This is a genomic window from Microcella sp. (genome assembly GCF_040286215.1).
In the GTDB taxonomy this organism is placed as follows: domain Bacteria; phylum Actinomycetota; class Actinomycetes; order Actinomycetales; family Microbacteriaceae; genus Microcella.
Genome location: NZ_JAVKCK010000017.1, coordinates 55,390 through 285,112 on the forward strand (window position 1 = coordinate 55,390; position 229,723 = coordinate 285,112).

Sequence of the window (229,723 nt, forward strand, 5' to 3'; positions counted from 1 at the left end):
TCTCGTGGACCGACCGAATCCCGTTCGACAAGGTGCTCGGCACCTACCGTCAAGGAGACTGACCATGCCCCGAATCGTCAAGAAGAAGCACCGCACTGGAGCGGCCGAGACCGTCAATCCCGATCACATCGGCTGGCATCGCGCGATCGTCGCGGGCGTCGTGCTCACGCTGCTCGCCGCGGTGGCGACCTCGTGGAACGGGCTCATCTACGTCGCCGAGCAGCAGCTCCTCCACGACGGTCTGCTCTGGCTGACGCCGGTCATGATCGACATTCCGCTGATCGTCCTGACGCTCGCGCGGGGCGCGCTCCGCAAGCGCGGCATCCGCGCCCGCCGCCTGCTCGTCGGCATCCTCGCCCTGACGATCTTCTCGTCGGCGGCGAACTTCCTGCACACGGTCGCCGAGAGCGGCTTCGACACGATCCCGGCCGCGCTCGGCGCGCTCACGAACGCGCTCGCCCCCTGGCTGATCCTGGCGATGACCGAGGTTCTGTGGCTGGTCGTGACGAAGCCGATCCGCCCGCCGCGCCCTCGAGCGAAGCAGCGCCGCGCGCCGCGCGCTCGGAAGCGCAAGCCGCGCCCCGAGCCCGGCCCGACCCTGTTCGACACCGAGCCCGAGGAGGAGCCCGACATGCTCGGCGCTCTCAGGGAGAACGCAGCGTGAGCCACCCAAAGCCGACCCGACCGCTGCGCCTCACTGGGCGCGCCCTCGAGGAGCGGAACGAGAAGATCGACCAGCGCGAGAGGCAGTGCTGCGCGTGCTGCGGCATCGCCATATCCGAGGGCGCGTCGCGCCACCATCGCAAGCTCAAGTCACGCCGCGGCGGCGACGAGGTATCGAACGGCCTGCTGCTCTGCGGCTCCGGCACGACCGGCTGTCACGGCTGGGCGCACGCCAAGCCCGCGGAGGCGCGCCAGCTCGGCTTCACGGTCTACTCGCACGAAGACCCGCGCCAGGTGCCCGTCGCACACGTGCTCTACGGGCTCGTGTACCTGGACGATGACGGGGGCGTGTCGAAGACGCCGCCGCCGACCGAGGTCGCAGCATGAGCGGCCCGCGGTTCCTCGACTTCTTCGCCGGATTCGGCGGCAGCTCGTCCGGCCTCGTGGAGGCGGGCTACGAGTTGGCGACGGCCTACAACCACTGGGACAAGGCGATCGCCGTCCACAGCGCCAACCACCGCACCGCCGACCACGTGCAGGGCGACCTCTCGGGCTACGACATGCGCCGCCTCCCGAGGAACGCCGACGTGCTCTGGGCCTCGCCCGAATGCACGTGGCACAGCCCCGCGGGCGGACGCAGGCGCGCTCGCGCAGCGGACCTCGACCTGTTCGAGGACTACGTGCCGACCGACGCAGGAGACCGCAGCAGGGCGACGATGTTCGACCCGATCCGAGCTACCGAGGCGCGCAGCTTCAAGGCCGTGATGATCGAGAACGTGCCCGAGGTCGCGGCCTGGCCGCTGTTCCCGGCGTGGCTCAAGATGTGGGAGGCGATGGGCTACACGTGGCAGATCGTCAACGTCTCCGCAGCTCACATCTACGGACCGGGCAACGCTCCGGCCGGCCAGTGGCGCGACCGCATCTACATCGTCTTCGCCGCACCGGGCGTCAAGATCGCCCGCATTGAGCCTCGCCCGCTGGCGTGGTGCTCACAGTGCGACGCGGTGGTCGAGTCTCGGCAGGACTGGAAGAAGTCGCTCCCGATCCAGGTCGGCAAGTACGGGCGGCAGTACGTCTACGTGTGCGCGGCGAACCAGCACGCGCGGCACGTGGTCGAGCCCTACGTCCTGCCCGCTGCCGCGGTGATCGACTGGAGCGACCTCGGAACGCGCATCGGCGACCGCGAGTCGCTCGGCATGCGGGCGCTCGCGGCAGCGACCATGCGTCGCGTCGAGGTCGGCGCTCGCATGTTCGCTCGCCCGGCCGTCGTGCAGCACCACGGCCAGACGTGGGATGCCGCGAACGCGGCGCACCCGCGCTACCTCGACCCGCGCGCCTACTACCGTGCGTTCGCGGCCGACGAGGGGCCGCTCATGACGCGGCAGGCGGGCGGCACCGGAGACGCGCTCAGCGTCCCGCCGTACCTCACGGCGATCAACCACGACCAGGACCACCGAGCGCAGATGCTCGAGAGCGGGCCGCTGCCGACGCGCTCGACCAAGATCGGCGACGGCCTCGCGTTCCCGCCGTTCCTCTCCCAGCAGTACGGAGAGCAGAAGGGCAGCGAGCGCCGCAGCACCGATCCGGGCATGACCTCGCTCGGGACCGTCGTCGCGGGCGGCGCGCACCACAACCTCGTGGTGCCGCCCTACGTCGCCGACATGCATGGCACCGGCACCGCGCGCTCGTCCGAAGAGGCTCTCGCGGCAGTCACCGCGGGCGGGAATCACCACGGGCTCGCTGTGCCGCCTGGAGCGTTCCTGTCGCGCCAGTACACGCAGAAGGGCGAGGCTCGACACCTGAACACGTCGGTGATGGAGCCGACGCACGCGATCACGGGAACGGGCGGGAATCACGCGCTCGTGATCCCGCAGCGCAAGCGCCCCACGGAGATGTACGAGGGCGAGCTGCCGTTCGAGCTCGAGGACGTGCGGTTCCGCATGCTCGGCCCGCGGGAGCATCTTCGCGCGCAGCGGTTCTGGGAGGAGTACGACACGTCGGCGGCGAACAAGTCCGAGACGACGAAGGGTGCGGGCAACGCCGTGCCGGTCAACACGTCTCACTGGATCGGCGAGCACGTCAAGGCGGCACTCGCATGAGCGAGCAGCGTTGGCACGCGACCGTCGCCGAGCACGTCACCGAGGCGGTGCTCGAGCTGCGCGACGACGAGGATTTCCGGTCAAGGCTCACGGCGAAGATCGACACGCGCAACGCGGGCGAGGACGACTGCGACATCTGGACCGGCGCGATGTCGTCGGAGGGGTACGGCGTGATCCGCCTCCCGCAGTCCCGCTCGCTCGTGGTCCGCGCGCACCGCGTCGTCTGGATGCTCCGCTTCGGAGCGGTCCCGCACGACCGGCCGTTCCTGGATCACGTCTACCCGGTGTGCCGCTACCGGTTCTGCGTGAACGAGTTCCACCTGGAGCCCGTGACGAACGCCGTCAACTCGGCACGACGCCGTGGCACGGGCCGCACCCCTCAGCGAGCGATGCGCACGCTCGCGCTGACGGCTCGCGAAGAGTGGGCCGCACAGGCGGTGGCCGCATGAGCGCGAGCGAGCCCCTGTTCGCGCTGCCGATCCAGGGCACAGAGACCGATGAGCGTTTCACCCCCCCCCTGGCTGTTCGAGGCGCTCGGCGAGACGTTCGACACGGACCCGGCGAGTCCGATCGGGCTGGACACGTTCGTACCTGCTCGGAACCGATTCACTCGGGAAGACGACGGTCTCTCGCAGCCGTGGGCAGGGTTCGTCTGGTGCAATCCTCCGTTCAGCAACGCGACGCCGTGGGCCGATCGGTTCATCGCGCACGGTTGCGGTCTGTGGCTCGGCCCTGTCGCGAACGCGGCGTGGTTCGACCGGATGCTGCGCGCGTCGACGGAGGTCTGGCTGATGCGTGACTTCGCGTTCGTTCATCCGACCCATGCGGGTAAGCGCAGCTCGATGCCGCTCGCGATGTTCGGGTTCGGCACTCGCGCCGCATCCGCTATCGATCGAGCCGCGAAGGCGCTTCCGACAGCGGGCGTCGTAGTAGTGCGGAAGGAGCCGTCATGAGCACTCTCGTGATCCCGGAGCGTGCGATCACGTACGCGGTCTGGTGGGAGGAGCTGGGCATCCTCAAGGTCGGCCGGGCGTGGAAGATGCACCGCCTCCGACACCTGACCGCCACGGGTGGTCGCATTCTGATTCTCTGGCGCGACACACCGGCCGGGTACGAGCGCTACGCCCTGCGCGAGCTGGCGAAGCACTTCCCGAAGGCCTTCGCCGACGCCGACGAGAGCGCCCACATACTCCCGAACGCTCGCGGCTGGACCGAGTGTTTCCGCGTCGCGGCCGACCTCGTTCGGCTCGCGCTCAAGACCATCTTCCGAGGGATCGCACGCCATGACCTTGACGAACAGACAACGCGCCGTGCCACCGAGCATGTTCGCGGACGAGACGCTGATGGAGCTGCCACCACCGGTCAGGCTGACCGGGATCGGCCTGCGGTTCTACGTGGACGACGAGGGGCGAGGGTCAGCGACCCCGGCGCTGATCCGCGGGCAGCTCTGGCCGCTCGACACGGCAGTGACCGACGCGACGATCCGGGAGCACCTGAGAGCGCTCGTGAAGGTCGGGTACATCGAGACGTACTCGATCAACGGAAGGAAGCTCCTCGCCCTGACCGACTGGCCGTCCGTCGACCGCGGCTCGAGGTCGAGACTCCCGGCACCACCGACCACCGAACCGCTCGCGAGGTCTTCGCGAGCCTCTCGCGAGACCTTCGCGGTAGAGGGGGGAGGGGAGGAGGGCCGGGAGGACGGTCGCGAGGAGGGGGCCGGGGAGGGGGGCCGGGGACCATCGCGAGACGCTCGCGACGAGACCGAACCGAGCCCGTTCTGCCGGAAGCACCAGCCGCACGGAACCGACTTCGCCTGTGGTGGCTGCGCCTCTGCACGCAAGCGGCACGACCAGTGGCTCCGCGCCGAAGCGGAGGCCGAAGCCGAGGGGCTGGCTGAGTGAGCACTCGAGCTGACCGGAATCGGCACACCGTGCTGGACCGTGTGCTCGCCGAGGTCGACGGAGCCGAGCGCCGAGCGCTCGCCGACCTTCGCTCGGCGGGCTTCCGGTTCCAGACCCTCGCAGCAGCACGTCGCCACCAGGCCACCGTGCGGGCCTTCCACCGATTCGACCGAGACCAAGACGCCGAGGCAGTCGCCGACGCGATGCACCCCAACAACCTGAGGAGGATCACCGGATGACCGGAGAAACCGTGCTGACGATCGTCGGCAACCTGACCGCCGATCCCGAGCTGCGGTACACGCAGAGCGGGCTCGGCGTCGCGAACTTCACCGTCGCGTCGACCCCGCGCGAGTTCGACCGAGAGTCGGGCCAGATGAAGGACGGCGAGCCGCTGTTCCTCCGGGGCAGTGTGTGGCGTGAGCACGCCGAGCACGTCGCATCGTCGCTGTCGAAGGGCACTCGCGTGATCGTGCAGGGTCGCCTCAAGCAGCGCCGCTACGAGACCGAGGGTGGCGACAAGCGGACGACGTTCGAGCTAGACGTGCTCGAGATTGGCCCGGCGCTCCGCTGGCAGACCGCACAGGTGACGCGGGCGACTGACCGCAGCTCGTCGCCGAGCGCGCAGCAGCCGGCCGCGGAGTCCTGGTCGACCGAGCAGACTGCGCCGTCCGAGCCGTGGTCCGACGACACGCCGTTCTGATGGTGAAGCGGACGAAGGAGGAGCGCCGCGTGCGCCGGTACATCTCGGCGTACTACTTCGGCTACTACTTCGCGGGGCCGACCCTCGGACTCGCGGCGCTGCTGGCGCTGGCCGCGGTGGTCATGTCGGTCGTCGTGATCGCGGGCGTGCTGTCTTGAGTGGCCGTCCCTGCGTTCGCGGATGCACTGTCGCGGGAGTCCACTATGCGACGTGCTCGGGCTTCGGATTGAACGATGGTGAGTGCCGCGGGTGCGCGCCGGTCGAGGCTCGAGACGGCGTGCTGATCTGCGACCGCTGCTACAACCGTCTGCGTCGTCGTATCGAGGCGGCACCCGAGCTGGTGGGCCTGCTGCGCAGCATCGCGGACCCGCTCAAGGCAACGGCCTACGATCGCACGACGGTCTCCGGGTCGACGCCGGAGGGCACGCCCGCACCCGTCGCGGCGGACCTGCTGGATGCGTCGGCGGACATCATGCACGTGATCGGCGGTGGGAAGCTCGAGCCGGGAGCGGCGAGCGACACTGCGTACTCGCAGGCACTCGAGGCGGTGCAGTTCGTGCTCAGCACATTCGACGCGCTCGCGAACGACGCTGACGCGGTGCTCGAGTGGTGGCGGCTGGTGATGTCGCACGAGCTGGAGGATCACCCGGAGTTCTGGACGATCACGCGGGCGCTCGCTCGGTGGCCGCTGGAGGATCGCGCCCGGTGGGCGAGTCAGCCGTGCCCGGAGTGCGGCACGCGGTCGGTGAAGGTCACGCCGCCTCGGCATCGGTTCGCGCGGTCGTGGTTCGCGTGCGCGTCGTGCGGGTGGAGGAAGACAGACAAGGACGATGACGGCCTGTGGGCGGCTGCGTTTGGTCAGCACGCTCGGGAGGGCCGCAGAGAGAGAGGCAGTGACATGGGAGAGCAGATCAAGCCGAAGGACATCGACCTCGGCGAGGCGATCAAGTCGGGCGTGCAGTACGTCCTCGACAATGCGGAGGGAGTGCAGCGTGCGGGCCGGTTCGGTGTGCCCGCGGCGGCGATCATCGGCGCGGTGCCCGCGATCGGTGAGCAGCTCGCGCTGATCGCCGAAGACCTCGGCCAGCACGTCCGGGCGAACTACGCGAACGGTGACCTCATCGCGGGCGGCGTGAAACTGGCCGTGACGGCGATCCGGGATGCCGTCGAGGGGCGCGACGGTGCGGCGGCACTCGCGGCGCTGGCGACCGAGCTGGCGGAGACTCCGGGCGAGACGGTGGTCGACGCTGAGACGGCGGAGTCGTCGTGACTCGGTTCCTGAGCATCGAGAAGGCCGCAGCGCGGGTAGAGCGGTCGGAGCGAACGATCAAGCGGTGGGGAGAATCGGGTCTGGCGATCACGGCGGGCATGGTGCGTGAGGATGCGCTGCTCGAGATGGACAAGCGGATGCGGGAGCGTCGCGGCCGGCCGAAGGGGGCGAAGGCCGCAGCCGCGCCGACAGCGACGATGTTCCGCGGCGAGCAGGAGGTCTCGGAGTACCTCGAGCTCGAGAGCTTGCCGTGGTGCGCGGTGTCGACGCCTAGCGAGGAGCCGATGCTGCTGGGCGTGACCGGTGACGGCGAGCTGTTCTACGTCGGCATTCCGACCGAGGGGGAAAGCGCGGGCGAGGTCGAGCAGAACAATGGGTGGCTCGCCGATCTGCCTGACGCGCGCTGGCCGCTCACGCTTCTGGTGCCCGGGTCGGGGGTGACCGACGATGGACGCTGAGCCGTGGATCGAACCGCAGCTCTGGAAGCGGGCAGTGAACATCGACATCGAGGGCGCGATCGACGGCCACCTGGAGGATGCCGAGCGGAGGTTCGACGCCGCGACGCGACGGCTCGGTCAGCAACCAGTGATGAGCCCGGCGCAGGCGGTGAGAGCGGCCCGCATGATCCAGGCCGCACGCGCGTTCATGATCGACGCCGTGGTGCTGCTGGCGCGCCAGATCGAGGAGACCGCTCGGGCGGTTGGCGAGACCTTCGCTCAATACCCGACTTTGCCTGTTTCCGAGGAGGCCGACCGTGCCTGACATCACTTTGATCTCGCTGGCGCACGCACGATGCTCCAAGTGCGGCTGGATGGGCGAGGGCTTCCTCACGGCCACGGAAGCGCGCGACGACGCCGAGTTTTGGCACGTCGACCGGTGCCCCGGCCCAGCGCAGGCGAACGCCGACCAGTACCCCACTTTGCCGGATTCCGAGGACGACTCGTGAGCCGCCGCGCGCGGATGGTGCGTCGGAACGTTCACGCAGGTCATCTTCGGCGGAAGGTCAGAAGCCTCCACGAGTGGGTTCATGGCGAGGCAGGGCGCGGCGATTTGAGGAGCGCGCTGCGCCGTGCCGAGCGAGAGGCCGACAGGCTGCGTCCGCGCAGGAGCGCTGTCCCGACTCCGCAGGATTCAGCGAAGCCCGAACACCGGTGCCTCGACCCTCGGGCGGGGACGCTCCGCCTCGAGGGCGGTCGGTGCTTCTGGTGCGGCGAGCAGGTCGACCCGCCCGCGCAGGGTTCAGGGGAGGGCGACCGATGAGCGCGTGCGGGGATGCCTACATGGGCGGCTTCTCAAACGTGTTCGACTGTGTGCGCGATGAGGGGCACGAAGGCTCTCACCGGAGCTTCGGCGGGTCGGAGTGGGACGAACCGACCCCTCACGATTCAGAGAACGCCGACGACCCGCTCGCGGGGAATCCATACGACCTCGACGCCGACGAGCTGGCTCCGAACGGTCGGCGCGACGAGACCCCGATCGACGCCGAAGAACCGATCGAAAGTGTGTTCCGAACATAGGTGTCAAAAGTGCCGATTCCTGTGTTAAGCTACGCATGCGCGTGGAGTGGTTCTCGATAGAGCCAGCTTCACAGAGAGCCCCTCGAGCACCCGCTCCTAGGGGCTCTCCTCATTTGAGCTTGCGGCCAGTGCCCGGTCGCAGCTTCGCCCCGCCGCCACCTGTCCTCACCAACCGCGCACACAAGCCTCCTCGCGAACCGGCCTTCCGGTCGACGTGAGTCGGAAGGCAATTGCGAACAACGGACGGTCGCTGGATGAGCGGGGCGCAGTCTTACCCGAGAAGGGAGCGTCGATGTCGATCGCAGATGACGTAGCAGCAGGCCCGCCCGCGGCCGAGCGCAGGCCCGGGAAGATCGCCGCGTGGATCGAGTCGCTCGCCGACAAGGACCGCGCCGCCGTTGACGCCCTGCTCGCGAATCAGGAGTGGCGGCACGTGGACGTGCGCGACCTTTTCGCCAAGCACGGCCTCGAGGCGTCGCCGCAGTCGATCGGCGAGTACCGAAAGGCGCGCTATGGGTATCGCTGAGGACGCCGCGCACGGCCCGGATCGGCCGGAGCGCGACGAGCCCCTCGGCAGGGTCGACCTCGGCCCGGACGGCGGCGAGTTCAGCGGCATCAGGACGAGCGAGCCGATCACCGACTGGACGCACGTCTTCAAGCGGTTCAACCTCGACCCCGCCGCGTTCGAAATCATTGGCGACACCGTGCGCAGCTCGACGTGGGAGCAGTCGAAGCGCCTCGAGTCCGGCGAGCGCGACATCGTGCAGCTCTACTCCTACCGTGCGCAATTCCGACGCCGCGCGACCTCGCTCGTCACCGAGGAGGACATCGAGGCGGCTCAGAAGCGCATCCGCACGTGGCGGCTCCCTCGGCGCATCCCCGGCACCGGTCTGGGCGCTCCGAGCGCCGCCGTGCTGAACCTCGCCGACATGCAGATCGGCAAGTCCGAGGGCGGCGGCATCGAGGCCACCGAGCAGCGCCTCTACGACGGGCTCGATAACTTCCAGTCGTGGCTGCGCCGTCAGCGCAAGGGCGGTCGGAACATCACCGAGCTGGTGCTCGTCAACAACGGCGACCCCGGCGAGGGCATCGCGGGCAACTACCCGTCGCAGACTCACACGGTCCAGGGCGGGTTGCGCAAGCAGATGAACCTCGTGCTCGACGTGTGGGAGGCGTACAGCCGCGAGCTGTTCCCGCAGTTCGAGGCGGGCCAGTTCGTCAGCGTCCTCTGCAACCACATGGAGTTCGGCCGTCAGGGTGGCGCGAAGCAATCGATCACGTCCGACTCGGACAACGGGTCAGCGTTCCTCGCCGAGACCCTGCGCCGCATCCTCTCGAGCCGGCCGGAGTTCGACGACATCCGCTGGACGATCCCGCACGACGAGATGAACGTCTTCACCGACATCGCGGGAGTGCTCGTCGGCTTCAACCACGGACACAAGATTCCGGGCGCTGACGCGACGGGCTTCGAGAAGTGGCTGAACGGTCAGGTCCGCGGCGACGAGCAGGCACACAGGGCGCGCGTGTGGATCACGGCGCATCGACACAACTACCAGTCCTTCGACCTCGGCAGCGCGACGGTGCATCAGTGCCCCTCGTGCGACGGCGGGTCGAAGTGGCTCCGGGACACGACGGGCAAGTTCGCCCGATCCGGCATCCTGGCGCTCCTGGTGGGAGAACACGAACCGATGGGATGGTCCGATGTCGCTTTCCTCTGACCCCGACGAGGGCCAGCATGCAGATACCGACCAGTACAGCGTCCCGGTCGATCCGATGGACGAGATGCAGTGCGAGGCCTGCCAGTAAGACCACCGAGCGTGCGCTCGGCAGCAACCGCGGACGCTGTGACAATGCGCGGCGCGTGACCCGGCGCGAGTGACGGGACGGCGGGGCCGGGGCTGCACAAGAGGTAGAGTCGACCGGCCCCGCCCACCAGCACGAGGGAGGGCCGCATGGCGCACGGCATCCCAGCAGATCATCACCCGCCCGACCTCGAGCCCATTCCGACCCTCGCCGAGCTCGCCCGCCGAGGGCTGGCCGAGATGGTCGGCAAGAGCGTCTTCCGGGCGACGCCCGAGGGCGAGGCGGTCCTGAGAGACACGATGCGTCGCAACGCCGACCGCGGTCGAGCATGGGACACCAGGCGGAAGGGGGCGACAGCATGACCCTCGATCGAGAGAACGCACGCGCGATCGCGCCGCGCACCGCAGCAGCACTCGCTATGGGCGTGACCCTGGCAGTGATGCCCGCAGCCTCGAGCGCGGCAGTGATGCCGACCGGTGAGGTACGCCCGCAGCACGGCCCGGTGGAGGTTCGCACACCACGCACCGCAACGCGAGTGACTCGGCGATGAGCACGCCCGACCTGTAGGCCATGCCGAACCGGCACAACGGCCCAGACCGTGAGCCGTCCGGCCGTGAGCGTCAGCGTCTCCTCGCGATTGTCTGCTACGCGGGGGCCACATGCTGGCTGTGTCGCGGAGAAAAAGGCCCCATCCTGTGGGGTCTCCGCAAAGCTCATCCGCTGGGGCCGTCGATGGACCACGTGATCCCCCGCTCACACGGCGGCTATTGGGAACTCGAGAACCTGCGCCCCGCCCACTACGGATGCAACAGCTCAAGAGGAAACCGCGAACCGCCACGCTACGCCCGGGTGCGGTCCCGCCACTGGTAGGGGCGCGCACACGCACCAGGCAGTGTGCAAGCAAGCCGCAATCGAACACGAACAATCGATCAAGCAAGAACGAACGACCTCGATCGAACGCACCTACGCACGGCACCCCCACACGGCCCTCCAGAGCACGCCGCGTTTTTTCCCAGACCGCTACGACGGACACCCCCGCGCCTTCCATTTTCCCTCTCCCCGAGATAGGACAAACGTTCGAATGGGTACGAATGGGGACAGGATCGCTGAGACCGGACGAACGGGGGCGGGCGTGAACACGGGGTCGCGGGTCGGTCTCGACCGCTGAGAGCGGCGTGTAGCGAGAGGCGGTGTCGAGGGTGGCGACGATCAACCACGGCACCGTTCGGGGCTACAAGTCAGGGTGTCGGTGCGACCTCTGCCGTCAGGCGAACACCGAAGCGAAGCGACGAGAGCGCGAGCGCAAGGACGAGCGAGAGGGCAAGCGGCCGGCTGCTCGGTCGACGCGGAAGCGCACCGTACCTACGGCCCCGAGCACGTCCCCACAGGAGACCGAGCACGGACCCATCGAGGCGGCATTCCGCGAGGCGTTCTCCGAGGAGACCGACTCGGCGCTGACCCGCGCTCGTCGCGAGGTCATCTTCGCCGCAGCGCGAGTGATGGACACCCCGAAGCACGCGCCGTACTTCAAGAGCGCTGCCGCGGTCGCGCGGGAGACGGTCGCGGACCTCCTCGAGGAGACGCCGCCGAAGGACGGTGAGGGCGATGAACTCCAGCGGATCATGGAAGCGGTCAGGGGCTCCGGCAGGCGCGGACCCGCTCGCGGACGCGCGCCCACGGTGGATGACGCCGAGGAACCCGGATAGGGAGACCATCGCGGACGGCGTGATCGCCGTCATGGGTGGTCTCGGCTGGTGCCCGATGCCGTGGCAGCGCGAGCTGCTCGAGGTCGCCTACGAGGTCGACGCATTCGGCCAGCTCTGGTATCGCGAGATTGTCGTCGTCATCATGCGGCAGTCGGGCAAGAGCACGCTCATCATCCCGGTCTCACTGCACCGGATGATCGCGTGGGAGGAGCGCCAGTTCGGGCTCTACATCGCGCAGACCCGCGACAAGGCCCGAGAGAAGCTGGTCGAGGAGCACTTCTACCACATCGACCGGTCGCCGTTCCGACGCCTCCTCGTGCCGAACCGCTCGGGGAAGATTCGCCCCGTGCTCGTGAACGGCAGCGAGCATCTCAAGTACGCGAACGGCTCGAAGTGGGCGATCGACGCGCCGACCGAGGAAGCCGGTCACGGCGGCACGCTCGGCCTCGCGGTCGGCGACGAGATATTCGCCCTGCCGGACAACCGGCTCGAGGCGGGCCTCATGCCGACTATGGCGACCGTCGATGACGCGATGACGTGGTGGATCAGCACGCCGGGCAAGTCGAAGCTCAAGAGCCCCTTCATGTGGCAGAAGGTCGAGAAGGGCCGCTCGCGCGTCGAGCTCGCTCGGCTCGATCCGACCGTGCTCGAGAAGTCTCGGTCGCTCTACGTCGAGTTCAGCATCCCGACTGACGCCGATATATACGACCCGCTCACGTGGTGGGACCACATGCCCGCGGTCGGCTACACGCAGACGCTCCAGACCATCCAGGGCTTCGCCGACTCGATGGACGAGCCGGAGTTCCGACGCGCGTTCGGGTGCCAGTGGGGCGACGAGCTCGGCGGCGACTGGAAGATTCCCAAGGAGAAGTGGGACGCCCGGATCGACACCGAGTCGCAGATCGGCGACACGCTCGTCTGGGTGCTCGACGTGACTCCCGACCGCGCGTGGGCGTCGATCAGCGCGGCATCGCTCCGCGAAGACGGCAAGGTTCACATCGAGGTCGTGGACGAGGGGCCGGGAACGGACTGGCTCATCGACGGCGACGACCGCGCATCGGACGACGAGCTGCGGCTCCACGGCATCGCCTATCTCCAGCGTGAGTACGGCGGGACGGTCTGGTACGACCACCTGACGGTCGGCTCGTTCGCGCCCGACCTCCGCGATGCGGGAGTCGAGGCGAACCCCATCGAGGCGCGCGACGTGATGGTCGCGGCCCCGATGCTCCTGGACTGGGTGCTCAATGACCGCGTGGTCCACCTGGGCCAGTCCGAGCTGTCCGACGCGCTCTCGTCGGCGGCGACCGCGACGTTCGGTGACGGGTGGCGGTGGGCGCGCGGTCGATCCATGCGTCCGATCACGGCGCTCGTGTCGGTGTCACTCGCTCTGCGGATGCTCGCGAAGACGCTGCCCGACCTCAACTACGACCCGCTCGCCGCTCTGCGCGAGGGAAGGGAGACGCCATGACGGACACCGCACGGCCTCGCCGGCCGAAGCTCTCGAAGGAAGGCGTCACGACCCTGCTCGATGTGTCGGGCGTAGTGCTCGTGTGCGGCGGCGTCGCGGCGATCTACTGGCCCGCAGCGCTGATCCTCGCCGGGCTCGCCGCCCTGGCCGCGAGCTGGAAGGCGAGCCGATGAGCCTGTTCTTCAAGCGCGACCTCGACTGGGACGACGTGTACGCAGGGTGGACGACGGGCAGCTCGTTCTCGAGCGCGCGCAACGTCAAGGCTCTGCGTCTCGTCGCCGTGTACGCGGCGGTCAGCCTGATCGCTGACCTGTTCTCGACGCTCCCGCAGTCTCGCTACCGCGAGGACGCTGGACGCCACACGAAGCTCCCGCTGCCTGAGTGGCTGGCGAAGCCGGACCCGCGGATCAGCTTGTTCTCGTGGCGGTATCAGTTCGTGACTTCTCTCAAGCTCCGTGGCAACGCCTACGGCCTCGTCATGGACGGCTCGGGCGGGAAGCCGGTCGGCGTGCGCTGGTTGCACCCCGACAGCGTGCGCGTAGACGAGCTGGACCCGACCGGCCCGCGCTACTACGTCGCGGGCCGCGCCGAGCCGCTGACGCTCTACTCGCAGGGTGGGCAGATCATCCACGTGCCCGAGTTCGTGCAGCCGGGCAGCGTGGTCGGCCTCTCGCCGATCGAGCAGTTCCGCAAGGTGTTCGAGACCGCCGAGTACGCCGTCGACTACGGCCACGACTGGTTCGAGACTTCGGCGATCCCGAAGGCGCTGCTCATGGCGAAGCGCTCGCTCAAGCCGGGGCAGGCGGCTGAGGCAAAGACGCTGTTCCGATCTGCGGTCGCTGACGGTGGTCCGGTCACGCTCGACATGGACTGGGACTACAAGCAGCTCACGATCGCGCCGAACGAGTCGCAGTTCCTCGAGACCATCAAGGCCTCCTCGACCCTCATCGCGAACATCTTCCGGGTGTCGCCCGAGGACATCGGCGGCGAGACGGGCAGCTCGAAGACGTACGGCAACCGGCAGGACGACTTCGAGCGGTTCAACGTCCGCACGATGCTGCCGACAGTCGTCCGCTACGAGCTGGCGATGAAGGCCCTGCTCCCCGAGCAGGAGTTCATCAAGGCGAATCTCGACGCGCTCGTGCGGCCGAACCTGCTCGAGCGGTCGCGTGCCAACACGGAGAACCTCAAGAACGGCACGCTCACGCTCGCCGAGGCTCGAGGCAACGAGGACCGCCCGATGCTCACGCCGGAAGAGGTCGAGTTCTGGCACGAGCACTACCTCACGACGAACAGCGTCTCCGAGTCGAACGCGACCTCACTCGCGCTCACCGTCAGTGAACAGGTCGCCGACCTGCTCGCAAAGAACTTCACGAAGGAGGAATGATGCCCGAGTACGAACGGCGCGCCATTGAGCGGCCGGTGCAGCTCCGAGCTGCTCCCGAGGGCTCATCCAGCCCCGGAATCCTGGACGGCTACGCGCTGACCTTCAACTCGCTCTCGCGCGACCTCGGCGGCTGGTTCGAGGTCATCGACCCCGCAGCGCCCGGCGAGGTCCGAGACGACGGGATGCTCGACCTTGAGCAGCACGTCCGCGTCATCTGCCGGACCAACCACGACAGCAACCTGCTGCTCGGCACGACAGACGCGGGCTCGCTCCGCCTGTACGTCGATGAGGTCGGCGTGCGCTACGAGGTCGACCTGCCGGACACGAGCTACGGGCGCGACGCCGCGGTGCTCGCCGATCGCGGCGACCTGCGGTTCAGCTCGTTCGCCTTCTGGGTGCTCCCGGACGGTGCCGACTGGGAGTACGACGCCGAGGACCGCCTCGTCCGCCGCGTGAAAGCGCTGCGGCTCGTGGACGTGGCCCCGGTGTCCGACCCCGCCTACTGGGGCTCCAGCGTGGGCCTCCGAGACTTCGACCTCGACGCGATCCGCAAGGAGCTGAGGTCGGAAACGCCCACCGAGCCGGAGGCCGCACCCGATGTGCGGGCAGCGGCCCTCGGCCGGGCACGCAGCATTCAAATCACGATCGAAGGGAGTCGCTAATGGCGATCATCATGGAGAACCTCAAGCGCCTGCTCGATGAGCGGGCCAACGCTTGGGAGACCGAGGGCAAGCCGCTGACGGACATCGCCAGCGAGCGCGCCTTCACGGCGGAGGAGCAGGAGAAGTTCGACCGCGCGAGCGAGGCGTTCGACGGCTACACGCAGCGCATCAAGGCGCTCGAGCTGACCGTCGAGCAGGAGCGTGCCGTGAAGGACTTCGGCGACATGCTCAAGAGCGACGAGCAGGTCCGCAAGGCGATGTTCTCGGAGCTGCGCTCGGTGCTGGTGCAGCGCGCGAGCGTCTCCGCGGACATGGAGTTCACGGGGCGCGACCTCAACGCCGCGCTGCGGAACCTGTCGGTCGGCACCGACTCCGCGGGCGGCAACACGGCCGCGCCGGACTTCCTCGCCGAGCTGATCCGCCCGCTGCGGAACTTCTCGTCCGTCCTCGGAGCCGGTGCGCGGATCATCACGACCGCGAACGGCAACGACCTCACGATGCCGTCGCTCGCCACGCCGGGCGCGGCAGCGGTCGCCACCGAGGGGAACACGATCGGCGGGACCGACGCGACCTTCGCCCAGAAGGTGCTCAAGGCCTACAAGTTCGGCCAGTACATGGGCATCAGCCGCGAGCTGATGGACGACTCCGCGATCGACATCGAGGCGCTGGTGATCGCGCTCATCGGTGAGAACATCGGCGCGCTGCTCGGCCAGAAGCTCGCGGTCGGCGCGGGCACCACGGAGACCGCAGGTCTGTTCACCGCGGCCACGGTCGGCAAGACCGGCGCGGTGGGCCAGTCGGGTGCGTTCACGTTCGATGACATCATCGACGTGGAGTACTCGATCCCCGCGCCCTACCGCGCAAACGCCTCGTGGCTGTTCGCGGACGGCGCGATCAAGAACGCGCGCAAGCTCAAGGACGGCAACGACCAGTACCTCTGGCAGCCGTCCACGCAGGCAGGTCAGCCCGACCGCCTGAACGGAAAGCCCCTGTTCTCGGACGCCTACGTGGCGGACCCCGCGAACGGTGCTCGCTCGTTCGGCTTCGGCGACGTGTCGCGCTACTGGGTGCGGTTCGTCAACTCGATGCGCATCGAGCGCAGCGAGCACGCGCTGTTCGGCTCGGATCAGGTCGCGTTCCGCGGCGTCCTCCGCGCTGACGGCATCCTGACCGACGCGAGCGCGTTCAAGGTGTTCGCGGGCGGAGCGGCGAGCTAGTGGCCCGCGGCGGCAAGTCGGCTTCGGCCGAGACGCCGCAGGCCTCCGCTGAGCCGGTGGTCGACGCTCCCAACCAGGAGCAGTCGGCCCCGGCCCAGCCGGAGCCTGCCACCGCCACCGCGGACGCCGCGGCGGCGAGCCCCGAGGAGGGAGCGGCCGACCAGTCGCCCCCCGACCCCGACGCGACACCCGAGCAGGCGGCACCGGCCCAGCCGGAGCCTGAGCGGGCGGAGCCCAAAGCCGAGTCGGTCTCTGCCGGCACGGTGACGGTCATCGTCGCCGAGGCGATCGGTGGCACGCGCGACGGCGAGCCCTGGCCCGCTGTCGGTCAGCCGATCACCCTGCCTGCTGCCGAGGCGGCGGGCTACCTCCAGTTCGGCTACGTCCGCGAGACGGAAGCCGAGTAGGTAACCGCGTGGAGCCCGAGCCCCGACCCGTTGGGCTCGGGCTCCACGCATGGCCGAGAGGAGCCAACCATGCCCGAACCGGTCATCGATCGGACGTGGCCGATCACGGTCGCGACGCTGCGGAAGGCGCTCGGCTACGGCACAGACCAAGGGGACGACGACGAGCTGGCGCTGTTCGCTCAGGCGGCATGCGAGCTGATCGACCTCCTGACGGGCCGCGCGAGCGACCCGACCCGGCACACAGTCACGGTGGGCGAGTCCACAGTGGTGCCGATCGTGTTCATCAACGCGGCGCGCGAGACGGCGAAGCTCTGGTGGCAGCAGTCGAAGAACGGCCCGCGAGGCGCAGTCTCCGATCCCGGCGCTCAGGTGCAGGGTCCGCCGATGGGCGCAGCTCTCCCGCGCAAGGTAGAGGGCTGGCTCGCTGACTACCCGCCGCCGCCTGGCTTCGGCCAGCCGATCACCGAGGCCGAGTAGTGGCTACCGGGATCAGCGAGATGACCGCGCAGTCGACCGCGCGAGCGGCGCTCGTCGCGGCTGCGAAGGTTGCGCTCGCGGGCGAGGAAGTGGATATCGGCAGCGGATTCCGCTGGCCGATCGCGAGCAACGACTGGGTGTACGCCACCGAGACCGACAGCGACATCGACCCGACGACCATCGGTCCGCGTCGCACGCTCACAGAGCGGATCACGCTCAGCCTCTCGATCGGCTCGTGGCGACCTGGAGGCGATCAAGAGGCAGAGAACGCCGCGCACGACCGCGCATTCGAGCTGCTCGGGAGCATCCAGAACCACGTTCGCAAGAACGACATCACGCTCGGCGGCACCGTCCTGTGGTGCCTGCCGGGCTCATCGACATCAGCAGGCGCGACCGCCGAGGGTGACTCCGGCGAGGGACGCCTGACCGAGATTGCCGCGACGTTCGTCTGCGAGCACCGGATCGCAACCGCTTAGGAAGGGGAACATCATGGCGCATTTCAGGAACGTCTCGCCGATCGGAGCGCTCGACATTCCGGCGCTCGGCCGCATCGTCAACCGCGGCGAGGTCTTCGAGGCCACCAAGGAGACCGAGGCGTACTTCGCGCAGCAGCCGGCCAACTTCGAGCGCGTCTCGAAGCCGAGAAACAGCAAGCCCGCCAAGCCGCAAGCACCCGTCGCGCCGTCCGGCGCAGGCGACACGACCGACACCCCCGAGGGTGACGAGCAGAAGGAGGAGAGCCGATGACGACAACGCAGCTCGACTACAGCGTCGGGATCGGCAAGGAGGAGACGTACGGCACGGCCGCGACGCCGACTCGCTTCTTCGAGTCCGAGGCCGAGATGAAGTACGACGTGCAGAAGTCTCAGTCGAAGATGTTCCGACCCGGCAAGCGCGTGAACCGTCTGAACCGGAACGTCCTCAGCAAGATCGAGGTCTCCGGCGATCAGACCATCGAGCCGTCCACCAAGGGGCTCGGCTTCCTGCTCGAGGCGGCGCTCGGCGTCGTCACGAACAACGTCATCGCCGACACGTCGCCCGAGGTCTACCAGCAGGTGCACACCCTCACGAAGGCCGACCACCTGGACAGCTACACGATCCAGGAGGTACTGCCGCTGCTCGGCGCTGGCGCAGGCCAGCCGCACACCTTCACCGGGTGCATGGCGAACTCGATCGACATCAGCGGCAAGACCGGCGACCCGCTCGAGCTCAAGGTCTCCTGGCTCGGCCGCGACATGGTGACCGACATCGCGGCGGCAGCGACGAGCTACCCCGCGGACGACGACCTGTTCACGTTCGTGCATGGCTCGATCGGCTACGACGGCACGCTCACCGCGCCGACGACGACCGCACTCGCCAGCCTCTCCGGCGATCCCGCGAGCAACATCTCGGACTTCTCGGTATCGATCGCGAACAACCTCGACACCGAGGGCTACAACGCGGGCGGAAGCGGCAAGCGCTCGCGCCCGAACGTGCTCGGGAAGGCCGGAGTCACAGGCAAGGTCACGGCCGAGTACACCGACAACGAACTGCGGGATGCGTACATCAACCAGACCCCGCTGCCGCTGGTGCTGACGTTCGAGCACGAGCGCGTGCTCTCCGCGGCACCGAGCGACACCGTGGCGGTGCTCCAGATCGTCATCCCCGCGATCCTGCTCAAGGGCGAAGTGCCCACGAGCAACGGCGGTTCGCCGATCACCCAGTCGATCGACTTCGAGGTCTTCGACAACGGCGCGGCGGCGGAGCCGATCTGGATCGTGTACCGGACGCTCGACACGACCCCGTAGCGATGCCAGGCGGAACGGTAGTGGCCGACCGGCAGCAGCTCACGAGGCTGCTCGGCCAGTTCCGCGATCTGCCGCCCAAGGTGCGGACCTCGACGCGGCGCGAGCTGCGCGCGGTCGGCGACGACGTGATCGGCGAGCAGCGGGCCATTCTCAGTGGCCCGCTGCCTGCCGGTGTCGAAGTCGCCGGTCAGTCTCGAGCGCTCGCCTACAACAAGAAGACCGGGCAGTTCTTCACGCGGAAGATCAACCTCTACGCCGAGCGCGACGTGCAGCGTCCCGGCCGCTCGACAGGCTTGCGCGAGCGCATTAAGGCCGGGCTCGTCACCCGAGTGGTGACTGGCAAGACTCGGCAGGGCATCGACATTCGCACGCAGAACCGCAAGGCACCCATGAGCACCGGGTGGAACGCGAAGCGGTTCCGGCATCCCGTGTTCGGGAACAAGGAGCGCTGGGTCTATCAGGCCGGGCAACCGTACTTCTTCAAGCCGGTCTTCAAGGGCCGTGCAGACATGATCCGCCGCGCCGCGGCGATCCTCAACGACGCAGTGGAAGGCAGGTAGAACATGGCGAAGATCACACTCGAGGACGGGCGGGTCATCCCCGCGGTCAAGCCGCATCTCGGAGACCAGCTCGACGTGGAACGCGCTCTCGGGCTCAAGCCGAAGGAGTTCCAGCAGGTACTCCAGACGAATGCCTTCTCCGCCGCGTTCATGCTCTACGCCTCGCTCAAGCGGGCCGGAGCGCCGATGACGGTCGAGGCGATCATGGAGATGGACCTCGAGAAGATCGGGAAGATGATCGAGCTCGAGCCGGGCGACAAGCCCGACGAGGACGAGCCCGAGAGCGAGGGTGAGCAGACCTCGGACCCTCAGTAGTCCAGAACCGGCGCAGCCGGAAGCGCGCGCCGAAGCCGGAGGGCTGGCCCGAGCGGGACCGTCTCAACGAGGACGAGCCGACGCTCGCCGAGCAGGTCGCCAAGCGCGCGCTGCTCATCTGCCGTCATGACTATTGGCCTTCGCTCACGCCCGACCGCATCTTGGAGCTGGACTACGACCTCTGGCCCGAGCTGGCAATCACCTGCGACGCGATCACCGAGTCGCGCCGCAAGCAGCGCGAGGAGAACGAGCGCGCGATCGCAGAGCGGTCGAGCCTGCTCAAGCGCTCACGCAACAAGAGGAGGTAGCTCATGGCCGGCAGCGTCAAAGACCTTCTCGTCAAGATTCTCGTTGACGACTCGGATATCGAGAAGTTCGAGCGAGCGGGCGACAAGGCGCTCACCTTCGGCAACCTGCTGGACAAGGCCGCACTGGTATCGGCAGCGGCTCTGGCCGGACTCGGCGCGGGCGCGCTGTACGCGGGCCAGAAGGCGTCCGAGGCCGAGCAGGCCGCGGGCGCGGTCGAGTCGGTGTTCGCGGACAAGGCCGCGAGCATCACGGCACTCGCTGAGGCGGCGTCGGATGCTGTGGGCCTGTCGCAGACGGACTACTCGAATCTGGCTTCGGTCCTCGGTGCGCAGCTCACGAACATGGGTGTCGCGAACGACGCGCTCGTGCCGCAGACCGAGACGCTCATCACGCTCGGTGCCGACATGGCGGCGACGTTCGGCGGGTCGACCTCGGACGCGGTGGCGGCGCTCTCGTCGCTGCTGCGTGGAGAGCGTGACCCGATCGAGCAGTACGGCGTGTCGATCAAGCAGGCCGACATCAACGCCAAGCTCGCCGCGATGGGCCTCACGGGGCTCGAGGGCGAGGCCGCGAAGGCTGCGGAGACGCAGGCGGTCCTCGCGCTGCTGACGGATCAGACCGCTTCGGCTCAGGGTCAGTTCGCTCGCGAGTCGGACTCGGCGGCTGGTGCGCAGCAGCGCGCGAATGCGGCGATGGAGAACGCATCGGCGGAGATTGGCACCGTCCTGCTGCCGATCATGGCGGAGGGCGCTACGGCGCTCCAGGGCTTTGCGGGCTGGGCGAAGGAGAACGCGGGCCTCGTGCAGGGGCTCGCGGCCGGAATCGGCATTCTCGCGGGCGGCGTGCTCGTCATCGCTGGTGCGATGAAGGTGTGGGCCGCGATCCAGGCGGTGCAGACCGCGATGCAGTGGGCGAACAACGCAGCGTGGCTCGCGTCGCCGGTCACGTGGATCATCCTCGCGATCATCGTCGGCATCGGCCTGCTCGTCGCTGCGGGCATCTGGCTCTACGAGAACTGGGACGAGGTAACCCAGTGGATCGGCGAGGCGTGGCAGAACGTATCCGACTGGTTTATGGCAGTCGGCGACGGCATCGCGACGTGGTGGAACGACCTCTGGGCAGGTATCGCCGGTTGGGTGGTCGACACCTTCGGGCCGATGATCCTCTGGGTGCGTGAGCGCTTCGAGCTGATGCAGCTCGGACTCAAGATCGTCGGCGACGGCATCGCGAAGTGGTGGCACGGCCTGTGGGCTGGGATCGGCGACTTCTTCTCGGGCATCTGGAACGGCCTCCAGGACATCGTGCGCGGTGCGTGGAACGGCATCGTCGGGTGGATCGAGGACGGCGTGAACAGCGCTATCCGCCTCATCAACGGCATCATTCGCGGCATCAACAACGTGGGCGGCGCGATCGGCATTCAGCTCAACCTGATTCCGAACGTCAGCATCCCGCGTCTCGCCACGGGTGGTATCACGATGGGGCCGCAGCTCGCGATGGTCGGCGACAACCCGGGCGGGCGCGAGGCGATCCTGCCTCTCGACAGCCCTGCCGCGCGAGACCTGCTCGGTGGCAACGACGGCCCGATGGACCTGTCCGACTCATCGATCGATCGGCTCGCGCGAGCGCTCGCGAGCATCATGCGGAACGAGTCGCGGAAGGGCGGTGAAGTGTGACCACCTATTCTGACCCGTACGCATCTAAGACCGCGTGGAGCCTCAAGCTCATCGTCACCGAGGGCACTCTCGACGCGGCGAACAACCGGTCGTACGTGTCCTGGTCCCTTCGGCTCTACCGTGGCGACGGTTCGACGCCGTGGAACAACGCGGGGACGCCGTTCTCCGTGTCGGGTCCGGGCGGAGTGTCGGGAACCTTCCCGGCTTACCGCTTCGGTTCGACTGGCTCGGGCACCAACTACTCGGGCATCCCGGTGGGTGGCTATGTCACCATCGCGTCGGGCGGCGACTGGGTAGATCACGAACCGGACGGTTCTGGCTCGGTCAACGTCTCGGCGTCGCACGCTGCGGCGGCAACGCTCGGCACCGCGGCGATCGGCACGAAGACCTTCGGTCTGTCGACGCTGACGCAGGTGCCGGGCGTGCCGGACTCCGTGGCTCTGGCGTACACGTCGGACACTCAGGTGAACCTGTCGTGGAACGACACGTCGGCATCGAACGGCCAGCCGACGACGAACCAGATTCAGACCTCCGTCAACGGTGGTGCGTTCGCGCAGGTCGCGTCCATCTCAGCGGCGGAGTCGCTCGTACTCTCGGCAGCGGCAAATCGCAAGATCGTGGCGCGGGTGCGCGCGACCAACAGCGAAGGGTCGTCATCGTACTCGGCATCCTCGAGTCCGGTCTACACGACGCCGGCCGCGCCGAGCGGAGTCACCGCGGCGAAGGATGCGAACCTCGACATCTCGGTCTCCTGGACTCCGCAAGTGGCGTTCACCGAGCACCAGCACATTGTCGAGCACGGCACCGTCACGGGCGGCGTGACCACGTGGGACGGGTCTCCGCTGGCGACTGTCTCGTCGGGGGTGACCTCGTACAAGCACGTCGACCCGGACCCGGCCGATGTGCATGTCTACCGCGTGCGGGCGAAGAATACCGACACCGCGGGGCGGCAGTCGGCGACGGTGCTGTCCAATCAGGTGCAGCTTCTCGCCGCACCGAACGCGCCGACGCTGCCCGACCTGCCGTCGCACGTCGACAAGGCCGAGGACTTCGACCTGCCGTGGACACACAACGCGGTCGACACCACGCCGCAGACGGCCTACGAGGTCGAGTACTCGACCAACGGCGGCAGCTCGTGGACCTCTACCGGGAAGGTTACGTCGACCACGCCAGAGCACACGTTCGCGGCGAGCAGCTACGCGGCGAACGTGGCCCTCACGGTGCGCGTGCGCACGTGGGGCGAAGCGACTACGGGCGGCTCGGACGGCACCGGGGCGTCGCCGTGGTCGAACCCCGACACGGTGACATTCAAGACGCGGCCGGTCGCGACGATCATCTCGCCGGAGCACTCCGGCGAGTACGTCCTCGCAGAGCTGACCGTGGAGCTGGAGTTCGAGCAGGCGGAGAGCGCGACGTTCGTCAGCGCGACGATCGAGGTCTACTCGGGTGCAACGCTGCTCGAGCAGCGCGAGTCGACCACGCTCGCGGCCACGGTCATGGATACCCGGGTGGAGAACGGCGAGACGTACTCGGTCAAGGTGACCGTGCTCGACTCGAACGGGCTCGTTTCGGATCAGGTGACGGCGACGTTCGATGTTGCCTACACCGCGCCGGTCGCCGCGTCGGTGACGATCGTGTACCTCCCGGATTCGGGAGTCGGTCAGATCAGCCTGACGATCCCCGCGCCGGGAGTCGGCGAGGTCGAGGCGGCTGCGGTCACCATCCGGCGCGCGATCGAGGGTGTGAGTGAGCTGGTGGTGGAGGCCTACCCGGCCTCGAGTCCGCTGACGATCCTCGACACCACGCCGACGATCTACGGGGAGAACGTCTACACGGTGACGACCATCTCCGCGGACGGTGCGACGACGGAGGTCGAGGAGACGCTGACGACGGCCGAGGAGGAGTGGGCCTTCATGTCGGCCGGTGCTGGTTTCGATCAGGTGATCCGGTTCGGCGGTGAGCTCAAGCCGCAGGCGAGCCCGACCGTGGACTCGCGACTCGTGAAGACCGCTGGGCGCAAGCGACCGATCGGTCTCTACGCGGAGAGCGGCGACCTCGTGGTCAGCGGCACGGGCGAACTGGTGACGGGTCTCGGCTCGAGCGCTGAGGAAGTCGAGGCGTTCCTGCTGATCCCTGGCAGGAAGTGCTATCGCGACCCGACTGGCCGACGCATGTTCGGGCGGATCACCGGCCAGGTGTCGCGCGACACGTACTGGCTCGGATCATTCACCTACACCGTGGCCGAAACGTCCTGACCGAGAGGGGGCACGATGTCGATCCCGCTGCCGTCCGGCATCGTGCCCGTCCGCTCACTCACGACCGATGAGGTTCTCTACGGGAACCGACTCACGTCATACCGGTGGGAAGTGCTCGAGCACTCCGCGGGCACCGACAGTCTCGTCGGCGAGCTCGACGGCGTGGTCGACGGGTCCGCATCCCTGAGCTGGGTCGTGAACTCGGCCGTCAAGGGCAGCGGTGGACTCAAGGTCACGGACACCGACGAGACGAAGCCGGGTCGTCTCTCGATCCGCGACGTGTCGCTCTCGAAGCTGCGGCTGCGTCCTGTGCGTGTGATCGAGGGTCTCGGCGTCGAGGAGCCTCTCGGCGTGTTCCTGGTGGGCTCGGCTCCCGAGGAGTGGTCGAGCACCGGCCGCAGTCTGAGCATCGACCTGCTGGACCGGGCGACGGTGCTCGAGCAGGACAAGCTCGCGGCGTCATACGCAGTCGGAACAGAGACCCCGATCCTCTCAGCGGTCAAAGACGTGATCGAGTCGGCGGGGGAGTCGATCAACATCGACGCCTCGGTGACGACCACCCTCGGCTCGCCGATGGTCTGGCCTGCCACGACTCCGAAGCTCCAGGTCGTGAACGACCTACTCGGCACGCTCAACTACAGCTCGCTCTGGGTCGACGGCCGCGGTCGCTTCCGGGCGACCCCGTACGTGCTGCCCGCGGATCGTTCGCTCCGCTACGAGCTGCTCAACGGCAAGGAGCGGAAGCTGGTCGACGGCGAGGACTCCATCTACGAGCCGGACTGGACTCGAGACCTCGACCTCTACAACGTGCCGAACCGCGTTGTCGCCGTGCAGGCTGCGACCGGTGAAGCTCCGGCACTGACGGGCACCTACTCGAACACCGACCCGGACTCGCCGTTCTCGTTCGCGGCCCGCGGGCGGTGGATCGTCAAGACCCTCGAGGGCGTGGAGACGCCCGAAGGCGACGATGCGAGCGTGGTCGCGTTCCTCGAGTCGAAGGCGCGCCAGTCGCTCGTCGCGTCGTCGGCGGTGCAGTCCACGGTGAAGGTCAAGCACCTACCTATCCCCATCCGCGTGTCGGACGCGATGCGGTTCGCGAACACGCCAGCCGGAATCGACGCGCGGCACACGGTCACATCGATTGAGCTCGAGGCGCATCCGCTGGGGCTCATGAAGACATCGCTCATGGAGGTGATCGACCTGTGAGCCAGACATCGGTGTGGGGCAAGATCACGAGCACGAGCCCGCTTCGCGTGCAGCTCGACGGCGACCCCGAAGCGCTGCCGATCACTCCTGTGTCGCTCATCGATCCGACGCTGCTCAACGTGGACGACATGGTGTTCTGCGAGCGCCCGGCGCGCAAGGTCTTCATCATCGGCCGCGCGCAGGGCGACGGCGGGGGCGGCTTCATCGGCGAGCATCGCGCGGGGGAGTGGGCGACCCCGCCACACCCGGCGTGGGTGCTCGCTGACGGCGCGGTGCTGAACATCGCCGACTACCCGAAGCTCGCCGCGCACTACGCGGCAACGTACGGCACGTCGAATCATCACGGGGGGAACGGTACGACGACGTTCGCGGTTCCTGATACTCGGGAGCGCACTTATGTGAACCAGGGCGGGTCTGACGTATTCGCCAATATCGGAGATGTCACGGGTGCAAAGTCGCACGACCATCCGCTCAGCGATGAGGGATATGCGAAGCTCGCCCGCTTCCCGTCAGACACGACGTGGATCGGTGTTAAGACGGTCTCGGGGGTGCCGACTTGGGGTAGCGCCAACTGGCGCACCAACGACACGCCGACCGTGGGCACGAGCACGACGTACAGCGAGGGAGTCGCGCTGGGAGGTAGCACCGATGCGGCATCTAACGTGCCCCCGAGCTTCGTGTGCCGGTATGTGATCCGCGCGGCCTAAGCGGCCCGGATGATGTAGCGCGCCACGAAGGACGGCTGCACGGTGGAGCCCTCGTCCGTCGCGCCAGCCAACTCGGCGGCCTGAGTGAGCGACTCGGTGAGACCTGTGCGCCCGCCCGCGACGCCAACGTTCGCAGTCCAGGAAGGGCTCGTGAGGTGGCGGATGCGAAGCCCGCTCGCGGCGAACGAGATGAGCGCCCGACCAGCGGCGCTGAGCGGATGCGTGTGGGTCTTCACGCCTGTGACTGCTCCGATAGTGGCGATTCTGAAAGGACTTCCCCATGCCCCCCACCAGTCCCATCGAGAAGTACGAGCAGACCATCGAGACGACCGTCGTCACGTACGAGGACACCACCTACACGGACGGCTCGTTCACCGGCTCTGTCGACTCCGGTCAGGTCACGATCACCGTGGCGAACATCGACGGCACGACCACGATCCGAGTCCCCACCGCCCACCTGGCCCGGGTGCGGGCGATGCTCGACCACATCGCAGAAGACCTACCCCCGATGCCCGAACCCGAACCGGAAGCCGACCCCGCATGAGCGTGTATACCTCAACAAAGTTGACGACCGACCACGGCTCACGCTTCCTCTCAAAGCCGACACGCATCGTCCTTCACCATGGCGCGTAGACGGTGAGTGGCGCGCTCCCGCGCCGACGCCCGAGCAGGTCGCGGCGCAGGCTGAGGTTGAGGCTCTAGCCGCCGAGCACGCCGCCGCACGCGCCGCACGCGCCGCAGGCATCGCGAAACTCGTCGCGCTCGGTCTGACCGAAGATGAGGCGCTGGCGATCGTCGGCGGGTAGACCCGCACCACGAGCAGGAGAAAGAGAGAGAGACTATGACACTACTTCGCCCCACACTCCAGGGTCGCAAGGGCTACAACCCGAACGGCTACGGCCCCGGCGTCAACGCGCCATTTGGTCGCTCGAAGATCTACTTCAATGGCACTCGCTACCACAACGGCCAGGACTACTTCTGGCTCGGCGCGGCGTCTGCCCAGCGCCTTGGTATTAGCACTGCCGCGTCGAAGAACGTCTACCCCGTCATGGACGGCAAGGTGTTCCCGATCAACAGCGCCTCCCTCGGCACTGGCGCGTGGCAGCAGATCGACTCCGAGCACCGCTTCTACTACTGGCACATGAGCAAGCGCATCTACGGTTCGGCTCGCAACATGCGCACGGTCGACCGCATTGGCATCATGGGCCGCACAGGGACGGCGGCAGGGAGTGGCGACCACGTTCACGTTGAAGTGCGTAAAGCGCCATACCGGGCCCAGGACCGCATCGACCCGGAGCCGTTCTTCAAGAAGCTGTCGGCCGCACAGAAGGCCCGCTACCGCAAGATCGGTACGTTCCTGAACACCCACGCGAAGAACCTCGGGCGCGTCGGGACGACGACGGCTAGCGACGGCATCCCGGGAGCGAACTACTGGTTCCTGGTGCAGGCCCTCGGCCGCGCGTGGAAGTTCTACAGCGGAACGGTGGACGGCAAGCCTGGCCCCCTGACATACGCCGCCGAGAAGCGCATCTGGGACAAGTACGTCAACAAGCCCGCACCAAAGCCGGAGCCGACCCCGGAGTCGGTCACGCCCGACCCTGCGAGCCCGCCCACGCCACCGGAGCCCGCCGAACCGGCAGGACCAGAGACCGAACCCGAGCCGGAGCAGCCGGCCGAAGAACAGGAGGCACCCGTGACCCCGACCCCTGACCCGGTGGACGACATCGTGTCGCAGCCGATCCCCGACGAGCCAGAGGGCGCGCCGGAACCGGACCCGCAACACGCGGCCCGACGCGAGGCGCTCGTACGTCGCATTTTCACCGCGATCGCTGACGTGATCCGCGGACGCCGCACGGTCGGCGAGCTGGCGATCGCCACGCTCCGCACGGTCGTGCCGTTCGTGTACTCGTGGGTGATTGTGTGGACGACCACGAACGTGAGCTGGCTCGACTGGCTCGCGTACGTGCCCGCCGACATCGCGCTCGAGGCCCAGTCGGCCGCGGTGATCGCCCTCGGCACGGGCATCTACGCGCTGCTGCGGAAGCTCGCTCAGCGCTGGCCCAACCTCGAGCGGTTCCTCGGTTCCTCGAAGACGCCGAGCTACAGCGCATAGTGGAAACGATCGTCGTCGCGACGCTCTCGGGCTTCGCGCTGGTGGTCGCCGCGCTCCTCACGTACCTCACGGCTCAGATGACCTCGCTGCGGAAGCGTCTCGACGCGACCGAGCGAGCGAATCACCTTCTGTGGGTGTACTGCCGGAAGCTCATGGACCACATCTACCGAGGGCTCCCACCGCCTCCACCGCCCGCTGATGACCTCGACCACCTGTTCGGACCCGAGGCCTGACAACACTGAACGACTGCGCCCCCGCACTCCAGCTCTCGAGCTGTGAGTGCGGGGGCGCTTTCGTCGTGCGCGCCGGAGGGCGCGACGTGTCGCGCGTGGCCGCGGGCGACGGGTCAGAGCTGGGCGAGCACCGCGTCGCGGAAGGCCTCGAACTCGGCGGTCTGCTTCTTGGTGAAGATCACGGCGTTCTCGTCGTTTGCCGCATCCTGGAGTCGGCCGACGCCGCCCGAGCTGCGGCCGACCTCACCGGAGACGCTCAGCGCGAGGAAGCCGTTCACGAGCATTGTCGCCGGCCGAATCTGCACGCCGCCGATCGAGCGCAGCGGGATGGTCTTCGCGCCCTTGTTCCCGATGCCCTTCCTGGTGATGGTCACGAGCTGGCCGTCGAAGCTCACTGTGCCGTTGACGCCCTTCGCGGTGGTGGTGTCGGTCATGGGTGCTTCCTCCTCGTGGTCGGCGCTCTACACGCTACCGGCAGTGCTACGCGGCGGCGAGAGCTGCGCGGCGCACGGCTTGGGACTCCACGCCCGTGTATATCTGCGTGGTCGCGACGCTCGCGTGCCCGAGCAACTCCTGGACCGCGCGAATGTCGCGCCCTCCGAGCTGGTAGGCGCGGGTCGCGAAGCGGTGGCGGAGCTGGTGCGCGGTCGCGCCGGGGAGCACCCGCGCGATGAGCTTGGAGACGTACTGCGCGGAGAGATGCCCGTCGATGAGGCCGGGGAACAGCCAGCCCGGACCGTCCGCGAAGGCGAGCAGGTCGCGCGCGAGGTCGTCGGGCAGCGGCACGTAGCGAATGCGGTCGCCTTTGCCGTGGACGACGAGGGACCAGCCCACGAGGTCGCGCACGAGGTCGTCAGTGTGGACGAGCGCTATCTCGCGGCACCGCAGACCGGCGTACGCGGCGAGCCGGACCATAAGGCGAGTCCGGGTGTCTGAGTCCGCGAGAGCGGCTTCCAGGGCTTCATCTTCGGCAGGGCGCGGGACGCCCGCGGCGACGCGCACACGCGGCAGCAGCTCCGCGGGGTTGCGGTCGGTGAGTGAGTGCAGCATGGCCCAGCGGTAGAACTCGCGCATCGTGGAGCGGAAAGTCTTCATCGTGGAGCCGGACCACTTGCGCCGGTCGATGTGGTCGTTCAGGTCGAGCGTTGTCACAGACCACGGGTCGGTCTGGCTGTCGGCCGCGAAGCGACGTAGGTGGTAGCTGCGGAGTGTGAGGGTTGGTCTCGGTGAGCCGCCGCGGTGGAGGTTCGCTAGGAAGCTTGCGATCGGCTGCGTCCAGGATGCGGGTGTCGATATCTGAGGCTTCATCCCCGACTCTGGCACTAGCCGAAGGTGCCTCACTGTCCCCACTTCGCGGGCCACTATGCAGGTTCGGACATGAGAACGCACTCGGGACAGGTGCCTTCCCACTTCTCGTGCGGCTCTGCCCCGAACGCTTCGAGCTCGGCGGGGTCCTCTGGGTTCCAGACGTCGGCGCAGTCGCCGCAGTGGTGGTCGCCCGCGTGTCCTGGTTCACGATCGCACCAGTGCTCGAAGGTCTCGCCAGGATAGAGCAGGTCGAGGCACTGCGCCTCCGACCTCGCGCTCACGAGGCGTTCCGCTGGGCGCGGGCTACGCTGAGCTGGGCGACAGGCGCGACCCATAATCCATCGGTCACGGGTTCAAGTCCCGTCCGCCCTACTGCGTCGACCTGCATCAGGAGGCCCCATGACCATTGCTCCCGTCGCCCCGCGCGCGGCCGACTCGCGCACCGCGGCCGTCGTCGTCACGATCCAGGCCCTCATCACGCTCGTCGTGCTGGGGCTCACCGAGGCCCGCAGGGATCTGCTCGTCGTCGTTGAGCCCCCTGTCCTGCTGGCGGAGGGGTCGGCTCCGCTCGTCGCCGGCGTGCTCCTCACGCCCGAAGCGGTGCGCGGCATGCTCGCGGTGCTGCTCGTCACCGCGGTGCTGCAGGCCTTCGTCGTCTATCGACGCGGGCGCGGCGAGGTCAGCGCGTCGACGGCGTCGACTCTGCACTGGATCGCCGTCTCCCAGTCTCTCGGCATCACCGTCGTCATCGTCGCGCTGCTCAACGGCGCCGCTGCGGCGAGCACGATCGTGCTCGCCTACGCTCTGGCAGCGGGAGGAGGACTCCTGGGCTGGCTGCAGGATCGCACGCCCCGCACGCCGGGGTCGCGGGCGCATCTGTGGCCTTTCGCCTTCCTCACGGTGCTCGTCATCGTGCCCTGGGGCGTCATCGCGCTCGTGCAGATCACCGGCCTCGTGCTGGGCGCTCCGACGAGCGGCGGCGTGCGCATCGCGACGCTTGTCGTGCTCGCGGCAACCGCCGCTTGGGCCGTGGCCGAGTGGGCGATCGCTCGTCCGGCGGGCGCGGCGCGCACAGCGGAGGGGGCCGCGCGACTGCGGGTACTCTCCTCCACGGCGCTCGCGAGCATCCCTTCGGGGTCGGTGCTGGTGCTCGCCCTTCTCGGGGGCTGAGCCCGCCCGCGCGTCGAGTGGCGCGCATCCCGTCGCTCGGAGAGGATGAGCAGATGGCTGACACTGCACCCGCCCCGACCGCACTCGAGCGCTACGCGACGTTTCGGGAGCGCCGGGCCCTCGCCGCCGTGCAGCCGCAGGGGCCGCTCGCGCTCGTCAACACCCAGTGGGTGGACGGCGAGCAGACGATCTGGGGCGTTCCCGGACGATGGGCCGCCGCACCGGAGGGCGGCCTGCTCCTGACGGCCGTGCCCGATGACGGCATCGTCGTCGACGGCGAACTCGTTGACGGCACCGTGCGGGTGCGCGGCAAAGACGACGCCGAGCCGAGCAGCATCGTGTTCGACGATCACACGACGGGGTTCGTCATCGCGGGCGAGGGCGGCACCTACGCCCTGCGCGTGTGGGATGCCCGCAGCGAGGCAATCGAGAACTTCGGAGGCATCGACGCCTTCGACTACGACCCGGAGTGGGTGCTGACGGGCACGTTCCGCGAGATCGAGGGGGGCACGACGGTCGGCTTCGAGCACCTCAAGGATGACGGCGCGACGCGCGAGCAGGTCGTGCCCGGCGAGATCAGCGTGACGCACGACGGCGTCGACTACGACATCGCCGCCTTCAAGGCGGGGCGCGCTCTGCAGCTCGTCTTCGCCGACGCCACCAACGGCGATTCCACCTACAGCGTCGGGCGCTTCCTCTTCCTCGCCCCGAACGCCGACGGCACGATCACGCTCGACTTCAACCTGGCGATCCTGCCGCCGTGCGCCTTCAGCTACAACTTCAACTGCCCCCTCCCGCCGAAGCAGAACCGCTTCCCCTTTGCCATCGAGGCAGGCGAGAAGAACGTGCTCGCGAAAGACGGCTCGCTCCTGCACTGACCCCCCGCGCGCGTCAACAACTCAGGACTATCCGAGTGCAGGTGGTCCGCGCGGCGCGGCACTCCGCGCGGTGCGCTGCGGCAGCGCGGAGATAGTCCTGAGTTGCTGACACAGCGCCGGGGCGGTCGCGTCGGTAGAGCACGGCAGACTGGGCGCATGCCGATCGTCGTCGAGCGCCGGGGCGCGCAGCTCGCGCTCGTCGATGTCGACGACTCGGGCGCCGCGCGCGGCGGCGGCACGATCACGCTCGTATCGTGGGCCGAGCTGCCTGCTCTCGTGGCCGAGCGCGAGACCGAGCATCCTCGCTGGGTGTGGACCGACACCGCGCAGTGGTACCCATCGCTGCTCGCCGCCGGTGTGCGCGTCGAGCGCTGCCACGATCTGCGGCTCGTCGATCGCCTGCTCGCCGGTATCGAGGGCCGCGCACCCCGCAGCGACTGGGGTGCGCCGACGGTCGGCCGTTCCGCCCGCGGCGACACCCTCTTCGATCTCGACACCGACGCCGTTCACGGCGCGAAGGGCGCCGACCGTGGTGCGGATGCTCCGCTCGCGCCGCCCGCCGCCACCGTGACCTACCGGGCTCAGCTGGCCGCGATCGCGGAGCACGCGACCGCCCGCGATCTCACCCTGCTCGCCGCCGCGGAGTCGGCTGGGGCCCTGGCCGCCGCCGAGATGACCCATGTGGGCCTGCCGTGGAGCGCGAGCGATCACGATGCTCTGCTGACCGCCGCGCTCGGACCGCGTCCTGCCGGTGGCCGGAGACCGCCCCGCCTCGATGAGCTCGCCGCGGAGGTGACCCAGCGCCTCGGGGTCGGCCCGTTCGCGATCGACTCGCCGGCGGAGCTGATGCGCGCCCTCCGCCGCGCGGGGCTCGAGGTGGCGACGACGCAGCAGCGTGAGCTGCTCGGGCTCCAGCACCCGGCGATCGCCCCCCTGCTGCAGTACAAGACCCTTGCGCGACTGTGGACCGCGAACGGCTGGGCCTGGCTGGACGAGTGGGTGCGCGACGGCCGCTTCCGCCCCGTCTTCCTGCCAGCGGGGGCGAGCAGCGGACGCTGGGCCTCCGACGGGGGTGGAGCGCTGCAGCTGCCGCGCCAGGTGCGCCCCGCCGTGCGAGCGGACGACGGGTGGACGCTCGTGGTCGCCGATGCGGCGCAGCTCGAGCCGCGCATCCTCGCCGCGCTTTCCGGAGACGAGGCCATGGCGCAGGCCGGTGCGGGGGTGGACCTGTACGCAGGAATGGTGGAGCGCGGCGTCGTCGACTCCCGCGAGCACGCGAAGATCGGGATGCTCGGCGCCATGTACGGCGGCACGACCGGTGAGAGCGCGCGGGTGCTGCCGCGTCTCGCCCGCTCGTTCCCTCGGGCGATCGCCTTCGTGGAGGCCGCGGCGCGGGCGGGCGCGCGGGGCGGGACGGTCACGACCCGACTCGGTCGCACCTCGCCGCCGCCGGGTGCCGAGTGGCTCGATCGTCAGTCGCTCGCGGCCGCTGAGGGCGCCTCAGCGTCGCTGCGCCGCGCGGGGCTCAGCGAGGCGCGGTCGTGGGGTCGCTTCACGCGCAATTTCGTCGTGCAGGGCACGGCGGCCGAGTGGGCGCTGGCGTGGCTCGCGGGCGTGCGACGCCAGCTGTGGGACGCGCAGGACGGACCCCTCGAGCGGCAGCCGCACCTGGTGTTCTTCTTGCACGACGAGCTGGTGGTGCATGCTCCGCAGGCTCGTGCGGGCGAGGTCGAGACGGCGCTGCGAGACGCGGCGGCTGAGGCGGGCCGCATCGTGTTTGGAGCGTCGCAGGTGACCTTCCCGGTCACGATCGCGACTGTTCACCGGTACAGCGACGCGAAGTAGCGCTCGACTCTGTCAGCGCGGCGGCTGAACGGCCTCGGCCGCGCGCCGTCCTCGACGGCGGCGATCCGTGCGCAGCGGCCACGGCTCGATGACGGGAAGCGAGTCGAGCCAGGCGAGCGCGGCGGAGCGCAGGAGACGTGCAGCGTGCTCGGCGGCCGCCTGCGCCTGCCCGCCGGTCGGATCGAGCGTTTCGCTCGAGGCGCCGGCGTACGGCTCCCATAGGCGGCGGTAGTGGGCGATGAGCGCGTCGTGGTGGCTGCCGGGGAGGGAGAGCGCCAGCAGTACGCGCTCGACCATGTCGTGCCAGTCGGGCGTGTCCGGCTCGGTGAGGTGCATACGCGCCTCGATGATGCCGGAGTCGGTGAGTTCGTACAGGGGCAGGTTGTCGTCCGTGATGCCGGCGGAGGCGATGAGGCCGTCCCGACGCAGCCGATCGAGTGTGGAATAGACCTGCCCGACGTTGAGCGGCGTGTCGCGACGGGTCCGCTCGACGACCTCGCCGTGCAGCTGGTAGCCGTAGGCGGGCCCGAGGGTGAGGACGGCGAGGAGGGAATGACGCAGCGTCATGGGTTCAGCCTAGGCGAGACGCTGGCCGCGCATCCGAAGAATGACACGCTTGTGATTTCTGGCGTGCTGGGTGGATAATGGGCGCTGACGGGCAACCGTTCCAACCGAATATGCTGCACGCTCGCTCCGAGCCAGGTCGATGGGGAAGTCGCACCTGAACGAAACGGAGTGAACTGTGGCTACTGCATCGGCTCGCGGAGTGCTGTTCGTGCACTCCGCTCCTCGCGCGCTCTGCCCGCACATCGAATGGGCCGCAGGTCGCGCCATCGACCGCGCCGTGAACTTCGACTGGATCGATCAGCCCGTCCTGCCCGGCGCTCAGCGCACCGAGTTCGTGTGGGAGGGCGAGGCCGGCAGCGGTGCCAGGATCGCGAGCGCGTTGCGCGGCTGGGAGCACCTGCGCTTCGAGGTGACCGAGGATGCCGCACTCGGCTCCGACGGAGGCCGCTGGATGCACACGCCCGACCTCGGCATCTTCTTCGCCCAGACGGACGCGGCGGGGAACACCGTGATTCCCGAGGACCGCGTGCGCTACGCGATGGAGGTCGCCGGCAGCAACGCCCTCGAGCTTCACCGCGAGCTACGGCTCGCCCTCGGGCAGGCATGGGACGACGAGCTTGAGCCGTTCCGCCACGCGGGGGACGAGGGCAGCCGCGTCGTGTGGCTGCGCCACCGCGCCGGCTGACCGGCGCACCGCGTCAGACGGAGCGGAACGCGACCACCGAGTTGTGGCCGCCGAAGCCGAACGAATTCGACAGGGCGAGCAGCGGCCCCTCGCCGAGAGCGCGCGGCGAGGTCACGACATCGAGCGGGATGCGCTCGTCCTGATTGTCGACGTTGATCGTGGGTGGAGCCGTGCGCTCATGCAGGGCGAGAATGGTGAAGACCGCCTCCAGAGCGCCCGTCCCACCCAGCAAGTGACCCGTGGAGGCCTTCGTCGCGGAGACCGGGATAGACCCGACGCGGTCGCCGAACACTCGCTCGAGCGCAGCGTACTCGGCGATGTCGCCCACGGGCGTGGAGGTGGCGTGCGCGTTGATGTGCGACACCTCGATCGGTGCGGCGCCGGCCTGCTCGAGCGCTGCGATGACGGCGCGGGCAGCGCCCGAGCCCTCGGGGTCGGGCGCGGTGATGTGGAACGAGTCCGACGTCACCGAGCCGCCGGCGAGCTCCGCGTAGATGCGCGCGCCGCGCGCGAGCGCGTGCTCCTTCGTCTCGAGGACGATCGCCGCGGCGCCCTCGCCGAGCACAAATCCGTCGCGATCGACGTCGTACGGCCGCGAGGCGGCGGCGGGATCGTCGTTGCGGCGGGAGAGCGCCTGCATGGCGCCGAAGGCCGCGATCGGCAGAGGGTGCACCACGGCCTCCGTGCCTCCGGCGACGACGATATCCGCGATGCCGAGCTGGAGATGCTCGTAGGCGTTCGCGATCGCCTCAGTGCCCGATGCGCAGGCGGAGACGACGGTGCGCGCACCGGCGCGCGCTCCGAGGCCCATGCTGATCGCGGCGGCCGCAGCGTTGGGCATGAGCATGGGGATCGTCATGGGCAGAACCCGTCGCGGGCCCTTCTCCTTGAGGACGTCCCAGGCGTCGAGGAGCGTCCAGAGCCCGCCGATGCCGGTCGCGTAGTCGACGAGGATGCGCTCGGGGTCGATGTCGGGCGTTCCCGCGTCCGCCCAGGCTTCGCGCGCGGCGATGAGCGCGAACTGGGCGGAGGGGTCGAGCCTCTTGATCTCCTGCCGCTCGAGCACCTCGTCGGGGCGCACAGCGGCTTCGGCGGCGAAGGTCACGGGCAGCTCGTGCTGAGCGACCCAGTCGTGCTTGAGCGTGCGCACGCCGGATTCGCCGCGCAACAGGGCGTCCCAGCTGTCGCGGGCGGTCCCGCCGAGCGGGGAGGTGGCACCGATTCCGGTGACGACGATGGTGGTCATAGCGTCAACTCTCTGCAGTTGGTACGGGCGTGCGCAACGATGCCGGGGTAGCGCCGAGGCGCTCGGGCCCCGGCATCGGCGCGCACTCGCGGGTCAGGTCAGCCCTGGGCGCCCACGATGTAGGTGACGGCGTCGCCGACGGTCTTGAGGTTCTTGACCTCTTCGTCGGGGATCTTGACGTCGAACTTCTCTTCCGCGTTCACGACGATCGTCATCATCGAGATTGAGTCGATGTCGAGGTCGTCGGTGAACGACTTGTCGAGAGCGACCGTGTCGGTCGAGATTCCGGTCTCGTCATTGATGAGCTCGGCGAGGCCGGCGAGAACTTCTTCGGTGGACAGTGCCATGGTGTTGTCTCCTATGGGGGTGTGTATGACCGCCTCCCATCCTAGGGCGGGCGGCGGTCCGGGTCGGGGGAGGCCGCGCGGGGCTAGGGCAAGCGCACCACTTGGGCTCCGAAGACGAGGCCGGCGCCGAAGCCGATCTGCAGGGCGAGGCCACCGCTGAGCTCCGGATGCTCGGAGAGCAGTCGATGCGTGGCGAGCGGTATCGACGCCGCCGAGGTGTTGCCGGTCGTGGCGATATCGCGGCCGACGATGACCTTGTCGGGCAGTGACAGCTGCTTCGCGAATTCATCGATGATGCGCATGTTGGCCTGGTGGGGGATGAAGGCGTCGAGATCGTCGGCGGTGACACCGGCAGCGTCGAGAGCCTGCCCGGCGACCTTCGCCATCTCCCACACCGCCCAGCGGAAGACGGTCTGGCCTTCCTGGCGCAGGGTCGGGTACTCGCCGTCGGGATCGTCGAAGGCCTCCTTGAGGGGCCGGTCCATGCCGACGGCGTCCCATTTCGAGCCGTCGGAGCCCCACACGGTGGCGCCGATGCCCGGTTCGTCCGCGGGCCCGACGATCGCGGCTCCCGCGCCGTCTCCGAGGAGGAACGAGATGGTGCGGTCGGTGGGCTTGGCGAAGTCGCTGAGCTTCTCGGCACCGACCACGAGCACGTAGCGGGCCGCACCGGCGCGGACGAGAGCATCCGCCTGGGCAATGCCGTAGGCGTAGCCGGCGCACGCGGCCGACACGTCGTAGGCAGGGGCGGGGGTCGCCCCGATGCGCTCGGTGAGCAACGCGGCGAGGGACGGGGTCTGCACGGTGTTGCTGATCGTGGAGACGATGACGGCGCCGATGTCGCTCGCCGCGATGCCAGCCTTCTCGATCGCCTCCCGCGAGGCGGCCTCGGCGAGGTCTACCGCCTGCACACTCGCGCTCGCGCGGGTGCGGGTGATGACGCCGGTGCGCTGCCGGATCCACTCGTCAGAGGACTCGATCGGCCCGACAATGTCGTCATTGGGCACGACGACATCCCCGCGCGCGGCACCGACGGAGTGGATGCGCGTGTACGGCACTCCCGTGGACTGGGTCAGGGTCGCGGGGCTCATGCGCTCTCCAGCATCTCGATGGCGGCGGGCAGGTCGTCGGGGGTCGTGAGGGCGACGCTCGGCACGCCGCGCAGGCCGCGCTTCGCCAGGCCCTTGAGGGCGCCGCCGGGCAGGAGCTCGATGATGCCGGTGACGCCATCGGCCGCCATCGACTCCATGCAGGAATCCCACCGGACAGGGGAGGAGATCTGGCCGATGAGCAGGTCGAGGAAGGCTGCGCCGGTCTCCACGACACTGCCGTCGCGGTTGGTGTAGAGGCGGACGCTCGGGTCTTGCACGGCGATGCCCTCGGCCGCCGAGCGCACGCGCTCGACGGCGTCGGCCATGTAGCTGGTGTGGAACGCGCCCGCGACTTGAAGGGGGATGACGCGCGTGCCGGGCACGGGGTCGGCGGCGAGTGCGTCGAGATTCGCGAGCTCTCCGGCGACGACGGTCTGCCCGCCGCCGTTCACATTGGCCGCTTCGAGACCGAGCTGGGTGATGCGCGCCGCCAGGGCGTCGGCGTCGCCGCCGATGACGGCGCTCATGCCCGTGGGCACGAGGGCGGCGGCATCGGCCATCGCGAGACCGCGCTCGCGCACGAGGCGCAGGGCGTCCTCCTCGGCGAGCACTCCGGTCAGGGCGGCGGCGGCGAACTCGCCCACGGAGTGCCCCGCGACGGCACCGACGCGGTCGTGCCGGCCGGTGAGCAGCGCAGAGGCGCTCAGCAGGCTCGCGGCAACGATGAGGGGTTGGGCGATCGCGGTGTCGCGGATGGTGTCCGCGTCGGACTCGGTGCCGTGCAGGGCGAGGTCGAGGCCTACGGCGGCGGAGAACCGCTCGAGGGTGGCTCGGTGCGCGGGGTCCTCGAGCCATGGTGCGAGAAACCCGGGGGACTGCGAGCCCTGGCCGGGGGCGACGACGACGATCATGAGTTCCATCCTCCCAAAAGGGGTAGCTATCGAGTGGTGGTGGAGGTCGTGAACAAAGCCGTCACGGTGTTGTCCAGTCTCTACAGTGTCACGACGAGCGGGTCGCCGCGAGTCAGCGCCGCGGGCCTCCCGGTTCCGCGATCGAGCCGACGATGAGCGCGCACTGCAAGATGAGAGCCTCGCGTGAGCCCGTCGCATCCCAGCCGATGACCTCGCTGATGCGCTTGAGGCGGTAGCGAACCGTATTCGGGTGGACGAACAGCTCGCGGGCCGTCGCCTCCAGGCTGCGGCCGTTGTCGAGATAGGCCCACAGCGTCGCGAGAAGCTCGACGTTGTGGTTCTTGAGCGGCGTGTAGATGCGGTCGATGAGGGTGCGGCGGGCGATCGGGTCGCCCGCGAGCGCGCGCTCGGGGAGGAGGTCGTCCGCATGAGTCGGTCGGGGTGCGTTGCGCCAGGACCGGGCGACCGCGAACCCGGCAAGTGCCGCCTTCGCGCTCTTGCCGGCCTCGACGACGTCGGGCACCTCCGGTCCGAGCACGAGGTGGCCCTCCCCGAAGCTGGGCTCGAGCGCCTCGGCGATCTGCGCGAACGTGTGCGTCGGCTCGACCTCGGCGCCGTCCTCCGAGCGCGGAGTGGCCCGTCCGATCACGATGACGAGCCGATTGCCCTGCACGCCGATGAGCACGTCGGCATCCACATGGCGTGCGACGCGACGCACCTGGTCGACGTCCACGATGCGCGGCGTGGTGCCCACGAGCACGCAGACCTCACCGTGGCCGTTCCACCCGAGCGCCGCGATGCGGCTGGGCAGCTCGTTGTCGTACTCGCCGCTGAGGATCGAGTCGACGACGAGAGCCTCGAGCCGGGCATCCCAGAGTCCCCGCGCCTCCGCCGCGCGCGCGTAGACGTCGGCAGCGGCAAACGCGATCTCCCGGCTGTACAGCAGGATGGCCTCGCGAACGCTCTCATCGCGGCCCTTGACGCGTTCTTCGACGACCTCGACGACGACGCGGATGAGCTGCAGGGTCTGCTGAAGGCTCACCGAGCGCAGCAGCTCGCGCGGCGCGGCGTCGAACACGTCGGCCGCGATCCACGCCTGCGAGCTCGGGTCGTCGTACCAGCTGATGAACGAGGTGATGCCCGCCTGCGCGACGAGCCCAACGGCGGAACGCCGGCTGGGCGGCATGGTTCCGTACCAGGGCAGAGTGTCATCGAGCTTCTTGAGCGTCTCCGACGCGAGGTCGCCCGAGATGTTGCGCAACCAGGTGAGCGTCTGAGCCTTCGTCATCGAGGCCACGTGCACCCCTTTCCTCGAGTACCGGGCGCGCGACGCGGCGCGCGGGCCCGTGCCGCCGCGTGCGTCAGGCGTCGCCGCCCGCCGCGCCCGTCGTACCGGCGGTGACATCGTGCAAGCGGTAGCGCTCAATCGCCTGACCCACGACCGCCGGGTCGACGACGCCGCGCCGCGCGAGCTGCTGCAGCGTGCGGACGACGATCGAGGGTCCGTCGATCGTGAAGAAGCGTCGGGCGGCAGGCCGGGTGTCGCTGAAGCCGAAGCCGTCGGCGCCAAGTGTCGCGAAATCGCCCGGCACGAACTGCCGAATCTGGTCGGGCACCGCGTGCATGAAGTCGCTCACTGCCACGACCGGTCCCTCGGCAGATTCCAGCTTCTGCGTCACGTAGGGCACCCGCGCCTTCTCGCCCGGCTGGAGGAAGTTGTGCTCCTCCGCCGCGAGGCCGTCACGGCGCAACTCTGTCCACGACGTCACGCTCCACACATCGGCGGAGACGTTCCAGTCGTCGGCGAGCAGCTGCTGGGCCTCGAGCGCCCACGGTACGGCGACACCCGAGGCCAGAAGCTGGGCCTTCGGGCCGATGTTCTCGGCGCGCCGGTACAGGTAGAGGCCGCGCAGGAGGCCGTCGACATCGAGGTTCTCCGGCTCGACGGGCTGCACCTGGGGCTCGTTGTACACGGTCAGGTAGTACATGACGTTGGGGTCGGGGTGCTCTCCGCCGTACATGCGCTCGAGGCCCGCCTTCACAATGTGCCCCAGCTCGAACCCGAAGGCGGGGTCGTAGGACACGACCGCCGGGTTCGTGCTCGCCAGCAGCGGCGAGTGGCCGTCGGCGTGCTGCAGGCCTTCACCCGTGAGGGTCGTCCGGCCCGCAGTGGCGCCGATGATGAAGCCGCGCGCCATCTGATCGCCAGCGGCCCAGAAGGCGTCGCCCGTGCGCTGGAAGCCGAACATCGAATAGAACACGTAGACCGGGATGAGCGGCTCGCCGTGGGTCGCGTAGCTCGTGCCCACCGCCGTGAACGCGGCTACCGAGCCCGCTTCATTGATGCCCGTGTGCAAGATCTGACCCTGCGGGCTCTCCTTGTAGGCGAGAAGCTGCTCGCGGTCGACGCTCGTGTAGTGCTGGCCTGCCGGGTTGTAGATCTTCGACGACGGAAAGTAGGCGTCCATGCCGAAGGTGCGCGCCTCATCCGGGATGATCGGCACGATGCGGTGGCCGAAGTCCTTCGACCGCAGCAGATCCTTGAGCAGGCGCGCGAACGCCATGGTCGTCGCGACCTCCTGCTTGCCCGAACCCTTCTTGACGACGTCGTAGGTCGACGCCTCGGGGAGGGTCACCTGGGTGTACTTCGTGCGGCGCTCCGGCACGAAGCCGCCCAGCTCACGCCGACGCTCGTGCAGGTACTGGATCGCCGGGTCGTCGTTACCGGGGTGATAGTAGGGAGGCTGGTACGGGTCCTTCTCGAGCTCCGCGTCGGTGATGGGAATGCGCATCTCGTCGCGGAACTGCTTGAGGTTGTCGAGGGTGAGCTTCTTCATCTGGTGCGTGGCGTTGCGGCCCTCGAAGCTCGGGCCCAGTCCGTAGCCCTTGACCGTCTTCGCGAGGATCACCGTCGGTTGACCGGTGTGCTCGCTCGCGGCCTTGAAGGCGGCGTAGACCTTGCGGTAGTCGTGGCCGCCGCGCTTGAGGTTCCAGATGTCGTCGTCACTCAGGTGCTCGACCATCGCGGCGGTGCGGGGGTCGCGACCGAAGAAGTGCTCGCGGATGAACGCGCCCGACTCGGCCTTGTACGTCTGGTAGTCGCCGTCCGGGGTGCGGTTCATGAGGTCGCGGAGCGCTCCCTCGTGGTCGTTCGCGAGCAGGGCATCCCACTCTCGACCCCAGATGACCTTGATGACGTTCCATCCAGCACCGCGGAAGAAGCTCTCGAGCTCCTGGATGATCTTGCCGTTGCCGCGCACCGGGCCGTCGAGACGCTGCAGGTTGCAGTTGATGACGAAGTTGAGGTTATCGAGGCCGTCGTTGGCCGCGAGCTGGAGGGCGCCGCGGCTCTCCACCTCGTCCATCTCCCCGTCACCCAGGAAGGCCCAGACCTGCGAGTCGTCCGCCTCGGCGATGCCGCGGTTCGTGACGTACTTGTTGAGCTGCGCCTGGTAGATGGCGTTGATGGGGCCGAGGCCCATCGAGACGGTCGGGAACTGCCAGAACGTCGGCATGAGGCGCGGGTGCGGGTAGCTCGACAGGCCGCCACTGTGGTGCGACTTCTCCTGGCGGAACCCGTCGAGCTGGTCCGTCGTGAGACGGCCCTCGAGGTAGGCGCGCGCGTACATGCCGGGCGAAGCGTGCCCCTGGTAGAAGATCTGGTCGCCGCCGGTGGGGTGCTCCGCTCCGCGGAAGAAGTGGTTGTGCCCGACCTCGTAGAGCGCCGCGCTCGAGGCGTAGGTCGAGATATGCCCGCCCACGGCGATGCTCGGCCGCTGCGCGCGGTGCACGGTGATCGCCGCGTTCCAGCGGATCCACGCGCGGTAGCGGCGCTCGAGCTCCTCGTCGCCCGGGAAGGCCGGCTCGTTCTCGGGAGCGATCGTGTTGAGGTAGTCCGTGGTCGGCACCATGGGCACGCCCAGGTGCAGCTCTTTGGAGCGCTTGAGGAGGCTGAGCATGATCTCTCGCCCCCGCTGTGGACCGCGAGCGTGAACGACCGCGTCGAGCGACTCATTCCATTCTGTGGTCTCCTCCGGATCGGAGTCTGCCTGTGTGACCGAGTACGGATCCTGGTCGTTGACCGTCACCCTTGACCTCATTCCTGGTGGTAGACGAGAGCGTGCCGCCGATCGTCACCACCGGGTTGCGGCGGGAGACCGTTTCGGGCGTGATCGAGTCTAGTCATGCCCACCTGCACCTCTCGTGACCGGTCGGCACGCGGCGCATTCCCTCCCGGAGCAGTAGCATTCTGGACGTCGGGCTCTTAGCTCAGTTGGTAGAGCGCCTCGTTTACACCGAGGATGTCGGCGGTTCGAGTCCGTCAGGGCCCACCACGAGGGGGTGGGGCGCGCGCAGAGCGATGAGCAGCGCATCCACACCCGCCGAGTCTGCGCAGCAGTGTCGGCGCGCTCGCCTAGCGTGGATGCGTGCCGGTGAGTGTCGAGCAGTGGTGGGCGCGCCGCCAGTGGGCGACCGGCCGTGACGTGCCGCATCCGATCGGGGAGTTCAGGGATGCCTGGGCCGTCTTCCCGAGGCTCGTCGAGCAGTTCCACCCCGACCGCAACCACGAGCTCGTGCTCAGTCAGATCCCGCCCGCGGCCGAGGTGTGGCTCGTCTGGGTGTGCGGCATCGGCCACGACTTCGTCGCGACCCCCGCCGAGCAGCGCGCCCGGCCGGCGCGCGGACGCTCTCGTCGGTCGTGGTGCCCCGTGTGCGCGACGCCCTCCGCGCTGCCGCCCGCCCCCCGGTGGCCGCGCGGCATACCGCGCCCCGCATCGCCCATCGCGAGTCCGGCCCCGTCGCCCTCCGACCCCCTCGACGTCGGAGTCGACAACTCAGGACGACGTCGCGGCGCCGCCAAGCCGCCGCAGCAGGGGCCCGTGTCGACCGCGGGATGGCGAGGCCCTGTGCATGTTCCCTGGCGACATCGTCCTGAGTTGTCGACGCCCGTGGCGGACGTGGCGCCGGGAGAGGCCTTCGTGAGCGCGGAGGCCTCGCGCGCAACGTCGGCAGCGCAGGAGCGGCTGCGCCTGCTCGTCGCCGAGCGGCTCGACGTCGACCTAAACTCCAACGCCGTGCGTGTGCGCACCCCGTTTTTCGGCCGGCGTGAAGTGTGGCCCGACATCGTGCTGCCCGAGCTCGCGATCGCGGTCGAGCTAGACACGGTGGGGCGCGCGGGGGACGAGCACGTGGGGCACCGCGAACGTGTCGACCTCCGCAAAGACAGCCTCCTCGCAGACGTGGGCTGGATCGTCATCCGGGTGCGGTGTCGTCCCTTGCGCCCCCTCGGCCCCCTCGATCTCATCGTGCCGGCAGTCTCGGCTCGCGCGGCGGACGACCTCGTCGACCGCATGGCCGAGGCTCGAGGGGAGCTGATCGTCGCGGCTTACCGGCGCGAGCGCTCGCGCAGGGCGCGCTCACGGTGAGTCGCTACCAGAACAGAGCCCAGAGCAGCGCGACGAAGACGAGCACGAAGACGGCCGGCCCGACGATGCGCACGATCTCGATACCGCGAGCGGTCGCGATGATCCGCTCAGCGATCGCCGAGCGGGCTTCCAGCGCTCGCAGCTCTGCCACGATCGCGCGGCCCTCGTTGGCCGCCGCGATCTGGGCCGCGGCCCCGAGCAGGCCGGAGGCGAGCAGGATTCCGGCCGCCGCGAGGCGCACGGGCAGGTCGGAGTCGGCGAGGCCCGCGGCGAGCATCCCGACCGTCGCCGTCAGCAGCAGCGTCGGGGCGATCTGCGAGATGATGATGTGCCACCGGGCGCTGGCCCAGTGCGTGAGGAGTTCGCTCTCGGTCATGGCCACACGATAGCCCGGCCCGCCGTGAGCCGGGTCGGGAGGGGCAGGCCGGTGGCGGCAGCGATCGGGGCGCTCGTGCTCGCCTCCGTGCTGTGGGGCACGACGGGCACCGCGGCGACGTTCCTGACGGGAGGCGTCAGCCCGCTGGCGATCGGCGCGACGACCATGGCGCTGGGCGGCACGCTGCTGTTCACGACGTCGTCGCGATCCTCCCTCGCCGTCGTGCGGGATCGTGCGATCCGCCGTTGGCTTCTCTTGGCCGCGCTCGGGATGGTCGTCTACCCTCTGACCTTCTACGCGGCGATGGATCTCGCGGGAGTCGCGATCGGCAATGTCGTGTCGCTGGGCTCCGGGCCGCTCTTCGCAGCCCTGCTGGAATGGCGCGTCGACCGCCACCGGCTGACGCTGCGCTGGATGCTCAGCACGGCCGTCGCGCTCGGCGGGGTCGCCCTGCTCGTGGGCGGGGGTCACGGCGCGGAATCCGTCGTCAACCCCGCCACGGTGCCGCTGGGCGTGGTGCTGGGCCTGGCGGCGGGCGCGGGATACGCGCTCTTCACCTACTCGGCCGGGGTCATCGTGCGCGCCGTGCACGGCGGCCGCGCCACCATGGGTGCGGTATTCGGTCTCGCCGCGATACCGCTCTCGGTCGTCATGCTCATCACAGCGGCTCCGTTGCTCGCCACCGTCGCCAACGCCGGCATCGCGGCCTACCTCGCCCTCGGCCCGATGTTCCTCGCCTACGTGCTCTTCGCCCGTAGCCTGCGCGCACTGCGCAGCTCGACGGTCACCGTCGTGACGCTGCTCGAGCCCTTCGTCGCGACCCTGCTCGCCGTCGCCGTCGTCGGTGAGCGTCTTGAGCCGGCGGGATGGGTCGGGCTCGCGCTCATCCTCCTCGGGGTAACTGTGCTCTCTACGGCTCGTCACCCACGGCAGATGGCCTGACCGCCCTATCATCGGGGCATGGTCGACGAGCAGCAGCCGCCCGAGGAAGACGACACGTTGAGGGAGCCACCCGGGCCGCGGCGCTCGACCTACACGCCCCCGCCCGCGGATGCTCAGCACGACGCGAGCGCGACAGATGATGATGCCCTTGCGGGAGCGCTCGCCCAAGAGTTCCGACGGTGGACGCCGCCGCCGCGGCGTGCCGAGAGCGAGCCGGAGAGGCCTGCAGAGCCTGCGGTGGCCGAACCCGGCGTGACGGAGTCCGCCGCGACCGCGCAGTCGGCTCCTCCTGCCGAGTCCGCTCCGCAGGCGGCCTCAGCATCGCCCGCCGGTTCCGCTGCGCCTCCATCCTCGTACCGCGCTTCGTCCGAGCCCGCGCCCGCAGCGCCGCCCGCGCCCGGGCCCTCGACATGGTGGTCCGCTGCGCCCCAGGCTCCGAGTGCGGATCAGCCGCGTGACGGCGCCGCGGCGACGGTGCCGCAGAGCGAGCCGAACTACTCGCCCTCGCGCGCCGTGCCGGCGGAGCCGCTGCCCCCCGCGGAGCGCGCGCCGAGCGGTACATCCCAGCCCCCCGTCGCACCGCAGCCTTTCCCGGTGGCGCAGTCCGCCTCGCCCGAGCCCGATGAGGTGCCGACTGCGGGCCGTCCCGACGAGGACGAGTCGCCGGGCATTCCGGCTCCGCCTCGCCGCGAATCCATGACGGACGAGCAGCTGCTGGCTGCGGCGAACCTCGATTCTCCCGATCACGACACGAGCGCACTGCTCGATCTGCTCGAGCAGCAGCTTCGGCTTCGCGAGGCCGAGGTTGAGCGCCTAGGGGAGTGGGAGCGCCAGGTGCGAGAGACGGCGGGCCCGGAGGCCGAGCCGCTCGTCGCCGAAGTGCGGGCGCAGTTCACTGGCTCGATACCCGTCGTCGGTGGGGCCGTCGCGCAGGGTGCACCGCGCAGCCCTCTGGCGGATCAGGCGCCCCCATCGGAGGAATCCGCGGCACCCGCGCCACCCTCGACCGCGCCCGCCGATCCTGTGCCCGCCGATCGTGGGCCCGCCGACCAGCCTGTGGCCGGTCCGGCGGCGGCCGACTCTGCTCCTCCGCAGAGCGGACCGGAGCTGGACCTCGCACTCGCCGACGCGCCTCCGCCCTTCGGCGCGACGGCGGCCGATGTGCCGCCTCCCTCCTCGGCACCCGCGGATCAGGACGCGCCTCCGCCCCTCGTCGAGCCCGAGCCAGTCGCCGCGCAGTCCGTCGACCCCGAAGCTCTCACCGGACCGACCAGTCTCGAAGCGATCTTCGGTGCCGCTGTGGCCGCCGAGGCCGCAGAGAATACCGGCGGCGATCCCGTGCAGGAGCGCGGGGGCACGCAGGAGCGGGTCGACAACCCGACCGGTCCTCTCGCCGACGAGGAGTCTGCTGCGGGCTCCGCGACGACCGAGCGGGATGCGCCAGAGGCCCTCGGTTTCGAGGATCTGCTGCGGGAGCCCGAGCCCGAGCCCGAGCTCGACACGGCCGAGAGCCTCCGCCTTACCGAGGCGGCGGCCGCCGGCGCCGCCGTTGCCGCGACGGCCTCGACGGTGCCTCCCGCAGAGGCGGCGCTGAGGTCCGACCTCGTCGAGCCGAGCGCGCCTCCTGCGGGTCGCGTCGAGCCGACGGGTCTTGAGCCGACTCCGGCCGAGCAGCGCGCCGGCGCCTCGGTGCGCCTGTTCTGGCTGTGGTTCGCCGTGAACGCCTCCGTCGTGAGCATCGGCCTCGGTGCGGTGGTGTTCTCGCTCGGGATGAGCTTGCGGCAGGCGATTCTCGCGACGCTCGTCGGCGTGGCCGTGTCATTCTTGCCGCTGGGGCTCGGCACGCTCGCGAGCAAGTGGAGCGGCCAGCCGACCGTGATCATCTCGCGGGCGACGTTCGGCACGGTGGGCAATGCCGTGCCCGCGGTCGTCGCCGTCGTGAGCCGTGCGCTCTGGGCTTCAGCTCTGCTCTGGATGCTCGCCGCGGGCGTCGCGGAGGTCTTGGTGGGCGGGCAGGTCGTGACGGCACTCGGCCGGCTCGAGCTCTCTCTCATCGCCGCGGGTGTGGGTCTGATCGCCGCGGCGCTCATCGCGGGGTTCGGCTTCGGCATGATCGCGGTGGTGAGTGCCGTGGTGAGCGTGCTTGCCGGCATCCTCGTCGTCGGCATCATCGTTCTCACGGTCGACTACGTCGACCTCGATCTGGCGCTCTCCGTCGCCGACGGCCCGTGGACGCTGCTGACCACAGGCGCGATCCTGGTGTTCAGTGTCGTCGGGCTCGCCTGGGCACACGGCAGTGGCGACGTCGCTCGCTATCAGGCGACGGGCACGAGCGGCGCAGCCGCAGTCCTGTGGGCCACGTTCGGGGCCACGATCCCGTCGTTCCTGCTCATCGGCTGGGGCGCCGTGCTCGCGGCATCGAATCCGTTCATCGCCGAGGGACTCGTGGCGAATCCTGTCGACTTGCTCTCGCGGCTGCTGCCGCTCTGGTACCCGATACCTCTCATCGCGGCGATCGCGCTGAGTCTCGTCTGCGCCGCTGCTCTCGCGCTGTACTCCGGGGGATTCGCGGTGCAGGCCTTGGGTGCCCGCATGCCTCGACCGCTGGCCGTGCTCGTTCTCGTGGTGGTCTCCGGGGCGCTACTGGCGGCGCTGCTGCTCGTCCTCACCGACCTGGACACCCTGTTCCGCGATGTGCTGACGACGCTCGCGGTGCCCATCGCGGCATGGGTGGGAATCTTCGGGGCGGAGATCATCCTGCGCGCAGCGACCCGATCCGGTCGCCTGCATGCTCCGTCGCTGCTGCGCGGGGGCGGCATCTACCCGGCGATTCGCTGGGTGAACTTCGTCATGCTCGTCGTCGCGACCGCAATCGGCTGGGGCTTCACGACTGCGGCGGTCGCGGGTCTGCAGTGGCAGGGCTACCTCTGGAGCCTCATCGAGCTACCGGTGGACGACGCGCTGCTCACCAGTGACGTGGGTGTGGCGCTCGCGCTGGGGCTTGGTCTGCTCACACCTCTCGTGGCCGGTGTGCCCGGTCTCCGTCGACTGCAGCGCGCGGAGCGCGCCGCATCTGGCACGACCCTGCCGACGACGAGCCCCGGCGTCGACTCCGTGCCGGGCGAGGCGAGCACCGGGACGATCTCGACCGTCGTCGCCGGCGCGGAGCGCACCCCGTGACAACGCTGCTCGACGTGCTCGACGTGATCGAGGGGCTCTGGCCCGCGCACGGCGCCGAGGAGTGGGACGCACCCGGGCTCCTGAGCGGTGACCCCGCTGCGGGCGTCTCGCGCATCCTGCTCGCCGTGGACGCCGTCGGAGTGACGGTGGACGAGGCCGTCGAGGGCGACCACGACCTCCTGCTCGTGCACCACCCTCTGCTCATGCGCGGCGTGACGACGGTCGCGGAGTCGACCGCGAAGGGCGCCATGCTCGCCCGGCTCATCCGGGCAGGATGCGCCCTCGTCGCCGCCCACACCAACGCCGACGTCGTCGCGACCGGCACGAGCGGCCGCATCGCCGCTCTCCTCGGGCTGAGCGAGGTCGAGGCCATCGCCGAGCGCCCGGACGGCACCGGGCTCGGCCGAACGGGTTCGCTGCCGGCGGCGACGACCCTCGGTGAACTCGCCCGCACTCTCGCGACGCTGCTGCCGGCGACGGCCGGGGGCGTGCGCGTCGGTGGCGACTACGACCGTCGCGTGGAGCGCGTGGCGCTGTGCGGGGGAGCGGGCGACTCTCTGCTCGCCGAGGACGCGGTGCGCGCGAGCGACGTGTACATCACCTCCGATCTGCGGCACCATCCCGCGAGCGAGGCGCTTGAGACGGCCAGGGTCGCCGGCGGGCCCGCGCTCATCGACGTGTCGCACTGGGCCAGCGAGTGGCTGTGGCTCGACACAGCCGCGGCAGAGCTGCGCGCGGCACTTCCGGGCGTCGACGTGGTCGTGAGCGAGCTGCGCACGGACCCGTGGGACTTCGTTGTGGTTCAGTAGTCACATGGCCCTCACCGCACCTCGCGAGACCCAGGCACTCTTGCTCGACTTGCAGGCTTTCGACACTCATCTGCAGCAGCTCGCGTATCGCGAGAAGACCCTCCCCGAGCGCGACACGCTGGAGGCCGTGACGGGTGAGGCGGAGGCGGTGCGCACGACGCTCGTCGATGCCCGCGGAGAGCTCGACGACTCGCGCACCGAACTGGGCCGAGTCGAGTCCGACGTCGATCTTGTCGAGAAGCGCATCGCGCGCGACACCGACCGCCTGCAGTCGAGCTCCTCGGTGAAGGACATCCAGGGGCTCGAGCACGAGGTCGCCTCGCTGCGCACCCGCCTGAGCGACCTGGAGGAGATCCAGCTCGCCGTCATGGAGCGGGTGGAGGTGCTCGAGCTCACGGTGCAGGCGGCCGAGGCTCAGCACCGCGACCACGCCGAGCGTCTCGCCGCGGCTCAGGCCCTCCATGATGCCGCGCTGTCTGCGCTCCACGCAGAGCGGGCCGAGGTGCTTTCGCAACGGGAGACGCTCTCGGCGAGCATCCCGGCGGATCTTCTCGCGCTGTACGAGAAGCAGCGCGAGCGCTACGGCGTGGGAGCCTCGCACCTGCGTGCTCGAGTCTCCAGTGCGAGCGGTGTCGAACTGACGGGCAGCGACCTGGAGGCCGTGCGGACGGCCGCGCCCGACGCCGTGCTGCTGTGCCCTGACTCGAACGCGATCCTCGTGCGCACGGGCGAATCGGGTCTCTGACGCGCACGATCGACCGAAGGGCCGTACCGAGGCTCAGCGCGGTAGCCTGTCTTACGCAAGTGGGCCGGCCAGACGGTCGCGTCGGAGGGATGCCCCGCAAGGGGAACGCCTCCGCCGAGGAACGTCCGGGCTCCGCAGAGCAGGGCGGTGGGTAACACCCACCCGCAGAGATGCGCGAGAACAGTGCAACAGAGAGCAGACCGCCTCCGGCCTCGGCCGGCGGTAAGGGTGAAACGGTGGTGTAAGAGACCACCAGGGGCCCGAGTGATCGGGCTCGCTGGGCAAACCTCGCCCGGAGCAAGGTCAGACAGACACCGATGACGCGGCTCGCCGAGGTGTCGGGTAGACCGCTGGAGGGCTGCGGCAACGTAGTCCTGAGAGAGATGGCCGTCGAAGGGAAGCGATTCCTGGAACAGAACCCGGCGTATCGGCCGACCCACTTGCCCCGCCTCGGCCGGGGTCAGACGATCGTCGTGCCGAGGAGCGCACCGATCGCGAAGGTCACGATCAACGCGATCGCGCCACCGACCACGACACGAACGGTGGGGCGCAGCCAGGCGCTGCCGCCGAGTCGCGCGCCGAGGGCTCCCGTGAGGGCGAGCGCGAGAAGCGTCGCCGCGAACGTGATCGGAATGCGCACGTCGATCGGCGGCACCGTGATCGCGAACATGGGCAGCACCGCGCCGAGCAGGAAGGCGAGGCCGGAAGCGCGCGCTGCCTGCCAGGGCTTGAGCACCTCGCGCTCGTCGATGTGCAGCTCTGCCTCCAGGTGCGCAGCGAGCGCGTCGTGCTCGGTCAGCTCCTCGGCCACGCGTTGCGAGGTCTCGTCGCTCAGGCCCTTGCCGCGGTAGATCGCGGCAAGCTCGGCGAGCTCGTCCTCGGGAGACTCAGTGAGCTCGCGCCGTTCTTTCGCGATGAGCGCGGTCTGGCTGTCGCGCGCGCTGGACACGGAGACGAACTCGCCGAGAGCCATCGAGATCGCACCGCCGACCACCGCTGCGATCCCCGCGGCCAGTACCGGGCCGGTCTCCGTCGTCGCACCGGCGACTCCGACGACGACGGCCGCCACGGAGACGATGCCGTCGTTGGCTCCCAGCACGCCAGCACGCAACCGATTGATGCGGTCGCTGTAGCCGTCCTGCTGGTGCGGCTCGTTCTCGTGCTGCGCTGGTGCGTCGGTGGTCATGACGTCAGTCAATCACGGTGGCCCTGCACACTCTCCATGCTCGCAGCGACATGTACAACACGCCCATAACGGCATGAAACCCCAAGGTTCGGCGCCTACGCTGGGGAACATCTACCGGGCAACTGCCCGTCCTCCTGCCGGCTGGGAAGTCGCGTTTCGACTCCGAAGGCCGTCATGTCCTCTACCTCGTCGTCCACACCCGGTGCTGTGCGCCGCACGACCGCTCGTGATCCGAACGCGGTGGGTCCCACCAGCACCTACAGCGGCCTCATGCGCACAGTACGCGACAGCGGTCTTCTGCGACGTCGCACCGGGTTCTACTATGCCGTCTTCGCCGGCCTCGCGCTCGCCCTCGGCGGTCTCGTCGCGGGCTTCGTACTGCTGGGTGACAGCTGGTACCAGTTGCTCATCGCCGCCGGCCTCGGCATCGTCCTCACCCAGATCGCGTTCGTGACCCACGAGGCGTCGCACCGTCAGATCTTCACGTCGGGGCTCGCCAACGACCGCCTCGGCCGCATCCTCGCGGCCGGCGTCGTGGGCATCAGCTACCACTGGTGGATGCACAAGCACTCTCGCCACCACGCGAAGCCCAACCAGAAGGGTCTCGACCCCGACATCGCGCCCGACACGATCACCTTCCTCCCCGAGGATGCCGCGAAGTCGACAGGGGCGATGGCGCTCATCACCCGCAAGCAGGGCTACCTGTTCTTCCCTCTGCTCACCCTCGAGGGCCTGAACCTCCATCTGCGGTCGATCATCACGCTCTTCGACCGAGGCCGGGTGGAGGGACGCTTCCTCGAGCTCGGGCTCATCGCCGCTCGGCTGAGCCTGTACGTCGCGGTGGTCTTCTGGGCGCTGCCCCTCGGCATGGCCTTCGCCTTCCTCGGCGTTCAGCTCGCCGTCTTCGGCGTGTACATGGGCGCCTCCTTCGCGCCCAACCACAAAGGCATGCCGATTCTGCCCGCGGATAGCGACCTCGACTTCCTCACTCGCCAGGTCGTGACCTCGCGCAATCTGCGCGGCGGATGGTGGTCGACGGCGATGTTCGGCGGTCTCAACTACCAGATCGAGCACCACCTTTTCCCCAACATGCCTCGCCCCGCACTGCGGCGTGCCGCCGAGATCGTGCGAGAGCACTCCCGCACACTCGGCATCCCCTACACCGAGACGGGCATCCTCGAGTCCTATCGCATCGTCATCCGGTACCTCAACGAGGTGGGCCTCGCGGCGCGCGACCCGTTCGACTGCCCGATGGTGAACCGCTTCCGCCGCGCGTGACCCGCACGGGCGCCCACGAGCGCGTGCTCGTCGGCTAGGCGTCGGCGGCCGCGAGTGCCGCCGCGCCGATGATGCCCGCGTTGTTGCGCAGCTCCGCCGGCACGATCGGGGCGCGCAGGTCGAGCAGGGGGAGAAACTCCTCATGGCTCTTCGAGATGCCCCCGCCGACGACGAAAAGGCTCGGCGAGAACAGGAACTCGACGTGGCTGTAGAAGCGCTGGAGTCGCTGCGCCCACTCCTCGAAGCTCAGCTCCTCGCGCTCGCGGGCGGAGTTCGCCGCGCGGCCCTCGGCGTCTTCCCCGTCGATCTCGAGGTGGCCGAGCTCGCTGTTCGGGATGAGCACGCCGCGGTGAAGGAGCGCGCTGCCGATCCCCGTGCCGAGAGTCGTCATGATCACGAGCCCGCGCACTTCGCGCGCGGCGCCGAACCGTGCCTCGGCGAAGCCGGCCGCATCCGCGTCGTTGACGAAGTGGATGTCACGGCCCAGCGCCTCGCCGAAGGCGGAGTCGGCATGGAGACCGATCCACGCGTCGCTCACATTGGCGGCCGACAGTGTGCGGCCCTCCAGCACGATGGCCGGAAAGCAGACCCCGAGCGGGACGGAGAGGCCTGCGTCGAGCTCGTCGTCGAGCTCCAGCACGATCTCGCGCACGGTCTCGATGATGCCGTCCGGCTCGCCGTCTTCCGGGGTCGAGCGCTTGACCCGCTCGCTTGCGAGCTCGCCGGAGTCGAGGTCGACGATCGCGCCCTTGATGCCGGTGCCGCCGATGTCGATGCCGATCGCGTGGCTCATGATGGGGTTCCTTCGCTCGGGGATGCGGGACTCACGGCAGTGTGAGGATCTCCGCGCCGCGCTCGGTGACGACGAGCGTGTGCTCGAACTGCGCCGTCAGCTGCTTGTCCTTCGTCGTGACCGTCCAGTCGTCGGGCCACAGATCCCACTCGATCGTGCCGAGCGTGAGCATGGGTTCGATCGTGAAGACCATGCCGGGCTCCATGACGGTCGAGTACTGCGGGGCGGCGTCGTAGTGCGGCACGATGAGGCCGCTGTGGAAGGAGCGGCCGACGCCGTGCCCGGTGAAGTCGCGCACGACGCCGTAGCCGAAGCGCTTCGCGTACGCCTCGATCGCGCGGCCGATGACGTTAATCTGGCGCCCGGGGGCGACCGCCTTGATGCCGCGCCGCAGAGCCTCCTCGGTGCGCTCGACGAGGAGCCGGGCATCCTCGCTCGCATCGCCGACCAGGAAGGAGCGGTTCAGGTCGCCGTGCACGCCGTCCTTGAACGCGGTGATGTCGATGTTGACCAGGTCGCCCTCGGCGATCTCGGTGTCGTCGGGGATGCCGTGGCAGATGACCTCGTTGAGGCTCGTGCAACAGGACTTCGGGTAGCCGCGGTAGCCGAGGGTGGAGGGGTACGCACCGTGGTCGACGACGTACTCGTGGGCGATGCGGTCGAGCTCGTCTGTCGTCACGCCGGGGGCGATCGCGGCCCCCGCCGCCTCGATCGCGCCGGCCGCGATGCGGCCCGCGGCGCGGATGCGCTCGATCGTCTCCGCGTCGTAGACGTCGCCGCCCTCGTGCGGGCTCGGCTCGGCTTTGCCCACGTACTCGGGGCGCGGGATGCTCGCGGGCACGCCGCGCTGCGCTGAGAGTCGCCCGGCGACGAGGTGACCGGAACTGTCGCGGGGCATAGGGTCGAGTCTACCGAGCGAGAGGAGTGCCCCATGGCACACGACGAGCAGCCGCAGTGGTGGTACAACCACAGGACAGGCGAGGTCGAGCAGGGCATGCAGTCGCTCGGCTCCGACCGCGACGGCCCCTACGTGACCGAGGCCGAGGCGCGCCGCGCCCCCGAGATCGCCGCCGAGCGCGCGCGTGCCTGGGCCGCTGAGGAGGCGGAGGAGCGCTAGTTGGCGCGCTCCTGTAGCGCCTGCTCAGCGGTGGCGTCGCTGTAGCTGTGCTCTTCGCCGGGGTAGGCGCCCGACTCGACGTCGGCCTTGTACGCGAGAGCGGCATCCGTGAGCACCTGCCGCAGGTTCGCATACTGCTTCACAAACTTCGGAATGCGGCCGCCGCCGAGCCCCGCCCAGTCGGTCCATACGACGAGCTGGCCGTCGCAGTGCGGGCCGCCGCCGACACTGATGGTCGGGATGCTCAGCTCGGCCGTCACGCGCTGCGCAGCCTCGGCGGGCACCATCTCGAGCACGACCGCGAAGGCGCCGGCCTCCTCGACCGCACGCGCGTCGGCGAGCAGCTGCTCGGCCGCCGCGCCGCGCCCCTGGATGACGTGGCCCCCGAGACCGTGCTCGCTCTGCGGGGTGAAGCCGATGTGCGCCATGACGGGTATGCCCGCCTCGACGATGCGGCGGATCTGCTCAGCAGACCGCACCCCGCCTTCGAGCTTCACGGCGTGCGCCCCCGTCTCCTTCATGAAGCGAAACGCGGTGTGCAGGGCCTCATCGGGGCCGGTCTCGTACGAGCCGAACGGCATATCCGCGACGACGAGCGCGCGCTTGACGCCGTGCACGACGCCGCGCGTGAGAGGGATGAGGTCATCGATTGTGACGGGCAGGGTCGTGTCGTAGCCGAGCACGGTGTTGCCCGCCGAGTCGCCGACGAGCAGGAAGTCGATTCCGGCCTCGTCGAAGATCTGCGCCGTGAGCACGTCGTACGACGTGAGGCCGGTGATCTTGATGCCCAGCTCTTTCGCGCGGGCGAAGTGGCGGGTGCGGACTCTCTTCGGTGATGCCTCAGCCATGCCGACAGCCTAGACCCGCCCTGCGAGGCAGCTACTCGGTCGGCCGGTACGTAATGGGCAGGCGGCGGTCGCGCCCGAACGCCATACCCGAGATCTTCGGCCCGATCGCGCCTTGGCGGCGCTTCCACTCGGCACGGTCGACGAGGCCCGTCACGAAGTCGACGGTCTCCCGGTCGAATCCGAGTGCGATGACGTCGTCGTGGCCGAGGGACTGCGTGACGTAGGCCTCGAGGATCGCATCGAGCACCTCGTAGGGCGGCAGGGTGTCCTGGTCGGTCTGGTCGGGGCGCAGCTCGGCGCTCGGCGGCTTGTCGATCGAGCCCTGCGGAATCGGGGGCGTCTCACCGCGCGCGGCGGCCAGATCGTTGCGCCACCGCGCGAGCTCCCACACGAGCAGCTTCGGTACGTCCTTGATGGGCGCGAACCCGCCGACCGAGTCGCCGTAGATCGTCGAGTACCCGACCGCGAGCTCGGTCTTGTTGCCGGTCGTGAGCACGAGGTGCCCGTGCATGTTGGAGAGCCCCATGAGGATGACGCCGCGGAGGCGCGCCTGCAGGTTCTCGGCAGCGACGCCGTCGAGCTTCAGCTGGGTCTCGACCGGCGTGACGAGGTCGGCGATGGGCTCGACCGAGTAGGGCAGGCCGAGCCGCTCGGCGAGGTCGCGGGCGTCGGAGCGGGAGTGGTCCGAGCTCCACTGCGACGGCATGGAGACGCCGTGCACGTTCTCGGCTCCGATGGCGTCCGCCGCGATCGCGGCGCACACGCTCGAGTCGATGCCGCCGGAGAGCCCGAGCACGACGCTGCGGAAGCCGTTCTTGCGCACGTAGTCGCGCGTGCCGGTGACGAGAGCGTCCCAGACCTGCTCGCGGGTGTCCGCGAGCTCGGCGATGTCGGCCTCGAGCGGCGGCTGGTCGGGGGTGTCTGCGGCGGCGAGCTCGACGCGCCGCACCGCGGGGGGAAGCTCCGTCTGGGCGGCCTCGGCCGCATCCACATCGACGACCAGCAGATGCTCGGCGAACTGCGGGGCGCGCGCGAGGATCCGGCCGCTGCCGTCCACCACGACGCTGTCCCCGTCGAAGACGAGGTCGTCCTGGCCGCCGACGATGTTCACGTACGCGACGACCGTGTCGGTCTCGGTCGCCCGCCGCGTCACGAGCGGCAACCTCACTTCGTCCTTGTCGCGCTCGAACGGGCTCGCGTTGAGAACGACGAGAACGCCGGCGTCGGCTTCGAGCACGCGACCGACCGGGCCGCCGTCGCGCCAGAGGTCCTCGCAAACGATGACCGCGACGTCGACGCCGCGAACCCGCACGACGAGCAGCTCGTCGCCGGGGATGAACACGCGGTACTCGTCGAACACGGAGTAGTTGGGCAGGTGGTGCTTCGCGTACCGGGCGAGCACGGCGCCGCCCTGCAGCACACTCGCGCAGTTCTGCGCGATCGCGGTCGGCGCGTTGGAGGTGCCGAGCAGGCGTGGAGCGAAGGGACCGGCGGGGTGGCCGACGACGACGGCGAGATGCCCCAGGCCCTCCTCCTGCAGGCGCGCGGCGAGAGCGGGAACGGCCCGGCTGGCGGCAGCCAGGAAGGAGGGTCGCGAGGCGAGGTCTTCGATGGGGTAGCCGGTGAGCGCCATCTCGCCGGTCACGAGGATGTCCGCACCCTGTCGCGCGGCCGCTCGCGCGGCCTCCACGATCTGCTCGCTGTTGCCGAGAAGGTCCCCGACGACGGGGTTCGACTGGGCCAGGGCCAAGCGGAGTCGGGGCATACCCAGTAGCCTAATGGCGGGCCGGAACGGTCTTTCTGAGCGTCACGAGAGGGCAGTATGGACAAGCAGCGCGACTTCGTTCTTCGCACGATCGAGGAGCGCGGCGTCAAGTTCGTGAGGCTCTGGTTCACCGATGTCGTGGGTGCTCTCAAGAGCGTCGCGATCGCTCCCGCCGAGGTCGAAGGCGCCTTCGCGGAGGGGCTCGGCATCGACGGATCGTCCATCGAGGGCTTCACACGCGCCTTCGAGGCCGACGTGCTCGCGCACCCCGACCCGACGACGTTCCAGATCCTTCCCTGGCGCGGCGAGGTCGACCCGACGGCGCGCATGTTCTGCGACATCACGACTCCCGACGGTCAGCCGGCGGCCGCGGACCCGCGCAACGTGCTCAAGCGCACCCTCGCGAAGGCCGCCGACCGCGGCTTCACGTTCTACACGCATCCCGAGATCGAGTTCTACCTGCTCCAGAGCGCCACCTACGGGCCCGAGGGCCCCCAGCCGGTCGATCAGGCGGGCTACTTCGACAACGTTCCTGGCGGCTCCGCGCACGACTTCCGCCGCAGCGCTGTGCGCATGCTGGAAGAGCTCGGCATCTCGGTCGAGTTCAGCCACCACGAGGCGGGGCCGGGGCAGAACGAGATCGATCTGCGCTACGCCGACGCCCTGACGACGGCCGACAACATCATGACGTTCCGCACCGTCGTCAAGGAGGTCGCGATCGAGCAGGGCGTGTACGCCACGTTCATGCCCAAGCCCCTTGCGAATCAGCCCGGCTCGGGCATGCACACCCACATGTCGCTCTTCGAGGGCGACACGAACGCGTTCTTCGATGCCTCGGGGGAGTACCAGCTCTCCAAGATCGGTCGGCAGTTCGTCGCGGGCATCCTGCATCACGCGCCGGAGATCACGGCCGTGACCAACCAGTACGTCAACTCCTACAAGCGCATCTGGGGCGGCGACGAGGCACCGAGCTACGTGACCTGGGGGCACAACAACCGCTCGGCGCTCATGCGCGTTCCGCTGTACAAGCCCGGCAAGGGGCAGAGCGCGCGCGTCGAGTACCGCGGCGTCGACTCCGCGGCGAACCCGTACCTCGCCTACTCGCTGCTGCTGGCTGCTGGCCTCAAGGGCATCGAGGAGGGCTACGAGCTCCCTGCCGAGGCGGAGGACACCGTGTGGGAGCTGAGCGAGTCGGAGCGTCGTGCGCTCGGCTACAAGGCTCTGCCGTCGAGCCTCGATCGGGCGCTCGGGCTCATGGAGGAGAGCGAGCTCGTGGCGGAGACGCTCGGCGAGCAGGTCTTCAACTACGTGCTGCTGAACAAGCGTCGCGAGTGGCGCGACTACCGCTTGCAGGTGACGCCCTACGAGCTCGAGAGCAACCTGCCGATTCTGTGACCCTGGGCAGCTGACGGCATGACGCGACCGCAGTCCACTCTCACCGAGCTCGCCCGGGTCGGCTTCACCGACCTGGGCGAGGTGCGCACCCTCTTGGAGACCCTCGGCATCGCCACCGAGGATGCCGGGGTGTTCGGGCTCGCCGCCGACCCGGATCGAGCGCTGCGGGCCCTCGTGCGGCTGCAGGAGCAGCATCCGCACGACGTCGCCGAGCTCGCCTCGCACCCTGCCTGGAGCGCGCGCGCGGTGCGCGTCGTCGGGGCAAGCGAGGGTTTCGCCGGCTTTCTGCGTCGGCATCCTGAGCAGCTCGCCGTTCTGCGTGAGCCGCCTCCCGGTCCGCTCGGATCCGATGCCTACCGCGCCGACCTCATCGCCGCGGTGGAGGCCACCGACGACATCGAGCAGGGCCGCGTCGCCCTCCGGGTGGCCTACCGGCGTCATCTCATGCTGCTCGCCGCGTGGGATCTGGAGCAGGACGACCCGCTGCAGGTCCAGCCCCTCGTCTCTGCGGGACTCGCCGATCTCGCGGGTGCGGCACTGGACGCCGCGCTCGTGCTCGCGCGACGCGCCTCCACCTTCCCCGCGGACGACGTTGCCGCGACGAGGCTCGCGATCATCGGCATGGGCAAGGCGGGGGCACGCGAGCTCAACTACATCAGCGACGTCGACGTCATCTACGTAGCCGAGGCGGCTGAGGGCGTGGAGACGCCGCGGGCCGTGGAGATCGCCACGAGGCTCGCCGCCGAGACGGCGCGGGGCATTCAGGACCCGGCGCTCGAGCCCCCGCTGTGGGAAGTCGACGCGAATCTGCGGCCCGAGGGCAAGGACGGCGCGCTCGTCCGCACACTCGAGTCGCACCGTGCGTACTACGAGCGGTGGGCGAAGAGCTGGGAGTTCCAGGCGTTGCTCAAGTCTCGCCCGCTCGCGGGCGACAGCGAGCTCGGGCAGCGCTACTGCGACACGGTCCACCCGATGGTCTGGACGATCTCGCAGCGGGACGGCTTCGTGGAGTCGGTGCAGAGAATGCGCGAGCGTGTGACAGAGCACATCCCCGATGACGAGCTGGATGTGCAGCTCAAGCTCGGCCCAGGAGGCCTGCGCGACATCGAGTTCACCATCCAGCTGCTGCAGCTCGTGCACGGGCTGCACGACGATCGCGTACGCCAGCCCGACACGCTGGGAGCTCTCGCCGCCCTCGCCGAGCACGGCTACATCGGACGGGTCGAGGCCGCTGAGTTCTCGACCGACTACCGCACTCTGCGGGTCATGGAGCATCGGGTGCAGCTCGACCAGCTGCGCCGTACGCACCTCATGCCGCGCGAGGAGAACCGACTGCGTGTGGTGGCTCGGGCCTCGGGTCTCGCCACCTCAGCGGACGAGATCGTGGCGCTGTGGCATAGCACGCGATCGGCGGTGCGCTCGCTGCACGAGAAGCTCTTCTACCGGCCGCTGCTGACCGCGGTCGCATCCCTGCCCGAAGGCGGCCTGGCGCTCACGAGCGATCAGGCCGAGGCGCGGCTGGCGGCGATCGGCTTCACCGACCCGGCAGGCGCGCTGCGGCACATCGCGGCGCTCACGAGCGGGGTGTCGCGCCGCGCCGCGATCCAGCGCACGCTTCTGCCGGTCATCCTGCAGTGGCTCGCCGATGGCGCCGACCCCGACTACGGCCTCCTCGCCTTCCGCAAGCTCAGTGAGGCTTTGGGTGAGTCGTACTGGTTCTTGCGCATGCTGCGAGACTCGAGCGGCGCGGCCGAGCGACTGACCAAGGTGCTGGCAGCGTCTCGATACGTCGGGGGGCTCTTCGAGCGCATCCCCGAGGGTGCGGCCTGGCTGGAAAACGATGACGAGCTGCGTCCGCGATCGCTGGATGCCCTGCTCGAGGAGACGTACGCGACGGTCGCCCGGCACGAGGGCGACGATGACGCGGCGGCGAAGGCGTTGCGCACGGCTCGTCAGCGGGAGATTCTTCGTCTGGCGCTCTCCGGCATCCTCGACGTGTCGACGATCCAGGAAGTCGGACGCGGCCTGACCGCGGTCACCACCGCGCTGCTGACCGGCGTGCTGTCGCTCGTGCATCCCGACGACGACGGCATCGAGTTCGCCATCATCGGGATGGGACGCTATGGCGGGGGCGAGCTCGGGTTCGGCAGCGACACCGACGTCCTCTACGTCTACCGCGACTCGGGCGCGGGCGATCGCGCGCAGCCGATCGCGGAGCGCATCGTGCGCGAGCTGGGGCGTCTGACGGAGGATCTGCGTCTCCCGCTGGACCTCGATGCCGACCTGCGCCCCGAGGGCAAGAACGGTCCGATCGTTCGCTCGCTCGAGGCCTATCGCGCGTACTACGCCCGGTGGTCGCTCACGTGGGAGGCGCAGGCGCTCCTGCGGGCCCATGCCGTGGCCGGCGACGAGGCGCTCGGTCAGGATTTCCTCGCCCTCGCAGACACGGTGCGCTACCCGGCGGCGCTCCCCATCGCCGATGCGCGCGAGGTCCGGCGCATCAAGGCGCGCGTCGAGTCGGAGCGACTGCCGCAGGCGGCTGATCCGGCACGTCATGTCAAGCTTGGCCGCGGCTCGCTGAGCGACGTGGAGTGGTTCGTGCAGCTGCTGCAGCTGCAGCACGCCGCGGCGCGCCCCGGCCTCAAGACCACCTCGACGCTCGAGGCGCTCGAGGCGGTCGTTGCCGAGGGCCTGGTGACGGAGGGCGACGCGGCGCGGCTGCGCGAGGCGTGGATCATCGCGTCGCGCGTGCGCTCCGCACTCACGCTGTGGCTCAACAAGACCGTCGACGTGCTCCCTGACGAACGCCTCCAGCTCGAGGGGGTGGCACGCCTGATGGGGTATCCGCCCGGATGCGCGTCGCGGCTCGAGGAGGACTACCTGCGCACGACTCGCCTCGCCCGCCAGGTGTTCGAGCGCGGCTTCTACGATGCGTAGCGACCCTTGACGCCGGCGGTTGCGCTGGGGTGCGGACCCATGCTCGAGACCGGGTAAACGCCGCGAGGGCCCCGCTCCGTGACGGAACGAGACCCTCGCAGTGCTGTGGCGCCGACTACACGCTGAAGTACATCTCGTACTCGAACGGGTGCGGGCGCTGCGCGAACGGGAGAAGCTCCTTCTCACGCTTGTACTCGATCCATGCCTCGATGACGTCCTTGGTGAAGACGCCGCCGGCGAGCAGGAACTCGTGGTCGGCCTCGAGGGCGTCGAGCGCGGCATCCAGCGAGGCGGGGGCCTGCGGAATGCTCTTCGCCTCCTCGGGCGGCAGCTCGTAGAGGTCCTTGTCGACGGGCTCGTGCGGCTCGATCTTGTTGATGATGCCGTCCAGGCCTGCCATCATTTGCGCGGCGAACGCGAGGTACGGGTTGCCCGAGGCGTCCGGCGCGCGGAACTCGATGCGCTTCGCCTTCGGGTTGGTGCCCGTGATGGGGATGCGGATGGCGGCGGAGCGGTTGCCGGCCGAGTAGACGAGGTTCACAGGAGCCTCGAATCCCGGGATCAAACGGTGGTAGGAGTTCACCGTCGGGTTGGTGAAGGCCATGACCGACTTGGCGTGCTTGAGCAGGCCGCCGATGTACCAGCGAGCGACGTCGCTGAGCCCGCCGTAGCCGGCCTCGTCGTAGAAGAGCGGCTCGCTGCCGTTCCACAGTGACTGGTGCGTGTGCATGCCCGAACCGTTGTCGCCCATGAGGGGCTTCGGCATGAAGGTCGCGACCTTGCCCCACTCGAGTGCCGTGTTCTTGACGATGTACTTGAACTTCAGGATGTCGTCGGCGGCGGAGACCATCGTGTCGAACTTGTAGTTGATCTCACCCTGACCGGCGGTGCCGACCTCGTGGTGGCTGCGCTCGACGTCGAGACCGACCTCGATGAGCTTCATCACGATGTCGTCGCGCAGGTCGGCGAACTGGTCGACCGGGGTCACGGGGAAGTAGCCGCCCTTGTAGGGAGTCTTGTTGGCGAGGTTTCCGCCCTCCTCCGTGCGGCCGGTATTCCACGCGGCCTCTCCGGAGTCGACCTCGTAGTACGACTTGTTCTGCTTCACCTCGTACTTGACGTCGTCGAAGATGTAGAACTCGGCCTCGGGGGCGAAGAAGGCCGTGTCGGCGATGCCGGTCGAGGCGAGGTACTTCTCGGCCTTCTTGGCCACCTGGCGCGGGTCGCGGCCGTAGATCTCGCCCGTACGCGGGTTGTAGATGTCGAAGATCATGATGAGCGTGCGCTCGGTGCGGAACGGGTCCACGTAGCAGGTCGACACGTCGGGGATGAGCTGCAGGTCGCTCTCGTGGATCGACTGGAATCCTCGGATGGACGAGCCGTCGAAGAGCTGGCCGACGGTGAAGAAGTCCTCGTCGACCGTCGCGGCGGGGATGTTGAAGTGCTGCTGGACACCGGGGAGGTCGGTGAATCGGATGTCGAGGAACTTGACGTCCGTGTCCTTGATGAACTTCAGCACCTCGGAAGAATCACTGAACATGTGACTGATCTCCTGAGCTTTGGTACGGGAAAGGGGCGCGATCGCGCCGTGAATCCAACCTAGGGCTCGGGGGTTTCCCTGCAGTGTCCCTGATGTTTCGGGGATGTTACGCCGAACCCGGTTCACCCGGCGACGAGCGATCCGCCCGGATGCTCAGCCCACTGCTTGCGCGAACGCTCCCGTGGTCTCGGCGAGCGCCCGCATTGACTCCGGAATGGGCCTGCCCTTCGCGACCATCGACTGCGCCCAGAGGCGGCCGGCGCGGTAGCTCGAGCGCACGAGCGGCCCCGCCAGGACTCCGAGGAAGCCGATCTCCTCCGCCTCGTTCTTGATCTCGACGAACTCCTCGGGCTTCACCCACCGGTCGATCGGATGGTGGCGTGCGGTCGGGCGCAGGTATTGGGTGATGGTGATGATGTCGGTGCCCGCAGCGTGCAGGTCGCGCAGGGCCTGCGACACTTCCTGTCTCGTCTCCCCCATGCCGAGGATCAGGTTCGACTTCGTGATGAGGCCGTAGTCGCGCGCCTGCGTGATGACGTCGAGCGACCGCTCGTAGCGGAAGGCCGGTCGAATGCGCTTGAAGATGCGCGGCACGGTCTCGACGTTGTGCGCGAAGACCTCGGGTCGCGAGTCGAACACGACCCGCAGAAGCTCGGGGTTTCCGCTGAAGTCGGTCGCGAGCAGCTCAACTCCCGTGCCAGGGTTCAGCTCGTGGATCTTCCGCACCGTCTCGGCGTGCAGCCAGGCTCCCTCGTCCGCCAGGTCGTCGCGCGCTACGCCGGTCACGGTGGCATAGCGAAGGTTCATCTCCACGACGGACTCGGCAACGCGGCGAGGCTCGTCGGTGTCGTAGTCGGCGGGCTTGCCGGTGTCGATCTGGCAGAAGTCGCAGCGGCGCGTGCACTGGCTGCCGCCGATGAGGAATGTGGCCTCGCGGTCCTCCCAGCACTCGTAGATGTTGGGGCAGCCGGCCTCCTGGCACACGGTGTGCAGCTGCTTCTCACCCACGAGTGCGCGCAGGGCGCTGAACTCGGGGCCCATCTTCGCGGTGGTCTTGATCCACTCGGGCTTCTTCTCGATCGGTGTTGCGGCGTTGCGCACCTCGAGCCTCAGCATCTTGCGACCCTCAGTGGGGGCGTGGGGCAGGGCAGTCATGCGGGAACCTCCTCGGTTCGGCCCACCGCGTCGAGCACGAGTGGGCGGAAGTGCTGCTGGATGATCGGGACAACATCGCGGGGCGTCACGGTGCGCCCGAGCTCGTGGGAGACGCTCGTCACGCCGGCGTCATCCAGCCCGCACGCGATGATGCGGCGGTAGGGCTCGAACGAGTTGGAGCAGTTGAGCGCGAAGCCGTGCGACGTCACGCCCTGGGCCACGCGAATGCCGATGGCCGCGATCTTGTCGCTGCCGCGCATCCAGACCCCGCTGCGGCCGGGCACCCGATCGGCACCCACGATGCCGAGATCACCGAGCACCGCGATGAGCATCTCCTCGAGCCGTCGCACGTACGAGACGACGTCGATCGGCTCCCGCAAGCGCACGATCGGGTATCCGACGAGCTGCCCGGGGCCGTGCCAGGTGATCTTGCCCCCGCGATCGACATCGATCACCGGAGTGCCGTCGGTGGGCCTCTCGTGGGGCTCGGTGCGCTTGCCGGCCGTGTAGACGCTCTCGTGCTCGAGCAGCATGACGCTGTCCGGCGCCCGGCCCTCGACGACGGCGGTGTGCAAAGCACGCTGCTGCTCAAGACCCGACAGATACGGCACGGAGTTGGCGCTTAGCCCCGTGACGACATAGTCGATCACGTGCCCAGTGTACGCGCCCTGCTTCGAGACCCCTGCGAGCGCCCTCGCAGGCGAGCGCTCCTAGACTGCTGACGTGACTCCTGACAGCGAGCTTCCCGACTGGCCGGGCCAGCGGCTGGGTCTGCCCGAGAGCGGTCCGCGCTCCGTCGCCCGCATCGGTCGGCGTCTCGGGGGCATCGCGATCGACTGGGGCATCGCGGTGCTCATCTCGGTCGCCTTCTTCGACTACGACCCCCTGGCCACCCTCGCGGTCTTCGTGGGTATGCAGATCCTGTTCACGGTCATGGTTAACGCGAGCGTGGGCCACCTTCTGCTCGGGATGCGCGTCGTTCCCATGGCGGGAGGACTCCTCGGCGTGTGGCGGCCGATCGTACGCGCCGCCCTCATCGCGCTCGTGCTTCCCGCGGTCTTCTGGAACGTCGACCAGCGCGGCCTGCACGATCGGGCCGCCGGCACGATCCTCCTGCGTCGCTGAACCCGCTCCCGGTCGGGCTCCCGCGGCCGTCGACTACCGCGGCTGGCGCGGCGCGCGCACCTTGGTCGGGTCGATCCCCTTCGGGATGGGCAGGCTTGACGACTTGCTGAGCGAGCTCAGGCGGTTGTTGACGGCGAGAACCTCGGCCTTCGTGAGGGTTTTCTTGTGCCCGTTGAGCGTCTTCGCGAGTCGCTCCAGCTTGGTCGACTCGGCATCGGGCCCGACGTGGACGAAGTGCACGGGCACGTTGGGAACGATGCGGTTGACGTTGCGGCGCTCGTCCTCGAGCATCCGCCGGGTGCGGGATTGCGGGCCTTCGCCGATGAGCACGACGCCCGGCTTGCCCACCGCGCGGTAGACAGCGTCCTGCGTGCGGGGGGAGACGGTCACGGGCATCTCGCTGGCCTGCCACGCGCGGCGCAGAGACGACTTCAGCACAGCTCCCACCGCGCCCGGTTGACCCTCGATCTGCCGATACGCCACTCGCTCGGCACGACGCCCGAGCACGATGAGGAAGACGAGAAGACCGCCCATGAGTCCGGCGACCACGTAGAGGATGATGCCGATGACGTTGTCACCGGAGAGCACGATGGCGAGCACGATGCCCGCGGCGATGGGCAAGACGAAGCCGGCGAGCATGAGCCAGAGCGATGCGGGGTCCATGCGGCGCGTCATCTGGAAGACCTGCCACATCTGCTTCATGCGGCCGGGCTCTTTGGGGGGAGTCGAGGAGGAAGTGCGTGCCATGGTCTCTAGGATAGGCCCCCGCGGGAGGGTTCCCACCGGTCGCTCCTCCTGATCGACATGAGGCTGGTCCGGCTCCCCATGTGTCATCGCCGGCGATGGCGCGGCGCGCGGATGCTCGACAGTGGGTCTCATGGTTCCGAGCGCATCCGCGACGCAGGTGGCGGGTTACCCGATCGTCCGACTGCTCGTCCGAGGCCCCCGCGCCACTCTCCTCCTGGCCCAGCACGATGGTGAGCCTCGAGTGTTGCGCGTCGCCTCGGAGAGTCTCGACACCACCGAGATCGATCGTGAAGTCGAGGCGCGTGCTCGAGCACCGCGTGATCACGCGGCGACGTTGCTGGACCTCGGGACGAGCGATGCCGGCGCGCCCGTTATCGTGCTCGAGTACCTCAGCGGCCCGCGACTCGACGAGTTCCTCAACGACCGACGAGCCGAGCTCTCCGCGGGCGAGGCGGTGACGCTCATCGTGCCCATCCTCGAGACGGTTGCCGCGGCGCACGACCGCGGCCTGACCTTCGGAGGTGTCTCGACGGAGGGAATCCGGCTGCGTGCCGATGGGTCACCCGTGATCACGCGCTTCGGCTCAGCACGGGCAGGCGCTGTCGTGCCCACTCATCTCCGGGGTCGCGATGCGCAGTACCGACTCGATCATGACAGTGCTCTGGCCCTCGCGACCATCATCGCCCGACACGTCACGCCTCCTGGTGGCGAGGAACTCGCGAACGTGATCGACCATGGTCGCTCGACCGGCGCCGAGCTCGCCACCATTGTGGGCGCCGTGTTCGATTGCGCCGAGCCTGCTCCGGTGCGCAACCCTCCTCGCCCCGCGCTGACGACGGGCGGCGGCGCCATCCAGTCCGTCCCCCGCGACCGCGGGCGGCCGGGCTGGGGGCCGCCCCACGCGCGTTCTCCCGCTTCGGTGTCGGCAGAAGCATCAGACGGGCGGCAGCCCCCTGGGGTGGGCCGTCTGGCGCCACTGCTGCGCCGTGTCGCCCTTCCGGAGTCGTTGGTGGAGTCGACGATGCGGCTCGAGGAGCGACTCGTGATGCTGCAGGCAGCGACGCGGGAGCGCCGTGAGCTCCGCGTGAGGCCCCGCACCATCGCTGTCGGTGCCGCTGGTGTGGCGTCCGTGGTGCTCGCCCTGCTCCTGCTCGGTGCGGGGGACGCGCCCGACGGCGCGGGTAGAGCGCCTGGGGGCGCGGGAGTGGACGACCGGCCGGGTTCGTCGGCTGCGCTCGGCGAGGAGAGCGCCGTTCCGCTCGTGCCACTGTCGCACTCTCGAGATCCTCTCGATGAGTCGGCGCTGCTCACCCGCCGTCCGGATCCTGAGCAGTGGGTCGAGGTTGCGGGCGCCCTGGTGGTGCGCTGGCTCGAGTGCCGCGCGCGACCGGCAGCGCCGTGTGAGCGCGAGTCGACGCAGGAGGGGTCGTCCGCCGAGGCGGCTCTGCGCGTTCCGAGTGACGAAACCGCGCGCGTGCTGCGAGCGTGGAGGGACGGCCCGCGCGATCTGGTGGTCGTCGAGCGGATGGGCGCTGCGGTTTTCGTCGACCTCGTGGGGCCGGAGACGACGGTGGCCTCGCTCCTGCTGATGTGGAGCGAGGCCACCGGCTGGCGTCTTCGCGACGTGCTCGTCGAGCCTCGGGGCTAGATGCCGAGGTCGCCGTGGAAGTCGGCTTCCTCGAGGCGCTCCTTGATGGCGGTCAGGAACCGCGCAGCGTCGGCGCCGTCGATGATGCGGTGATCGTAGGAGAGCGCAAGGTAGACAGTCGAGCGCACCGCGATCACGTCGGAGCCGTCCACGGTCATGACCACCGGCTTCTTGGTGACGACGCCCGTGCCGAGGATGGCCACCTGCGGCAGGAACACGACGGGGGTGTCGAAGAGCGCGCCGCGGGAACCGGTATTCGTGAGCGTGAAGGTGCCGCCCGCGAGCTCGTCGGGCTTGAGCTTGTTGTCGCGCGTGCGCTCGGCGAGATCAGCGATCTCGCGGGCGAGATCGGCAATCGAGAGGTCGCCCGCGTTGCGGATGACCGGCGTGAGGAGCCCGCGCTCGGTGTCGACCGCGATGGAGAGGTTCTCCGACTCGGGGTAGACGATCGTGTCGTCCTCGACCGTCGCATTGATGATCGGGAAGGCCTGGAGAGCCTCGGTCGTGGCCTTCGCGAAGAACGGCAGGAAGCTGAGCTTCAGGCCCGTCGACGTGAGGAAGGTGTCTTTCACGGCCGTGCGCAGTGCCGCGACCTTCGTGACATCGACCTCGACAACGGTGGTGAGCTGAGCCGTCGACTGCATCGAGACGACGGCGCGCTCGGCGATCACCTTGCGCAGACGCGACATGGATGCGCTTGTGCCGCGCAGCGGCGAGACCTCGAGGGGTGCTCGCGCCGGGGCGCTCGCGGGAACGGCTCCGCCACTCTCGGCGGCATCGAGCACATCCTGCTTGCGAATGCGGCCACCGACACCGGTGCCGGTCACGCTGGAAAGATCGACACCGCGCTCCTGGGCCAGCTTGCGCACGAGGGGCGTGATGTAGCCGGCAGCGCTGGAGTCCGGAGCGCTCGCCGATGCCGAGGCGGAAGCGGATGCGCTGGACGCCGCTGTTGCGGAGGCCGCTGGTGCGCTCGGCTCCGTGGGTGCGGACGGCTCCGCGGGTGCACTGGGCTCCGCCGTCGCGCTGGGAGCAGCCGGCGCAGACGGTTCGGCCGGCGCGGATGGCTCGGCGGCAGCAGACGGTTCGGCGGGTGCGCTGGACTGTGCGGGGGCACTGGGCTCCGCGGGCGCGCTGGGCTCGGCAGGTGCGCTGGGCTCGGCGGGTGCGCTGGGCTCGGCGGGCGCTGAGGCCGCGGCAGCCGATGCCGCAGGCGCGGACTCGGCGGGCGCTGACTCGGCAGGCGCGGACTCCGCGGGAGCGGAGCCGCCGCCCTCGCCGTCCCCGATGCGCACGAGAGCGGTGCCGACCTCGACGGTCTCGTCCTCAGCGACGAGGATCTCCTCGATCACACCGGCGATGGGGGAGGGGATCTCGGTGTCGACCTTGTCGGTCGACACCTCGAGTAGCGGCTCGTCCACCTCGACGCGGTCTCCCACGTTCTTCAACCATCGGGTGACCGTGCCCTCGGTGACGCTCTCGCCGAGCGCCGGGAGGTTGACGGATTCGCTCATCAGTAGTTGCTCCTTCGAAGCCTTGAGTGTCTCTAGCCTAGCGATCGGTCGGCGTTCAGGCGCTGTGCAGCGGCTTGCCCGCCAGGGCGAGGAACGCCTCGCCGAGCGCCTCGTTCTGGGTGGGGTGCGCGTGCAGCAGGGGAGCGATGTCTTCCGGGTACGCATCCCAGTTGACGATGAGCTGCGCTTCACCGATCTGCTCGCCCACCCTCGCGCCGATCATGTGCACGCCGACAACGGGACCGTCCTTGACGCGGATCACCTTGATGATGCCGGAGGTCTCGAGAATGTGGCTCTTGCCGTTCCCGGCCAGGTTGTAGTCGTAGCTGGCGATCGCATCAGCCCCGTGGATCTCCTTCGCCTTGGCCTCCGTGAGTCCGATGGAGGCGACCTCGGGCTCGCTGTAGGTGACCTTGGGAACGTTGATGTCGTCGATCACGACCGGCCCCAGACCGGCGAGCTCCTCAGCCACGAAGATGCCGTGCTGGAAGCCGCGGTGCGCGAGCTGCAGCCCCGGGACGATGTCGCCGACGGCGTACAGGCCCGGGATGCTCGTCTCCAGCCGCTCGTTGGTGACCACGAAGCCGCGATCCATCTCCACGCCCACCTCTTCGAAGCCGAGTCCCGCCGTCGCAGGGCCCCGCCCGACCGCGACGAGGAGGATGTCGGCCTCGATCGTCGTGCCGTCGTCGAGCGTGACGACGACGCCGTCGTCGCTCTGCGTCACGCCCTGGAATCGCTTGCCGAGCGTGAACTCGATGCCGCGCTTGCGGTAGGCGCGCTCGAAGAGCTTGGAGATCGCCTCATCCTCCATCGGCACGAGGTGCGGCAGCGCCTCGATGATGTGCACGTCGGAGCCGAAGGAGCGCCAGACGCTCGAGAACTCGACGCCGATCACACCTCCACCGAGGACGGCCACTTTCTTCGGCACGTGATCGAGCTGGAGGGCCTGCTCGGAGGTGATGACGCGCCCACCGATCTCCAGGCCGGGGAGGGTGCGAGAGTACGAGCCCGTGGCGAGCACGACATTCTTGCCGGTGATCGTGTCGTCGCCGACCTGCACCGTGGTGGGCGAGGTCAGCCGACCTTCTCCCTCGATGGTCGTGATACCGCGCGCCTTGATGAGCCCCTGCAGGCCCTTGTGCTTGCTCGACACGATCGACTCGCGGTATTTCGTCACACCGGGGATGTCGATGCCCTCGAGGGTCGCGGTCACACCGAACTGTGCGGAGTCGCGGGCGGCGTCGGCGATCTCGGCTGCGTGCAGCAGCGCCTTCGTGGGGATGCAGCCGACGTGCAGGCACGTGCCGCCCACTTTGCTCTTCTCGATGAGGCCAACGCTCATGCCGAGCTGGCTGGCGCGCAGAGCGGCAGCGTATCCGCCGCTTCCGGCTCCGAGGACGACAAGGTCAAAATTCTGGTCCGACACCGGCAGGTACTCCCTCAATGATCAGGATTCTCGTGCGGAGGCCGACGAAGAGTGTCGAGCGCCGGCCCGGGGCAGCGGGCACGTGCGACGCACCCGGGTGTCGAGCCTACTACTTGGCGGCGTAGGACTCTGCGAGGGCGATGAGCAGGCGCACGGTCACTCCCGACGGGCCTTTCGGCGTGAACCCGTACGCTCCTGATCCGTTGTTGGCGGCACCTGCGATATCGAGGTGCGCCCACGGGATGCTCGGCGCTTCATCGTCGTCGCTGGCCCGGCCGACGAACTCGCGCAGGAACACTCCCGCCAGGAGCATGCCAGCGGCCGTGCTTCCCGGCTTCGCGTTGGCGATGTCGGCGACCTCGGTCGCCAGGAGCGCGCGCAGCTCCGCGGGGAGCGGCATCGGCCACACCAGCTCGCCCGTGGAGGTTGCGGCGCTGCGCACGCGCTCGACGAGCGCGTCGTCTCCCATGACGGCCGAGTAGCGCTCGCCGAGCGCGACGCGCGCAGCGCCGGTGAGGGTCGCAACGTCGATGATGGCGTCGGGGTGCTCCTCGCTCGCGCGCACGATGCCGTCGGCGAGCACGAGACGACCCTCGGCGTCGGTGTTGAGAACCTCGACGGTCCTGCCGCCGCGGATGGTGAGCACGTCGTTCGGTCGGATCGCCGTCGAGGAGGGGAGGTTCTCGGCCAGGCACAGCCAGGCGGTCATGCGCAACGGCAGGTCCAGTCGCGCAACGGCGATGATCGTGGCGAGCACGGTCGCCGCCCCCGTCATGTCGTACTTCATGCCCACCATGGAGGCAGCCGGCTTGAGGGAGAGCCCGCCCGAGTCGAAGGTGATGCCTTTGCCGACGAGGGCGAGGTGCGGGGCATCCTCCTCGGCGCGGTAGCGCACCGCGAGGAGCCTCGGGGGCCGAGACGAGCCCTGTCCAACACCGAGAATGCCGCCGTAGCCGCCCTCGCGCAGCTCATCGACCCCCCACTCCTCGAGCTCGAGGTCGAGCTCGGCGGTGAGCTCGCGGGCACGCTCCACGAAGCTCGCCGGGTAGAGCGTGTTCGGCGGTTCGTTGACAAGATCGCGCACGATGGTCACGGCCTGGGAGGTGATGGCGGCGCGCTCGGCCGCCTCGTGCGCACCGGGCACGCGCGTGGCGATCGTGACCTCGGCCACGGCGGAGGCAGCACCGGGCGCGGACCGGGGGACGTATTTGTATCCGCCGAGAGCGGCTCCCTCCAGGACTGCTTGCACATCCTCCGGCGTTGCGGTGGGGAGGGCGAACGCGAGTCGAGCGGCATCGCTCGCCGCTCGAGCGGCCGAGCCCGCCGCGGAGCGCAGTGTGTCAGAGGTCGGCTCGGCAGCGCCGAGACCGACGAGGAGAAGGCTTCGTGCCGACACTCCCCTCGGAGCGGCCAGACGCTGTGTCGTATCCACCGCGCCCGTGACGCCGAGCGCGACAAGCTCATCGGTGCTCAGCGACGCCTCGCCGAGCGACGCCTCGTCGGCGAGACGGGGCCCTTCGGCGCTGGCTGCGACGCCCACGACGAGCACGTCAGCGCTGAGATCGGCCGGGGAGAGGTCGGTGGCGGAGAGCGTGGGAGAGGGCATCCGGCCATCGTATCCGCGCTTGCGCGCGCGTCCTCGACACGGGCAGCCCTCTGTTCGCTCAGGGCGCTCCCGTCTGGTGCCACGCGCTCAGGGCGCCGCCCTACCATGGAGGCATGCGATCGCCCGACGAGCTGTACACCGTCATCCTGCGGGAGGACGAGGTGCCTGCTGGGCTGCCGCTCGTCGTGGGACTGACTGGTTTCGCAGACGCCGGCGGTGCGGTCGGCCAGGTCGCCGAGTACCTCGTGGAACACTTGAGTCACCGTGACGTCGTGGTGTTCAACAATGACGAGCTTCTCGACTACCGCGCTCGGCGCCCCGTGTTGTTCTTCGACGAGACGCGTCTGACAGAGTTCCGCAAGCCCTCGCTCGCCCTCCGGCTGGCTCAGGACGACGTCGGCTCGCCCTTCCTGCTGCTCACCGGGTACGAGCCCGACTTCCAGTGGGAGCGGTTCACCCAGGCGGTCGAGCAGCTCATCGCGCGATACGGCATCGCCTCGACGACCTGGGTGCACGCCATACCGATGCCCGTGCCGCACACCCGACCCATCGGCGTGACCGTGAGCGGCAATCGGGAGGACCTCATCGAGACGCTCTCGGTGTGGCGCCCGCGCACCCAGGTTCCCGGCAACGCACTGCACCTGCTCGAGTACCGGCTCACCGAGAGTGACCACCCACTCGCCGGGTTCGTGCTCCTGGTTCCGCACTACCTGGCCGATACTGAGTTCCCCGACGCCGCGGTGACGGCGCTGGAGAGCATCACGGCCGCCACCGGCCTGCTCTTCCCGACCGATCAGTTGAGGGAGGACGGGCGCGAGTTCCTCGCCAAGATCGAGGGACAGGTCGAGGGAAACGCAGAGCTCGCGCGCATGGTCGGCACCCTGGAAGAGAGACACGACAGCTACATGGAGGACAACCCCTTGCGGTCGCCCCTCATGGACGAAGACGGTGAACTGCCTACGGCCGACTCCATCGCGGCGGAGCTGGAGAAGTTCCTCGCCTTCCGTCGCACCAGCGACGACGACCGAGGCGATCGCTGACCGGCACGGCGCATCGTTGCCACGAGCCGCGACCCTAGGCTTGCGGCGTGGACTCCCGTCGGGCGATCGTCGTCCTCGTTGTCGCCTGCCTCGCCTACGTCGTCGCGATCCTCCAGCGTACGTCGGTCGGGGTCGTCGGCGTAGAAGCGACGACGCGATTCTCGATCGACGCGACGGCGGTGTCGTCGCTCGCCGTGCTGCAACTCGGCGTCTACGCGATTCTGCAGATTCCCGTCGGCGTGCTCATCGATCGATTCGGCCCCCGTGTGCTCATCGCCGCGGGGGCCATCGCGATGGCACTTGGCCAGGCTGCTGTGGCGCTGGCGAGCGACCTGGGAATCGCGGTCGTCGGACGCGTGCTGGTCGGCGCCGGCGACGCGATGACGTTCCTCTCCGTGCTGCGGCTCTTGGGTGCGTGGTTCTCCCCCCCTCGGCTTCCGCAGTTGCAGCAGTGGGTCGGAACCCTCGGGCAGTCGGGCCAACTGCTCTCCGCCGTCCCGTTCGTGGCGCTGCTCGGTCTTGCCGGATGGACAACGGCCTTCCTCTCGGCGGCGTCGCTGTCTCTTCTGGCCGCCGCGCTGGTGACAGCGGCCGTACGAGACGCGCCTGCAGACCATGTCGACGAGCGCGCTCTCACACTGCGCATAGCGCTCGCGAGGCTCTCGGATGCCCTGCGGCGGCCGGGCACGCGATTGGGTTTCTGGGCGCATGCCGTCACGCAGTCCTCGCCCACGATGTTCGTCCTGCTGTGGGGGTATCCGTTCCTCTCGGTCGGACTGGGCTACGGCCCTGGACTGACGGGAGCGCTTCTCGGGCTCATCGTCGTCGCGGGAGCAGCAGCCGGGCCCGCGATCGGTCTCCTCTCGGCGCGATTCCCCCTGCGCCGCTCCAGCATCGTGCTCGGCATCGTCGCGGCGACCGCGGTTGCCTGGGCCGCTCTTCTGCTGCCCGAGTCACCGCCGCCGTTGCCCGCGGTGATCTTGTTCCTGACGGTGCTCGCGGTAGGCGGCCCCGGGTCTCTCATCGGATTCGACTTCGCGCGCACCTTCAATCCCACGGCCAGCCACGGTGCCGCCACGGGCTTCGTCAATGTCGGCGGGTTCGTCACCACCGTCGTGCTCGTGCTCGCCGTAGGTCTCGCGCTCGACGCTGTCAGCAGCGGAACGGCACCGAGCGAGCTGTACGCCTGGCAGAACTGGCGACTCGCCTTCGCGGTGCAGTATCCCCTCATCGGGATCGCGGTCGCCGGCCTGATCGTCGCGAGGCGTCGCACTCGCCGTCGGCTCGAGGAAGAGGAGGGAATTGCCGTCGCGCCGCTCTGGACTGCGATCATCGCGCGGTGGCGCCGGGGTCGCCGTGGCATCGGCGGGGGCGGGCAAGGCTGAGCAGGTAGCGGCGGACGAGTCTGAGCACCCGTGGTCGGGAGGCTCCACCGCGCGTGCAATAATAAGTGCTCACGACCCGGTCGGTCGACGTAACTTTCCAGAAGCCCTGAGCTTCTGACGGAGTTCGCGACTTGACATGGGTCGTTGTACTGCCCGGAGAACGCGGAAAGAAGGGGCCCATGGCTACCCGAACAACCACTACGCCCGCGAAGAAGAAGGCCGCATCGTCGACCAGCGCCACGAAGACCGCGGCGACGAAGGCTCCCGCCGCGAAGACCTCGGCGACGAAGACCTCGGCGACGAAGACCGCGCCCGCCAAGACGTCGGCGGCCACGTCCACTGCCGCGAAGTCCACTGCCGCGAAGTCCACGAAGTCCACTGCCGCGAAGTCGACTGCCGCGAAGTCCACGAAGTCCACTGCCGCGAAGTCCACTGCGGCCAAGTCGACTGCGGCCAAGTCGATTGCGGCCAAGTCCACCGCCGCGAAGAAGTCCACTGCGGCCACGTCGACGACGAAGCCCTCCCGCGCCAAGAAGGCCACGTCGGCCGCGGGCGCATCTGCAGCCGCTGACGAGGACGAGGACGAGACCTCGACCGCTACCCCGACAGACGTCACGGAATCCGCCGAGAGCGCCGATGATGCGGGCGACACCGACGAGAGCGCCGACGACGACGGCGACAAGGCCGCCGCCGGCCCGTTCCCGACTGGAGCGATCGTACTCAGCAACACCGAGGACGACGAGGTGCCGGTCTACTCGACGACCATTACGGGGGCGACCGCCGACCCCGTGAAGGACTACCTCAAGCAGATCGGCAAGGTTCCCCTTCTCAACGCCGCCGAGGAGGTCGAGCTGGCCATGCGCATCGAGGCGGGCCTGTTCGCCGAAGAGAAGCTCTCCTCGATGACCGAGAAGGAGAAGCGCACCACGGCGGGGCGCGACCTCGCCTGGGTGGCGCGCGATGGTCAGCGCGCCAAGAACCATCTTCTGGGTGCCAACCTGCGCCTCGTCGTCTCGCTCGCCAAGCGGTACACCGGCCGCGGTATGCAGTTCCTGGATCTCATCCAGGAGGGCAACCTGGGCCTCATCCGCGCCGTCGAGAAGTTCGACTACACCAAGGGCTTCAAGTTCTCCACCTATGCGACCTGGTGGATCCGCCAGGCGATCACGCGCGCCATGGCTGACCAGGCGCGGACGATCCGCATCCCGGTCCACATGGTCGAGGTCATCAACAAGCTTGCCCGCGTGCAGCGACAGATGCTGCAGGACCTCGGGCGAGAGCCCACTCCAGAGGAGCTCAGCCGCGAGCTGGACATGACCCCGGAGAAGGTCATCGAGGTGCAGAAGTACGGACGCGAGCCCATCTCCCTGCACACTCCGCTGGGTGAGGACGGCGACAGCGAGTTCGGTGACCTGATCGAGGACACCGAGGCAGTCGTCCCCGCCGACGCCGTGGGCTTCACGATGCTGCAGAAGCAGCTCGAGAGCCTCCTGGACTCGCTCTCCGAGCGCGAAGCGGGAGTGATCCGCATGCGATTCGGGCTCGGCGACGGCATGCCGAAAACGCTCGACCAGATCGGGGACACCTTCGGCGTGACGCGCGAGCGCATCCGCCAGATAGAGTCCAAGACGATGGCGAAGCTGCGCCACCCTTCGCGCTCGCAGGCGTTGCGCGACTACCTCGAATAGGGAGGCGCGACCCCATGGCAGAGGCACCGAACGAGGGCAAAGCGCTCGACGTCGACGTCGCCGGGCAGCGGGTGCGGCGTATCCCGATCAGCACCCACGTCGTGATGACGGACGACGACATCGTTGACGTCGTCACCCGCTATGCGGGCCCGGTGATCGAGCCGGGGGACGTGCTCATCGTGACCGAGAAGATCGTGGCGATCTCGCAGGGCCGCTCCTACGCAGTGGACTCCATCCAGGCGCGACCTCTTGCTCGCTGGCTGTCGCGGCACGTCACCAAGACGTCGCACGGCATCGGGCTGGGTATTCCCGAGACGATGGAGATGGCACTGCGCGAGTGCGGCACCCCGCGCATCGTCGTCGCCGCCGGCGTCGCGGCCGTCACCAAGGCACTCGGACGGCGCGGGGACTTCTATCGCATCGCGGGTTCCAAGGCCCGAGGCATCGACGGTCCGACCTCGGGCACGATTCCTCCCTACAACACGCAGGTCGTGCTCGTTCCGGAGAAGCCCCGCCAGGTCGCCCGCGAGCTGCAGGTCGCACTCGCCGCCGTCGCACCGGTGGAGGTCGCCGTCGTCGACATCAACGACTTCGGCGGCAACATTCTGGGATCAACTCTCGATGCCGCGGGGGAGCGTCGCCTCGTGAGCATCCTGGCGGACAACCCGCTGGGACAGGGGCACCAGAGCACGCCGCTCGGCGTGGTCCGCACGCTCGCGGACGAGACGCGGCGGGCCTAGAACCCGATCGCCTCGCGGTACACCGGCAGCAGGCCGGTGCGGATGCCTGTCGCAGTCGGCTTCAGCTGGAACACCCCGGTGTTGTAGTTGCCTTCGACGACGACGGGACCCTCCGGGGTGATCGCGATATCCCACCCGACATAGGGGATCTCGGGCACCTCGCGCGCCAGGGCGTCCGTCAGCCGCTCCACGGCATCCCACTGGGGCACGGAGAAACCCACGATCGAGGTCGACGTGAGGGGGTGGGCGCTGAACACACCACCGAACTCATCAAAGGCGGGATACCGAGCGAGGCCGTCTGCATCGAGGATCGTGTACATCCCCCCACCGCTGAAGTTGTCGACATCGCCGCCGTTGCCCATCTTGAGCACCCGAACGAGCGTGCGAACCTCATCGCCGTCGCGGAACGTGACGATGCGCAGCGTGTTGACGCTCGTCGGGCACAGCCGGGCCATCTCGGGGTCCTGCGCGAGGAACTCCTCAAGGAGGAACTGACGGCGAGCAAGGCGGTCGCTCCTGAACGACGCGACATCAGTGAGCGCGCTGGCGGCCACGAAAGACTCCACGCCGTCGCCACCCAGACTGTCCGGCACCTTCGCCATGACCCGCTCGTGGGCCCGCAGGAATGCCTCGAGCTCCTCGTCGCTCGCCGCGCGCAGGTCGAGCCAGTCACGGCCGATGTACTCGGAGAAGCGCGCGTTGAAACGACACTTGTCGCTGAATTGCTGCCGATGCGCGACCGCGTTGAGCTTCTGCGCAAGATGGTTCGACTTCGGGTGAGTCATGAACGTTCGCCGCTCACGAGCGCTCAGCGCGAAGAAGTCCCAATCGAAGTAATCCTGGAACGCAGCCTCGTGGCGCACGGAGCACCACAGCATGTCGAGGGCGATGAGCGGTCGAGCACGCCCCGTCGCGCTCGCGATCTGCGCGGAGAGCGAGGCAAGCTTGCTCGATCGCACTGCTCGCGCCCTCGACACCAGGTAGCGCGCACGGCGCGCCAGCCCGAGGGATGCCGCCACTCAGGCGTCGTTCTCGTCGTGCAGCCTGCTCGACTCGTCGTGCCAGGCGAGCGCGGAGCCGACGAGCTTCTCCTTGAAGCGCGAGGCGTGGTGAGCGCAAAACAGCAGCTCTCCCGTCGCGAGCGTCACACGAACGTAGGCCTGAGCGCCGCAGCTGTCGCAGCGGTCGAGACCGGTCAGCGGCGCGGTGGAGGCGAGGTTCGGGCTCTCGGTGGTGATCTGCGTCATGGTGTGCCTCGTGCCTTCCCTCGTCGTGTCGAGTCGTTCCTCAGCGGTTCGCTCCGTCAGTCGAGCGACCCCTTGAGTCGGTCGATGCTCCATTGCACCACACGCACGCCGGGTACTCGTGACAATGCGCCCCCATTTCGCTGAACGCGAAGACGAACGCGTCGCCGGGAACGCTCGAGCGGTGTGGCGGCGAGCCCGCCCCGGCAGGGGCGCATAGGCTGGCGGAGGTCGACGCACCCTGCGCGACCACCGTGTTCCCTGCAACGATCTCGCGAGGCAATCTCCGTGGCCAGTTCCGACTACTCCGCTCGTCACCTCTCCGTACTCGAGGGACTCGAAGCCGTCCGCAAGCGCCCCGGGATGTACATCGGCTCGACGGACTCGCGCGGCCTCATGCACTGCCTGTGGGAGATCATCGACAACTCGGTGGACGAGGCGCTCGGCGGCCACGGGTCGACGATCGACCTCGTGCTGCACCCGGACGGCAGCGTGGAGGTGCGCGACAGGGCGCGCGGCATTCCCGTCGACATCGAACCGCGCACCGGGCTGAGCGGCGTCGAAGTGGTGTTCACGAAGCTGCACGCGGGGGGCAAGTTCGGCGGGGGATCCTATGCCGCATCCGGGGGCCTGCACGGAGTGGGCGCCTCCGTGGTCAACGCGCTCTCGGAGCGGCTCGATGTCGAGGTCGATCGCGACGGCAAGACCTGGGCGATGTCGTTCCACCGCGGCGAGCCGGGCGTCTTCGACGACGGGCCGGATGGGCCGCGCCCCGACGCCCCGTTCAGCCCCTTCGTCTCCGGCAGTGAGCTTCGAGTCGTCGGCAAGGTCGCGAAGTCTGTGACGGGAACGCGCATCCGCTATTGGGCGGACCCGCAGATCTTCACCAAGGGCGCCGATTTCCTCACCGACGAGCTCATGTCGCGTGTGCGCCAGACCGCCTTCTTGGTGCCCGGCATCACCCTCACCGTGCGCGACGAGCGCCCGGAGGAGCCCGTTACCGAGTCGTTCCACTTCTCAGGCGGCATCAGCGAGTACACCGACTACCTGGCTCCGGATGCTGCGCTCACCGACACGTGGCGCATCACCGGCAGCGGCACGTTCACCGAGACGGTGCCCGTGCTCGACTCGCTCGGGCACATGACTCCCACCGAGCTCGAGCGCGAATGCGTGGTCGACATCGCCCTGCGCTGGGGAACGGGCTACGACACGACCTTCCGCAGCTTCGTCAACATCATCGCGACGCCGAAAGGCGGCAGTCACCAGCTCGGCTTCGAGCAGGGACTCTTGAAATTTCTGCGCGGCGAGGTCGAGAAGAACGCCCGCCGGCTCAAGGCCGGCAACGACAAGCTCGAGAAGGACGACGTACTCGCGGGCCTCACCGCCGTCCTCACGGTACGCATTCCGGAACCGCAGTTCGAAGGGCAGACCAAGGAGGTGCTCGGCACCCCGGCGGCTCGGGCGATCGTCGCGCGCGTCGTCACCGACTCGCTCGCGCAGCGCTTCTCCTCCAGCAAGCGCGACGACAAGGCGCAGACGGGCCTCGTTCTCGAGAAGGTCGTCTCCGAGATGAAGAGCCGCATCTCGGCACGCGCCCACAAGGAGACCCAGCGTCGCAAGAACGCGCTCGAGAACTCCTCGTTGCCGGCAAAGCTCGTCGACTGCCGCTCGAGCGATGTCGAGCAGAGCGAGCTGTTCATCGTGGAGGGCGACAGTGCGCTGGGCACCGCGAAGCTCGGGCGCGACAGCGAGTTCCAGGCGCTCTTGCCCATTCGCGGCAAGATCCTCAACGTGCAGAAGGCCTCGGTGAGCGACATGCTCTCGAACGCGGAGTGCGCGTCGATCATCCAGGTGATCGGCGCCGGATCCGGGCGCACCTTCGACCTCGCACTCGCACGTTACGGCAAGGTCATCATCATGGCCGACGCCGATGTCGATGGCGCGCACATCCGCACGCTCCTCCTCACCCTGTTCTTCCGCTACATGCGCCCCATGATCGACGAGGGGCGGGTGTTCTCTGCTGTGCCGCCGCTGCACCGCGTCGTCGTCATGAATCCGGGCTCGAAGCCCAACGAGACGGTCTACACCTACAGCGAGAAGGAGCTCGACGGCGTGCTCTCGGCCCTGAAGAAGGCCGGCAAGCGGTATCAGGACCCGATTCAGCGCTACAAAGGCCTGGGCGAGATGGATGCCGACCAGCTCGCCGACACAACCATGAGCCGGCAGCACCGCACACTGCGCCGCGTGCGGGTGACGGATGCCGAGGCGGCCTCGCGCATGTTCGAGCTGCTCATGGGCAACGATGTGGCGCCCCGCAAAGACTTCATCATCGCGGGTCAGGGTCTCGACCGAGACCGTATCGACGTGTAGTCGACGCACCTGAGCCGTGCGCTCCGCCTGAGCCGGGCATCCGATGCCTGTGAGCGACCCGCGCGGGGTTACGCGATCGACGTGCCGATCGAGCCGATGACGGCATCCAGCGGCGTCCCTGAGCCGTCCCGGCGTGCACCGCCCTCGGGCAGGGTGCGCGTCGCGCCATCCGGGCCGACGGCGAGGGGATCGGCGCCGACCCAGGCGAGCTGCAGGGCATCCTCGCCCTTGAGGAAGGCATGGCAGCGCACTCCACCGGTCGCGCGTCCCTTGCCGGGGAACTCCGAGAAGGAGGACACCTTGGCGCGCCCCGGATCTGTTCCGGAGATCGTCTGGGTCGACCCGCTCACGGTGACGACATGGGCGCTCGCGGTGCCGACGGCGCCGAAGAAGAGCGCGCGCGCACCAGGAGCGAGCTTGATGCCCGTCATTCCGCCAGCCGCGGCGCCCTGCGGTCGCACGTTCGCGGCGCCGAAGTGCAGCAGCTGCGCGCTCGACGAGACGAACACGAGCTCGGCGTCGTCCCCGGCGGGGGCGGCCCCGATCACGTCGTCGCCGGCCTTGAGCGCGATGACCTCGCCGTCGGGGCGCGACGGCACCGAGCCTGGCGCGAGGCGCTTCACCACGCCGTCGCGCGTACCGAGCGCGAGAGGGGTCGTGCTCGCCGGGTCGACGATGGCGAGCACCCGCTCCTTCGCATCGGTCAGCCCCAGATAGTCGCGCAGCTTCGCGCCCGCTGCCGGCTGCACCGAGTTGGCGGGCACGCTCGGCAGGTCGACGGGCGTGAAGCGCACAAAGCGGCCCTTCGACGTGATGGCGAGGAGGTCTCCGCGCGTCGTGGAGTCCACGCTGCTGAGCACCGCGTCGTGCTTGCCGCGTCGAGTCGGGCGAGAGAGAGCGACGCCCTCCGGCATGTCGACGCGCACGGCGCGGCCGGTCGTCGAAAGCAGCACGCGGCAGGGAGAGTCGGCGATCTCGAGCGAGACCGCTGCGCCCTTCGCCCGCACGGGAGCGGCGGAGGGTGCCGCCTCGGTGAGCAGAGTACGACGGGGGGTCCCAAAACGTTCCGCTGTGGAGTCGAGCTCCTCGCCCACGACGGCACGCACCAGGGCCGGATCTCCGAGAAGTGCGTCGAGCTCGGCGATCTCTGCCCGCAAGAGGTCGCGCTCGGCCTCGAGCTCGATACGGCTGAACTTGGTGAGGCGCCGCAGACGCAGCTCGAGAATGTACTCGCTCTGAACCTGCGAGAGATCGAACACCTCCATGAGCCGCGTGCGCGCGGCCTCGGCGTCGTCGGAGGAGCGGATGACCTGGATGACCTCGTCGATGTCGAGGATCGCGATGAGCAGGCCCTCCACGAGGTGCAGGCGCTCGCGTCGCCGCTCGAGCCGGTACCGGCTTCGACGGGTGACCACCTCGATGCGGTGATCGACGTAGACCTGCAGCAGCTCTTTGAGACCCAGGGTCTTCGGTGACCCGTGGACGAGGGCGACGGCGTTGATCGAGAAGCCGTCTTCCAGCGGCGTGTACCGGTACAGCTGCTCGAGCACCGCCTGCGGGCTGAAGCCGGTCTTGATGCCGATGACGAGGCGCAGTCCGTTGCGTCGGTCGGTGAGGTCGGTGACATCGCTGATGCCGGCGAGCTTCTTCGACTGCACGCCGTCCTTGATCTTCTCGATGACCTTCTCGGGCCCGACAAGGTACGGCAGCTCGGTGACGACGATGCCGGTCTTGCGCGCGGTCACGGGCTCGATCGACACCTTGGCGCGGGTCTTGAAGCTGCCGCGTCCGGTCGCATAGGCCTCGCGCACGCCATCGAGTCCGAGGATCGTTCCCCCGGTCGGAAGATCCGGGCCGGGGACGAACGCCATGAGGTCGTCCAGGCTCGCGTCGGGATGATCGAGAAGGTGGTGCGCGGCGGCGCTCACTTCGATGAGGTTGTGCGGCACCATGTTGGTCGCCATACCCACAGCGATGCCGCTCGCGCCGTTGACGAGGAGGTTCGGGAACGCCGCGGGGAGCACGGCGGGCTGGGTGAGCTGGTTGTCGTAGTTGGGCACGAAGTCGACGACGTCCTCGTCGAGACTGTCGACCATCGCGAGGGCCTCAGCGCGCAGCCGTGCTTCCGTGTATCGCGCGGCGGCGGGGCCGTCGTCGAGCGACCCGAAGTTGCCGTGGCCGTCGACGAAGGGCACCCGCATGGTGAAGTCCTGCGCCAGACGCACGAGGGCGTCGTAGATCGCAGTGTCGCCGTGGGGATGGAGCTTGCCCATCACCTCGCCGACGACGCGCGCTGACTTCACATGGCCGCGGTCGGGTCGCAGACCCATCTCGGCCATCTGGTAGAGGATGCGGCGCTGCACGGGCTTGAGGCCGTCACGGGCGTCGGGAAGCGCGCGCGAGTAGATGACGCTGTAGGCGTATTCCAGGAACGAGCCCTGCATCTCGTCGGCGAGCTCGATGTCGTCGATGCGTTCGCCGTCGGGGAGTGGCTCGATCCCGCTCGGAAGGCTGGGGGATGGCGGAGTCATAGGATGGCGCCCATGCTACCGGCGCCTCGCTCCGACGCGGCGTCACTCGCCGACGTGTTGTACGGTGCCTTCGCGTCGCTGACCGCGATGCCCTCACGGCTCTCGCTCCCCGCGGCGCGTTCCGCCGCTGTGCTGCTCGCCGATGGCCTCGGAGTGTCCGCGTTGCGCGCGCGCGCCGGGCACGCGAGGCGCCTCATGTCCGCGATCCCGTCCCGCGGCGGGGTCATCGATGCGGGCTTTCCCACGACGACCGCCTCGGCCCTCGCGTCCCTCACGACAGGTCTCCCCCCGGGCCGTCACGGCATGGTCGGCTACACGGTCCGCGATCCCCAGCGCGACGGCGTCGTCCAGCAACTCGGCCAGTGGCCAGCCGATCTGGACCCGGTGACGTGGCAACCGCACCCCACGGTCTTCGAGTCCGCTCGGGCGGCAGGGGTGGACGCCGTCGTCGTGGCCGCCTCGCGGTACCGGGACACGGCGTTCACCGAGGCCGTACTGCGCGGAGCGCGCTTCGTGATCGCGCCCACCATCGCCGAGCGCGTCGAGGCCACGATCGATCTACTGGGCGGCTCCACCCCGGCACTCGTGTACACCTACGTGCCCGAACTGGATATGGCCGGTCACGCCTTCGGCTCTGAGTCGGCTGAGTGGATCGCCGCCCTCGAGCAGCTCGATGCGGCTCTGGATGCCTTCAGCCGACTGCCGCGGGATGCCGGCGCCCTGCTCGTGGCTGATCACGGGATGATCGATGTGCCTGCTCATGCTCGGCTGCTCGTGTCCGCGGAGAGCGAACTCTGGCGGGGGGTCCGCCTTGTCGCCGGCGAGCCCCGCTGCCTCCAGCTGCACGTGGAGTCGGAGGCCGATCTCGCGGGGGTGCTGCAGCGCTGGCGTTCCGCGGAGGACTCGCGCGCGTGGGTCGTCTCACGCGACGAGGCGATCTCTGCCGGGTGGTTCGGTGGGACGGTCGACGACGAGGTCTCGCGCCGCATCGGCGACGTGCTCGTCGCCGCGCGGGCGCGAGTCGCCTATTACGACGAGCGTCAGGCGACAGCCCGAGCGCTCGCCATGGTAGGTCAGCACGGCTCTCTCTCGCCCGAAGAGATGCGCGTTCCGCTCGCGCGCTGGGGTGCCTTCGCGCACTGAGCGCCCCGCCTCGAACGCCGCCCGTTGGCGGTCAGGCGGGGTCGTCGTCCGGTCGCGCGCCGAAGACGATCTCATCCCAGCTCGGCATCGCGGCACGGCCGCGGCGCCCGGAAGGCTTTCGGGCGCCGGGCGCCGGATCCTCCGGCGCGCCGGCGGTCTCCGACGCGCCGACGTCGGCGCCCGTGGAGCGCTCGACCTCGATCGCGGTCTCCTCCGGCGGATCGTCGAGCGGGATGTCGACGATTCTGATCGATCCGGTGGAGGGATGAGCGGCCCGGGCGGACTCGCGATCCTCGTCGGGGGCCTGCGGTGCCTCCCGCTCGCCGCGGCGCTTGCGGAGCGCCTCGAGGAGGTCGGCGGTCTGGTTCATGGGTGCGTCGGAGTCGTTCAGAGCAGACGACCGCCCACCGGCGTCGCCGATGCGAGGCGGACTGGCCTCCGCGTCGGTGTCCTCGTCGAACTCGAAGGCTCCACTATCGAAGCGCGAGCTCGTTCCGCGATGCTCGGCGGGCACGGCGCGAAGTCGAGGCACGACCGTCGCGGGCGGGTCGCCCTGCTGGGAGAGGGACTGCGCCTCGCGATTGGCGGGAGCGAGGGAGCCCTTCTTGGGATCGAAGGTCCACAGCGCCGCGCGTGCGACGTCGTCGTCGACAAAGCTCACCGTCAGGGTCCATTGGCCAGCACGCTTCGCCGCCGTCCATCGCACGTCGCGCGCCGAGAGTTCGGCCAAACGCTCATCGATGACCGTGCCAAAGGTCTGCAGCGCTCCCGTGTCTCCCTCCGCGGCGACCGCGACTGTTACCCCTCGAGCCGACGAGATGACGAACTCCCGCTCGGCGAGAACCGGGCCTTCGAAGCGCTCGATGTACTCGAGTGGCTCTCCGGTCGCTGCTGCGACCTCGGCGGCGGACTGACCAGACCGGATGGCCGCCTGGATGTCCTTGGGGCCGACGCGGTGCGCGGACGCGCCCGCAGGCCGGTGCTGTCGCAGAGCAGCGTGCAGGCCCTCCGTGATGGGGATGCGGAAGCGATCACCGGCGGCGGAGACCACGATGAGCGCGCCGTCCTCGGCGCCAACCACTGTGAGTTCATCCATGCGCAGGCCCTTCCCTCGTGCCGCGAGTGCGCCCAGCATCCCACGCGCGAGGCCCGCAGTCGGGGAATAGCGCGGGCGTGCCGTGCGTTTGGCGAGACAGCACCGTCGGGAGAACCCCGGGCGCGCGGTTTGCGTTTCTGGCTACCTTCCTGCAAACTGTGCGCGCCGAACGCGGCGCCCGAGCACCGACGAGAAGTGGAATGGCATGGCAACCGACTACGACGCCCCCCGCAAGACGGACGAGGAAACCGACTCGATCCAGGCCTTGCAGGAGCGGGTTCCCGACAAGATGTCGGGCGTGGTCGACGCCGACGATGCCGATAACCCCGGCTTCGAGCTCGCCGGGCAAGACCTCGCCGACCTCGATCTGGACGTCGTGGTGCTCCCTCCGCAGGCGGACGAGTTCACCTGCGTCAGCTGCTTCCTCGTGAAGCATCGCTCGCAGCTGGATCACCAGGAGAAGCTCGGCGCCATCTGCCGCGAGTGCGCCTGATCTGAGCGGTCGCGTCAGCCTCCCGCAGCCGGTGCCGCACCGGCGCCGATCGCGAGCGCGAGCTCATCCGGCCGCCGACTCGAGATGAGCCAGTAGGGCGTGGGATCGTCGTCGTCGTCGATCGTGATGCGCACGACGGGATCGACGTCGCCTCGCAGCAGAAGCCAGGCGCGAGCATCCAGACCGGGCCCGCGCGCCTGTCGCGCGTCCTCTCCGCGCGCGACCTGGACCGCTCCCAGGAGCGAGAGCGGGATGCGCGCACGCCCTGCCGTCAGCGCACCGTCGGCGACCTCGATCACGGGGGCGAGCGCCCACAGCAGTGAGATGAGCGCGCCGCTCAGCACCAGCCCGGTGACGACGCCTGCGGGAACGCTCACCGGCGCGAGAACGAGGATGCTCGCGGGAAGCGCGAGGAGCGCGACGATGTGAAGCCACGCGGAGGGGTGCAGTCGCTCTCGAAACAGGGGCATATCCCTATTCGACCATGCACTAGCCTCGACGGCGTGCCCGCTACCCTCGATGTGCTGCAGACCGGTTCACTTCCACCCGCCTACGCTCACCCCGGTGACGCCGGTGCCGACCTCAGGGCGGCCGAGCCGGTCGTTCTCGCCCCCGGCGAGCGGGCCACGATCGGCACCGGCTGCGCGATCGCTCTTCCCGACGGCTTCGCCGCATTCGTCGTGCCGCGCAGCGGACTCGCCGCGAACCACGGCATCACGATCGTCAATTCTCCCGGCACGGTCGACGCCGGCTACCGGGGGGAGTTGCGGGTGACGCTCCTGAACACGGATGCCCGCGAGAGCTACTCGATCGCGGTGGGTGACCGCATCGCTCAGCTCATCGTCTGGCCCATCGTGCGGGCGCACTTCGTCCCGGTGGAGTCGCTCCCCGGTTCGCATCGTGGTCAGCGAGGATTCGGTTCTACCGGCTACGGTGAGGGGCCGGACTCGACTGAAGGAGCCCCCGCGTGACCGATCCCCAGCTCCCCGACGGGCCGCTGCCCGACGACGCCAAGTCAGCCCCGGCCGACCGCGCCGAGGCTGGCCCGCTCGACGAGAGCGAGGCGAACGCAGTGCGACCCTACGTCGATCTCGGCGGCGTCAAGCTCGTACCACGCACGGACCTGCAACTGCGGCTGGAGGTCGACGAGTCCAGCAAGCGCGTCGTGGCGGTCAGCATCGACTACGGCGGGTCGACACTGCAGGTTCAGCCGTTCGCCGCGCCCCGGTCGAGCGGCCTGTGGCACGAGATCAGGGCCCAGATTGCGGAGCAGGTACGGTCTCAGGGCGGGGAGGTGACCGAGCGCGCGGGTACCTTCGGCCCCGAGCTCGTCGCGCGCATCCCGGTCGCCGGCGGCGAGAACGGCACGACGCGCCTCGCGCGCTTCATCGGTGTCGATGGGCCTCGGTGGTTCTTGCGCGGTGTCGTCGCTGGCCAGGGCGCCACCGATTCCGCTGCTGCGGGGGCCATCGACGATGTCTTCCGCAGCATCGTCGTCGTCCGGGGAACGACGCCGATGCCCCCGCGCGACCTCATTCCTCTTCATGTGCCGCAGGGCGCGACGGCACCGGGCGGCCAGACTGCGGCCCCAGCCGGCTCGTGAGCGCCGATCCCACGCCGACGCCGGGCGCACCCGCCGACCCGGACGTGCGCGCGGCGCTGACCGCCGCAGCGCGACGATCGGGCTTCGGGCGCGTCGAGCCCGGTGAACGGCCCACCGCGCACGCCCTCTGGGGTGCCGTCGGAGGGGTCAGGGGTCTGGTCGAATCCCTTCTCCCAGGCTTCCTGTTCCTCGTCGTGTTCACGATCACCCAAGAGGTCGCTCCCTCTGTCCTGGTGCCCCTCGGCATCGCGGTCGTGTTCGTTCTCGTCCGCGCCCTCACGCGCTCGCCGGTCGCGCCCGCCGTCATCGGACTCGTCGGTATCGGACTCTCGGCGGGCCTCGCGCTCTGGACGGGCCGGGCGGAGGAGAATTTCCTGCTCGGCTTCGTCATCAACGGTGTCTGGCTCGCCGCGCTCCTCATCAGCCTCCTGGCGAGGCGCCCGCTTATCGGGGTCATTGCTGGCTTGCTGACGGGTGACTCCGAGTGGCGGGCCGATCCGGCGAAGCGCACCGTGCTCACGGTCGCGACATGGCTGTGGGTCGGGATGTTCGTGCTCAGGCTCGGGGTTCAGGTGCCGTTCTATCTGGCCGAGCAGGCTGCCGCCCTTGCGGCGACGAAGCTGCTCATGGGCCTGCCCCTCTACGCGGCCGTGCTCTGGATCACCTGGCTCATGGTGCGGGCTGTGTATGCGCGCGGCGCGGAGACAGCGGGGTCGCCACAGAAGCCTGCGAGCGAGTGATATCGTCTATTTATCTTGATATCAAGATAAATGGTACGACCCGGCGCGGCGGCTAGGCTGGCGGCGTGCTGGACGCGACGCCGCAGGCATCGGCATCGCCACCAATTCGTGTAAGGAGACCTGACGTGTCTGCAGTGAACAGTTTCGACGCCCTCGACACCCTCGACGTGGCCGGTACCGAGTACCAGGTGTTCCGCATCGACAAGGTTCCCGGTTACGAGAAGCTCCCCTTCAGTCTCAAGGTGCTGCTGGAGAACCTGCTGCGCACCGAAGACGGCAAGAACGTCACCGACCAGCAGATTCGCGCCCTCGGAGCATGGCAGCCCACCGCGGAGCCCGACACCGAGATCCAGTTCACGCCCGCGCGGGTCGTGATGCAAGACTTCACCGGTGTTCCGTGCATCGTCGACCTGGCGACCATGCGCGAAGCCGTTGCCGAGCTCGGCGGCGACCCGCACAAGATCAACCCGCTCGCGCCCGCCGAATTGGTCATCGACCACTCCGTGATCGCCGACCTGTTCGGCACTGAGGACGCCCTCGAGCGCAATGTCGAGATCGAGTACGAGCGCAACGGCGAGCGGTACCAGTTCCTGCGCTGGGGCCAGACGGCCTTCGACGACTTCAAGGTCGTGCCCCCCGGCACCGGCATCGTGCACCAGGTGAACATCGAGCACCTCGCCAAGGTCACTTACACGCGCGAGGTCGACGGCGTGCTGCGCGCCTACCCCGATACGTGCGTCGGCACCGACTCGCACACGACCATGGTCAACGGGCTCGGCGTTCTCGGCTGGGGAGTGGGTGGCATCGAGGCCGAGGCGGCCATGCTCGGTCAGCCCGTGTCGATGCTCATCCCCAAGGTGGTCGGCTTCAAGCTCACGGGTTCGATTCCGACGGGCGTGACTGCGACCGATGTCGTGCTCACCATCACCGAAATGCTGCGCAGGCACGGAGTCGTCGGCAAGTTCGTCGAATTCTACGGCGACGGTGTTGCGCAGGTTCCTCTCGCGAACCGCGCCACGATCGGCAACATGAGCCCCGAGTTCGGATCCACCGCGGCAATGTTCCCCATCGACGACGTGACGCTCGACTACTTGCGTCTCACCGGCCGTTCCGAGAGCCAGGTCGCGCTCGTCGAGGCCTACGCGCGCATGCAGACCATGTGGCACGACCCGAGCGTCGAGCCGGTCTTCAGCGAGTACATCGAGCTCGACCTCGGCACGGTCGTCCCGTCGATCGCCGGACCGAAGCGTCCGCAGGACCGCATCGAGCTCACGAATGCGCAGACCGCCTTCGAGACCGTCCTCAGCGAGTACACCTCGACCGAGCACTCGGGTGTGGACGCTGCGGTCGAGGGCACCTTCCCGGCGTCCGACCCCGTCGGCTTCACACCTGACGACGAGGAGTCGGCCCACCGCATCGCTCACCGCCACCGCTCGCAGGCGCCGCGCGCGGCATCGAACCCGATCGACGTCACGGTCGATGGCACAGAGTTCACGCTCGACCATGGCGCGGTCACGATCGCCGCGATCACGTCCTGCACGAACACCTCCAACCCCTCTGTCATGCTCGCGGCCGGCCTGCTCGCACGTAACGCAGCCCGCAAGGGTCTGAAGGCCAAGCCCTGGGTGAAGACCACGCTCGCTCCAGGCTCGAAGGTCGTGACCGACTACTACGAGAAGGCGGGACTCACCGACGACCTCGAGGCACTCGGCTTCTACACCGTCGGCTACGGGTGCACGACCTGCATCGGTAACTCCGGCCCGCTCGCGGACGAGATCTCTGCGGCCATCGCCGAGAAGGATCTCGCCGTCACGGCGGTGCTCTCGGGGAACCGCAACTTCGAGGGCCGCATCAATCCGGACGTGAAGATGAACTACCTCGCGAGCCCTCCACTGGTCATCGCGTACGCGCTCGCTGGCTCGATGAACTTCGACTTCGAGAGCGATCCGCTCGGCCAGGACCAGGACGGGCACGACGTCTACCTTCGCGACATCTGGCCGGAGGCCTCTGAGGTGCAGTCGACGATCGACTCCTCGATCGACACGAGCATGTTCACCCACCAGTACGCATCGGTCTTCGAGGGCGATGAGCGCTGGAAATCGTTGCCGACACCCGATGGTGCGACGTTCGAATGGAACCCCGAGTCGACCTACGTGCGCAAGCCTCCGTACTTCGAGGGCCTGACGCTCGAGACGTCTCCCGTCTCCGACATCGTCGGGGCCCGGGTGCTCGCGAAGCTCGGCGACTCCGTCACGACCGACCACATCAGCCCGGCCGGGTCGATTAAGGCCGACTCGCCCGCAGGGCGTTACCTCACGGAGCACGGCGTCGATCGCAAGGACTTCAACTCCTACGGTTCGCGCCGCGGCAACCACGAGATCATGATCCGCGGCACCTTCGCGAACATCCGCCTGCGCAATCAACTGCTGTCCGACGCGAACGACGGCGCGGGCGTCGAGGGCGGCTTCACGCGGGACTTCACGAAGCCGGATGCCCCGCAGGCGTTCATCTACGACGCGAGCGAGAGCTACCAGGCCGCGTCGATCCCTCTCGTCATCCTCGCCGGCAAGGAGTATGGCTCGGGCTCAAGCCGTGACTGGGCGGCGAAGGGCACCAGCCTGCTGGGCGTGAGCGCCGTCATCGCCGAGAGTTTCGAGCGCATCCACCGGTCCAACCTCATCGGCATGGGCGTGGTCCCCCTGCAGTTCCCCGCAGGAGAGTCCGCGGAGTCGCTGGGGCTCGATGGCACCGAGGTCATCGCGATCACGGGCATCGAGGAGCTCAACGAGGGCAGGACTCCTCGCACGGTGCGCGTCGTCGCGACGCCGAGCGAGCACTCCGCGCAGGGCAAGGAGACCGTCGAGTTCGACGCCGTGGTGCGGATCGACACCCCCGGCGAGGCCGACTACTACCGCAACGGCGGCATCCTGCAGTACGTGCTGCGCTCGCTGGTGTGAGGGTTCCGAGCGCGTCCGCACGGCACGCTCTCCGCGTGGCTGAAGACCCACCCGCTCTTCAGCCACGGCCCGTGCGCGCTCGCGTAGAGTGACCCAATGGCACTACTCGAGACCGTTCACGGCCCCCGCGATCTTGACCGACTGAGTCCCTCAGAGCTGGTGGAGCTCGCGGAGGAGATCCGCCGCTTCCTGGTCTCCGAGGTGTCGAAAACCGGCGGGCACCTGGGTCCGAATCTCGGCGTCGTCGAACTGACGATCGGCATCCATCGGGTGTTCGACTCGCCCCGCGATGCGATCGTGTGGGACACGGGTCACCAGTCGTACGTGCACAAGCTGCTGACCGGACGCCAGGATTTCAGCCGATTGCGAATGAAGGGCGGCCTCGCGGGCTATCCGCAGCGCGATGAGTCAGAGCACGACATCGTCGAGAGCTCGCACGCCTCAAGCTCTCTGAGCTGGGCCGACGGCATCTCGCGCGCCTTCACGATGACCGGCCAGGGCGACCGTCACGTCGTCGCCGTGGTCGGCGATGGAGCGCTCACGGGCGGCATGACGTGGGAGGCGCTCAACAACATCTCGGACGACAACATCCGCAACCTCGTGATCGTGGTCAACGACAACGGACGGTCTTACGCGCCCACTATCGGAGGCATGGCGCGATTCCTGTCGGACGTTCGCACGCGGCGCTCGTACTACCGCTTCCGTCGCGGCACGGAGCGAGCGTTCGGCTACCTGGGCGCTCCGGGTCGCGCGGTCTACCGCGGAGTGCGCGGAGGCCTGCACGGGTTCCTGTCCCGGGTGAGCAACAACGAGTCCCTCTACAGCAATCTCGACATCAAGTACATCGGTCCCGTCGACGGTCACGATCTGGGCGACATGGAGCGCGCGCTGCGCCAGGCCAAGGAGTACGAGGCCCCGGTGATCGTGCATGCGATCACGCAGAAGGGCAAGGGCTACGAGCCGGCACTTGCCGATGTGGCCGACCAGTTCCACGCCGTCGGGCAGATCGACCCTGAGACGGGGGAGCCCGTGGAGTCGGTGAGCAAGCCGTCGTGGACCTCCGTCTTCGCTGAGGAGATCGTGACGCTGGCCGACCGCGACCGGCGCATCGTCGGCATGACCGCGGCGATGCTGAGGCCCACCGGGCTTCACAAGCTCGCGGAGAAGCACCCGGACCGCATCATCGATGTCGGCATCGCCGAGCAGCACGCCGTCGCCTCCGCCGCGGGGCTCGCCTACGGAGGTATGCACCCCGTCGTGGCGCTCTACGCCACCTTCATCAACCGCGCCTTCGATCAGGTGCTCATGGATGTCGCGCTGCATCGCGCCGGGGTCACGTTCGTGCTCGATCGTGCCGGCGTCACGGGGCCGGATGGCGCGAGCCACCACGGAATGTGGGACCTCGCCATCCTGCAGGTCGTGCCGGGCATCCGTCTCGCCGCGCCGCGGGACGCTGCTCGCCTGCGCGAGGAGCTCGCCGAGGCCGTCGCTGTCGACGATGCGCCGACCGTACTGCGATTTTCGAAGGGCTCCGTCGGCACCGAGTTCGAGGCCGTGCGCCGCACGAGCGACGGAGTGGACGTGCTGCGCGAGGCCCCGCACAAGGACGTGCTCATCATCACGGTCGGGCCCATGGCGAAGATCGGGCTCGAGGTCGCAGAGCGCCTTGCCGACCAGGGCATCGGCGCGACGGTGGTGGACCCTCGCTGGGTCGTGCCGGTGGCCTCCAGCATCATCGACTTCGCTCGAGAGCATCGCATCGTCGTGAGCATCGAGGACGGCATCCGGGTCGGGGGCATCGGCACGCGCATCCGGCAGGAGCTGCGTGCGGCAGGAGTGGACACCGCGGTCGACGAGCTGGGCCTGCCTGACGAGTTCTTGCAGCACGCCAGCCGTGACGAGATTCTCGACCGCGTCGGCCTCTCCTCTCAGGCCATCGCGCGCGACCTCGTCGCGCAGGTGCTCGGCACCCGCATCCCGGTGGCGCGCCCGCTACCGGAGGACGCCTCGATCTCGGTCGATCAGGACGAGCGCTCCCGCTGACCGTCAGCGGACGCCGCGGATCGGCGGCTCGTGGAAAGTAGCGCCGAAGACGCGCTCGGAGGCGCCGACACGATCGAGGAACGGCGTGATGCCGCCCATCTGGAACGGCCAGCCCGCACCGAGGATCATGCACAGGTCGATGTCCTCCGGCGCGGCGACCACGCCGTCCTCGAGCATGCGGTGGATCTCGTCGGCCAGGCCGTCCTCGAGACGCTGCGTGAGCTCCTCGACAGTCCACGGCGTCGCGCCCTCGGGGCGATGCTTGCCCACGATCGCGATCGCCTTCTTGTCGATGCCCTTGGCGTTCCCCTTGGAGTCCTTCTCCAGCAGCACGCCGGCTTCGGCCAGCTCGTGAAGAGCGCGCGATTCGAAGAAGCGGTCAGGAAAGGCGCCGTGGTGGGTATCGAGCACGTGCGCGCCGACCTTGAGCCCGACGAGGTCGAGCAGGACGAACGGATCCATCGGGAGGCCGAAGTGGCGCTGGGCCTCGACGACCGTCTCGAACGGCGTGCCGATCTCGACGGCGTGCATGGCCTCGCCGAGCAGCTTGGCGAGCACGCGGTTGACGACGAAACCGGGGGAGTCTGCCGTGATCACGGCATTCTTGCGCAGCTTCGCCGCGATGGCCATCGCGGTCGCGAGGCTCGCCTCGTTCGTGCGCGGAGCATTGACGACCTCGATGAGTGGCATGACCGCGACCGGGTTGAAGAAGTGGAAGCCCACCAGACGCTCGGGGTGCTGCAGCTTCTCGCCGATCCTCTCCACCGAGAGCGATGACGTGTTGGTCGCCAGGATCGCCTCGGGGGAGACGATGGCCTCGATCTCCTCGAAGAGATCCTGCTTGATCGTGAGCTCCTCGAAGACTGCCTCGATGACCCAGTCGCAGTCGGCGAAGTCCTTCTTGTCGATCGTGCCCGTCACGAGCGCGCGCAGCCGGTTGGCCTCGTCGGCGTCGATGCGGCCCTTCTGCTCGAGCGTGGAGATCTCGCCGCGGATGTAGTCCAGGCCCTTGTCGACCCGCTCCTGATCGAGGTCGGTGATGATGACCGGCACCTGCAGCCTGCGCACGAACAGCAGGGCGAACTGACTCGCCATGAGCCCGGCCCCGAGCACACCGACCTTCGCAATGGGCCTGGCGAGGTCTTTCTCGGGGGCGCCGGCCGGCTTCTTCGCCCGCTTCTGCACGAGGTTGAAGGCGTAGATCGACGCACGGAACTGGTCACCGGAGACGAGATCGGCGAGCGCCTCGTCCTCTGCTGCGAAGCCCGTGGCCTTGTCGCTGCTCTTCGCCGACTTCAGGAGGTCGAGAGCCACGTAGGGCGAGCGCGCGACGGTGCCGATGCGCTTCTCGAGCATGGAGCGCGCGATGCCGATCGCGGCATCCCACTTGACGGTGCGCTCGATCTTGCCCGGGGCGTTCTTGCGCTTGACCTTCGTCTCTCCCGCGATGACGCCGTCCGCCCAGCGGATCGACTCCTCGAGGAAGTTCGCCGGACCGAACATCACGTCGGCCATGCCGAGCTCGAGAGCTTCGGCAGGCTTGAGGGTGCGGTTGTTCTTGAGAGGGTTCTCGACGACGACCTTGAGGGCGTTCTCGATGCCGATGAGGTTGGGCAGCAGCCAGGCGCCTCCCCAGCCGGGGATGATGCCGAGGAAGACCTCGGGCAGGGCGAGAGCTGCAGCGCTTGAGTCGAGCGTGCGATAGTCGGCGTTGAGCGCGATCTCCACACCGCCGCCGAGCGCGAGCCCGTTGATGAAGCAGAACGAGGGAACGCCCATCTCGCCGAGCTTGCCGAGGGCGTAGTGGCCCAGCTGGGCCATCTGGCGCCCCGCGCCGTGGTTCGGGATGGCGCCGACCTTGGACAGGTCGGCGCCCGCGGCGAGGATGAAGGGCTTGCCCGTGATCGCGACTCCGCGGATCTCGCCCGCGGCGCCGCGCGCCTTCTGCTCGTCCAGCACGCGCGCCAGCTCGAGGAGCCCCTGGGGGCCCAGGGTGCTCGGCCGCGTGTGGTCGCGCCCGTTGTCGAGCGTCACGAGCGCGAGGGTGCCGCCGCTGGCCAGAGGGACGTCGCGCACGAAGGAGTGCGTGACTACCTCGTCATCGCTCAGGCCGAGAAGCTCGGTGAACTGATTGGCGGAGTACTGGCTGATTGCTGATGCTGTCGCTGCCACGGTCACTTCTTCTTTCCGGTGTAGTGCGGGTTCTCCCAGATGACGGTGCCGCCCTGGCCCAGGCCGACGCACATCGCCGTCAAGCCGTAGCGCACGTCGGGGCGCTCCTCGAACTGGCGCGCGAGCTGGATCATGAGCCGCACCCCCGAGCTGGCCAGCGGGTGCCCGAAGGCGATCGCACCGCCCCACGGGTTCACCCGGGGGTCGTCGTCGTCCACGCCGAAGTGATCGAGGAAGCTGAGCACTTGCACGGCGAAGGCCTCGTTGAGCTCGAAGAGCCCGATGTCGTCGATCGACAGACCCGCCTTGGCGAGCGCCTTCTCCGTAGAGGGGATCGGGCCGATACCCATGACCTCCGGTGCGACGCCCGCGAAGGCGAAGCTCACCAGCCGCATCTTGGTCGACAGCCCGAGCTCCTTGGCGGCATCGGCGCTCGCGAGCAAGCTCACCGTCGCGCCGTCGGTGAGAGGCGACGCGTTGCCCGCGGTGACGCGGCCGTGCGGTCGGAAGGGCGTCTTGAGGCCCGCAAGCCCCTCCATCGTGGTCTCGGGCCGCAGGCCCTCGTCCATCGTGGCAAGCCCGTACCCGCTCTCGCTGCGGAGCGCGACGGGGACGAGGTCGGGCTGGATCTTGCCCGCCTCGTAGGCCGCGGCCACCTTCTGCTGGCTGCGCATCCCATAGCGGTCCGACCGCTCCTTCGTGAGTGCAGGGAAGCGGTCGTGCAGGCGTTCCGCGGTGATGCCCATGTTGAGCGCGTCGGCACTGACGAGCTTCTCGGCGAGGAATCGCGGATTGGGATCAGCGCCGAAACCCATCGGGTGGCGACCCATGTGCTCGACTCCGCCGGCGATCGCCACATCGTAGGCGCCGAACGCGATGCCACCCGCCGTCGTGGTGACTGAGGTCATGGCGCCGGCGCACATTCGGTCGATCGCGAAGCCCGGCACGGAGAGCGGAAGCCCGGCCAGGATCGCGGCTGTGCGACCGAGGGTCAGCCCCTGGTCGCCCTGCTGCGTCGTCGCGGCGATGGCGACATCGTCCACGCGCTCCTTCGGCAGGGAGGGGTTGCGCTCGAGCAGGCCGATCATGGCTTTGACGATGAGATCGTCCGCCCGGGTTCCCCAGTACATGCCCTTCTCGCCTGCGCGACCGAAGGGGGTGCGCACCCCGTCCACGAATACGACGTCGGCTCGCTTGGCCACAGTGCCTCCCAGTGCAATGGTGATGCTGACTTGACTGACGGAGCCCAGCCTAGGGAGGGTGTCTCGCGCCGCTCGCATCGCCTGCGTCTTCCTACGAATCCTCCGGGGGAGCCTCCGCGAGGGCTTGGTGGGCTTCGACAAAGGCTTGGCCGATCAACTGTGCGGTCGCCTCAATCTGCCACGGTCGAGCGCCGAGTTCGGCGAGACGGTCGGCGATCGCGCGCTCTCCCGCGTCACCGGGAGGCGACCAGGCCAGTCGACGCAGATGGTCGGGGGTGAGGAGATTCTCGAGAGGCAGCCGATACTGCTCAGCCGCAGAGGTGAGGGCCTCACGCGCGGCCTTGAGCCGTGCATCCGCCTCGGGGTTGCGGTCGCTCCACGCGCGGGGCGGCGGCAGCGCGTCATCCCGCACCCGCAGCGCAGGCAGGTCGTCGGTGGCGAGACCGGCCGCGATCGCCGCCCACCAGCGGTCCAGTTGCGATCTGCTCGCGCGACCGTGGAAGCCGGAGAGGCCGGCGAGCTCTGCTTTCGACGCCAGGGCCGCCTTCGCCGCCGTCACGATGGACGAGTCCGGCAGCAGACGACCCGGCGCCGTGTCGACCTCGTGCGCGTAGGCGTCGCGTGCCCGCCATAGCTCGCGTGCGACAGCGAGGCCGCGCTGACCGCGCACCGCGTGCAGACCCGAGAGGCGGCGCCAGGGCTCGGCGCGGGGTTCCGGCGCATCCCGCTCGAGCACGGCGGTGAACTCTTCCTGGGCGATGACCATCTTGCCCTGCTCCGCCAGACGAGTCTCGATCACGTCGCGCACGTCAAGCAGCAGCTCGACGTCGAGCGCGGCGTAGGTGAGCCAGGAGGCAGGCAGGGGGCGCGTGGACCAGTCGGCGGCCGAGTGCTCCTTCGCGAGATGGAGCCCGAGGGTCTCCTCCACGATCGCGCCGAGGCCGACACGAGGGTAGCCCGCTAGTCGCGCGCCCAGCTCGGTGTCGAAGATCTCGTGCGGCTCGAGCCCCAGCTCCCGCAGACAGGGCAGATCTTGGCTCGCCGCGTGCAGCACCCACTCCTCCTGCCCGATCGCCTCCTGCAGCTCGCCGAAGGAGCCGATGGCGGGCGGATCGAACAGCATCACCTCGGTGCCGCGCCGAAAGACCTGGATGAGGTAGGCGCGCTGAGAGTAGCGGAAGCCGCTCGCACGCTCCGCGTCCACGGCGACAGGGCCGGATGCCCGACGCAGCAGGTCGACAGCGGCGAGATAGTCATCGCGCGTGTCGATGACCCGTGGCGTCGATGCGGGCGCCGCGCGGGGTAGCGCGGCGAGCTCCTGCCCGTCGGTCTCGGACTCCTGCCCTTCAGTCACGCGACGCCCGTCTGGGCGGCAGCACCGCCACACCCTCGGGTGCCGGCGGGTAGCCGGCGACCATGCACAGCAGCTCGGCCCAGCCTTCGACGTGCGGCCTCAGGTCGGTGTCGAGCGGGCTCCAGCTGGCGCGCAACTCGAGCTGCGCGCCATTGCCCTGCTCGGAGAGCTCGCCGTAGCCGGTCGAGAGCACCTTCGTCGCCGTACCGCTGATGGCGGTGTACGTGGCGCCCCGAGCGCTCAGCGCATCCACCAGCCACGACCAGGCGACATCCGCCACGAACGGGTCGAGGCCGATCTCTGTCTCCAGAGGAGCCTGCGCGAAGCACACCACCCGCAAGGGGCCGCCCCAGCCCTCCGGTTCCTCGGGGTCGAACAGAATCACGATGCGCCCTGTTCCGAGATCCGAATCGTCGGCATGCCGCGCGGGGTTGACGTCTGCCGCGAACGCGATCGCATACGGCGCGAGCCCGGTCGGCGCGGGAATATCGCGCACATCGAGCTCGTCGCGCAGGGCCGACCGGTCGATCGAGGAGACCAGGGAGTCGAAGATCGCCTCCGGCGTCGAAGCGGAGGTCGTGGCGGGAGGCACGTGAAGCAGACTAGGCGCACTTGCTAGGTTGACCGCGTGAGACTCGCCGTTCTGCCGTGCCGCGCCGCCGCTGCCCCCACCGTGGAGGGGCACTGATGCCGAGCGGGCGAGGGTCGTGGGCGCGCGCATCACTCGCGGTCGCCGGTGCCGGTCTCGTCGTGACGGGCGCCGCGGCGGTCGCCCTCGCCGTCTCGGTCGCGCGGCGCGTCGTCACGCCGCCGACCGTGCGTCCGGAGGATGTGCGCATCCTTTCGGTTGATGAGCGCGCGGGCACCCTGACTCTCGCGCCGACACCCGAGACGGTCGTGCCCGGTCGCTACGGCATGTGGTTCTCGCGCGACACCGGCTACCTTCGCGTCGGCACTGTTCTGAGTGCGAATCATCGAGCCGTCGTGCGTCGGCTTGAGCGCGTCGTGCACGGCAGCCTGGAGGGGGCGACGACGGGGCGGTGGAGCGGCTGGTACTACCTGAGACCGGAGGAGCTGGGTCTGCCTGTCGAGGACGTGACGGTGCCGACCGAGCTCGGTCCAGCGCCCGCATGGTGCTTTCCGGCAGAGGATACCGCGCACGTGGCGCGCGGAGGTTCGTGCTGGGCCATCCACATGCACGGCCGCGGCGTCACGCGATCCGAGGCGCTGCGGGCGGTGCCGGTTTTCCACGAGCTCGGCTACACGAGCCTCGTGATCAGCTACCGCAACGACGGTGAAGCTCCCGCGAGCCCTGACGGCCGCTATTCGCTCGGCGACGCCGAGTGGCGCGACCTCGAGGCCGCCGTGCGGTTCGCCCTCGAGCAGGGTGCGCAGCGCATCCTCGTCATGGGCTGGTCGATGGGGGGAGCCTCGACCCTGCAGTTCGTGACCCGCTCAGAGTTCTCCAGCGCCGTCGAGGGCATCGTTCTCGAGTCGCCCGTCGTGGATTGGATCCGCGTGTTGCATGCGCAGGCGGCGCAACAGGGGCTGCCCGACCCCGTGCGCACCGTCGCACTCGGCGTGCTCGGCAGCGATTGGGCCTCCGGCTGGGCGGGGCGGTCTGAGCCCATCGACTTCGACCGGCTCGACCTCGTCGAGCGCGCGGGCGAGCTGCGCACGCCGACACTCATCCTGCACAGCGACGGCGACACGTTCGTGCCGATCGACGGCAGCCTCGCGCTCGCCCGCGCTCGTCCCGACCTGGTGCGTCTGGAGAGGTTCGCGACGGCGCGCCACACGCGGCTGTGGAACTACGACGCGCGGCGGTGGGAGCGCGCGATCCGAGCCTGGGTCAGCGCTCGGGGCTGAGGCCCCATCGCCCGTAGAGGACGCCGTCGTCGTCCACCAGCAGCAGGCGCGGATCCGCGCGCAGGGAGACGGCCGCGTCGATGATCGGGATGCCCGAGCCGGCGATCCTCGGAACGACGGTGAGGCACAGCTCGTCGACGAGCCTCGCTGAGAGCAGGCCCGACGCGAGCGCAGGGCCCCCCTCCGCCACGATCCGGTGCAGTCCGCGCTCGCGCAGCGCGGCGAGCACCCGCTCGAGGGGCAGTGAACCCGCGTCGCCCCCGTCCAGGACGAGCACGTCGTGAGCAGTGCCGGCGAGCGTCCGGCGCACGGTGTCCGCACCGCGGTCTGTGGTGACGACGAGCACGTCTGCCCGCGCGGCTCCGTCCTGCGTGGTCGTCGCGTCGAAGCCGTGCCCTCTCAGGTCGCCGCTCACGCTGAGCACGACCAGGGGGGTGCGGCGGGGGCGGCCGAGGGACTCGGCCCGCACCGTGCTCGCGCCGACGAGCACGGCATCCGCGCTCTGGCGGATCACGCCGAGGATCATGCGGTCCGTGCCGGTCGTGAGGGACTCGGAGGTGCCGTCGGCGCCCGCCGCGCGCCCATCGAGAGTGGTCACGAGGTTGAGGCGAACGGTCGACCCCGGGGCCGGTTCGTACTCCTCGAGCAGCGCCTGCCTCCTGCCCGGGGCATCAGGATCGATGGTCGAGCGCGTGGGCAGGATGCGCTGCAGAGTCACGCTGCGGCCTTCTCACGCACCTGGCGTTGGATGCGTCCGAGCATGCCGGTCATGCCGCGCAGCCGGAGCGGGCTGACGGCGGAGGTCAGCCCCAGGTCGAAGGCGAAGTCTCCAGGAACCGCCAGCACAGCGTCGACGGTGCATCCGGAGAGGCCCTGCACGAGGATCGAGGCGAACCCGCGGGTCGTTGGCGATTCCGCGGGTGCTGTGGCGTGCACGGTCACCCCGCCATCGCGCACCTCCACGAGCAGGAACACGGGAGACTGGCACTCCTCGACGCGCTCGAACAGGTCGGTGAGGTCCCGGTGCTCGGGCGGGAGCTCGGGCAGGTCGTTCGAGAACTCGAGCAACAGCTGCAGGCGGTCATTCTCGCCAAGAGCGTGAAAGTCGTCGCGGATCTCGGCGAGGGAGTCGGGGAGTGCGGTGCTCACGACTCCACGCTACCGGCCGGGCAGCTCGCCGGGCTCGGATCCCGTCGTGATGGGCACCCGCACGGCGCTGCCCCACTCGGTCCACGACCCGTCGTAGTTGCGCACGCGGGGTACGCCGAGGAGGTGCGTGAGCACGAACCATGTGTGGCTCGACCGCTCGCCGATGCGGCAGTACGCGATGACGTCCTCGGCGTCGCCGATCGCCGCCTCGTCGCGGTAGATCGTCGCGAGCTCTTCCGCAGGGCGGAAGGTGCCGTCGTCCGCGGCGGCGCGCGCCCAGGGCACGCTGCGCGCGGTCGGGATGTGCCCCCCGCGGAGCGCGCCCTCGTCCGGATAGGCGGGCATGTGGGTGCGCTCGCCGGTGTACTCCTCAGGGGAACGCACGTCGATGAGCGGCTTGCCGAGGTGGGCGAGCACGTCCTCCTTGAAGGCGCGTATGCCCTCGTCCTGGCGCTCCACGACGGGATACTCGGTCGGCTCGGGGGCGGGCTTCTCGGTCGTGAGCGACCGACCCTCGGCGATCCACCGGTCGCGACCGCCGTCGAGGAGGCGGACGTCGTCGTGTCCGAACAGGGTGAACACCCACAGAGCGTACGCCGCCCACCAATTGCTCTTGTCGCCGTAGATGACGATCGTGGAATCGCGCCGGACTCCCTTGGAACTCATCAGCTCGGCGAATCCCTCGCCGTCGATGTAGTCGCGGACCACCGGATCGTTGAGCTCGGTGTGCCAGTCGATCTTGACGGCCCCCGGGATGTGCCCCGTCTCGTAGAGCAGGACGTCCTCGTCGCACTCGACGATGACCAGTCCCGGAGTGCGGAGGTTCTGCTCGAGCCACGCAGTGGTGACGAGCCTCTCGGGGTGGGCGTACGACTGCAGCTTGGCGTCGGGGTCAGTGGGAGCGGTCATGGAAGCCTCTCGAGTGTGCGGTGCGGGGGAGTGCGGCGACGGGGAGCCGACTCCAGAGCGGTAAACTGAGGCATACCGCCCGTAGACGAATCTACGCACTCCGACTGGGCGTCGCCCTCAGAGTGAGGCATCGGAGTGCGACATGCAGGGGTAGTCGCGGAATGAAGGCGGAGAACACGATGACGGGCACGACACGGCTCGTCGACCGGCATCCGGGCATGACCGCCTCGGAGCTCGTTGAGCATCTTGTGCCGCCGCGCCAATTCGCTGCGGCGAGCTTCGACAACTACATTCCCGATGAGCGCTACCCGTCGCAGGCGGCCGCGGTCGAGACAATGCGCGCCTTTGCGCGCGGCGCCGCATCCAGCCGCGGGGGCGGGCTCTTTCGCCGCCGCGGCGCAGAGACGCCCGAGCGCCCTGGCGTGTATCTCGATGGCGGATTCGGAGTCGGCAAGACCCACCTGCTCGCGGCGCTCTGGCATGCGACCTCGGGGCGCACGTTCTTCGGAACCTTCATCGAGTACACCGCGATCGTTGGAGCGCTCGGCTACCGCGAGGCGGTTGCGCACTTCCGGGGCGCCGCGCTCATCGCGATCGACGAGTTCGAACTGGACGATCCCGGCGACACGATGGTCATGTCGCGTCTGCTGGGCGAGCTCGTCGCGAGCGGCACGCGCATCGCGGCGACCTCCAACACTCCACCGCACGCCCTCGGCGAGGGACGGTTCGCCGCGCAGGACTTCCTCCGCGAGATCCATGCGCTGGCGGATCGCTTCACGACCGTGCGCATCGACGGCGAGGACTACCGCAAGCGCGACATCGAGGGTCACGCGGTGGCGCTCGAGGAGGACGCGTGGCGCGCACGAGTGGCGGCGCACGGTGGAACGGTCACCGTCGACGCGTTCGCCGACGTTCTGCGCCACCTGTCGACCGTTCACCCGAGCCGCTACATCGGGCTCATCCGCGACGTCGACGCGGTGGCGATGACGGAGGTCGCCGAACTGCGCTCTCAGACCGACGCACTCCGGCTCGTGGCGTTCATCGATCGTCTGTACGACGCCCAGATACCTATCTTCGCGACCGGTGTGCCGCTCGATCAGGTCTTCCCCGACGAGATGCTGGCCGGTGGGTACCGCAAGAAGTATCTGCGCGCGACCTCGCGCATGATCGCGCTGACCTCGACCTGAGAGGTATCGGCGGCGTCGGCCTCGCGGCGAGGCACCCAGACGAGAACGCTAGGATGAGGGTTGGTGTGCCGGGAAGCCTGGTCGGCGGACGGAACGTGCAGAGCACGTGCCGTGGCACTGCCCCGAGCCCTGGGCCGTGCACTCGACGACGCTATCCTGACGAGGAGCCCATGCCGCCCGCGCACTTCATGTACTGCCTGACGCCATGATGCTCACGGCCCTTCTCGCCGCCACTCTCGCGATCGTGGCGGTCACCATGCTGCTGACGCTCGTCATCGGGCGCGCCGCGGGCTGGATCGCGGCCGCGGCGCTCGCCTCGCTCGCCGTGATCGTCGGCGTCATGGCCGCGAGCGTCACGGAGCCCGGCTCCGTGATTCGGGAGACCGTGCCGTGGATTCCGTCGCTCGAGATCGCGCTACGGCTGAGGTTGGACGGCCTCGCCGCGCTCTTCTTGATCATCGTCCTCGGCGTCGGCGCCGTCGTGATCGCCTACTCCGCCCGCTATCTCTCGGACCGCTCGGTCCATCCGCACACGGGCTACTTCGCGTGGATGCTCCTGTTCGCCTTCGCGATGACGGGGCTCGTCCTCGCGGACGATCTCGTGCTGCTCTTCGTGTTCTGGGAGCTGACGACGCTCTGCTCGTTCTTCCTCATTAACCGCTCGGGGCGACGTGCGAGCGCTCCGGCCGTCCGTACCCTCCTGGTCACCGCACTCGGCGGGCTGGCACTGCTTCTCGCCGTCGTCCTCATCGTCGTTCGCACCGGTACGACAGTGGTGAGTGAGGCGCTCGTCGATCCCGTGTGGTCGACCGACGGCGCATTCGTGTCCGTCATCGCTGTGCTCGTGGCGCTCGCGGCGATGACCAAGTCTGCGCAGTTCCCGTTTCACATGTGGCTGCCCGACGCGATGGTTGCGCCCACCCCGGTCAGCGCCTACCTGCACGCCGCAGCCATGGTGAAGGCGGGCATCTACCTGCTGCTGCTCTTCTCGCCGGCGCTCGCGGAGAGCATCACGTGGCAAGCGATCCTCGTGTCCAGCGGCCTCATCACTGCCGTGATGGGAGCGGTCCTCGCCCTGCGCTGCTTCGATCTCAAGGAGATCATGGCCTATTCGACGGTGAGCCAGCTCGGTCTCATCGTCGCCCTGATCGGGGTCGGCACCCCTTCCGCACTGACCACCGCTGCGCTCTACACGCTGGCCCACGCTCTGTTCAAGGCGACCCTCTTCATGGGGGTCGGCATACTCGATCAGCAAGCGGGTACCCGGGACATCAGGCTTCTGCGTGGGTTGCGGAGGCGCATGCCCGTGCTCTTCTCCACCATGCTCGTGGCGGGGCTGTCCATGGCGGGCGTCTACCCGCTGCTGGGCTTCATTGCCAAGGAGTATCTGCTCGGGCAGATGCTCGAGCCAGCCGGACCGGCGTGGCTCGGGGGGCTTCTCGCAACGACGGCGGTGATCGCGGCGACCGCGACCTTCGCCTACACGGCGCGCATCATGCTGGGTGGATTCACCCGGTATCGAGGCACTGATGAGCCCGAGGATGACGAGGAGCTGGACACTCATCGCATGCCCAACGTGGTGCGAGAGGCTCCCTGGTCTTTCCTCGCTCCCGCAGTTCTCACGTCGGTGCTGGGTATCGTCCTCGCGTTCGGCATCACCTGGCTGCACCCCCTGCTCGGGTCAGCCGGGAGCGCCGCGGCCGGGCAGGCGTACGCGGCGACCTTTGCCCTCTTCGGAGGGCTGACCGCCGAACTCGCACTCTCGGTGACCATCATTGTCCTCGGACTCGTGGTGGTCAGTCAGCGCCGCCGCCTGGATCGGCTCTTCGCGCACCGTCTTCTGCGGTTCACCGCGATCGATGTCGTCGAGCGCATTCGCACCGGCGCGATCACCCTCGGCAAGCGTGTGGGCGACGTGACACGCACCGATACGCAGACGCTTCATCTGGGTGCCCCATGGGTGTTGATCGGTGGACTCGCCATCGGGGCCGTCGCCATACTTCCGGCGGCGGAGATGCTTGTGCCGCTCGCCGAGCCGTGGACGGACGCCGTGCTGCTGGCTCTCGTGGTGGTGACCGCGGTCCCTGCCGCGCTCGCACGCTCGCGCCTGACTGCCATGATCCTCGTCGGCGGCGCCGGATTCGTCGTCGCTCTGTGGTTCTTCGCTCTGGGCGCGATCGACGTGGGTCTGACTCAGCTGCTCGTCGAGCTGCTCACTGTCGTGGCGCTCGTCCTGGTCCTGCGTCGACTTCCTGCCCTGTTCCATGTCGTGAGCAAGACCCGCGAACGTGCGACGGCGGCGATCGCCGTCGGCGTCGGCGTCACCCTCACACTCGCGACGCTGGCCTTCACCGGCCGTCCCGACATCTCAGATGTGGGGCGCTACTTCCTCGAAGAGGCTTATGACGACACGGGTGGGACCAACATCGTCAACACGATCCTCGTGGACTATCGAGCGCTGGATACCTTGGGCGAGCTCACGGTCATCGCGGTGGCGGGGTTCGTCATCATCGGCGTACTTCGAGAGCGCCGACTGCGTGAGGAGCGCACGCCCGATATCGAGCGATGGAGAAGCACTCCGCTAGTGTTGAGCCGAGACAACACCCTGCCCGTGCGCGTCGTCGCGCGTTGGTCGGCTCCTGTGGTCATCGTGCTCTCCCTGTACCTTCTGCTCCGCGGCCACTACGAGCCTGGTGGCGGCTTCATCGCGGCGCTGGTCGGGGGTACAGGATTCGCTCTCGCCTACCTCGGTGCCCCGGCCGATCGCGCGGCGCTCTCGCGATTCCCGTATCGCGGTCTTCTGTCGGCGGGTGTGGTCGTTGCGGTCCTGTCGGGAATCGGGGGCTATCTGGCAGGGTCCTTCCTCAGACCGGTCCGCGTCGACATCCCGATGCCATGGGGCGGGGACTACGGGTTCACGAGCGCCCTGGTCTTCGACGTCGGCGTCTACTTCGCCGTCGTGGCGATCGTCATCGCCCTGCTCCATGAACTCGGTGGAGTGCGCGAATCCGACGCGCGTCCCCGTCAGCTTGCGCGTGACGCGCGCGAGGAGGTCGCACCATGAGCCTTGCGCTGAGCATCGGTGTCCTGGCGGCGATCGGTGTCTACCTCGTTCTTCAACGCGGCATGATTCGCATCATTCTGGGCTTCGTGCTCCTGACTCACGCGATCAATCTGCTCATCATCGCGGCCGGCGGAGTCGGGCGACGGGAGGCGCCCTTCTTCGGCGAAGACCCCGCCAGCGCCGCCGATGCGCTTCCCCAGGCCTTCGTGCTCACGGCGATCGTCATCGCGTTCGCCATCACGGTCGTCATGGCGACCTTTGCCGTGGTCGGCCGCGGCGATGACGACACTGAGCCCCGTGCCGCTCACACTGACGCCGCGGGACAGCCCCCGAGCAGGGACGCATCAGAGGGAGCGGATCGGTGATGGCGCTCCTGGAAGTCATGCTGCCGCTCTTCTCGGGTGCACCGCTGCTTATCGGCGGGCTCCTCTTCGCGTTGCCGCGCCAGACACTGTTGCGCCACGTCGTCGGCACTGCCACTCTTATGGCCCTCCTGGGCGGCGGGCTCGTGCTCCTCGGCGCGACCGCGGATGGCACCGTGCTCGCGCACCAGATCGCGCTATGGCCGGGTGGCGTCGCGATTCCCTTCGTCGCCGACGCGTTCTCCAGCCTCATGCTCGTGGTGACGGGCGTGCTCTCCGTCGTGTGCTTCATCTACATGATGGCCAGCGGGGAGGCGAAGAGCGCATCCATCGCATCGTTCGTGCTGATTCTCGCCGGTGGCGTCTCGGGCGCTCTGCTCACGGCCGACCTCTTCAACCTCTTCGTGTTCATCGAGGTCATGCTCCTACCCTCGTACGGTCTGCTCGTGATACTGAGCAGACGTGGCGATCTGGCGGGGTCGCGGCTGTACGTCACCGTGAATCTTCTCGCGTCGACCCTCTTCCTCGCGGGGGTCGGGCTACTGTATGCGATCGAGGGCACGGTCAACCTCGCGGAGCTCGCCGGTGCTGCGGAGAATCCCGCGACTGCCGTCGCGGCTGCCGTCTGTCTGGGAGCAATCGCCGTGAAGGCCGCGATCTTCCCGGTGCACGGATGGCTCACGCGCACCTACACAGCCATGTCGCCGGCCGTCGCGGCACTGTTCTCGGGGTTGCACACGAAAGTGGCCGTCTACATCGTGTTCCGGATCGTCTCCGTGGTTTTCGAGGGCGACTCCGCATGGACGACGGTCATTCTGCTTCTTGCCTCCGTCACGCTCGTCGTGGGTGCGCTTGCTGCTCTCGGCGAACGCGAGCTGCGCTCCCTCCTGATCTTTCAGATGGTGAGCGGAGTGGGGTTCATCCTCGTGGGCATCGCTTTTTTCACACCTCTGGGTGTGGCCGCTGCGATCGTGTACATGGTGCATCACATGGTGGTCATGGGTGCGCTCCTGCTCGTCTCAGCCGCGATTGAGCAGACGTACGGAACGGGAGCGCTGGACCGCGTGGCGGGACTCCGCACTCGGGAACCGCTCGTGACGGCTGCATTCGTCGTCGGGGCACTCTCCCTCGCGGGCCTGCCGCCGTTCTCGGGGTTCCTCGCCAAGTACGCGCTGGTCCTCGCGAGCGCCGACGCTGCTCAGGTCGTCGTAGCGGTGCTCCTCGTCGCCATCAGCCTTGTGACTCTGATGTCCATGCTCAAAGTGTGGGCAGACATGTTCAATGGCAAGAGGCATCCTGACGTCGAGGCACTGGCTGCAGAAGCTCGCATCCGCGCCCGTGACCGGCTGATGGATGACGAACCCGTCGACAGGGAAGAGGTCGAAGAGATGGCGGCGGAAGCGATCGAGCAGCACGACCCCCCGCGCGGATCGCTGCGCGCGGAGGAGGACCCCCACGATCACCGGGGTACGCGCATCCCGCTTCGTCTCATCGTCCCCTCCCTCGTCCTCGCCGGGCTGTCCATCGCACTGGGGCTCGGGGGCGAAACGCTGGTGCAGCTTGCCGAGCGCGCCGCGGACGGGCTTGTCGATACCAGCGCCTACATTCGCGCGGTGATCGGCCGATGATGAGGTCTCCTGGGGCACTTCCCCTCCGCTTCCTCGCCCTCGCGAGCTGGTTCGCGTGGCGCTTCATCGTGACGAGCCTCCAGGTGAGCGCGCTGATCATGACACCCGGCCGCAAGCCCCGGCCGGGAATCGTGAAGGTCGAGCTCGACGACATGAGCGAGGCCGAGTTGACCTTGCTCGTGGCGCTCATCACGATCACTCCCGACACGCTTGTCATTGCTCTTGACCGCGGCGCCCGCACGATGCACGTGCACGGCATGTTCGTCGCGGGAGATCCTGAGGCATTCCGCAGCGATCTCGTCTCGACTCAGGATCGTCTCTTGAGGGGGCTGCGGTGGAACCCGCCCGAGCCACGCCGGCTCGTAGCCCACACCGGAAAGGAACCGTCATGATGCCGGAGCCTGTCGCCATGATCGTGCTCGTACTGCTCGCGCTCGCCATCGTGCTCGCGGTCGTGCGCGTCGTCCTTGGTCCTACCGCCGGCGACTCGGCCGTCGCGGGCGACCTGATCTTCTTCGCCTTCATCGGCGCGGTCGCGGTGTTCGGTGTCCTCTTCTCGATCGACGCTGTCCTCGACATCATCCTGGTCGCGGCGATTCTCGGATTCCTCTCGATCCTGTCGCTTGCCCGACTTCTGCAGGGAAGCCGGCGGTGACCGGCGCGGTGCTCGTGGCCGTCATGGGCAACGGCCTCGTTCTTCTCGGAGCCGTGATCATCGCAAGTGCCGCGATCGGGCTCATCAGATTGCCAGACCTGTACACGCGGACGAGTGCGATCGGCACCGCGGCGGGCCTCGGCGTATCGCTCATCATCGTCGGCGTGGTCGTGCTGGATTTCAGCCCGCTCAACCTGGTGAAGGGTCTTGTCGCGATCACTGCGCAGATCTTGACGAGCTCTATCGGTAGTTTCGCCCTCGCCCGCGCCGGCTTCTTGACGGGCAGCACGCCCGACGCCTCGACTGTGCCGGACGAACTGACCGAGAGCGCATCCGGTACGGGTGCTCACCTCCAGGGTGCTCTTCCCGATGTCGAAGCGCCTCCTCGGGAAGGCGAAACCTGATGTTTACCTCGGTCAGTCTTCCGTAACCCTCGCGAAACATACCGACACTCCTGCTGAAACCTCTTCGCTCGACACTGGGGTGCGTGATCGCGGTGGACCCCCTGCCGCACGGGTCCGCTTAGCCCGACGGTCACGTCCCACGTTCCACTACGAGAGGTAGCAATTCGATGGATACCGGCGAACTTGCATGGGCCGTAACGGCCACCGCCTTGGTTGTCTTGATGACGCCCGGCGTCGCGTTCTTCTACGGCGGTCTGGTCAAGGCCAAGAGCGTCGTCAGCATGATGATGATGAGCTTCGGCGCTTTGGGCCTCATCAGCGTGCTCTGGATCCTCTACGGCGCCAGCATGTCGGTGGTCGACAGCACCTGGGCCTTCGCAGGAAACCCCTTCGCTGACTTCGGTCTCATGGGCATCACCGGCGACAACGAGGCCCTGATCGGCACGGTCTTCGCCGCAACCTTCGCCATCATCACGACAGCGCTGATCTCCGGCGCCATCGCCGACCGCGCCAAGTTCGGTTCCTGGATGATCTTCGCCGGTCTCTGGGCGACCATCGTGTACTTCCCGGCGGCGGCTTGGGTGTTCGGCGGCGGCTGGATCATCAACATGACCGCTGAAGACGGCCTCTTCCCCGGCCTGCCTGGCGTGATCGACTACGCCGGTGGAACCCTCGTCCACATCAACGCCGGTGCTGCGGCGCTGGCTCTCGCGCTGGTGCTCGGCAAGCGCGTCGTGTTCCAGAAGGGTGCCCACAAGCCCCACAACGTGCCCCTGGTTCTGCTCGGCGCCTCGCTGCTGTGGTTCGGCTGGTTCGGCTTCAACGCTGGCGCCGAGTTCCTCAACGACATGGCGCTCGTCGGCCTCATCGTGACCAACACGCTCGGTGCCACGGCCGCCGCGATCCTCGGATGGCTGGTCGTTGAGAAGCTCAAGGACGGCAAGGCCACCTCCGTCGGTGCCGGCTCCGGAGCGATCGCCGGTCTGGTCGCGATCACCCCGGCGTGCGCCAACCTGGCGCCGGGCTGGGCTCTGCTGCTCGGAGTCATCGCGGGTGTCCTCTGCGCCCTCGCCATCGAGCTGAAGTTCAAGCTCGGCTTCGACGACTCGCTCGACGTCGTCGGCATCCACCTCGTCGGCGGCCTCATCGGAACCCTGTACCTCGGCTTCTTCGCCATCGAGACCGGGCTCTTCACCGGTGGCGACGCAGGCCAGCTTCTCGTGCAGTTCGTCGCCGCGTTCGGCATGCTGATCTACTCGTTCGTCGTGTCCTACATCCTGGGCTTCGCGATCGAGAAGACCATCGGCTTCCGCGTCAAGAACGAGGACGAGGTCGCTGGCGTCGACACCGTGGTGCACGGTGAAGAGGGCTACGCGATCGTCAACGACTGACGCTGACGCTCACTCAACGGGGCGCTACTCTCGCAAGGGAGGAGCGCCCCGTTGGCGTTGCTCGGGGTGCAACGGAATCGGGTGCGAGATGGCGCGAGGATGAGCGACGTGGCACTGCAGCTCGCCTGTGCGGCACTCGTGCTGCTCCTGCCCCTCGGCGTGCAGCTGGGCCTGCGGCCCAGCACGGTGCCGCGCATCCGCGCCCTCGCCCTTGTCGGCCTCGTAGCCGCGGGCGCCTCCCTCGCCGCCGATATCGCGACGGGGCTGATCGCCGATCTTGCGGCGGCGATGCTTGACGCGTGCTTCGCAGGCGCCATCACCGCGACCGTGGCCCTCGTTGTCGCTCAGCGCGTCGGAACCGCCGGGGGAGTCGCTTTCGCGCTCTCCTGGACGATCCTCGTCTACCAACCCGTCGCGTCAGCCGTGCTGGACGGTGTTCCGTCGCTTGTGCAGGTCGCCTTCGGCGCGATCGACTACGGCGGGGTCCTCGCGAGCCACGTTGCCACAGCGTCCGCGCTGCTCGCAGTGTCCCTGCTCCCGATAGCGCGGTCCCGCGATCGCGCTCTGTCAGCAGGTCGCCAACCCCTGGGCACGGGGGAGTCGATCTCGTGGAGGCGCGGACTCCTGGGAGCGAGCCTCGTCATGCTCAGCGGTACCGGATGGCTGCTCGGCGTGGAGCGCGTGCTGACGGTCGCCAGCGGCAGAACCCTCGCCAACGCCCTTGCCGGCATGGCGCTTGCCGCGACACTGTGGATCATCGTCGAGAAGATCGCCGTCGACCGTCGGTCACCTGACGGCCTCATCGCGGGCGCGCTGCTCGGTTGGGGAGCCATCGGGGCGGGTGCACCGTACCTCTCGCCGTTCGCGCTCATCGCAGTGGTCGCCGCCGGCACCGCTGCGGCAGTAGGTGCGGTCGCCAAGGGACGCCAGCGCGGCACGGGGGTGCTGCGCTGGGGCGCTGCGAGCATCCTCGTGGCGGTTGTCGTCGGCAGCGTCGTCACGACGCTGCTCGCCGACCGATTCGGCCTGGCCGAGATGGCCACGATCACCTTCACCGTTGAGCAGCTGACAGCCACGATCGTGGTCGCGCTCGTCGCCGGCGTCGGCGGAATCGCGTGCGGCCTGCTCGCCTGGGGGATGCGTCAGTGGGCGATACCAGACTCGAACTGATGACCTCTTCCGTGTGAAGGAAGCGCGCTACCAACTGCGCCAATCGCCCGCGGCCCCTATCCTGCCATATCTCTGACACCCCGACGGCGCGGTGCGTGCGGCGCGCGACACGGCCCGGAGCATCGGTTTGGTCATCGTCGAGCGGTTGGGCTAGAGTTTCGATGCGGCCAGCGCAACCGGTCGCGAGTGCGGATGTGGCGCAGTGGTAGCGCATCACCTTGCCAAGGTGAGGGTCGCGAGTTCGAATCTCGTCATCCGCTCGAGTGGCACCCTCCCGGTAGCGGGGGAGTCACCCACGGTGGCGTGGCCGAGAGGCGAGGCAGCGGCCTGCAAAGCCGTATACACGGGTTCGAATCCCGTCGCCACCTCACAGCTACCGACCGGGCTCCCGCGGCCCTGACAGCGGGCGATTGGCGCAGCGGTAGCGCGCTTCCCTGACACGGAAGAGGTCACTGGTTCGATCCCAGTATCGCCCACCACAGTCTCACCGAACCAGCGACCTCGGAATCGCTCGTCCGCGATTCCGCTGGTTCGATCCCAGTATCGCCCACCACAGTCTCACCGAACCAGCGACCTCGGAATCGCTCCCGCATCTCTACGGCGTCACCCCGTTGCGGGGCAAGCATTGTCCAGGAGGGCGCGATAACCTGGGGGCATGACTCCGGGGGGAGGCGTCCGCGAAGCTCGGACCGCCGACAGCGACGCATTCGCCGACCTGCTTCTCAAAGCTCGCCTCGTCACACCCGAGACCCTGGCCTACGCCCGCCAGGTCAAGGACCGCACGGGTGCGCACATCGACCAGGTGCTCATCAGCGAGGGCCTGCTCGACAGCGAGTCGCTCCTTCTCGCCGAGGCGCAGGCGTGGGGCATCCACCCGATCGACCTCGAAGCGGTGAGCTTCGATGACGCGCTCGTCCGACGATTTCCCGGGCAGACCTACCTGACCGAGAACTGGCTTCCCATTCGCCGGCTCGCGAATGGCACGATCATCGTGGCGACGGCGCGCGGGGTTGCGCCCGATCGCGTCGAGCGGGTTCGCGCGCTCCTGGGCGGTGCACAGGTGCAGTTCGTCGCGACCACATCGTGGGGCATCAAGAACGCCTGCCTGCGCCTTTTTCGCGCCGAGATCGCCGAGGAGGCCGCCAACGAGTTGTGGCGACAGAATCCGGCTCTGTCGGCCCGCGTCACGTTCAGCCGCGGCCAGAAGGTCAGCGGCGCTCTCGCCGCCGTCGCACTCATCGTGCTCGCCGTGCTGTGGCCGGTGCAGGTCGTCATCGGCGTCATCGCCGCGGCGAGCATCATCTTCCTCGCCGGGACGAGCTTCAAGTTCATCGTCGCGATGCGTGGTGCCCGCTACGACGTCGTCGAGCGTGTCAGCAGACGACAGGTCGACGAGCTCGACGAGCGCGACCTGCCGCGCTACACCGTGCTCGTGCCCGTCTTCCGCGAGGCCAACATCGTGGGCCAGCTGATCAAGAACCTCGGCAGCATCGACTACCCGACCGAGAAGCTCGAGGTTCTGATCCTCATCGAGGAGGAAGATCACGAGACTCGGGATGCTGTGCTCGCCTCAACGCCGCCGGCGCACTTCCGCATCATCACGATCCCCCAAGGGCACCCGCAGACGAAGCCGAGAGCGTGCAACGTGGGGCTGTACTTCGCGACCGGCGACTTCCTCGTCATTTACGACGCGGAGGACACCCCCGACCCGGACCAGCTCAAGAAGGCCGTCGTCGCCTTCCGCCGGGGCGGCGAGGCAACGGTGTGCGTGCAGGCCTCGCTCAACTACTTCAACGACAGCGAAAACGTGCTCACGCGCATGTTCACGCTCGAGTACAGCTACTGGTTCGACTACATGCTGGCGGGTCTCGACTACGGAGATCTGCCGATTCCGCTCGGCGGCACGTCGAACCACTTCCGCACGGACGCTCTCATCGAGCTCGGCGGCTGGGACCCGTACAACGTGACAGAAGACGCGGACTTGGGCATCCGTGCAAGCGCGCTCGGCTATCGGGTGGGCGTCATCAACTCGACGACCATGGAGGAGGCCAACACCTCCATCCCGAACTTCATCCGGCAGCGCTCGCGCTGGATCAAGGGATACATGCAGACCTCCCTCGTGCATGCGCGGCAGCCCGTCGCCCTGCTACGGCAGATCGGCGTGCGGCGGTCACTCGCCTTCGTGCTCCTCATCGCCGGTACGCCACTCACCTTCCTGGGCGTGCTGCCGTTCTACCTGGTCACGGCGATCACGATCGTCGCGCCGCTGGACATCGTCGAGCTGTTCTTCCCTGTCTGGCTGCTGTGGATCACGCTTCTCAACTTCGTGATCGGCAACGTCGTCATGATCTACCTCTCGATGATGGGCCCCTACAAGCGAGGGACCTTCCACCTCGTGCTATGGGCGCTCCTGAACCCGCTCTACTGGGTGCTGCACTCGATCGCTGCCTACAAGGCGCTGTGGCAGCTCCTCACGAAACCGCACTACTGGGAGAAGACCGAGCACGGATTGACCACGCATGTCCACGATGACTGACCTCGGGCTGCGCGCGCGCGATCGTCACCATCGTCGGGCGCCCCGCACGCGTCTCGACCGGTTCCCCCGCGACCCGATCGCGCGCTGGTCGATGCGCGTCGCCCTCATGCTGCCGGTTCTCACCGTCGTGCTGCTCTCCGCGACGACTCCCGCCCTGGAGGGCACCTCCAACCAGTCGCTCACCGCCGCGCTGGTCGACATCGACTGGACGCGCGGTGACGGGCAGTGGCTTGCGCTCTTGTATCCCCACGTCTCGATCCTCCTCGCCGCCGCAAATCCGTTCGGGATGCTCGGCCTCGGCATCATGGGGGCGGTCGCGAGCGGATTCCTGCTCCAGAAGGTTGCTGAGATCATCGCGCAGCGGGCGATCCCGCGGTCGACAGGCATCATCCTGACCCTCGCTCTTGCGGCGAACCCGCTGTACCTCTACTTCGCGAGCGAGAACATGCCCGGCTTTCTCGCGTTCACGTTCTTCGGGCTCGCGATGGCCGATCTCGTGCGCTTCGTCAACTGGGGCAGCACTGAGTCGGGGTTCCGCGCTGGCCTCCTTCTCATGCTCGCTGCCTTCTCTGATCCCACAGGAGTTCTGTTCGCCGTCGTGGCGATCCTCGCCTCGCCATTCCTCCGCCACGGCCGCCCTGCCGCTCCGGGGCTGCGCGCCGCGAACATGCTGGTGATCGGCTTTCCCACTGCGGGTGCCTTCACGACGATCGTGCTCCTCAACCTGGCCTTCTTCGCGTCGCCCTGGCCCGGGGGCACGAGCTCGGGTGTCGGCGCGTATCCCGTGTCCTTCAGCGATCTCATGACCCTCTACACGACGCCCACCGGCTGGCTTCTCGCGGCTCCCGTGGTGAGCGCGTGGCTCGTCGCCCTCGTCGTGCGGCGCCCGCTCACCATTCCGGTCTCCGCGCTCGTCTTCGCACTCATCAATGCTGCGCTTCTCCTCGGTGTCATTCATCCTGGCGCCGCGGGCGTGACGTTCTTGCTGCTCACCCTGTTGGCCATCACGATCATTCCCGCGGCCAAGTCGACGCTCTCCAATGTGCTCGTCGACCTCATCGCCGTGTTGCAGCTCGGAATCGCCTGGGCCGTGGCCTTCGACCGACCGATCGTTCGCGACTGGATGACGAGCCTCGTGGAGGGGGCGCAGCGCATCGTCGGATGACCGTGAGGCGACCCTCGGGGCCCTGCTGTCGCCCGCGGGCGCAGAGCACCTGCGTCCAGAACCACCCGTGTGCCGCCGATAAGGTTGTGCGGTAGCCGACAGCGAGAGGACCACCGTGGCAGAGACCGCCGAGATCGCCGTGACCGAACCCGGGGACGGGTTCGGTCTCTTCACCGATCGGGCGGTCGTCGCCATGCGCGTGAACGGCGAGCTGCGCGACCTGGCGCACGGGCTCGAGCCGGGCGATCGTGTGAGCCCGGTCGCGATCGGGTCACCCGACGGCCTCGACATCCTGCGCCATTCGACCGCGCATGTGCTCGCGCAGGCAGTGCAGTCGCTTCATCCGGAGGCGACGCTCGGCATCGGTCCGCCGATCACCGACGGCTTCTACTACGACTTCGGAGTCGATGCGCCGTTCACGGTGGACGACTTCGGCCCGCTGCAGAAGGCCATGGAGCGCATCATCCGCCAAGGCCAGCGCTTCCAGCGCCGCGTCGTGTCTGAGGAGGAGGCCCGCGCCGAGCTGGCCAGCGAGCCGTACAAGCTCGAGCTCATCGGACTCAAGGGTGGAGTGGGCGACGCGCAGGATGGCGAGAGCGTGGAGGTCGGGGGAGCCGAGCTGACCATCTACGACAACGTGGACGCCAAGACGGGCGAGGTCTACTGGAAGGATCTGTGCCGCGGCCCCCACCTGCCGAGCACCCGCATGATCGGCAACGGATGGGCGCTCACGCGAGTCGCGGCGGCCTATTGGCGCGGCAGCGAGAGAAATCCGCAGCTCCAGCGCATCTACGGCACAGCGTGGGCCTCGAAGGACGACTTGCGCGAGCACCAGTCGCGCCTGGAGGAGGCGGCGAAGCGGGACCACCGCAAGCTGGGGGCCGAGCTCGACCTGTTCTCGTTCCCGACCGAGATCGGCTCAGGGATGTCCGTCTGGCACCCGCGCGGCGGCATCGTGCGACTCGAGATGGAGCAGCACGCGATGCGGCGCAACCGCGAGGCGGGCTACAGCTACGTCTACACGCCGCACATCACCAAGAGCGCCCTGTTCGAGAAGTCCGGGCATCTCACGAACTACGCAGACAGCATGTTCCCGCCCATGACGCTCGATGTCGTGCACAACGAGGCGGGCGAGGTGGTCTCTCCGGGGCAGGACTACTACCTCAAGCCCATGAACTGCCCGTTCCACATCCTCATCTACCGCGAGCGTCCTCGCAGCTATCGCGAGCTGCCACTGCGATACAGCGAATTCGGCGCCGTGTACCGCAACGAGCACTCGGGAGCCTTGCACGGTCTCACTCGCGTGCGCGGGCTGACGATGGACGATGCCCACCTGTTCGTGCGCCCCGACCAGCTCGAAGCCGAGGTCGCGAGCACGCTTGAGCTCGTGCTCAGCATGCTGCGCGACTTCGGTCTCACCGACTTCTACCTCGAGCTCTCGACCCGCGACGACGTCAAGGACAAGTGGCTCGGCGACGACGAGATGTGGAAGACCACGACCGAGGCTCTGCGGCGGGTCGCTGTCGCCTCCGGTCTCGAGCTCGTCGACGATCCCGGCGGCGCCGCCTTCTACGGCCCCAAGATCTCGGTGCAGGCCCGCGATGCCATCGGTCGCACCTGGCAGCTGTCGACCGTGCAGATCGATCCGAACCTGCCGGAGCGCTTCGATCTCGACTACACCGCACCGGACGGCTCCCGCCAGCGGCCGATCATGATCCACCGGGCGCTGCTGGGCTCGATGGAGCGGTTCTTCGCCATCCTGCTCGAGCACTACGCCGGAGCGTTCCCGGCCTGGCTCGCTCCCGAGCAGGTCGTCGGCATTCCCGTCGCGGAGGAGTTCGCCGACTACCTCGCGGATGTGATCGAGCAGCTGAAGGCTCGCGGGGTGCGCGCCCATGTCGACGACTCCGACGACCGGATGCCGAAGAAGATCCGCACGCACACGAAGGCCAAGGTGCCCTACCTGCTCATCGCGGGTGAGGACGACCGGGCTCAGGGCGCGGTGAGCTTCCGCTTCCGGGACGGCACGCAGCTCAACGGGGTGCCGGTCGCCGAGGCCATCGACCGCATCACGGGCGTCATCGAGCGTCGGTCGCAGGAACTCTAGGGTCGACCATGGAGAATCCCGATCACTCGATCGACGGTGTCCCGGCCGAACGGGGCGAGGGCTTCGCCGCCGTTCCCGACGCCTTCCAGCGACTCTGGACGCCGCACCGTCTTGTGTACATCGAGCAGGGCCAGCAACCCCGCGACGACGAGTGCCCGTTCTGTCGGGCACCCGAGCTGAATGACGAGGAGTCTCTTATCGTCGCTCGCGGCACGCACGCCTACGTTCTCCTCAACCTGTACCCGTACAACAGCGGTCACCTTCTCGTGTGCCCGTACCGCCATATTGCGCAGTATGACGAGGCGTCGCCGGAGGAGGTCGCCGAGATCGGGGCACTCACGCAGACCGCCATGCGGGTGCTGCGCGCGGCGGCGCGCTGCGATGGATTCAACCTCGGCATGAACCAGGGCCGCATCGCCGGTGCCGGAATCGCAGGGCACCTGCACCAGCACATCGTTCCGCGCTGGGCGCTCGACGCAAACTTCTTCCCGATCATCGCCGGCACCAAGGCCGTGCCGCGGCTGCTGGGCGAGACTCGCGACGAGATCGCGGCCGCCTGGCCCACAGGATCACGGCGTTAGACTGGCGCGCGCCGCCACTCACCATCTCTCACCTCGCGGTATCGCGCGCACTGCGCGCAGGAAAGGGTCCACAGCAATGACCGACAAGACTCAGGGAACCAGCCGCGTCAAGCGCGGTCTCGCCGACATGCTCAAGGGCGGCGTCATCATGGACGTCGTGACCGCCGAGCAGGCGCGCATCGCCGAGGATGCCGGCGCGGTCGCCGTGATGGCCCTCGAGCGGGTTCCTGCCGACATTCGCGCCCAGGGCGGAGTCGCCCGCATGAGTGATCCCGACCTGATCGATGCGATTCGCGCCGCGGTGTCGATCCCCGTCATGGCGAAGGCCCGCATCGGTCATTTCGTCGAGGCGCAGGTGCTGCAGTCACTCGGTGTCGACTACATCGATGAGTCGGAGGTGCTGAGCCCCGCCGACTACGTGAACCACATCGACAAGTGGCCGTTCACGGTGCCCTTCGTCTGCGGGGCGACCAACCTCGGCGAGGCCCTGCGCCGCATCACCGAGGGTGCCGCGATGATCCGCTCCAAGGGCGAGGCCGGAACCGGTGACGTCTCGGAGGCGACGAAGCACATCCGCACGATCCTCGGTGAGATTCGCGCGCTCTCCGCGAAGAGCCCTGACGAGTGGTACGTCGCCGCCAAAGAGCTGCAGGCTCCATACGAGCTCGTCGCCGAGGTCGCCCAGTCCGGTGCGCTTCCCGTCGTGCTCTTCACCGCGGGTGGGGTCGCGACTCCAGCCGATGCAGCGCTCATGATGCAGCTGGGGGCCGACGGCGTCTTCGTCGGCTCGGGCATCTTCAAGTCGGGCAACCCCGAGGCGCGCGCTGGGGCGATCGTGAAGGCCACCGCGGCCTACACCGATCCGGCCGCGATCGCCGACGCATCCCGGGGTCTGGGTGAGGCGATGGTCGGCATCAACGTCGCCGATCTTCCGGCGCCGCACCGGCTCGCCGAGCGTGGCTGGTAGGCAACCGCCCGTCGGGGTCTTCGCACTGCAGGGCGACGTGCGCGAGCACCTCGCCGTGCTGACATCGCTGGGGGCGGATGCCCGGCCCGTCCGTCGGCCTGAGGAGCTCGATGAGGTGGCCGGGATCGTCATCCCCGGCGGCGAGTCGAGCGTCATGGACAAGCTCAGCCGACTCTTCGGCCTGCGGGAGCCGTTGCGCCAGCGCATCGCTGCCGGCATGCCGGTGTACGGCACGTGCGCGGGCCTCATCATGCTGGCGGAGAGCGTTCGGGACGGCATCGCCGGCCAGCACACGCTCGGCGGGCTCGACATCGTGGCGCGCCGCAATGCCTTCGGCACGCAGTCCGACTCTTTCGAGACCGAGCTGTCCATCCCCGAGCTGGGTGAGCCGCCCGTGCACGCGGTCTTCATCCGTGCTCCGGTCGTGGAGGAGGTCGGGTCAGACGTCACGGTGCTCGCGCGCCTCCCCGGCGGCGACATCGTCGCGGTCGAGCAGGGTGCGCTGCTGGCCACGGCGTTCCATCCCGAGATCGCGCACGAGGACCGCTTCCACCGGCGCTTCCTCGCGCACGTCGCAGCCCTCGCCTGACCACGAGACGGTCGACGCGGCCCCGCGCACGGGCGAGGATGTCCTCATGCTCTATTCCCAGTACCCCCTCGCACGCACCCGCCAGATCATCGCGGACGTGCTCGGCACCGTCTCCGCGATCATCATCATCACGATCGGGCTGGCGGTGACGGCGGCGATCCGCACTCTTGGCCAATTCGGCCGCGATCTCGAGTCGGCGGGCGTGGGCTTCCAGGAGGGGCTCGGTGACGCGGCCGAGAACCTGGGAGGCGTGCCGCTCATCGGCGACGGCATCCGCGTGCCGCTCGACGCGGCAGCGTCGGCGGGCGGGGCCGTCGCCGAGGCGGGCCGCGGCCAGCAGCAGTTCGTCGAGCTCGTCGCGGTGGGAGCGGGCTGGATCGTCGTGTTGTTCCCGTTGCTCGTGCTGGCGATCGTATGGGTCTGGCCCCGTGCCCGGTTCGTGCGCCGCTCCGCGACGATGCGGCGACTCCTGGAGTCGGGCATGACCGGTGACACGCTCGCGATGCGCGCGATGGCGCGGGCGCCCCTCGCCGAGCTCGCGCGGGTCCATCCCGACCCCGCGGCCGCCTGGCGCGCGCGGGATACGGAGGCCATCAGGGCCCTCGCGACCCTCGAACTGCGGCGATCGGGACTGCGCCCCCAGACCCTCGGCGTAGACTGAGGCAGTTGTCCCGTCCCAATCGAGGAGTGAGATGTCAGGGCATTCCAAATGGGCGACGACGAAGCACAAGAAGGCGATCATCGACCAGCGCCGTGCCAAGTCGTTCGCCAAGCTCATCAAGAACATCGAGGTGGCCGCCAAGATCGGCGGCGCCGATCTGAACGGCAATCCGACGCTCGTCGACGCCGTGCAGAAGGCGAAGAAGACCTCGGTGCCCAACGACAACATCGACCGCGCGATCAAGCGCGGAGCGGGTCTCACGGGCGAGACGATCGACTACCAGACGATCATGTACGAGGGCTACGGACCGGGAGGGCTCGCCCTGCTCATCGAGTGCCTCACCGACAACCGCAACCGTGCGGCCGCGGAGGTGCGGACGGCAATGACGCGCAACGGGGGCACGATGGCCGACCCGGGGAGCGTCTCCTACAACTTCGCCCGCAAGGGGGTGATCTCGATCACGAAGACCGACGGAGTGACGGAGGACGACATCCTTCTCGCCGTTCTCGACGCCGGCGCGGAAGAGGTCATCGACCAGGGCGGCGGGTTCGAGGTCGTCACCGACCCCTCGCAGTTGATCGACGCCCGCACCGCCCTGCAGGATGCCGGCATCGAGAACGACTCGGCGGAGGCAGAGTTCGTGGCGAGCGTCCAGATCGAGGCGGATGCGGAGACCGCGCGCAAGCTCTTCCGGCTCGTCGACGCCATGGACGAGCTCGACGACGTGCAGAACGTATACACCAACGTCGCCCTCACCGCCGAGGTCCGCGCCGAGCTCGACAACGACGACGACGACGAGTAGCGCGTGCCGTTGCGGGTGCTCGGAGTCGACCCCGGACTGACGCGGTGCGGCGTCGGCGTCGTCGACATCGATGCGCGACGCCGCGCGAGCCTCGTGGCGGTCACCGTGATCAGGACGGAACCCGGCCTGCCGCTCGAGCAGAGACTGCTGGCGATCGGTACCGAGCTCGCCGAGCTGCTCGACGCGCATCGCCCTCAGGTGGTCGCGCTCGAGCGCGTCTTCGCCCAGCACAACCTGCGCACCGTCATGGGAACGGCGCAGGCGAGCGGCGTCGTGCTGCAGGCGGCTGCGGCCAGGGGCCTTTCCGTCGCACTGCACACCCCGACGGAGGTCAAGGCCGCAGTCACCGGGCACGGTGGTGCCGACAAGAAGCAGGTCACGGCGATGGTGCAGCGCATCCTGCGATTGGATGCCGCGCCGAAGCCTGCCGACGCGGCCGATGCTCTTGCGCTTGCGATCTGCCACGGCTGGCGAGGATCGCCTGGCTCAGTGAGCGACGGGGGAGCGCGCAGCGTTCCCGAACAGCCTTCCACACCGGCCCAGGAGGCGTGGCGCGCCGCGGAGAAGGCGGCGGCCGCCCGTAGGCTCGACAGGTGATCGCCAGCCTTCGCGGAACCGTCGTGGCCCTCGCTGCCAGCCGACTCGTGCTCGAGGTTGCGGGGGTGGGCTACGCTCTCGCGATCACCGAGCGCCACGCCCGAGAGCTGCGCGTCGGTGACACGGTGAGACTGCACACCGCCCTCGTCGTGCGCGAGGACGATCTGAGCCTCTTCGGCTTCGCGGACGAAGTCGACCTCGGGCTCTTCGAGCTGCTGCGCACCGTGTCGGGAGTCGGCCCGAAGTCGGCGCTCGGCGTTCTCGGCTCCATGGACGCTGACGCGATCGCGCGTGCGATCGCGCACGACGACGACGCTCCGTTCCGGGCCGTGAGCGGCATCGGTCCGAAGACGGCGAAGCTCATCGTGATCACGCTCGCCGGCAAGCTCGACGCCCCGCGCACGCCGGTGCGCGCAGGAGCGTCGGACGAAGCCGGGCTCGACGCGACCGCACCTCGCACCGCCCTCGTGGCAGCGCTCACCGGACTCGGGTGGCCCGAGCGCACCGCCCTCGACGCGGCCGCTGCGGTCATCGGTGATGCCCAGGAGTCTCCGCTGCCCGAGCTCCCCGTCCTGCTGCGTCGTGCCCTCGCGCAGCTCGGTCCGGCACGATGAGCGGCGGTATCGTGCGGCCCGACCCCGAATCCGACGCAGAGCTCGCCTTCGAGGGCGCGCTGCGGCCGCACAGCCTCGACGAGTTTGTCGGGCAGCAGAAGGTTCGCCGGCAGCTGCAGCTGCTGCTGGAGGCCGCGTCGATCCAGAACCGCAGCCCCGATCACATCCTGCTTGCGGGGCCGCCGGGGCTCGGGAAGACCACGCTCGCGATGATCGTCGCCCACGAGGGCCAACGACCGTTGCGCATGACGAGCGGGCCGGCGATCCAGCACGCCGGCGACCTGGCCGCCGTGCTGTCGTCGCTCGTGCCCGGCGAGGTGCTCTTCGTCGACGAGATCCACCGGATGGCCCGGTCTGCCGAGGAAATGCTGTACCTCGCCATGGAGGACTTCAGAGTCGACATCATGGTGGGCAAAGGTGCGGGAGCGACGAGCATCCCTCTCGAGCTCGCGCCGTTCACGCTCGTCGGGGCCACGACGCGTTCCGGGCTCCTGCCGAATCCGTTGCGCGACCGCTTCGGATTCACGGCGCATCTGGAGTTCTACGAGCCGGAGGAGCTCCTGCGCGTCATCACGCGTGCCGCCGCGCTGCTGCGATTCGATATCGAGCAGGATGCGCTCACCGAGATCTCGGGTCGCTCTCGGGGCACCCCCCGCATCGCCAACCGCCTCCTGCGCCGTGTGCGCGACTTCGCCCTCGTGAACGGCGGTGCCGCAGACCGGGATGCCGTCAGGGCGGCGCTCGATCTCTACGACGTCGACGATCGAGGACTGGATCGCCTCGACCGCGCAGTGCTCAGCGCTATCGTCGATCGGTTCTCCGGGGGTCCGGTGGGGCTTTCTACGCTCGCGGTCTCCGTCGGCGAGGAGGCGGAGACGATCGAAGCGGTCGTCGAGCCCTTCCTCGTGCGCACCGGCCTGCTCTCGCGCACTCCGCGCGGCCGTGTCGCCACGGCACAGGCGTGGCGACACCTCGGCCGGAGGCCCGAGGCGACCGTGCTCGATGACCTATAGTGGTCGGCAGGCTCCGGCGCAGCATCCGCACGCCCTGACGACGACCGCGTCGTCGAGCCGCTGAACTCCCCGAAAGGCGTCCCACTCCATGGATCCGTTGACCATCGTCATGCTGGCCGTCCTGGCCCTGCTCATCTTCTTCATGATCCGCAACTCGCGGAAGCGTCGCGCCGACATGGCGGAACTGCAGGAGAAGATGGTGCCGGGTGCAGAGGTCATGACCAACTTCGGCCTCTTCGGCACGCTCCTCGAGATCGACGAAGAGTCCAACATCGCCGTCCTGGAGACGGGACCGGGCAGCACGGTGCGCGTGCACCGCCAGACTCTCGCTCGCGTCGTCGAGGACGACGTCGTCGACGACGAGGACGAGAACGAGGAGGAGGCTCCGGCCGGTCCGCGACTGAATGAGTCGAGCGCCGATTCGCCGAAGTCCGACGACTGACAGAGTTCCGTCGTTGCCCCGCGCTGATGACGCGGGCATCGTGCGCATGCCTGCGCATCCGACCCAAGAAATGAGTACCTAGAGGTGGCCCGAAGCACTCCGGAGCGCAATGCGATCCGCTCACTCGTCTGGCTGCTCGTCATCATCGTCGGCCTCATTGCCGCCAATGGCGCGAGCGTTCTGTTCAACAACGGGCAGTGGACGCCGAAGCTTGCCCTCGACCTGGAAGGCGGCACGCAGATCATCCTCGCGCCGCAGCTGGCCTCCGGTGAGCAGGTCGACCAGGAGCAGCTCGAGCAGGCCGTCGCGATCATCCGGCAGCGCGTCGACGCCGGAGGCGTGAGCGAGGCGGAGATCAATACGCAGGGCGGTGAGAACATCGTCGTGGCGATTCCGGGCGTACCCGACCCCGCCACGATCGAACGCATTCAGAGCTCGGCCAAGCTCGAGTTTCGGCCTGTGCTGCTCGCCGACCTCGCCTCGAATCAGGTTCTCGACGACCCTGAGGCGACCGACGACGAGTCCGCCGAAGGCGACGCCTCTGGCGACGACGCACCGGACGACGGCTCGGCCGAGCCCGCACCCAGCGCCTCGCCCACCGATGCGAGCGATCCTGCCTGGATCACCGAGGAGCTCCAGCGAGAGTTCGACACGTTCGACTGCGCGAGCCTCGACGTCGTGGGCGCGAACGTCGCGCCAGTGGACGAGCCCCTCATCACGTGCGAGGCCGACGACTCGATCAAGTACATCCTGGGGCCCGTCGAGGTCGAGGGCGAGGCCATCGCCGACGCGCGATCGGGCCTCATAGCCTCCTCGACCGGAGTGACCACGAACGAGTTCGGCGTCTTCATCGACTTCAACGAGGAAGGCACGGCGCAGTTCCGCGAGGTCACCGAGCGGCTCGTGACCCTCACGGGCATTCGCAACCAATTCGCCATCGTGCTGGACGGGCGCGTCATCAGCGCCCCGCGCACGATCAGCGCGATCACGGACGGTTCGCCGCAGATCAGCGGAAACTTCACGCAGGAGAGCGCTCAGGTGCTGGCCGACCAGCTCAAGTTCGGCGCGCTGCCGCTCGGCTTCGAGGTGCAGAGCAGCGAGAACATCACGGCGACGCTCGGTCTCTCGCAACTGCAGAGCGGCATCATCGCGGGTCTCATCGGTATCGCCCTGGTCATCGGCTATGCGCTCATCCAGTACCGCGCGCTCGGCGGCGTGATCATCGCATCCCTCGTCATCGCCGGCATCGTCACCTACCTCATCATCACCTACCTGTCGAATCAGCAGGGGTATCGGCTCTCTCTCGCGGGCGTCGCCGGCCTCATCATCTCCATCGGTGTGATCGCCGACTCCTTCATCGTGTACTTCGAGCGCATCAGGGACGAGCTGCGTGATGGTCGTCGACTGGACGGGGCGGTCCAGGCTGGCTGGAAGCGCGCATTCCGCACGATCCTCATCTCGGACGTCATCAACTTCATCGCCGCGGCCGTGCTCTTCGTGCTCGCCGTCGGCAACGTGCGGGGCTTCGCCTTCACGCTGGGCATCACGACGATCGTCGACCTCGTCGTCGTGGCACTGTTCACGCACCCGATGATGCAGCTGCTCGGTCGCACCCGGTTCTTCGGTGACGGCCACCCGTTGAGCGGCCTCGACCCCAAGGCGCTCGGCGCTGTCTACCGAGGACGCGCCCAGTTCCGACAGCCGCAATCGGTGACGGCCGTCAAGCGGGCCAGCAGCAGCCGTGAGGCGCAACGGCGTCAGACGATAGCCGAGCGCAAGGCCGCGGAAGCCCGCGGCGAAGGAGAGGACGCGCGATGAGCATGCTCACCAGGGTCGGCAACGACCTGTACACCGGCGCACGATCGTTCGACTTCGTCGGCAAGCGCGTCGTGTGGTACTCCATCGGCGCCGCCGTCATCATCCTCGCGATCGCGTTCACCGCTTTGCGCGGCGGTTTCGTGTTCGGCATCGAGTTTCGCGGGGGCTCCGAGTTCCGCGTCACGGGCAGCTCCGCCGCGATCGAGGGCACTGCAGCAGCGACCGCGATTGCGGTGGATGCCGTGGAGAACGTCGTCAGCGGCGCCAACCCTCGAGTGTCCATCGTGGGCAGCGACTCGGTGCGCGTCCAGACCGAGCAACTCACCCCAGGGGAGACGGATGAGTTGAGGGCCGCGCTCGCGGACGCCTATGGCGTCACTCAGGCCGACGTGGCCTCCTCGTTCATCGGCGCGACCTGGGGCGCCGACATCACCCGTCAGGCGCTCTCTGCCCTTGTCGTCTTCCTGCTCTTCGCGAGCGTCGTCATGGCGCTGTACTTCCGCACCTGGAAGATGGCGCTCGCGGCGATCGTCGCGCTCTTCCACGATCTCATCATCACGACCGGGGTGTACGGCGTGCTCGGCCTCGAGATCACGCCAGCCGCGGTCATCGGCTTCCTCACGATCCTGGGCTACTCGCTCTACGATACGGTCGTCGTGTTCGACAAGGTTCGAGAGAACACGAGCGAGGACGGAGTCGAATCGCGGCGCACCTTCGCGCAGTCGGTCAACCTCGCGGTGAACCAGACCCTCGTCCGCTCGATCAACACCTCCGTGGTCGCGGTGCTGCCGACCGCCGCGATCCTCTTCATCGGCTCACTGCTGCTCGGCGCCGGCACGCTCCGCGACATCGCTCTCGCGCTCTTCATCGGCACACTCGTGGGAACGTACTCGTCCATTTTCCTCGCCGCGCCGCTGTACGTGCACCTGCGGGAGAACGAGCCCGAGGTCAAGAAGCAGGGCTCGCGGCAGAAAGCAGCACGCCCGGAGTCGGGCGCCGTCCGCTGATCCCGCCTGAGCGGGATGCCCACCCACGCGCCGTAGAATCGGAGCAGGAGGGGCAGGGATGACCGATACCACGCAGCAGCAGGGCCCTGCGCTGCGCGCGCTCCTGCCTCGTATCTTCTCGCGATCTCAGCCCGCTGGGGGCCTCGAGACCCTCATCAAGGCAGTACGGCAGCAGCACCCGAAGGCCGACATCGGTCTCATCGAGCGCGCGTACAGGACCGCCGAGCGGGCTCACGCGAACCAGACACGCAAGAGCGGCGAGCCGTACATCACGCACCCGCTCGCGGTCGCGCAGATTCTCGCCGAACTCGGTATCGGGGCCAAGACCATCGCGGCGGCTCTGCTGCACGACACCGTGGAAGACACCGAGTACTCGATCGACCAGCTTCGCGCCGACTACGGCGACGAGATCGGCATGCTCGTCGACGGGGTCACCAAGCTGGACAAGCTCAAGTACGGCGACAGCGCCCAGGCCGAGACCGTTCGCAAGATGATCGTGGCGATGTCGAAAGACATCCGCGTGCTGATCGTCAAGCTCGCCGACCGCCTCCACAACGCCCGCACGTGGGGCTTCGTCCCGGCCGAGTCGGCCAGACGGAAAGCCCAGGAGACGCTCGAGATCTACGCGCCCCTGGCGCATCGCCTCGGCATTCAGACGATCAAGTGGGAGCTCGAGGACCTCTCGTTCTCGGTGCTGTACCCCAAGATCTACGTCGAGATCGAAAGTCTCGTGAAGGGCCGCACACCGGAGCGCGAGGCCTTCGTCCAGCAGGTCATCGAGGAGGTTCAGACCGATCTGCGTCAGGCGAAGATCAAGGGCGCCGTCGTCGGCCGGCCCAAGCAGTACTACTCGATCTACCAGAAGATGGTGCACCGCGGGCGCGACTTCGACGACATCTACGACCTCACCGGGGTGCGAATCCTGGTCGGCTCGATCCGCGACTGCTACGCGGTGCTCGGTGCCGTGCACGCACGCTGGAACCCCATGCCGGGGAGGTTCAAGGACTACATCGCGACGCCGAAGTTCAATCTCTACCAGTCCCTGCACACCACGGTGTTCGGCCCTGGCGGGCGCCCTGTCGAGCTTCAGATCCGCACGCACGAGATGCATCAGCGCGCAGAGTTCGGTGTGGCGGCGCACTGGAAGTACAAAGAGCGTATGGCCGGTTCCGGCCGCGGAGAGGCGGGAACCGAGCGCTCCGACACCGACATGGCGTGGCTCGCGCACATCTCGGACTGGCAGGCCGAGACGAGCGACCCCACCGAGTTCCTCGACAACCTGCGCTACGAGATCGGGGCGAAGGAGGTCTACGTCTTCACGCCTAAGGGCAAGGTCATCGGGCTCCCCGCCGGTGCAACGCCCGTCGACTTCGCGTACGCCGTGCACACCGAGATCGGGCATCGGACGATGGGGGCGAAGGTGAACGGTCGGCTCGTTCCCCTGGAGACAACGCTGGCGAGCGGAGACTCGGTCGAGGTCTTCACATCGAAGAATCCCGACGCAGGCCCCAGCCAAGACTGGCTGAGCTTCGTCACCAGCACGCGAGCACGGTCGAAGATCCGCCAGTGGTTCACGAAGGAGCGACGCGACGAAGCCGTCGAGCAGGGCAAGGACGCCATCGCGCGGGCGATGCGCAAGCAGAATCTTCCCCTGCAGCGCCTCATGACGCAGGACTCGGTCGCGCACGTCGCGCACCAGTTGCGCTACGAGACCGTCGAGGCCCTGTACGCGGCGGTGGGCGAGGGCCACGTCTCCACCCAGTCGGTCATCGAGAAGATTCTCGCGACGCTCCACGTCGAGTCGGAGTCCGATGACGAACCGTTCAGCGTTCCCGCCCGCTCGCGCAGTCCCCTCAGGACAAGCGATTCCGGGGTCCTCGTGCGGGGCGCCCCCGACATCCTCGTCAAGCTCGCCAAGTGCTGCACGCCCGTGCCCGGTGATGCGATCGTCGGCTTCGTCACGCGCGGTCAGGGGGTCAGTGTGCATCGCGGCGACTGCACCAACGTGCAGTCGTTGCTGGCCGAGCCCGACCGCATGATCGACGTCGAGTGGGCGCCGACCTCCAAGAGCGTGTTCCTCGTGCAGGTGCAGGTGGAGGCTCTCGACCGCGGAGGGTTGCTCTCCGACGTCACGCGCGTGCTGACCGAGCACCACGTCAACATCCTCTCCGCGAGCGTCAACACCAATCGCGACAGACTCGCGATCAGCCGCTTCGTCTTCGAGATGGGCGACACGACGCATCTCGACCGCGTGCTCAACGCGGTGCGCCGTATCGATGCGGTGTACGACGTCTACCGCGTCAGCAACGGCTGAGCTCGTCGAGCACGTGGCGAAGGCGAACGCGCGCTCGGCGGCTGTGGGCGGCCGCTGGCCGGCGGGCCAGCGCCGCGTCGATCTGGTCGCCGCTCAGTCCCGTTCCCGCGACGGCGGTGCTGTCCCGTACCGCCGCGGCGAGCAACTGAGGCAGATCTGATCCGTCATCGTGTCGAGCGAGATCGATGAGCGTGCGCAGCCGTGTCGTGATCGCGATACCGTCGAGCCGCGCCACCTCATCGGGATCGATCACGACTTCCCGCGCCGCGAGCGCGCGTCGAGCAGTGGAAGGAATTCGATGCAGGCTCGAGACGCAGCAGCACAGCACGGGACAGCTCGCTTCAGTCCACCCCCAGACCCACGCGGCGCAGCGCGCCGCCACGATGACACGGCCGTCGCGCAGAGCGGGGGAGAGCGCCGTGAGGCGCGCGCGCGGATCGAGGGGGACGTCGATGGGCAGGTAGCCCGCGCCGAGGGGGTGCAGCTCGCCATCGAGCGCGGCTGCTTGTAGCTCGGTCTCGGTCAGGTGGTCGGGTGTCGCTGACAGCATGCCGATAGTGTGATCGATGCGGTCTGGCGACTCCGAGCATCCTGCCGAATCGGGGAGAGCGCTGCCCTGCGCCGCACTGGGGACGACGGGCGATGCCTGCCGCTCAGGCGTCGACGGCGGCGAGCCAGGCGCGACGAGCTTCCAGCGCTTCGGTGAGCTCCGCCACCTTCGCCTCGTCCTTCGCGGCACGAGCTGCGGCGAGATCCTCCTCGAGCGTGGCGATCGCCGACTCCAGCTGGGAGGCGAGGCCCTCGGAGCGCGCCTTCTTCTCGGGGTTCGACGTGTTCCAGTGGTCGTCCTCGAGCTTGCGCACGGCGGTCTCGATGGCCCGCAGTCGGTCTTCGATCGACTTCATCTGGTCGCGCGGAACCTTGCCGATCGCATCCCACCGCTTCTGGATGTTCGTGAGCGTGTTGCGAGCGGCCACCCGGTCGGTTGCCGACAGCAACGGCTTCGCCTCTTCCAGGATGGCGAGCTTCGCCTCGAGGTTGCCTGCGAACTCCTCGTTCTCACGCGCATCGACCTCGGCCTTCGCTGCGTAGAGCACGTCGCCGGCAGCCTTGAAAGAGTCCCAGAGCGCGTCATCGACCTTCTTGCCAGCGCGACCGGCCTGCTTCCACTCGTCGAGAAGACGGCGATAGGCGGGAATGCCTGCCGTCCCCTGGCTCGCCAGGGCCTCCGCGCGCGAGACGAGCTCCTGCTTGCGATGCCGAGCATCCTTGTGCTCGGCATCGAGGGCCGCGAAGAACGCGCGACGGTGCGTCTCGACCGTCGTGCGTGCGGTGCGAAAGCGCTTCCACAGCTCGTCCGCCTGCTTCTTGGGGACGCGCGGACCCGTCTGCTGGTGCTCCTTCCAGCGCGAGAAGAGCGCGTCAAGCTCTGCCGTCGCCTGCTTCCACTGCACCGTCTGCGGATCCTTCGCCGCGAGAGCCTCTGCGGCCACGACGATCTGCGTGCGCTCCGCGAGAGCTGCCTCAAGAGCGGCAGCGGCTTCGGCTTTCTGCTCCTCCGTGAGCTTCTCGACCGCAACGCTGAGGGCGGCGACGCGTACGCGCAGCGACTCGAGGTCTCCGACGGCCGCGGCCGAGTCGAGCGCCTCCGTAAGGCTTGCGACAGTCTTCGCGATGTCTGCGGCCGGGGCTCCACCCCTCGCCCGCTGCTCGAGAAGCCGCACCTGACCTTCGAGCTCCCCGAACTTGCGGGTGAAGTAGGCGAGGGCCTCTTCCGGAGTGCCGTCGGGATACTGCCCCACCGCGCGCTCGGCACCCCGGTCGGTGACGTAGACCGTGCCGGTCTCGTCGACGCGGCCCCACTGGGTCACACCGTTCTCAGTCACGTGGATCTCATCCTCTGATCACTCGGTCGGCGGCGACGGTCGTCGCGCGGCCTTTCAGCATATTCCACGCCGACCCACCGCCGGACGGGCGCCGGACACGGTGCCGAGCATCGCTATTGGATCGTGATGCTGGTGATCGTCGTTGCGATGGCGGGGGGTCCGTCCGGCGCCCCGCCCTCGGCGCCGGCGTCGACGATTCCGCTCATCAAGGCGTCGAGTCCGCTCGTGATGCGGCCGAGCACCGTATACCCGCCCGCCGCGTCAGAGGGGATCGTGGATCCCTCGTACACGATGAAGAACTGGCTGCCCATGCTCGAGCCATCGCCGCCCTGACGCGCCATCGCGAGCGTGCCAGCGGGGTACACATCATCCTCCGGTGCGTTCTCGATCGGTCCGAACCGATAGTCAGGGCCTCCCGTACCGTCGCCTGCGGGGTCGCCGCACTGCAGAACGAAGATGCCCTCGGTCGTGAGGCGGTGGCACGTGAGCCCGGCGTAGAACTCCGTCTGCACGAGGGACACGAAGGAGGCGACCGCCTGCGGCGCGGCCATGCCGTCGAGCTCGAGGGCGAGCTCGATGTCGTCGTTGAGGGTGAGCGATCCGGTCCACGTGCGAAACTCGCTGAGCTCCGGCGCGGGAGCCCCGGCCTCGGGCGGCGTGGTCGGCGTGGCGGACGGTTCCGCGCTCGGCGTGCTAACGGGGTCCGGAGCGCCCGGCCCGGCGAGGTACGCCAGCTGCGCCGTCGTCGCAAGAGCGGCCACGACGACGAGCCCGACCACCGCGATGAGATTGTCGCGCTTGCGGCGCGCGACCTTCGTCACGTGGACGGTCTGGCGCGCCTGATATTGACGCAGCCTCTCGCGCGCCTGACGATCCTTGCTCGAGCTGGCTACCACTGTGCTCCCTCTGCCGTGCGAACGCTGGCGGCGCCGCCGGAGGGCGCCGAGGTGAACTCTAGTCGAGGGCGAGCCAGAGCCCGGCGATACCGGTGCGCCCCTGGCGGGGGCCGATAGCATCGCCCCATGGATGCACAGCCCGGGCTCGGCTCGAGCGCCGTTCCCCTGGCTGTTCGCATGAGGCCCAGCTCCCTCGAGGAGGTGGCGGGCCAGCAGCATCTTCTCGCTCCGGGTTCGCCGCTCGTGAGCTTGGCGAGCGATGACCCCTCGCGGTCGCCGAGCGCGGTCTCGGTCATCCTCTGGGGACCTCCGGGCACCGGCAAGACGACGCTCGCCCAGGCGATCGCGCGCAGCTCGGGCCGGCGCTTCGTCGAGCTCTCGGCCGTGACGGCCGGTGTGCGGGATGTGCGCGAGGTCATGGAGCGGGCCCTGGCAGACAGAGACCTCTACGGCTCCTCGACGGTGCTGTTCCTCGATGAGATCCATCGGTTCACCAAGGCGCAGCAGGATGCGCTGCTCCCCGGTGTCGAGAACGGATGGGTGATCCTCATCGCGGCGACGACGGAGAACCCGTCTTTCTCGGTCATCGCGCCGCTGTTGAGCCGCAGTCTCCTGCTCACACTGGCCGCCCTCAGCGATGTCGACCTGGGCGAGCTCGTGGACCGGGCAGTCGCCGACCCACGCGGGCTTGGAGGACGGTTCGTGCTCGATCCGGCTGCCCGCGAGGCGCTCGTGCGACTCGCGTCAGGAGACGCTCGGCGCGCGCTCACCGCGCTCGAGGCCGCTGCGCAGTCCGCAGGAGCCTCCGCAACCGCCTCGGAGCAAACCGAGGGGGATGCGCCTCCTGTGATCACGGCCGACATCGTGGCGCGCGCGGTCGACCGGGCGCTGCTGCGCTACGACAAGCAGGGCGACGAGCACTACGACGTGATCAGCGCCTTCATCAAGTCGATCCGCGGGAGCGATCCGGACGCCGCGCTGCACTACCTCGCCCGCATGATCGAAGCGGGGGAGGACCCTCGGTTCATCGCGCGACGCGTGATCATCTCCGCAGCGGAGGACATCGGCATTGCGGACCCGCAGGCGCTCCCTCTCGCAGTCGCGGCTGCGCAGGCGGTGCAGCTCATCGGCATGCCCGAGGGCCGCATCCCCCTCGCCGAAGCCGTCGTGTACCTCGCGACGGCACCCAAGTCGAACGCCTCCTACCGGGCCTTGGACGCCGCGATCGCCGACGTGCGGGCAGGCGGGATCGGTCGCGTGCCCGCGCCGCTGCGCGATGCACACTACCCGGGAGCGAAACGGCTCGGTCACGGACAGGGCTACGTGTACCCGCACGACGAACCGCTGGGTGTCGCGGAGCAGCAGCACCTGCCCGACGCGCTGGCGGAGCGGGAGTACTACCGCCCGACGGAGCGGGGGTACGAGCGCGAGGTGACGGCTCGGCTCGCGAAGCTGCGGGCGATCGTGCGGGGCGAGAAGCGGCCCGGGTGAGTGAGCGACGTCGGGCGCTCTGCTAAGCTTGCTCGGCCCGTCAGATATGGGCACACCCTCCCTCGCAGTCTCCACCGGATCGCCTCGGCGTGCGTCCGGAACGGACGGAGAGGTGTACGCCCGTGAGCCGCTGAGATTCTCGGCCACGACCATGGAAGGAAGACGTGTCCACCAAGTCACGCACTCGCAGCAAGACCCGACTCTCGCGTGCCCTCGGCATCGCCCTCACCCCGAAGGCGGCCAAGTACCTCGAGAAGCGCCCCTACGCCCCCGGTGAGCACGGCCGCACCAAGCGCAAGGCCGACAGTGACTACGCCGTGCGCCTGCGCGAGAAGCAGCGCCTCCGCGCCCAGTACGGCATCCGCGAGGCACAGCTCAAGATCGCGTTCAACGAGGCACGTCGCTCGGCTGGCCTGACCGGTGAGAACCTCGTCGAGCTGCTCGAGATGCGCCTTGACGCGCTCGTGCTGCGCTCCGGCTTCGCCCGCACGACCGCGCAGGCGCGCCAGATGGTCGTGCATCGCCACATCCTCGTCGACGGACAGCTCGTCGACCGGCCCTCCTTCCGCGTGAAGCCTGGCCAGCTCATCCACGTCAAGGCTCGCAGCGAGGGCATGGAGCCGTTCCAGGTCGCCGCGGCAGGTGGCCACGTCGACGTGCTGCCGAAGGTGCCCGGCTACCTGGAGGTCGATCTCTCCACGCTCCAGGCGCGCCTCGTGCGCCGCCCCAAGCGCGCCGAGGTCCCCGTGACGTGCGAGGTCCAGCTCGTCGTCGAGTACTACGCGGCCCGATAGGGCTCCACAGCACTCTACGGAACGGGGGCTCGGCGCACGCCGGGCCCCCGTTCGTCGTCTCCCGCTCCCGCTAGGCTGGAGTCTGCCCGCATTCGGGCTCACCCGCGACCGCACCACTGACCGCACCACCGATCGAGGGAGTACCCCATGAAGAACATCGTCTGGCTCATCGTCGGCGCCGCCGTCGGATTCATCGCCGCCCACCAGGTGGCCAAGACCCCGCAGGGCAAGCAGTTCTTCGACGATGTCGATGAGAAGGCCCGCGAGTTCGGCACGGCTGTCGTCGAGGGCTACAAGCAGCGCGAGGCCGAGCTGCGCGCCGCCGTGGCCGAGGCGGAGGACACGATCGCCGACCTCACCAACCGCCTCAAGTAGCACGCCCCACGTCGTCGGGCGGGGCACGCCAGCCCCACCGACCGAGACACAGGAACCCTCCATGCAGACCGCCGACATCCAGCGCCGGTGGCTCGACTTCTTCGGAAGCCGCGGTCACACGGTCGTGCCCTCCGCCTCGCTCATCGCGGATGACCCGACGGTCATGTTCACGATCGCGGGCATGGTGCCGTTCATCCCCTACCTCACGGGGGTCGTGCCGGCACCGTACCCGCGCGCCACGAGCGTGCAGAAGTGCATCAGGACGAACGACATCGACGAGGTCGGCAAGACGACGCGTCATGGCACGTTCTTCCAGATGAACGGCAACTTCTCGTTCGGCGACTACTTCAAGGCCGGTGCGATCGAGTATGCCTGGGAGCTCCTGACCCTGCCGGAGACTCAGGGCGGTCTGGGCTTCGCTGAGAAGGACCTCTGGGTCACCGTGTACGAAGAGGACGACGAGGCGCGGCGCCTGTGGAAGAGCATCGCGGGCCTGCCCGACGAGCGCATCCAGAACATGGGCAAGGAGGACAACTACTGGTCGACCGGTCAGCCCGGCCCCGCGGGCCCGTGCTCGGAGATTTATTTCGACCGCGGCCCCGCCTACGGCCCCGAGGGCGGCCCCGCGGTGGACGACACCCGGTACATCGAGATTTGGAACCTCGTGTTCATGCAGTACGCGATCGACCAGGTGGCCTCGAAGACCGAGTTCCGCATCGTGGGCGAACTGCCGAACAAGAACATCGACACCGGCATGGGTATGGAACGCGTCGCGTTCCTCAAGCAGGGCGTCGAGAACATGTACGAGATCGACCAGGTGCGCCCCGTGCTCGACGCAGCCGCGAGCCTGTCCGGACGCCGCTACGGTGCTGATCCCGAGGATGACGTGCGCATGCGCGTCATCGCCGACCACGTGCGGTCCTCCCTCATGCTCATGACCGACGGCGTCGCGCCGGGCAACGAGGGACGGGGCTACATCCTGCGCCGCCTCATGCGGCGCAGCATCCGGGCCATGAGGCTGCTCGGGGTTGACGCCCCGAGTTTCGCGGAGCTCTTCGGCGCCTCGCGGGACGCGATGAGCACCGCCTACCCGGACGTGGCGGAGAACTACGATCGCGTGTCGCGCCTCGCCCTCGGTGAGGAGGAGGCGTTCCTGCGCACGCTCGCCGCAGGCACGAGCATCCTCGATCTCGCCGTCGACCGCACCGCGCAGGCTGGCGGGGGAGTGCTGGCGGGCGACACCGCCTTCCAGCTGCACGACACGTTCGGCTTCCCCATCGATCTGACGCTCGAGATGGCCGAAGAGGCTGGGCTCTCCGTCGACCGCGCCGCCTTCGACCGGCTGATGAGCGAACAGCGCTCGCGCGCCAAAGCCGATGCCAAGTCGAAGAAGGCGGTGCTCGCCGACGTCTCGGTGTACGGGGAGTTCCGCGCCCACGGCGAGACCCACTTCCTCGGCTACGACCAGCTCGACGCCGAGACGACCGTGCTCGGCGTCATCGTGGACGGGCGCAGCGTTCCCGCGGCACACGCCGGCGATCTCGCCGAGATCATCCTCGCCGAGACCACTCTCTACGCGGAGTCCGGAGGACAGGAGTCTGACGCCGGGTCGATCGTCGGCCCGGGCTACGAGCTCGAGGTGCTCGACGTGCAGCGCCCGATCGGGGGCCTCGTGAGCCATCGCGTTCAGGTGCGCAGCGGAGAGGTGCAGGTGGGGCACGCCGCGACGACGCACGTCGACCCGCAGTGGCGGCGCGCGGCCACCCAGGCGCACTCGGCCACGCACGTCATCCACGCAGCCCTTCGTCAGACCCTCGGCGACGACGCCCACCAGTCCGGCTCCTACAACAAGGCCGGGTACATGCGCCTCGACTTCAGCTGGAACCAGGCGCTGAGCCCCGCCACGCGCAGCGAGCTGGAAGAGATCAGCAACATCGCCGTACGCGACAACCTTCCCGTCGAGACGCGGGTCATGGGGCTCGATGAGGCGAAGTCGCTCGGCGCGATGGCCCTGTTCGGCGAGAAATACGGCGACCGCGTGCGGGTGGTGGACATCGGCGGCCCGTGGTCGCGCGAGCTGTGCGCCGGCACCCACGTCGCGAGCTCGGCGGAAATCGGGATGATCAGTCTCGTGAGCGAGTCGTCGGTCGGCTCGAGCAATCGGCGAGTAGAGGCGCTTGTGGGCCTCGACGCCTTTCGGGAGTTCGCGACAGAGCGGGCGATCGTCGCACAGCTGACGAGCACCCTCAAGACGCCGAAGGACAAGCTTCCTGAGCGGATCAGCGAGCTCGCGGCGCAGCTCAAGGCGGCGGAGAAGCGCATCGCGCAGATCGAGGCGAGCCGGCTCAGCGAACGCGTGCCGGCGCTCGTGGCGTCCGCATCGCCGATGGGGGCGGTCGCCGCGGTCGTCGAGAATATCGGCTCGGTCGGCTCGGCAGATGATGTGCGCGCCCTCGCGACGAACGTGCGCGCGCGCCTGGCCGACACCGCGGCGGTCGTGGCCCTCGCGGCCGAGGTGGGCGGCAAGGCGACCGTGATCGTGGCGACGACACCATCGGCTCGCGAGGTCGGCGCGAAGGCGGGCGAGCTGGCGCGCATCGCCTCCGGCGTCTTGGGCGGCGGTGGCGGAGGCAAGGACGACCTCGCGCAAGGGGGCGGTTCGGAGCCATCGGCGATCGGGGCGGCCCTCGAGGCCATCGTGCGCGAGCTGCGCTCCTGAGCATGAGGCCCGCCGTGCGGCTCGGCGTCGACGTGGGGCGCGCCCGCATCGGCATCGCGCGCAGCGATGTGCACGGAATGCTCGCGACCCCCGTCGAGACTCTCCCGCGACGGAGCGACTACGGTGCGAGCATCCGCCGCATCGTCGACGAGACGGGCGCGACCGAACTGGTCGTCGGACTCCCGCTCTCGTTGAGCGGCGCCGAGACGGCGTCCACGGCAGACGCGCGGTCTGTCGCCATCGAGCTTGCCCGCACCCTCGGCATCGCTGTGCGTCTCGTCGACGAGCGGCTCACGACCGTCACCGCCGCACGCTCGCTGCGGGAAGCGGGTCGAACCTCGCGCACGTCCCGCGCCGTCGTCGACCAGGTCGCCGCTGTTATCCTGCTCCAGCACGCCCTCGACCACGAGCGCGCCAGCGGCAGCCCGCCCGGCGAACTCGTCGACCCGGACGAAGGACACCCCTGACCGTGAGCGAGAACGACGACAACTGGGACGCGATTTTCCGCCCGGCGCAGCCGAGCTCCGCGCCGGCGAGCCGCAACGCCGAGGACTCGCGCCCGTCGGTGACCAAGGGCGAGTCGGCCCCGCTCTCACGTCGAGCGGCGCGGGACGCACGAGGGCGCTCGAGCACGCGACGCACCCCCCTCGACCGCACCGGTGGCGCACGACGCCGACGCCGTTGGCCGTGGGTGCTGGGAATACTCGTGGTGCTGCTCCTGGGAGGAGCAGCCGGCGGCGCCTGGTACGTCTGGACGAACTACGAGACCCAGGTGCGTGAAGTGCTCGGCTGGGAGCTGCCCAACGACTACGAGGGCTCGGGCAACGGCACCGAAGTGCTCGTGACCATCTACAGCGGTGAGATCGGTGCCGACGTCGCGGAATCTCTGACGGAGCAGGGCGTGACGATGACCTTCGACGCCTTCTACGAACTCCTCCTGGCCGACCCGTCGATCTCCTTCATCCCCGGCACCTACCGTCTTGAGGAGCAGATGTCGGCGCAGTCGGCGCTGGATGCTCTTCTCGACCCCGCCAACAAGGTCGAGCTGAGCGCGACCGTGCGCGAGGGCCTGCGGGCCGGCGAGGTCATCGAGGCGCTGTCGGCGGGCACGGGCATCGCCCTCGAGGAGTACGAGGCGGCCATCGCCGACCCGTCTCTGTACGGCGTTCCCGCGGTCGCTCCGAACATCGAGGGCTACCTGTTCCCCGCGACGTACCGCTTCGAGCCCGGAACGACTGCGGAGGATCACATCCGCATACTCGTGGATGAGATGTTTGCCCGACTGGACGCGGCGGGCGTCGCCGAGCAGGACCGCCACGAGGTGCTCACGAAGGCCTCGCTCATCCAGCGCGAGGCGCGGCTCGCGGAGGACTTCTACCGGGTGGCGCGCGTCATCGAGAACCGCCTGGCGGAGAATGCCCTCCTGCAGTTCGACTCAGCCACCCAGTACGGTGCGGGCGAGACCGGGTCGGTGTGGTCGAGCGGCGACGCCTTGAGTGCCGAGAACCCATACAACACCTATGCGAATCCGGGCCTCCCGATCGGCCCGATCGCGGCACCCGGCGATCTCGCCATCGACGCCGCGCTCAACCCTGCCGAGGGCGACTGGTTCTACTTCGTGACGATCGACCTGGCCACCGGCGAGACGAAGTTCTCCGAGACGCTCGCGGAGCACGAGGCGGGCGTGGCGCAGCTGCGCGCCTGGTGCCGCGCGAGCGAGGAGAACGCCGTCTACTGTGAGTGATCGCAGGCTCGCCGTCCTTGGGCACCCCGTCGCGCACTCTCTGTCGCCCGCGATGCACACCGCGGCGTACGAGGTGCTCGGCCTCGATTGGTCGTACGGTCGAGCAGAGGTGCGCGAGCACGAACTCGCGGCCTTCATCGACGGGCTTGATCGCTCCTGGCGCGGCCTCTCGGCCACGATGCCGCTCAAAGAGGAGCTTGCGCGATTCGGCGACGATGACGACCGCGATGTTCGGCTGACGGGGGCCGCCAACACCCTGCTGCTCTCCGACGAGGGTCGACGGGTCGTGCGCAACACTGATGTGGTCGGAGTCGGGCGCTCGCTACAGGGAGCCGGGCTGAGCACAGCCGAGCACGCTGTGGTGGTGGGCGCCGGTGCGACGGCGCGCTCGGTCGTCGTCGCGCTCGACGTGCTGGGAGTGCGAGGCATCACGGTGGCGGTGCGCGACGCCGCTCGCGCGGTCGGCATCCGCTCGCTCGCCGAGGAGCTCGGGCTCGAGCTCGATGTGGTCGCGCTCGGTGACCTGGCAGCTGTCGTGGAGGAAACCGACGTCGTCGCGTGGACTCTTCCGAACGGCGTACCCCTTGACGCGGAGCTGCCCGTGAGCGCGCGAGAGCACGCCGTCGCCCTCGATGTCACCTACCACCCCTGGCCTGGGCCGCTCGCCGCGCAGTGGCTCGCCGTGGGCGGTCGCGTGGCCTCCGGTCGCGACATGCTTCTCCACCAGGCGGTCCGGCAGGTTCGACTCTTCGTCTCCGGCCAGACCGAGGAGCCGCTCGAGGCGGAGGCGACGGTGGAGGCCGCGATGGCCTCCGCGCTCGTGAAAGACTAGGGGCATGCTGCGCTGGTTGACCGCCGGGGAATCTCACGGCCCCGAACTCATTGCCGTCCTCGAGGGGCTGCCCGCGGGCGTGCCCGTTCTGCGGGAGGCGATTCAGGCCGATCTGCAACGCCGCAAGCTCGGCTACGGTCGCGGCGCGCGGATGAAGTTCGAGCAGGACGAGCTGACGATCTCCGGGGGAGTGCGGCACGGCGTGAGCATGGGCAGCCCGGTCGCTCTGCGCATCGGCAACACCGAGTGGCCCAAGTGGACCACTGTCATGAGCCCCGACCCGGTCGACCCCGCCGAGCTACAGACCGGTCGGGGTGCTCCTCTGACGCGACCTCGGCCCGGTCACGCCGACCTGGTCGGCATGCAGAAGTACGGCTTCGACGAGTCGCGCCCGGTGCTCGAGCGTGCGAGTGCTCGGGAGACGGCGGCGCGCGTCGCCCTCGGCGCGATCGCGAGGTCGTTCCTGTCGGAGCTCGGCGTGCGTCTCGTCGCGCACACCCTGAGCATCGGCCCGGTGCGCGTTCCCGAGGATGCCCCGCTCCCGCACCCCGACGACGTGGACCGTCTCGACGCCGACCCGCTGCGCTGCCTGCACGCCGAAACGAGCGCCCGCATGGTGGAGGAGGTCGACGCCGCCCACAAGAGTGGCGACACCCTCGGCGGTGTGGTCGAGGTCATCGCGTACGGGCTTCCGCCCGGTCTGGGCTCTTACGTGCACTGGGATCGCCGCCTCGACGCCCGCCTCGCGGCGGCGCTCATGGGCATCCAGGCCATTAAGGGCGTCGAGGTTGGAGACGGCTTCGAGTCGACCCGCCGGCCTGGCTCCGCAGCGCACGACGAGCTCGTACTGGAGGACGGCGTGATCCACCGGGAGAGCGATCGCGCGGGCGGTACTGAGGGTGGGATGAGCACCGGCGGAGCGCTCCGCGTGCGTGCGGGAATGAAGCCCATCGCGACCGTGCCGCACGCGCTGCGCACCATCGACACCGCCACCGGCGAGGCCGCGCCCGCCCACCATCAGCGCTCCGACGTGTGCGCCGTGCCCGCGGCCGGCGTCGTCGCGGAGGCCATGGTCGCCCTCGTCCTCGCCGAGGCCGTCACCGAGAAGTTCGGTGGCGACTCGATCGACGAGACGCGCCGCAATCTCGAGAACTACCTCGCCGCCATCCCGGCGACGCTCCGGACGGCGGTCGCCGAGGCCCGTGCCTGAGCGCGACGGGACGCGCCCCCGTGCGAGCACCGAGACACCCTCGCCGCTCGCCGTGCTCATCGGGGCGCCTGCCGCCGGCCAGACGCGGATCGGCAAGCGCGTAGCGCGCACCCTGTCGGTGCCCTTCCTCGACACCGATGCTCTCGTCGAGGCCGAGCACGGGCCGATCCCGACGATCTTCGCCGAGCAGGGCGAGCCGACCTTCCGCCGCTGGGAGGCGGAGGCCGTGGCCCACGCGCTCGGCCAGCCCGCGATCGTCGCGCTCGGCGGTGGTGCGGTGATGACCCCGTCGACCGCGGAAGCGCTGCGCGCGCTGCCCGTGGTGCTGCTCACGATCACGCCGGACGCGGTAGCGACGCGCATCGGCAACGGCAAGCGGCCGCTGCTCGCGGGCGGGATCGAGCGCTGGACGGAGCTCGTCGAGGCGCGCATGCCCGTGTACCAGTCGCTCGCGACCGTGCAGTGGGACACCTCGCGCCGGCCGACGAGCCAAATCGCCGAGGAGATCGCCACCTGGGTGCGCACTCTGCCCGCCCACGAAGCACCGGGAGGCCATGCATGACGACCGCCACGACCGCCATCCCCGTGACGGGGGATTCCGCGTACGACGTGCTCGTCGGCCGCGGCCTCCTCGCCTCGCTCGAGGAGCATCTCCCGCCGACGGCGGCGAAAGCGCTCATCGTGCACGCTCCCACGCTCGGTGCTGTCGCGGAGGGGCTGCGCGAGGCCCTCGCGGGGCGCATCGAGGTGCTGCTCGCCGAGGTGCCCGACGCGGAGGCCGCCAAGCGGGTCGAGGTCGCCGCGTTCTGCTGGCAGGTCATGGGGCAGACCGACTTCACGCGCACCGATGTCGTCGTGGGTCTCGGGGGCGGTGCCACGACCGACCTCGCGGGCTTCGTCGCCGCCACCTGGTTGCGCGGGGTGCCGCTCATCCAGGTGCCCACGACCGTGCTGGGCATGGTGGATGCCGCCGTCGGTGGCAAGACGGGCATCAACACGGCGGAGGGCAAGAACCTCGTGGGCGCCTTCTACGCTCCGCGCGTGGTGCTCGCCGATCTCGACCTCCTCGGCACCCTGCCGCAGAACGAGATCCTCGCGGGCTTCGCCGAGATCGCGAAGTGCGGCTTCATCGCGGACCCGGTGATTCTCGATCTGCTGGAAGCTGATGTGACGCTCGCGACCGATTCAGGCACCGAGGTCTTCCGCGAGCTCGTCGAGCGCGCGATCACGGTCAAAGCCCGCGTCGTGAGCGAGGACTTCACCGAGCAGGGCCAGCGCGAGATCCTGAACTACGGTCACACGCTGGGGCACGCGATCGAGCACGCCGAGCGCTACCGGTGGCGTCACGGTGCGGCCATCTCGATCGGCATGGTCTACGTCGCCGAGCTCGCGCACCTCGCGGGCTCGCTGAGCGCGGAGGCCGTCGACCGCCACCGCCGCATCCTCGCCTCCCTCACCCTGCCCACCGGGTACCCGCTGGGACGATGGAAGACACTGCTCGCGACGATGCAGCGCGACAAGAAGGCGCGTGCGGGCATGCTGCGCTTCATCGTGCTCGACGACATCGCCCGCCCGCGCGTGCTCAACGGCACCGACGAGTCGATGCTCTTCGCCGCCTACCAGGAGGTCGGAGAGTGAGGGCGCTCACTAGGCTGACGGCATGACGATCGATCGCGTGCTCGTGCTCAACGGGCCCAATCTCAACAGGCTTGGAACGCGGGAGCCCGAGGTCTACGGCACAGCGACGCTGGAGGATGTGCGGGCCGGGCTCGTCGCACGAGCGGGCGACGTCGAGATCGACCTGCGCCAGACGAACGATGAGGCGACCCTGATCGGCTGGTTGCACGAGGCCGTGGATGCTCGCACCCCGGTCATCCTCAATCCCGCAGCCTTCACGCACTACTCATACGCACTGCGGGACGCTGTCGCGCTCGTCACCGGCGCGGGAGTCGCCGTCATCGAGGTGCACCTCTCCAATCCGCACGCCCGGGAGCAGTTCCGTCACACGAGCGTCGTGAGCGGCGTCTCGACCGGCGTGATCGCGGGGTTCGGCGAGAAGTCCTACCACCTCGCGCTCGACGCGATTCTGCGCTCCTCCTAGCCGCGCACTAGACTCGCTCGGCGGCGCTCGCACCCTCGATGCGCTGCTCGTGACCCACGGAACGGATTGTGACGGCCTCATGGCGACGACCAACGACATCAAGAACGGCAGCGTGCTCAACCTCGACGGTCAGCTATGGGCCGTCATCGAGTTCCAGCACGTCAAGCCCGGCAAGGGTGGCGCCTTCGTGCGCACCAAGCTCAAGAACGTGACGAGCGGCAAGGTCGTCGACAAGACCTTCAACGCGGGAACCAAGATCGACTTCGCCAACGTCGATCGCCGCGACTACCAGTACCTGTACCAGGACGGCGCCGACTTCGTCTTCATGGACACGACGGACTACGACCAGGTCACCGTGCCGGGCTCGGTCGTCGGGGACGCCGCGCACTTCATGCTCGAGAACCAGCAGGTCACCATCGCCATGCACGATGGGCTGCCGCTCTACCTCGACCTGCCGGCGTCGGTCGTGCTCGAGGTCACCTACACGGAGCCGGGGCTGCAGGGTGACCGCTCGACGGGCGGCACCAAGCCCGCGACGCTCGAGACCGGCTACGAGATCCAGGTGCCGCTCTTCCTCGAGACGGGCACGAAGGTGAAGGTCGACACGCGCTCGGGCGACTACCTCGGCCGCGTGAACGAGTAGCGGTATGGGCGCACGCACCAAGGCGCGCAAGCGCGCCCTGGACATGCTGTACGTCGCCGACGTCCGCCAGGTGGCCCTGCAGGAGGTGCTCGACGAGGAGGCGCGACGCGCGATCGCGCAGCCCCAGAGGGCGTCGAGCTGGCCGTACGCCGAGCAGATCGTGCGCGGCGTGATCGAGCACCAGCGGGAGCTGGATGCCGAGCTGGAGTCGCGCGCGGTGGGTTGGACGCTCGCGCGCATGCCCGTCGTGGACCGCGCGATCCTGCGCCTGGCCACGTGGGAGCTGCGGCACAACCCCGAAGTCCCCACCCCTGTCGTCATCGCGGAGGCGCTCGAGTTCGCCACGGTGCTCTCCACCGAGGAGTCGGCCTCCTTCGTCAACGGCGTGCTCGGTGCGGTCGCGGAGTCCCGCCGGGTGTGACGCGCGACCTGATCATCCTCGACTTCGACGGCACGGTCTGCCTCGGCGACGCCCCCGTGCTGGCGTACGCCGTCGAGGTGGCCCGGGCTGTCGGCGAGCCGGAGTCGGGCATCCTCACCCCGCTGGAGGCCTTTCTCAGCGGAGAGGCACGCGGCCTGCTCGCCGGGTGCGCTGACGGCTACAGCGCGGTCGCCCGCTGGGCCGGAGCTCACGGCCTCGAGCCCCGCCAGATGGGCGCGGCGTACCACGCCTCCCGCGAGGCGCTCGAGTCCGGAGCCGTCGATGTCCGCACACCCGTCGGCCTCGAGGACTTCCTGCAGGGCTTCGACGACTGGGAGAGGGTGCTCGTGACGAACGCGCCGACGGCCGGCACCGAGCTTCTGGTCGAGCGGCTGGGCCTCGCGCCGCTGCTCGACCGCGTGATCGGCGACGCCGGGAAGCCCGACGGGCTGCGTCGCTTCATCGCCCCGGGCTCCGACGGCGATCCCCGCCTTCGGGGTCGAATCCTCTCGATCGGCGACATCTGGCGCAACGATCTCGAGCCGGTCGCGCACGCCGCGACGACGGCTCTCATCGAGCGGCATCCGCAACCGGATGCCCGGCCGACATTCCGTGCGGCGCGCATCGAAGAGCTCTACGGCCGAATCGCTCACTGGCGCGCATCCCCGACGACACGCGCGTGAACAGCACGTAAATTTCGACGGACGAAGGACGGGCGGGGGTACGCGGGCGTCGTCGACGACGTAGCCTCGCTGTGACGTGGCGGTTGCGCCGCCCTCGTCACGCCTGCATTCATCCATCACGAGGAGTCCACTGTGAAGACCATGACCCGCCGTCTCGGGGCGATCGCCGCCGCGTCGGCCCTCGCGCTCGGCCTCGCCGCGTGCGCCCCCACGACCGACGAGCCGACCGACACCGACGGAGCCGCCTCGGAGTGGCCCGAAGAGCTCGTGCTCGGCCTCGTCCCCTCGCAGGAGGTCGACCAGCTCGTGCTCGACGCCGGGGTGCTCGGCGAGCTGCTGGGCGAGGAGCTCGGCATTCCCGTGCGCGCCGAGGTCACCGACAGCTACAACGCCCTCGTCGTGGCGATGCAGTCCGGCCAGGCGCAGATTGGCATGTTCGGCCCCATCGCTCTCGTGCAGGCCGCTGACCAGGCCGGCGCGGAGCCCATCCTGCAGTCGGTGCGCTTCGGCTCGAGCACCTACGCGACGCAGTGGTTCACGAACGACCCCGATCGCTTCTGCGAGACCGAGGTCGTGCTCGACGAGGACGGCTTCGGCTACTGCAACGGCGTGCTCGACGCCGAGGTCGGCGACCCGGTCGGTCAGAGCGCGATCGAGCTCATCGAGCAGGACGAGGCCATCTCGTTCGTCGATGAGGGCTCGGCCTCCGGCTACTACTACCCGGCCACCCAGCTGGAGGACGCTGGGCTCGACCCCTTCGACCTGAGCGGCGCCTTCTTCGCCGGCGGGCACCCAAACTCGGTGCTCTCGGTGGCGCGCGGCGACGCGACGGTGGGCGTGAGCTTCACCGACGCGCGCGGCAACGTGGTCGAGGAGCTGCCGACCGTGGGTGAGGACGTCATCGTGTTCGCCCTCTCCACGGCGATCCCCAACGACGGCGTCGCCGTCGCGGGCGACCTGCCCACGGACCTGAAGGACGCGATCGAGGCCGCCTTCCTCGCGCTCCTCGAGAGCGACGAGGGGCTCGCCGCCCTCGACGCGGTCTACAGCATCGAGGGTCTCGTGCCGGCCGACCTGGACGCGCTCGACGCGGCCCGTCAGGTCGAGGCCAACTTCGGCGAGTAGTACCGTCGAGGGGGTCGGGGCTGCGCCCCGGCCCCCTCGTGCATCCTCGTGCGCCCTGGCAGCCTGACGAAAGCAGCCCCGTGATCTCCTTCCGCGACGTGACCGTCACCTATCCCGGAGGCACCGTCGGTCTCGACGGCGTGACGCTCGACATCGATCCGGGGGAGTTCGTCGTCGTCGTCGGCCTGTCGGGTGCCGGCAAGTCGACGCTCGTGCGCTCGATCAACGGGCTCGTGCCGGTCACCGGCGGGCAGCTTCTCGTCGACGGCGTGCACGTCGACGGCGCGAAGCCCGTGCAGCTGCGGCGCTTGCGCTCGCGCATCGGCATGATCTTCCAGTCCTTCAACCTGGTCGGCCGCATCTCCGTCCTGCAGAACGTCCTCGTGGGTCGATTGCACGCGACGCCGCTCCTGCTCTCCCTTGTCGGCTACTTCCGTCCAGCGGATCGGGAGAGGGCCTTCCAGGCGCTCGAGCGCGTCGGCATCGTGGAGAAGGCCTACGTGCGCGCCTCCCAGCTCTCCGGCGGGCAGCAGCAGCGCGTCGCGATCGCGCGCGTGCTCGCCCAGGACTCGACGGTGATCCTCGCGGACGAGCCAGTCGCCTCGCTCGACCCGCCCACGGCGCACATGGTCATGCGCGACCTCGAGCGCATCAACGACGAGCTCGGCATCACGACCATCGTCAACCTGCACTTCCTCGACCTCGCGCGTCGCTACGCGGACCGCATCATCGGCATGAGGGACGGTCGCGTGGTATTCGACGGCACTCCCGCCGAGGCCGATGACGCGGTGTTCGAGGAGATCTATGGACGCTCGCTCACGGCCGAGGACGTCCTCTCCGCCGAAGAGGAGGCCGCGCAGCAGGAGGCCGCTCAGAAGGCTTCCGCCTCCGGGGGCGAGACGGAGCCGACGCGCAAGGCGACGCGGGCGTGACCACGACCTCGGCGGCGCGCGCCACCGCGGCGCGACCGGCTCGCCCGCGGCCGCGGCCGGGCACCTACATCGCGATCCTCGCGGTGCTCGCCATCACGGTGTGGGCGGGGCTCGGCATCGAGTTCGATCTGACGCCGCTGTGGACGGACCTGGGGCGCGGCTGGTTCATCATCCAGGAGTTCCTCGCGCCCAACTGGTCGTACATCGAGCGCACGATCGGCCCGTTCATCGAGACGCTCTCCATCGCGGTCCTCGCGACGCTCGCGGGGTGCGTCATCGGCCTCGGCATGTCGCTGCTCGCCTCGCGAGTGACGACCTCGAACCCCGTCCTGTACCGCGCCGCGAAGCTCTTCCTCTCGGTCGTGCGGTCGCTGCCCGACGTCGGCTACGGGCTGCTGTTCTTCGCCCTCGTGGGGGCCGGCTCCCTCGCCGGCATCCTCGCCCTCATCATGTTCAACATCGGCATCATCGCCAAGCTCACCTCCGAGACGATCGACGCGGTGGACCGCGGTCCGCTCGAGGCCGCCGACGCGGCCGGCGCCTCCTCGCTGCAGCGGGCGCGCTTCGCGGTCGTCCCCATGATTCTGCCCAACTACCTCTCGTACTGCCTCTACGTGTTCGAGCTCAACATCCGCGCCTCGGTCGTCATCGGCATCGTCGGCGGCGGCGGCATCGGCTCCTCGATCAGCGTGGAGTTCGCGCGGTTCAATTACGCGAACGTCTCCGCGATCGTCGTGCTGCTCATCGTCGTGGTGTTCCTCATCGACTTGCTCTCGCAGTCCCTGCGCCGGAGGCTCACATGAGTGCGAGCATCCCCTCGTCGCCGGCGACGCGCCGAGGTGCCGCCCCGCGGCCGAGCGCCCCGAGCCGCCTGCGCTACACGCTCACGCAGCTCGGAGTGCTCGCGCTCGTGATCGTGTGCCTCGTGCTCGTCGACGCGAACTGGGCCAGACTGCTCGAGGCGCCCGCGCTCTCGCTCAACTACGGCGGGCTCATGGTGCAGGGCGTCGTGCAGAACCCGTTCAGCGAGCCGTACAGCCAGTACTGGATGGACGCGATCCTCCTCATGCTCGAGTCTCTCCAGATCGCCTGGATCGGCACCGTCATCGGGGCGCTGTTCTCGTTCCCCATCGGCTTCCTCGCCGCCTCGAATGTCTCTCCGCGCGGCGTCGTGATCGCGACCCGGCAGATCCTGAACATCATCAGGGCCGTGCCGGAGCTCGTGCTCGCGATCGCCATCATGCTGCCGATCTTCGGCCTGGGGCCGCTCGCCGGGGCTCTCGCGATCGGGGTCGGCTCGATCGGCACGCTCGGCAAGCTCACGAGCGAGGCCATCGAGGCAGTGCCCACCGGGCCGGGCGAGGCGACGCGCTCGAGCGGGGCCCGCACCCTGCAGACGCTCCGCTGGGCGGTCACGCCGCAGATCCTCCCGGAGGTCATCGCCTTCTGGCTCTACCGGTTCGAGATCAACATCCGCGCGAGCGCCATCCTGGGCATCCTCGGCGCCGGAGGAGTCGGCTCGCTCTTGGCGCAGGTGTTCGAACGGCGGGACTGGGAGCGCATCGGCATCACGCTCACCGTCATCATCGTCGTGACCGTCATCGTCGATCAGATTTCGGGCGCCGTGCGCCATCGCGTCATCTCCGGCGTGCCGGTGACGGGGGCGAAGGCGATCGTCTAGCAACGATGGCCCGAACGCCGGTGTGTGACGTTGTGTTGCACTCCGTGTCGCACTGTGTCGTCGGCGTTTGGGCCGCCTGAGGGCCGCTCGTACGGTGGGGTCATGTCCTTGAGCGCACCCTCGACCGTCACGGAGACGCCGGCCCTGCCCGTCGGGCTCCACGGCGTCGGTCGCACGTTCCCCGGGTCGCGCGGCGAGGCGGACCGCGTCGTGCTCCGCGACATCGACATGCGCATCGCGCCCGGCGAGATCGTGGCGCTCCTGGGCCCCTCGGGCTGCGGCAAGTCGACGCTCCTGCGTCAGATTAGCGGCCTCGACCGCCCCACCTCCGGCTCGCTCACGATCGAGCACACCCCCATCGCGGTCGCCGACCAGCGTTGCGCCGTCGCGTTCCAGGAGCCCCGCCTGCTGCCGTGGCGCACGGTGCGCCGCAACATCGAGATCGGCCTGCCGCGCGGGGTGGACCGACGGCAGGGAGCCGCCCGAGTCTCCGAGCTGCTCGAGCTCGTCCAGCTGACGGACGCGGCCGCGCTCAAGCCCCGGGAGATCTCCGGGGGCATGGCGCAGCGGGCATCCCTCGCGCGGGCGCTCGCGCGCGGCCCTGGCGTGCTGCTGCTCGATGAGCCCTTCGGCGCCCTCGACGCGCTCACTCGCTTGACGATGCAGGACCTGCTCATCGACATCCACCGCGCCGAGCCCGCCACGATCGTGCTCGTCACGCACGATGTGGAGGAGGCGCTTGCGCTCGCGGATCGCGTCGTCCTGCTGGGCAGGCGCTTCGATCGCCCGGGGGCCACGATCGCCCGCATCGTCGATGTGCCGGGAGCACGCCCTCGCGACCGAGCGTCCACCGTGCTCGCGCGCCTGCGGGCCGAGCTGCTGGACGCGCTCGGCGTTCCCAGCCACCACGATTCCTGACCGCACCACCACCACCACGACCACCTCGCTCCACCGACCATCAACGAGAGGCAATCATGACCACCCGAACCCGTCTGACCGTGCTCACCGCGACACTCGCGGCGGCCGCGATGGCCATGACCGGGTGCGTGGCCGGAGAGGGCGCCACCTCGGGGTCGACCTCCGAGGGGTCGACCTGGTCCAAGGACACCCTGACCGTCGACTTCGCCACGTACAACCCGCTGAGTCTCATCATCAAGGACCAGGGCTGGCTCGAGAGCGAGCTCGGCGACGAGGTCGCCGTCACGTGGGTGCAGTCGGCCGGCTCGAACAAGGCGAACGAGGGACTGCGCGCCAATGCGCTCGACGTCGGATCGACAGCGGGTTCCGCCGCGCTGCTCGCTCGCGCCAACGGCAGCCCCATCAAGGTGATCGACGTCTACACCCAGCCCAACTGGTCGGCCCTGCTCGTGCCGACCGGCTCGGACATCACCGAGGTCACCGATCTCGCGGGCCGCAACGTCGCCGCGACGAAGGGAACCGACCCGTACTTCTTCCTCCTGCAGGCGCTCGGCGAGGCCGGGCTCTCGCTCGAGGACATCTCGCTGCAGAACCTGCAGCACGCCGATGGGCGAGGTGCCCTCGAGACCGGTGCCGTCGACGCGTGGGCCGGTCTCGACCCCATGCTCTCGACGTCGATCTACAACGGCACCGCCGAGATCATCTACGACAATGTCTCGTTCAACTCCTACGGCTTCCTCAACGCGAGCGAGGACTTCATCGAGAACCACGCCGACCTGGCGCAGCTCATCGTGAACGCGTACGAGAAGGCCCGCCAGTGGGCGCTCGACAACCCGGAGGAGACGGCGGCGATCCTCGCCGAGGTCGCGGGCATCGAGCTGCCCATCGCGGAGGCGACGATCGAGCGCACGGTCATCGACATCGACCCCGTCCCGGGCGAGGAGCACCGCGCGGTGCTCGCGGTCATCGGACCGATCTTCGTCGAGAGCGGCGACGTGTCGAACCAGCAGCTCATCGACGACGCGCTCGACTCGCTCTTCTACCCCGATTTCGTGCGCGCAGCAGACCCGAGCGCGATCGGCTGATGAGCTTCGACGAACGCGGAGTCGCCAGCCTCCCCGCCGCCGCCCGCCCTTCTTCGGAGGAGCAGGCGGCGGCGCCGCGGCGCGCCGCATCGCTGCTCGGCTGGGCGGACTCGTTCGGGTTCTCGGCCGCGGGGAGCGCGGCCGACGACGGGGTCTCCGGTCGCGCCAGTGCGCGCTCGATCCTGCTCGGGCTGCTGCTGCCGGGCATCCTCGTCGCGGTCTGGTGGTCGGTCACGACATTCACCGACATCTCCGCCGTCATCCTGCCCTCGCCGGAGCAGGTCGTCCTCGCGGCCGTGGAGCTCGCCGAGAACGGCCTGCTGAGCACCTACATCCTCATCTCGCTGCAGCGCGTGCTGCTCGGCTTCGCGATCGGGGCGACCGTCGGGCTCGCCCTCGGGGCGCTCGTCGGGCTCTCCCGCATGGCCTCGCAGCTGCTGGGGCCCACGCTCGGCGCCCTGCGCGCCGTTCCCTCGCTGGCCTGGGTGCCGCTGCTCATCATCTACCTCGGTATCTTCGAGGAGTCGAAGGTGACGCTCATCGCCATCGGAGCGGCCTTCCCCGTGTTCACGACGGTCGCCGGCGCGCTGCGCCACGTCGATCCCCAGCTCGTCGAGGCGGGACGAGCCTTCGGCCTGGGTCACGGGCGCCTGCTCGCGATCGTGCAGCTGCCCGCAGTCGTGCCGTCGATCGTCTCGGGGTTGCGGCTCGCGCTCGCGCAGGCGTGGCTCTTCCTCGTGGCCGCCGAGCTCATCGCCTCCTCGATGGGGCTCGGCTTCCTGCTCACCGACTCGCAGTACAACGGCCGCGTCGACCGCATCTTCCTCGCGATCATCCTGCTCGCCGTGCTCGGCAAGACCTCCGACGCCATCATCGGGCTCGGCGAGCGCGCCCTGCTCAAGCGGTGGGGGTAGCGCCGCTAGACTGAGGCCGTTCGACGTCCTTTAAGAACCGTCCCGTGAGGCGGGGAAGGAGGTCACGGTGGTCGCACGTCCCGTGCTGCACGGCCCTGACATCACGCGCGCTCTGCGCCGCATCGCCCACGAGGTTCTCGAGTCCCGGCGCGGCGAGGGCAGGCTCGTCTTCCTCGGCATCCCGACCCGCGGTGTCGCGCTCGCGACGCGCCTGCAGGCGATCGTCGAGGAGATCGAGCCCGGCACCTCGAGCAGCGGCGCGCTCGACATCACTCTCTACCGCGACGACCTTGCGCGCACCCCCACGCGCGCTCCCGCCCCCACGCGCATTCCCGCCGAGGGCATCGACGACGCGATCGTCGTGCTCGTGGACGACGTGCTCTACTCGGGGCGCACGATCCGCGCCGCACTCGACGCCCTCGCCGACCACGGTCGGCCGCGCGCCGTGCGCCTCGCCGTTCTCGTCGACCGCGGGCACCGAGAGCTACCGATCCGCGCCGACTTCGTCGGCAAGAACCTGCCATCGTCGACGAGCGAGCGCGTCTCGGTGAGGCTCGAGGAGTTCGACGGCGCCGACGAGGTCGTGATCGAGCCGTGAAGCACCTGCTGAGCACGCGCGAGATCGATCGCGGCACGGCCGTGCGCATCCTCGACACGGCGCTGGAGATGTCGCGCACCGCCGATCGGGCCGTGCGCAAGCTGCCGACCCTGCGCGGCCGGACCGTCGTCAACCTGTTCTTCGAGGACTCCACGCGCACGCGCCTCTCCTTCGAGTCCGCCGCCAAGCGCTTGAGCGCCGACGTCATCACCTTCAGTGCGAAGGGCTCGAGCGTGTCGAAGGGCGAGGGCCTCAAGGACACCGCGCAGACGCTCGAGGCGATGGGGGCGGACGCCATCGTCGTGCGGCACGGGGTCTCCGGCGCCGCGGAGCTGCTCGCGCACGCGGGCTGGATTGACGCGACGATCATCAATGCGGGCGACGGCACGCACGAGCACCCCACCCAGGCGCTCCTCGATGCCTACACGATCCGCTCCCGGCGCTTCGGCGACGAGGCGCTCGGGCGTGATCTCGCGGGGATGCGCATCGTGATCGTCGGCGACATCCTGCACTCGCGCGTCGCGCGCTCCAACGTCTGGCTGCTCACGACGCTCGGCGCGCACGTGCATCTCGTCGCACCGCGCACCCTGCTGCCGAGCGGGATCGCCACGTGGCCGGTCACGGTGCACGAGAGCCTGGACGAGGCACTCGAGACCGCGCCGGACGCGGTCATGATGCTGCGCATCCAGAGCGAACGCATGCACGACGCCTACTTCCCCTCGGCACGCGAGTACGCGCGCGAATGGGGCCTCTCTGCCGAACGGGCGGCGAGGCTCGGCCCCGATACGATGGTCATGCACCCCGGGCCGATGAACCGGGGGCTCGAGATCTCGTCGGTCGCCGCCGACTCGCCTGCGTCGACCGTGCTCGACCAGGTGTCGAACGGGGTCTTCATCCGCATGGCCGTGCTGTACCTGCTCGTGGCCGGAGAATCGCAGGAGGAATCGTGACCAGCATTCTCGTGCGCGGCGCCGCGATCCTCGGGGGAGAGCGGGAGGACCTGCGCATCCGCGACGGCGAGATCGCTTCCCGGGGCTCTCTCACGGCCGAGCGGGGCGAGACGGTGATCGACGCCGACGGTCTCGTGGCGCTCCCCGGCCTGGTCGACCTCCACACGCATCTTCGGGAGCCCGGCTTCGAGGCGAGCGAGACCGTGCTGACGGGCACTCGGGCGGCCGCTGCGGGCGGCTTCACCGCCGTGCACGCGATGGCCAACACCTCGCCCGTGGCAGACACGGCCGGCGTGGTCGAGCAGGTGGCGCGCCTCGGAGACGAGCACGGCTACGCGACCGTGCGGCCGATCGGGGCCGTCACGGTCGGGCTTGCGGGGCAGCGCCTCGCTGAGATCGGGGCGATGGCGCGTTCGCGTGCGGCCGTGCGCGTCTTCAGCGACGACGGACTGTGCGTGGCCGACCCGCTCCTGATGCGCCGCGCGCTCGAGTACGTCGCGACCTTCGGCGGAGTCATCGCCCAGCACGCGCAGGAGCCCCGCCTCACGGAGGGGGCGCAGATGAACGAGGGGGCGCTCTCCGGTGAGCTGGGCCTGGCCGGCTGGCCGGCCGTCGCCGAGGAGGCGATCATCGCGCGGGATGTCCTGCTCGCCGAGCACGTCGGTGCGCGCCTGCACGTGTGCCACGTCTCGACCGCTGGCTCTGTTGACATCGTCCGATGGGCGAAAGCGCGCGGCATCGCCGTGACCGCCGAGGTGACCCCCCATCACCTGTTGCTCACCGAGGAGCTCGCGCGCGGCTACGACGCGCGATTCAAGGTCAACCCGCCCCTGCGCCGCGATGAGGACGTGCAGGCGCTGCGCGCGGCTCTCGCCGACGGAACGATCGACATCGTGGCGACGGACCACGCACCGCATCCAAGCGAGGCGAAGGAGTGCGCCTGGGCCGAGGCCGCCTTCGGCATGGTCGGGTTGGAGTCTGCCCTCAGCGTCGTGCAGCTCACGATGGTCGCGTCGGGCCTGCTCGACTGGGCCGATGTCGCGCGCGTGCTCTCTCAGACTCCCGCCCGCATCGGCCAGCTCGAGGGGTACGGCGCACCCCTCGCGATCGGATCGACCGCGCACGTCGCCCTCGTCGACCCGGTCGCGACACGCCAGTGGTCGACGGCCGACCTGCGCGGCCGCAGCAGCAACACCCCCTACGCCGGGCGCGAGCTGCCGGGACGCGTCGTGGCGACCATCCACGCGGGAGCGATCACCGTCTCCGACGGCCAGCTCGCCGACCCCGCCACCCTCGGCACAGGGGAGAGGAGCTGACATGGAGAGGCTGCTCCCCGCCGCGATCATCGTCGCCGTGCTCATGGTGCTGCTCGCACTCATGCTGCTGGGCTGGCGCCGTCGAGCGCGCTCGCAGGCGGAGCTGCCCCGCCCGGCTGCCCCGCCGGCGTCCCTCGGCGAGCCGCTGTGGCGGGGCGACGGCTTGTACGTCGCGACGACGCGCGGCGGCGATCAGCTCGACCGCATCACCGTACATGGTCTCGGGTTTCGCGCGAGATGCGCGATCGCCGTGCATCCCGAGGGCATCGTGCTCTCCCTGCGCGGCAACGATGACGTGTTCGTCCCCGGAGGATCCCTCCGTGCCGCCGGGCGCGCTACCTGGGCGATCGACCGCGTGGTCGAGCCCGGCGGCCTCGTCGTGCTGGACTGGATGCTCGACGAGCTGCCCGTCGACAGCTACCTGCGTCTGAGCCCCGAGAGCAGCCGTGCGATGCTCGACGCCACCACGACCGTTCTCACCCCTGCCACCCCTGAAGGAAGCCCCGAGTGACTCACGCACCCGCCGTCCTCGTCCTGGAAGACGGAACCCGCTACGACGGCCGCGCCTACGGCGCCCAGGGCCGAACGCTCGGCGAGGCCGTCTTCGCCACCGGCATGAGTGGGTACCAGGAGACGCTCACCGACCCGAGCTACGCCGGGCAGATCGTCGTCATGACCGCCCCGCACATCGGCAACACGGGCATGAACGATGAGGATGTCGAATCGCGGCGCATCTGGGTCGACGGCTTCGTCGTGCGCGATCCCTCCCGCGTCGTCTCGAATCATCGGGCGACCCGCAGCCTCGACGACGACCTCGTCGCGCACGGGGTCGTGGGCATCAGCGGCATCGACACGCGCTCTGTCACCCGCCGCCTGCGTGACGCCGGGGTGATGAGGGCCGGCATCTTCTCCGGAGAGGACGCCGTGCTCGACGCTGCCGAGCAACTCGCCCTCGTGCGAGAGTCGGCCGGCATGCTCGGCCGCAACCTCTCGAGCGAGGTCTCCGTCGCCGCGGCGACCGTGCTGCCCGCGGAAGGGGACACGATCGGCAGGCTCGCCGTGCTCGACCTCGGCGTCAAGGAGTCGACACTGCGCCAGCTCGCCGCGCGCGGCTTCGAGGTTCACGTGCTGCCGCAGTCGACGACCCTGGCCGAGATGCTCGCGCTCGAGCCCGCGGCCGTCTTCTACTCGAACGGCCCCGGCGACCCCGCGGCGAGCGACGCCCACGTCGAGCTGCTCCAGGGGGTCCTGCGCGAGGGGCTGCCGTTCTTCGGCATCTGCTTCGGCAACCAGCTCCTCGGGCGCGCCCTCGGCTTCGGCACCTACAAGCTGCCGTTCGGGCACCGGGGCATCAACCAGCCCGTCCTCGACCGTCAGTCCGGCCGCATCGAGATCACCGCCCACAACCACGGGTTCGCGGTCGATGCGCCCCGTGAGGGGATCGTCGAGAGCCCCGCCGGCTTTGGGCGCGTCGAGGTCAGCCACATCGGCCTGAACGACAACGTCGTCGAGGGATTGCGGGCCCTGGACATCCCCGCCTTCTCGGTGCAGTACCACCCCGAAGCGGCCGCCGGCCCGCACGACTCCACGTACCTGTTCGACCGCTTCCGCGAGCTCGTCCTCGCCGTGCAGAACTCGAAGGACACTCCGTAATGCCCAAGCGCGACGACATCCGCAGCGTTCTCGTCATCGGCTCCGGCCCCATCGTCATCGGGCAGGCCTGCGAGTTCGACTACTCCGGCACGCAGGCCTGCCGTGTGCTGCGCGAGGAGGGCATCCGCGTGATCCTCGTGAACTCGAACCCGGCGACCATCATGACCGACCCCGACTTCGCCGACGCGACGTACGTCGAGCCGATCAACCCGGAGGTGATCGAGGCGATCATCGCGAAGGAGCGCCCGGACGCCGTGCTGCCGACCCTCGGCGGCCAGACGGCGCTCAACGCGGCCATCGCGCTGCACGAACAGGGGATTCTCGAGAAGTACGACGTCGAGCTCATCGGCGCGTCGTTCGAGGCCATCCACAAGGCGGAGGATCGCCAGCTCTTCAAGGACCTCGTGATCGCGGCCGGTGCCGATGTGGCGCGCAGCCATATTGCGCGCACCGTGGCCGAGGCCGTCGACTTCGCCGAGGACCTGGGGTATCCGCTCGTGATCCGGCCCTCGTTCACCATGGGCGGCCTGGGCTCTGGCTTCGCGTACACCCGCCAGGAACTCGAGAGGATGGTCGCCGACGGACTGCACCAGTCGCCCACCACCGAGGTGCTGCTCGAGGAGTCGATCCTGGGGTGGAAGGAGTACGAGCTCGAGCTCATGCGCGACCATGCCGACAACACGGTCGTGGTCTGCTCGATCGAGAACGTCGACCCCGTCGGCGTGCACACGGGCGACTCGATCACGGTCGCGCCCGCACTGACCCTCACCGACCGCGAGTACCAGAACATGCGCGACGTGGGCCTGCAGATCATCCGCGACGTCGGCGTCGATACGGGCGGCTGCAACGTGCAGTTCGCCGTGGACCCCGCGACCGGGCGGCTCATCGTCATCGAGATGAACCCGCGCGTGTCGCGGTCGAGCGCTCTCGCCTCCAAAGCCACAGGCTTTCCCATCGCGAAGATCGCCGCGAAGCTCGCGATCGGCTACCGCCTCGACGAGATTCCCAACGACATCACCAGGGTCACACCGGCGAGCTTCGAGCCGACCCTCGACTACGTCGTCGTGAAGGTGCCGAGGTTCGCCTTCGAGAAGTTCCCGGGCGCCGACACGACGCTGACGACGACCATGAAGTCGGTCGGCGAGGCCATGGCGATCGGGCGCAACTACACCACCGCTCTGCAGAAGGCGCTGCGCAGTCTCGAGAAGCGGGGCAGCTCGTTCCACTGGGAAGGCGCCGCGGGTGACCCCGCGGCACTCCTGGCGCTCGCTGCCACCCCCACCGACGGGCGCATTGTGACGGTGCAGCAGGCCCTGCGCGCCGGGGCGAGCGTCGAGCAGGCCTTCACCGCCACGGGCATCGACCCGTGGTTCCTCGACCAGATGGTGCTCATCAACGAGATCGCCGAGGAGGTCGCCAGCGCAGGCGAGCTCACCGACACCCTGCTGCGCCGCGCGAAAGACCACGGCTTCAGCGACGCCCAGCTCGCCTCGTTGCGTGGCACGACCGAGACGGCCGTGCGCGCGCAGCGCCACGCGACAGGCCTGCGCCCCGTGTTCAAGACGGTCGACACGTGCGGCGGCGAGTTCCCCGCGCTCACGCCCTATCACTACTCCAGCTACGACCTCGAGACGGAAGTGATGCCGAGCGATGCGCGCAAGGTCGTCATTCTCGGATCGGGACCGAACCGCATCGGCCAGGGCATCGAGTTCGACTACAGCTGCGTGCACGCGAGCTTCGCCCTGCGCGACGCGGGCTTCGAGACGATCATGATCAACTGCAACCCGGAGACGGTCTCGACGGACTACGACACCTCCGATCGCCTCTATTTCGAGCCGCTGACGCTCGAGGATGTGCTCGAGATCATCCACGCCGAGTCGCAGTCCGGCGAGCTCGTCGGAGTGATCGTGCAGCTCGGTGGACAGACCGCTCTCGGGCTCGCCCACGGTCTCGCCGACGCCGGTGTGCCGATCCTCGGCACGACGCCCGACGCGATCGACCTCGCCGAAGAGCGCGGCGCGTTTTCGCGCATCCTCGACGCGGCGGAGCTGCACGCGCCCCGGAACGGCACGGCGATCGACGCCGCCTCGGCCGTCGTCGTGGCCGAGGAGATCGGCTACCCGGTGCTGGTGCGCCCGAGCTTCGTGCTCGGCGGGCGCGGGATGGAGATCGTCTACGACAGCCCTTCGCTGCTCGATTACTTCGAGCGCGTGCAGGATCAGGCCATCATCGGCCCCGCCCAGCCGCTGCTCGTCGACCGCTTCCTCGATGACGCGGTGGAGATCGACGTCGACGCCCTCTACGACGGCACCGAGCTGTACGTCGGCGGCATCATGGAGCACATCGAGGAGGCCGGCATCCACTCGGGAGACTCGGCGTGCACCCTGCCGCCGGTGACCCTCGGGCGCGACGTCATCGACAGGGTCGTGGAGGCGACGCGCCGCATCGCCCACGGCATCGGCGTGCAGGGCCTCATCAACGTGCAGTTCGCGATCGGCCAGGGGGTGCTCTACGTGCTCGAGGCGAACCCGCGCGCCTCGCGCACGGTGCCCTTCGTGTCGAAGGCGCTCGACATCCCGCTCGCGAAGGCGGCCTCGCTGCTCATGGCGGGATCGAGCATCCGCCACCTTGTCGGCAGCGGGCTCCTGCCGGCTCAGGATGGCTCGCGGGTGCCGATGGACTCGCCCGTCGCCGTCAAGGAGGCCGTGCTGCCGTTCAAGCGGTTCCGCACGAGCGAGGGCCGCATCGTCGACTCCGTGCTCGGGCCGGAGATGCGCTCCACGGGGGAGGTCATGGGCATCGACCGCGACTTCCCGCGAGCGTTCGCCAAGAGCCAGGACGCTGCCTACGGGGGGCTGCCCGACACCGGTGTCGTCTTCGTCTCGGTGGCCGATCGGGACAAGCGAAGCGTCATCCTGCCGGTCCTGCGCCTCATGCAGCTCGGGTTCACCATCTGGGCGACAGAGGGCACGGCGGAGGTGCTGGCGCGCTACGGCATCCCGGCGCGGGTCGTGCGCAAGTACTTTGAGGGAGCCGCGGTCGTGCCGGGGGCGGAGCGCTCGATCGTCGATCTCATCAACGACGGCGAGGTCGACATCGTCATCAACACGCCCAGCGGCCGCACGGCCCGTGCGGACGGCTTCGAGATCCGCACCGCGACGGTGGCGGCCGACAAGCCGTTGTTCACGACGATCGCCCAGGTCGGTGCGGCGGTTGCCTCCCTCGAGAGCGCGGGTGAGCCCGTCTCGGTGACGAGCCTGCAGGACTACGCTCTGGCGAGGCGGGCCCAGCGGTGACCTCGTTCGGCGAGCGACTGCGCAGCGCGGTCGACACGCACGGCCGACTGTGCCTCGGGCTCGATCCGCACGGCTCGCTGCTCGCCGAGTGGGGCCTGCCCGACAGCGCGGACGGCGCCCGCGAGCTCGCGCTGAGGGCCGTCGACGCCGCGCACGGTCGCGTCGGGGTGGTCAAGCCGCAGGTAGCGTTCTACGAGCGCTTCGGAGCCGCGGGGTACGCGGTGCTCGAGGAGGTCATCGGTCACGCGCGAGCGCAGGGTCTGCTCGTCATCGCCGACGCCAAGCGCGGTGATATCGGCTCGACGATGGCCGCCTACGGCTCTGCCTGGCTGGACCCCGCGTCGCCGCTGTGCGCCGACGCGATGACCGTCGTCGCCTACCAGGGTCTCGGCTCTGCCGCCCCGGTGATCGACCTCGCTCGCGAGCACGATCGAGGGGTCTTCATCCTGACCGCGACGTCGAACCCCGAGGCGCGAGACCTGCAGCAGTCGATCACCGGCACCGGTCGCACCGTGGCCGGTCAGCTTGCGCGGGATGTTGCGCTCAAGAACGCCGGAACGAGTGGATGGGGGATGCTCGGCGTGGTGATCGGCGCAACCGAGCCGATCACGCGGACCGGTATCGACCCGGTCCTCCTCGCGCACACGCCCGTCCTCGCCCCGGGCTTCGGCTTCCAGGGCGGCCGACTGACTGCCCTGCGGGAACTCTTCGGCCTCGCCGCCGACTCCGTTCTGGCCTCCGTCTCGCGCAGCGTGCTCGGGGCGGGGAGGGACGGCATGGCCGGGGCCCTCGACGCCCATCGGCAGGAGCTCGCAGCGTGACCGACATGCCCGAGGTCGATCGCGCGGCCGCGTCGCGTGCCGCTGTGAGCGCGCGACGCGCTCGCGCAGCGGTCAAGGAGGCCGTTCGCTCGGGAACGAGGAGCGCCCTCGAGGTCGCCGAGACCGCCTGGGACGACCCGGGGTCGCCGGAGAGCGGCCTGCGGGTGCGCGAGCTGCTGCAGGCGCTGCGGGGCCTGGGGCCGGCCCGGGCGAGCAGCGTGCTCGACGAGCTGGGTATCGCGGAGGTCAAGCGTCTCGGTGGCCTCGGAGCGCGTCAGCGGGTGCGGCTGCGGGAGTACCTCCGTGCGCGAGGATCCGGGGGGTTCCGCGGTCGGCTCGTGGTTCTTGCGGGGCCCACCGCGGTCGGCAAGGGGACGGTGTCGAGCTACATCCGCGAGCACTACCCCGAGGTGCTGCTCAGCGTCTCCGCCACGACACGAGCTCCGCGACCGGGCGAGATCGAGGGGGTGCACTACTTCTTCGTCGACGACGACACGTTCGACGGGATGATCGACCGCGGTGAGTTCCTCGAGTGGGCGACGGTGCACAATCAATCTCGATACGGCACACCGCGGCCGCCCGTGGAGGCGACCCTCTCGAGCGGCAGGAGCGTGCTGCTCGAGATCGATCTGCAGGGTGCGCGCCAGGTTCGCGCGGCGATGCCGGATGCGGTGCTCGTCTTCCTGCTGCCGCCGAGCTGGGATGAGCTCGTGCGTCGACTCGTCGGTCGCGGCACGGAGTCCTCGGCAGAGCAAGCGCGTCGGCTCGAGACGGCCCAGGTCGAGCTCGAGGCCCAGGGGGAGTTCGACGTGCACATCGTGAACGACGATGTGCGGCGAGCGGCTCGCGAGGTCGTAGACTTGCTGGCAGTGCCCGGTGGCGCCCCGCGCCCCTGACACGCCGACCACGACAGACCAGGAGCACCCCATGGCCGACAAGAACTCCGGCATCATCGAGCCGCCCATCGACGACCTGCTCTCGAAGGTCGACTCGAAGTACCAGCTCGTCATCTTCGCCGCGAAGCGAGCGCGTCAGATCAACGACTACTACGCCGACCTGCACGAGGGCAGCCTCTTCGACAACGTGGGCCCACTCGTCGACTCGACCGTGGACGACAAGCCGCTCTCGGTCGCCCTCCACGAGATCAACGAGGACAAGCTCGTCCTCACACGCCTCGCCGACTAGGTCGACGCCGGTGGCCGAGCCGCTCGCCGCCTCGGAGTCTCGACACATGATCGTCGTCGGCATCACGGGCGGCATCGCCGCATACAAGGCTGTCGGAGTGGTTCGCGGGCTCGTGCTCGCCGGTCACGACGTGCACGTCATCGCGACGGAGAGCGCCCTGCGCTTCGTCGGTCGGCCCACGCTCGAGGCCATCAGCCGGAACACCGTTCACACAGATCTCTTCGAGGGCGTGGCCGAGGTGCGCCATGTCGCGCTCGGCCAGCGCGCCGACCTCATCGTCATCGCACCCGCGACTGCTCACACCCTCGCGAGCCTGGCCAGCGGGCTCGCCGGCGACCTGCTCGGCACGACGGTGCTCGCGAGCGCCGCACCCGTACTGCTGGCGCCCGCCATGCACACGGAGATGTGGGAGCACCCCGCTACCCAGACGAACGCCGCGACCCTGCGGGCGCGCGGCGTGGAGCTCGTCGGCCCTGCGACGGGGCAGCTGACGGGCGCAGACTCGGGTGCCGGCCGCATGAGCGAGCCGGAGGAGATCGTGGCGCGAGCACTCGGCCTGCTTCGCCCGCAGGATCTGCTCGGTCGGCACGTGCTCATCTCCGCCGGCGGCACGCGCGAGCCCCTCGACCCCGTGCGCTACCTCGGCAACCGGTCCAGCGGTCGGCAGGGCGTCGCACTCGCCGAGGCCGCTCGCTCGCGGGGTGCCGCGGTGACGCTCGTGGCCGCGCACCTCGAGGTTCCTGCACCCTCCGGCGTCGTCGTGGAGCGGGTGGGGACGGCGCGAGAGCTCGAGGCGTCGTTGAGGGCTCACGCGGCCTCCCACGACACGATCATCATGGCCGCGGCCGTCGCCGACTTCCGACCCAGGTCTGTCGCCCAGGAGAAGATCAAGAAGGATTCCTCTGAGGGCGGCCTGCGCCTCGATCTGGAGCGCACTCCCGACATTCTCTCGGGCCTCTCCGAGCACCGCGCGCCCGGTCAGCGCATCGTCGGCTTCGCCGCGGAGACCGCCCCCGATGAGGATGCCCTGCTGGCGCTCGGCGCGCAGAAGGCTCGGCGCAAGGGCGTCGACCTGCTTGTCGTGAACCGGGTGGGGTGGACCGAGGGCTTCGGCACAGAGGACAACGCGGTCATCGTGCTCGACTCCTCCGGAACCGAGGTCGCGCGCGTCGAGGGCGACAAGGTGTCGGTGGCACACCGTATCCTCGACGTGATCCCCTGACCGGACCGGCGCGCGACCGCGGCCCTTCCGGCGCCTCCACACCTCAACACGACGGGACATCTCCGGCATGAGCGCACTGCGACTATTCACGTCCGAATCGGTGACGGAAGGGCATCCCGACAAGATCTGCGACCAGGTCTCGGACGCGATTCTCGATGCGCTCCTCGCGGTCGATCCGCACTCACGGGTCGCGGTCGAGACCCTCGTGACCACGGGCCTCGTCCACGTCGCGGGGGAGGTCAGCACCTCCGGATACGTCGACATCCCCGGCATCGTGCGCAAAACGGTCACGGGCATCGGCTACACCTCCTCCGACGTCTGGTTCGACGGGCGCTCGTGCGGCGTATCGGTGTCGATCGGCGAGCAGTCGCCCGACATCGCACAGGGGGTCGATGCGGCGTTCGAGACGCGCGAGGGCAGCAGCGTCGACGTCGACGATCGGCAGGGCGCGGGCGACCAGGGCATCATGTTCGGCTACGCGACCACGGAGACACCCGCGCTCATGCCCCTGCCCATCTGGCTCGCGCACCGGCTCTCCGAGCGACTGGCGGCGGTCCGTCGCTCGGGTGAGCTCGACTTCCTCGCCCCCGATGGCAAGACACAGGTGACGATCGGCTACGACGGCGTCGTGCCGCGCAGCGTCGAGACGGTCGTCCTCTCGACGCAGCACTCGCCGTCGGTGACGACCGCGCACCTGCGCGCTGAGGTAGAGAAGCACGTCATCCGACCCGTACTGGCCGAGAACGGCTTCGGCGACGCCGCCCCGCGCATCCTCATCAACCCCACCGGGCGTTTCGAGATCGGCGGGCCGCAGGGCGACGCTGGCCTCACCGGGCGCAAGATCATCGTCGACACCTACGGAGGAGCCTCGCGTCACGGCGGAGGGGCCTTCAGCGGGAAGGATCCGTCGAAGGTCGATCGATCCGCTGCGTACGCGATGCGCTGGGTCGCCAAGAACGCGGTCGCGGCGGGGCTCGCCGAGCGGCTCGAGGTGCAGGTCGCCTACGCCATCGGCACCGCCTCTCCGGTCGGGCTCTATGTCGAGACGTTCGGTACCGGGGTCGTCGACGACGAGCGCATCATCGGCGCGATCCGCGAGGTCTTCGATCTGCGCCCCGGCGCGATCATCCGAGATCTTGACCTGCTGCGCCCGATCTACGGCCAGACTGCGGCCTACGGTCACTTCGGTCGAGAGCTGCCCGACTTCACCTGGGAGCGCCGCGACCGCGCCGACGCGCTGCGGGCAGCCGCCGGTCTCTGACAGCGGCGCGCCGGCGCTCGGAGGGAACAGGAATGGATGGCACGCCGAGCTTCGCCCGAGTCGTGCTCGATTCGCCGTTGCCTCAGCTCGACCGGCTCTTCGACTACCGCATACCCGAGGCCCTTAGCGCGAGCGCCCAGCCCGGGGTACGGGTGATCGTTCCCCTGCGCACCGCCGGGCGTCGGGCGCGCGGCTACATCGTGGAGCTCGCCGATCGAGTGGACTTCGAGGGTCCCGTCAACGACCTCGAGGACGTGGTCTCGGAGGTCCCCGTTCTCGACCCGGCTGTCTGGCGCCTCCTCCGCCGTGCGGCGGACCGTGCGGCGGGGACGGCGAGCGATATCCTCAGACTCGCCGTGCCACCGCGCATGGTGCGTGTGGAGAAGGCGTGGCTCGCGCGGCCGGACGGGCACCCGCGCCTGCCATCGGCGCCGGTGATCACCGGCTACGACGCCGTGGAATGCTCGAGCCTTCTGCGCAGCGCGGAGCCCGGGCAGCACGGCAGCCGCATCGCGCTGCGTGCGCGACCTCATCCGGTCGCACTTGTCGACGGCACCTGGGTGCCCGCGTTCGCGCAGACCCTCGCCGAGCTCGCCGCGGCCGTGATCGCGGGCGGACGGAGCGCGATCGTGAGTGTGCCCGACTACCGTGACGTCGCGCACGTGGAGCGAGCCGCCCGCACCCTCCTGGATGAGGGTCTCATCGCCCGCGTCGACGCCGGGCAGTCGAATCCCGATCGGTACCGCGGCTTCCTGCGCACTCTCGAGGGCCGCCCCGTACTGGTCCTCGGCACGCGCACGGCCGTGACCGCGCCGGCCTACGAGCTGGGGCTGATCGCCGTCTGGGACGACGGAGACCCCTTGCACGTGGAGCAGCACGCGCCGGGAGTGCACACGCGCGACCTCGCGCTGCTGCGGCAGGAGGGCGAGCAGTGCGCTCTCGTCTTCGCCGGCCACGCACCCAGCGCCGACATCCAGCGCCTCCTCGAGCTCCGGTGGCTCTCCGCGCTCTCCCCGCGTCCTGACGCCCGGCGCCGGCTCACGCCCACTGCTCATCAGGTGCAGGCGGAGCCGGCCGCGGATCGAGCGCGGATCCCCTCGAGCGCCTGGCAGACCGCGTCGCGGGCGCTGGAGAGCGGCCCCGTGCTCGTGCAGGTCGCCCGCCCCGGGTACGCTCCGCGGCTCGCCTGCTCCGACTGCGGCGAGACGGCGCGCTGCGCGCGATGCCAGGGGCCCCTCGCGCAGGAGGCGCAGGGCGCGACGCCGTCGTGCCGGTGGTGCGGGGCGCTCGCGGTCGGCTGGCGGTGCGCGGCCTGCGACGGCGTGCGCTGGCGCACGGTCGGGCGGGGAACCGCGAGAACGGCGGACGAGCTGGGGCGGGCCTTCCCCGGTGCGCGCGTGATCGTGGCCGACGGCAGCAATCTCGTGCAGAGCATCCCGCGCGGGCGCACCCTCGTCGTCGCCACGCGCGGTGCCGAGCCCCTCGTCGCCGGAGGATACTCAGCCGTGCTCCTGCTCGACGGCGAGCAGATGCTCGCGCGAGAGAGCCTCCGCGTCGTCGAGGACTGCGTCCGCTGGTGGCTCAACGCGGCAGCGCTCGCCGCTCCCGACGCGCCCGTGATGCTCGCGGGCGTCGGCGGAGCCGTCGCGACGGCGCTCGCCCTCGGCAGGCCCGAGCAGATCGTTGCGAGCGAGCTCGCCGACCGGCGCTCCCTGCGCTTCCCTCCTGCCGTGCGGGTGGCCGCCGTGCTGGGCGAGCCGGACTCGGTGGCGCAGGCGGTCCGCTCCGTCAGCGACGTGCCCGGCGTCGACGTGCTCGGCCCTGTCGAGCTGGATGACGACCGGGTTCGCGCCATCATCCGGTTCGACTACGCGCAGGGAGCACTCGTCGCCGAGCGGCTCAAGGCGGAGATCATCCGCAGCAGCACACAGCGCCCCAAGCCACTGCCCGGCCGTCCCCCCCGCCGTCGCACGCCTCTGCTGCGCGTGCGATTCGATGACGTCGAACCGTTCGACGATCCCGGAGGGAATCGTGCGCGTGCGACCGGGGTGGGCGCATCGGGGAGAATCGAGGGATGACCGCGCTCCGCATCGTGTTCGCCGGCAGCCCGGCGGCCGCCGTGCCGACGCTTCGCGCACTGGCGGCAGGGCCGCACGATCTGCGCACCGTGATCACGCGCCCGGCCACAGCGCAGGGCCGCAAGCGCATTCTCACCCCCACACCCGTCGCTGCCGAGGCTCAGCGACTGGGCGTTCCCGTACGGGAGACGACGCGCCTGCACGACCTGCAGGCCGAGCTGATGCGCGAGCCCGTCGACCTAGGCGTCATCGTGGCTTTCGGCTCCCTCGTGCGCGAGCCCCTGCTCTCGTGGCCTCAGCACGGCTGGATCAACCTGCACTTCTCGCTCCTGCCGAAGTGGAGGGGCGCGGCACCGGTGCAGCACTCGCTCATGGCCGGAGAGGAGGAGACCGGAGCCACCGTATTCCAGCTGACCCCCGGTCTCGATGACGGCGAGTGGTTCGCACAGCACCGCGAGCGCGTGCAGGGCGGCACCACAGCGGGTCTGCTGCTCGAGCGCTTGAGCGGCAGCGGTGCGACGCTCGTGGCACAGGTGGTCGACGACATCGCCGTGGGCCGTGCCCGTGCCCGCCCGCAGCGGGGCGAGGTCACCCTCGCGCCCAAGCTCACGCGCGACGACGGCCGTCTCGAGTGGCAGCAGGACGCACAGGCCGTGCTCGCGCGCTGGCGGGGCGTGACCCCGGAGCCCGGAGCGTGGACCACGATCGACCAGAGCCAGGTTGTGAAGCTCCTCGAACTCGCTCCGGCAACGAACGCGCCGCCCCTGGCTGCCGGCGCCGTGACGCTTGACGCCGGCCGGGTCCTCGTCGGTGCCCGCGACACCGCACTGGAGCTCGTGCGCGTGCAGCCGGCGGGCAAGCAGGGCATGCCGGCGGCGGACTGGGCGCGGGGGTGGGGCGACGAGCCGCCCCGGTTCCGATGAGAACCAGCCCGCGTCGTGTCGCCTTCGATGTGCTCCAGGCCGTCTCCACGGAGGACGCATACGCGAACCTGCTCCTGCCGAACCGGCTGCGTACGGCAGCACTGACGGGCGCGGACGCCGGGTTCGCGACCGAGCTCTGCTATGGCACCCTGCGTCGTCGCGGGTGGTACGACCTCGTCATCGCGCGGGCTGCCCGGCGCGCGGTCGACACCATCGACGCACCCGTGCTCGACGTCCTCCGCCTGGGCGCCCACCAGTTGCTCGGTATGGGAATCCCTCCGCACGCCGCAGTGGACGAGTCGGTGCGGCTCGCGCTCTCACTGCGGCTCGGGAGGGCGAAGGGCTTCGTCAACGCGGCACTCCGCCGGGTGTCGGAGCGCAGCGAGGCGGAGTGGCTCTCCCTCCTGCTCTCCGACGCGCGCGACCCGCTGGAGCGCCTCTCGATCGAGCACGCGCATCCGCGCTGGGTGGTCGCCGCCCTGGAGAGCGCGCTCGCGGGGCAAGGGCGGCAGCACGAGATCGGCGCACTGCTCGCCGCCGACAACGTGCCGGCCCGTGTCTCCCTCGTGGCGCTGCCGGGGCTGGCGGATGACGCGCTGAGTGCCCCCGGTGCGGAGCGCTGCGAGTACTCCCCGCTCGGACTCCGCGCGCCGAGCGGTGACCCCGGGGCGAATCCCCGCGTGAGATTCGGCACCGTGCGGGTGCAGGACGAGGGCTCGCAGCTGGCGGCCCTCGCTCTCAGCCGCGCTCGGCCCATCGATCGCGGCGAGCGCTGGCTCGATCTGTGCGCGGGCCCGGGAGGCAAGGCCGCACTGCTCGGGGCGGAGGCCGCTCAGTCGGGCGCTCACCTGCTGGCCTCAGAGATCTCGCCCGCTCGCACCGAGCTCGTGCGCCGCGCGGTCGCACCGCTGGGCACCTCGGTCGACGTGCGCACGGCGGACGGGCTCACGCTCGGCGCAGACCCCGCCGAGCGATACGACCGCATCATGCTCGACGCACCGTGCTCGGGGCTCGGCGCGCTGCGGCGACGCCCGGAGGCACGCTGGCGCAAGAGCGAGCGCGACGTCGTCGAGCTCGCCGCACTCCAGGAGCGCCTGCTGGCCGCCGCGCTGTCGGTGCTCGCCCCCGGGGGAGTACTGGCCTATGTCACCTGCTCGCCGCACCCGCGAGAGACGACTCAGGTCGTCGAGGCAGTGCTCGGGAAGCATCCCGAGATCGAGCGACTCGACACCGCCGACGTGCTCGACCGGTTGAGCATGAGGCCTCTCGATGCCCGCGCCGGCCATGGGGCCGTGCAGCTCTGGCCCCACCGGCACGCCACCGATGCCATGTTCATCCAGCTCCTCGCTGCGCCCCGCCGTTCCTGAGACGATCGGGATCGGTGCCGTCGTGATCCGATGGCTCGAGACTCTGCTCGCTACGCTGGCGGAGTGACCGTGCGCATCAATCCGAGCATCCTCTCCGCCGACTTCGTCAACCTCCAGAGCGAGGTGGAGCGTCTCTCGAGCGCCGATTTGGTGCACGTGGACGTGATGGACAACCACTTCGTGCCGAACCTCACATTCGGTCCTCGTATGGTCGAGGGTCTCCAGTCCGTCTCCCCGGTGCCGCTCGACGTTCACCTCATGATCAGCGACGCCGACCGGTGGGCGCCCGGCTACGCGGAGCTCGGAGCCTTCTCGGTCACTTTCCACGCGGAGGCCGCGGCCAACCCTCGTGCGACCGCCAGGGCGCTGCGGGAGCGAGGCGCACGGGCGGGGCTCGCCGTCAAGCCGGGAACTCCGATCGAGCCCTACCTGGACCTGGTGCCCGAGTTCGACCAGTTCCTCGTGATGACCGTCGAACCCGGCTTCGGGGGGCAGTCCTTCATGCCCGAGACCATGCCCAAGCTGAGGGTGCTGCGCGATGCCGTCAGCCGATTCGGAGGAGACGTCTGGCTGCAGGTGGACGGGGGGATCACCGTGGAGACGATCGGCGTTGCGGCGGACGCGGGCGCGGATACGTTCGTCGCCGGGTCGAGCGTGTTCGGAGCCGACTCGGTCGAGCGCGCCATCGACGACCTGCGTGCGGCGGCCGGCGCGCATCGGCACGACGGCTGAGTGCGGCGTAGCGTGCCGCTCAACTCTGGTTGGATAGACGCATGACCGACAAGACCAAGCCCGAGATCGACTTCATCGAGGGCCCCGCGCCGCAGGAACTCGTCATCACCGACCTCGAGGTAGGCGATGGCGCCGAGGCGACCCCCGGTTCCACGGTCGACGTGCACTACGTGGGCGTCGAGTACGAGACCGGCGACGAGTTCGACGCGTCATGGAACCGCGGTTCCTCCATCAACTTTCCCCTGGGCAGCCTCATCGCAGGCTGGCAGCAGGGCATTCCCGGCATGCGGGTGGGTGGGCGCCGTCAGCTCGTGTGCCCGCCCCAGCTCGCCTACGGCCCCGCCGGCGGGGGCCATCGCCTCTCCGGCAAGACCCTCGTCTTCGTCATCGATCTGCTCGGGGTCTCCTAGCACGCGGCGCCCCTGCGCTCCCGGTAGCCTGGGGCGCGTGAAGACTTTCGAGACGCTCTTCGTCGAACTGAGCGAGAAGGCCGCATCACGGCCGGCCGGCTCCAGCACCGTGGCGCAGCTCGATGCCGGCATCCACGCGATCGGCAAGAAGATCGTGGAGGAAGCAGCCGAGGTCTGGATGGCGGCCGAGTACGAGTCGGATGCCGCCACCGCCGAGGAGGTCTCTCAACTGCTCTACCACCTACAGGTGCTCATGCTCGCGAAGGGTCTCACCCTCGACGACGTGTACCGGCACTTGTGATCCCGCGCCCGTCACCGCCGAGACGGCGACCATGGAAGTGAACGATCAGATGCTCAAGATCGCCGTGCCCAACAAGGGCTCGCTGGCCGAGACGGCCGGAGAGATGCTGCACGAGGCGGGATACACCGGTCGGCGCGACCCGCGCGCGCTCACGGTGGCCGACCCTCGCAACGGTGTCGAGTTCTTCTACCTGCGCCCGCGAGACATCGCGACCTACGTGGGCTCGGGTGCCCTCGACGTCGGCATCACGGGTCGCGACCTGCTGCTCGACTCCCGGTCGGCGGCGACCGAGATCACGAGCCTCGACTTCGGGCACTCGACCTTCCGCTTCGCTGCGGAGCCGGGCCTGGTGAGCGGGCTCGCCGACCTGCAGGGTCGCCGCATCGCCACGAGCTACCCGGGTCTCGTCGAGGATTTCCTGCAGCGTCACGGTGTCGAGGCCCAGCTCGTGCGTCTCGACGGGGCGGTCGAGTCGGCTGTGCGCCTCGGCGTGGCCGACGCGGTCGCGGATGTGGTCTCGACGGGCTCCACGTTGCGCGCACAGGGTCTCGAGATCGTCGGCCCGGTCATCCTCGAATCGACGGCGGTGCTCATCAGTGCCCAACCGGATCGACCCGGCATTGCGACGCTGCAGCGCCGATTGCAGGGGGTGCTGGTCGCACGACAGTACGTGCTGATGGACTACGACCTTCCCCGCGTCCTCCTGGAGCAGGCGCAGGCGGTCACACCCGGTCTGGAGTCGCCGACCGTGAGCGCCCTCGCCGACCCGGACTGGGTCGCCGTGCGCGCGATGGTGCCGCGCAACGACACGAACCACGTCATGGATGAGCTCTACGAGCTGGGGGCCCGCGCCATCCTCGTGAGCCCCATCCACGCAGCGCGCATCTGATGAGCCTCGCCGTCCGCGTCATCCCGTGCCTCGACGTCGCCGCGGGTCGTGTCGTCAAGGGTGTGCGCTTCCAGGGCCTGCGCGACGCGGGCGACCCGATCGAGCTCTCGAGGCGGTACTTCGAGCAGGGGGCCGACGAGATCACGTTCCTCGACGTGACAGCGACCGTCGACAATCGCGACACGATGTACGACGTTGTGCGGGCGACCGCTGAGCAGGTCTTCATTCCTCTCACCGTCGGCGGCGGGGTCAGAACCGTCGATGATGTGGCCAGGCTTCTCGCCCACGGCGCCGACAAGATCGGCGTCAACAGCGCGGCGATCGTGCGGCCGCAGCTCATCGATGAGATCGCGCAGCGCTTCGGTGCTCAGGTGTGCGTCGTCTCCCTCGATGTCACGCGCGACCCGCAACAGCCGAGCGGCTTCGTCGTCACGACCCACGGAGGTCGGGAGCGCGCCGGGCTGGATGCGCTCGCCTGGGCGCACGAGGCGGTCGAGCGCGGCGCGGGGGAGCTCCTGGTGAACTCGATCGATGCGGACGGCACCAAGCAGGGATTCGATCTCGAGCTCACGAGCGCGGTCGCGGAGCTCGCGACGGTGCCCGTCATCGCGTCGGGCGGGGCGGGAGCGCTCGATCATTTCGCTCCCGCGCTCAGCGCCGGGGCTGACGCTGTTCTCGCCGCGAGCGTCTTCCACAGCGGCGAGCTCACCGTGGGCGAGGTGAAGAGCGCGCTGCGCGACGAGGGGATGATGGTGCGATGAACGACAACCAGACCGGTGCCGGCGGTGTCCTGGCACGCATTCGATTCGACGCTGCGGGGCTCATCCCCGCGATCATCCAGGACGACGACGGCGGCGACGTGCTCATGCTCGGCTGGATGGATGCCGAGGCCGTGCGCCGCACCCTCAGCGACGGCCGGGTCACGTTCTGGAGCCGGTCCCGACAGGAGTACTGGCGGAAGGGGGACACGAGCGGTCACGCCCAGTACGTGCGCTCGGCGGCGCTCGACTGCGACGGCGACACCATTCTGGTGCGCGTGCGTCAGGTGGGCGCGGCCTGCCACACGGGGGCCCGTGCGTGCTTCGATGTCGACCCCCTGCAGCCGGTCGTGATCGAGTCCGGTTCGGAGCAGCCCACGTGAACGCGCACGGAGACACGACCCGAGCGGAGTTCGGCGATCAGTGCGCGCGGGCGCGCGTCGTGCCCGTTATCCGCACCCTGTTCGCGGATGCTCTCACCCCGGTCGGCCTGTATCGGTCCCTCGGCGAGGGTCGGTCCGGCAGCTTCCTGCTCGAGTCCGCGGAGCAGGGCGGCATCTGGTCCCGCTATTCGTTCGTGGGCGTCCGCTCGTTCGGCGTGCTCACCGAGCACGAGGGCGAATCCGCGTGGATCGCGACGGGGCTCGACGAGGAGCGCGCGTTCGGCGGTCCCGCTCCCTCGCGATCCCTCGAGGCCCTCGACGCGCTCTACTCGCGCTGGCGCTCCCCGCACGACCCGGCCCACCCGCCGCTCACCGGCGGCCTCGTAGGCTTCATCGGCTGGGACGTCGTGCGCCAGGTCGAGAACCTACCGGACGCACCGCCGAGCGACTTCCCGTGCCCCGAGCTCGCCCTCGCCTTCGTGTCGGAGCTCCTCGTCATGGACCACCGTCGCGGCACGGTGTCGCTCGTCGTGAGCGCCCTCAACGACGGCGTGGCTTCGCAGAACGAGCTGTGGCGGGACGCCCAGGATCGTCTCGATCGTCTCGAGCTCGCGATGACGAGGACGGCCGCACCGGATGTCGCCCGCATCGACCTCGACGTCGCACCGGCTCCTCGGCATCGCTCTACTCCCGCCGAGTACCTCGCCGCCGTGGAGCGATCTCAGGGCTTCATCCGCGACGGCGACGTCTTCCAGGTCGTCATCGGCCAGCGCTTCGACCAGGAGCTGACCGCCAGCGCGCTCGACGTCTACCGGGTGCTACGGGCGCTCAACCCTTCGCCGTACATGTACGCGCTGGCCCTCGAGACGGTGGAGGGCGCGCCGTACGCGATCGTCGGATCGTCGCCCGAGGCGCTCGTCAGGGTGACCGGCGAGCACGTGCACATGCACCCGATCGCGGGGTCGAGGCCGCGCGGCGACACGCCCGAGCTCGACGGCGACCTTGCCGATGAGCTCCTGGCCGACCGCAAAGAGCAGGCGGAGCACCTCATGCTCGTCGACCTCGCCCGCAACGACCTGTCGAAGGTCTGCCGTGCCGGCACCGTGGAGGTGACCGAGTTCATGCAGGTCGAGCGCTTCAGCCACATCATGCATCTCGTCTCGAGCGTCGAGGGCTCGCTGCGACCCGAGTCGTCGCCCATCGACGTGTTCCGCGCGACCTTCCCGGCGGGGACGCTCAGCGGTGCTCCAAAGCCCCGCGCTCTGCAGATCATCGACGAGCTGGAACCTGCTCGGCGCGGTGTCTACGGAGGCGTGGTCGGGTACATCGCCTTCTCGGGCGACACCGATCTGGCGATCGCCATCCGCACCGCCTTCCTCGCCGACGGTGTTGCGCGCGTCCAGGCCGGTGCGGGCCTCGTCGCCGACTCTCAACCGCATGCGGAGCTCCAGGAGACCGTCGCGAAGGCCGCCGCACCCCTGCGCGCCGTCGCGATCGCGAACGCCCTGCGGGCCGTCGACGTCGACGAGGAGCCCTGACCGTGACGACGGATGCCCGGCACGGCGCGCGAGTGCGCCTCGCCTCCCTGCTCCTGCCCCCGGTGCTCGCGGTGGCGCTGTTCGTCGGGTGGGCGCAGCCCTGGGTCCAGGTCACGCTCGACGACGGCGTGCGCATCGCCGCCGCGGGGGACCGCACCGCCGCCGTCCTGCCGGCCATCGCCGTCGCATCCCTCGCGCTGACCTCTGCTCTCGCTCTCGCTTCCCCGCGCATCCGACCGGCACTGGGGGCGCTGCTGGCACTCTTGGGTGCGCTCGTCGTCGCGGTCAGTGCGCGTGCCGCGGGGGATCCCGTGGCGGCGGCGTCCTCCAGCGTCACGGAGCTCACGGGCGTGGAGGGCGAGCGCTCGGTGCGGGCGCTGGTCGACGTGGCAACTCTGACACCGTGGCCGATCATCGTCGCCGTGATCGGGGGAGCGCTGAGCGCCGCCGGTATCGCCATCGCCCTGACCTCGCGGATGTGGCCTCGGCCGATCCAGCGGTACGACCGTCCCGAGAGCGGCGACGCGGGTGGGCAACGCTCCACCCCTGAGCGGTCGGCAGCGCCACCGGCGGTCGATGCCGACGCCTCCGATCGGCAGCGTGACCAGAGTATCGGCGACTGGGACGCGCTCAGCGACGGCCGCGACCCGACAGCACGGTAGACTGGGCCGGTACCTGCACTCGACGCGATGGAGAGACATGAACGCCCAGTCTGAGCCCGGCCACGGCCACTCGCCCGCCGCCTGGACGGCCGTCACGATCATGCTCGTCGGCTTCACGATCGGCACGATCGCGTTCTTCTTCTCCGTCGCCTGGGTGGTCTGGGCGAGCGCCGGCCTCGTGCTGCTCGGCTGGATCATCGGCGGCGTGATGGCGAAGGCGGGCTACGGCGTGCAGGGGCCGCGCTACATGCCGAAGGTGCACTCCTAAGTGCTCGATGGTCTCGTCGCCGGTGCCCGCGAGGATGCGGCTCGGCGCAGACAAGCATGGCCTCTGAGCGATGTCGAAGCGGCGGCTGTCGCTGCGCCCCCCGCTCTCGATGCGCTCGCCGCCCTGCAGCGCGGCGAGCGGATCAAGGTGATCGCGGAGGTCAAGCGTGCGAGCCCGTCCCGCGGGGCGCTGGCCGACATCCCCGACCCTGCCGACCTCGCCCGCTCGTACGCTCTCGGCGGCGCGGCGGCGGTGAGCGTGCTCACGGAGGAGAGACGATTCGGCGGCAGTCTGGACGATCTGTCCGCCGTACGGGCCGCGGTCGACATCCCCGTGCTCCGCAAGGACTTCATCGCGGAGCCGTACCAGGTGCTTGAGGCGCGGGCGGCCGGAGCCGATCTGGTGCTCCTGATCGTGGCCGCGCTCGACGACGCGACGCTCGCCCGATTGCACGCGCTCGTGCTGGAGCTGGGCATGACCCCGCTGGTCGAGACGCACGATGCCGATGAGGTCGGGCGCGCCGTGGCGCTGGGCGCCTCCGTCATCGGCGTCAACGCGCGTGACCTGAGCACCTTCGAGCTCGATCGCGATCTCTTTGGTCGGCTGGCGCCGAGCATCCCCGAGGGTACGGTGCGCATCGCGGAGTCCGCGGTCAGCGGCGTCGCAGACGTCGAGCACTATCGTCGGGCTGGAGCCGATGTGGTCCTCGTCGGCGAAGCCCTGGTCACCGGTGGCGACCCCGTCGCCACCCTCCACGAATTCTTGGCGGTCACATGAGTCTGCGCGAACAAGTCGGCCCGTACTTCGGATCCTTCGGCGGGCGCTTCGTGCCCGAATCTCTCATCGCCGCGCTCGACGAGCTCGACGAGGCCTACCAGGCCGCGCGCGTGGATCCCGACTTCGCCGCCGAGCTCGCAGAGCTGCACCGCAGCTATACGGGGCGTCCCTCGATCATCACGGAGGCGAAGCGCTTCGCCGAGCACGCCGGTGGCGCCCGTATTCTCCTCAAGCGGGAAGACCTCAACCACACGGGCAGCCACAAGATCAACAACGTGCTCGGGCAGGCGCTCCTCGCGAAGAGGCTGGGCAAGACCCGCATCATCGCGGAGACCGGCGCGGGGCAGCACGGCGTCGCGAGCGCCACGGCCGCCGCGCTCTTCGGGCTCGAGTGCGTCGTCTACATGGGTGAGGTCGACACCGAGCGCCAGGCTCTCAACGTCGCGCGCATGAACCTGCTGGGGGCCACCGTCGTGCCGGTGACGGTCGGGTCGCGCACCCTCAAGGACGCCATCAATGAGGCGTTGCGCGACTGGGTCGCCAACGTCGATTCGACCCACTACTTGCTGGGCACCGTCGCGGGGCCGCACCCCTTCCCGACCATGGTGCGTGACTTCCACGCGGTTATCGGTACCGAGGCCCGCGAGCAGGTGCGCGCGCTCACCGGGCGCCTGCCGGACGCGGTCGTCGCCTGTGTGGGCGGCGGCAGCAACGCCATGGGCATCTTCCACGCCTTCCTCGATGACGCCGAGGTGAGGTTGGTCGGCAGCGAGGCCGCCGGCGACGGTGTCGACACGCTGCACCATGCGGCCACGATCAGCCGCGGCCGCCCTGGCGTGCTGCACGGGGCGCGAAGCCTCATGCTGCAGGACGAGGACGGGCAGACGATGGAGTCGCACTCGATCTCCGCTGGCCTCGACTACCCGGGCGTCGGGCCGGAGCATGCGTGGCTCGCCGAGATCGGTCGCGCCGAGTACCACGGCGTCACCGACGCCGAGGCGATGGATGCTCTGCGCTTGCTGAGCCGAACCGAGGGCATCATCCCCGCCATCGAGACGGCCCACGCTCTGCACGGCGCTCTCCTGCTGGGGCGCGAGCTCGGCCCCGAGGGCACCGTGCTCGTCTCGCTCAGCGGGCGCGGCGACAAAGACATGGAGACCGCGGCGCGGTACTTCGGCCTCCTCGATGCGGCCGCAGCAGGGGCAGGCTCATGACGTCGAGCACCGTCGCGACGACGATCGCCGCGCGGGTCGATGCGGGCTCGGGTGCTCTCATCGGCTACCTGCCCGTCGGGTTCCCCGATCTGGACACGAGCGTGGACGCGGCTGTGGCCCTCGTCGAGAACGGCGTCGACATTCTGGAGCTGGGACTGCCGTACAGCGACCCGGTGATGGACGGGCTCGCGATTCAGGCGGCGACGCAGGCCGCGCTCGAGCGCGGTTTCCGGTTGCGCGACGGGTTCACGGCACTCGAGCGCATCCGCGCGCGCGTCGATGCCCCCGTGCTCGTCATGACCTACTGGAACCCGGTGGTGCAGTACGGCGTCGAGCGCTTCGCGGGCGCTCTGCGCGATGCAGGCGGCGCGGGGCTCATCACCCCTGACCTCATTCCGGATGAGGCGGGAGACTGGCTGGCGGTCTCGGAGGAGCTCGCTCTCGATCGGGTCTTCCTGGCAGCGCCCTCCTCGAGCGACGCACGTCTTCGGCGTGCGGTCGAGGTCAGCCGCGGCTTCGTCTACGCGGTGTCGACTATGGGCATCACGGGGGCTCGGGCTGACGTGGACGCGGCGGCGCGCGGCGTCGTGTCGCGGCTGCGCACCGCTGGCTCTGCCTCCGCGTGCGTCGGGCTCGGTATCTCCACCGCGGATCAGGTGCGGGACGTGCTCGAGTACGCGGACGGCGCGATCGTGGGCTCGCGTCTGGTGACCGCGCTCGCGGAGGGCGGCGTGGCCGCCGTCGCGAGTACCGCTGCGGAACTCGCCGCGGGAACTGCCTGACCACCCGTGCCGAACCGGACGCCGCTAGGCTGATCGAGCCCTCCGGCCAGAAAGGTACCTCCTCACCGTGACTCTTCCCCTGAGCATCCCGAGCCCCGACCCCGAATGGCAGGTCTTCAACCTCGGGCAGTGGCTGCGCGACCTGGGCCTGAGCTGGTTCAGCGTCGACGTCAACATCTACGCCTACGCCCTGTGCATCCTCGCCGGCATCGTCGCCGCGGTGCTCCTCACGCACTACCGCTTGACGCGCCGAGGCGCCGAACCGTGGATCGTCCTCGACATCGCACTCTTCGCCGTCCCGTTCGGCATCATCGGCGGCCGCATCTACCACGTGCTCACCCACCCCAACGACTACTTCTTCGAAGGCGCCGACCTGCTCGCCACGCTGCGCATCTGGGAGGGCGGCATGGCGATCTTCGGAGCGCTGCTCGGAGGAGCGGTCGGAGCGTGGATCGGGTGCCGTGTCACGGGAGTGCGCTTCACCGCCTTCGCGGATGCACTCGCACCGGGCCTCCTGCTCGCGCAAGCCTTCGGTCGTCTGGGCAACTGGTTCAACCAGGAGCTCTTCGGCCTGCCCACCGACGCGCCCTGGGGTCTCGAGATCGATCGACCAAACCCGGCCATTCCGGTCGGCCTCCCCGACGACACTCTCTTCCACCCGACCTTCCTCTACGAGATCATCTGGAATCTCGCCGGCGTCGCGGTGCTCCTGCTGCTCGACGCGCGCCTTCGCGTGCAGTGGGGCAAGCTTCTGGGTGCGTACCTCATCTGGTACGGAGTCGGCCGCAGTGTCTTCGAGACGATTCGACTCGATCCCAGCGAGCTGTTTCTGGGGGTGCGCGTCAACGTGTGGGCGGCGTGGGGCGCCGTGCTGCTCGGCCTCATCATCGTGCTCGTGCAGAGGCGACGGCATACCGGCGATGAGCCCTCGCCCTACCGCCCCGGTCGGGAGTGGGATCCGAGCGCTGGGGTAGACTCTGACGACGTGTACTCCGACTCGGACGACGACGGCAACGGTGCTGCGGAGTCCGGTGCACGCGCCGGGTCTCCCTCCGCCACAAGCGGGGCCGGCGCCACACCATAGCGCCGCGGTCGCCACCCCCGACCAGTCCAGGGGGTCGACGGAGCCCCGCCGCGCGACCAGTTCATCATCGGGCCAGCGACGTCCCGTACGCCTCCAGTATCACCGTGAGGACGGTTCTTCCATGGCTTCAGCCTCTCCCTTCCAGCGGTTCTCCGCCGTGCCCTCGGCGCAGGGCATGTACGATCCTTCGCGCGAGCACGACGCGTGCGGGCTCGCCATGGTCGCCACGCTGAGGGGCACGGCCGGGCACGACATCATCCAGGCCGCGCTCGACGCACTGCGCAACCTCGAGCACCGCGGTGCGATCGGCTCCGATGCCGGCACGGGGGACGGCGCGGGCATCCTCACCCAGATTCCCGACGAATTCCTGCGCGCGGTCACGCCGTTCGAGCTTCCGCCCGTGGGTCGTTACGCCGTGGGCATGGCCTTCCTCCCGACAGCTGATGATGAGCGGCGCACCGAGAAGGCCGAGATCGAGCGCATTGCGAACGAGGAGCACCTCGAGGTTCTCGGCTGGCGCGAGGTGCCCATCGATCCCGACAATATCGGCGCACTGGCGCGCGCCGCGATGCCGAGCTTCGAGCAGCTCTTCCTGCGCTCCCGACTGCACGACGACGAGGGCGCGCTGCGCGCCGGCATCGCGCTCGACCGCCAGACCTTCCGGATGCGCAAGAGAGCCGAGCGCGAGCTGGGGTCCTACTTCCCCTCGCTGTCCAGCCGCACCCTCGTCTACAAGGGCATGGTCACCACCCTGCAGCTGGAGCCGTTCTACCCGGATCTCAGCGACACGCGCTTCGCCTCCAAGCTCGCGCTCGTGCATTCGCGCTACTCCACGAACACCTTCCCCTCGTGGCCGCTCGCGCAGCCGTTCCGCATGATGGCCCACAACGGCGAGATCAACACGGTTCAGGGCAACCGCAACTGGATGCGCGCCCGGCAGTCGCAGTTGGAGAACGAGGTCTTCGGCAACCTCCGAGACGTGTTCCCCATCGTGACCCCGGGTGCGAGCGACTCCGCCTCCTTCGACGAGGTCGTCGAGTTGCTCGAGCTCGGCGGCCGCCCCCTGCCGCACGCGATCATGATGATGGTGCCCGAGGCATGGGAGAACCAGGTCGACATCGACCCTGACCTCCGAAGCTTCTACGAGTACCACGGCATGCTCATGGAGCCGTGGGACGGCCCCGCCGCCCTGACCTTCACCGACGGCGACCTCGTGGGCGCCACACTCGACCGCAACGGCCTTCGCCCCGGGCGCTTTCTCGTGACCGACGATGGTCTCGTCGTGCTCGCGAGCGAGATCGGTGTGCTCGACATCGACCCGGCGACCGTGGTGCGGAAGGGCCGACTGCGCCCCGGCCGCATGTTCCTCGTGGACACCGCAGCGGGACGGATCATCGAGGACGACGAGATCAAGCGCGAGATCGCCGGCTCCGGCCCGTGGGGAGAGTGGCTGGAGACGCAGCGCATCAACCTCAAGGACCTCCCCGAGCGCGAGCACATCGTGCACACTCCGGCGTCGATCGTGCGGCGGCAACGCACCTTCGGCTACACGGAGGAAGAGGTGCGCGTTCTCCTCAGCCCGATGGCGAAGACCGGCGCTGAGCCGCTGGGCGCCATGGGGTCCGACACCCCGATCGCCGTGCTCTCTGATCGACCGCGGCTCATCTTCGACTACTTCACTCAGCAATTCGCGCAGGTGACGAACCCGCCGCTCGACTCGATCCGCGAGGAGGTCGTCACCTCCATGCGTCTCGGCCTCGGGCCGGAGCGCAATCTGCTCGCGCCGACTCCGCGGCACGCTCGCCAGGTCGTCCTCGACTTCCCCGTCATCGACAATGACGAGCTCGCGAAGATTCAGCACATCGATCCGCGGCCGGGCAGCTCGCTCACCACGACGATCCGGGGGCTGTACCGCGTCGATCGAGGGCCCAGGGCCCTCGAGAAGAGGCTTGCCGCCGTGTGCACGGAGGTCGACGACGCGATCGATGACGGGGCGGAGTTCATCGTGCTGAGCGATCGCGACTCCAACGCGGACCTCGCGCCGATCCCGTCGCTGTTGCTTCTGTCGGCCGTGCACCACCACCTCATCCGCTCCGAGAAGCGCATGCGCGTCGGCATCATCGTCGAGGCGGGCGACGTGCGGGAGGTGCACCACATCGCGCTGCTCATCGGGTTCGGCGCCTCCGCCGTGAACCCCTACCTCGCGATGGAGACCGTCGAGAATCTGGTGCGCTCCGGCATGATCACCGGGCTCACCCCCGAGGCGGCAGTGGGCAACGTCATCAAAGGTCTCGGCAAGGGCGTGCTCAAGATCATGTCCAAGATGGGCATCTCCACCGTGAGCTCCTACGCCGGAGCGCAGGCCTTCGAGGCCGTCGGACTCGATCAGGACTTCGTCGACCAGTACTTCACCGGGACCACGAGCATCCTCGGTGGGGTGGGCATTGAGACGATCGCGCGCGAGAACGCGGCGCGGCATGCCGTCGCCTACCCGCCGAGCGTTCCCGTGAACCCGCATGAGCGCCTGCAGACCGGCGGCGAGTACCAGTGGCGCCGCGAGGGCCCCCCGCACCTGTTCAACCCTGAGACGGTCTTCCGCCTTCAGCACGCGACGCGCGCCAAGCGCTACGACATCTTCCGCGAGTACACGCGGTCTGTCGATGAGCAGTCTGAGCGGCTCATGACCCTGCGCGGCATGTTCCGACTCAAGACCGGTGAGCGACCATCCGTCCCGCTCGAGGAGGTCGAGTCGGTGGCCTCGCTCGTCACGCGCTTCACCACGGGTGCGATGAGCCTCGGCGCGATCAGTCCCGAGATGCACGAGACTCTCGCTATCGCCATGAATCGTCTGGGAGGGCGCTCGAACACGGGGGAAGGCGGCGAGTCGACCGAGAGGCTGCTCGATCCGGAGCGGCGCAGCGCCATCAAGCAGGTCGCGTCCGGCCGCTTCGGCGTCACCAGCATGTACCTCACGCACGCGGACGACATCCAGATCAAGATGGCGCAGGGAGCAAAGCCTGGCGAGGGCGGCCAACTGCCGTCCAACAAGGTGTATCCGCTCATCGCGCGATTGCGGCACGGCACGCCGGGCGTCGGGCTGATCTCCCCGCCGCCGCACCACGACATCTACTCCATCGAAGACCTCAAGCAGCTCATCTTCGACCTCAAGCGCTCGAACCCCTCGGCGCGAATCCACGTGAAGCTCGTGAGCCAGTCCGGCATCGGCGCGGTCGCGGCGGGTGTCGCGAAGGCGAAGGCCGACGTCATTCTCGTCTCCGGCCACGACGGCGGCACGGGCGCCAGCCCGCTGAACTCCCTCAAGCACGCGGGCACCCCGTGGGAGCTCGGCCTCGCGGAAGCGCAGCAGACGCTCATGCTCAACAACATGCGCGACCGCGTCACCGTGCAGGTCGACGGCCAGATGAAGACCGGCCGCGATGTCGTGATCGCGGCGCTGCTGGGCGCCGAGGAGTTCGGCTTCGCCACCGCGCCGATGGTGGTCTCCGGCTGCATCCTCATGCGGGTGTGCCACCTGGACACCTGCCCCGTAGGAGTCGCGACTCAGAATCCGGTGCTGCGGGAGCGCTTCACCGGCACTCCCGAGTTCGTCGTGAACTTCTTCGAGTTCCTGGCCGAGGAGGTGCGGGAGTACCTCGCCGAGCTCGGCTTCCGCACGCTCGACGAGGCGATCGGCCGCACCGAGCTGCTCGACATCGACCGCGCTGTGCACCACTGGAAGGCGGACGGCCTCGACCTGCGCCCGATCCTCGAAGGTCCCGTCTTCTCGGACGACGTGCCGCGCATCAAGACGGTCGAGCAGGATCACGAGATCGACGAGCACTTCGACAACGAGCTCATCCGCCTGAGCGGCGACGCGCTCGAGCGCGGGCTGCCCGTGCGCATCGACCTTCCGGTGCGCAACACCGCGCGCGCCGTCGGCACGATGCTGGGCCACCAGGTCACTCTGCGGCACGGAGAGGACGGTCTGGCGACCGACGCCATCGATGTGACGCTCACCGGCTCCGCCGGTCAGAGCCTCGGCGCGTTCCTTCCACACGGCATCACGCTGCGGCTCTTCGGCGACAGCAACGACTACGTCGGCAAGGGGTTGTCCGGAGGCCGAGTGATCGTGCGCCCGCACCGCGAGAGCGTGTTCCACGCCGAGCGCAACGTCATCGCCGGGAACGTGATCGGCTACGGGGCGACAAGCGGCGAGATGTTCATCCGCGGGATCGTGGGCGAGCGATTCCTCGTCCGCAACTCCGGCGCCATCGCGGTCGTCGAGGGCGTGGGCGACCACGCCTTGGAGTACATGACCGGCGGCACGGCGCTCATCCTCGGCGAGACGGGCCGCAATCTCGGGGCCGGAATGTCCGGAGGGACGGCATACGTGCTGGGTCTGGTGCACGAGCGCGTCAACCGCGACGCGATCGAGTCGGGCGAGCTGGCCCTGCGACCGCTCACCGACGTCGAGCGCGAGGAGGTCGCGGAGCTTCTCCGCCGTCACCGCGACGAGACGGAGTCGGCACTCGCCGACCGACTGCTCGACGACCTCGCGACAACGCTGGACCGCATGACGACGGTGATGCCGCGCGACTTCGCGGCGGTCATCGAGACGCGGCGCACCGCCGCGGACGAAGGGCTGGATCCGGACGGCGATATCGTCTGGGAGAGGATTCTGGAGGTGACCGGTGGCTGACCCCCGAGGCTTTCTGACGACGACCGAGCGCGAGCTGCCACCGCGCCGGCCCGTACCGATCCGGCTCATGGATTGGAAAGAGGTGTACGAGCAGGGCGACCCGGCGCAGTTGCGCAGGCAGGCCGGGCGGTGCATGGACTGCGGCGTGCCGTTCTGCCACCAGGGCTGCCCGCTCGCGAACCTCATCCCCGAGTGGAACGACCTCACCTGGCGCGGTGAGGGCCGCCAGGCGATCGAGCGGCTTCACGCCACCAACAACTTTCCGGAGTTCACCGGCAAGCTGTGCCCCGCACCGTGCGAGGCGTCCTGCGTGCTCGCGATCAACCAGCCGGCCGTCACGATCAAGCAGGTCGAGGCGTCGATCATCGAGAACGCGTGGAACAACGGCTGGGTGCAGCCCATCCCGCCCGAGCGGCTCACCGGCAAGACCGTCGCCGTCGTCGGCAGCGGCCCAGCGGGCCTCGCGGCCGCCCAGCAGCTCACGCGCGTCGGTCACACGGTCGCCGTCTTCGAGCGGGATGACCGTATCGGCGGCCTGCTGCGGTACGGCATCCCCGATTTCAAGATGGAGAAGCGCCATCTGGATGCCCGGCTCACGCAGATGCAAGCCGAGGGCACCCGCTTCCGCGCCGGCGTGACGATCGGCCGCGACATCACCTGGAGCGACCTGCGCGACCGCTACGATGCCGTGATCGTCGCCACGGGCGCGCCTCAGCCGCGCGACCTGCCCATCCCGGGCCGTGACGCCCTCGGTGTGCACTTCGCGATGGAGTACCTGACGCAGTCCAATCGTGTGCAGGCGGGCGACGCGGTCGACGACCAGATCACCGCGGAGGGCAAGCACGTCGTCGTCCTCGGCGGCGGCGACACCGGTGCGGACTGCATCGGCACGGCCCACCGCCAAGGTGCCCTCAGCGTGACCAACCTCGCCATCGGCGTGCAGCCGCCCTCCGAGCGACCCTCCGATCAGCCCTGGCCCATGCAGCCGACGCTGTTCGAGATGCAGAGCGCGCACGAGGAGGGCGGTGAGCGCCGCTACCTCGCCTCGACGGTGGAGTTCCTGCGCAATGACGCAGGGGAGGTGCGCGCGCTGCGCGTTGCCGAGACGGAGTTCGTCGACGGGCGCCGTGTGCCCAAGGCGGGCACCGAGCACGAGATTCCTGCCGACCTCGTCCTGCTCGCACTGGGCTTCACCGGTGCTGAGCGGGAGACGCTCGAACCGCAGCTCTCCCTCCCCTTCGAGGAGCGCGGCACGGTGTCGCGCTCGGCCGACTACACGACGACCGAGCCGGGCGTGTTCGTCGCGGGCGATGCCGGGCGCGGGGCCTCGCTCATCGTCTGGGCGATCGCGGAGGGCCGCGCCGCCGCCGCCGAGGCCGACCGCTATCTCCAAGGCCGCAGCGACCTTCCCGCTCCGGTGCGGGCCACCGACCAGCCTCTGCGGGTCTAGACGGGCATCCCCCTTTCGCACTTCCCTTCTCCACCCCACCACCACCACAGTGAAGGAAGCCATGAGACGAGCAAAGATCGTCGCCACCCTCGGGCCGGCGACGTCGAGCTACGAGAACATCCGCGCCATCATCGAGGCCGGCGTCGACGTCGCCCGTATGAACCTCAGCCACGGCACGTACGAGGTGCACGAGGAGGTCTACGGCAACGTGCGCAAGGCCGCGGAGGACACTGGTCGGCCAGTGGCCATCCTCGTCGACCTGCAGGGCCCCAAGATCCGGCTCGGCAAGTTCGCCGACGGCCCTCATGAGCTCGCCGAGGGCGACATCTTCACGATCACCACCGAGGACGTGCTCGGCACGAAGGAGCAGTGCGGCACGACCTTCAAGGGTCTGCCGCAGGACGTGAAGCCTGGCGACTTCCTGCTCATTGACGACGGCAAGGTCAAGCTGCGCGTGCTCGACACGGATGGCACGCGCGTGCGCACCGAGGTCGTCGTCGCCGGCGCCGTCTCCAACAACAAGGGCATCAATTTGCCCGGCGTCGCCGTCAACGTGCCGGCTCTCTCGGAGAAGGACGAGGACGACTTGCGCTGGGGCCTGCGCCTCGGAGCCGACTACATCGCGCTCTCGTTCGTGCGCAACGCGAGCGACATCACGCGCGTGCACGAGATCATGCGCGAGGAGGGCGTGACGCTGCCCGTGATCGCGAAGATCGAGAAGCCCCAGGCGGTCGACGCTCTCGAGGAGATCGTGGACGCCTTCGACGGCATCATGGTCGCGCGCGGCGATCTCGGCGTGGAGCTTCCTCTCGAGGCCGTGCCGATCGTGCAGAAGCACGCGGTCGAGCTCGCGCGGCGGATGGCGAAGCCGGTCATCGTCGCCACGCAGATGCTCGAATCGATGATCAGCAGCCCCATCCCGACGCGGGCGGAGACCAGCGACGTCGCCAACGCCGTGCTCGACGGTGCGGATGCGGTCATGCTGAGCGGCGAGACGAGCGTGGGAGAGTTCCCCGTCATCACCGTCTCGACGATGGCGCGGATCGTCGCGGCCACGGAGGAGCACGGCCTCGAGCGCATCCCGCCCCTCGGCACGAAGCCGCGCACGCAGGGCGGCGCCATCACGCTCGCCGCCGCAGAGGTCGCGGACTTCGTGGACGCCAAGTACGTCTGCGTCTTCACGGAAGGCGGAGACTCCGCCCGGCGCATGTCGCGGCTGCGGTTCCGCATCCCGATGAAGGCCTTCACACCGAACCCGAACGTGCAGCGCCGCATGTCTCTCACCTGGGGCATCGAATCCTTCCTGGTGAAGAGCGTGACGCACACCGATGCCATGTATCGGCAGGTCGATGACGTGCTCCTCGGCCGGGGTCTCGCCGAGACGGGCGACAAGGTGGTCGTGATCTCTGGCTCGCCTCCCGGCATCTCTGGCGGTACCAACGACATTCGCGTGCACACCGTCGGCGACACCGTCGGCACGGAGCTGCCGGCGTGGATCGCCGGCGGCAGCGTCGAATAGCGCGGGCCACCAGCGAGGAGCGTGGTGTACCGGCTGTGGGACTCGAACCCACACGTCCTCTCGGACAACGCATTTTGAGTGCGCCGCGTCTGCCATTCCGCCAAGCCGGCCTGCCGCGTCGTGCGCGGCATGACGACGATACCGTAGGCTCGTGCGCGTGAGTGATCAGGAGCAGAGCACGTCAGCACCCCGGCGCGTCGTCGTCGCCGAGGACGAATCCCTCATCCGCATGGACATCGTGGAGATCCTGCGCGACAACGGTTTCGACGTGGTCGGCGAGGCGGGCGACGGCGAGACCGCCGTCGCGCTCGCGACCGAGCTTCGCCCCGATCTCGTCATCATGGACATCAGGATGCCTCAGCTCGACGGCATCGAGGCTGCCAAGCGCCTCAGCGAGAACCACATCGCTCCCGTGGTGCTGCTGACGGCGTTCAGCCAGAAGGAGCTCGTCGAGCAGGCGAGCGAGGCGGGGGCTCTCGCCTACGTGGTGAAGCCCTTCACCCCGAACGACCTGCTGCCGGCGATCGAGATCGCGCTGAGCCGCTACCAGCAGATCATCACGCTGGAGAGCGAGGTCGCGGACCTCGTCGAGCGCTTCGAGACGCGCAAGCTCGTCGATCGTGCGAAGGGGCTGCTCAACGAGCGCATGGGCCTGAGTGAGCCGGAGGCCTTCCGCTGGATCCAGAAGGCGTCGATGGATCGCCGCACGACGATGCAGGCCGTCGCGCAGGCCGTCATCGAGCAGCTCGCCCCGAAGAAGGACGCGCCGGCCAAGAAGGCCGCCGCCGAGCCGACGGACGACTGATCGCGCCAGCGCCGGGGCTGCCGGGACCCTAGCGGTCGCGGAGCAGGTTCGTCATGCGCACGGTCGACAGCCGTCGACCGTCGTCGTCGGTCATGACGATCTCGTGCGTGCACAGTGTGCGCCCCAGCACGAGTGCCGTGCAGGTGCCCGTGACCATTCCCTCGGTGATGGACCGGCTGTGCGTGGCATTGATCTCGATGCCGACCGCGTAGCGTCCGGGCCCGGCGTGGATCGCCGAGGATATGGAGCCGAGGCTTTCGCCGAGCACGACGTGCGCGCCCCCGTGCAGCAGACCGATCACCTGCGTGTTGCCCGTGACGGGCATCCGGGCGACGGAGCGTTCGGCCGACAGCTCGACGAAGTCGATCTCCATCTTCTGCGCGAGGGCGCCACCGCCGGTGGCGACGAGGCGCTCCACGAGCTCAGGGTCAAGGTCTTCGGGCAGTCGGGGCATCGGCTTCCTCTCGAGGCGGCGGTCGGTGCGCCTCGCTAGGCTGACCGCGTGACGGACTCCGAAAAGCCTACGCTCCTCATCGTCGACGGCCACTCGCTCGCCTTCCGGGCGTTCTACGCGCTGCCGATCGACAGCTTCGTCACCCGGGACGGTCAGCACACCAACGCGATCCACGGCTTCATCTCGATGTTCCTCGGGCTCCTGGCGAAGGAGAAGCCGACGCACGTGGCCGTCGCGTTCGACATCTCGCGGTACTCCTTCCGCACGCGCGAGTACCCGGAGTACAAGGGAACGCGCGGGGAGACTCCGCCGGAGTTCGTCGGCCAGGTGCCTCTGCTGCAGGAGGCCCTCGCCGCGATGAGCGTGACGACGATCACCAAGGAGGACTACGAGGCCGACGACATTCTCGCGACGCTCGCCACGCGCGGCGCTGCCGAAGGCTTCCACGTGCTCGTCGTGTCGGGCGACCGGGACACCATCCAGCTCGTCACCGACGACGTGACGCTCCTCTACCCGAACGCGCGCGGGGTGTCGGAGCTCAAGCGGTACGACCCCGATGCGGTGCGCGAGCGCTACGGCATCGCCCCAGAGCAGTACCCGGAGATCGCCGCGCTCGTGGGAGAGACCAGCGACAACCTTCCCGGCATCGACAAGGTCGGCGAGAAGACCGCCGTGAAATGGATCACGCAGTATGGCTCGCTCACCGGGCTGTGGGAGCACATCGACGAGATCGGGGGAGTGGTCGGCAACAATCTGCGCGAGCAGCGCGAGCGTGCCGAGCGCAACCGCCGCCTGAACCGTCTCGTCACCGACGTCGAGCTGCCCGTCGGGCCTCGCGACTTGGAACGGCGCCCGATCGACGTGCCGGCCGTCAAGTCGGTCTTCGAGCGCCTGCAGTTTCGCACCCTCACCGAGCGCGTGCTCAAGATCGCGGCGAGCGAGGGCGCGGTCATTGACGATGCGCCCCCCGCGCCGCGCGCTGACACGCCAGCGGTGCGCACTCTCGTCGACGAAGAGCTCGCGGCATGGTTGCGCACCGCGAGCGACGCGGGTGGCGACATCGCGGTCATCGTGGATGCTCCGCTCGGCGAGCTCGCCGCGATCGGGCTCGCGACCGCGACGGAGAGCGTGCAGGTCAACTGGGCCGCGCACCGCCCCGACTACGCGGCGCTCGAGGAGTGGCTCTCGAGCGACCAGCCCAAGGTGCTCGCCGACGCGAAGACAGCGCACTCCGTCCTCAGCACGCTCGGCATCCGCCTCGACGGGGTCGACTGGGATGCGAAGCTCGCCGCGTGGATCGAAAGACCCGGTGCGAAGTCCTACGCCCTCGCCGACCTCGTGCAGGGAGTGCTCGGCGACACCCTGCCGGAGGCGGATCCGAACCAGCTCGTGCCCGAGACCAGCGCTCTCTCGCCCGCGACCGCTGCCTGGTACCTGCACCGGCTGGTCTCCGCGCAGCGCGACACGCTCGTCGCGAGCAGCGCTGCCGTGCTGCGCGATCTCGACCTGCCGACCGCTCCCGTTCTCGCCGCCATGCAGCGCGCGGGCGTCGCCGTCGATCGCTCCGCGCTCGAAGCACTCAGCACCGAGCTGGGCGACGCGGCGGCCGAGCTCGCGCGGAACGCGTTCGCCGAGATCGGGCACGAGGTCAACCTCGGGTCGCCGAAGCAGCTGCAGGAGGTGCTCTTCGAGGAGCTCGGCATGCCCAAGACCCGCGCGACCAAGACCGGGTACACGACGGACGCGGCCGCCCTGGCTGATCTGCAGGAAGCGCATCCCCACCCCTTCCTCGGGCTGCTGCTGCAGCATCGTGACGCCACCAAGCTGCGCCAGATCATCGAGACGCTCGTGGCGTCCGTGCACGCCGACGGCCGCATTCGCACGACCTACGAGCAGACGGGTACGACGACCGGGCGTATCTCGTCGACCGATCCCAATCTGCAGAACATCCCGGTGCGCACGGAGGTCGGGCACCGTATCCGGGCCGCCTTCGTGGCGGGCGACGGCTACGAAGGTCTGCTCACCGCCGACTACTCGCAGATCGAGATGCGCATCATGGCGCACCTCTCCGGCGATGAGGGGCTCATCGAGGCGTTCCACTCGGGGGAGGACCTGCACCGCTTCGTGGGCGCCCGCATCTTCTCCGTCGACCCTGCCGAGGTGACGCCGGCCATGCGCACGAAGGTCAAGGCGATGAGCTACGGGCTTGCCTACGGGCTCAGCGCCTTCGGGCTCAGCAAGCAGCTGCGCATCCCCTCGGCCGAGGCGAAGCAGCTCATGAGCGACTACTTCGCGCGGTTCGGCGCCGTGCGCGACTACCTGCGCAGCGTCGTCGAGCAGGCCAAGGTCGATGGGTACACCGAGACGATCTTCGGTCGGCGCCGACCCTTCCCCGACCTCGCGAGCCCCAATCGCGTGCTGCGGGAGAACGCCGAGCGCGCCGCGCTCAACGCCCCCATCCAAGGTTCCGCCGCCGACATCATGAAGATCGCGATGATCGGCGTCGCGAACGACCTGCACGAGCGCTCCCTCCGCTCCCGCCTGCTTCTGCAGGTGCACGACGAGCTCGTGCTCGAGCTCGCACCGGGCGAGCGGGAGGAGGTCGAGAGCATCGTGCGCGACCGCATGGCCGGCGCCGCGGACCTCGCCGTGCCGCTCGACGTGCAGGTGGGGGTGGGGGCGGAGTGGGACGAGGCCGCGCACTAGAGTGAGCGCCATGCACGACGCCGCTCCAGTCCGCACTCCCACCCCCGTCGACGCCATCGCCGAAGGCTGGGTCTCCACCCTCGCCGAGCTCGACCCCGACGTCGCCGTGTACGCGGGCGTGCCGGGTCCGGTCGAGCGCTTTGCCGACTACTCGCCCGACGGTACGGAGCAGTTCGCGGCCGCCGCCCGCCGGGTCATCGCGGAACTCAGGGCCACCGAGCCCGTCGACGATGTCGACCGCGTCACGATCGCCGACCTGTCAAGCGAACTGACCCTGGCAGTGGAGCTGCACGACGCCGGCTGGCACGAGCGCGACCTTAACGTCATCGCCTCTCCGGCTCAGGGTGTGCGCGAGATCTTTGACCTCCTCCCGACCGGCTCGGTGGCGGACTGGGAGACCATCGCGGTCAAGCTCGGCAACGTCGAAGTCGCACTCGAGGGCTACGCCGAGACCCTGCGCCGGGGCATCCACTCCGGCCGTACGCCCGCCCTCCGTCAGGTGCAGCGCGTCCTCGAGCAGGCGCGCCGTCACGCGGCTCCCGGCGGCTTCTTCGCCGAGTTCGCCGAGTCGGCCTCCCCGGAGGGCGGCCTGCCCGAGACGCTTCGCGCGGCGCTCAATCGAGGGGCTGAGAGCGCCGCCGCCGCGTACGGGCGCTTCGCCGACATGCTCGAGACCGAGCTCGCCCCCGCGGCGACCGAGACCGATGCCGTCGGTCGCGAGCTCTACGCGCTGCACTCACGCCGCTTCCTGGGCGCCACGATCGACCTCGACGAGACCTACGAGTGGGGAGTCGAGGAGCTCGCACGCATGGTCGAGGAGCAGTCGCGCACGGCTGACCTCATCCTGCCCGGCGCGAGCGTCGAGGAGGCCATCGCGCACCTCGAGAGCGATCCGGCGCGCAAGCTCCACGGGCGGGACGCGCTGCGCGCCTGGATGCAGGAGCTCAGCGACACCGCCGTCGAGGAGCTCTCGCGCACCCACTTCGACATCCCCGATCCCGTCAAGCGCCTCGAGTGCATGATCGCGCCGACTCCCGGCGGCGCGATCTACTACACGGGGCCGACGGACGACTTCTCGCGACCGGGCCGCATGTGGTGGAGCATCCCTGAGGGGGTGGATGACTTCGACACGTGGCGCGAGACGACGACGGTCTACCACGAGGGCGTCCCCGGTCATCATCTGCAGATCGGCCAGGCCGTCTACAACCGCGGTCAGCTCAACTCGTGGCGCCGCCTTCTGGCCGGCACGAGCGGCCACGCGGAGGGGTGGGCCCTGTACGCGGAGCGGCTCATGGAGGAGCTCGGGTACCTCGACGACCCCGCGGACCGCCTCGGCATGCTCGACGGGCAGCGCATGCGCGCCGCTCGGATCGTGCTCGACATCGGTGTGCACCTCGGCAAGATCCACCCGCAGACAGGGGGGGTCTGGACGAGCGAGGACGCCTTCGCGTTCCTGCACGCGAACGTGAACATGAACGAAGGCTTCGTCGACTTCGAGGTGCACCGCTACCTGGGATGGCCCGGGCAGGCGCCGTCGTACAAGGTCGGCCAGCGCATCTGGGAGCAGTTGCGCGAGGCCGTCCGCGCGCGGGAAGGCGCCGCGTTCTCCACCACGGCGTTCCACAAGCGCGCGCTCGACCTCGGCGGCGTCGGGCTCGACACTCTCCGCGGCGCGCTCCTGTAGACCAGGCCGTTTGCCGCCCGCACACCCGGCAGGATAGGCTGGAGAGTCGTCTCTCTGACGATCATCCTGTCCGCATGCCCGGACGACACCCCAGAACCGCGTCGGCCCGGGCCCGAATCATGTCCGCATCGGAGCACTCACCTATATGACCACCGTAACGACCAAGGCACCCGAGCAGATCGCCATCAACGACATCGGCTCTGCAGAAGACTTCCTGGCCGCGGTCGAGAAGACCCTCAAGTTCTTCAACGACGGAGACCTCATCGAGGGAACCGTCGTCAAGATCGACCGCGATGAGGTCCTCCTCGACGTCGGCTACAAGACAGAGGGCGTCATCCCCTCTCGCGAACTCTCGATCAAGCACGACGTCGACCCCACCGAGGTCGTCGCCGTCGGCGACATGGTCGAAGCCCTCGTCCTGCAGAAGGAGGACAAGGAAGGGCGCCTCATCCTCTCCAAGAAGCGTGCGCAGTACGAGCGCGCCTGGGGCGACGTCGAGAAAATCAAGGACGACGACGGGGTCGTGACCGGCACCGTGATCGAGGTCGTCAAGGGCGGCCTCATCGTCGACATTGGCCTGCGCGGCTTCCTGCCCGCGTCGCTCATCGAGCTGCGCCGGGTGCGCGACCTCACGCCCTACCTCGGCCAGGAGATCGAGGCGAAGATCCTCGAGCTCGACAAGAACCGCAACAACGTGGTGCTCTCGCGTCGCGCCCTCCTCGAGCAGACGCAGTCCGAGACCCGGTCGACCTTCCTCAACAACCTCGCCAAGGGTCAGGTGCGCAAGGGCGTCGTGTCGTCGATCGTGAACTTCGGCGCGTTCGTGGACCTCGGTGGCGTCGATGGTCTCGTGCACGTCTCCGAGCTCAGCTGGAAGCACATCGAGCACGCGAGCGAGGTCGTCGAGGTGGGCCAGGAGGTCACCGTCGAGATTCTCGAGGTCGACCTCGAGCGCGAGCGCGTGTCGCTCTCGCTCAAGGCCACGCAGGAGGACCCGTGGCAGGTCTTCGCGCGCACCCACGCCATCGGCCAGGTCGCGCCGGGCAAGGTCACGAAACTCGTACCGTTCGGCGCGTTCGTGCGCGTCGCGGACGGCATCGAGGGCCTCGTGCACATCTCGGAGCTCTCGGCCAAGCACGTCGAGCTCGCCGAGCAGATCGTCTCGGTCGGCGACGAGGTCTTCGTCAAGGTCATCGACATCGACCTCGAGCGTCGCCGCATCTCGCTCAGCCTCAAGCAGGCGAACGAGGGCGTTGACCCCGAGGGAACCGAGTTCGACCCCGCGGTCTACGGCATGCCGACGGAGTACGACGAGGCCGGCAACTACAAGTACCCGGACGGCTTCGACCCGGAGACGGGCGAGTGGCGGGACGGCTTCGACGAGCAGCGCGCCAAGTGGGAGCAGGACTACGCTGCCGCGCAGGCACGCTGGGAGCAGCACAAGAAGCAGGTCGCGACCGCGCTCGTCGAGGACGAGAACCTGGATGCCCCCGCCGCGGGTGGCGCCGGTTTCAGCTCTGACGCCTCCGGTGCGGGTACCCTCGCCGACGACGAGTCGCTCGCCGCTCTACGCGAGAAGCTCTCCGGCAACGTGTGACCTGATCCACCCGCCGGCACGCGCATCGCGTGAGCCGGTCTGAACGGGCCGCTCTCCTTCCGGGGGCGGCCCGTTCTGGCTCTCCCGGAGCCATGGGTCGCGACCGGCCGCGACAGTCGGGCCGTACGATCGTCGGCCTGCACCGCTCGGGCTACTGCGGTGAGGGGAGTGGCTCGACCGAGTGCCGTCGTCGACCTGCGCGACGGAAGGCGAGCAGGACAGCGACCACGAGCCCAAGGATCGCGACGATCACGAGCACGGGAACGATGAGGGCGAGCAGACTCAGCACCACCGCACCGATGTCCTCACCGGTCGACAGGACGGGGGCCGCTGCACCGGCGGTGAGGGTGTTCGCCGCTGGCCGAGCGAGCATCTTGCCGCCGTGGACGAGGAGGGCGATCACGATGCCCGCAACGATGGGCACCCACTGATCGCTCTCGAAGAAGGCCGCCGGGTCGCTCACCGCCGCCGTCTGCGATGCGCTGCCCGTACCGAAGACGATGCCGCCAGCAGCGGGGCGGACGAGCGTCTGCAGCCAGTCGTTGATCGAGTCGACAGCGGGAATCTTGTCGGCGATGATCTCGATCACCAGAAGGCCACCGATGATGATGAGCACCCAGTCGTTGGCGAGCCACGCCCATGCCGCGGGAAGCTCGACGACGTCGACGAAACGTCCGGCGAGACCGAGGATCAGCAGGGGAACGTAGGCGTTGAGGCCCGCGGCGACGGCCAGACCGGTTCCGGTCAGAATCTCGAGCATGCCAGCCTCCTCCGCTCCGCTGGCGCCATGATATCCGCTCGACCTCATCGCACGCCGTTAGTGTGGTCGCTGTGGACGTCATCGCTCTGACCGGAGGAATCGCCGCGGGGAAGAGCACCGTCGCGGGCCGCTGGCGCGAGTTGGGCGCTGTGGTCATCGACGCGGACGCTCTCGCCCGCGAGGCCGTCGCTCCCGGCTCCGCCGGTCTCGCGGCCATCGTCGAGCGATTCGGCGCGCAGATCGTGGACGAGAGCGGTGCGCTCGACCGAGCGGCGCTCGGCCGCCGGATCTTCGCCGATGCGTCGGAGCGCTCCGCCCTCAATGCGATCGTTCATCCGGAGGTGAGGCGGCTGTATCGCGAAGCTGTCAGCCGCACCCGCGCGACCCGTCCGACGTCGCCGATTGTGTACGACGTGCCTCTGCTGGAGGAGGCGCGCGCGCGCGATGAATTCGGGATCGTCGTGGTCGTGCACGCTCCCACGGAGACACGGGTGCGACGGCTCATCGAGCACCGCGGTATGGCGGAGCAGGAGGCTCGCGAGCGCGTTGCGGCGCAGCAGCCGGACGACGAGCGCCTGGCTCTCGCCGATAGGGTGCTCGACTCCTCCGGCACCCTGGAGCAGACGATCGCTCAGGCGGACGCACTGTGGAGCGAGCTCCGCTCTCGGACAAGTGTCGGGGGTGCCGAATAGGCTGACGGCATGCAGCCGACCCGATCTGTGCGCCCCTTCGAGGTCGTCAGCGACTACCAACCTAGCGGCGATCAGCCCCAGGCGATCGCCGAGCTCGCGGCCCGCATCAACGCGGGCGAGACCGATGTCGTGCTGCTGGGCGCCACCGGCACGGGAAAGTCGGCGACGACAGCGTGGCTCATCGAACAGGTGCAGCGTCCGACGCTCGTCATGGCGCACAACAAGACACTGGCAGCCCAGTTGGCGACGGAGTTCCGCGAGCTCCTGCCCCACAACGCGGTCGAGTACTTCGTGTCGTACTACGACTACTACCAACCAGAGGCCTACGTGCCGCAGACGGACACCTTCATCGAGAAGGACAGCTCGATCAACGCCGAGGTGGAGCGGCTGCGGCACTCGACAACCAACTCGCTCTTGAGCAGACGCGACGTCGTCGTCGTATCCACCGTCTCCTGCATCTACGGCCTCGGCGCTGCCGAGGAGTACCTCGACGCCATGGTCGCGCTGCAGGTGGGGGAGTCCATCGCGCGCGAGGACCTCATCCGTCGTTTCGTCGGCATGCAGTATCAGCGCAACGACGTGGACTTCTCCCGCGGAAAGTTCCGCGTGCGCGGGGACACGATCGAGATCATCCCCATGTACGAGGAGCTCGCGATCCGCATCGAGATGTTCGGTGACGAGATCGAGGCGCTCTACGCCCTGCACCCCCTCACCGGCGACGTCGTGCGCTCCCTCGACGCCGTGTCGGTCTTTCCCGCCACCCACTACGCGGCCTCGCCGGCCACCATGGAGCGCGCCGTCGGCACGATCCGGACCGAGCTGGAGGAGCGCCTCGCCGAGCTCGAGCGTCAGGGCAACCTGCTCGAGGCGCAGCGGCTGCGGATGCGCACGACGTTCGACCTCGAAATGATGGAGCAGATCGGGTTCTGCAGCGGCATCGAGAACTACTCCCGCCACATCGATGGTCGAGCGGCGGGCGAGCCTCCCAATTGCCTCCTCGACTACTTCCCCGACGACTTCCTCGTCGTGATTGACGAGAGCCACGTCACCGTTCCGCAGATCGGCGCCATGTTCGAGGGGGACGCGTCCCGCAAGCGCACGCTCGTCGAGCACGGGTTCCGCCTGCCGAGCGCTATGGACAACCGGCCCCTGCGCTGGGAGGAGTTTCTCGCCCGCACCGGCCAGAAGGTGTATCTGTCTGCCACCCCTGGCAAGTACGAGCTGGGCATCACCGACTCGGTCGTCGAGCAAATCATTCGCCCCACGGGGCTCGTCGATCCCGAGATCGTGGTCAAACCCAGCAAGGGCCAGATCGACGACTTGCTGGAGCAGATTCGCCAGCGCACTGAGCGGGACGAGCGTGTGCTTGTGACGACCCTGACGAAGAAGATGGCGGAGGAGCTCACCGAGTTCCTCACCGACGCGGGAGTGCGCGTGCGCTACCTGCACTCCGACGTCGACACCCTGCGGCGCGTCGAGCTTCTGCGCGAGCTGCGGCAGGGAGTGTACGACGTGCTGGTCGGCATCAATCTGCTGCGCGAGGGCCTCGACCTTCCGGAGGTCTCGCTCGTGGCGATCCTCGACGCCGACAAGGAGGGCTTCCTGCGGTCGGCGACCTCGCTCATCCAAACCATCGGGCGCGCGGCCCGCAACGTGAGCGGTCAGGTGCACATGTACGCCGACACCGTGACGCCCTCCATGGCGCAGGCCATCGACGAGACCACGCGCCGTCGCGATCGGCAGATCGCCTACAACACCGAGATGGGCATCGATCCGACACCGCTGCGCAAGCGCATCGCCGACATCACTGATCAGCTCGTGCGCGAGGGCGCCGATACCGAGGCGCTGCTCTCCGGTCGCGGCGAGGGCAAGCGCGCTCCGACGCCGGTCGCGAGGCGCGAGGGGCGCGCTGCGTCGGGTGCCGCCGAGCTCGAGTCGATCATCGCCGACCTCAACGCCCAGATGCTCACCGCCGCGGACGAGCTCAAGTTCGAGCTTGCCGCCCGCCTTCGCGACGAGGTGCAGGACCTCAAGAAGGAGCTAAGGCAGATGATCGAGGTCGGGCACGTGCGCTGAACCCTGGCCGTCCGCTCGACGCGCACGGCTCGTTGTCGGGGCCCGCGCCTACAATGACGAGAGTGCCGGCTACTCCTGACGAATCCGTCCCCCACCTGAGCGTGCGCGGAGCGCGCGTGCACAACCTGCGCGATGTCGACCTCGTGATCCCGCGTGATTCGCTCGTCGTCTTCACCGGCCTCTCCGGCTCCGGCAAGAGTTCTCTCGCCTTCGACACCATCTTCGCCGAGGGGCAGAGGCGCTACGTCGAGTCGCTCTCCGCGTACGCGCGTCAGTTCCTCGGCCAGGTCGATCGACCCGACGTCGACTTCATCGAAGGACTGAGCCCCGCCGTGTCGATCGACCAGAAGTCGACCAACCGCAATCCGCGGTCGACGGTGGGCACGATCACCGAGATCTACGACTACATGCGTCTCCTGTGGGCGCGCGTCGGTATCCCGCACTGTCCCGAGTGCGGAGAGCGCATCCAGCGGCAGACCGTGCAGCAGATCGCCGATGAGCTCATGACTCTCGAGAGCGGGCGACGCTACCAGGTGCTCGCTCCCATCGTCAGCCAGAAGAAGGGCGAGTTCGTCGACCTCTTCCAGGAGCTTGCGGCCGGTGGGTATTCACGTGCGATCGTCGACGGCGAGATCATCCAGCTCAGTGATCCGCCGACGCTCAAGAAGCAGGTCAAGCACGATATCGCGGTCGTCGTGGATCGCCTCGTCGCCAAGGACGACATCCTCACACGGCTCACCGATTCGCTGGAGACGGCGCTGCGCCTGACCGACGGGCTCGTGGTCATCGATTTCGTCGACGAGGAGGGCGACAACGCGAGGCGCACCTTCAGCGAGAAGCTCAGCTGCCCCAACCGCCACCCTCTGCGCTTGACCGAGATCGAGCCGCGCACGTTCTCGTTCAACGCACCCTTCGGCGCCTGCCCGGTGTGCTCCGGCCTCGGTACTCGACAGGCCGTCGATGTCGACCTCCTCATCGGCGACCCGAGCCTCACCCTCAACGACGGCGTCATCCTGCCCTGGAACCAGCAGGGCAAAGGCCTCTACAGCTACTTCCAGAAGCTTCTGGGCGGTCTCGCGAACGACCTCGGCTTCTCCCTCGACACCCCCTGGGGCGACCTCGAGGAGAGCACCCAGCAGGCGGTTCTGCATGGCAACGACTTCGATGTGCGGGTCAAGTGGCGCAACCGCTACGGCCGCGATGTCACCTACACGACGGGGTTCGAAGGCGTCATCCCGTACATCGAGCGCAAGTACCGCGAGGCCGAGAGCGATTGGTCGCAGCAGCGCTTCGCCGAGTACCTGCGCGAGGTGCCCTGCCCCGAGTGCGACGGCGCGCGCCTCAAGCCCGAAGTGCTTGCCGTTCTCGTCGATGACCGCAGCATCGCCGAGGTCGCCGAGCTGAGCCTGCAGGACGCCTACACGTTCGTGAATGCGATCAGCCTGACCGAGCGCGAGGCGTCGATCGCCGCCGCGGTGCTACGGGAGATCCGCGCACGCCTCGAATTCCTGCTGGAGGTCGGTCTCGGCTACCTGACGATGGCCCGTGCCGCCGGCAGCCTGTCCGGCGGCGAGGCGCAGCGCATCCGGCTCGCGACGCAGATCGGCAGCGGACTCACGGGGGTGCTCTACGTGCTCGACGAACCAAGCATCGGGTTGCACCAGCGCGACAACCGGCGACTCATCGACACGCTCGTGAAGCTCAAGAACCTCGGCAACACGCTCATCGTCGTCGAGCACGATGAGGACACCATCCGCACCGCCGACTGGATCGTCGACATCGGGCCAGGAGCGGGTGAGCACGGCGGGCGCGTCGTGCACTCCGGCTCGTACGCGGGGTTGCTCGCGAACCCGGAATCGATCACAGGAGACTACCTCGCGGGTCGGCGGCAGGTCATCGAGCGCGTAACGCGGCGGCCGATCGACCGCGGGCGCATCCTCACGGTGGAGGGCGCCCGCGCCAACAACCTGCAGAACGTGACCGTGGAGTTCCCCTTGGGCGTATTCGTCGCCGTCACGGGCGTCAGCGGCTCGGGCAAGTCCTCCCTCGTGAACGACATCCTCTACAAAGTGCTCGCGAACCGTCTCAACGGGGCGAGGCAGGTGCCCGGGAGGCACTCGCGCGTGCACGGGCTCGAGCACCTCGACAAGGTCGTTCACGTGGACCAGGCGCCGATCGGCCGCACTCCGCGCTCGAACCCCGCCACGTACACGGGAGTGTTCGACCGCATCCGCTCCTTGTTCGCCGAGACGCTCGAGGCGAAGTCGCGCGGTTACCTCCCCGGACGCTTCAGCTTCAATGTCAAGGGCGGCCGTTGCGAGAACTGCGCGGGCGACGGCACCATCAAGATCGAGATGAACTTTCTGCCCGACGTCTACGTCGCGTGCGAGGTCTGCCACGGAGCCCGCTACAACCGGGACACACTCACCGTGCACTACAAGGGCAAGAACATCTCGGAAGTGCTCGACATGCCCATCGAGGAGGCCGCGGAGTTCTTCGAACCCATCTCGGCCATCCACCGCTACCTCAAGACCCTTGTCGATGTAGGCCTCGGCTACGTGAGACTCGGCCAGAGCGCGACGACCCTCTCGGGCGGGGAAGCGCAGCGCGTCAAGCTCGCGACCGAATTGCAAAAGCGGTCGATGGGCCGCAGCATCTACGTTCTCGATGAGCCGACGACAGGGCTGCACTTCGAGGACGTGCGCAAGCTGCTCGTTGTGCTGGGAGGCCTCGTGGACAAGGGCAACACCGTCATCGTCATCGAGCACAACCTGGACGTCATCCGGGCCGCCGACTGGATCATCGATCTGGGCCCCGAGGGCGGCGCTGGAGGCGGTCAGGTTCTCGTGACGGGCACACCGGAGCAGGTCGCCGAGCACGCCGACAGCTACACCGGTCAGTTCCTCGCCGAACTGCTGCCGCAGACCGAGGTCATCGGCGCCTGACATGCCCACGCGCGAGCACTGGCGCCCGGCACGCGGAGAGATTCCCGTCGAGCCAGGGGTGTATCGCTTTCACGATGAGAGCGGTCGAGTCCTCTACGTGGGCAAGGCCAAGAACCTGCGCTCCCGCCTCAGCAACTACTTCCAGCCGCTCACGAGCCTGCACGAGCGCACCCGCCGCATGGTCACGTCTGCGCAAGGCGTCGAGTGGACGGTCGTCGGCAGCGAGCTGGAGGCCCTGCAGCTCGAGTACACCTGGATCAAGGAGTTCGACCCTCCCTTCAACGTTCAGTTCCGAGATGACAAGACCTATCCGTACGTGGCGATCACTCTCGGCGAGAAGGTTCCGCGCGTCATGGTCACGCGCACGCGAGGCATCGATGGCGCCCGATACTTTGGGCCCTACACCAAGGTCTGGGCCGTGCGAGAGACCATCGACATCCTGCTCAAGGCCTTCCCCATGCGCTCCTGCTCGAACGCTGTCTATCAGCGGGCGCATCGCACCGGGAGGCCCTGCCTTCTCGGCGATATCGGCAAGTGCGCCGCGCCGTGCGTCGGACGCGTCACACCGGAGGAGCATCGCGGCATCGCGCTCGACCTCGCCTCCTTCATGGCGGGCAACGATGAGCGCTTCGTGCGCGACCTCAGGCAAAAGATGTCTGCCGCGGCCGCCGAGCTCGACTACGAGACTGCCGCACGGCTGCGCGACCAGGTAGGAGCCCTCGAGACGGCGCTCGCCAAGAACGCGATCGTGCTCGCGGAAGACGTGGATGCGGACATCTTCGGCGTGGCGCACGACGAGCTGGCGGCCGCCGTGCAGTTGTTCGTCGTCAGGGGAGGCCGCATCCGCGGAGTCCGCGGCTGGGTCGTTGACACGGAGCTCGATGTCACACTCGCCGAGCTCGTCGACACGATTCTGCAGAAGGCCTACGACGATGGCACCGTGCCCGCGCGCGAGGTGATCGTGCCCGCCGTTCCCGACGATGCGGCAGCCCTGCAGACGCTGCTGGGTGAGCGTCGGCGCAGCGCGGGGGAGCGCGGCGGAGTGGCCGTTCGCGTCGTGCATCGCGGTGACAAGGCCGCCCTCGCACAGACCGTCGCCACCAACGCTCAGGGCGCTCTGGCGCTGTACAAGACGCGACGCAGCGGCGATTTCACGGCGCGCTCGCTCGCGCTCGCCGACCTGCAGGAGTCGCTCGGGCTTCCCAGTGCCCCGTTGCGGCTCGAGTGCTATGACGTCTCCCATCTCGGCGGCACCAACCAGGTCGCGTCGATGGTCGTGTTCGAAGACGGGCTTCCCAAAAAGAACCAGTACCGTACCTTCGCGATCCCGCAGGCCAGGGACGACACCGATGCTCTCTACCAGGTGCTGCGGAGACGGCTCGCACACCTCGAGCGAGCCGGAAACGGGGGCAGCGACGCGAGCACGACGCTCGCCGCGAGCAACGGGCAGGAGGGAGCGGACGTGGAGGTCGTCCAGGAGGCGCCGCGGCAGTCTTTCCACTACCGGCCAGGGCTCCTCGTCGTGGATGGCGGGCAGCCGCAGGTCGAAGCAGCCGCTCGGGCGCTGCGCGACGAGGGAATCGACGACATCGCCGTGTGCGGCATCGCCAAGAGGCTCGAGGAGATTTGGTTGCCGGGAAACCCCTACCCGGTGATCCTGCCGAGAACCTCCGATGCCCTGTTCCTCCTCCAGCGCCTTCGCGACGAGGCGCACCGCTTCGCACTCCGGTACCAGCGCACGACACGGTCACGAGACATCCGCAGCCAGCTCTCCGCCGTACCGGGCCTCGGCCCGACGCGCATCAAGCGCCTCCTGCAGCACTTCGGCTCCGTGGCCCGCCTGCGGGCGGCCTCGCGCGAGGAGATCGAGCAGGTCGACGGCATCGGTGCCGTCGTGGCGCAGGCGATCCATCGCGAGCTTCGTCAGGGTGCAGGCGTCTAGGCTGGAGCCGCCCCTTCCCCAACCTGAGCATGAGGCCACCGTGAGCGAGAGCACGCCGAACGACGTCCTCATCGTCACGGGCATGTCGGGGGCGGGTCGCTCCACGGTCGCCAATGCGCTCGAAGATCTCGGCTGGTACGTCGTCGACAATCTTCCTCCGCAGATGCTCCGCCCTCTCCTCGATCTCGCCATGCATCCCGGTAGCGCTCTGCCCTCGATCGCCGCCGTCGTCGACGTGCGCGGGGGGAAGCTCTTCGCGGACCTCGCGAGCATCATCGGCGAGCTGCGGGAACGCACTCCCGTGCGCGTGGTCTACCTCGACGCGACCGATCAGGCGCTGGTGCGCCGCTTCGAGCAGGTGCGGCGGCCCCACCCGCTGCAGGCGGACGGCACCCTGCTCGACGGAATCGGCCGCGAGCGCGACCTCATGACCTCCGTGCGCGAGCTCAGCGACCTCATCATCGATACGAGCGAGTTCAACATCCATCAGCTCGCCACGACCGTCACCGAGCTCTTCGCCGACGAGGGTCGAGCGCTCGTGCGGGTGACTCTGGAGAGCTTCGGCTTCAAGTACGGCATCCCGACGGACGCCGACATCGTGGCCGACGCACGATTTCTGCCCAACCCGTTCTGGCGCGACGACCTGCGCGGCTCGACAGGGCAGGACGCGCGCGTCAGTGAGTACGTGCTCGAGCAGGAGGGCGCGCGAGACTTCGTGCAGCACTTCGTGGCCGCCCTTGGCCCGGTACTGGCGGGGTACGCTCGAGAGAACAAGCCGCACGCGACGATCGCGGTGGGCTGCACGGGAGGGAAGCATCGCTCCGTCGCGCTGGTCGAGGAGTTCGCCGCGCACCTGCGCGGCATGCCCGGCATCGATGTGACCGTGAAGCACCGCGACCTCGGACGCGAGTAGGGTCGAGTGTCATCCCCACCCGCAGGGCGAGGACGAGGCAGAACGAGAGGAGCGCGATCGTGGCGCTGACCGCCGACGTGAAGGATGAACTGGCACAGTTGGCGGTCACCAGGACGACCGTGCGCGCAGCCGAGCTCGCGACGGTGCTGCGCTTTGCTGGAGGGCTCCACGTGATCTCTGGGCGCGTCGCAGTAGAGATCGAAGTCGATGCGCCCTCGATCGCCCGCCGGGTGCGGAAGGATCTCGCCGAGCTTTACGGCATGCGCAGCGACGCGGCAGTCATGTCGCCGAGCGGCATCCGCAAGACACCGACGTATCTTGTGCGAGTTCTCGAGGGCGGCGAGACACTCGCGCGCCAGACGGGTCTGCTCGATGCTCGTCGGCGCCCCGTCCGCGGCCTGCCGAACCGGCTGACGACCGGCACCAAGGATGAGCTCGCGGCTGTCTGGCGCGGGGCGTTCCTCGCCCATGGATCCCTCACTGACCCCGGCCGCTCGGCAGCTCTCGAAATCAGCTGCCCCGGCAACGAATCGGCGATGGCGCTCGTCGGTGCCGCCGGTCGACTGGGTATTCCCGTCAAGGCACGCGAGGTGCGCGGAGTGCACCGCGTGGTCATCCGCGATGGCGACAAGATCGCGCTCATGCTGCGCACCATGGGGGCTGAGCGCACCGTCGAAGACTGGGAGGCGCTGCGCCAGCGCCGCGAGGTGCGCGCGACGGCGAATCGTCTCGTGAACTTCGACGACGCCAATCTACGGCGCTCGGCGCAGGCGGCGGTGGCTGCGTGCGCGCGTGTCGAGCGCGCACTGCAGATCCTCGAGGACGACCTGCCCGATCATCTCAGGTACGCGGGCGAGCTGCGCCTCAACCATCGGGATGCGAGCCTCGACGAGCTAGGGCACCACGCGGACCCGCCGATGACGAAGGATGCCGTCGCCGGCCGCATCCGGCGCCTGCTCGCCATGGCCGACAAGAGGGCCGAGCAGCTCGGAATCCCCGGCACCGAGGCGGGGCTGCCGGCAGAGGTCGACTGAGCGTGAGGTGAGTATCGCCGGCAGCCTGATGGTGCCCGCGCTCGGCCTCACTAGACTGATCACCCGTCAGGAGGGTCGCGCGCTCGGTGCAGCGGCCTGACGAGTATTCGCGAGGAGAGGTACGCACATGTCCGTCTACACACTTCCCGAACTGTCCTACGACTACGGGTCGCTCGAGCCCCACATCAGTGGCCGCATCATGGAGCTTCACCACTCGAAGCACCACGCCGCCTACGTCGCCGGCGCGAACGGTGCGCTCGAGGGTATGGCGGCCTCGCGCGAGTCAGGGGACTTCGCCAATATCAACCGCTTGGAGAAGGACCTCGCCTTCCATCTCGGCGGCCACGTCAACCACTCGATCTTCTGGACCAACCTCTCCCCGGACGGCGGTGACAAGCCGACCGGGGAGCTCGCGAGCGCTATTGACGAGTTCTTCGGCTCCTTCGACTATTTCGTGGCGCACTTCACTGCGGCGTCGATGGGCATCCAGGGATCGGGCTGGGGAGTGCTGTCCTGGGACCCGATCGGACGGCGCCTGGTGATCCAGCAGCTCTTCGATCAGCAAGGCAACACCGCACAGGCTACGGTGCCGCTCCTGCAGCTCGACATGTGGGAGCACGCCTTCTACCTCGACTATGTCAATGTGAAGGCCGACTACGTCGCGGCGTTCTGGAACATCGTCAACTGGAAGAACGTGGCCGAGCGCTTCGCCGCAGCGCGCTCAGGCACCGACGCCCTCCTGCTACTGTCGTAAGCGGCATCGTGGCCGGGGCGATGTCCCCGGCCACACTCTTGTCGCCACCACCACCACTCGGACCACCCCACGGCGCCGTGGAGCGCCCCCACGACAAGGAGTTCACGTGAGCGTGAAGATCGGCATCAACGGATTCGGGCGCATTGGTCGCAACTACCTGCGTGCGGCGCTCGCCCAGGGCAGCGACCTCGAGATCGTCGCGGTGAACGACCTCACCGACAACGCGGCGCTTGCACATCTGCTGAAGTACGACTCGGTCGGTGGCCCGCTCGCTCACGACGTGTCGCACGACGGTGACTCCATCACGGTCGGAGACCAGCGCATCCGAGTCTTCGCCGAGCGCGACCCCGCCGATCTGCCCTGGGGCGACCTCGGCGTCGACATCGTCATCGAGTCGACCGGCCGCTTCACGAAGGCAGAGGACGCCAAGAAGCACGTCTCAGGCGGTGCGAAGAAGGTGCTCATCTCGGCGCCCGCCTCCGGCAACGACGCGACGATCGTCATGGGCGTGAACGAGGAGAGCTACGACCCGGCCACCGACGTCATCATCTCCAACGCCTCATGCACCACCAACTGCCTCGCGCCGCTCGCCCAGGTCTTCAACGACGCATTCGGCATCGAGCGTGGCTTCATGATGACCGCGCACGCGTACACGGCCGACCAGAACCTGCAGGACGGCCCCCACAGCGATCTCCGTCGCGCGCGCGCCGCCGCGATCAACATCGTTCCTGCCTCGACCGGTGCCGCGAAGGCCATCGGCCTCGTGCTGCCTGAGCTCAACGGCAAGCTCAGCGGCTCCTCCTACCGTGTGCCGGTGCCCACCGGTTCGATCGTCGACCTCACCGTCATCACGCCGACCGAGGGGCTCACCGCAGAAAAGATCAACGCCGCCTACCAGGCTGCGGCATCAGAGGGGCGCCTCCACGGCATCCTGCAGTACACCGAGGACCCCATCGTCTCCAGCGACATCCAGCTCAACCCGCACTCGTCGATCTTCGACTCGGAGCTCACGAACGTGAGCGGCAACCTCGTCAAGGTCTCGGCGTGGTACGACAACGAGTGGGGCTACTCGAACCGCCTTGTCGACCTGACCGAGTACGTCGGCGCACGGCTGTAGCCGAGCATCCAGGAGCACCGACGTGACCCTGCGCACGATCGAATCCCTCGGAGACCTCGCCGGTCGACGCGTCATTGTGCGGTGCGACCTCAACGTGCCGATCTCGGATGGGGTCGTCTCGGATGACGGACGCATCCGCGCCTCCCTGCCGACCCTGAACGCGCTCCTGCACCGTGGCGCGCGGGTGGTCGTCATCTCCCATCTCGGACGCCCGGATGGCGCTCCGGATGCTCGATACAGCCTCAAGCCGGTTGCCCAGCGATTGAGCGAGCTTCTCGGCGCTCCGGTGGCATTCGCCGAGGACACGGTCGGGGCGGCGGCGGCAGGGACGGTCGAGGCACTGGAGGATGGCCGCATCGCGCTGCTCGAGAACCTCCGCTTCAACGCGGGCGAAACGAGCAAGGACGAGACGGAGCGGCGCACCTTCGCCGAGCGGCTCGCGCGTTTCGGTGACGCGATGGTCTCGGACGGTTTCGGGGTCGTGCACCGCAAGCAGGCGAGCGTCTACGAGCTCGCCCAGCTGCTGCCGAGTGCCGCTGGCTCTCTCATCGCAACCGAGCTGGAGGTACTGGATCGCCTGACCGAGACTCCCGAGCGCCCCTACACGGTCGTGCTCGGCGGGTCGAAGGTGTCGGACAAGCTCGGGGTGATCGCGCACCTCCTGCCCCGGGTCGACCGTCTGCTCGTCGGCGGCGGCATGCTCTTCACCTTCCTGAAGGCGCAGGGCCACTCTGTCGGCGCAAGCCTCTTGGAGGAGGACCAGCTCGAGACCGTCCGCGCCTACCTCGAGGAGGCGCGCGAGCGCGGGGTCGAGATCGTCCTGCCGACCGACGTCGCCGTGGCAGAGTCCTTCTCCGCTGACGCGGCCCACACGGTTCTCCCGGCTGATGACCTCGAAGGCGGACCAGCCGGGCCCGCGGGAATCGGGCTCGACATCGGGCCGGAGACCGCTGCCCGTTTCGCTGAGCTCGTCTCGACCTCGGCGACCGTGTTCTGGAACGGTCCCATGGGGGTCTTCGAGTTCCCCGCGTTCGCCGCGGGCACGAGGGCTGTCGCCGAAGCCCTCTCGAAGATGCCCGGCCTGGCGGTCGTCGGCGGAGGCGACTCCGCCGCCGCCGTGCGAGCGCTCGGCTACCGCGACGACGATTTCGGCCATGTCTCCACCGGGGGCGGCGCCAGCCTCGAGTTCCTCGAGGGCAAGAAGCTACCTGGACTGGAGGTCCTCGGATGGCCGTGAACCGTACCCCGCTCATCGCGGGCAACTGGAAGATGAACCTCGACCATCTGCAGTCGATCGCCTTCGTGCAAAAACTCGCGTGGTCGTTACGTGACGCCAAGCACTCCTCGGCCGAGGTCGAGGTCGCGGTGTTCCCGCCCTTCACCGACCTGCGCAGCGTGCAAACGCTCATCTCTGCCGACAAGCTCGACCTCGGGCACGGCGCGCAGGACGTCTCCGTGCACGACAGCGGCGCCTACACAGGTGAGATCTCGGGCGCGTTCCTCGCAGCGCTCGAGTGCCGCTACGTCATCATCGGCCATTCCGAGCGGCGTGAGTACCACCACGAGGACGACGCGCTCGTCGCCGCGAAGACCCGCGCTGCTCTGCGACACGGCGTGACGCCGGTCGTCTGCGTCGGCGAGACAGCGGAGGACCTCGAGGCGCACGGCCCTTCGGCGGTGCCCGTGGGTCAGCTGGCTGTGGTGCTCTCCGAGCTTGACCCGGGCCACGAGATCGTGGTGGCGTACGAACCGGTGTGGGCGATCGGCTCCGGGAAGGCGGCAACGCCCGAGCAGGCCCAGCAGGTGTGTTCCGCGATGCGCGCTGAGATCGAGACCGCTCTCGGATCGGAGGCTGCTCAGCGCACGCGCATCCTCTACGGCGGCAGCGTGAAGGCAGCGAACATCGCCGGGTTCATGGCGCAGAAGGATGTCGACGGCGCCCTCGTCGGTGGAGCCAGCCTCGACGTGGACGAGTTCTCCGCCATCGCGCGATTCCCGAAGCACGTCGGCACTGTCTGACGCGCGGCTCCCTCCCTGTCCGGTAGGGTGGGAGACTGTCCGAAACGCTCGAGAGGTTCTATTCGTGGAAATTCTTCAGGTCGTGCTCCAGGTCATCCTGGGGATCACGAGCCTCCTGCTGACGCTCATGATCCTGTTGCACCGCGGCCGCGGTGGCGGGCTCTCCGACATGTTCGGCGGCGGGGTGACGTCCAACCTCGGTGCCTCGGGGGTGGCGGAGCGGAACCTCAATCGCATCACGATCATTCTCGCCCTCGTGTGGGTGTCTGCGATCATCGTGCTCGGTCTGATCACACGCTTCGACGCGGCATAAGGGAGATACGTCATGGTGTCAGGAGGAAGCGCGATTCGCGGCTCCCGCGTCGGTTCGGGCCCCATGGGGGAGCAGGACCGCGGGATCCAGGCGGAGCGCATGACCATCTCGTACTGGGACGCGCTCGGCAACGAGACGGTTCGCCACTTCGCGGCGAATCTGCCGGAGGAGGAGATTCCCGAGACGATTGACTCGCCGGCGTCCGGTCTTCCCGCGGGGCGCGACAAGAACAACCCTCCTGCGATGGCGAAGAACGAGCCGTACAAGACCCACCTCGCGTATGTGAAGGAACGCCGCAGCGACGAGGAGGCTAAGCAGATTCTCGACGAGGCGCTGCAGCGTTTGCGTCAGCGCCGCGGCACCGCCTAGCTGCGCGGCGCAGCAGAGCTCGCGACGGGCAGGCCATCGTGGTGGCCGCGCTGACCCGGTTCGGGTCTCGTCACGAATCGGTGGGGCGCCAGGTCTCGGGCTGCCAATCGGACTGATCCATGGCGCCTGTCCAGTAGGACGTCGGGGCGATGAGCGATTCGGGAACCTCGGCGGAGGCATCCTCGTCGATGAAGAACACCGTGCGCTTGGTTCCTTTTGCCCCCGCGGCCGGCACGTCGGCGAACGAGGCCCCGGCGAGTGCGAGCCCGAGAGCCGAAGCCTTGTCAGCGCCAGCGAGCACGAGCCAGATGCGCTCGGAACGGCGCAGCAGAGGAAGGGTGAGGCTCAGGCGGCCCGACGGAGGCTTCGGGGAGTCGTGCACGGCGATCACGCCTGCGCGCCGGAGGGTCGGACCCTCCCGGTCAGGGAAGAGTGAGGCGACATGGCCGTCGGGGCCGACCCCCAGGAAAGTGATCGCGAAGGTGGGGAACTCCGTACCGTCAGCGTGCGCGCGCAGCTCCTCCTCGTAGCGCTCGGCCGCCTGGTCGAGGTCGACACCGTCGTCCGACGCAGGGAACGGGTGCACGTTGTGGGCCGGTATCGCGATGTGATCGATGAGGGCGTGGCGAGCCTGCGTCTCGTTGCGGTCCGCATCACCGCGCGGCAACCAGCGCTCGTCCCCCCACCAGAGGTGCACGGCGCTCCACGCGACGCTGTCGCGGCCGGGGGAGTGCGTGATCGCTTCGAGCACCTCGATGCCGACGCTCCCTCCCGTGAGCACCACGTGCGCCGTGCCCTCGTCCTCGATGAGGTCCACGAGCTTGGTCAGGAACCGTGCCGCCACTGCTCCTGCGAGTGTCGAACGGTCAGGATGAACGAGCACGCGTCGATCGGTGGTCACAGGTATCACAAACCTTTCGGGTGGAGCGGAGTCATGCGGCGTGTCAGCGCGCGGCCAGGGAGATCTCGCGGGCCTCGGAGAGCACGGCCCCGAACACGTCGTCGGGGTCGAGCCTACGCAATTCCTCCGCGAGACACTCGCGCAGCCCGCGGCGTGGCAGCGAGATCTCGTGCTGGGGCTGGCCTGGCTGACTGAGCATGCCGACGCCGGGCTCGGTGCGCTCGAGACGGATCGGACCGCTCGCACGGTGCAGGACGACGCTGTGGATGCCCGAGGCCGGTGCGTGTCCCTCGGTGTGAACGTCGACGGGAACCTTGAGGCGCCATCTGAGCCATGCAGCCAGGAGCGTCGTCGACGGCGCACCCGGCGCTCCTGAGACCTCCGCCGCGGTGATGCCCTCGTACGGTGGTTGATCGAGCGCTGCGGCGAGCTGAGCGCGCCACAGTGTCAACCGCGTCCACCCAAAATCGGTGTTGCCGGGCCGATAGGCATCGGCCACTCGGTTCAGGGCGACGACGGGGTCGCTGCTCGCGGCCGAGTCGGTGATGAGACGCTGGGAGAGCCTGCCCAGGGGAGTGTCGCACACGCCGTCGGGGCACTCTTTAGGCCACCACGACACGACAGGAGCATCCGGGAGCAGCAGCCCCGTGACAAGTCCGCGCTGGTCGCTCGCCGTTTCGCCATAGGCCCGCAGCACGATGACCTCGCTCGCCCCCGCGTCGCCGCCGACGCGGATCTCCGCGTCGAGTCGCGCGGTGCCCGCCTCGTCATCGGTCGAGACCACGATGATGCGCATCGGGTGCTCGCGGGACGCCTCGTTGGCCGCCGCGATGACGTCCTCCTCATCGCCGATCTCGGACACGATGATGAGGGTGAGAACGCGCCCGAGCGCGACCGCGCCGGCCTCATCTCGAATGCGCACGAGAGTCTTCGAGACCGCGCTCGCTGTCGTGCTGGGTAGGTCGATGATCATGGGCGTCTCCAGACTCGTCCATCACGCGCAAGCAGATCGTCGGCGGAAGCAGGACCCCAGGTTCCCGGTGCGTAGGACTCGGGCGGGCCCTGCGTCGCCCAGAACTCTTCAATGGGGTCGAGGATCTTCCAGCTCAGCTCCACCTCCTCATGTCGAGGGAAGAGAGGAGGCTCGCCGAGCAGAACGTCGAGGATGAGGCGCTCGTAGGCCTCGGGGCTGGCCTCGGTGAAGGCGTGACCGTAACCGAAGTCCATCGTCACGTCACGCACCTGCATGCCGGCACCGGGAACCTTCGACCCGAAGCGGATCGTCACTCCCTCGTCGGGCTGCACGCGAATGACGAGCGCATTCTGCCCCAGCGCCGAGGTCTGGCTCTCCGCGAACAGGTACTGCGGGGCCCTCTTGAAGACGACCGCGATCTCCGTCACGCGGCGACCGAGGCGCTTGCCGGCGCGCAGGTAGAAGGGCACTCCCGCCCAGCGACGCGTGGTGATGTCGAGTCGCATGGCGGCGTAGGTCTCGGTGACCGACGCGGGGTTCATGCCCTCTTCGTCGAGGAATCCGGGCACCCACTCGCCGCCTTGCCAACCGCTGGCGTACTGGCCGCGCGCGGTTCCTGCGGCGAGATCCGCCGGCAGTCGCACGGCGGAGAGCACCTTCTCCTTCTCCGCCCGAAGATCGGCGGCAGCGAAGGAGACCGGCTCCTCCATCGCTGTGAGGGCGAGAAGCTGCAGCAGGTGGTTCTGAATCACGTCGCGCGCAGCGCCGATTCCGTCGTAGTACCCCGCGCGACCGCCCACGCCGATGTCTTCGGCCATGGTGATCTGAACATGGTCGACATAGTTGGCGTTCCACAACGGCTCGTACAGCATGTTGGCGAAGCGCATCGCCAAGATGTTCTGTACGGTCTCCTTGCCGAGATAGTGATCGATGCGGAACACGGAGTCCGGGGGAAAGACCGACTCCACGACATCGTTCAGCTCCCGCGCCGACCGCAGGTCGCTACCGAACGGCTTCTCGATGACAACACGGCGCCATTGACCCTTCTCGGCCTCGGCGAGGCCGCTGCGCCTCAACTGCTCCGTCACGATCGGGAAAGACTTGGGCGGTATCGACAGGTAGAAGGCGTGGTTGCCCATGGTGCCGCGCTCGCGGTCAAGCTCGGCGACGGTCTCGGCGAGACGGCCGAACGCCTCATCGTCGTCGAATTCTCCCGACACGAAGCGGATGCCCCGCGTCAACTGGCGCCAGACGTCCTCATCGAAGGGGGTGCGGGCGTACTGCTTCACCGCGTCATGGACCACCTTCTCGAAGTCCTGGGTGTCCCAGTCGCGCCGTGCGAACCCGACGAGCCCGAATCCCGGCGGAAGCAGGCCGCGGTTCGCGAGGTCGTAGACGGCCGGCATCAGCTTCTTGCGCGAGAGATCGCCGGTCACCCCAAAGATGATGAGCCCGCTGGGCCCGGCGATGCGATTGAGGCGCCGATCGTCGAGCGAGCGCAGCGGGTTCTGGTCGGAGGAGATCTCGACCGGTGACATGGAGCTCCTTGCGGTCAGGTCGATCAGGATGCGGCGGCGATCACCGCAGCGATTGACTCGGCGTCGCTCACGGTCAGGGTCACGACCGGACGGCCGTGCTCGGCGAGCACAGCAGCGTCGCCCGCGGCCTGGGCCGCGATGAGCTCGCCGAACGTGAAGGGTCGGTCGGCGATCTCGAGATCGGGGTGCGATGCGCCCACGATCTGCAGGAAGACGCCGTGCGCGGGCCCTCCCTTGTGGTACTGACCGGTCGAGTGAAGGAACCGCGGCCCCCACCCGAAGGTCACGGGACGTCCTGACCGCGCGGCGAGGTGGTGGCGCACCGCCTCGAGCTCGGGGTGCGCCTGCCGATCGAGGTAGGCGTGCACCGAGATGTAGCCGTCGGCGGGCGTCGCCTCCCGAAGCCTGTCAATGGCCTCCGCAACAGTGGATGCTCCGGCAAGAAGCTCGGCCGGGCCACGAGCCTCGACTCGGCCGTCGACGAACAGCGGCGCGGTGGGCTCCGGGCGGTGGTCGAGCAGACCTCGCGCGGCGATCTTCGCCGACTCCACGTCCGGCTGATCGAAGGGGTTGATGCCGAGCAGCCGCCCGGCGACGGCGGTCGCGTATTCCCACGTCATGAGGAGCGCTCCGAGAGAGCCGGAGATCTCAATGTCGCCCTCCGCGACGTCCCGCGTGGCGCGAACATCGCCGACGAGACGCAGAACCTGGATGTCGGGGGCTCCTGAGCTGAGCTCGGGAGCGTCGGGGCCGACGACGACCGGCAGGATGCCCGTACCCTCCTTGCCCGTGGACTCGGCCACGAGCTGCTCGATCCAATCTCCGAGGCCGACGACGTGCGTGCCGTCCGCAACGATCACAAGCTTGTCGCGCCGCGGTATGGCGCCCGCGATCGCTGCCCCGAGCTGCAGGCCGGGGTTGGACGGGGAATCGACGGCGAGGGGCAGTGTCGCCGCGTCCGCTTCGTCGAGCAGCTGGTCAAGGTGCACGCCGGCGAGCCCAGAGGGCACGAGCCCGAAGGCTGTAAGCGCCGAATAGCGGCCCCCGACGGTGGGGTCGGCGAGGAAGACCCGGTAGCCGGCTGCGCGGGAGGCCTCCTCCATGGGCGAACCGGGGTCGGTGACCACGACGATGCGCTCCGCCGGGTCGATCCCTGCCGCGCGGAACGCGGTCTCGAAGGCGCGCTTCTGGCTGTCGGTCTCGACCGTCGAGCCCGACTTCGACGACACGACGACCGCGGTGGACTCGATGCTCTCCTGCACTGCGGAGCGCACCTGACCGGGGTCGGTCGCGTCCAGAACGACGAGGGGGACACCCGCGGTTCGGGTGATGACCTCGGGAGCGAGCGAGGAGCCGCCCATGCCGCACAGAACGATGCGCGTGACGCCTGCCTCGATGAAGTGATCGCGCAGCGCGGTGATCTCGCCGACGAGAGGCCGCGAGACCGTCACGGCCTGCGTCCACCCGAGACGCTTCTCGGCCTCGTCGCGCGCGGCAGGGCCCCAGAGTGTCGCGTCACCTGCGGTGATGCGGCTCGCGACGAGCTCGTCGACCAGCGCGGGCACCAGACGATCGATAGCCTCCTGGGCCGCGCCGCGCGCCGCGACGGTGACCGTCATCGCGCCGCCTCCAGCGCTGCGGCGACGGTGTCGAGCAGCTCGTTCCAGCTGACGACGAACTTCTCGACGCCCTCCTTCTCGAGAAGCGCCGTCACCTCGTCGTAGGAAATGCCGAGCTCGGCGAGTGCATCGAGCACCGCGCGGGCGTCGTCGTAGTGGCCCGTGACCTTGTCTCCCTCGATGACACCGTGGTCAAAGGTGGCCTCGAGGGTCTTCTCCGGCATGGTGTTCACCGTGTTCGCGACCGCCAGCTCCGTGACGTACAGGGTGTCGGGGAGGCTCGGGTCCTTGACCCCCGTCGAGGCCCAGAGCGGACGCTGCGGGTGTGCACCCGCGGAGACGAGGCTCGCGGCGCGATCGGTCGAGAACGACGCCTCAAAGAGCTCGTACGCCAGACGGGCGTTGGCGACGCCGGCCTTGCTCTTGAGCGCGAGAGCCTCGGGGGTGCCGAGGTCGACGAGGCGCTTGTCGATCTCGGTGTCCACCCGGGACACGAAGAACGAGGCGACCGAGTGGATGGTCGAGAGGTCGATGCCGGCGGAGCGCGCCTTCTCGAGACCGGCGAGGTACGCCTCGATGACCTCGCGATAGCGCTCGAGACTGAAGATGAGCGTGACGTTGACGCTGATCCCCGCGCCGATCGTCTCGGTGATGGCCTCGAGACCCTCACGCGTCGCGGGGATCTTGATCATGGCGTTCGGACGATCCACGGTCGACCAGAGGGAGCGCGCCTGCTCGATCGTGCCGGCGGCGTCGTGGGCGAGCCCGGGCTCGACCTCGATCGAGACGCGGCCGTCCCTCCCGTTCGTCGACGCATAGACACCCGAGAAGATGTCGCTCGCCGCGGCGACATCGCTCGTGGTGATGGCGAACACGGCGTCGGTGACGCTCGCGTCGGCCCGCGCCAGCTCGACGACCTGATCGTCGTACGTCGTGCCGGTCGCGAGCGCCGCGGCGAAGATGGTCGGGTTCGTCGTGACACCGACGACATTGCGGCTCTCGATGAGCGTGGCGAGCGAGCCTGATGCGATGCGATCCCGGGAGAGGTCGTCGAGCCAGATGCTCACACCGAGCTCGCTCAGCTGGGCGGTAGGGGTGGTGGTCATGGTGTTCTCACTTCTCGTAGGTGGCGGGCGATGAGGTCACAGGCGTCAGCCGGCGGCGAGGGTGGCGCGCGCGGCCTCGACGACGGCCTCCGTCGTCATGCCGAACTCGCGGAAGAGCGTCTGGTAGTCGGCCGATGCGCCGAAATGCTCGATCGAGACGGCGCGGCCGCGCGAGCCGAGATAGCGATGCCAGCTGAGAGCGAGACCCGCCTCCACAGAGACGCGAGCGGTCACGGACGCGGGAAGCACCGACTCGCGGTACTCGTCGCTCTGCTCGTCAAACCACTCGAGGCACGGAGCGGACACCACGCGGGCGTTCACACCGTCTTGCGCGAGGCGCGTGCGCGCCTCGACCGCGAGCTGCACCTCGGAGCCGGTCGCGAGCAGGATCACGTCGGGAGTGCCGCCCGGAGCCTCCGCGAGAATGTACGCACCCTGGGTTGCGAAGCGCGCCGACGCGAGCGTATCGCCCTCCGCGGCGCCCTCTCCCCGCTCGAAGACGGGAATGTTCTGGCGAGTGAGGGCGAGGCCGACCGGTCGGTCGTGGCGCTCAAGCACCGACTTCCACACCCAGGCGGTCTCTGTCGCATCCGCCGGACGGGCGATGTCGAGGCCCGGGATCGCGCGGAGTGCCGCGAGCTGCTCGATCGGCTGGTGGGTCGGGCCGTCCTCCCCGAGCGCCACCGAGTCGTGCGTCCACACGTACGTCACGGGAATCCGCATGAGCGCGGCGAGGCGCACCGCCGGCCGCATGTAGTCGCTGAAGATGAGGAACGTTCCCCCGAAGACACGCGTGCGACCGTGCAGGGCGATGCCGTTGAGAATCGACCCCATCGCGTGCTCGCGAATGCCGAAGTGCAGGACACGCCCGTAGGGGTGCCCGCTCCACTGCTCGGTCGAGTGCTCCGTGGGCACGAAGGAGCCGCCCTCGGCGATGGTCGTGAGGTTCGACTCCGCGAGGTCAGCGGAGCCGCCCCAGAACTCTGGCACAACGCTCGCGATCGCGTTGATGACCTTGCCCGATGCCGCGCGTGTGGAGACGCTCGAGCCCGCCTCGAAGGTGGGAAGAGCATCCTCGATGCCACTCGGCAGCTCGCCCGCCTGCATGCGATCCAGGAGCGCCTTTCGCTCGGGATTCGCCGTGGCCCAGACCTCGAAACGCTCCTGCCACGCCGCGCGCCGCCGCGCGCCCCGCTCGACCGCCGTCCGGGTGTGCGCGAGCACCTCCTCGCTTACATCGAAGTGCTTGTCGGGGTCGGCACCCATCGCGACCTTCGTCGCCGCGAGCTCGTCGCCGCCGAGAGCCGAGCCGTGGATCTTGCCCGTGTTCTGCTTGGTGGGCGCAGGCCAGCCGATGATGGTCTTCACGACGATGAGCGAGGGCTTGCTCGACTCGGCTTTCGCGGCCTCGATGGCCGCGTGCAGGGCCTGGACGTCCTCGACGTACTCGCCGGTCGTCTTCCAGTCGACCGTCTGCACGTGCCAGCCGTACGCCTCGTAGCGCGCCGCGACGTCCTCCGTGAAGGCGATGTCGGTGTCATCCTCGATGGAGATCTGGTTCGCGTCGTAGATCGCGATGAGGTTGCCGAGCTGCTGGTGGCCGGCGAGCGAGCCTGCCTCGCTCGTCACACCCTCCTGAACGTCGCCGTCGCTCGCGATGACGAAGATGTGGTGGTCGAAGACGCTCTCGCCCTGGGCTGTCTCGGGGTCGAGCAGACCGCGCTCGAATCGCGCCGCGTAGGCGAATCCGACGGCGGAGGCGAGCCCCTGTCCCAGCGGGCCGGTCGTGATCTCGACCCCATCGGTGTGTCCGAACTCGGGGTGGCCGGGGGTCTTCGAACCCCACGTGCGGAGCGCCTGGAGGTCGGCGAGCTCGAGGCCGTAGCCGCCCAAGTAGAGCTGCACGTACTGCGTGAGCGAGGAGTGCCCGGCCGAGAGGATGAAGCGGTCCCGACCGAGCCAGTACGGATCGCTCGGGTCGTGCTGCATGACCTTCTGGTGGAGCAGATAGGCGACAGGCGCAAGACTCATGGCCGTTCCGGGATGCCCGTTGCCCACCTTCTCGACGGCGTCGGCCGCGAGCAGTCGGGCCGTGTCGACGGCGGCGGAATCCAGTTCGTTCCAGGTGAGGTCGGTCATGGCAGCAGTGGTGCCCTTTCTCGAATCGACCGCGGGACCTTGGTGGGTGGCGCCCCGCGAGGTAGCCCCTTGCCCGGATCGTCCTCGATCCTGACCGCACTCCACCCGAGCGCGATGCGCTCCGTTCGAGAGACGGAAGGTGCGGTTGACAAGCACAGCCCAGTATAGGGAGCGGGGTCGCGCCGGGCGGCATGCGCCCCGGCGACCGTCCAGGGCGCCTCCCGTAGACTGTGCCTGCTCGACACGGCCGAAGAGGCGACATGGATACCGCGCTCGATCAGCCTCTGACCTCTCGTCGCCGCGGATTCCGTCGCCTTCTCGCCGCCTATGTCGCCCTGACGAAGCCGCGCGTGATCGAGCTTCTCCTCATCACGACCGTGCCCGTGATGTTCCTCGCCGAGGGTGGGCTGCCCGATCTCGGCCTCGTCGCGGCGACGCTCCTCGGCGGCTCTCTCGCCGCGGGTTCGGCGAACGCGTTCAACATGTATCTCGACCGTGACATCGACCGCATCATGAATCGCACGCGCAAGCGGCCTCTCGTGACGGGGGAGCTCTCCGATCGCGAGGCGCTCGGCTTCGCCTGGATCATCGGCCTCGTCTCCATCGCGTGGCTGCTGCTGACCACCAACGCTCTTGCGGCCGGCCTCGCACTCGCCGCCATCCTGTTCTACGTCTTCGTCTACACCCTCGTGCTCAAGCGACGCACGGAGCAGAACATCGTCTGGGGCGGTATCGCCGGTTGCTTCCCCGTTCTCATCGGCTGGAGCGCGGTCACGGGCTCACTCGACTGGGCGCCGCTCATCCTGTTTCTCGTGATCTTCCTGTGGACGCCGCCGCACTACTGGCCGCTCTCGATGAAGTACCGCGCCGATTACGCCTCGGTGGGTGTGCCGATGCTCTCTGTGCTGCGCGAGCAAGCCGTGGTGAGCATCCAGGTGGTGCTCTACGCCTGGGCAACGGTCGTGATGTCGCTCATGCTCATCCCTGTGGCGAGCATGGGCGCGCTCTACACCACGATGGCGGTGGTCGCAGGCGGGTGGTTCGTCGTGGAAAGCCACCGTCTCTACTCCCGCGCTGCCGCGGGGCGGGAAGCCGCGCCGATGCGCGTCTTCCACGTGAGCAATACCTACCTCACACTGCTCTTCATCGGTGTGGCAGTCGACCCGCTGCTGCCCTTCTGACCGAGGGCGCCGGTGCGAGGCGCGACGCCTTCGCTCTCGCGGAGGGTCAGCAGCACGTGCGTGAGCACCGCGACCAGGACGCAGGCGAGCACCATGTGCGCGCCGACGAGCAACTCGGGCAGCCCGAGTCGCGCTTGCGCGAGGCCGACGGCCATCTGCACCGCCTCGACCGCCAGCAGCCCGATGACTGCCCGACGCAGCGGAGCGTGACCGACCCGCATCGCGGCGATGAGCAGCAGTACGCTCAGCGCCGCCGTGATGTATGCGGGCCACGAGTGGACGTGCTGCCAGACCTCGGGGTCCAAGCCGTTGCGGGGCGTGTCGGCGTCTCCCGCGTGCGGCCCTGAGCCCGTGACGACGATGCCGACGAGGATGGTCGCCCACACGCCGACCGCAGTGGCGATGGCGAGCGCGCGCACCGGCGCGGGAACCGCGAGACGTGTGGTCGCGCGCCCGTTGTACACGCGGTGCACGAGCACAGCGGCCAGAGCGACGAGCACGCTGGAGACGACGAAGTGCAGACCCACGATCCAGGAGTTCAAGCCCGTCAGCACGGTGATGCCGCCGATGATCGCCTGAGCGATGATGCCGAGCCCCAGTGCCACCGTGAGCCTGAGCAGCTCAGGGCGCTCGCGTCGCATCCGCACGACGAAGAGGAAGGCGAGCAGCGCGATGATGATGAGCACGAAGGTGAGGAGCCGGTTTCCGAACTCGACGATGCCGTGGATGCCCATCTCGGGTGTCGCGACGAAGGAGTCCTCCGTGCAGCGGGGCCAGGTCGGGCAGCCGAGGCCCGATCCCGTGAGGCGCACCGCACCGCCCGTGCCGACGATGAGGATCTGCGAGACGAGCGACGCCCACGCGATCACGCGCACCCGGCGGTCGACGGTCGTGGGGAACCATTGCCACAGCCGATTCACGGTCTGCTTCCTCCTCATTTCAGTGCGGGCCTGTAGGATCGTTGAAGCTCATCAATGACGATCGCGAGATTCGCGGAGATTCAGCGCCCGGCCTCGAGTACGAGGTCAGTGTAGGCGCGTTCATTGAGCAACAGCCCGACGCCCACGAGAGGGAGCTCGCTCCCGACGCTCAGGAGCAGGAATGCCTGAGGGCCACCACGGGTTGGGTTCGGCAAAGGAGAGGAATCGCATGTCAGACGTGCTCATCGACCGACCCGAACTGGAGGGACTCGGTCAGTACGAATTCGGCTGGGCCGACTCCGACACAGCGGGAGCCACCGCGCGCCGGGGGATCAACGCTGACGTCGTCACCGACATCTCCCGTCTCAAGAGCGAGCCGGAGTGGATGCTCAAGAAGCGTCTGCGCGGCTACGAGATGTTCGGCAAGAAGCCCATGCCGCTGTGGGGCGCCGATCTCTCCGGCATCGACTTCGACAACATCAAGTACTTCGTGCGCTCCACCGAGAAGCAGGCGACGAGCTGGGAGGATCTCCCCGACGACATCAAGGCGACGTACGAGAAGCTCGGCATCCCGGAGGCGGAGCGTCAGCGCCTCGTTGCGGGCGTCGCAGCCCAGTACGAGTCGGAGGTCGTCTACCACCAGATCCGCGAGGACCTCGAGCAGCAGGGTGTCATCTTCATGGACACCGACACGGCTCTGCGCGAGCACCCCGAGTTCTTCGAGGAGCACTTCGGCACGGTCATCCCGGAGGGCGACAACAAGTTCGCCGCTCTCAACACGGCCGTCTGGTCGGGCGGATCGTTCGTCTACGTGCCGCCGGGAGTGCACGTCGACATCCCGCTGCAGGCCTATTTCCGCATCAACACGGAGAACATGGGCCAGTTCGAGCGGACGCTCATCATCGCGGACGAAGGCTCCTACGTGCACTACATCGAGGGATGCACGGCACCGATCTACAAGAGTGACTCGCTGCACTCCGCTGTGGTCGAGATCATCGTCAAGAAAAACGCCCGTGTGCGCTACACGACGATTCAGAACTGGTCGAACAACGTCTACAACCTCGTCACGAAGCGTGCCGTCGCGCACGAGGGCGCGACGATGGAGTGGATCGACGGCAACATCGGCTCCAAGGTCACCATGAAGTACCCGTCGATCTTCCTCATGGGCGAGCACGCGAAGGGCGAGACCCTCTCCGTGGCGTTCGCGGGCCCCGGCCAGCACCAGGACGCCGGCGCGAAGATGATCCACATGGCGCCGTACACGACGTCGTCGATCGTCTCGAAGTCGATCGCGCGCGGCGGAGGCCGCGCGGGGTACCGCGGTGAAGTGCGCGTGGACGCCACCGCTCACCACTCGGCGAACACCGTGCGCTGCGACGCGCTGCTCGTGGACACCATCTCGCGGTCGGACACCTACCCGGCCATCGACATCCGCGTCGACGACGTGCAACTCGGCCACGAGGCCACGGTGTCGCGGGTCAGCGAGGAGCAGCTGTTCTACCTGATGTCGCGCGGCCTTGAGGAGGATGAGGCCATGGCGATGATCGTTCGCGGCTTCATCGAGCCGATCGCTCGCGAGCTGCCTATGGAGTACGCGCTCGAACTCAACAAGCTCATCGAGATGAGCATGGAAGGATCCGTAGGCTAGATGAGTTCTGCCATCGACACCGACCGTGTCGTGCCCGGTGCCACTGAGCACGCGCACGGCCCCGGCTCACCCGTCCCTGTTCAGACCCGCTCGGAGCGCTTCGCGTCGTCGTCGCACGACGACTTTCCCGAGGTCACCGGTCACGAGCTCGAGTGGCGCCTGACGCCCGTCGACTCCGCACGCGACCTCATCGACGACACGCTCGATGGCGGTGCGCTGCCGGTCGAGGTCACGGATGCCCCGGGCGTCACGAGCGAGTGGATCGACCGGGGCGACCCGCGCGTGGGCTCCGCCGGACTCGCCGAGGAGCGTGCCGCCGCGAACGCGTGGAGCTCCTTCGAGAAGGCGCACGCCGTCACGCTCACCTCGGAGTCCGCGGTCGAGGTGACGATCCGCCGCGCGAGCCCGGACGCTGCTCCGCGCGCGGCGCACACCGTCATCACGGCACGCCGGAACTCGCGCGGTCTCGTCATCATCGACAACTCGGGCCCCGCCCGTCTGTCGGAGAATGTCGAGATCGTCGTGGAGCAGGGCGCTCAGCTCACCGTCGTGAGCCTTCAGGAGTGGGATGACGACGCGGTGCACCTCTCGAGCCAGTTCGCACGAGTAGACCGTGATGCGAGCCTCAAGCACGTCGTCGTTTCGCTCGGCGGCGCGCTCGTGCGCGTCAACCCCTCCGCTCGGCTCGCGGGGGAGGGCGCTCACGGCGAACTGCTCGGCCTCTACTTCGCTGATGCCGGGCAGCACCTCGAGCAGCGCGTCTTCGTGCACCACATCGCGCCCCATACGGTGAGCCGCGTCAACTACAAGGGAGCGCTCAACGGCGCCAAGGCTCGCACGGTCTGGGTCGGCGACGTGCTCATCGGCCGTGACGCGACGGGCACCGACTCGTACGAGCAGAACCGAAACCTCGTGCTCAGCGACGGCACGCGCGCTGACTCGATTCCGAACCTGGAGATCGAGACGGGCGACATCGCGGGCGCCGGCCACGCGAGCGCTACCGGCCGGTTCGACGACGAGCAGCTGTTCTACCTGCGCTCACGCGGTGTGCCCGAGCCGGAGGCACGGCGCCTCGTCGTGCACGGCTTCCTCGTTGACGTCGTGCAGAAGATCGGCAACGCGGCGCTCCAGGAGCGCCTGCTCGCCGCCATCGAGGCCGAGCTCGCACAGATCGAGGTGATCTAGGCCGTGACCGCCACTCGCGTATGCTCCGATACCGAGCTCGCTCCCGCCACAGCGATGCGCGTCGTCATCGAGGGCACTCCCATCGCCGTCGTCAAGGACTCCTCAGGCGCGGTGCACGCGCTCGGCGACACCTGCACGCACGGCGAGATCTCTCTCTCCGAGGGCTTCGTCGAGGATGACGCCATCGAGTGCTGGGCCCACGGGTCGAAGTTCGACCTCGCGAGCGGTGCGCCCCGCAACTTCCCGGCCTACGAGCCGGTGCCCGTCTTCGCCGTCACCATCACCGACGGCGACATCTTCGTCGACCCGACGCCCCAGTAGTAAAGGACTGTCAGACCATGACCTCACTCATCATCCGCGACCTCCACGTCAGCATCGAGACGGACCAGGGCACGACACCGATCCTGCGTGGCGTCGACCTCACGATCAACTCGGGCGAGATCCACGCCATCATGGGCCCCAACGGGTCCGGCAAGTCGACGCTCGCCTACACGATCGCCGGTCACCCCCGCTACACCGTCGACTCGGGGTCGATCACCCTGGACGGCGAAGACGTGCTCGCCATGAGCGTCGACGAGCGTGCGAAGGCCGGACTCTTCCTCGCCATGCAGTACCCCGTCGAGATACCCGGGGTGACCGTCTCCAACTTCCTTCGCACCGCGAAGACCGCGCTCGACGGCCAGGCGCCGCCCCTGCGGTCGTGGGTCAAGGATCTCAAGACGTCGATGGAGGCACTGCGCATGGACGCGGGCTTCACCGAGCGCAACGTCAACGAGGGGTTCTCCGGCGGCGAGAAGAAGCGGCACGAAATCGTGCAGCTCGAGCTGCTGAAGCCCAAGATCGCCGTGCTCGACGAGACCGACAGCGGTCTCGACGTCGATGCGCTCAAGATCGTCTCCGAGGGCGTCAACCGGGTGAAGGACAACACCGATCTCGGCGTGCTCCTCATCACGCACTACACCCGCATCCTGCGGTACATCACCCCCGACTTCGTGCACGTCTTCGTCGATGGCCGCATCGCCGAGCAGGGCGGCGCGGAACTGGCAGAGCGCTTGGAGAACGAGGGCTACGATCGCTACACCGCGGGCGCGCCCGTACACTGATCGCCATGCCCACTGCACTCGAACCGAAGCTCTTCGACGAGGTCGAGGAGGGGCTCAAGGATGTCGTCGACCCCGAGCTGGGCGTCAACATCGTCGACCTGGGCCTCGTCTACGACCTCGCCTGGGATGAGGAGTCTGACGCCCTCATCATCAGCATGACCCTCACGAGCGCCGGCTGCCCGCTCACCGATGTCATCGAGGAGTCGATCGCGAACTCCCTCGACGGCATTGTGGAGCAGTTCCGCATCAACTGGGTCTGGATGCCCCCGTGGGGTCCCGAGCGGATCACCGACGACGGCCGCGACATGATGAGAGCGTTGGGCTTCAGCATCTGACAGCCCGGTGGGCTGTCAGTGCCCAACGCTCCGCCGACAGGCGGTGAGGCCTCGGTGACGGGAATCCGCGCGCGCTACTCGGCAGTGCGCCCGCGCTTCTCCGCCACACGCCACAGCAGCGGCATGAGCGCTGCGGCGATGGCCGCCTTGATCACCCCGCCGATGATGAAGGGCATGAAGCCCGAGGCGAGGACGGCTCCCAGATCGTTCGGCAGGCCGAGCTGGCCCAGCGACACGGCAAGCCACGGCAGGCCGATGGCGAAGACCACGATCGAGCCGCCGATGAACGTCACGAAAGGCTTGAACCAGCCTCGGTCCCACTGGCGCTCGGCAGCCCAGCCGACGATCGCCGCCGAGGCGATGAACCCGAGGATGTAGCCGCCGGTCGGCCCGAGAAGAACCGTCCATCCGGAGGAGGCGTCGCTGTAGATCGGCAGCCCGAGCCCGCCGAGAAGGGCGTAGAGCGTGAGCGATGCGGCGCCGCGCGCGGCACCGAGGGAGGCGCCGACCAGCAGCACGGCGAGGGTCTGCCCGGTGACAGGAACCGGCCACAGCGGAATCGCCACCTGGGCGAGGATCGCGACGAGCGCCGTGCCGGCGACGACGAGGGCGGCATCCGTGGCCAGGCTGCGGCTCACGAGGCGGTCCACCAGGGTGGGGCGAGACAAGGCGGGGGAGGCGATCGTCACAGTGGTCTTCCTCACACAGGATCATGGGTCGGGACACAGCTAGACTATCGGGCTGGCCCCCGTGCGCCGGGTCCGTCGAATCCCACCAAAGAACAGGACGTTTGCTGTGCTCGCTGTGCAAGACCTCGAGATTCGGGTCGGTGCGCGCCTGCTCATGGCGGACGTCTCTTTCCGGGTCGACAGAGGGGACAAGGTCGGGCTGGTGGGGCGCAACGGCGCCGGGAAGACGACCATGACGCGTGCGCTCGCGGGCGAGGGCCAGCCGACGGGCGGCACGATCACCCGGACGGGCGAGATCGGCTACCTTCCCCAGGATCCTCGCGCGGGCGACCCCGACCAGCTGGCGCGCACCCGCATCCTGGATGCCCGGGGGCTCGGCTCGATCGTGCTCGAGCTGCAGCAGGCTGGTGTCGATATGGGCAGCGATGACCCCTCCGTCGCGGAGAAGGCCATGGCGCGGTACAGCCGTCTGACGGACCGCTTCCAGGCCCTCGGCGGCTACTCCGCCGAGGCCGAGGCGGCAGCCATCGCGAGCAACCTCAATCTGCCCGACCGTATCCTCGGTCAGCCGCTCAGCACGCTGTCGGGTGGGCAGCGTCGCCGCATCGAGCTGGCCCGCATCCTCTTCAGCGATGCCGAGACGATGATTCTCGACGAGCCCACCAACCACCTCGATGCCGACTCGGTGGTCTGGCTGCGGGAGTTCCTCAAGGCCTACCAGGGCGGGTTCATCGTCATCAGCCACGATGTCGCGCTCGTCGAGGAGACCGTCAACCGCGTCTTCTACCTCGACGGCAACCGCCAGGTCATCGACATCTACAACATGGGCTGGAAGAACTATCTGCGCCAGCGCGAGGCCGATGCCGAACGGCGCAAGAAGGAGCGCGCCAACGTCGAGAAGAAGGCGAGCGCCCTGCAGCTGCAGGCAGCGCGTTTCGGCGCGAAGGCCTCGAAGGCGGCGTCCGCCCATCAGATGGTCGCGCGCGCCGAGCGCATGCTCTCGGGGCTCGACGAGGTGCGCGCCGTCGAGCGCGTGGCGAAGCTGCGGTTCCCCGACCCCGCCCCGGTCGGCAAGACGCCGCTGCAGGCGCACAACCTGTCGAAGAGTTACGGGTCGCTCGAGATCTTCACCTCCGTCGACCTGGCGATCGACCGGGGCTCAAAGGTCGTGATCCTCGGGCTCAACGGTGCCGGCAAGACGACGCTTCTGCGCATCCTCGCCGGGGTCGACGACCCCGACACGGGCGTGCTCGAACCGGGCCACGGCTTGCGCGTCGGCTACTACGCCCAGGAGCACGAGACGCTTGACACGCGACGGAGCGTGCTGGAGAACATGATGAGCGCCTCCGACGCCATCACCGAGCGCGAGGCGCGCAGCGTTCTGGGGTCGTTCCTGTTCGTCGGCGACGATGTGCAGAAGCCTGCCGGTGTGCTCTCCGGTGGAGAGAAGACACGGCTCTCTCTGGCCACGCTCGTCGTCTCCAAGGCGAATCTGCTGTTGCTCGACGAGCCGACCAACAACCTCGACCCCGCCAGTCGCGAGGAGATCCTCGGCGCTCTGGCAGCGTACTCCGGCGCGGTCGTCCTGGTGAGCCACGACGAGGGCGCGGTCGAGGCGCTCAACCCCGAGCGCGTGCTCATCATGCCCGATGGCGTCGAGGATCTGTGGACGAAGGACTACGCCGAACTCATCGCCCTCGCCTGAGCCTGCGCCGCGCCCGTCGATCACCCGCGAACGGCGGCCCGCTCAGCGCAGGCCGTCGAGTAGCGCATCCTCTTCGTCGGCATCACTTGGTCCGCGGCGCGACGCGGTCGGCTCGAGGCCGTGCAGTCCGCGCCATTCCTGGCGCAGCGCCCAGCCGTAGCCCACGAAGCCGAGCAGGGCGAACAGGTACCACTGGAACGTATAGCTCAGGTGCGGCCCTTCATCCGCGACCGGGCGCGTTGCCGCCACCGGCCGCTCGACCGTGGCGGGATCCTCTTCGGCGAGAAGACCGTATGCACCCGTGATGACGGCACCCGACTCGACCAGCTGCGCGAGAGAAGGCAGGTGGATCGTCGCCACCTGGCCAGAAGGCGCTCCGCGGCCCGGCAACGTCGGCTCTCCGGGCTTGAGTCGCACGATAACCTCGACCCGACCGCGCGGCGGGGCCGGAAGCGCATCGGGGGAGTCCTGCTGGGAGCCCGTCGGCAGCCAACCGCGGTCCACGATGAGCACCCTGCCGTCGTCGAGCGCCAGCGGCGTCAGCACCTCGAATCCCGGGCGCCCACCGAGAGGACGATTGCGCACAAGCAGCTGCTCATCGAGCACGTACTCGCCGACGACGACGACGGGCGTCCATTCCCGCTCCGGGTCGAGAGCCTCACCCTCCGGAAGCACGTCGGTGAGGGCGACAGGAGCCGCATCCCAGTTCTCGGCAACGACCCTGATATCGGCGACCGCTTCCAGCCGGCGGGCCCACTGCCACTGCGCCAGAGCGACACAGACGACGGCGAAGAGCGTCGTGAAGGCGAGCCACCCCAACCACCGCCGACTCGCCGCGAGGCGCAGAATGCTCACGCTTCTAGTCTTCCCGATCGCGCGGGTCGTCGCGATCGGGGAGGCTCTCGACAACCGTTCCTGCGGGAGTGAGGGTCACGGGGAAGCCACGCGCGTCGACGTAGTCGTACAGGTAGTCGCGGTGCTCATCGCAGGCGAGCCAGACCTTCACCCGGTCCGCGCCGTGGATGCGCGGGTTGCGCCAGTTCACGGCCCACTCCGCGGGCGACCGGCACCCGCTGCGCGAGCACCGCGTGCCGGAGATCGCTCCGGGCAGGTCGATCACGCCGCGCCGCCCTGCGGGCCCACCCGCACGATGGAGCCCGGGCGTTCGACGTCGCGACCTCGGGGCGAGGCGACCGTGTTCGCCGCGACGACGGCAATGTAGGGCAGAATGACCGCGCCCGCCGCGGGCAGCAGCATCCACCAGCCTGGTACGAAGAAACAAGCGGCGATGCACAGCATGCGCACCCCCATGGCGATCGAGTACTTGACCATGCGGTCGCGGCGTTCGTCGTCGGGCGACTCAGGCAGGCTCGTGATCGCGGCGGATGCAGGCTTCATGGTGAAGCGATCGTAGCCCGCGGGCCTGCGCATATGCTTGATGCCCATGACCACCCAGCGCACCGTTCTCGTGACCGGCGGCAATCGCGGCATCGGCTTCGCGATCGCCGAGGAGTTTCTCGCCCAGGGCCACCGCGTAGCCGTCACCGCCCGCTCCGGCACCGGACCGGATGGGGCGCTCACCGTCACGGCAGATGTGACCGACTCGGCGTCGCTCGACGCCGCCTTCACGGCCGTCGAGGCCGAGCTCGGCCCGGTCGAGGTGGTCGTCGCGAACGCCGGCATCACGCGCGACACGCTCCTCATGCGCATGTCGGAGGACGACTTCACCGCAGTCGTCGACACGAATCTCACGGGTGCCTTCCGCACTGTCAAGCGTGCCTCCAAAGGGATGCTCAAGGCGCGCTTCGGCCGCGTCATCCTCATCTCGAGCGTCGTCGGGCTGCTCGGCTCCGCGGGCCAGGTCAACTACAGCGCCTCCAAGTCGGCCCTCGTGGGGTTCGCCCGCTCGCTCACGCGCGAGCTCGGCGCCCGGGGGATCACGGCGAACGTCGTCGCACCGGGATTCATCGAGACCGACATGACCGCTGCCCTTCCCGACGATCAGCAGGCGGACTATCGCGCAAGCATCCCGGCCGGGCGCTTCGCGACGCCGCTCGAGGTTGCTCGAGTGGTGACGTGGCTCGCCAGCGATGATGCGGCCTACATCAGCGGTGCCGTGATCCCCGTCGACGGCGGCCTCGGCATGGGTCACTGATCCGCGCAGTCGACTAGCCTCGCAGGCCGAGCACCGCGAGAACCGCGGAGAGGTCGCGATCGGGAAGGCACACGTGGGCGGACTCGCAGACGATGGGCTTCGCATCGAAGGCGATCGACAGACCCGCAATCTCCATCATGGCAAGGTCGTTCGCGCCGTCTCCGACGACGATCGTGCGCGCGAGCGGCAGGCCGTGAGCGGCCGCCCATTCCCGCACGGCATCGGCCTTCGCAGCGGCATCGACGATAGGCCCCTCGGTCGTGCCGGTGAGCTCTCCCGCCTCGACGCCGAGCCGATTAGCACGGTGGTGGTCGAGCCCGAGTGAAGCGGCCAGGGGGTCGAGAAGCTCGTGGAACCCGCCGGACACGACGCCGATCGCGCCCCCTGCGGCGTGCACGCCGTCGACGAGCTCGCGAGCACCGTGCGTGAGATGGATGCTCGAGGCCAGCTCGGCGACGATCTCGGAGCCCAGACCCGCGAGGGTGGCGACCCGCTCCTGGAGGGATTGGGCGAAATCGAGCTCGCCCGCCATCGCCCGTGCGGTGACCGCGGCCACCAGATCGCCCGAGCCCGCTTCGCGTGCCAGGAGCTCAATCGCCTCTTCCTCGATGAGGGTCGAGTCGACATCGAGGATGACCAGAAAGCGAGCCATGGGGTGGGAGGGCTCCTTCTCGACGGGGTGATGAGCGGCGGACTCAGGCTTCGACGATCGCACCCTTGCCGACGACCGTGATCCCCGTCTCGGTGACGGTGAAGCCACGAGCGCGATCCGCGTCGTGATCGACTCCGACCTGAGCACCAGGCGCGACCACGACGTCCTTGTCGAGAATAGCGCGCCGTACGGTCGCCCCTGGGCCGACCGTCGTGCGCTCGAAGACAACCGCGTCGGTGATGCTCGCTGACTCCACGACCACCCACGGACCGAGCACCGAGCGCTCGATATGGCTCCCCGAGATCACAGAGCCGAGCGAGACGATCGAGTCGATGACGTCGCCGTTGTGGCCCTCCGCGTCGCGCACGAACTTCGCCGGGGGCGAGTTGAGCTGCTGGGAGTAGATCGGCCAGTCTCCGTTGTACAGGTTGAAGACGGGGAGCGCCGAGATGAGATCCTGGTGCGCGTCGAAGAACGACTCGATCGTTCCGACATCGCGCCAGTAGTCGCGGTCTCGATCGGTCGATCCCGGCACGATATTGCGCTTCATGTCGTAGACGAATGCCTCGCCCTTGCGCACGAAGTCGGGCACGATGTCGCCGCCCATGTCATGGCTCGACTCGGGGTTGTCGCTGTCGCGCACCACCGCGTCCATGAGCACATCGGCATCGAAGACGTAGTTGCCCATCGAGGCGAGCACCTCGTGCGGGGCGTCCGCCAGGCCGACCGGGCTCTTCGGCTTCTCGTGGAATGCCGCGATGCGTTGAGGGTTGGCCGGGTCCGTCTCGATGACCCCGAACTGGTCGGCGAGGGCGATCGGCTGGCGGATCCCCGCCACGGAGACCCCGGCGCGGTTGTCGATATGAGCCTCGATCATGGGGCGAAAATCCATGCGGTAGACGTGGTCGGCGCCCACGACGACGACGATGTCGGGCTTCTCATCACGGATGAGGTTGAGGCTCTGGTAGATCGCGTCGGCAGAGCCGGAGAACCACCGCTTGCCGAGCCGCTGCTGAGCGGGAACGGAGGCGACGTAGGCATTGAGCATCCCGGTCAGACGCCAGGTCTGCGAGATGTGCCGATCGAGAGAGTGGCTCTTGTACTGCGTGAGCACGACGACCTGGCGCAGCCCGGAGTTGATGAGGTTGGAGAGGGCGAAGTCGATGAGCCGGTACCCACCGGCAAAGGGCACCGCTGGCTTCGCCCTGTCCTCCGTCAGGGGCATGAGGCGCTTTCCCTCACCACCCGCGAGCACGATTCCAAAGATCTTCGGTGACGGCATAACCCCACAGTAGGCGAGCGTGGGGTGCGGGGCCAGGGGGCCCTCTGTACTACCGTCGAGTCATGCGCGTCGACATCGTCAGCAGGGAGTACCCACCGGAGGTCTACGGCGGAGCGGGGGTGCACGTCGCCGAGCTCGTCCATGCACTGCGCCAGCACCTCGAGGTTCGCGTGCGGTGCTTCGGGGCGCCGCGCGACGAGGAGGGTACGCAGTCGTACCTCGTCCCCGGGTCGCTGACCGCGGCGAATCCTGCGCTCGCAACGCTCGGCGTCGACCTGGCGATCGCCCAGGATGTCGCCGGCGCAGACCTGGTGCACTCCCACACCTGGTACGCCAACGCCGCCGGTCACCTGGCGCAGATGCTGCACGGCATCCCCCACGTCGTGACGGCGCACAGTCTCGAACCGCTGCGTCCCTGGAAGGCGGAGCAGCTGGGAGGAGGGTACGCGATCTCACGATGGATCGAGCAGAGCGCTTTCGAGGCCGCCGACGCCGTCGTCGCCGTGAGCGACGGGATGCGTCGCGACATCCTGCGATGCTACCCGGGCCTGGACGACTCCCGCGTCTCGGTCATCCACAACGGCATCGACCTCGACCGCTGGCGTCGCGTGGATGACCCGGCCGCGGTGCGCGCTCTGGGCATCGACCCCGACCGCCCGTCGGTCGTTTTCGTCGGGCGGATCACGCGTCAGAAGGGGCTGCCCTACCTGCTCGAGGCCGCGCGTCGGCTGCCGCCTGAGGTTCAGCTCATCCTGTGCGCCGGAGCTCCGGACACTCCGCAGATTCTCGAGGAGGTGCGGACGGGCGTCGCATCCCTCCAAGAGGAGCGCTCCGGTGTCGTCTGGATCGACCAGATGCTCGGTATCCACGACCTGTGCGCCGTCCTCTCCAGCGCCACGACCTTCGTGTGCCCCAGTGTCTACGAGCCGCTCGGCATCGTGAATTTGGAAGCGATGGCCTGCGGAGCGCCGGTCGTCGGC

Annotated in this window: 221 protein-coding genes, 6 tRNA genes and 1 other RNA gene (2 of these 228 running past the window's edge); 172 read left to right on the plus strand and 56 right to left on the minus strand. The window is 68.9% G+C overall.

The window, feature by feature from the left end; all coding sequences use genetic code 11:
• The 32 genes from RJQ01_RS07990 to RJQ01_RS08145 form a co-directional block, all read left to right on the plus strand.
• On the plus strand, positions 1–62 hold the final stretch of the coding sequence (locus tag RJQ01_RS07990; RefSeq protein WP_350476211.1) for a hypothetical protein. The gene continues 391 nt to the left of window position 1, outside the view; 62 of the gene's 453 nt are visible here — the last part of the coding sequence; the start codon falls outside the window, past its left edge; it ends in the stop codon at positions 60–62.
• 2 nt (positions 63–64) lie between these two features.
• Complete coding sequence (locus RJQ01_RS07995; protein ID WP_350476212.1) at positions 65–664, plus strand: DUF2637 domain-containing protein; 600 nt, start codon at positions 65–67, stop codon at positions 662–664.
• Positions 661–1,050, plus strand: a complete 390-nt coding sequence (locus RJQ01_RS08000) for a hypothetical protein (RefSeq protein ID WP_350476213.1) — start codon at positions 661–663, stop codon at positions 1,048–1,050. Before RJQ01_RS07995 ends, RJQ01_RS08000 begins: the two co-directional genes overlap by 4 nt.
• On the plus strand, positions 1,047–2,762 hold the full coding sequence (locus tag RJQ01_RS08005) for a DNA cytosine methyltransferase (protein ID WP_350476214.1): 1,716 nt from the start codon (positions 1,047–1,049) through the stop codon (positions 2,760–2,762). Before RJQ01_RS08000 ends, RJQ01_RS08005 begins: the two co-directional genes overlap by 4 nt.
• The gene (locus RJQ01_RS08010; RefSeq protein ID WP_350476215.1) at positions 2,759–3,211 is read left to right on the plus strand and encodes a hypothetical protein; all 453 of its coding nucleotides are present in this window, start codon (positions 2,759–2,761) and stop codon (positions 3,209–3,211) included. Before RJQ01_RS08005 ends, RJQ01_RS08010 begins: the two co-directional genes overlap by 4 nt.
• Before the next feature lie 48 nt (positions 3,212–3,259).
• Positions 3,260–3,715 carry a methyltransferase domain-containing protein gene (locus RJQ01_RS08015; RefSeq protein ID WP_350476216.1) on the plus strand — a complete coding sequence of 152 codons (456 nt, stop codon included), beginning with the start codon at positions 3,260–3,262 and terminating at the stop codon, positions 3,713–3,715.
• 369 nt (positions 3,716–4,084) lie between these two features.
• On the plus strand, positions 4,085–4,663 hold the full coding sequence (locus RJQ01_RS08020; protein WP_350476217.1) for a hypothetical protein: 579 nt from the start codon (positions 4,085–4,087) through the stop codon (positions 4,661–4,663).
• Positions 4,660–4,902, plus strand: coding sequence for a hypothetical protein (locus RJQ01_RS08025; RefSeq protein ID WP_350476218.1), 243 nt, complete (start codon positions 4,660–4,662; stop codon positions 4,900–4,902). Before RJQ01_RS08020 ends, RJQ01_RS08025 begins: the two co-directional genes overlap by 4 nt.
• Complete coding sequence (locus RJQ01_RS08030) at positions 4,899–5,363, plus strand: single-stranded DNA-binding protein (RefSeq protein ID WP_350476219.1); 465 nt, start codon at positions 4,899–4,901, stop codon at positions 5,361–5,363. The genes RJQ01_RS08025 and RJQ01_RS08030 overlap by 4 nt, the downstream gene beginning before the upstream one ends.
• The gene (locus tag RJQ01_RS08035; protein WP_350476220.1) at positions 5,363–5,521 is read left to right on the plus strand and encodes a hypothetical protein; all 159 of its coding nucleotides are present in this window, start codon (positions 5,363–5,365) and stop codon (positions 5,519–5,521) included. The genes RJQ01_RS08030 and RJQ01_RS08035 overlap by 1 nt, the downstream gene beginning before the upstream one ends.
• 119 nt (positions 5,522–5,640) lie before the next feature.
• Positions 5,641–6,633, plus strand: coding sequence for a hypothetical protein (locus RJQ01_RS08040; protein ID WP_350476221.1), 993 nt, complete (start codon positions 5,641–5,643; stop codon positions 6,631–6,633).
• Positions 6,630–7,091 (plus strand): hypothetical protein, encoded by a 462-nt coding sequence (locus RJQ01_RS08045; RefSeq protein WP_350476222.1) that lies wholly within the window; start codon positions 6,630–6,632, stop codon positions 7,089–7,091. Before RJQ01_RS08040 ends, RJQ01_RS08045 begins: the two co-directional genes overlap by 4 nt.
• Positions 7,092–7,125: 34 nt before the next feature.
• A complete protein-coding gene (locus tag RJQ01_RS08050) occupies positions 7,126–7,395 on the plus strand; it encodes a hypothetical protein (protein ID WP_350476223.1) in 270 nt (89 codons plus the stop codon).
• The gene (locus RJQ01_RS08055) at positions 7,388–7,579 is read left to right on the plus strand and encodes a hypothetical protein (protein WP_350476224.1); all 192 of its coding nucleotides are present in this window, start codon (positions 7,388–7,390) and stop codon (positions 7,577–7,579) included. Before RJQ01_RS08050 ends, RJQ01_RS08055 begins: the two co-directional genes overlap by 8 nt.
• Before the next feature lie 334 nt (positions 7,580–7,913).
• Positions 7,914–8,150 (plus strand): hypothetical protein, encoded by a 237-nt coding sequence (locus RJQ01_RS08060; RefSeq protein ID WP_350476225.1) that lies wholly within the window; start codon positions 7,914–7,916, stop codon positions 8,148–8,150.
• A gap of 292 nt (positions 8,151–8,442) precedes the next feature.
• A complete protein-coding gene (locus tag RJQ01_RS08065) occupies positions 8,443–8,676 on the plus strand; it encodes a hypothetical protein (protein ID WP_350476226.1) in 234 nt (77 codons plus the stop codon).
• On the plus strand, positions 8,663–9,868 hold the full coding sequence (locus RJQ01_RS08070; protein ID WP_350476227.1) for a hypothetical protein: 1,206 nt from the start codon (positions 8,663–8,665) through the stop codon (positions 9,866–9,868). The genes RJQ01_RS08065 and RJQ01_RS08070 overlap by 14 nt, the downstream gene beginning before the upstream one ends.
• Before the next feature lie 234 nt (positions 9,869–10,102).
• Positions 10,103–10,315, plus strand: coding sequence for a hypothetical protein (locus tag RJQ01_RS08075; protein ID WP_350476228.1), 213 nt, complete (start codon positions 10,103–10,105; stop codon positions 10,313–10,315).
• A 370-nt stretch (positions 10,316–10,685) separates the two neighbouring features.
• Positions 10,686–10,823 carry an HNH endonuclease gene (locus RJQ01_RS08080; RefSeq protein WP_210416758.1) on the plus strand — a complete coding sequence of 46 codons (138 nt, stop codon included), beginning with the start codon at positions 10,686–10,688 and terminating at the stop codon, positions 10,821–10,823.
• Positions 10,824–11,152: 329 nt separating this feature from the next.
• Positions 11,153–11,659 (plus strand): hypothetical protein, encoded by a 507-nt coding sequence (locus RJQ01_RS08085; RefSeq protein ID WP_350476229.1) that lies wholly within the window; start codon positions 11,153–11,155, stop codon positions 11,657–11,659.
• Between the two features lie 19 nt (positions 11,660–11,678).
• A complete protein-coding gene (locus RJQ01_RS08090) occupies positions 11,679–13,127 on the plus strand; it encodes a terminase large subunit domain-containing protein (RefSeq protein WP_350476230.1) in 1,449 nt (482 codons plus the stop codon).
• On the plus strand, positions 13,124–13,300 hold the full coding sequence (locus RJQ01_RS08095; protein WP_165638027.1) for a hypothetical protein: 177 nt from the start codon (positions 13,124–13,126) through the stop codon (positions 13,298–13,300). The genes RJQ01_RS08090 and RJQ01_RS08095 overlap by 4 nt, the downstream gene beginning before the upstream one ends.
• Entirely contained in the window at positions 13,297–14,514 is a 1,218-nt protein-coding gene (locus RJQ01_RS08100) for a phage portal protein (protein WP_350476231.1), read from the plus strand. The genes RJQ01_RS08095 and RJQ01_RS08100 overlap by 4 nt, the downstream gene beginning before the upstream one ends.
• Entirely contained in the window at positions 14,514–15,176 is a 663-nt protein-coding gene (locus RJQ01_RS08105; protein ID WP_350476232.1) for an HK97 family phage prohead protease, read from the plus strand. Before RJQ01_RS08100 ends, RJQ01_RS08105 begins: the two co-directional genes overlap by 1 nt.
• Positions 15,176–16,393, plus strand: a complete 1,218-nt coding sequence (locus RJQ01_RS08110; protein ID WP_350476233.1) for a phage major capsid protein — start codon at positions 15,176–15,178, stop codon at positions 16,391–16,393. The genes RJQ01_RS08105 and RJQ01_RS08110 overlap by 1 nt, the downstream gene beginning before the upstream one ends.
• Entirely contained in the window at positions 16,393–16,800 is a 408-nt protein-coding gene (locus tag RJQ01_RS08115; protein WP_350476234.1) for a hypothetical protein, read from the plus strand. The genes RJQ01_RS08110 and RJQ01_RS08115 overlap by 1 nt, the downstream gene beginning before the upstream one ends.
• Positions 16,801–16,869: 69 nt before the next feature.
• Entirely contained in the window at positions 16,870–17,277 is a 408-nt protein-coding gene (locus RJQ01_RS08120) for a hypothetical protein (protein ID WP_350476235.1), read from the plus strand.
• Between the two features lie 20 nt (positions 17,278–17,297).
• Positions 17,298–17,753 carry a hypothetical protein gene (locus RJQ01_RS08125; protein ID WP_350476236.1) on the plus strand — a complete coding sequence of 152 codons (456 nt, stop codon included), beginning with the start codon at positions 17,298–17,300 and terminating at the stop codon, positions 17,751–17,753.
• 13 nt (positions 17,754–17,766) lie between these two features.
• The gene (locus RJQ01_RS08130; RefSeq protein ID WP_350476237.1) at positions 17,767–18,024 is read left to right on the plus strand and encodes a hypothetical protein; all 258 of its coding nucleotides are present in this window, start codon (positions 17,767–17,769) and stop codon (positions 18,022–18,024) included.
• Complete coding sequence (locus RJQ01_RS08135; RefSeq protein ID WP_350476238.1) at positions 18,021–19,064, plus strand: phage tail tube protein; 1,044 nt, start codon at positions 18,021–18,023, stop codon at positions 19,062–19,064. Before RJQ01_RS08130 ends, RJQ01_RS08135 begins: the two co-directional genes overlap by 4 nt.
• 20 nt (positions 19,065–19,084) lie before the next feature.
• Complete coding sequence (locus RJQ01_RS08140; RefSeq protein ID WP_350476239.1) at positions 19,085–19,624, plus strand: hypothetical protein; 540 nt, start codon at positions 19,085–19,087, stop codon at positions 19,622–19,624.
• A 3-nt stretch (positions 19,625–19,627) separates the two neighbouring features.
• Positions 19,628–19,939: a hypothetical protein gene (locus tag RJQ01_RS08145; protein ID WP_350476240.1), complete on the plus strand. Its 312-nt coding sequence runs from the start codon at positions 19,628–19,630 to the stop codon at positions 19,937–19,939.
• Between the two features lie 172 nt (positions 19,940–20,111).
• Here the strand turns inward: RJQ01_RS08145 and RJQ01_RS08150 are convergent, their stop codons facing one another.
• Positions 20,112–20,252, minus strand: a complete 141-nt coding sequence (locus tag RJQ01_RS08150; protein WP_350476241.1) for a hypothetical protein — start codon at positions 20,250–20,252, stop codon at positions 20,112–20,114.
• On the opposite strand from RJQ01_RS08150, the gene RJQ01_RS08155 reads away from it, so the two are divergent.
• Genes RJQ01_RS08155 through RJQ01_RS08170 form a run of 4 tightly spaced genes read left to right on the plus strand, consistent with a single transcriptional unit; the run spans position 20,251 to position 26,089 of the window.
• Complete coding sequence (locus tag RJQ01_RS08155) at positions 20,251–21,921, plus strand: phage tail tape measure protein (protein ID WP_350476242.1); 1,671 nt, start codon at positions 20,251–20,253, stop codon at positions 21,919–21,921. The two genes, RJQ01_RS08150 and RJQ01_RS08155, sit on opposite strands and share 2 nt — an antisense overlap.
• Positions 21,918–24,176 carry a fibronectin type III domain-containing protein gene (locus tag RJQ01_RS08160; protein ID WP_350476243.1) on the plus strand — a complete coding sequence of 753 codons (2,259 nt, stop codon included), beginning with the start codon at positions 21,918–21,920 and terminating at the stop codon, positions 24,174–24,176. Before RJQ01_RS08155 ends, RJQ01_RS08160 begins: the two co-directional genes overlap by 4 nt.
• Positions 24,177–24,191: 15 nt before the next feature.
• Positions 24,192–25,382 (plus strand): hypothetical protein, encoded by a 1,191-nt coding sequence (locus RJQ01_RS08165; protein WP_350476244.1) that lies wholly within the window; start codon positions 24,192–24,194, stop codon positions 25,380–25,382.
• The gene (locus tag RJQ01_RS08170) at positions 25,379–26,089 is read left to right on the plus strand and encodes a tail fiber protein (protein ID WP_350476245.1); all 711 of its coding nucleotides are present in this window, start codon (positions 25,379–25,381) and stop codon (positions 26,087–26,089) included. The genes RJQ01_RS08165 and RJQ01_RS08170 overlap by 4 nt, the downstream gene beginning before the upstream one ends.
• On the opposite strand, the gene RJQ01_RS08175 is transcribed toward RJQ01_RS08170, so the two are convergent.
• A complete protein-coding gene (locus RJQ01_RS08175) occupies positions 26,086–26,325 on the minus strand; it encodes a hypothetical protein (RefSeq protein ID WP_350476246.1) in 240 nt (79 codons plus the stop codon). The genes RJQ01_RS08170 and RJQ01_RS08175 overlap by 4 nt on opposite strands.
• A gap of 44 nt (positions 26,326–26,369) precedes the next feature.
• Between RJQ01_RS08175 and RJQ01_RS08180 the strand changes: the two genes are divergently transcribed.
• From RJQ01_RS08180 to RJQ01_RS08190, 3 genes are all read left to right on the plus strand, one after another.
• Positions 26,370–26,633: a hypothetical protein gene (locus RJQ01_RS08180; protein WP_350476247.1), complete on the plus strand. Its 264-nt coding sequence runs from the start codon at positions 26,370–26,372 to the stop codon at positions 26,631–26,633.
• A gap of 297 nt (positions 26,634–26,930) precedes the next feature.
• Entirely contained in the window at positions 26,931–28,202 is a 1,272-nt protein-coding gene (locus RJQ01_RS08185) for a M23 family metallopeptidase (RefSeq protein WP_350476248.1), read from the plus strand.
• Positions 28,202–28,435 carry a hypothetical protein gene (locus RJQ01_RS08190; protein ID WP_350476249.1) on the plus strand — a complete coding sequence of 78 codons (234 nt, stop codon included), beginning with the start codon at positions 28,202–28,204 and terminating at the stop codon, positions 28,433–28,435. The genes RJQ01_RS08185 and RJQ01_RS08190 overlap by 1 nt, the downstream gene beginning before the upstream one ends.
• Positions 28,436–28,548: 113 nt before the next feature.
• Here RJQ01_RS08190 and RJQ01_RS08195 read toward each other — a convergent pair whose 3' ends face one another.
• Both RJQ01_RS08195 and RJQ01_RS08200 read right to left on the minus strand, forming a co-directional pair.
• Positions 28,549–28,869: a DUF4429 domain-containing protein gene (locus tag RJQ01_RS08195; RefSeq protein ID WP_350476250.1), complete on the minus strand. Its 321-nt coding sequence runs from the start codon at positions 28,867–28,869 to the stop codon at positions 28,549–28,551.
• Positions 28,870–28,915: 46 nt separating this feature from the next.
• Entirely contained in the window at positions 28,916–29,587 is a 672-nt protein-coding gene (locus RJQ01_RS08200; RefSeq protein WP_350476251.1) for a tyrosine-type recombinase/integrase, read from the minus strand.
• Positions 29,588–30,142: 555 nt separating this feature from the next.
• Between RJQ01_RS08200 and RJQ01_RS08205 the strand changes: the two genes are divergently transcribed.
• From RJQ01_RS08205 to RJQ01_RS08215, 3 genes are all read left to right on the plus strand, one after another.
• On the plus strand, positions 30,143–30,913 hold the full coding sequence (locus RJQ01_RS08205; protein ID WP_350476252.1) for a hypothetical protein: 771 nt from the start codon (positions 30,143–30,145) through the stop codon (positions 30,911–30,913).
• Between the two features lie 53 nt (positions 30,914–30,966).
• Positions 30,967–31,791, plus strand: a complete 825-nt coding sequence (locus RJQ01_RS08210; protein ID WP_350476253.1) for a DUF1684 domain-containing protein — start codon at positions 30,967–30,969, stop codon at positions 31,789–31,791.
• Between the two features lie 156 nt (positions 31,792–31,947).
• A complete protein-coding gene (locus RJQ01_RS08215; RefSeq protein WP_350476254.1) occupies positions 31,948–33,636 on the plus strand; it encodes a bifunctional 3'-5' exonuclease/DNA polymerase in 1,689 nt (562 codons plus the stop codon).
• A gap of 12 nt (positions 33,637–33,648) precedes the next feature.
• Here RJQ01_RS08215 and RJQ01_RS08220 read toward each other — a convergent pair whose 3' ends face one another.
• Positions 33,649–34,203, minus strand: coding sequence for a PadR family transcriptional regulator (locus RJQ01_RS08220; protein WP_350476255.1), 555 nt, complete (start codon positions 34,201–34,203; stop codon positions 33,649–33,651).
• A 175-nt stretch (positions 34,204–34,378) separates the two neighbouring features.
• On the opposite strand from RJQ01_RS08220, the gene RJQ01_RS08225 reads away from it, so the two are divergent.
• The gene (locus RJQ01_RS08225) at positions 34,379–34,888 is read left to right on the plus strand and encodes a DUF3145 domain-containing protein (protein WP_350476256.1); all 510 of its coding nucleotides are present in this window, start codon (positions 34,379–34,381) and stop codon (positions 34,886–34,888) included.
• 13 nt (positions 34,889–34,901) lie between these two features.
• On the opposite strand, the gene RJQ01_RS08230 is transcribed toward RJQ01_RS08225, so the two are convergent.
• From RJQ01_RS08230 to aceE, 6 genes are all read right to left on the minus strand, one after another.
• The gene (locus RJQ01_RS08230; protein WP_350476257.1) at positions 34,902–36,134 is read right to left on the minus strand and encodes a beta-ketoacyl-[acyl-carrier-protein] synthase family protein; all 1,233 of its coding nucleotides are present in this window, start codon (positions 36,132–36,134) and stop codon (positions 34,902–34,904) included.
• Positions 36,135–36,232: 98 nt separating this feature from the next.
• Complete coding sequence (locus tag RJQ01_RS08235; protein WP_350476258.1) at positions 36,233–36,481, minus strand: acyl carrier protein; 249 nt, start codon at positions 36,479–36,481, stop codon at positions 36,233–36,235.
• A gap of 83 nt (positions 36,482–36,564) precedes the next feature.
• Positions 36,565–37,572: a beta-ketoacyl-ACP synthase III gene (locus tag RJQ01_RS08240; protein ID WP_350476259.1), complete on the minus strand. Its 1,008-nt coding sequence runs from the start codon at positions 37,570–37,572 to the stop codon at positions 36,565–36,567.
• Positions 37,569–38,483: an ACP S-malonyltransferase gene (locus RJQ01_RS08245; RefSeq protein WP_350476260.1), complete on the minus strand. Its 915-nt coding sequence runs from the start codon at positions 38,481–38,483 to the stop codon at positions 37,569–37,571. The genes RJQ01_RS08240 and RJQ01_RS08245 overlap by 4 nt, the downstream gene beginning before the upstream one ends.
• 112 nt (positions 38,484–38,595) lie before the next feature.
• Positions 38,596–39,771: a PucR family transcriptional regulator gene (locus RJQ01_RS08250; RefSeq protein WP_350476469.1), complete on the minus strand. Its 1,176-nt coding sequence runs from the start codon at positions 39,769–39,771 to the stop codon at positions 38,596–38,598.
• Between the two features lie 73 nt (positions 39,772–39,844).
• Positions 39,845–42,571: a pyruvate dehydrogenase (acetyl-transferring), homodimeric type gene (aceE, locus tag RJQ01_RS08255; protein WP_350476261.1), complete on the minus strand. Its 2,727-nt coding sequence runs from the start codon at positions 42,569–42,571 to the stop codon at positions 39,845–39,847.
• A 170-nt stretch (positions 42,572–42,741) separates the two neighbouring features.
• Between aceE and RJQ01_RS08260 the strand changes: the two genes are divergently transcribed.
• Positions 42,742–42,817, plus strand: a tRNA-Val gene (locus RJQ01_RS08260).
• Between the two features lie 93 nt (positions 42,818–42,910).
• Positions 42,911–43,909 carry a hypothetical protein gene (locus tag RJQ01_RS08265; RefSeq protein WP_350476262.1) on the plus strand — a complete coding sequence of 333 codons (999 nt, stop codon included), beginning with the start codon at positions 42,911–42,913 and terminating at the stop codon, positions 43,907–43,909.
• Positions 43,910–43,913: 4 nt separating this feature from the next.
• On the opposite strand, the gene RJQ01_RS08270 is transcribed toward RJQ01_RS08265, so the two are convergent.
• Positions 43,914–44,285 carry a hypothetical protein gene (locus RJQ01_RS08270; RefSeq protein ID WP_350476263.1) on the minus strand — a complete coding sequence of 124 codons (372 nt, stop codon included), beginning with the start codon at positions 44,283–44,285 and terminating at the stop codon, positions 43,914–43,916.
• Positions 44,286–44,336: 51 nt separating this feature from the next.
• Between RJQ01_RS08270 and RJQ01_RS08275 the strand changes: the two genes are divergently transcribed.
• The 5 genes from RJQ01_RS08275 (at position 44,337) to rnpB (ending at position 50,404) form a co-directional block, all read left to right on the plus strand.
• Positions 44,337–45,227 carry a DMT family transporter gene (locus tag RJQ01_RS08275; protein WP_350476264.1) on the plus strand — a complete coding sequence of 297 codons (891 nt, stop codon included), beginning with the start codon at positions 44,337–44,339 and terminating at the stop codon, positions 45,225–45,227.
• 18 nt (positions 45,228–45,245) lie between these two features.
• Complete coding sequence (locus tag RJQ01_RS08280) at positions 45,246–48,407, plus strand: cytosine permease (RefSeq protein ID WP_350476265.1); 3,162 nt, start codon at positions 45,246–45,248, stop codon at positions 48,405–48,407.
• The gene (locus RJQ01_RS08285; RefSeq protein WP_350476266.1) at positions 48,404–49,216 is read left to right on the plus strand and encodes a Nif3-like dinuclear metal center hexameric protein; all 813 of its coding nucleotides are present in this window, start codon (positions 48,404–48,406) and stop codon (positions 49,214–49,216) included. The genes RJQ01_RS08280 and RJQ01_RS08285 overlap by 4 nt, the downstream gene beginning before the upstream one ends.
• A 4-nt stretch (positions 49,217–49,220) precedes the next feature.
• Positions 49,221–49,961 (plus strand): zinc ribbon domain-containing protein, encoded by a 741-nt coding sequence (locus RJQ01_RS08290; protein ID WP_350476267.1) that lies wholly within the window; start codon positions 49,221–49,223, stop codon positions 49,959–49,961.
• A 60-nt stretch (positions 49,962–50,021) separates the two neighbouring features.
• Positions 50,022–50,404, plus strand: an RNA gene (gene rnpB / locus RJQ01_RS08295) — RNase P RNA component class A.
• 17 nt (positions 50,405–50,421) lie between these two features.
• Here rnpB and RJQ01_RS08300 read toward each other — a convergent pair.
• Positions 50,422–51,147, minus strand: a complete 726-nt coding sequence (locus RJQ01_RS08300; RefSeq protein WP_350476268.1) for a VIT1/CCC1 transporter family protein — start codon at positions 51,145–51,147, stop codon at positions 50,422–50,424.
• A gap of 174 nt (positions 51,148–51,321) precedes the next feature.
• Here RJQ01_RS08300 and RJQ01_RS08305 point away from each other — a divergent pair, with 174 nt between their 5' ends.
• A complete protein-coding gene (locus RJQ01_RS08305) occupies positions 51,322–52,425 on the plus strand; it encodes a fatty acid desaturase family protein (RefSeq protein WP_350476269.1) in 1,104 nt (367 codons plus the stop codon).
• 34 nt (positions 52,426–52,459) lie between these two features.
• On the opposite strand, the gene ppgK is transcribed toward RJQ01_RS08305, so the two are convergent.
• Complete coding sequence (gene ppgK, locus RJQ01_RS08310) at positions 52,460–53,218, minus strand: polyphosphate--glucose phosphotransferase (RefSeq protein WP_350476270.1); 759 nt, start codon at positions 53,216–53,218, stop codon at positions 52,460–52,462.
• A 31-nt stretch (positions 53,219–53,249) separates the two neighbouring features.
• Positions 53,250–54,116, minus strand: a complete 867-nt coding sequence (gene map, locus RJQ01_RS08315; RefSeq protein WP_350476271.1) for a type I methionyl aminopeptidase — start codon at positions 54,114–54,116, stop codon at positions 53,250–53,252.
• Positions 54,117–54,149: 33 nt separating this feature from the next.
• Here map and RJQ01_RS08320 point away from each other — a divergent pair, with 33 nt between their 5' ends.
• Positions 54,150–54,335: a methionine aminopeptidase gene (locus RJQ01_RS08320; RefSeq protein ID WP_350476272.1), complete on the plus strand. Its 186-nt coding sequence runs from the start codon at positions 54,150–54,152 to the stop codon at positions 54,333–54,335.
• On the opposite strand, the gene panB is transcribed toward RJQ01_RS08320, so the two are convergent.
• Both panB and RJQ01_RS08330 read right to left on the minus strand, forming a co-directional pair.
• Positions 54,332–55,183 (minus strand): 3-methyl-2-oxobutanoate hydroxymethyltransferase, encoded by an 852-nt coding sequence (gene panB / locus RJQ01_RS08325; RefSeq protein ID WP_350476273.1) that lies wholly within the window; start codon positions 55,181–55,183, stop codon positions 54,332–54,334. The genes RJQ01_RS08320 and panB overlap by 4 nt on opposite strands.
• Positions 55,184–55,214: 31 nt before the next feature.
• Positions 55,215–56,948: an NAD+ synthase gene (locus tag RJQ01_RS08330; protein ID WP_350476274.1), complete on the minus strand. Its 1,734-nt coding sequence runs from the start codon at positions 56,946–56,948 to the stop codon at positions 55,215–55,217.
• 57 nt (positions 56,949–57,005) lie between these two features.
• Between RJQ01_RS08330 and RJQ01_RS08335 the strand changes: the two genes are divergently transcribed.
• Positions 57,006–58,343, plus strand: a complete 1,338-nt coding sequence (locus RJQ01_RS08335) for a glutamine synthetase family protein (RefSeq protein WP_350476275.1) — start codon at positions 57,006–57,008, stop codon at positions 58,341–58,343.
• An 18-nt stretch (positions 58,344–58,361) separates the two neighbouring features.
• Complete coding sequence (locus RJQ01_RS08340; RefSeq protein WP_350476276.1) at positions 58,362–61,280, plus strand: bifunctional [glutamine synthetase] adenylyltransferase/[glutamine synthetase]-adenylyl-L-tyrosine phosphorylase; 2,919 nt, start codon at positions 58,362–58,364, stop codon at positions 61,278–61,280.
• A 115-nt stretch (positions 61,281–61,395) separates the two neighbouring features.
• Here the strand turns inward: RJQ01_RS08340 and glnA are convergent, their stop codons facing one another.
• The 3 genes from glnA to lipB form a co-directional block, all read right to left on the minus strand.
• Positions 61,396–62,820: a type I glutamate--ammonia ligase gene (gene glnA, locus RJQ01_RS08345; RefSeq protein ID WP_350476277.1), complete on the minus strand. Its 1,425-nt coding sequence runs from the start codon at positions 62,818–62,820 to the stop codon at positions 61,396–61,398.
• A gap of 153 nt (positions 62,821–62,973) precedes the next feature.
• Positions 62,974–63,975 carry a lipoyl synthase gene (gene lipA / locus RJQ01_RS08350; protein WP_350476278.1) on the minus strand — a complete coding sequence of 334 codons (1,002 nt, stop codon included), beginning with the start codon at positions 63,973–63,975 and terminating at the stop codon, positions 62,974–62,976.
• On the minus strand, positions 63,972–64,625 hold the full coding sequence (lipB, locus tag RJQ01_RS08355; RefSeq protein ID WP_350476279.1) for a lipoyl(octanoyl) transferase LipB: 654 nt from the start codon (positions 64,623–64,625) through the stop codon (positions 63,972–63,974). The genes lipA and lipB overlap by 4 nt, the downstream gene beginning before the upstream one ends.
• Before the next feature lie 73 nt (positions 64,626–64,698).
• On the opposite strand from lipB, the gene RJQ01_RS08360 reads away from it, so the two are divergent.
• Positions 64,699–65,100, plus strand: a complete 402-nt coding sequence (locus RJQ01_RS08360; RefSeq protein ID WP_350476280.1) for an RDD family protein — start codon at positions 64,699–64,701, stop codon at positions 65,098–65,100.
• 33 nt (positions 65,101–65,133) lie between these two features.
• Here the strand turns inward: RJQ01_RS08360 and RJQ01_RS08365 are convergent, their stop codons facing one another.
• Entirely contained in the window at positions 65,134–65,847 is a 714-nt protein-coding gene (locus RJQ01_RS08365; RefSeq protein ID WP_350476281.1) for a DUF4191 domain-containing protein, read from the minus strand.
• Positions 65,848–65,977: 130 nt separating this feature from the next.
• Here RJQ01_RS08365 and RJQ01_RS08370 point away from each other — a divergent pair, with 130 nt between their 5' ends.
• A complete protein-coding gene (locus RJQ01_RS08370) occupies positions 65,978–67,495 on the plus strand; it encodes a serine/threonine-protein kinase (protein WP_350476282.1) in 1,518 nt (505 codons plus the stop codon).
• Here the strand turns inward: RJQ01_RS08370 and sucB are convergent.
• The 3 genes from sucB to RJQ01_RS08385 all read right to left on the minus strand — a co-directional run bounded on the left by sucB (position 67,492) and on the right by RJQ01_RS08385 (position 72,044).
• Positions 67,492–69,009, minus strand: a complete 1,518-nt coding sequence (gene sucB, locus RJQ01_RS08375; protein ID WP_350476283.1) for a 2-oxoglutarate dehydrogenase, E2 component, dihydrolipoamide succinyltransferase — start codon at positions 69,007–69,009, stop codon at positions 67,492–67,494. The two genes, RJQ01_RS08370 and sucB, sit on opposite strands and share 4 nt — an antisense overlap.
• A gap of 55 nt (positions 69,010–69,064) precedes the next feature.
• Entirely contained in the window at positions 69,065–70,438 is a 1,374-nt protein-coding gene (gene lpdA, locus RJQ01_RS08380) for a dihydrolipoyl dehydrogenase (RefSeq protein ID WP_350476284.1), read from the minus strand.
• 109 nt (positions 70,439–70,547) lie between these two features.
• Positions 70,548–72,044 (minus strand): leucyl aminopeptidase, encoded by a 1,497-nt coding sequence (locus RJQ01_RS08385; RefSeq protein WP_350476285.1) that lies wholly within the window; start codon positions 72,042–72,044, stop codon positions 70,548–70,550.
• Positions 72,045–72,157: 113 nt separating this feature from the next.
• On the opposite strand from RJQ01_RS08385, the gene RJQ01_RS08390 reads away from it, so the two are divergent.
• The 4 genes from RJQ01_RS08390 (at position 72,158) to RJQ01_RS08405 (ending at position 76,897) form a co-directional block, all read left to right on the plus strand.
• Positions 72,158–73,084 (plus strand): proteasome assembly chaperone family protein, encoded by a 927-nt coding sequence (locus RJQ01_RS08390; RefSeq protein WP_350476286.1) that lies wholly within the window; start codon positions 72,158–72,160, stop codon positions 73,082–73,084.
• 47 nt (positions 73,085–73,131) lie between these two features.
• Complete coding sequence (locus RJQ01_RS08395; protein WP_350476287.1) at positions 73,132–74,469, plus strand: MFS transporter; 1,338 nt, start codon at positions 73,132–73,134, stop codon at positions 74,467–74,469.
• A gap of 179 nt (positions 74,470–74,648) precedes the next feature.
• Positions 74,649–76,157 carry an RNA polymerase sigma factor gene (locus tag RJQ01_RS08400; RefSeq protein ID WP_350476288.1) on the plus strand — a complete coding sequence of 503 codons (1,509 nt, stop codon included), beginning with the start codon at positions 74,649–74,651 and terminating at the stop codon, positions 76,155–76,157.
• 14 nt (positions 76,158–76,171) lie between these two features.
• The gene (locus tag RJQ01_RS08405) at positions 76,172–76,897 is read left to right on the plus strand and encodes a coenzyme F420-0:L-glutamate ligase (RefSeq protein ID WP_350476289.1); all 726 of its coding nucleotides are present in this window, start codon (positions 76,172–76,174) and stop codon (positions 76,895–76,897) included.
• Here RJQ01_RS08405 and RJQ01_RS08410 read toward each other — a convergent pair.
• Together RJQ01_RS08410 and RJQ01_RS08415 are read right to left on the minus strand one after the other, a co-directional pair.
• Complete coding sequence (locus tag RJQ01_RS08410) at positions 76,894–77,856, minus strand: sugar-transfer associated ATP-grasp domain-containing protein (protein WP_350476290.1); 963 nt, start codon at positions 77,854–77,856, stop codon at positions 76,894–76,896. The two genes, RJQ01_RS08405 and RJQ01_RS08410, sit on opposite strands and share 4 nt — an antisense overlap.
• Positions 77,857–77,916: 60 nt before the next feature.
• Entirely contained in the window at positions 77,917–78,144 is a 228-nt protein-coding gene (locus RJQ01_RS08415) for a DUF7455 domain-containing protein (protein WP_152582935.1), read from the minus strand.
• Positions 78,145–78,429: 285 nt separating this feature from the next.
• Between RJQ01_RS08415 and RJQ01_RS08420 the strand changes: the two genes are divergently transcribed.
• A complete protein-coding gene (locus tag RJQ01_RS08420) occupies positions 78,430–80,511 on the plus strand; it encodes a DNA gyrase/topoisomerase IV subunit B (protein WP_350476291.1) in 2,082 nt (693 codons plus the stop codon).
• Positions 80,512–80,579: 68 nt separating this feature from the next.
• Here the strand turns inward: RJQ01_RS08420 and RJQ01_RS08425 are convergent, their stop codons facing one another.
• Positions 80,580–83,042, minus strand: a complete 2,463-nt coding sequence (locus RJQ01_RS08425) for a DNA gyrase/topoisomerase IV subunit A (RefSeq protein WP_350476292.1) — start codon at positions 83,040–83,042, stop codon at positions 80,580–80,582.
• Between the two features lie 12 nt (positions 83,043–83,054).
• Here RJQ01_RS08425 and RJQ01_RS08430 point away from each other — a divergent pair, with 12 nt between their 5' ends.
• Positions 83,055–84,185 carry an alkaline phosphatase family protein gene (locus tag RJQ01_RS08430; RefSeq protein ID WP_350476293.1) on the plus strand — a complete coding sequence of 377 codons (1,131 nt, stop codon included), beginning with the start codon at positions 83,055–83,057 and terminating at the stop codon, positions 84,183–84,185.
• A 31-nt stretch (positions 84,186–84,216) separates the two neighbouring features.
• On the opposite strand, the gene sepH is transcribed toward RJQ01_RS08430, so the two are convergent.
• Positions 84,217–85,281, minus strand: a complete 1,065-nt coding sequence (gene sepH / locus RJQ01_RS08435; RefSeq protein WP_350476294.1) for a septation protein SepH — start codon at positions 85,279–85,281, stop codon at positions 84,217–84,219.
• A 205-nt stretch (positions 85,282–85,486) separates the two neighbouring features.
• On the opposite strand from sepH, the gene RJQ01_RS08440 reads away from it, so the two are divergent.
• Positions 85,487–85,774 carry a DUF4193 domain-containing protein gene (locus RJQ01_RS08440; protein ID WP_152582930.1) on the plus strand — a complete coding sequence of 96 codons (288 nt, stop codon included), beginning with the start codon at positions 85,487–85,489 and terminating at the stop codon, positions 85,772–85,774.
• 14 nt (positions 85,775–85,788) lie between these two features.
• Here RJQ01_RS08440 and RJQ01_RS08445 read toward each other — a convergent pair whose 3' ends face one another.
• Positions 85,789–86,244, minus strand: a complete 456-nt coding sequence (locus tag RJQ01_RS08445; RefSeq protein WP_350476295.1) for a DUF3093 domain-containing protein — start codon at positions 86,242–86,244, stop codon at positions 85,789–85,791.
• A gap of 33 nt (positions 86,245–86,277) precedes the next feature.
• On the opposite strand from RJQ01_RS08445, the gene dut reads away from it, so the two are divergent.
• From dut to dxs, 5 genes are all read left to right on the plus strand, one after another.
• A complete protein-coding gene (gene dut, locus RJQ01_RS08450) occupies positions 86,278–86,745 on the plus strand; it encodes a dUTP diphosphatase (protein ID WP_350476296.1) in 468 nt (155 codons plus the stop codon).
• The gene (locus tag RJQ01_RS08455; protein ID WP_350476297.1) at positions 86,742–87,377 is read left to right on the plus strand and encodes a DUF3710 domain-containing protein; all 636 of its coding nucleotides are present in this window, start codon (positions 86,742–86,744) and stop codon (positions 87,375–87,377) included. The genes dut and RJQ01_RS08455 overlap by 4 nt, the downstream gene beginning before the upstream one ends.
• Positions 87,374–88,117, plus strand: a complete 744-nt coding sequence (locus tag RJQ01_RS08460) for a DUF3159 domain-containing protein (protein WP_350476298.1) — start codon at positions 87,374–87,376, stop codon at positions 88,115–88,117. Before RJQ01_RS08455 ends, RJQ01_RS08460 begins: the two co-directional genes overlap by 4 nt.
• 125 nt (positions 88,118–88,242) lie before the next feature.
• The gene (gene acnA, locus RJQ01_RS08465) at positions 88,243–91,074 is read left to right on the plus strand and encodes an aconitate hydratase AcnA (RefSeq protein ID WP_350476299.1); all 2,832 of its coding nucleotides are present in this window, start codon (positions 88,243–88,245) and stop codon (positions 91,072–91,074) included.
• Between the two features lie 96 nt (positions 91,075–91,170).
• Positions 91,171–93,117 (plus strand): 1-deoxy-D-xylulose-5-phosphate synthase, encoded by a 1,947-nt coding sequence (gene dxs / locus RJQ01_RS08470; RefSeq protein ID WP_350476300.1) that lies wholly within the window; start codon positions 91,171–91,173, stop codon positions 93,115–93,117.
• A 3-nt stretch (positions 93,118–93,120) separates the two neighbouring features.
• Here dxs and RJQ01_RS08475 read toward each other — a convergent pair whose 3' ends face one another.
• From RJQ01_RS08475 to RJQ01_RS08490, 4 genes are all read right to left on the minus strand, one after another.
• Positions 93,121–95,268: a 3-hydroxyacyl-CoA dehydrogenase NAD-binding domain-containing protein gene (locus RJQ01_RS08475; protein ID WP_350476470.1), complete on the minus strand. Its 2,148-nt coding sequence runs from the start codon at positions 95,266–95,268 to the stop codon at positions 93,121–93,123.
• A 23-nt stretch (positions 95,269–95,291) separates the two neighbouring features.
• A complete protein-coding gene (locus tag RJQ01_RS08480; protein ID WP_350476301.1) occupies positions 95,292–96,491 on the minus strand; it encodes a thiolase family protein in 1,200 nt (399 codons plus the stop codon).
• 91 nt (positions 96,492–96,582) lie between these two features.
• On the minus strand, positions 96,583–97,845 hold the full coding sequence (locus RJQ01_RS08485; RefSeq protein ID WP_502885248.1) for an HRDC domain-containing protein: 1,263 nt from the start codon (positions 97,843–97,845) through the stop codon (positions 96,583–96,585).
• Positions 97,838–98,437 (minus strand): DUF3000 domain-containing protein, encoded by a 600-nt coding sequence (locus tag RJQ01_RS08490; RefSeq protein ID WP_502885249.1) that lies wholly within the window; start codon positions 98,435–98,437, stop codon positions 97,838–97,840. The genes RJQ01_RS08485 and RJQ01_RS08490 overlap by 8 nt, the downstream gene beginning before the upstream one ends.
• Before the next feature lie 95 nt (positions 98,438–98,532).
• Between RJQ01_RS08490 and RJQ01_RS08495 the strand changes: the two genes are divergently transcribed.
• Complete coding sequence (locus RJQ01_RS08495; RefSeq protein WP_350476302.1) at positions 98,533–99,714, plus strand: alpha/beta hydrolase family protein; 1,182 nt, start codon at positions 98,533–98,535, stop codon at positions 99,712–99,714.
• Here RJQ01_RS08495 and RJQ01_RS08500 read toward each other — a convergent pair.
• Genes RJQ01_RS08500 through RJQ01_RS08510 form a run of 3 tightly spaced genes read right to left on the minus strand, consistent with a single transcriptional unit; the run spans position 99,698 to position 101,772 of the window.
• The gene (locus tag RJQ01_RS08500) at positions 99,698–100,432 is read right to left on the minus strand and encodes a dihydrofolate reductase family protein (protein WP_350476303.1); all 735 of its coding nucleotides are present in this window, start codon (positions 100,430–100,432) and stop codon (positions 99,698–99,700) included. The two genes, RJQ01_RS08495 and RJQ01_RS08500, sit on opposite strands and share 17 nt — an antisense overlap.
• Complete coding sequence (locus RJQ01_RS08505) at positions 100,429–100,863, minus strand: SufE family protein (protein ID WP_350476304.1); 435 nt, start codon at positions 100,861–100,863, stop codon at positions 100,429–100,431. The genes RJQ01_RS08500 and RJQ01_RS08505 overlap by 4 nt, the downstream gene beginning before the upstream one ends.
• A 9-nt stretch (positions 100,864–100,872) precedes the next feature.
• Positions 100,873–101,772 (minus strand): sulfurtransferase, encoded by a 900-nt coding sequence (locus RJQ01_RS08510; protein WP_350476305.1) that lies wholly within the window; start codon positions 101,770–101,772, stop codon positions 100,873–100,875.
• Between the two features lie 161 nt (positions 101,773–101,933).
• On the opposite strand from RJQ01_RS08510, the gene zapE reads away from it, so the two are divergent.
• The 9 genes from zapE to RJQ01_RS08555 all read left to right on the plus strand — a co-directional run bounded on the left by zapE (position 101,934) and on the right by RJQ01_RS08555 (position 111,633).
• The gene (zapE, locus tag RJQ01_RS08515) at positions 101,934–102,959 is read left to right on the plus strand and encodes a cell division protein ZapE (RefSeq protein ID WP_502885250.1); all 1,026 of its coding nucleotides are present in this window, start codon (positions 101,934–101,936) and stop codon (positions 102,957–102,959) included.
• Between the two features lie 205 nt (positions 102,960–103,164).
• The gene (gene mbhE, locus RJQ01_RS08520; protein ID WP_350476307.1) at positions 103,165–106,023 is read left to right on the plus strand and encodes a hydrogen gas-evolving membrane-bound hydrogenase subunit E; all 2,859 of its coding nucleotides are present in this window, start codon (positions 103,165–103,167) and stop codon (positions 106,021–106,023) included.
• Positions 106,020–106,388, plus strand: a complete 369-nt coding sequence (locus RJQ01_RS08525; protein WP_350476308.1) for a sodium:proton antiporter — start codon at positions 106,020–106,022, stop codon at positions 106,386–106,388. The genes mbhE and RJQ01_RS08525 overlap by 4 nt, the downstream gene beginning before the upstream one ends.
• Positions 106,388–108,013 (plus strand): monovalent cation/H+ antiporter subunit D family protein, encoded by a 1,626-nt coding sequence (locus RJQ01_RS08530; RefSeq protein WP_350476309.1) that lies wholly within the window; start codon positions 106,388–106,390, stop codon positions 108,011–108,013. The genes RJQ01_RS08525 and RJQ01_RS08530 overlap by 1 nt, the downstream gene beginning before the upstream one ends.
• The gene (locus RJQ01_RS08535) at positions 108,010–108,405 is read left to right on the plus strand and encodes a Na+/H+ antiporter subunit E (RefSeq protein ID WP_350476310.1); all 396 of its coding nucleotides are present in this window, start codon (positions 108,010–108,012) and stop codon (positions 108,403–108,405) included. Before RJQ01_RS08530 ends, RJQ01_RS08535 begins: the two co-directional genes overlap by 4 nt.
• Complete coding sequence (locus RJQ01_RS08540) at positions 108,402–108,668, plus strand: MrpF/PhaF family protein (RefSeq protein WP_350476311.1); 267 nt, start codon at positions 108,402–108,404, stop codon at positions 108,666–108,668. The genes RJQ01_RS08535 and RJQ01_RS08540 overlap by 4 nt, the downstream gene beginning before the upstream one ends.
• Positions 108,665–109,072 (plus strand): cation:proton antiporter, encoded by a 408-nt coding sequence (locus tag RJQ01_RS08545; protein ID WP_350476312.1) that lies wholly within the window; start codon positions 108,665–108,667, stop codon positions 109,070–109,072. The genes RJQ01_RS08540 and RJQ01_RS08545 overlap by 4 nt, the downstream gene beginning before the upstream one ends.
• A gap of 167 nt (positions 109,073–109,239) precedes the next feature.
• A complete protein-coding gene (locus tag RJQ01_RS08550; protein ID WP_350476313.1) occupies positions 109,240–110,463 on the plus strand; it encodes an ammonium transporter in 1,224 nt (407 codons plus the stop codon).
• Positions 110,464–110,571: 108 nt separating this feature from the next.
• Positions 110,572–111,633: a hypothetical protein gene (locus tag RJQ01_RS08555; RefSeq protein WP_350476314.1), complete on the plus strand. Its 1,062-nt coding sequence runs from the start codon at positions 110,572–110,574 to the stop codon at positions 111,631–111,633.
• On the opposite strand, the gene RJQ01_RS08560 is transcribed toward RJQ01_RS08555, so the two are convergent.
• Positions 111,610–111,682, minus strand: a tRNA-Val gene (locus RJQ01_RS08560). The two genes, RJQ01_RS08555 and RJQ01_RS08560, sit on opposite strands and share 24 nt — an antisense overlap.
• 139 nt (positions 111,683–111,821) lie before the next feature.
• On the opposite strand from RJQ01_RS08560, the gene RJQ01_RS08565 reads away from it, so the two are divergent.
• The 18 genes from RJQ01_RS08565 (at position 111,822) to RJQ01_RS08650 (ending at position 128,846) form a co-directional block, all read left to right on the plus strand.
• Positions 111,822–111,893 (plus strand) — tRNA-Gly (locus RJQ01_RS08565).
• A gap of 37 nt (positions 111,894–111,930) precedes the next feature.
• Positions 111,931–112,001 (plus strand) — tRNA-Cys (locus tag RJQ01_RS08570).
• Positions 112,002–112,037: 36 nt separating this feature from the next.
• Positions 112,038–112,112, plus strand: a tRNA-Val gene (locus RJQ01_RS08575).
• 176 nt (positions 112,113–112,288) lie between these two features.
• The gene (locus RJQ01_RS08580; RefSeq protein ID WP_350476315.1) at positions 112,289–114,169 is read left to right on the plus strand and encodes a glycosyltransferase family 2 protein; all 1,881 of its coding nucleotides are present in this window, start codon (positions 112,289–112,291) and stop codon (positions 114,167–114,169) included.
• The gene (locus RJQ01_RS08585; protein ID WP_350476316.1) at positions 114,153–115,334 is read left to right on the plus strand and encodes a hypothetical protein; all 1,182 of its coding nucleotides are present in this window, start codon (positions 114,153–114,155) and stop codon (positions 115,332–115,334) included. The genes RJQ01_RS08580 and RJQ01_RS08585 overlap by 17 nt, the downstream gene beginning before the upstream one ends.
• A gap of 193 nt (positions 115,335–115,527) precedes the next feature.
• Positions 115,528–117,441: a threonine--tRNA ligase gene (gene thrS, locus RJQ01_RS08590; protein ID WP_350476473.1), complete on the plus strand. Its 1,914-nt coding sequence runs from the start codon at positions 115,528–115,530 to the stop codon at positions 117,439–117,441.
• 8 nt (positions 117,442–117,449) lie between these two features.
• Positions 117,450–118,022: an HIT family protein gene (locus RJQ01_RS08595; RefSeq protein ID WP_350476317.1), complete on the plus strand. Its 573-nt coding sequence runs from the start codon at positions 117,450–117,452 to the stop codon at positions 118,020–118,022.
• 76 nt (positions 118,023–118,098) lie between these two features.
• Entirely contained in the window at positions 118,099–118,989 is an 891-nt protein-coding gene (gene pdxS, locus RJQ01_RS08600; protein WP_350476318.1) for a pyridoxal 5'-phosphate synthase lyase subunit PdxS, read from the plus strand.
• Positions 118,979–119,578, plus strand: a complete 600-nt coding sequence (pdxT, locus tag RJQ01_RS08605; protein ID WP_350476319.1) for a pyridoxal 5'-phosphate synthase glutaminase subunit PdxT — start codon at positions 118,979–118,981, stop codon at positions 119,576–119,578. Before pdxS ends, pdxT begins: the two co-directional genes overlap by 11 nt.
• A 46-nt stretch (positions 119,579–119,624) precedes the next feature.
• Positions 119,625–120,239, plus strand: a complete 615-nt coding sequence (locus RJQ01_RS08610) for a hypothetical protein (protein ID WP_350476320.1) — start codon at positions 119,625–119,627, stop codon at positions 120,237–120,239.
• Positions 120,240–120,270: 31 nt separating this feature from the next.
• Positions 120,271–121,041, plus strand: a complete 771-nt coding sequence (locus RJQ01_RS08615) for a YebC/PmpR family DNA-binding transcriptional regulator (RefSeq protein ID WP_350476321.1) — start codon at positions 120,271–120,273, stop codon at positions 121,039–121,041.
• A gap of 9 nt (positions 121,042–121,050) precedes the next feature.
• Positions 121,051–121,638 (plus strand): crossover junction endodeoxyribonuclease RuvC, encoded by a 588-nt coding sequence (gene ruvC, locus RJQ01_RS08620; protein WP_350476474.1) that lies wholly within the window; start codon positions 121,051–121,053, stop codon positions 121,636–121,638.
• The gene (gene ruvA / locus RJQ01_RS08625; RefSeq protein ID WP_350476322.1) at positions 121,635–122,252 is read left to right on the plus strand and encodes a Holliday junction branch migration protein RuvA; all 618 of its coding nucleotides are present in this window, start codon (positions 121,635–121,637) and stop codon (positions 122,250–122,252) included. The genes ruvC and ruvA overlap by 4 nt, the downstream gene beginning before the upstream one ends.
• On the plus strand, positions 122,249–123,265 hold the full coding sequence (gene ruvB / locus RJQ01_RS08630) for a Holliday junction branch migration DNA helicase RuvB (RefSeq protein ID WP_350476323.1): 1,017 nt from the start codon (positions 122,249–122,251) through the stop codon (positions 123,263–123,265). Before ruvA ends, ruvB begins: the two co-directional genes overlap by 4 nt.
• 88 nt (positions 123,266–123,353) lie before the next feature.
• The gene (gene yajC, locus RJQ01_RS08635) at positions 123,354–123,707 is read left to right on the plus strand and encodes a preprotein translocase subunit YajC (RefSeq protein ID WP_350476324.1); all 354 of its coding nucleotides are present in this window, start codon (positions 123,354–123,356) and stop codon (positions 123,705–123,707) included.
• An 84-nt stretch (positions 123,708–123,791) separates the two neighbouring features.
• The gene (gene secD / locus RJQ01_RS08640; protein ID WP_350476325.1) at positions 123,792–125,525 is read left to right on the plus strand and encodes a protein translocase subunit SecD; all 1,734 of its coding nucleotides are present in this window, start codon (positions 123,792–123,794) and stop codon (positions 125,523–125,525) included.
• A complete protein-coding gene (secF, locus tag RJQ01_RS08645; RefSeq protein ID WP_350476326.1) occupies positions 125,522–126,532 on the plus strand; it encodes a protein translocase subunit SecF in 1,011 nt (336 codons plus the stop codon). The genes secD and secF overlap by 4 nt, the downstream gene beginning before the upstream one ends.
• Before the next feature lie 58 nt (positions 126,533–126,590).
• Positions 126,591–128,846 carry a RelA/SpoT family protein gene (locus RJQ01_RS08650; RefSeq protein WP_350476327.1) on the plus strand — a complete coding sequence of 752 codons (2,256 nt, stop codon included), beginning with the start codon at positions 126,591–126,593 and terminating at the stop codon, positions 128,844–128,846.
• Here RJQ01_RS08650 and RJQ01_RS08655 read toward each other — a convergent pair.
• The 3 genes from RJQ01_RS08655 to RJQ01_RS08665 form a co-directional block, all read right to left on the minus strand.
• On the minus strand, positions 128,833–129,396 hold the full coding sequence (locus RJQ01_RS08655; protein ID WP_350476328.1) for a hypothetical protein: 564 nt from the start codon (positions 129,394–129,396) through the stop codon (positions 128,833–128,835). The genes RJQ01_RS08650 and RJQ01_RS08655 overlap by 14 nt on opposite strands.
• Before the next feature lie 103 nt (positions 129,397–129,499).
• Complete coding sequence (locus tag RJQ01_RS08660; protein WP_350476329.1) at positions 129,500–130,732, minus strand: DUF349 domain-containing protein; 1,233 nt, start codon at positions 130,730–130,732, stop codon at positions 129,500–129,502.
• Positions 130,733–130,845: 113 nt separating this feature from the next.
• Positions 130,846–131,553 (minus strand): peptidylprolyl isomerase, encoded by a 708-nt coding sequence (locus tag RJQ01_RS08665; RefSeq protein ID WP_350476330.1) that lies wholly within the window; start codon positions 131,551–131,553, stop codon positions 130,846–130,848.
• 201 nt (positions 131,554–131,754) lie between these two features.
• On the opposite strand from RJQ01_RS08665, the gene RJQ01_RS08670 reads away from it, so the two are divergent.
• From RJQ01_RS08670 to pyk, 51 genes are all read left to right on the plus strand, one after another.
• Positions 131,755–133,119, plus strand: a complete 1,365-nt coding sequence (locus RJQ01_RS08670) for a replication-associated recombination protein A (RefSeq protein ID WP_350476331.1) — start codon at positions 131,755–131,757, stop codon at positions 133,117–133,119.
• Between the two features lie 164 nt (positions 133,120–133,283).
• A complete protein-coding gene (gene rpsD / locus RJQ01_RS08675) occupies positions 133,284–133,913 on the plus strand; it encodes a 30S ribosomal protein S4 (protein WP_350476332.1) in 630 nt (209 codons plus the stop codon).
• Between the two features lie 147 nt (positions 133,914–134,060).
• On the plus strand, positions 134,061–134,288 hold the full coding sequence (locus tag RJQ01_RS08680) for a hypothetical protein (RefSeq protein WP_350476333.1): 228 nt from the start codon (positions 134,061–134,063) through the stop codon (positions 134,286–134,288).
• A 61-nt stretch (positions 134,289–134,349) separates the two neighbouring features.
• Positions 134,350–137,007 (plus strand): alanine--tRNA ligase, encoded by a 2,658-nt coding sequence (alaS, locus tag RJQ01_RS08685; protein WP_350476334.1) that lies wholly within the window; start codon positions 134,350–134,352, stop codon positions 137,005–137,007.
• A 2-nt stretch (positions 137,008–137,009) separates the two neighbouring features.
• On the plus strand, positions 137,010–137,474 hold the full coding sequence (gene ruvX, locus RJQ01_RS08690; RefSeq protein WP_350476335.1) for a Holliday junction resolvase RuvX: 465 nt from the start codon (positions 137,010–137,012) through the stop codon (positions 137,472–137,474).
• Between the two features lie 2 nt (positions 137,475–137,476).
• Entirely contained in the window at positions 137,477–138,751 is a 1,275-nt protein-coding gene (gene mltG / locus RJQ01_RS08695; protein ID WP_350476336.1) for an endolytic transglycosylase MltG, read from the plus strand.
• On the plus strand, positions 138,744–139,583 hold the full coding sequence (locus tag RJQ01_RS08700) for a shikimate dehydrogenase (RefSeq protein ID WP_350476337.1): 840 nt from the start codon (positions 138,744–138,746) through the stop codon (positions 139,581–139,583). Before mltG ends, RJQ01_RS08700 begins: the two co-directional genes overlap by 8 nt.
• A 4-nt stretch (positions 139,584–139,587) precedes the next feature.
• Positions 139,588–140,793: a chorismate synthase gene (gene aroC / locus RJQ01_RS08705; RefSeq protein ID WP_350476338.1), complete on the plus strand. Its 1,206-nt coding sequence runs from the start codon at positions 139,588–139,590 to the stop codon at positions 140,791–140,793.
• A complete protein-coding gene (locus tag RJQ01_RS08710) occupies positions 140,786–141,355 on the plus strand; it encodes a shikimate kinase (protein WP_350476339.1) in 570 nt (189 codons plus the stop codon). The genes aroC and RJQ01_RS08710 overlap by 8 nt, the downstream gene beginning before the upstream one ends.
• On the plus strand, positions 141,352–142,431 hold the full coding sequence (gene aroB, locus RJQ01_RS08715; protein WP_350476340.1) for a 3-dehydroquinate synthase: 1,080 nt from the start codon (positions 141,352–141,354) through the stop codon (positions 142,429–142,431). Before RJQ01_RS08710 ends, aroB begins: the two co-directional genes overlap by 4 nt.
• Before the next feature lie 28 nt (positions 142,432–142,459).
• The gene (gene aroQ / locus RJQ01_RS08720; RefSeq protein ID WP_350476475.1) at positions 142,460–142,894 is read left to right on the plus strand and encodes a type II 3-dehydroquinate dehydratase; all 435 of its coding nucleotides are present in this window, start codon (positions 142,460–142,462) and stop codon (positions 142,892–142,894) included.
• 79 nt (positions 142,895–142,973) lie between these two features.
• Entirely contained in the window at positions 142,974–143,537 is a 564-nt protein-coding gene (efp, locus tag RJQ01_RS08725) for an elongation factor P (protein ID WP_350476476.1), read from the plus strand.
• Positions 143,538–143,541: 4 nt separating this feature from the next.
• The gene (nusB, locus tag RJQ01_RS08730; protein ID WP_350476341.1) at positions 143,542–143,958 is read left to right on the plus strand and encodes a transcription antitermination factor NusB; all 417 of its coding nucleotides are present in this window, start codon (positions 143,542–143,544) and stop codon (positions 143,956–143,958) included.
• Entirely contained in the window at positions 143,955–144,641 is a 687-nt protein-coding gene (locus tag RJQ01_RS08735) for an HAD family hydrolase (RefSeq protein WP_350476342.1), read from the plus strand. The genes nusB and RJQ01_RS08735 overlap by 4 nt, the downstream gene beginning before the upstream one ends.
• A 141-nt stretch (positions 144,642–144,782) precedes the next feature.
• A complete protein-coding gene (gene phnD, locus RJQ01_RS08740; protein ID WP_350476477.1) occupies positions 144,783–145,766 on the plus strand; it encodes a phosphate/phosphite/phosphonate ABC transporter substrate-binding protein in 984 nt (327 codons plus the stop codon).
• 80 nt (positions 145,767–145,846) lie between these two features.
• On the plus strand, positions 145,847–146,698 hold the full coding sequence (gene phnC, locus RJQ01_RS08745) for a phosphonate ABC transporter ATP-binding protein (RefSeq protein ID WP_350476343.1): 852 nt from the start codon (positions 145,847–145,849) through the stop codon (positions 146,696–146,698).
• Entirely contained in the window at positions 146,695–147,501 is an 807-nt protein-coding gene (gene phnE / locus RJQ01_RS08750; RefSeq protein ID WP_350476344.1) for a phosphonate ABC transporter, permease protein PhnE, read from the plus strand. Before phnC ends, phnE (RJQ01_RS08750) begins: the two co-directional genes overlap by 4 nt.
• A complete protein-coding gene (phnE, locus tag RJQ01_RS08755; RefSeq protein WP_350476345.1) occupies positions 147,498–148,379 on the plus strand; it encodes a phosphonate ABC transporter, permease protein PhnE in 882 nt (293 codons plus the stop codon). Before phnE (RJQ01_RS08750) ends, phnE (RJQ01_RS08755) begins: the two co-directional genes overlap by 4 nt.
• 102 nt (positions 148,380–148,481) lie before the next feature.
• Positions 148,482–149,297: an ABC transporter ATP-binding protein gene (locus RJQ01_RS08760; RefSeq protein WP_350476346.1), complete on the plus strand. Its 816-nt coding sequence runs from the start codon at positions 148,482–148,484 to the stop codon at positions 149,295–149,297.
• A gap of 56 nt (positions 149,298–149,353) precedes the next feature.
• A complete protein-coding gene (locus RJQ01_RS08765; RefSeq protein WP_350476347.1) occupies positions 149,354–150,382 on the plus strand; it encodes an aliphatic sulfonate ABC transporter substrate-binding protein in 1,029 nt (342 codons plus the stop codon).
• Positions 150,382–151,296, plus strand: coding sequence for an ABC transporter permease (locus tag RJQ01_RS08770; RefSeq protein WP_350476348.1), 915 nt, complete (start codon positions 150,382–150,384; stop codon positions 151,294–151,296). The genes RJQ01_RS08765 and RJQ01_RS08770 overlap by 1 nt, the downstream gene beginning before the upstream one ends.
• A gap of 67 nt (positions 151,297–151,363) precedes the next feature.
• Positions 151,364–151,894: a bifunctional pyr operon transcriptional regulator/uracil phosphoribosyltransferase PyrR gene (pyrR, locus tag RJQ01_RS08775; RefSeq protein ID WP_350476349.1), complete on the plus strand. Its 531-nt coding sequence runs from the start codon at positions 151,364–151,366 to the stop codon at positions 151,892–151,894.
• A complete protein-coding gene (locus tag RJQ01_RS08780; RefSeq protein ID WP_350476350.1) occupies positions 151,891–152,844 on the plus strand; it encodes an aspartate carbamoyltransferase catalytic subunit in 954 nt (317 codons plus the stop codon). The genes pyrR and RJQ01_RS08780 overlap by 4 nt, the downstream gene beginning before the upstream one ends.
• Positions 152,838–154,160 (plus strand): dihydroorotase, encoded by a 1,323-nt coding sequence (locus RJQ01_RS08785; protein WP_350476478.1) that lies wholly within the window; start codon positions 152,838–152,840, stop codon positions 154,158–154,160. The genes RJQ01_RS08780 and RJQ01_RS08785 overlap by 7 nt, the downstream gene beginning before the upstream one ends.
• A gap of 1 nt (position 154,161) precedes the next feature.
• Positions 154,162–154,671 (plus strand): PH-like domain-containing protein, encoded by a 510-nt coding sequence (locus RJQ01_RS08790; RefSeq protein ID WP_350476351.1) that lies wholly within the window; start codon positions 154,162–154,164, stop codon positions 154,669–154,671.
• The gene (gene carA, locus RJQ01_RS08795; RefSeq protein WP_350476352.1) at positions 154,668–155,813 is read left to right on the plus strand and encodes a glutamine-hydrolyzing carbamoyl-phosphate synthase small subunit; all 1,146 of its coding nucleotides are present in this window, start codon (positions 154,668–154,670) and stop codon (positions 155,811–155,813) included. The genes RJQ01_RS08790 and carA overlap by 4 nt, the downstream gene beginning before the upstream one ends.
• Positions 155,813–159,109: a carbamoyl-phosphate synthase large subunit gene (gene carB / locus RJQ01_RS08800; RefSeq protein WP_350476353.1), complete on the plus strand. Its 3,297-nt coding sequence runs from the start codon at positions 155,813–155,815 to the stop codon at positions 159,107–159,109. Before carA ends, carB begins: the two co-directional genes overlap by 1 nt.
• Entirely contained in the window at positions 159,106–159,930 is an 825-nt protein-coding gene (pyrF, locus tag RJQ01_RS08805) for an orotidine-5'-phosphate decarboxylase (RefSeq protein ID WP_350476354.1), read from the plus strand. The genes carB and pyrF overlap by 4 nt, the downstream gene beginning before the upstream one ends.
• Before the next feature lie 5 nt (positions 159,931–159,935).
• Positions 159,936–160,826, plus strand: a complete 891-nt coding sequence (gene gmk, locus RJQ01_RS08810) for a guanylate kinase (RefSeq protein ID WP_350476479.1) — start codon at positions 159,936–159,938, stop codon at positions 160,824–160,826.
• Positions 160,827–160,857: 31 nt separating this feature from the next.
• Positions 160,858–161,115: a DNA-directed RNA polymerase subunit omega gene (gene rpoZ / locus RJQ01_RS08815; RefSeq protein WP_152582874.1), complete on the plus strand. Its 258-nt coding sequence runs from the start codon at positions 160,858–160,860 to the stop codon at positions 161,113–161,115.
• A 46-nt stretch (positions 161,116–161,161) separates the two neighbouring features.
• Positions 161,162–162,337: a bifunctional phosphopantothenoylcysteine decarboxylase/phosphopantothenate--cysteine ligase CoaBC gene (gene coaBC / locus RJQ01_RS08820; protein ID WP_350476480.1), complete on the plus strand. Its 1,176-nt coding sequence runs from the start codon at positions 161,162–161,164 to the stop codon at positions 162,335–162,337.
• Positions 162,338–162,404: 67 nt separating this feature from the next.
• The gene (gene metK / locus RJQ01_RS08825) at positions 162,405–163,598 is read left to right on the plus strand and encodes a methionine adenosyltransferase (protein WP_350476355.1); all 1,194 of its coding nucleotides are present in this window, start codon (positions 162,405–162,407) and stop codon (positions 163,596–163,598) included.
• A gap of 32 nt (positions 163,599–163,630) precedes the next feature.
• A complete protein-coding gene (locus RJQ01_RS08830) occupies positions 163,631–165,676 on the plus strand; it encodes a primosomal protein N' family DNA-binding protein (protein WP_350476356.1) in 2,046 nt (681 codons plus the stop codon).
• Positions 165,673–166,599 carry a methionyl-tRNA formyltransferase gene (locus tag RJQ01_RS08835; RefSeq protein ID WP_350476357.1) on the plus strand — a complete coding sequence of 309 codons (927 nt, stop codon included), beginning with the start codon at positions 165,673–165,675 and terminating at the stop codon, positions 166,597–166,599. The genes RJQ01_RS08830 and RJQ01_RS08835 overlap by 4 nt, the downstream gene beginning before the upstream one ends.
• The gene (locus tag RJQ01_RS08840) at positions 166,596–167,966 is read left to right on the plus strand and encodes an RsmB/NOP family class I SAM-dependent RNA methyltransferase (protein WP_350476358.1); all 1,371 of its coding nucleotides are present in this window, start codon (positions 166,596–166,598) and stop codon (positions 167,964–167,966) included. The genes RJQ01_RS08835 and RJQ01_RS08840 overlap by 4 nt, the downstream gene beginning before the upstream one ends.
• Positions 167,967–168,029: 63 nt before the next feature.
• Positions 168,030–168,698 carry a ribulose-phosphate 3-epimerase gene (rpe, locus tag RJQ01_RS08845; RefSeq protein WP_350476359.1) on the plus strand — a complete coding sequence of 223 codons (669 nt, stop codon included), beginning with the start codon at positions 168,030–168,032 and terminating at the stop codon, positions 168,696–168,698.
• A 41-nt stretch (positions 168,699–168,739) separates the two neighbouring features.
• Complete coding sequence (locus tag RJQ01_RS08850) at positions 168,740–169,108, plus strand: FKBP-type peptidyl-prolyl cis-trans isomerase (RefSeq protein ID WP_350476360.1); 369 nt, start codon at positions 168,740–168,742, stop codon at positions 169,106–169,108.
• Positions 169,109–169,145: 37 nt separating this feature from the next.
• Positions 169,146–169,409: a phosphoribosyl-ATP diphosphatase gene (locus RJQ01_RS08855; protein ID WP_350476361.1), complete on the plus strand. Its 264-nt coding sequence runs from the start codon at positions 169,146–169,148 to the stop codon at positions 169,407–169,409.
• 49 nt (positions 169,410–169,458) lie between these two features.
• Positions 169,459–170,298, plus strand: a complete 840-nt coding sequence (hisG, locus tag RJQ01_RS08860) for an ATP phosphoribosyltransferase (RefSeq protein ID WP_350476481.1) — start codon at positions 169,459–169,461, stop codon at positions 170,296–170,298.
• Positions 170,298–171,059 (plus strand): imidazole glycerol phosphate synthase subunit HisF, encoded by a 762-nt coding sequence (gene hisF, locus RJQ01_RS08865; protein ID WP_350476362.1) that lies wholly within the window; start codon positions 170,298–170,300, stop codon positions 171,057–171,059. The genes hisG and hisF overlap by 1 nt, the downstream gene beginning before the upstream one ends.
• Positions 171,056–171,439 carry a phosphoribosyl-AMP cyclohydrolase gene (hisI, locus tag RJQ01_RS08870; RefSeq protein WP_350476363.1) on the plus strand — a complete coding sequence of 128 codons (384 nt, stop codon included), beginning with the start codon at positions 171,056–171,058 and terminating at the stop codon, positions 171,437–171,439. Before hisF ends, hisI begins: the two co-directional genes overlap by 4 nt.
• Positions 171,436–172,977 carry an anthranilate synthase component I gene (trpE, locus tag RJQ01_RS08875; RefSeq protein ID WP_350476364.1) on the plus strand — a complete coding sequence of 514 codons (1,542 nt, stop codon included), beginning with the start codon at positions 171,436–171,438 and terminating at the stop codon, positions 172,975–172,977. Before hisI ends, trpE begins: the two co-directional genes overlap by 4 nt.
• A 2-nt stretch (positions 172,978–172,979) precedes the next feature.
• The gene (locus RJQ01_RS08880; protein WP_350476365.1) at positions 172,980–173,639 is read left to right on the plus strand and encodes a Trp biosynthesis-associated membrane protein; all 660 of its coding nucleotides are present in this window, start codon (positions 172,980–172,982) and stop codon (positions 173,637–173,639) included.
• A gap of 37 nt (positions 173,640–173,676) precedes the next feature.
• Entirely contained in the window at positions 173,677–173,907 is a 231-nt protein-coding gene (locus RJQ01_RS08885) for a DUF6704 family protein (RefSeq protein WP_350476366.1), read from the plus strand.
• On the plus strand, positions 173,908–174,684 hold the full coding sequence (gene trpC, locus RJQ01_RS08890; RefSeq protein WP_350476367.1) for an indole-3-glycerol phosphate synthase TrpC: 777 nt from the start codon (positions 173,908–173,910) through the stop codon (positions 174,682–174,684).
• Positions 174,681–175,898, plus strand: a complete 1,218-nt coding sequence (trpB, locus tag RJQ01_RS08895; protein ID WP_350476368.1) for a tryptophan synthase subunit beta — start codon at positions 174,681–174,683, stop codon at positions 175,896–175,898. Before trpC ends, trpB begins: the two co-directional genes overlap by 4 nt.
• Complete coding sequence (gene trpA, locus RJQ01_RS08900; RefSeq protein WP_350476369.1) at positions 175,895–176,680, plus strand: tryptophan synthase subunit alpha; 786 nt, start codon at positions 175,895–175,897, stop codon at positions 176,678–176,680. Before trpB ends, trpA begins: the two co-directional genes overlap by 4 nt.
• A 67-nt stretch (positions 176,681–176,747) precedes the next feature.
• Complete coding sequence (gene lgt, locus RJQ01_RS08905) at positions 176,748–177,764, plus strand: prolipoprotein diacylglyceryl transferase (protein ID WP_502885252.1); 1,017 nt, start codon at positions 176,748–176,750, stop codon at positions 177,762–177,764.
• Between the two features lie 121 nt (positions 177,765–177,885).
• A complete protein-coding gene (gene gltB, locus RJQ01_RS08910; protein WP_350476370.1) occupies positions 177,886–182,463 on the plus strand; it encodes a glutamate synthase large subunit in 4,578 nt (1,525 codons plus the stop codon).
• The gene (locus RJQ01_RS08915) at positions 182,456–183,913 is read left to right on the plus strand and encodes a glutamate synthase subunit beta (RefSeq protein ID WP_350476371.1); all 1,458 of its coding nucleotides are present in this window, start codon (positions 182,456–182,458) and stop codon (positions 183,911–183,913) included. Before gltB ends, RJQ01_RS08915 begins: the two co-directional genes overlap by 8 nt.
• A 61-nt stretch (positions 183,914–183,974) precedes the next feature.
• Positions 183,975–185,432, plus strand: a complete 1,458-nt coding sequence (gene pyk, locus RJQ01_RS08920; protein WP_350476372.1) for a pyruvate kinase — start codon at positions 183,975–183,977, stop codon at positions 185,430–185,432.
• A gap of 27 nt (positions 185,433–185,459) precedes the next feature.
• Here the strand turns inward: pyk and RJQ01_RS08925 are convergent.
• Positions 185,460–185,542, minus strand: a tRNA-Leu gene (locus RJQ01_RS08925).
• Between the two features lie 47 nt (positions 185,543–185,589).
• Between RJQ01_RS08925 and RJQ01_RS08930 the strand changes: the two genes are divergently transcribed.
• Positions 185,590–186,237: an ANTAR domain-containing response regulator gene (locus RJQ01_RS08930; protein ID WP_350476373.1), complete on the plus strand. Its 648-nt coding sequence runs from the start codon at positions 185,590–185,592 to the stop codon at positions 186,235–186,237.
• 28 nt (positions 186,238–186,265) lie between these two features.
• On the opposite strand, the gene RJQ01_RS08935 is transcribed toward RJQ01_RS08930, so the two are convergent.
• The gene (locus RJQ01_RS08935; RefSeq protein WP_350476374.1) at positions 186,266–186,691 is read right to left on the minus strand and encodes a hotdog fold thioesterase; all 426 of its coding nucleotides are present in this window, start codon (positions 186,689–186,691) and stop codon (positions 186,266–186,268) included.
• Between the two features lie 48 nt (positions 186,692–186,739).
• Between RJQ01_RS08935 and polA the strand changes: the two genes are divergently transcribed.
• The 3 genes from polA (at position 186,740) to rpsA (ending at position 192,678) form a co-directional block, all read left to right on the plus strand.
• Complete coding sequence (polA, locus tag RJQ01_RS08940; protein WP_350476375.1) at positions 186,740–189,397, plus strand: DNA polymerase I; 2,658 nt, start codon at positions 186,740–186,742, stop codon at positions 189,395–189,397.
• Positions 189,398–189,407: 10 nt separating this feature from the next.
• Positions 189,408–191,081, plus strand: a complete 1,674-nt coding sequence (locus RJQ01_RS08945; RefSeq protein ID WP_350476376.1) for a DUF885 domain-containing protein — start codon at positions 189,408–189,410, stop codon at positions 191,079–191,081.
• Positions 191,082–191,226: 145 nt separating this feature from the next.
• The gene (gene rpsA / locus RJQ01_RS08950; RefSeq protein ID WP_350476377.1) at positions 191,227–192,678 is read left to right on the plus strand and encodes a 30S ribosomal protein S1; all 1,452 of its coding nucleotides are present in this window, start codon (positions 191,227–191,229) and stop codon (positions 192,676–192,678) included.
• A 151-nt stretch (positions 192,679–192,829) separates the two neighbouring features.
• On the opposite strand, the gene RJQ01_RS08955 is transcribed toward rpsA, so the two are convergent.
• Positions 192,830–193,438: a DUF4126 domain-containing protein gene (locus RJQ01_RS08955; RefSeq protein WP_350476378.1), complete on the minus strand. Its 609-nt coding sequence runs from the start codon at positions 193,436–193,438 to the stop codon at positions 192,830–192,832.
• A 71-nt stretch (positions 193,439–193,509) separates the two neighbouring features.
• Here RJQ01_RS08955 and coaE point away from each other — a divergent pair, with 71 nt between their 5' ends.
• The 12 genes from coaE to RJQ01_RS09015 all read left to right on the plus strand — a co-directional run bounded on the left by coaE (position 193,510) and on the right by RJQ01_RS09015 (position 207,612).
• Entirely contained in the window at positions 193,510–194,130 is a 621-nt protein-coding gene (coaE, locus tag RJQ01_RS08960; RefSeq protein WP_350476379.1) for a dephospho-CoA kinase, read from the plus strand.
• 9 nt (positions 194,131–194,139) lie between these two features.
• A complete protein-coding gene (gene uvrB, locus RJQ01_RS08965) occupies positions 194,140–196,206 on the plus strand; it encodes an excinuclease ABC subunit UvrB (RefSeq protein ID WP_350476380.1) in 2,067 nt (688 codons plus the stop codon).
• Positions 196,207–196,259: 53 nt separating this feature from the next.
• The gene (uvrA, locus tag RJQ01_RS08970) at positions 196,260–199,151 is read left to right on the plus strand and encodes an excinuclease ABC subunit UvrA (RefSeq protein ID WP_502885253.1); all 2,892 of its coding nucleotides are present in this window, start codon (positions 196,260–196,262) and stop codon (positions 199,149–199,151) included.
• A gap of 1 nt (position 199,152) precedes the next feature.
• Complete coding sequence (gene uvrC / locus RJQ01_RS08975) at positions 199,153–201,093, plus strand: excinuclease ABC subunit UvrC (protein WP_350476382.1); 1,941 nt, start codon at positions 199,153–199,155, stop codon at positions 201,091–201,093.
• Between the two features lie 40 nt (positions 201,094–201,133).
• On the plus strand, positions 201,134–202,006 hold the full coding sequence (gene rapZ, locus RJQ01_RS08980; protein ID WP_350476383.1) for an RNase adapter RapZ: 873 nt from the start codon (positions 201,134–201,136) through the stop codon (positions 202,004–202,006).
• Positions 202,007–202,065: 59 nt separating this feature from the next.
• A complete protein-coding gene (whiA, locus tag RJQ01_RS08985; protein ID WP_350476384.1) occupies positions 202,066–203,040 on the plus strand; it encodes a DNA-binding protein WhiA in 975 nt (324 codons plus the stop codon).
• A 127-nt stretch (positions 203,041–203,167) separates the two neighbouring features.
• A complete protein-coding gene (locus RJQ01_RS08990; protein ID WP_350476385.1) occupies positions 203,168–203,794 on the plus strand; it encodes a superoxide dismutase in 627 nt (208 codons plus the stop codon).
• A gap of 106 nt (positions 203,795–203,900) precedes the next feature.
• Positions 203,901–204,911: a type I glyceraldehyde-3-phosphate dehydrogenase gene (gene gap / locus RJQ01_RS08995; RefSeq protein WP_350476386.1), complete on the plus strand. Its 1,011-nt coding sequence runs from the start codon at positions 203,901–203,903 to the stop codon at positions 204,909–204,911.
• Between the two features lie 22 nt (positions 204,912–204,933).
• Positions 204,934–206,148 (plus strand): phosphoglycerate kinase, encoded by a 1,215-nt coding sequence (locus RJQ01_RS09000; RefSeq protein WP_350476387.1) that lies wholly within the window; start codon positions 204,934–204,936, stop codon positions 206,146–206,148.
• Complete coding sequence (tpiA, locus tag RJQ01_RS09005) at positions 206,139–206,930, plus strand: triose-phosphate isomerase (protein ID WP_350476388.1); 792 nt, start codon at positions 206,139–206,141, stop codon at positions 206,928–206,930. Before RJQ01_RS09000 ends, tpiA begins: the two co-directional genes overlap by 10 nt.
• 64 nt (positions 206,931–206,994) lie before the next feature.
• Positions 206,995–207,243 carry a preprotein translocase subunit SecG gene (gene secG / locus RJQ01_RS09010; protein ID WP_152582838.1) on the plus strand — a complete coding sequence of 83 codons (249 nt, stop codon included), beginning with the start codon at positions 206,995–206,997 and terminating at the stop codon, positions 207,241–207,243.
• Between the two features lie 12 nt (positions 207,244–207,255).
• Positions 207,256–207,612 carry an RNA polymerase-binding protein RbpA gene (locus RJQ01_RS09015; protein WP_350476389.1) on the plus strand — a complete coding sequence of 119 codons (357 nt, stop codon included), beginning with the start codon at positions 207,256–207,258 and terminating at the stop codon, positions 207,610–207,612.
• Between the two features lie 70 nt (positions 207,613–207,682).
• On the opposite strand, the gene pgl is transcribed toward RJQ01_RS09015, so the two are convergent.
• The 6 genes from pgl to tkt are packed head-to-tail and all read right to left on the minus strand — an operon-like array spanning position 207,683 to position 215,888.
• Positions 207,683–208,513, minus strand: coding sequence for a 6-phosphogluconolactonase (gene pgl, locus RJQ01_RS09020; protein WP_350476390.1), 831 nt, complete (start codon positions 208,511–208,513; stop codon positions 207,683–207,685).
• A gap of 43 nt (positions 208,514–208,556) precedes the next feature.
• On the minus strand, positions 208,557–209,486 hold the full coding sequence (locus RJQ01_RS09025) for a glucose-6-phosphate dehydrogenase assembly protein OpcA (protein ID WP_350476391.1): 930 nt from the start codon (positions 209,484–209,486) through the stop codon (positions 208,557–208,559).
• Positions 209,483–211,024, minus strand: coding sequence for a glucose-6-phosphate dehydrogenase (gene zwf, locus RJQ01_RS09030; protein ID WP_350476392.1), 1,542 nt, complete (start codon positions 211,022–211,024; stop codon positions 209,483–209,485). Before zwf ends, RJQ01_RS09025 begins: the two co-directional genes overlap by 4 nt.
• A 23-nt stretch (positions 211,025–211,047) precedes the next feature.
• The gene (locus RJQ01_RS09035) at positions 211,048–212,643 is read right to left on the minus strand and encodes a glucose-6-phosphate isomerase (protein ID WP_350476393.1); all 1,596 of its coding nucleotides are present in this window, start codon (positions 212,641–212,643) and stop codon (positions 211,048–211,050) included.
• A complete protein-coding gene (gene tal, locus RJQ01_RS09040) occupies positions 212,640–213,749 on the minus strand; it encodes a transaldolase (protein WP_350476394.1) in 1,110 nt (369 codons plus the stop codon). Before tal ends, RJQ01_RS09035 begins: the two co-directional genes overlap by 4 nt.
• A gap of 45 nt (positions 213,750–213,794) precedes the next feature.
• On the minus strand, positions 213,795–215,888 hold the full coding sequence (gene tkt, locus RJQ01_RS09045) for a transketolase (RefSeq protein ID WP_350476395.1): 2,094 nt from the start codon (positions 215,886–215,888) through the stop codon (positions 213,795–213,797).
• A gap of 260 nt (positions 215,889–216,148) precedes the next feature.
• On the opposite strand from tkt, the gene RJQ01_RS09050 reads away from it, so the two are divergent.
• A complete protein-coding gene (locus RJQ01_RS09050; protein ID WP_350476396.1) occupies positions 216,149–217,069 on the plus strand; it encodes a heme o synthase in 921 nt (306 codons plus the stop codon).
• Here RJQ01_RS09050 and RJQ01_RS09055 read toward each other — a convergent pair.
• Positions 217,015–217,989 carry a COX15/CtaA family protein gene (locus RJQ01_RS09055; protein WP_350476397.1) on the minus strand — a complete coding sequence of 325 codons (975 nt, stop codon included), beginning with the start codon at positions 217,987–217,989 and terminating at the stop codon, positions 217,015–217,017. The genes RJQ01_RS09050 and RJQ01_RS09055 overlap by 55 nt on opposite strands.
• 229 nt (positions 217,990–218,218) lie before the next feature.
• Here RJQ01_RS09055 and sufB point away from each other — a divergent pair, with 229 nt between their 5' ends.
• The 5 genes from sufB to RJQ01_RS09080 are packed head-to-tail and all read left to right on the plus strand — an operon-like array spanning position 218,219 to position 222,260.
• Positions 218,219–219,637: a Fe-S cluster assembly protein SufB gene (gene sufB, locus RJQ01_RS09060; RefSeq protein WP_350476398.1), complete on the plus strand. Its 1,419-nt coding sequence runs from the start codon at positions 218,219–218,221 to the stop codon at positions 219,635–219,637.
• Positions 219,638–220,822 (plus strand): Fe-S cluster assembly protein SufD, encoded by a 1,185-nt coding sequence (sufD, locus tag RJQ01_RS09065; RefSeq protein WP_350476399.1) that lies wholly within the window; start codon positions 219,638–219,640, stop codon positions 220,820–220,822.
• A gap of 3 nt (positions 220,823–220,825) precedes the next feature.
• Entirely contained in the window at positions 220,826–221,143 is a 318-nt protein-coding gene (locus RJQ01_RS09070) for a non-heme iron oxygenase ferredoxin subunit (RefSeq protein ID WP_350476400.1), read from the plus strand.
• Positions 221,144–221,160: 17 nt separating this feature from the next.
• The gene (sufC, locus tag RJQ01_RS09075) at positions 221,161–221,925 is read left to right on the plus strand and encodes a Fe-S cluster assembly ATPase SufC (protein ID WP_350476401.1); all 765 of its coding nucleotides are present in this window, start codon (positions 221,161–221,163) and stop codon (positions 221,923–221,925) included.
• 5 nt (positions 221,926–221,930) lie between these two features.
• Positions 221,931–222,260, plus strand: a complete 330-nt coding sequence (locus RJQ01_RS09080) for a metal-sulfur cluster assembly factor (protein WP_100822755.1) — start codon at positions 221,931–221,933, stop codon at positions 222,258–222,260.
• Positions 222,261–222,334: 74 nt separating this feature from the next.
• On the opposite strand, the gene RJQ01_RS09085 is transcribed toward RJQ01_RS09080, so the two are convergent.
• Positions 222,335–222,949, minus strand: coding sequence for a biotin transporter BioY (locus RJQ01_RS09085; protein ID WP_350476402.1), 615 nt, complete (start codon positions 222,947–222,949; stop codon positions 222,335–222,337).
• Between the two features lie 106 nt (positions 222,950–223,055).
• Here RJQ01_RS09085 and RJQ01_RS09090 point away from each other — a divergent pair, with 106 nt between their 5' ends.
• Complete coding sequence (locus RJQ01_RS09090) at positions 223,056–224,654, plus strand: ABC-F family ATP-binding cassette domain-containing protein (RefSeq protein ID WP_350476403.1); 1,599 nt, start codon at positions 223,056–223,058, stop codon at positions 224,652–224,654.
• A 42-nt stretch (positions 224,655–224,696) separates the two neighbouring features.
• Here RJQ01_RS09090 and RJQ01_RS09095 read toward each other — a convergent pair whose 3' ends face one another.
• From RJQ01_RS09095 to RJQ01_RS09105, 3 genes are read right to left on the minus strand one after another with little or no spacing between them, the layout of a single operon-like run.
• Positions 224,697–225,509, minus strand: coding sequence for an SURF1 family cytochrome oxidase biogenesis protein (locus tag RJQ01_RS09095; RefSeq protein ID WP_350476404.1), 813 nt, complete (start codon positions 225,507–225,509; stop codon positions 224,697–224,699).
• Positions 225,510–225,513: 4 nt separating this feature from the next.
• Positions 225,514–225,774 (minus strand): hypothetical protein, encoded by a 261-nt coding sequence (locus tag RJQ01_RS09100; protein WP_350476405.1) that lies wholly within the window; start codon positions 225,772–225,774, stop codon positions 225,514–225,516.
• Complete coding sequence (locus RJQ01_RS09105) at positions 225,771–226,052, minus strand: DUF3099 domain-containing protein (RefSeq protein WP_350476406.1); 282 nt, start codon at positions 226,050–226,052, stop codon at positions 225,771–225,773. Before RJQ01_RS09105 ends, RJQ01_RS09100 begins: the two co-directional genes overlap by 4 nt.
• Before the next feature lie 46 nt (positions 226,053–226,098).
• On the opposite strand from RJQ01_RS09105, the gene fabG reads away from it, so the two are divergent.
• Complete coding sequence (gene fabG / locus RJQ01_RS09110; RefSeq protein WP_350476407.1) at positions 226,099–226,809, plus strand: 3-oxoacyl-ACP reductase FabG; 711 nt, start codon at positions 226,099–226,101, stop codon at positions 226,807–226,809.
• 13 nt (positions 226,810–226,822) lie between these two features.
• Here fabG and serB read toward each other — a convergent pair whose 3' ends face one another.
• Both serB and glgC read right to left on the minus strand, forming a co-directional pair.
• Positions 226,823–227,461 carry a phosphoserine phosphatase SerB gene (serB, locus tag RJQ01_RS09115; protein ID WP_350476408.1) on the minus strand — a complete coding sequence of 213 codons (639 nt, stop codon included), beginning with the start codon at positions 227,459–227,461 and terminating at the stop codon, positions 226,823–226,825.
• Between the two features lie 43 nt (positions 227,462–227,504).
• Positions 227,505–228,743, minus strand: coding sequence for a glucose-1-phosphate adenylyltransferase (glgC, locus tag RJQ01_RS09120; RefSeq protein ID WP_350476409.1), 1,239 nt, complete (start codon positions 228,741–228,743; stop codon positions 227,505–227,507).
• Between the two features lie 62 nt (positions 228,744–228,805).
• Here glgC and glgA point away from each other — a divergent pair, with 62 nt between their 5' ends.
• Positions 228,806–229,723, plus strand: partial view of a glycogen synthase gene (gene glgA, locus RJQ01_RS09125; protein WP_350476410.1) — the 5' portion only. The gene runs 267 nt beyond the window's last position; 918 of the gene's 1,185 nt are visible here — the first part of the coding sequence; its start codon is at positions 228,806–228,808; the stop codon falls past the right edge of the window.

Coding starts and splice junctions, on each gene's coding strand:
- RJQ01_RS08235 (WP_350476258.1), bottom strand. CDS start 36,481: ATGGCACTGTCCACCGAAGAAGTTCTCGCCGGCCTCGCCGAGCTCATC.
- efp (WP_350476476.1), top strand. CDS start 142,974: ATGGCGACGACCAACGACATCAAGAACGGCAGCGTGCTCAACCTCGAC.
- RJQ01_RS08215 (WP_350476254.1), top strand. CDS start 31,948: ATGCCGATCGTCGTCGAGCGCCGGGGCGCGCAGCTCGCGCTCGTCGAT.
- panB (WP_350476273.1), bottom strand. CDS start 55,183: ATGGCTGAGGCATCACCGAAGAGAGTCCGCACCCGCCACTTCGCCCGC.
- RJQ01_RS08120 (WP_350476235.1), top strand. CDS start 16,870: ATGCCCGAACCGGTCATCGATCGGACGTGGCCGATCACGGTCGCGACG.
- RJQ01_RS08135 (WP_350476238.1), top strand. CDS start 18,021: ATGACGACAACGCAGCTCGACTACAGCGTCGGGATCGGCAAGGAGGAG.
- RJQ01_RS08585 (WP_350476316.1), top strand. CDS start 114,153: ATGTCCACGATGACTGACCTCGGGCTGCGCGCGCGCGATCGTCACCAT.
- RJQ01_RS08290 (WP_350476267.1), top strand. CDS start 49,221: ATGGCCCTCACCGCACCTCGCGAGACCCAGGCACTCTTGCTCGACTTG.
- sufD (WP_350476399.1), top strand. CDS start 219,638: ATGAGTTCTGCCATCGACACCGACCGTGTCGTGCCCGGTGCCACTGAG.
- phnE (WP_350476345.1), top strand. CDS start 147,498: ATGAGTGCGAGCATCCCCTCGTCGCCGGCGACGCGCCGAGGTGCCGCC.
- RJQ01_RS08340 (WP_350476276.1), top strand. CDS start 58,362: ATGACGCGACCGCAGTCCACTCTCACCGAGCTCGCCCGGGTCGGCTTC.
- RJQ01_RS09025 (WP_350476391.1), bottom strand. CDS start 209,486: ATGATCATCGACCTACCCAGCACGACAGCGAGCGCGGTCTCGAAGACT.
- RJQ01_RS08760 (WP_350476346.1), top strand. CDS start 148,482: ATGTCCTTGAGCGCACCCTCGACCGTCACGGAGACGCCGGCCCTGCCC.
- RJQ01_RS08150 (WP_350476241.1), bottom strand. CDS start 20,252: ATGAGCTACCTCCTCTTGTTGCGTGAGCGCTTGAGCAGGCTCGACCGC.
- RJQ01_RS08580 (WP_350476315.1), top strand. CDS start 112,289: ATGACTCCGGGGGGAGGCGTCCGCGAAGCTCGGACCGCCGACAGCGAC.
- tkt (WP_350476395.1), bottom strand. CDS start 215,888: ATGACCGACCTCACCTGGAACGAACTGGATTCCGCCGCCGTCGACACG.
- RJQ01_RS09015 (WP_350476389.1), top strand. CDS start 207,256: ATGGTGTCAGGAGGAAGCGCGATTCGCGGCTCCCGCGTCGGTTCGGGC.
- RJQ01_RS08060 (WP_350476225.1), top strand. CDS start 7,914: ATGGGCGGCTTCTCAAACGTGTTCGACTGTGTGCGCGATGAGGGGCAC.
- RJQ01_RS08835 (WP_350476357.1), top strand. CDS start 165,673: ATGACCGCGCTCCGCATCGTGTTCGCCGGCAGCCCGGCGGCCGCCGTG.
- hisI (WP_350476363.1), top strand. CDS start 171,056: ATGAACGACAACCAGACCGGTGCCGGCGGTGTCCTGGCACGCATTCGA.
- RJQ01_RS08840 (WP_350476358.1), top strand. CDS start 166,596: ATGAGAACCAGCCCGCGTCGTGTCGCCTTCGATGTGCTCCAGGCCGTC.
- sepH (WP_350476294.1), bottom strand. CDS start 85,281: ATGGATGAACTCACAGTGGTTGGCGCCGAGGACGGCGCGCTCATCGTG.
- RJQ01_RS09080 (WP_100822755.1), top strand. CDS start 221,931: ATGCCCACTGCACTCGAACCGAAGCTCTTCGACGAGGTCGAGGAGGGG.
- RJQ01_RS08885 (WP_350476366.1), top strand. CDS start 173,677: ATGAACGCCCAGTCTGAGCCCGGCCACGGCCACTCGCCCGCCGCCTGG.
- alaS (WP_350476334.1), top strand. CDS start 134,350: ATGCAGACCGCCGACATCCAGCGCCGGTGGCTCGACTTCTTCGGAAGC.
- RJQ01_RS08595 (WP_350476317.1), top strand. CDS start 117,450: ATGGAGAATCCCGATCACTCGATCGACGGTGTCCCGGCCGAACGGGGC.
- yajC (WP_350476324.1), top strand. CDS start 123,354: ATGGATCCGTTGACCATCGTCATGCTGGCCGTCCTGGCCCTGCTCATC.
- RJQ01_RS08680 (WP_350476333.1), top strand. CDS start 134,061: ATGAAGAACATCGTCTGGCTCATCGTCGGCGCCGCCGTCGGATTCATC.
- RJQ01_RS08335 (WP_350476275.1), top strand. CDS start 57,006: ATGGACAAGCAGCGCGACTTCGTTCTTCGCACGATCGAGGAGCGCGGC.
- RJQ01_RS08155 (WP_350476242.1), top strand. CDS start 20,251: ATGGCCGGCAGCGTCAAAGACCTTCTCGTCAAGATTCTCGTTGACGAC.
- gmk (WP_350476479.1), top strand. CDS start 159,936: ATGCCCGAGGTCGATCGCGCGGCCGCGTCGCGTGCCGCTGTGAGCGCG.
- RJQ01_RS08510 (WP_350476305.1), bottom strand. CDS start 101,772: ATGACCGCTCCCACTGACCCCGACGCCAAGCTGCAGTCGTACGCCCAC.
- RJQ01_RS08185 (WP_350476248.1), top strand. CDS start 26,931: ATGACACTACTTCGCCCCACACTCCAGGGTCGCAAGGGCTACAACCCG.
- RJQ01_RS08100 (WP_350476231.1), top strand. CDS start 13,297: ATGAGCCTGTTCTTCAAGCGCGACCTCGACTGGGACGACGTGTACGCA.
- RJQ01_RS08850 (WP_350476360.1), top strand. CDS start 168,740: ATGACCGACAAGACCAAGCCCGAGATCGACTTCATCGAGGGCCCCGCG.
- RJQ01_RS08080 (WP_210416758.1), top strand. CDS start 10,686: ATGGACCACGTGATCCCCCGCTCACACGGCGGCTATTGGGAACTCGAG.
- RJQ01_RS08180 (WP_350476247.1), top strand. CDS start 26,370: ATGCCCCCCACCAGTCCCATCGAGAAGTACGAGCAGACCATCGAGACG.
- RJQ01_RS08095 (WP_165638027.1), top strand. CDS start 13,124: ATGACGGACACCGCACGGCCTCGCCGGCCGAAGCTCTCGAAGGAAGGC.
- sufB (WP_350476398.1), top strand. CDS start 218,219: ATGTCAGACGTGCTCATCGACCGACCCGAACTGGAGGGACTCGGTCAG.
- coaBC (WP_350476480.1), top strand. CDS start 161,162: ATGATCGTCGTCGGCATCACGGGCGGCATCGCCGCATACAAGGCTGTC.
- RJQ01_RS08610 (WP_350476320.1), top strand. CDS start 119,625: ATGCTCTATTCCCAGTACCCCCTCGCACGCACCCGCCAGATCATCGCG.
- RJQ01_RS08010 (WP_350476215.1), top strand. CDS start 2,759: ATGAGCGAGCAGCGTTGGCACGCGACCGTCGCCGAGCACGTCACCGAG.
- RJQ01_RS08240 (WP_350476259.1), bottom strand. CDS start 37,572: ATGAGCCCCGCGACCCTGACCCAGTCCACGGGAGTGCCGTACACGCGC.
- RJQ01_RS08280 (WP_350476265.1), top strand. CDS start 45,246: ATGGTCGACGAGCAGCAGCCGCCCGAGGAAGACGACACGTTGAGGGAG.
- serB (WP_350476408.1), bottom strand. CDS start 227,461: ATGGCTCGCTTTCTGGTCATCCTCGATGTCGACTCGACCCTCATCGAG.
- RJQ01_RS08110 (WP_350476233.1), top strand. CDS start 15,176: ATGGCGATCATCATGGAGAACCTCAAGCGCCTGCTCGATGAGCGGGCC.
- RJQ01_RS08390 (WP_350476286.1), top strand. CDS start 72,158: ATGCGATCGCCCGACGAGCTGTACACCGTCATCCTGCGGGAGGACGAG.
- zapE (WP_502885250.1), top strand. CDS start 101,934: ATGAAGGCGGAGAACACGATGACGGGCACGACACGGCTCGTCGACCGG.
- uvrC (WP_350476382.1), top strand. CDS start 199,153: ATGCCCACGCGCGAGCACTGGCGCCCGGCACGCGGAGAGATTCCCGTC.
- ruvB (WP_350476323.1), top strand. CDS start 122,249: ATGAGCGGCGGTATCGTGCGGCCCGACCCCGAATCCGACGCAGAGCTC.
- RJQ01_RS07995 (WP_350476212.1), top strand. CDS start 65: ATGCCCCGAATCGTCAAGAAGAAGCACCGCACTGGAGCGGCCGAGACC.
- RJQ01_RS08205 (WP_350476252.1), top strand. CDS start 30,143: ATGACCATTGCTCCCGTCGCCCCGCGCGCGGCCGACTCGCGCACCGCG.
- fabG (WP_350476407.1), top strand. CDS start 226,099: ATGACCACCCAGCGCACCGTTCTCGTGACCGGCGGCAATCGCGGCATC.
- RJQ01_RS09035 (WP_350476393.1), bottom strand. CDS start 212,643: ATGACGGTCACCGTCGCGGCGCGCGGCGCGGCCCAGGAGGCTATCGAT.
- RJQ01_RS08550 (WP_350476313.1), top strand. CDS start 109,240: ATGGATACCGGCGAACTTGCATGGGCCGTAACGGCCACCGCCTTGGTT.
- aroB (WP_350476340.1), top strand. CDS start 141,352: ATGACGACCGCCACGACCGCCATCCCCGTGACGGGGGATTCCGCGTAC.
- RJQ01_RS08300 (WP_350476268.1), bottom strand. CDS start 51,147: ATGACCACCGACGCACCAGCGCAGCACGAGAACGAGCCGCACCAGCAG.
- RJQ01_RS08770 (WP_350476348.1), top strand. CDS start 150,382: ATGAGCTTCGACGAACGCGGAGTCGCCAGCCTCCCCGCCGCCGCCCGC.
- RJQ01_RS08540 (WP_350476311.1), top strand. CDS start 108,402: ATGATGCCGGAGCCTGTCGCCATGATCGTGCTCGTACTGCTCGCGCTC.
- mbhE (WP_350476307.1), top strand. CDS start 103,165: ATGATGCTCACGGCCCTTCTCGCCGCCACTCTCGCGATCGTGGCGGTC.
- sucB (WP_350476283.1), bottom strand. CDS start 69,009: ATGAGCGAATCCGTCAACCTCCCGGCGCTCGGCGAGAGCGTCACCGAG.
- nusB (WP_350476341.1), top strand. CDS start 143,542: ATGGGCGCACGCACCAAGGCGCGCAAGCGCGCCCTGGACATGCTGTAC.
- thrS (WP_350476473.1), top strand. CDS start 115,528: ATGCGCGTGAACGGCGAGCTGCGCGACCTGGCGCACGGGCTCGAGCCG.
- RJQ01_RS08765 (WP_350476347.1), top strand. CDS start 149,354: ATGACCACCCGAACCCGTCTGACCGTGCTCACCGCGACACTCGCGGCG.
- RJQ01_RS08245 (WP_350476260.1), bottom strand. CDS start 38,483: ATGATCGTCGTCGTCGCCCCCGGCCAGGGCTCGCAGTCCCCCGGGTTT.
- ppgK (WP_350476270.1), bottom strand. CDS start 53,218: ATGAGCCACGCGATCGGCATCGACATCGGCGGCACCGGCATCAAGGGC.
- RJQ01_RS08370 (WP_350476282.1), top strand. CDS start 65,978: ATGGTTCCGAGCGCATCCGCGACGCAGGTGGCGGGTTACCCGATCGTC.
- RJQ01_RS08220 (WP_350476255.1), bottom strand. CDS start 34,203: ATGACGCTGCGTCATTCCCTCCTCGCCGTCCTCACCCTCGGGCCCGCC.
- RJQ01_RS08790 (WP_350476351.1), top strand. CDS start 154,162: ATGGAGAGGCTGCTCCCCGCCGCGATCATCGTCGCCGTGCTCATGGTG.
- trpB (WP_350476368.1), top strand. CDS start 174,681: ATGAGTCTGCGCGAACAAGTCGGCCCGTACTTCGGATCCTTCGGCGGG.
- rpsA (WP_350476377.1), top strand. CDS start 191,227: ATGACCACCGTAACGACCAAGGCACCCGAGCAGATCGCCATCAACGAC.
- RJQ01_RS08670 (WP_350476331.1), top strand. CDS start 131,755: ATGGATGCACAGCCCGGGCTCGGCTCGAGCGCCGTTCCCCTGGCTGTT.
- trpA (WP_350476369.1), top strand. CDS start 175,895: ATGACGTCGAGCACCGTCGCGACGACGATCGCCGCGCGGGTCGATGCG.
- RJQ01_RS08015 (WP_350476216.1), top strand. CDS start 3,260: ATGAGCGTTTCACCCCCCCCCTGGCTGTTCGAGGCGCTCGGCGAGACG.
- RJQ01_RS08405 (WP_350476289.1), top strand. CDS start 76,172: ATGGCAGAGGCACCGAACGAGGGCAAAGCGCTCGACGTCGACGTCGCC.
- RJQ01_RS08945 (WP_350476376.1), top strand. CDS start 189,408: ATGCACGACGCCGCTCCAGTCCGCACTCCCACCCCCGTCGACGCCATC.
- RJQ01_RS08305 (WP_350476269.1), top strand. CDS start 51,322: ATGTCCTCTACCTCGTCGTCCACACCCGGTGCTGTGCGCCGCACGACC.
- RJQ01_RS08330 (WP_350476274.1), bottom strand. CDS start 56,948: ATGCCCCGACTCCGCTTGGCCCTGGCCCAGTCGAACCCCGTCGTCGGG.
- RJQ01_RS08415 (WP_152582935.1), bottom strand. CDS start 78,144: ATGACGCAGATCACCACCGAGAGCCCGAACCTCGCCTCCACCGCGCCG.
- RJQ01_RS08250 (WP_350476469.1), bottom strand. CDS start 39,771: ATGACGAAGGCTCAGACGCTCACCTGGTTGCGCAACATCTCGGGCGAC.
- RJQ01_RS08445 (WP_350476295.1), bottom strand. CDS start 86,244: ATGCCCCTGTTTCGAGAGCGACTGCACCCCTCCGCGTGGCTTCACATC.
- RJQ01_RS08525 (WP_350476308.1), top strand. CDS start 106,020: ATGAGCCTTGCGCTGAGCATCGGTGTCCTGGCGGCGATCGGTGTCTAC.
- RJQ01_RS08145 (WP_350476240.1), top strand. CDS start 19,628: ATGGCGAAGATCACACTCGAGGACGGGCGGGTCATCCCCGCGGTCAAG.
- RJQ01_RS08400 (WP_350476288.1), top strand. CDS start 74,649: ATGGCTACCCGAACAACCACTACGCCCGCGAAGAAGAAGGCCGCATCG.
- RJQ01_RS08075 (WP_350476228.1), top strand. CDS start 10,103: ATGGCGCACGGCATCCCAGCAGATCATCACCCGCCCGACCTCGAGCCC.
- RJQ01_RS08130 (WP_350476237.1), top strand. CDS start 17,767: ATGGCGCATTTCAGGAACGTCTCGCCGATCGGAGCGCTCGACATTCCG.
- RJQ01_RS08650 (WP_350476327.1), top strand. CDS start 126,591: ATGACCGATACCACGCAGCAGCAGGGCCCTGCGCTGCGCGCGCTCCTG.
- aroC (WP_350476338.1), top strand. CDS start 139,588: ATGCTGCGCTGGTTGACCGCCGGGGAATCTCACGGCCCCGAACTCATT.
- lipA (WP_350476278.1), bottom strand. CDS start 63,975: ATGACTGCCCTGCCCCACGCCCCCACTGAGGGTCGCAAGATGCTGAGG.
- pdxS (WP_350476318.1), top strand. CDS start 118,099: ATGACCGACAAGACTCAGGGAACCAGCCGCGTCAAGCGCGGTCTCGCC.
- RJQ01_RS08070 (WP_350476227.1), top strand. CDS start 8,663: ATGGGTATCGCTGAGGACGCCGCGCACGGCCCGGATCGGCCGGAGCGC.
- glnA (WP_350476277.1), bottom strand. CDS start 62,820: ATGTTCAGTGATTCTTCCGAGGTGCTGAAGTTCATCAAGGACACGGAC.
- RJQ01_RS08495 (WP_350476302.1), top strand. CDS start 98,533: ATGCCGAGCGGGCGAGGGTCGTGGGCGCGCGCATCACTCGCGGTCGCC.
- RJQ01_RS08425 (WP_350476292.1), bottom strand. CDS start 83,042: ATGACTCCGCCATCCCCCAGCCTTCCGAGCGGGATCGAGCCACTCCCC.
- RJQ01_RS08440 (WP_152582930.1), top strand. CDS start 85,487: ATGGCAACCGACTACGACGCCCCCCGCAAGACGGACGAGGAAACCGAC.
- RJQ01_RS08020 (WP_350476217.1), top strand. CDS start 4,085: ATGTTCGCGGACGAGACGCTGATGGAGCTGCCACCACCGGTCAGGCTG.
- RJQ01_RS08990 (WP_350476385.1), top strand. CDS start 203,168: ATGTCCGTCTACACACTTCCCGAACTGTCCTACGACTACGGGTCGCTC.
- secF (WP_350476326.1), top strand. CDS start 125,522: ATGAGCATGCTCACCAGGGTCGGCAACGACCTGTACACCGGCGCACGA.
- RJQ01_RS08955 (WP_350476378.1), bottom strand. CDS start 193,438: ATGCTCGAGATTCTGACCGGAACCGGTCTGGCCGTCGCCGCGGGCCTC.
- RJQ01_RS08270 (WP_350476263.1), bottom strand. CDS start 44,285: ATGACCGAGAGCGAACTCCTCACGCACTGGGCCAGCGCCCGGTGGCAC.
- RJQ01_RS08065 (WP_350476226.1), top strand. CDS start 8,443: ATGTCGATCGCAGATGACGTAGCAGCAGGCCCGCCCGCGGCCGAGCGC.
- hisG (WP_350476481.1), top strand. CDS start 169,459: ATGCTCAAGATCGCCGTGCCCAACAAGGGCTCGCTGGCCGAGACGGCC.
- RJQ01_RS08230 (WP_350476257.1), bottom strand. CDS start 36,134: ATGACCACCATCGTCGTCACCGGAATCGGTGCCACCTCCCCGCTCGGC.
- RJQ01_RS08030 (WP_350476219.1), top strand. CDS start 4,899: ATGACCGGAGAAACCGTGCTGACGATCGTCGGCAACCTGACCGCCGAT.
- RJQ01_RS08365 (WP_350476281.1), bottom strand. CDS start 65,847: ATGGCACGCACTTCCTCCTCGACTCCCCCCAAAGAGCCCGGCCGCATG.
- zwf (WP_350476392.1), bottom strand. CDS start 211,024: ATGTCACCGGTCGAGATCTCCTCCGACCAGAACCCGCTGCGCTCGCTC.
- uvrB (WP_350476380.1), top strand. CDS start 194,140: ATGCAGCCGACCCGATCTGTGCGCCCCTTCGAGGTCGTCAGCGACTAC.
- RJQ01_RS08615 (WP_350476321.1), top strand. CDS start 120,271: ATGTCAGGGCATTCCAAATGGGCGACGACGAAGCACAAGAAGGCGATC.
- ruvX (WP_350476335.1), top strand. CDS start 137,010: ATGAGGCCCGCCGTGCGGCTCGGCGTCGACGTGGGGCGCGCCCGCATC.
- carB (WP_350476353.1), top strand. CDS start 155,813: ATGCCCAAGCGCGACGACATCCGCAGCGTTCTCGTCATCGGCTCCGGC.
- map (WP_350476271.1), bottom strand. CDS start 54,116: ATGCCCCGCGACAGTTCCGGTCACCTCGTCGCCGGGCGACTCTCAGCG.
- phnD (WP_350476477.1), top strand. CDS start 144,783: ATGACCCGCCGTCTCGGGGCGATCGCCGCCGCGTCGGCCCTCGCGCTC.
- pyk (WP_350476372.1), top strand. CDS start 183,975: ATGAGACGAGCAAAGATCGTCGCCACCCTCGGGCCGGCGACGTCGAGC.
- uvrA (WP_502885253.1), top strand. CDS start 196,260: ATGACGAGAGTGCCGGCTACTCCTGACGAATCCGTCCCCCACCTGAGC.
- glgC (WP_350476409.1), bottom strand. CDS start 228,743: ATGCCGTCACCGAAGATCTTTGGAATCGTGCTCGCGGGTGGTGAGGGA.
- RJQ01_RS08935 (WP_350476374.1), bottom strand. CDS start 186,691: ATGCCCCGACTGCCCGAAGACCTTGACCCTGAGCTCGTGGAGCGCCTC.
- RJQ01_RS08125 (WP_350476236.1), top strand. CDS start 17,298: ATGACCGCGCAGTCGACCGCGCGAGCGGCGCTCGTCGCGGCTGCGAAG.
- RJQ01_RS08320 (WP_350476272.1), top strand. CDS start 54,150: ATGGCACACGACGAGCAGCCGCAGTGGTGGTACAACCACAGGACAGGC.
- RJQ01_RS08385 (WP_350476285.1), bottom strand. CDS start 72,044: ATGCCCTCTCCCACGCTCTCCGCCACCGACCTCTCCCCGGCCGATCTC.
- rpoZ (WP_152582874.1), top strand. CDS start 160,858: ATGGCCGACAAGAACTCCGGCATCATCGAGCCGCCCATCGACGACCTG.
- metK (WP_350476355.1), top strand. CDS start 162,405: ATGAGCGCACTGCGACTATTCACGTCCGAATCGGTGACGGAAGGGCAT.
- RJQ01_RS08195 (WP_350476250.1), bottom strand. CDS start 28,869: ATGACCGACACCACCACCGCGAAGGGCGTCAACGGCACAGTGAGCTTC.
- sufC (WP_350476401.1), top strand. CDS start 221,161: ATGACCTCACTCATCATCCGCGACCTCCACGTCAGCATCGAGACGGAC.
- RJQ01_RS09050 (WP_350476396.1), top strand. CDS start 216,149: ATGGATACCGCGCTCGATCAGCCTCTGACCTCTCGTCGCCGCGGATTC.
- RJQ01_RS08655 (WP_350476328.1), bottom strand. CDS start 129,396: ATGCTGTCAGCGACACCCGACCACCTGACCGAGACCGAGCTACAAGCA.
- RJQ01_RS08105 (WP_350476232.1), top strand. CDS start 14,514: ATGCCCGAGTACGAACGGCGCGCCATTGAGCGGCCGGTGCAGCTCCGA.
- RJQ01_RS08430 (WP_350476293.1), top strand. CDS start 83,055: ATGCTACCGGCGCCTCGCTCCGACGCGGCGTCACTCGCCGACGTGTTG.
- RJQ01_RS08035 (WP_350476220.1), top strand. CDS start 5,363: ATGGTGAAGCGGACGAAGGAGGAGCGCCGCGTGCGCCGGTACATCTCG.
- RJQ01_RS09105 (WP_350476406.1), bottom strand. CDS start 226,052: ATGAAGCCTGCATCCGCCGCGATCACGAGCCTGCCTGAGTCGCCCGAC.
- RJQ01_RS08830 (WP_350476356.1), top strand. CDS start 163,631: ATGGATGGCACGCCGAGCTTCGCCCGAGTCGTGCTCGATTCGCCGTTG.
- tpiA (WP_350476388.1), top strand. CDS start 206,139: ATGGCCGTGAACCGTACCCCGCTCATCGCGGGCAACTGGAAGATGAAC.
- RJQ01_RS08165 (WP_350476244.1), top strand. CDS start 24,192: ATGTCGATCCCGCTGCCGTCCGGCATCGTGCCCGTCCGCTCACTCACG.
- RJQ01_RS08210 (WP_350476253.1), top strand. CDS start 30,967: ATGGCTGACACTGCACCCGCCCCGACCGCACTCGAGCGCTACGCGACG.
- RJQ01_RS08530 (WP_350476309.1), top strand. CDS start 106,388: ATGGCGCTCCTGGAAGTCATGCTGCCGCTCTTCTCGGGTGCACCGCTG.
- RJQ01_RS08535 (WP_350476310.1), top strand. CDS start 108,010: ATGATGAGGTCTCCTGGGGCACTTCCCCTCCGCTTCCTCGCCCTCGCG.
- hisF (WP_350476362.1), top strand. CDS start 170,298: ATGAGCCTCGCCGTCCGCGTCATCCCGTGCCTCGACGTCGCCGCGGGT.
- tal (WP_350476394.1), bottom strand. CDS start 213,749: ATGACCACCACCCCTACCGCCCAGCTGAGCGAGCTCGGTGTGAGCATC.
- RJQ01_RS08005 (WP_350476214.1), top strand. CDS start 1,047: ATGAGCGGCCCGCGGTTCCTCGACTTCTTCGCCGGATTCGGCGGCAGC.
- dxs (WP_350476300.1), top strand. CDS start 91,171: ATGGCACTACTCGAGACCGTTCACGGCCCCCGCGATCTTGACCGACTG.
- gltB (WP_350476370.1), top strand. CDS start 177,886: ATGGCTTCAGCCTCTCCCTTCCAGCGGTTCTCCGCCGTGCCCTCGGCG.